General features: G+C 51.8%; 193 protein-coding genes and 7 tRNA genes (2 of these 200 running past the window's edge). 133 read left to right on the forward strand and 67 right to left on the reverse strand.

The features are described 5' to 3' along the window. The 4 genes from uxaC to BUB06_RS05870 all read left to right on the forward strand — a co-directional run. A protein-coding gene (uxaC, locus tag BUB06_RS05855) for a glucuronate isomerase (protein WP_039470630.1) crosses the window boundary here: on the forward strand, nt 1-736 show its 3' portion. It extends 674 nt beyond the left edge of the window; only the last 736 of its 1,410 coding nucleotides appear in the window; its start codon lies beyond the left edge, outside the window; it ends in the stop codon at nt 734-736. Between the two features lie 112 nt (nt 737-848). Beyond that, complete coding sequence (locus BUB06_RS05860; protein ID WP_039470632.1) at nt 849-2,315, forward strand: tagaturonate reductase; 1,467 nt, start codon at nt 849-851, stop codon at nt 2,313-2,315. 19 nt (nt 2,316-2,334) lie between these two features. Continuing rightward, nucleotides 2,335-3,825, forward strand: coding sequence for a UxaA family hydrolase (locus BUB06_RS05865; RefSeq protein ID WP_010298871.1), 1,491 nt, complete (start codon nt 2,335-2,337; stop codon nt 3,823-3,825). 89 nt (nt 3,826-3,914) lie between these two features. Beyond that, complete coding sequence (locus tag BUB06_RS05870; protein ID WP_014914081.1) at nt 3,915-4,445, forward strand: YgjV family protein; 531 nt, start codon at nt 3,915-3,917, stop codon at nt 4,443-4,445. Between the two features lie 90 nt (nt 4,446-4,535). On the opposite strand, the gene sstT is transcribed toward BUB06_RS05870, so the two are convergent. From sstT to BUB06_RS05885, 3 genes are all read right to left on the reverse strand, one after another. Beyond that, a complete protein-coding gene (gene sstT, locus BUB06_RS05875) occupies nt 4,536-5,783 on the reverse strand; it encodes a serine/threonine transporter SstT (RefSeq protein ID WP_039470633.1) in 1,248 nt (415 codons plus the stop codon). A gap of 352 nt (nt 5,784-6,135) precedes the next feature. Next, nucleotides 6,136-7,089: a TerC family protein gene (locus tag BUB06_RS05880; protein WP_010282967.1), complete on the reverse strand. Its 954-nt coding sequence runs from the start codon at nt 7,087-7,089 to the stop codon at nt 6,136-6,138. Between the two features lie 253 nt (nt 7,090-7,342). Continuing rightward, the gene (locus tag BUB06_RS05885; protein ID WP_039470634.1) at nt 7,343-8,341 is read right to left on the reverse strand and encodes a Gfo/Idh/MocA family protein; all 999 of its coding nucleotides are present in this window, start codon (nt 8,339-8,341) and stop codon (nt 7,343-7,345) included. A gap of 161 nt (nt 8,342-8,502) precedes the next feature. On the opposite strand from BUB06_RS05885, the gene rlmG reads away from it, so the two are divergent. Further along, complete coding sequence (rlmG, locus tag BUB06_RS05890; RefSeq protein WP_010298879.1) at nt 8,503-9,642, forward strand: 23S rRNA (guanine(1835)-N(2))-methyltransferase RlmG; 1,140 nt, start codon at nt 8,503-8,505, stop codon at nt 9,640-9,642. A gap of 282 nt (nt 9,643-9,924) precedes the next feature. On the opposite strand, the gene BUB06_RS05895 is transcribed toward rlmG, so the two are convergent. Further along, entirely contained in the window at nt 9,925-11,979 is a 2,055-nt protein-coding gene (locus BUB06_RS05895; RefSeq protein WP_039470641.1) for an NADPH-dependent 2,4-dienoyl-CoA reductase, read from the reverse strand. 215 nt (nt 11,980-12,194) lie between these two features. Here BUB06_RS05895 and BUB06_RS05900 point away from each other — a divergent pair, with 215 nt between their 5' ends. From BUB06_RS05900 to BUB06_RS05930, 7 genes are all read left to right on the forward strand, one after another. After that, nucleotides 12,195-12,491 (forward strand): hypothetical protein, encoded by a 297-nt coding sequence (locus BUB06_RS05900; protein ID WP_039470643.1) that lies wholly within the window; start codon nt 12,195-12,197, stop codon nt 12,489-12,491. A gap of 227 nt (nt 12,492-12,718) precedes the next feature. Continuing rightward, nucleotides 12,719-13,207, forward strand: a complete 489-nt coding sequence (gene spy, locus BUB06_RS05905) for an ATP-independent periplasmic protein-refolding chaperone Spy (RefSeq protein WP_010298884.1) — start codon at nt 12,719-12,721, stop codon at nt 13,205-13,207. Between the two features lie 209 nt (nt 13,208-13,416). Further along, entirely contained in the window at nt 13,417-14,886 is a 1,470-nt protein-coding gene (locus BUB06_RS05910) for a GGDEF domain-containing protein (protein ID WP_039471027.1), read from the forward strand. A 71-nt stretch (nt 14,887-14,957) separates the two neighbouring features. Further along, complete coding sequence (gene copM / locus BUB06_RS05915; protein WP_010298889.1) at nt 14,958-15,317, forward strand: CopM family metallochaperone; 360 nt, start codon at nt 14,958-14,960, stop codon at nt 15,315-15,317. Nucleotides 15,318-15,636: 319 nt separating this feature from the next. Further along, complete coding sequence (locus BUB06_RS05920; RefSeq protein ID WP_039470661.1) at nt 15,637-17,553, forward strand: beta-glucoside-specific PTS transporter subunit IIABC; 1,917 nt, start codon at nt 15,637-15,639, stop codon at nt 17,551-17,553. A 24-nt stretch (nt 17,554-17,577) separates the two neighbouring features. Then, a complete protein-coding gene (locus tag BUB06_RS05925) occupies nt 17,578-18,801 on the forward strand; it encodes an anaerobic sulfatase maturase (RefSeq protein WP_039470662.1) in 1,224 nt (407 codons plus the stop codon). Between the two features lie 56 nt (nt 18,802-18,857). Beyond that, entirely contained in the window at nt 18,858-20,537 is a 1,680-nt protein-coding gene (locus BUB06_RS05930; RefSeq protein WP_039470663.1) for a sulfatase family protein, read from the forward strand. A gap of 74 nt (nt 20,538-20,611) precedes the next feature. On the opposite strand, the gene BUB06_RS05935 is transcribed toward BUB06_RS05930, so the two are convergent. Next, nucleotides 20,612-22,000, reverse strand: coding sequence for a glycoside hydrolase family 1 protein (locus BUB06_RS05935; protein ID WP_039470664.1), 1,389 nt, complete (start codon nt 21,998-22,000; stop codon nt 20,612-20,614). Nucleotides 22,001-22,391: 391 nt separating this feature from the next. Between BUB06_RS05935 and BUB06_RS05945 the strand changes: the two genes are divergently transcribed. Both BUB06_RS05945 and BUB06_RS05950 read left to right on the forward strand, forming a co-directional pair. Next, the gene (locus BUB06_RS05945) at nt 22,392-22,895 is read left to right on the forward strand and encodes a DUF1543 domain-containing protein (protein ID WP_039470671.1); all 504 of its coding nucleotides are present in this window, start codon (nt 22,392-22,394) and stop codon (nt 22,893-22,895) included. 497 nt (nt 22,896-23,392) lie between these two features. Continuing rightward, complete coding sequence (locus BUB06_RS05950) at nt 23,393-27,619, forward strand: sulfite reductase subunit alpha (RefSeq protein WP_039470672.1); 4,227 nt, start codon at nt 23,393-23,395, stop codon at nt 27,617-27,619. 110 nt (nt 27,620-27,729) lie between these two features. Here BUB06_RS05950 and BUB06_RS05955 read toward each other — a convergent pair whose 3' ends face one another. Further along, nucleotides 27,730-28,494: a type 1 glutamine amidotransferase domain-containing protein gene (locus BUB06_RS05955; protein ID WP_039470674.1), complete on the reverse strand. Its 765-nt coding sequence runs from the start codon at nt 28,492-28,494 to the stop codon at nt 27,730-27,732. A gap of 179 nt (nt 28,495-28,673) precedes the next feature. On the opposite strand from BUB06_RS05955, the gene BUB06_RS05960 reads away from it, so the two are divergent. Both BUB06_RS05960 and BUB06_RS05965 read left to right on the forward strand, forming a co-directional pair. Continuing rightward, nucleotides 28,674-29,576 (forward strand): LysR family transcriptional regulator, encoded by a 903-nt coding sequence (locus tag BUB06_RS05960; RefSeq protein ID WP_039470676.1) that lies wholly within the window; start codon nt 28,674-28,676, stop codon nt 29,574-29,576. A gap of 406 nt (nt 29,577-29,982) precedes the next feature. Further along, nucleotides 29,983-31,974, forward strand: coding sequence for an acyltransferase family protein (locus BUB06_RS05965; protein WP_039470678.1), 1,992 nt, complete (start codon nt 29,983-29,985; stop codon nt 31,972-31,974). Nucleotides 31,975-32,338: 364 nt separating this feature from the next. On the opposite strand, the gene BUB06_RS05970 is transcribed toward BUB06_RS05965, so the two are convergent. Then, nucleotides 32,339-32,414 (reverse strand) — tRNA-Ile (locus BUB06_RS05970). 140 nt (nt 32,415-32,554) lie between these two features. Here BUB06_RS05970 and mug point away from each other — a divergent pair. Then, nucleotides 32,555-33,058: a G/U mismatch-specific DNA glycosylase gene (gene mug / locus BUB06_RS05975; RefSeq protein WP_039470681.1), complete on the forward strand. Its 504-nt coding sequence runs from the start codon at nt 32,555-32,557 to the stop codon at nt 33,056-33,058. A 97-nt stretch (nt 33,059-33,155) separates the two neighbouring features. On the opposite strand, the gene rpoD is transcribed toward mug, so the two are convergent. From rpoD to rpsU, 3 genes are all read right to left on the reverse strand, one after another. Further along, nucleotides 33,156-34,991, reverse strand: a complete 1,836-nt coding sequence (gene rpoD / locus BUB06_RS05980; RefSeq protein ID WP_010308321.1) for an RNA polymerase sigma factor RpoD — start codon at nt 34,989-34,991, stop codon at nt 33,156-33,158. A 154-nt stretch (nt 34,992-35,145) separates the two neighbouring features. Beyond that, nucleotides 35,146-36,900, reverse strand: a complete 1,755-nt coding sequence (dnaG, locus tag BUB06_RS05985; protein WP_039470682.1) for a DNA primase — start codon at nt 36,898-36,900, stop codon at nt 35,146-35,148. Between the two features lie 154 nt (nt 36,901-37,054). After that, nucleotides 37,055-37,270: a 30S ribosomal protein S21 gene (gene rpsU / locus BUB06_RS05990; protein WP_001144069.1), complete on the reverse strand. Its 216-nt coding sequence runs from the start codon at nt 37,268-37,270 to the stop codon at nt 37,055-37,057. A gap of 227 nt (nt 37,271-37,497) precedes the next feature. Between rpsU and tsaD the strand changes: the two genes are divergently transcribed. Further along, nucleotides 37,498-38,511, forward strand: coding sequence for a tRNA (adenosine(37)-N6)-threonylcarbamoyltransferase complex transferase subunit TsaD (gene tsaD, locus BUB06_RS05995; protein ID WP_010308328.1), 1,014 nt, complete (start codon nt 37,498-37,500; stop codon nt 38,509-38,511). Nucleotides 38,512-38,621: 110 nt separating this feature from the next. On the opposite strand, the gene argR is transcribed toward tsaD, so the two are convergent. Beyond that, on the reverse strand, nt 38,622-39,092 hold the full coding sequence (gene argR / locus BUB06_RS06000; protein WP_010283010.1) for a transcriptional regulator ArgR: 471 nt from the start codon (nt 39,090-39,092) through the stop codon (nt 38,622-38,624). 469 nt (nt 39,093-39,561) lie between these two features. On the opposite strand from argR, the gene mdh reads away from it, so the two are divergent. Next, nucleotides 39,562-40,500: a malate dehydrogenase gene (gene mdh, locus BUB06_RS06005; protein ID WP_010308332.1), complete on the forward strand. Its 939-nt coding sequence runs from the start codon at nt 39,562-39,564 to the stop codon at nt 40,498-40,500. 70 nt (nt 40,501-40,570) lie between these two features. Here mdh and BUB06_RS06010 read toward each other — a convergent pair whose 3' ends face one another. Next, complete coding sequence (locus tag BUB06_RS06010; RefSeq protein ID WP_039470687.1) at nt 40,571-40,834, reverse strand: helix-turn-helix domain-containing protein; 264 nt, start codon at nt 40,832-40,834, stop codon at nt 40,571-40,573. A gap of 187 nt (nt 40,835-41,021) precedes the next feature. On the opposite strand from BUB06_RS06010, the gene BUB06_RS06015 reads away from it, so the two are divergent. Both BUB06_RS06015 and BUB06_RS06020 read left to right on the forward strand, forming a co-directional pair. Continuing rightward, nucleotides 41,022-41,408 carry a DNA-binding protein gene (locus BUB06_RS06015; RefSeq protein WP_010302536.1) on the forward strand — a complete coding sequence of 129 codons (387 nt, stop codon included), beginning with the start codon at nt 41,022-41,024 and terminating at the stop codon, nt 41,406-41,408. Between the two features lie 249 nt (nt 41,409-41,657). Beyond that, complete coding sequence (locus BUB06_RS06020) at nt 41,658-42,032, forward strand: DNA-binding protein (RefSeq protein ID WP_010302539.1); 375 nt, start codon at nt 41,658-41,660, stop codon at nt 42,030-42,032. Nucleotides 42,033-42,109: 77 nt separating this feature from the next. On the opposite strand, the gene ispB is transcribed toward BUB06_RS06020, so the two are convergent. Continuing rightward, entirely contained in the window at nt 42,110-43,081 is a 972-nt protein-coding gene (gene ispB, locus BUB06_RS06025) for an octaprenyl diphosphate synthase (protein ID WP_039470689.1), read from the reverse strand. A 256-nt stretch (nt 43,082-43,337) separates the two neighbouring features. Here ispB and rplU point away from each other — a divergent pair, with 256 nt between their 5' ends. The 4 genes from rplU to cgtA all read left to right on the forward strand — a co-directional run bounded on the left by rplU (nt 43,338) and on the right by cgtA (nt 46,410). After that, on the forward strand, nt 43,338-43,649 hold the full coding sequence (rplU, locus tag BUB06_RS06030) for a 50S ribosomal protein L21 (protein WP_010283026.1): 312 nt from the start codon (nt 43,338-43,340) through the stop codon (nt 43,647-43,649). Between the two features lie 19 nt (nt 43,650-43,668). Continuing rightward, nucleotides 43,669-43,926 carry a 50S ribosomal protein L27 gene (rpmA, locus tag BUB06_RS06035; protein WP_005971498.1) on the forward strand — a complete coding sequence of 86 codons (258 nt, stop codon included), beginning with the start codon at nt 43,669-43,671 and terminating at the stop codon, nt 43,924-43,926. A gap of 89 nt (nt 43,927-44,015) precedes the next feature. Next, entirely contained in the window at nt 44,016-44,978 is a 963-nt protein-coding gene (locus tag BUB06_RS06040; protein WP_039470691.1) for a DMT family transporter, read from the forward strand. A gap of 259 nt (nt 44,979-45,237) precedes the next feature. Continuing rightward, on the forward strand, nt 45,238-46,410 hold the full coding sequence (gene cgtA / locus BUB06_RS06045) for an Obg family GTPase CgtA (RefSeq protein WP_039470693.1): 1,173 nt from the start codon (nt 45,238-45,240) through the stop codon (nt 46,408-46,410). Nucleotides 46,411-46,477: 67 nt separating this feature from the next. Here cgtA and dacB read toward each other — a convergent pair whose 3' ends face one another. Beyond that, a complete protein-coding gene (gene dacB / locus BUB06_RS06050; RefSeq protein ID WP_039470695.1) occupies nt 46,478-47,911 on the reverse strand; it encodes a serine-type D-Ala-D-Ala carboxypeptidase in 1,434 nt (477 codons plus the stop codon). A 268-nt stretch (nt 47,912-48,179) separates the two neighbouring features. On the opposite strand from dacB, the gene greA reads away from it, so the two are divergent. After that, complete coding sequence (gene greA / locus BUB06_RS06055) at nt 48,180-48,656, forward strand: transcription elongation factor GreA (RefSeq protein WP_039355275.1); 477 nt, start codon at nt 48,180-48,182, stop codon at nt 48,654-48,656. Between the two features lie 128 nt (nt 48,657-48,784). On the opposite strand, the gene yhbY is transcribed toward greA, so the two are convergent. Then, a complete protein-coding gene (gene yhbY, locus BUB06_RS06060; protein WP_010283039.1) occupies nt 48,785-49,078 on the reverse strand; it encodes a ribosome assembly RNA-binding protein YhbY in 294 nt (97 codons plus the stop codon). Between the two features lie 143 nt (nt 49,079-49,221). Between yhbY and rlmE the strand changes: the two genes are divergently transcribed. The 6 genes from rlmE to BUB06_RS06095 all read left to right on the forward strand — a co-directional run bounded on the left by rlmE (nt 49,222) and on the right by BUB06_RS06095 (nt 54,841). Further along, the gene (rlmE, locus tag BUB06_RS06065; RefSeq protein ID WP_005971510.1) at nt 49,222-49,851 is read left to right on the forward strand and encodes a 23S rRNA (uridine(2552)-2'-O)-methyltransferase RlmE; all 630 of its coding nucleotides are present in this window, start codon (nt 49,222-49,224) and stop codon (nt 49,849-49,851) included. 47 nt (nt 49,852-49,898) lie between these two features. Beyond that, nucleotides 49,899-51,848, forward strand: coding sequence for an ATP-dependent zinc metalloprotease FtsH (ftsH, locus tag BUB06_RS06070; protein WP_029368533.1), 1,950 nt, complete (start codon nt 49,899-49,901; stop codon nt 51,846-51,848). A gap of 121 nt (nt 51,849-51,969) precedes the next feature. Then, a complete protein-coding gene (gene folP / locus BUB06_RS06075) occupies nt 51,970-52,803 on the forward strand; it encodes a dihydropteroate synthase (protein ID WP_010302567.1) in 834 nt (277 codons plus the stop codon). Nucleotides 52,804-52,810: 7 nt separating this feature from the next. Next, nucleotides 52,811-54,148, forward strand: a complete 1,338-nt coding sequence (gene glmM, locus BUB06_RS06080; RefSeq protein WP_010302570.1) for a phosphoglucosamine mutase — start codon at nt 52,811-52,813, stop codon at nt 54,146-54,148. 249 nt (nt 54,149-54,397) lie between these two features. After that, nucleotides 54,398-54,730: a preprotein translocase subunit SecG gene (secG, locus tag BUB06_RS06090; protein WP_010302573.1), complete on the forward strand. Its 333-nt coding sequence runs from the start codon at nt 54,398-54,400 to the stop codon at nt 54,728-54,730. 24 nt (nt 54,731-54,754) lie between these two features. Then, a tRNA-Leu gene (locus tag BUB06_RS06095) sits at nt 54,755-54,841 on the forward strand. Between the two features lie 62 nt (nt 54,842-54,903). Here the strand turns inward: BUB06_RS06095 and BUB06_RS06100 are convergent. From BUB06_RS06100 to BUB06_RS06135, 8 genes are all read right to left on the reverse strand, one after another. After that, nucleotides 54,904-55,920 (reverse strand): NADP-dependent oxidoreductase, encoded by a 1,017-nt coding sequence (locus BUB06_RS06100; protein WP_039470699.1) that lies wholly within the window; start codon nt 55,918-55,920, stop codon nt 54,904-54,906. A gap of 52 nt (nt 55,921-55,972) precedes the next feature. Then, entirely contained in the window at nt 55,973-56,599 is a 627-nt protein-coding gene (locus BUB06_RS06105; protein WP_039470701.1) for a hypothetical protein, read from the reverse strand. Nucleotides 56,600-56,663: 64 nt separating this feature from the next. Further along, a complete protein-coding gene (locus tag BUB06_RS06110; RefSeq protein ID WP_039470703.1) occupies nt 56,664-60,737 on the reverse strand; it encodes a non-ribosomal peptide synthetase in 4,074 nt (1,357 codons plus the stop codon). Nucleotides 60,738-60,814: 77 nt separating this feature from the next. After that, nucleotides 60,815-66,316 (reverse strand): type I polyketide synthase, encoded by a 5,502-nt coding sequence (locus tag BUB06_RS06115; protein WP_039470705.1) that lies wholly within the window; start codon nt 66,314-66,316, stop codon nt 60,815-60,817. Between the two features lie 140 nt (nt 66,317-66,456). Further along, the gene (locus BUB06_RS06120; protein ID WP_236689849.1) at nt 66,457-66,729 is read right to left on the reverse strand and encodes a hypothetical protein; all 273 of its coding nucleotides are present in this window, start codon (nt 66,727-66,729) and stop codon (nt 66,457-66,459) included. Between the two features lie 99 nt (nt 66,730-66,828). Continuing rightward, the gene (locus BUB06_RS06125) at nt 66,829-67,101 is read right to left on the reverse strand and encodes a phosphopantetheine-binding protein (protein WP_039470710.1); all 273 of its coding nucleotides are present in this window, start codon (nt 67,099-67,101) and stop codon (nt 66,829-66,831) included. A gap of 10 nt (nt 67,102-67,111) precedes the next feature. Beyond that, a complete protein-coding gene (locus tag BUB06_RS06130; protein WP_039470712.1) occupies nt 67,112-68,623 on the reverse strand; it encodes an amino acid adenylation domain-containing protein in 1,512 nt (503 codons plus the stop codon). A 131-nt stretch (nt 68,624-68,754) separates the two neighbouring features. Then, nucleotides 68,755-69,384, reverse strand: a complete 630-nt coding sequence (locus BUB06_RS06135; protein ID WP_039470714.1) for a DUF2589 domain-containing protein — start codon at nt 69,382-69,384, stop codon at nt 68,755-68,757. Between the two features lie 325 nt (nt 69,385-69,709). On the opposite strand from BUB06_RS06135, the gene BUB06_RS06140 reads away from it, so the two are divergent. Next, nucleotides 69,710-72,808 carry an amino acid adenylation domain-containing protein gene (locus tag BUB06_RS06140; RefSeq protein WP_236689850.1) on the forward strand — a complete coding sequence of 1,033 codons (3,099 nt, stop codon included), beginning with the start codon at nt 69,710-69,712 and terminating at the stop codon, nt 72,806-72,808. A gap of 198 nt (nt 72,809-73,006) precedes the next feature. Here the strand turns inward: BUB06_RS06140 and BUB06_RS06145 are convergent, their stop codons facing one another. From BUB06_RS06145 to BUB06_RS06155, 3 genes are read right to left on the reverse strand one after another with little or no spacing between them, the layout of a single operon-like run. Then, nucleotides 73,007-73,438, reverse strand: a complete 432-nt coding sequence (locus BUB06_RS06145; protein WP_039470718.1) for a hypothetical protein — start codon at nt 73,436-73,438, stop codon at nt 73,007-73,009. A 56-nt stretch (nt 73,439-73,494) separates the two neighbouring features. Next, nucleotides 73,495-73,956, reverse strand: coding sequence for a lysozyme (locus BUB06_RS06150; RefSeq protein ID WP_039470720.1), 462 nt, complete (start codon nt 73,954-73,956; stop codon nt 73,495-73,497). Then, nucleotides 73,949-74,542 carry a DUF2589 domain-containing protein gene (locus tag BUB06_RS06155; RefSeq protein ID WP_039470722.1) on the reverse strand — a complete coding sequence of 198 codons (594 nt, stop codon included), beginning with the start codon at nt 74,540-74,542 and terminating at the stop codon, nt 73,949-73,951. The genes BUB06_RS06150 and BUB06_RS06155 overlap by 8 nt, the downstream gene beginning before the upstream one ends. Nucleotides 74,543-74,976: 434 nt before the next feature. Between BUB06_RS06155 and BUB06_RS06160 the strand changes: the two genes are divergently transcribed. The 12 genes from BUB06_RS06160 to BUB06_RS06210 all read left to right on the forward strand — a co-directional run bounded on the left by BUB06_RS06160 (nt 74,977) and on the right by BUB06_RS06210 (nt 88,202). Beyond that, complete coding sequence (locus BUB06_RS06160; RefSeq protein ID WP_039470724.1) at nt 74,977-75,591, forward strand: response regulator transcription factor; 615 nt, start codon at nt 74,977-74,979, stop codon at nt 75,589-75,591. 310 nt (nt 75,592-75,901) lie between these two features. Further along, nucleotides 75,902-75,978 (forward strand) — tRNA-Met (locus tag BUB06_RS06165). Between the two features lie 218 nt (nt 75,979-76,196). Beyond that, entirely contained in the window at nt 76,197-76,649 is a 453-nt protein-coding gene (rimP, locus tag BUB06_RS06170) for a ribosome maturation factor RimP (protein ID WP_010279686.1), read from the forward strand. A gap of 21 nt (nt 76,650-76,670) precedes the next feature. Beyond that, nucleotides 76,671-78,200: a transcription termination factor NusA gene (gene nusA, locus BUB06_RS06175; RefSeq protein WP_010300006.1), complete on the forward strand. Its 1,530-nt coding sequence runs from the start codon at nt 76,671-76,673 to the stop codon at nt 78,198-78,200. A 25-nt stretch (nt 78,201-78,225) separates the two neighbouring features. Further along, complete coding sequence (infB, locus tag BUB06_RS06180; RefSeq protein WP_010300008.1) at nt 78,226-80,925, forward strand: translation initiation factor IF-2; 2,700 nt, start codon at nt 78,226-78,228, stop codon at nt 80,923-80,925. A gap of 74 nt (nt 80,926-80,999) precedes the next feature. Beyond that, on the forward strand, nt 81,000-81,398 hold the full coding sequence (gene rbfA / locus BUB06_RS06185; RefSeq protein WP_010279693.1) for a 30S ribosome-binding factor RbfA: 399 nt from the start codon (nt 81,000-81,002) through the stop codon (nt 81,396-81,398). Beyond that, entirely contained in the window at nt 81,398-82,342 is a 945-nt protein-coding gene (gene truB, locus BUB06_RS06190; protein WP_039470726.1) for a tRNA pseudouridine(55) synthase TruB, read from the forward strand. The genes rbfA and truB overlap by 1 nt, the downstream gene beginning before the upstream one ends. 122 nt (nt 82,343-82,464) lie before the next feature. Then, nucleotides 82,465-82,734 carry a 30S ribosomal protein S15 gene (rpsO, locus tag BUB06_RS06195; RefSeq protein WP_010279698.1) on the forward strand — a complete coding sequence of 90 codons (270 nt, stop codon included), beginning with the start codon at nt 82,465-82,467 and terminating at the stop codon, nt 82,732-82,734. 249 nt (nt 82,735-82,983) lie between these two features. Next, the gene (gene pnp / locus BUB06_RS06200; protein WP_010300014.1) at nt 82,984-85,104 is read left to right on the forward strand and encodes a polyribonucleotide nucleotidyltransferase; all 2,121 of its coding nucleotides are present in this window, start codon (nt 82,984-82,986) and stop codon (nt 85,102-85,104) included. A 140-nt stretch (nt 85,105-85,244) separates the two neighbouring features. Beyond that, complete coding sequence (gene nlpI, locus BUB06_RS06205) at nt 85,245-86,129, forward strand: lipoprotein NlpI (RefSeq protein ID WP_010279700.1); 885 nt, start codon at nt 85,245-85,247, stop codon at nt 86,127-86,129. A gap of 110 nt (nt 86,130-86,239) precedes the next feature. Beyond that, entirely contained in the window at nt 86,240-86,311 is a 72-nt protein-coding gene (gene yrbN / locus BUB06_RS22440; RefSeq protein ID WP_223193433.1) for a protein YrbN, read from the forward strand. Next, a complete protein-coding gene (locus BUB06_RS06210; RefSeq protein WP_039470728.1) occupies nt 86,304-88,202 on the forward strand; it encodes a DEAD/DEAH family ATP-dependent RNA helicase in 1,899 nt (632 codons plus the stop codon). Before yrbN ends, BUB06_RS06210 begins: the two co-directional genes overlap by 8 nt. 87 nt (nt 88,203-88,289) lie before the next feature. On the opposite strand, the gene BUB06_RS06215 is transcribed toward BUB06_RS06210, so the two are convergent. The 3 genes from BUB06_RS06215 to ubiU form a co-directional block, all read right to left on the reverse strand. Next, entirely contained in the window at nt 88,290-89,297 is a 1,008-nt protein-coding gene (locus BUB06_RS06215) for a luciferase-like monooxygenase (RefSeq protein ID WP_039470730.1), read from the reverse strand. 164 nt (nt 89,298-89,461) lie between these two features. Beyond that, nucleotides 89,462-90,340: a U32 family peptidase gene (locus tag BUB06_RS06220; RefSeq protein ID WP_039470732.1), complete on the reverse strand. Its 879-nt coding sequence runs from the start codon at nt 90,338-90,340 to the stop codon at nt 89,462-89,464. An 11-nt stretch (nt 90,341-90,351) separates the two neighbouring features. Beyond that, complete coding sequence (ubiU, locus tag BUB06_RS06225) at nt 90,352-91,347, reverse strand: ubiquinone anaerobic biosynthesis protein UbiU (protein ID WP_039470733.1); 996 nt, start codon at nt 91,345-91,347, stop codon at nt 90,352-90,354. 356 nt (nt 91,348-91,703) lie between these two features. Here ubiU and ubiT point away from each other — a divergent pair, with 356 nt between their 5' ends. Next, nucleotides 91,704-92,228 carry a ubiquinone anaerobic biosynthesis accessory factor UbiT gene (ubiT, locus tag BUB06_RS06230; protein ID WP_039470736.1) on the forward strand — a complete coding sequence of 175 codons (525 nt, stop codon included), beginning with the start codon at nt 91,704-91,706 and terminating at the stop codon, nt 92,226-92,228. After that, nucleotides 92,222-92,764 (forward strand): GNAT family N-acetyltransferase, encoded by a 543-nt coding sequence (locus BUB06_RS06235; protein ID WP_039470738.1) that lies wholly within the window; start codon nt 92,222-92,224, stop codon nt 92,762-92,764. The genes ubiT and BUB06_RS06235 overlap by 7 nt, the downstream gene beginning before the upstream one ends. Nucleotides 92,765-92,788: 24 nt before the next feature. On the opposite strand, the gene BUB06_RS06240 is transcribed toward BUB06_RS06235, so the two are convergent. Further along, nucleotides 92,789-93,088 (reverse strand): GIY-YIG nuclease family protein, encoded by a 300-nt coding sequence (locus BUB06_RS06240; RefSeq protein WP_010300032.1) that lies wholly within the window; start codon nt 93,086-93,088, stop codon nt 92,789-92,791. A gap of 203 nt (nt 93,089-93,291) precedes the next feature. Here BUB06_RS06240 and BUB06_RS06245 point away from each other — a divergent pair, with 203 nt between their 5' ends. The 5 genes from BUB06_RS06245 to deoD all read left to right on the forward strand — a co-directional run bounded on the left by BUB06_RS06245 (nt 93,292) and on the right by deoD (nt 99,818). Continuing rightward, nucleotides 93,292-94,770 (forward strand): amidohydrolase, encoded by a 1,479-nt coding sequence (locus BUB06_RS06245; protein ID WP_039470743.1) that lies wholly within the window; start codon nt 93,292-93,294, stop codon nt 94,768-94,770. A 766-nt stretch (nt 94,771-95,536) separates the two neighbouring features. After that, the gene (deoC, locus tag BUB06_RS06250; RefSeq protein ID WP_039470745.1) at nt 95,537-96,316 is read left to right on the forward strand and encodes a deoxyribose-phosphate aldolase; all 780 of its coding nucleotides are present in this window, start codon (nt 95,537-95,539) and stop codon (nt 96,314-96,316) included. Nucleotides 96,317-96,409: 93 nt separating this feature from the next. Next, the gene (gene deoA / locus BUB06_RS06255; RefSeq protein ID WP_039470747.1) at nt 96,410-97,738 is read left to right on the forward strand and encodes a thymidine phosphorylase; all 1,329 of its coding nucleotides are present in this window, start codon (nt 96,410-96,412) and stop codon (nt 97,736-97,738) included. A gap of 89 nt (nt 97,739-97,827) precedes the next feature. After that, entirely contained in the window at nt 97,828-99,051 is a 1,224-nt protein-coding gene (gene deoB / locus BUB06_RS06260) for a phosphopentomutase (protein ID WP_039470749.1), read from the forward strand. Between the two features lie 47 nt (nt 99,052-99,098). Further along, nucleotides 99,099-99,818: a purine-nucleoside phosphorylase gene (deoD, locus tag BUB06_RS06265; protein WP_010300039.1), complete on the forward strand. Its 720-nt coding sequence runs from the start codon at nt 99,099-99,101 to the stop codon at nt 99,816-99,818. A 52-nt stretch (nt 99,819-99,870) separates the two neighbouring features. On the opposite strand, the gene BUB06_RS06270 is transcribed toward deoD, so the two are convergent. The 7 genes from BUB06_RS06270 to BUB06_RS06305 form a co-directional block, all read right to left on the reverse strand. Continuing rightward, nucleotides 99,871-101,619, reverse strand: coding sequence for an ABC transporter ATP-binding protein/permease (locus BUB06_RS06270; protein WP_039470751.1), 1,749 nt, complete (start codon nt 101,617-101,619; stop codon nt 99,871-99,873). A gap of 48 nt (nt 101,620-101,667) precedes the next feature. Then, the gene (locus tag BUB06_RS06275; RefSeq protein ID WP_039470753.1) at nt 101,668-104,163 is read right to left on the reverse strand and encodes a TonB-dependent siderophore receptor; all 2,496 of its coding nucleotides are present in this window, start codon (nt 104,161-104,163) and stop codon (nt 101,668-101,670) included. 120 nt (nt 104,164-104,283) lie between these two features. Continuing rightward, nucleotides 104,284-105,246, reverse strand: a complete 963-nt coding sequence (locus BUB06_RS06280) for a FecR domain-containing protein (RefSeq protein WP_039470754.1) — start codon at nt 105,244-105,246, stop codon at nt 104,284-104,286. Further along, entirely contained in the window at nt 105,243-105,785 is a 543-nt protein-coding gene (locus BUB06_RS06285; RefSeq protein ID WP_039470756.1) for a sigma-70 family RNA polymerase sigma factor, read from the reverse strand. Before BUB06_RS06285 ends, BUB06_RS06280 begins: the two co-directional genes overlap by 4 nt. 240 nt (nt 105,786-106,025) lie before the next feature. Then, the gene (locus tag BUB06_RS06290; protein ID WP_039470758.1) at nt 106,026-106,505 is read right to left on the reverse strand and encodes a discoidin domain-containing protein; all 480 of its coding nucleotides are present in this window, start codon (nt 106,503-106,505) and stop codon (nt 106,026-106,028) included. 211 nt (nt 106,506-106,716) lie between these two features. Continuing rightward, nucleotides 106,717-107,160 carry a ribosomal protein S18-alanine N-acetyltransferase gene (gene rimI, locus BUB06_RS06300; protein ID WP_039470760.1) on the reverse strand — a complete coding sequence of 148 codons (444 nt, stop codon included), beginning with the start codon at nt 107,158-107,160 and terminating at the stop codon, nt 106,717-106,719. Continuing rightward, nucleotides 107,111-107,542, reverse strand: a complete 432-nt coding sequence (locus BUB06_RS06305) for a DNA polymerase III subunit psi (protein WP_039470762.1) — start codon at nt 107,540-107,542, stop codon at nt 107,111-107,113. Before BUB06_RS06305 ends, rimI begins: the two co-directional genes overlap by 50 nt. A 159-nt stretch (nt 107,543-107,701) precedes the next feature. Between BUB06_RS06305 and rsmC the strand changes: the two genes are divergently transcribed. Then, nucleotides 107,702-108,751, forward strand: a complete 1,050-nt coding sequence (gene rsmC, locus BUB06_RS06310; RefSeq protein WP_039470764.1) for a 16S rRNA (guanine(1207)-N(2))-methyltransferase RsmC — start codon at nt 107,702-107,704, stop codon at nt 108,749-108,751. Between the two features lie 36 nt (nt 108,752-108,787). Here the strand turns inward: rsmC and BUB06_RS06315 are convergent, their stop codons facing one another. Continuing rightward, nucleotides 108,788-109,780, reverse strand: a complete 993-nt coding sequence (locus tag BUB06_RS06315) for an aldo/keto reductase (protein WP_039470766.1) — start codon at nt 109,778-109,780, stop codon at nt 108,788-108,790. 113 nt (nt 109,781-109,893) lie between these two features. On the opposite strand from BUB06_RS06315, the gene BUB06_RS06320 reads away from it, so the two are divergent. The 4 genes from BUB06_RS06320 to BUB06_RS06335 all read left to right on the forward strand — a co-directional run bounded on the left by BUB06_RS06320 (nt 109,894) and on the right by BUB06_RS06335 (nt 111,285). Beyond that, complete coding sequence (locus BUB06_RS06320) at nt 109,894-110,799, forward strand: LysR family transcriptional regulator (protein WP_039470768.1); 906 nt, start codon at nt 109,894-109,896, stop codon at nt 110,797-110,799. A gap of 103 nt (nt 110,800-110,902) precedes the next feature. Then, nucleotides 110,903-110,989: transfer RNA gene (locus BUB06_RS06325), tRNA-Leu, on the forward strand. Between the two features lie 79 nt (nt 110,990-111,068). Continuing rightward, nucleotides 111,069-111,155 (forward strand) — tRNA-Leu (locus BUB06_RS06330). A gap of 43 nt (nt 111,156-111,198) precedes the next feature. Next, a tRNA-Leu gene (locus BUB06_RS06335) sits at nt 111,199-111,285 on the forward strand. 140 nt (nt 111,286-111,425) lie between these two features. Here BUB06_RS06335 and BUB06_RS06340 read toward each other — a convergent pair. Then, nucleotides 111,426-111,716 carry a DUF1435 domain-containing protein gene (locus BUB06_RS06340; RefSeq protein ID WP_029369019.1) on the reverse strand — a complete coding sequence of 97 codons (291 nt, stop codon included), beginning with the start codon at nt 111,714-111,716 and terminating at the stop codon, nt 111,426-111,428. Nucleotides 111,717-111,821: 105 nt separating this feature from the next. Next, nucleotides 111,822-112,724, reverse strand: coding sequence for a LysR family transcriptional regulator (locus tag BUB06_RS06345; protein WP_039470769.1), 903 nt, complete (start codon nt 112,722-112,724; stop codon nt 111,822-111,824). A gap of 129 nt (nt 112,725-112,853) precedes the next feature. Here BUB06_RS06345 and budA point away from each other — a divergent pair, with 129 nt between their 5' ends. The 3 genes from budA (at nt 112,854) to BUB06_RS06360 (ending at nt 116,935) form a co-directional block, all read left to right on the forward strand. Beyond that, nucleotides 112,854-113,636, forward strand: coding sequence for an acetolactate decarboxylase (gene budA, locus BUB06_RS06350; RefSeq protein ID WP_039470770.1), 783 nt, complete (start codon nt 112,854-112,856; stop codon nt 113,634-113,636). Nucleotides 113,637-113,657: 21 nt separating this feature from the next. Further along, on the forward strand, nt 113,658-115,337 hold the full coding sequence (gene alsS / locus BUB06_RS06355) for an acetolactate synthase AlsS (RefSeq protein ID WP_039470771.1): 1,680 nt from the start codon (nt 113,658-113,660) through the stop codon (nt 115,335-115,337). A gap of 134 nt (nt 115,338-115,471) precedes the next feature. Continuing rightward, complete coding sequence (locus tag BUB06_RS06360) at nt 115,472-116,935, forward strand: alpha/beta hydrolase (protein WP_039470772.1); 1,464 nt, start codon at nt 115,472-115,474, stop codon at nt 116,933-116,935. 47 nt (nt 116,936-116,982) lie between these two features. Here BUB06_RS06360 and fucO read toward each other — a convergent pair whose 3' ends face one another. Further along, nucleotides 116,983-118,134, reverse strand: a complete 1,152-nt coding sequence (gene fucO, locus BUB06_RS06365; protein WP_039470773.1) for a lactaldehyde reductase — start codon at nt 118,132-118,134, stop codon at nt 116,983-116,985. Between the two features lie 562 nt (nt 118,135-118,696). On the opposite strand from fucO, the gene gcvT reads away from it, so the two are divergent. From gcvT to BUB06_RS06385, 4 genes are all read left to right on the forward strand, one after another. Then, nucleotides 118,697-119,812 (forward strand): glycine cleavage system aminomethyltransferase GcvT, encoded by a 1,116-nt coding sequence (gene gcvT / locus BUB06_RS06370; protein ID WP_039470774.1) that lies wholly within the window; start codon nt 118,697-118,699, stop codon nt 119,810-119,812. 59 nt (nt 119,813-119,871) lie between these two features. After that, nucleotides 119,872-120,264: a glycine cleavage system protein GcvH gene (gene gcvH / locus BUB06_RS06375; protein ID WP_039470775.1), complete on the forward strand. Its 393-nt coding sequence runs from the start codon at nt 119,872-119,874 to the stop codon at nt 120,262-120,264. Between the two features lie 118 nt (nt 120,265-120,382). Further along, complete coding sequence (gene gcvP, locus BUB06_RS06380) at nt 120,383-123,256, forward strand: aminomethyl-transferring glycine dehydrogenase (RefSeq protein WP_039470776.1); 2,874 nt, start codon at nt 120,383-120,385, stop codon at nt 123,254-123,256. Nucleotides 123,257-123,400: 144 nt separating this feature from the next. After that, nucleotides 123,401-123,871: a GNAT family N-acetyltransferase gene (locus BUB06_RS06385; protein WP_039470777.1), complete on the forward strand. Its 471-nt coding sequence runs from the start codon at nt 123,401-123,403 to the stop codon at nt 123,869-123,871. A gap of 134 nt (nt 123,872-124,005) precedes the next feature. On the opposite strand, the gene BUB06_RS06390 is transcribed toward BUB06_RS06385, so the two are convergent. Together BUB06_RS06390 and BUB06_RS06395 are read right to left on the reverse strand one after the other, a co-directional pair. Beyond that, the gene (locus BUB06_RS06390) at nt 124,006-124,635 is read right to left on the reverse strand and encodes a LysE family translocator (protein WP_051982080.1); all 630 of its coding nucleotides are present in this window, start codon (nt 124,633-124,635) and stop codon (nt 124,006-124,008) included. A 10-nt stretch (nt 124,636-124,645) separates the two neighbouring features. Continuing rightward, complete coding sequence (locus BUB06_RS06395; RefSeq protein WP_039470779.1) at nt 124,646-125,593, reverse strand: hypothetical protein; 948 nt, start codon at nt 125,591-125,593, stop codon at nt 124,646-124,648. Between the two features lie 460 nt (nt 125,594-126,053). Here BUB06_RS06395 and BUB06_RS06400 point away from each other — a divergent pair, with 460 nt between their 5' ends. Genes BUB06_RS06400 through BUB06_RS06420 form a run of 5 tightly spaced genes read left to right on the forward strand, consistent with a single transcriptional unit; the run spans nt 126,054 to nt 131,086 of the window. Next, nucleotides 126,054-126,926, forward strand: a complete 873-nt coding sequence (locus tag BUB06_RS06400; RefSeq protein ID WP_039470781.1) for a carbohydrate ABC transporter permease — start codon at nt 126,054-126,056, stop codon at nt 126,924-126,926. Further along, a complete protein-coding gene (locus BUB06_RS06405) occupies nt 126,916-127,836 on the forward strand; it encodes a carbohydrate ABC transporter permease (protein WP_039470783.1) in 921 nt (306 codons plus the stop codon). Before BUB06_RS06400 ends, BUB06_RS06405 begins: the two co-directional genes overlap by 11 nt. A gap of 37 nt (nt 127,837-127,873) precedes the next feature. Continuing rightward, the gene (locus tag BUB06_RS06410; protein WP_039470785.1) at nt 127,874-128,698 is read left to right on the forward strand and encodes a phosphodiesterase; all 825 of its coding nucleotides are present in this window, start codon (nt 127,874-127,876) and stop codon (nt 128,696-128,698) included. Beyond that, nucleotides 128,698-129,786: an ABC transporter ATP-binding protein gene (locus tag BUB06_RS06415; RefSeq protein ID WP_039470787.1), complete on the forward strand. Its 1,089-nt coding sequence runs from the start codon at nt 128,698-128,700 to the stop codon at nt 129,784-129,786. Before BUB06_RS06410 ends, BUB06_RS06415 begins: the two co-directional genes overlap by 1 nt. Then, the gene (locus tag BUB06_RS06420; RefSeq protein WP_039470789.1) at nt 129,779-131,086 is read left to right on the forward strand and encodes an ABC transporter substrate-binding protein; all 1,308 of its coding nucleotides are present in this window, start codon (nt 129,779-129,781) and stop codon (nt 131,084-131,086) included. The genes BUB06_RS06415 and BUB06_RS06420 overlap by 8 nt, the downstream gene beginning before the upstream one ends. Nucleotides 131,087-131,131: 45 nt before the next feature. On the opposite strand, the gene BUB06_RS06425 is transcribed toward BUB06_RS06420, so the two are convergent. From BUB06_RS06425 to BUB06_RS06440, 4 genes are all read right to left on the reverse strand, one after another. After that, nucleotides 131,132-132,394, reverse strand: a complete 1,263-nt coding sequence (locus BUB06_RS06425) for an MFS transporter (protein ID WP_010307714.1) — start codon at nt 132,392-132,394, stop codon at nt 131,132-131,134. A 271-nt stretch (nt 132,395-132,665) separates the two neighbouring features. Continuing rightward, the gene (locus tag BUB06_RS06430) at nt 132,666-134,810 is read right to left on the reverse strand and encodes an alpha-galactosidase (RefSeq protein ID WP_039470791.1); all 2,145 of its coding nucleotides are present in this window, start codon (nt 134,808-134,810) and stop codon (nt 132,666-132,668) included. Nucleotides 134,811-135,033: 223 nt separating this feature from the next. Then, complete coding sequence (locus BUB06_RS06435; RefSeq protein WP_039470792.1) at nt 135,034-136,038, reverse strand: LacI family DNA-binding transcriptional regulator; 1,005 nt, start codon at nt 136,036-136,038, stop codon at nt 135,034-135,036. Between the two features lie 54 nt (nt 136,039-136,092). Beyond that, nucleotides 136,093-136,701 carry an HD domain-containing protein gene (locus BUB06_RS06440; protein ID WP_014914174.1) on the reverse strand — a complete coding sequence of 203 codons (609 nt, stop codon included), beginning with the start codon at nt 136,699-136,701 and terminating at the stop codon, nt 136,093-136,095. Between the two features lie 278 nt (nt 136,702-136,979). On the opposite strand from BUB06_RS06440, the gene trhA reads away from it, so the two are divergent. After that, complete coding sequence (trhA, locus tag BUB06_RS06445) at nt 136,980-137,627, forward strand: PAQR family membrane homeostasis protein TrhA (RefSeq protein WP_039470794.1); 648 nt, start codon at nt 136,980-136,982, stop codon at nt 137,625-137,627. Nucleotides 137,628-137,681: 54 nt separating this feature from the next. Here trhA and ygfZ read toward each other — a convergent pair whose 3' ends face one another. Further along, the gene (gene ygfZ / locus BUB06_RS06450; RefSeq protein WP_039470796.1) at nt 137,682-138,683 is read right to left on the reverse strand and encodes a tRNA-modifying protein YgfZ; all 1,002 of its coding nucleotides are present in this window, start codon (nt 138,681-138,683) and stop codon (nt 137,682-137,684) included. 235 nt (nt 138,684-138,918) lie between these two features. On the opposite strand from ygfZ, the gene sdhE reads away from it, so the two are divergent. From sdhE to rlmF, 3 genes are all read left to right on the forward strand, one after another. Further along, entirely contained in the window at nt 138,919-139,185 is a 267-nt protein-coding gene (gene sdhE / locus BUB06_RS06455; RefSeq protein ID WP_039355397.1) for an FAD assembly factor SdhE, read from the forward strand. A gap of 19 nt (nt 139,186-139,204) precedes the next feature. Then, complete coding sequence (locus BUB06_RS06460; protein ID WP_048329139.1) at nt 139,205-139,579, forward strand: protein YgfX; 375 nt, start codon at nt 139,205-139,207, stop codon at nt 139,577-139,579. A gap of 68 nt (nt 139,580-139,647) precedes the next feature. Continuing rightward, a complete protein-coding gene (rlmF, locus tag BUB06_RS06465; RefSeq protein WP_039470800.1) occupies nt 139,648-140,583 on the forward strand; it encodes a 23S rRNA (adenine(1618)-N(6))-methyltransferase RlmF in 936 nt (311 codons plus the stop codon). 65 nt (nt 140,584-140,648) lie between these two features. On the opposite strand, the gene BUB06_RS06470 is transcribed toward rlmF, so the two are convergent. From BUB06_RS06470 to BUB06_RS06485, 4 genes are all read right to left on the reverse strand, one after another. Next, a complete protein-coding gene (locus tag BUB06_RS06470) occupies nt 140,649-140,972 on the reverse strand; it encodes a hypothetical protein (RefSeq protein ID WP_010301820.1) in 324 nt (107 codons plus the stop codon). A gap of 28 nt (nt 140,973-141,000) precedes the next feature. Then, nucleotides 141,001-141,519 (reverse strand): flavodoxin FldB, encoded by a 519-nt coding sequence (gene fldB / locus BUB06_RS06475; RefSeq protein ID WP_039470802.1) that lies wholly within the window; start codon nt 141,517-141,519, stop codon nt 141,001-141,003. A 339-nt stretch (nt 141,520-141,858) separates the two neighbouring features. Then, nucleotides 141,859-142,245, reverse strand: a complete 387-nt coding sequence (locus BUB06_RS06480) for an acyl-CoA thioesterase (RefSeq protein WP_010301824.1) — start codon at nt 142,243-142,245, stop codon at nt 141,859-141,861. Between the two features lie 207 nt (nt 142,246-142,452). Beyond that, a complete protein-coding gene (locus BUB06_RS06485; protein ID WP_010301826.1) occupies nt 142,453-143,781 on the reverse strand; it encodes an MFS transporter in 1,329 nt (442 codons plus the stop codon). A gap of 311 nt (nt 143,782-144,092) precedes the next feature. On the opposite strand from BUB06_RS06485, the gene xerD reads away from it, so the two are divergent. The 5 genes from xerD to lysS all read left to right on the forward strand — a co-directional run bounded on the left by xerD (nt 144,093) and on the right by lysS (nt 150,348). Beyond that, nucleotides 144,093-144,992 (forward strand): site-specific tyrosine recombinase XerD, encoded by a 900-nt coding sequence (gene xerD, locus BUB06_RS06490; RefSeq protein ID WP_039470808.1) that lies wholly within the window; start codon nt 144,093-144,095, stop codon nt 144,990-144,992. Between the two features lie 138 nt (nt 144,993-145,130). Next, a complete protein-coding gene (dsbC, locus tag BUB06_RS06495; RefSeq protein ID WP_039470810.1) occupies nt 145,131-145,847 on the forward strand; it encodes a bifunctional protein-disulfide isomerase/oxidoreductase DsbC in 717 nt (238 codons plus the stop codon). 6 nt (nt 145,848-145,853) lie between these two features. Next, nucleotides 145,854-147,617: a single-stranded-DNA-specific exonuclease RecJ gene (gene recJ, locus BUB06_RS06500; protein ID WP_175552153.1), complete on the forward strand. Its 1,764-nt coding sequence runs from the start codon at nt 145,854-145,856 to the stop codon at nt 147,615-147,617. Between the two features lie 106 nt (nt 147,618-147,723). Next, nucleotides 147,724-148,822 (forward strand): peptide chain release factor 2 gene (prfB, locus tag BUB06_RS06505; RefSeq protein ID WP_102118025.1). Its coding sequence is split into 2 segments (ribosomal slippage): nt 147,724-147,798 and nt 147,800-148,822, totalling 1,098 coding nucleotides; the frame shifts between segments, so codons are not numbered across the junction. 8 nt (nt 148,823-148,830) lie between these two features. Then, complete coding sequence (gene lysS, locus BUB06_RS06510) at nt 148,831-150,348, forward strand: lysine--tRNA ligase (RefSeq protein ID WP_010301844.1); 1,518 nt, start codon at nt 148,831-148,833, stop codon at nt 150,346-150,348. 162 nt (nt 150,349-150,510) lie between these two features. On the opposite strand, the gene BUB06_RS06515 is transcribed toward lysS, so the two are convergent. Then, nucleotides 150,511-150,720 carry a zinc-binding dehydrogenase gene (locus tag BUB06_RS06515; RefSeq protein WP_039470813.1) on the reverse strand — a complete coding sequence of 70 codons (210 nt, stop codon included), beginning with the start codon at nt 150,718-150,720 and terminating at the stop codon, nt 150,511-150,513. Further along, complete coding sequence (locus BUB06_RS22095) at nt 150,702-150,848, reverse strand: hypothetical protein (protein ID WP_153266388.1); 147 nt, start codon at nt 150,846-150,848, stop codon at nt 150,702-150,704. Before BUB06_RS22095 ends, BUB06_RS06515 begins: the two co-directional genes overlap by 19 nt. 124 nt (nt 150,849-150,972) lie before the next feature. Between BUB06_RS22095 and BUB06_RS06520 the strand changes: the two genes are divergently transcribed. The 7 genes from BUB06_RS06520 to BUB06_RS06550 all read left to right on the forward strand — a co-directional run bounded on the left by BUB06_RS06520 (nt 150,973) and on the right by BUB06_RS06550 (nt 155,815). Beyond that, on the forward strand, nt 150,973-151,368 hold the full coding sequence (locus BUB06_RS06520) for a winged helix-turn-helix transcriptional regulator (RefSeq protein WP_010301849.1): 396 nt from the start codon (nt 150,973-150,975) through the stop codon (nt 151,366-151,368). A gap of 166 nt (nt 151,369-151,534) precedes the next feature. After that, nucleotides 151,535-152,290 carry a helix-turn-helix transcriptional regulator gene (locus BUB06_RS06525; protein WP_039470814.1) on the forward strand — a complete coding sequence of 252 codons (756 nt, stop codon included), beginning with the start codon at nt 151,535-151,537 and terminating at the stop codon, nt 152,288-152,290. 62 nt (nt 152,291-152,352) lie between these two features. Further along, nucleotides 152,353-153,036: a LysE family translocator gene (locus BUB06_RS06530; RefSeq protein ID WP_039470816.1), complete on the forward strand. Its 684-nt coding sequence runs from the start codon at nt 152,353-152,355 to the stop codon at nt 153,034-153,036. An 82-nt stretch (nt 153,037-153,118) separates the two neighbouring features. Then, nucleotides 153,119-153,192 (forward strand) — tRNA-Gly (locus BUB06_RS06535). Between the two features lie 198 nt (nt 153,193-153,390). Further along, the gene (locus BUB06_RS06540; RefSeq protein WP_039470818.1) at nt 153,391-154,605 is read left to right on the forward strand and encodes a tyrosine-type recombinase/integrase; all 1,215 of its coding nucleotides are present in this window, start codon (nt 153,391-153,393) and stop codon (nt 154,603-154,605) included. A 17-nt stretch (nt 154,606-154,622) separates the two neighbouring features. Next, on the forward strand, nt 154,623-155,270 hold the full coding sequence (locus tag BUB06_RS06545; RefSeq protein WP_039470820.1) for a hypothetical protein: 648 nt from the start codon (nt 154,623-154,625) through the stop codon (nt 155,268-155,270). A 323-nt stretch (nt 155,271-155,593) separates the two neighbouring features. Continuing rightward, nucleotides 155,594-155,815 carry a helix-turn-helix transcriptional regulator gene (locus BUB06_RS06550; RefSeq protein WP_033070909.1) on the forward strand — a complete coding sequence of 74 codons (222 nt, stop codon included), beginning with the start codon at nt 155,594-155,596 and terminating at the stop codon, nt 155,813-155,815. A 79-nt stretch (nt 155,816-155,894) separates the two neighbouring features. Here the strand turns inward: BUB06_RS06550 and BUB06_RS22100 are convergent, their stop codons facing one another. Beyond that, nucleotides 155,895-156,080, reverse strand: a complete 186-nt coding sequence (locus BUB06_RS22100) for a YlcI/YnfO family protein (protein WP_039470832.1) — start codon at nt 156,078-156,080, stop codon at nt 155,895-155,897. Nucleotides 156,081-156,272: 192 nt separating this feature from the next. Between BUB06_RS22100 and BUB06_RS06560 the strand changes: the two genes are divergently transcribed. The 8 genes from BUB06_RS06560 to BUB06_RS06600 all read left to right on the forward strand — a co-directional run bounded on the left by BUB06_RS06560 (nt 156,273) and on the right by BUB06_RS06600 (nt 163,094). Then, complete coding sequence (locus tag BUB06_RS06560) at nt 156,273-156,473, forward strand: host cell division inhibitor Icd-like protein (protein WP_072012973.1); 201 nt, start codon at nt 156,273-156,275, stop codon at nt 156,471-156,473. Continuing rightward, entirely contained in the window at nt 156,466-156,654 is a 189-nt protein-coding gene (locus BUB06_RS06565) for a hypothetical protein (RefSeq protein WP_033070912.1), read from the forward strand. Before BUB06_RS06560 ends, BUB06_RS06565 begins: the two co-directional genes overlap by 8 nt. Continuing rightward, nucleotides 156,647-156,835, forward strand: a complete 189-nt coding sequence (locus tag BUB06_RS06570; protein WP_033070913.1) for a hypothetical protein — start codon at nt 156,647-156,649, stop codon at nt 156,833-156,835. Before BUB06_RS06565 ends, BUB06_RS06570 begins: the two co-directional genes overlap by 8 nt. Then, the gene (locus BUB06_RS06575; RefSeq protein WP_051982081.1) at nt 156,825-157,172 is read left to right on the forward strand and encodes a hypothetical protein; all 348 of its coding nucleotides are present in this window, start codon (nt 156,825-156,827) and stop codon (nt 157,170-157,172) included. Before BUB06_RS06570 ends, BUB06_RS06575 begins: the two co-directional genes overlap by 11 nt. Continuing rightward, nucleotides 157,165-157,458 (forward strand): hypothetical protein, encoded by a 294-nt coding sequence (locus BUB06_RS06580; RefSeq protein WP_039470834.1) that lies wholly within the window; start codon nt 157,165-157,167, stop codon nt 157,456-157,458. The genes BUB06_RS06575 and BUB06_RS06580 overlap by 8 nt, the downstream gene beginning before the upstream one ends. A 568-nt stretch (nt 157,459-158,026) precedes the next feature. Next, the gene (locus BUB06_RS06590; RefSeq protein WP_039471035.1) at nt 158,027-160,705 is read left to right on the forward strand and encodes a toprim domain-containing protein; all 2,679 of its coding nucleotides are present in this window, start codon (nt 158,027-158,029) and stop codon (nt 160,703-160,705) included. A 660-nt stretch (nt 160,706-161,365) separates the two neighbouring features. Further along, on the forward strand, nt 161,366-161,965 hold the full coding sequence (locus BUB06_RS06595) for a hypothetical protein (protein ID WP_039470837.1): 600 nt from the start codon (nt 161,366-161,368) through the stop codon (nt 161,963-161,965). A 13-nt stretch (nt 161,966-161,978) separates the two neighbouring features. Continuing rightward, the gene (locus BUB06_RS06600) at nt 161,979-163,094 is read left to right on the forward strand and encodes a helix-turn-helix domain-containing protein (protein WP_039470839.1); all 1,116 of its coding nucleotides are present in this window, start codon (nt 161,979-161,981) and stop codon (nt 163,092-163,094) included. A 535-nt stretch (nt 163,095-163,629) separates the two neighbouring features. Here BUB06_RS06600 and BUB06_RS06605 read toward each other — a convergent pair. Beyond that, on the reverse strand, nt 163,630-163,863 hold the full coding sequence (locus tag BUB06_RS06605) for a hypothetical protein (RefSeq protein WP_033070920.1): 234 nt from the start codon (nt 163,861-163,863) through the stop codon (nt 163,630-163,632). Between the two features lie 162 nt (nt 163,864-164,025). Here BUB06_RS06605 and BUB06_RS06610 point away from each other — a divergent pair, with 162 nt between their 5' ends. Then, nucleotides 164,026-164,838, forward strand: coding sequence for a hypothetical protein (locus BUB06_RS06610; RefSeq protein WP_039470841.1), 813 nt, complete (start codon nt 164,026-164,028; stop codon nt 164,836-164,838). A 7-nt stretch (nt 164,839-164,845) separates the two neighbouring features. After that, nucleotides 164,846-165,052: a hypothetical protein gene (locus BUB06_RS22105; RefSeq protein ID WP_033070922.1), complete on the forward strand. Its 207-nt coding sequence runs from the start codon at nt 164,846-164,848 to the stop codon at nt 165,050-165,052. Here the strand turns inward: BUB06_RS22105 and BUB06_RS22445 are convergent. Beyond that, on the reverse strand, nt 165,000-165,251 hold the full coding sequence (locus BUB06_RS22445; RefSeq protein ID WP_072012446.1) for an ogr/Delta-like zinc finger family protein: 252 nt from the start codon (nt 165,249-165,251) through the stop codon (nt 165,000-165,002). The two genes, BUB06_RS22105 and BUB06_RS22445, sit on opposite strands and share 53 nt — an antisense overlap. Further along, nucleotides 165,238-165,489 carry an Ogr/Delta-like zinc finger protein gene (locus tag BUB06_RS22450; protein WP_072012447.1) on the reverse strand — a complete coding sequence of 84 codons (252 nt, stop codon included), beginning with the start codon at nt 165,487-165,489 and terminating at the stop codon, nt 165,238-165,240. The genes BUB06_RS22445 and BUB06_RS22450 overlap by 14 nt, the downstream gene beginning before the upstream one ends. Before the next feature lie 260 nt (nt 165,490-165,749). On the opposite strand from BUB06_RS22450, the gene BUB06_RS06625 reads away from it, so the two are divergent. The 6 genes from BUB06_RS06625 to BUB06_RS06655 all read left to right on the forward strand — a co-directional run bounded on the left by BUB06_RS06625 (nt 165,750) and on the right by BUB06_RS06655 (nt 173,241). Further along, a complete protein-coding gene (locus BUB06_RS06625; protein ID WP_010301857.1) occupies nt 165,750-167,375 on the forward strand; it encodes a tyrosine-type recombinase/integrase in 1,626 nt (541 codons plus the stop codon). 1,051 nt (nt 167,376-168,426) lie between these two features. Next, nucleotides 168,427-168,984 carry a hypothetical protein gene (locus tag BUB06_RS06630; RefSeq protein WP_010301861.1) on the forward strand — a complete coding sequence of 186 codons (558 nt, stop codon included), beginning with the start codon at nt 168,427-168,429 and terminating at the stop codon, nt 168,982-168,984. A gap of 228 nt (nt 168,985-169,212) precedes the next feature. Further along, nucleotides 169,213-169,503: a hypothetical protein gene (locus BUB06_RS06635; RefSeq protein ID WP_010301865.1), complete on the forward strand. Its 291-nt coding sequence runs from the start codon at nt 169,213-169,215 to the stop codon at nt 169,501-169,503. A gap of 213 nt (nt 169,504-169,716) precedes the next feature. Beyond that, entirely contained in the window at nt 169,717-170,151 is a 435-nt protein-coding gene (locus tag BUB06_RS06645; RefSeq protein ID WP_010301871.1) for a DUF6971 family protein, read from the forward strand. Between the two features lie 105 nt (nt 170,152-170,256). After that, nucleotides 170,257-171,411 (forward strand): hypothetical protein, encoded by a 1,155-nt coding sequence (locus tag BUB06_RS06650; RefSeq protein WP_010301874.1) that lies wholly within the window; start codon nt 170,257-170,259, stop codon nt 171,409-171,411. 1,350 nt (nt 171,412-172,761) lie between these two features. Further along, on the forward strand, nt 172,762-173,241 hold the full coding sequence (locus BUB06_RS06655; RefSeq protein WP_039470845.1) for an Hcp family type VI secretion system effector: 480 nt from the start codon (nt 172,762-172,764) through the stop codon (nt 173,239-173,241). A 216-nt stretch (nt 173,242-173,457) separates the two neighbouring features. On the opposite strand, the gene BUB06_RS06665 is transcribed toward BUB06_RS06655, so the two are convergent. Both BUB06_RS06665 and BUB06_RS06670 read right to left on the reverse strand, forming a co-directional pair. Beyond that, the gene (locus BUB06_RS06665; protein WP_039470847.1) at nt 173,458-174,114 is read right to left on the reverse strand and encodes a hypothetical protein; all 657 of its coding nucleotides are present in this window, start codon (nt 174,112-174,114) and stop codon (nt 173,458-173,460) included. A gap of 316 nt (nt 174,115-174,430) precedes the next feature. Further along, nucleotides 174,431-175,066 carry a hypothetical protein gene (locus tag BUB06_RS06670; protein ID WP_039470850.1) on the reverse strand — a complete coding sequence of 212 codons (636 nt, stop codon included), beginning with the start codon at nt 175,064-175,066 and terminating at the stop codon, nt 174,431-174,433. Nucleotides 175,067-175,338: 272 nt separating this feature from the next. Here BUB06_RS06670 and BUB06_RS06675 point away from each other — a divergent pair, with 272 nt between their 5' ends. Beyond that, a complete protein-coding gene (locus BUB06_RS06675) occupies nt 175,339-175,731 on the forward strand; it encodes a YybH family protein (protein WP_010308528.1) in 393 nt (130 codons plus the stop codon). Between the two features lie 133 nt (nt 175,732-175,864). Here BUB06_RS06675 and BUB06_RS06680 read toward each other — a convergent pair whose 3' ends face one another. Then, complete coding sequence (locus BUB06_RS06680) at nt 175,865-176,932, reverse strand: DUF1176 domain-containing protein (protein WP_039470852.1); 1,068 nt, start codon at nt 176,930-176,932, stop codon at nt 175,865-175,867. Between the two features lie 376 nt (nt 176,933-177,308). On the opposite strand from BUB06_RS06680, the gene lpxP reads away from it, so the two are divergent. Beyond that, entirely contained in the window at nt 177,309-178,232 is a 924-nt protein-coding gene (gene lpxP, locus BUB06_RS06685; protein ID WP_039470854.1) for a kdo(2)-lipid IV(A) palmitoleoyltransferase, read from the forward strand. 62 nt (nt 178,233-178,294) lie between these two features. On the opposite strand, the gene BUB06_RS06690 is transcribed toward lpxP, so the two are convergent. After that, nucleotides 178,295-179,779, reverse strand: coding sequence for an NCS1 family nucleobase:cation symporter-1 (locus BUB06_RS06690; RefSeq protein ID WP_039470856.1), 1,485 nt, complete (start codon nt 179,777-179,779; stop codon nt 178,295-178,297). Nucleotides 179,780-179,930: 151 nt separating this feature from the next. On the opposite strand from BUB06_RS06690, the gene BUB06_RS06695 reads away from it, so the two are divergent. The 3 genes from BUB06_RS06695 to puuE are packed head-to-tail and all read left to right on the forward strand — an operon-like array spanning nt 179,931 to nt 182,361. Beyond that, on the forward strand, nt 179,931-180,653 hold the full coding sequence (locus BUB06_RS06695) for a GntR family transcriptional regulator (RefSeq protein ID WP_010308544.1): 723 nt from the start codon (nt 179,931-179,933) through the stop codon (nt 180,651-180,653). Beyond that, on the forward strand, nt 180,650-181,387 hold the full coding sequence (gene hpxA, locus BUB06_RS06700) for an allantoin racemase (protein WP_039470858.1): 738 nt from the start codon (nt 180,650-180,652) through the stop codon (nt 181,385-181,387). Before BUB06_RS06695 ends, hpxA begins: the two co-directional genes overlap by 4 nt. 14 nt (nt 181,388-181,401) lie before the next feature. Beyond that, nucleotides 181,402-182,361 (forward strand): allantoinase PuuE, encoded by a 960-nt coding sequence (puuE, locus tag BUB06_RS06705; RefSeq protein ID WP_048329144.1) that lies wholly within the window; start codon nt 181,402-181,404, stop codon nt 182,359-182,361. Nucleotides 182,362-182,551: 190 nt separating this feature from the next. On the opposite strand, the gene BUB06_RS06710 is transcribed toward puuE, so the two are convergent. Further along, entirely contained in the window at nt 182,552-182,947 is a 396-nt protein-coding gene (locus BUB06_RS06710; protein WP_039470860.1) for a hypothetical protein, read from the reverse strand. Nucleotides 182,948-183,195: 248 nt separating this feature from the next. On the opposite strand from BUB06_RS06710, the gene BUB06_RS06715 reads away from it, so the two are divergent. From BUB06_RS06715 to BUB06_RS06825, 23 genes are all read left to right on the forward strand, one after another. Beyond that, entirely contained in the window at nt 183,196-184,551 is a 1,356-nt protein-coding gene (locus tag BUB06_RS06715; protein ID WP_039470861.1) for an NCS2 family permease, read from the forward strand. Between the two features lie 282 nt (nt 184,552-184,833). Continuing rightward, nucleotides 184,834-186,480, forward strand: a complete 1,647-nt coding sequence (locus BUB06_RS06720) for a Na+/H+ antiporter (protein WP_039470863.1) — start codon at nt 184,834-184,836, stop codon at nt 186,478-186,480. A 358-nt stretch (nt 186,481-186,838) separates the two neighbouring features. Next, nucleotides 186,839-187,549 (forward strand): response regulator transcription factor, encoded by a 711-nt coding sequence (locus BUB06_RS06725; RefSeq protein ID WP_010295681.1) that lies wholly within the window; start codon nt 186,839-186,841, stop codon nt 187,547-187,549. Then, complete coding sequence (locus BUB06_RS06730; RefSeq protein WP_039470864.1) at nt 187,527-189,026, forward strand: sensor histidine kinase; 1,500 nt, start codon at nt 187,527-187,529, stop codon at nt 189,024-189,026. Before BUB06_RS06725 ends, BUB06_RS06730 begins: the two co-directional genes overlap by 23 nt. 313 nt (nt 189,027-189,339) lie before the next feature. Next, a complete protein-coding gene (locus BUB06_RS06735) occupies nt 189,340-189,561 on the forward strand; it encodes a Flp family type IVb pilin (RefSeq protein ID WP_010295686.1) in 222 nt (73 codons plus the stop codon). Between the two features lie 7 nt (nt 189,562-189,568). Then, the gene (locus BUB06_RS06740) at nt 189,569-190,120 is read left to right on the forward strand and encodes an A24 family peptidase (RefSeq protein WP_039470866.1); all 552 of its coding nucleotides are present in this window, start codon (nt 189,569-189,571) and stop codon (nt 190,118-190,120) included. A 46-nt stretch (nt 190,121-190,166) separates the two neighbouring features. Next, on the forward strand, nt 190,167-191,111 hold the full coding sequence (gene cpaB, locus BUB06_RS06745) for a Flp pilus assembly protein CpaB (protein WP_039470868.1): 945 nt from the start codon (nt 190,167-190,169) through the stop codon (nt 191,109-191,111). A 79-nt stretch (nt 191,112-191,190) separates the two neighbouring features. Further along, on the forward strand, nt 191,191-192,630 hold the full coding sequence (locus BUB06_RS06750; protein WP_039470870.1) for a type II and III secretion system protein family protein: 1,440 nt from the start codon (nt 191,191-191,193) through the stop codon (nt 192,628-192,630). A gap of 21 nt (nt 192,631-192,651) precedes the next feature. Next, nucleotides 192,652-193,338: a CpaD family pilus assembly protein gene (locus BUB06_RS06755; protein ID WP_039470871.1), complete on the forward strand. Its 687-nt coding sequence runs from the start codon at nt 192,652-192,654 to the stop codon at nt 193,336-193,338. A 14-nt stretch (nt 193,339-193,352) separates the two neighbouring features. Then, on the forward strand, nt 193,353-194,552 hold the full coding sequence (locus tag BUB06_RS06760; protein WP_039470873.1) for a CpaE/TadZ family protein: 1,200 nt from the start codon (nt 193,353-193,355) through the stop codon (nt 194,550-194,552). 60 nt (nt 194,553-194,612) lie between these two features. Then, nucleotides 194,613-196,016 (forward strand): TadA family conjugal transfer-associated ATPase, encoded by a 1,404-nt coding sequence (locus tag BUB06_RS06765; RefSeq protein WP_039470875.1) that lies wholly within the window; start codon nt 194,613-194,615, stop codon nt 196,014-196,016. A gap of 17 nt (nt 196,017-196,033) precedes the next feature. Further along, entirely contained in the window at nt 196,034-197,014 is a 981-nt protein-coding gene (locus BUB06_RS06770) for a type II secretion system F family protein (protein ID WP_039470877.1), read from the forward strand. A gap of 14 nt (nt 197,015-197,028) precedes the next feature. Then, entirely contained in the window at nt 197,029-197,988 is a 960-nt protein-coding gene (locus BUB06_RS06775; RefSeq protein WP_010295708.1) for a type II secretion system F family protein, read from the forward strand. Between the two features lie 103 nt (nt 197,989-198,091). Beyond that, complete coding sequence (locus tag BUB06_RS06780; RefSeq protein WP_039470879.1) at nt 198,092-198,943, forward strand: tetratricopeptide repeat protein; 852 nt, start codon at nt 198,092-198,094, stop codon at nt 198,941-198,943. Beyond that, complete coding sequence (locus BUB06_RS06785) at nt 198,943-199,515, forward strand: hypothetical protein (RefSeq protein WP_039470880.1); 573 nt, start codon at nt 198,943-198,945, stop codon at nt 199,513-199,515. Before BUB06_RS06780 ends, BUB06_RS06785 begins: the two co-directional genes overlap by 1 nt. After that, nucleotides 199,508-200,140 (forward strand): TadE/TadG family type IV pilus assembly protein, encoded by a 633-nt coding sequence (locus BUB06_RS06790; protein ID WP_039470882.1) that lies wholly within the window; start codon nt 199,508-199,510, stop codon nt 200,138-200,140. The genes BUB06_RS06785 and BUB06_RS06790 overlap by 8 nt, the downstream gene beginning before the upstream one ends. A gap of 180 nt (nt 200,141-200,320) precedes the next feature. Continuing rightward, a complete protein-coding gene (locus tag BUB06_RS06795) occupies nt 200,321-201,940 on the forward strand; it encodes a Tad domain-containing protein (protein ID WP_039470886.1) in 1,620 nt (539 codons plus the stop codon). A gap of 58 nt (nt 201,941-201,998) precedes the next feature. Next, on the forward strand, nt 201,999-211,736 hold the full coding sequence (locus tag BUB06_RS06800; protein ID WP_039470887.1) for a beta-propeller fold lactonase family protein: 9,738 nt from the start codon (nt 201,999-202,001) through the stop codon (nt 211,734-211,736). A 254-nt stretch (nt 211,737-211,990) separates the two neighbouring features. Continuing rightward, nucleotides 211,991-213,781 (forward strand): TolC family protein, encoded by a 1,791-nt coding sequence (locus BUB06_RS06805; protein ID WP_039470889.1) that lies wholly within the window; start codon nt 211,991-211,993, stop codon nt 213,779-213,781. Continuing rightward, nucleotides 213,781-214,536 (forward strand): efflux RND transporter periplasmic adaptor subunit, encoded by a 756-nt coding sequence (locus tag BUB06_RS06810; protein ID WP_039470890.1) that lies wholly within the window; start codon nt 213,781-213,783, stop codon nt 214,534-214,536. The genes BUB06_RS06805 and BUB06_RS06810 overlap by 1 nt, the downstream gene beginning before the upstream one ends. After that, a complete protein-coding gene (locus BUB06_RS06815) occupies nt 214,533-215,888 on the forward strand; it encodes an efflux RND transporter periplasmic adaptor subunit (protein WP_039470892.1) in 1,356 nt (451 codons plus the stop codon). The genes BUB06_RS06810 and BUB06_RS06815 overlap by 4 nt, the downstream gene beginning before the upstream one ends. 2 nt (nt 215,889-215,890) lie before the next feature. Continuing rightward, nucleotides 215,891-218,020: an HlyD family efflux transporter periplasmic adaptor subunit gene (locus BUB06_RS06820; protein ID WP_039470895.1), complete on the forward strand. Its 2,130-nt coding sequence runs from the start codon at nt 215,891-215,893 to the stop codon at nt 218,018-218,020. A 329-nt stretch (nt 218,021-218,349) separates the two neighbouring features. Next, nucleotides 218,350-220,080: a polysaccharide lyase family protein gene (locus BUB06_RS06825; protein ID WP_039470897.1), complete on the forward strand. Its 1,731-nt coding sequence runs from the start codon at nt 218,350-218,352 to the stop codon at nt 220,078-220,080. Nucleotides 220,081-220,223: 143 nt separating this feature from the next. Here the strand turns inward: BUB06_RS06825 and BUB06_RS06830 are convergent, their stop codons facing one another. From BUB06_RS06830 to acs, 4 genes are all read right to left on the reverse strand, one after another. Then, the gene (locus BUB06_RS06830) at nt 220,224-221,138 is read right to left on the reverse strand and encodes an Rpn family recombination-promoting nuclease/putative transposase (RefSeq protein WP_405079887.1); all 915 of its coding nucleotides are present in this window, start codon (nt 221,136-221,138) and stop codon (nt 220,224-220,226) included. A gap of 233 nt (nt 221,139-221,371) precedes the next feature. Beyond that, nucleotides 221,372-223,030, reverse strand: a complete 1,659-nt coding sequence (actP, locus tag BUB06_RS06835; protein ID WP_039470901.1) for a cation/acetate symporter ActP — start codon at nt 223,028-223,030, stop codon at nt 221,372-221,374. Then, nucleotides 223,027-223,338 (reverse strand): DUF485 domain-containing protein, encoded by a 312-nt coding sequence (locus tag BUB06_RS06840; protein WP_010295748.1) that lies wholly within the window; start codon nt 223,336-223,338, stop codon nt 223,027-223,029. The genes actP and BUB06_RS06840 overlap by 4 nt, the downstream gene beginning before the upstream one ends. A gap of 125 nt (nt 223,339-223,463) precedes the next feature. Further along, nucleotides 223,464-225,425, reverse strand: coding sequence for an acetate--CoA ligase (acs, locus tag BUB06_RS06845; RefSeq protein WP_039470903.1), 1,962 nt, complete (start codon nt 225,423-225,425; stop codon nt 223,464-223,466). A 902-nt stretch (nt 225,426-226,327) separates the two neighbouring features. On the opposite strand from acs, the gene BUB06_RS06850 reads away from it, so the two are divergent. The 4 genes from BUB06_RS06850 to BUB06_RS06865 all read left to right on the forward strand — a co-directional run. Beyond that, on the forward strand, nt 226,328-226,720 hold the full coding sequence (locus tag BUB06_RS06850; protein WP_039470905.1) for a hypothetical protein: 393 nt from the start codon (nt 226,328-226,330) through the stop codon (nt 226,718-226,720). Between the two features lie 737 nt (nt 226,721-227,457). Then, complete coding sequence (locus BUB06_RS06855) at nt 227,458-229,827, forward strand: TonB-dependent siderophore receptor (RefSeq protein ID WP_039470906.1); 2,370 nt, start codon at nt 227,458-227,460, stop codon at nt 229,825-229,827. Nucleotides 229,828-229,999: 172 nt separating this feature from the next. Further along, nucleotides 230,000-230,524, forward strand: coding sequence for a sigma-70 family RNA polymerase sigma factor (locus tag BUB06_RS06860; RefSeq protein ID WP_010295759.1), 525 nt, complete (start codon nt 230,000-230,002; stop codon nt 230,522-230,524). Continuing rightward, nucleotides 230,521-230,686 carry the 5' portion of a FecR domain-containing protein gene (locus BUB06_RS06865; protein ID WP_039470908.1) on the forward strand. It continues 782 nt past the right edge of the window, so 166 of the gene's 948 nt are visible here — the first part of the coding sequence; its start codon is at nt 230,521-230,523; its stop codon lies off the right edge, out of view. Before BUB06_RS06860 ends, BUB06_RS06865 begins: the two co-directional genes overlap by 4 nt.

Raw genomic sequence — 230,686 nt, forward strand, 5'->3', positions numbered from 1 at the left:
TCTGGATCACTTTGCCGCGCACGGCTGTAAAGTGTCTGACCACGCGCTGGATGTAGTGATGTTTGCCGAGGCGGATGAGGCAACGCTGGATAAAATTCTGGCTCGTCGTCTTGCGGGCGAAACGCTGAGTGAACATGAAGTGGCACAGTTCAAGACCGGCGTACTGGTCTGGCTGGGGGCGGAATATGCCCGTCGCGGCTGGGTTCAGCAGTACCACATTGGTGCACTGCGCAACAACAACCTGCGTCAGTTCAAGCTGCTGGGGCCGGATGTGGGCTTCGATTCCATCAACGACCGTCCGCTGGCTCAGGAACTGTCTCGTTTGCTCAGCAAGCAGAATGAAGAAAACCTGCTGCCGAAAACCATCCTTTACTGCCTGAACCCGCGCGATAACGAAGTGCTCGGCACTATGATCGGTAACTTCCAGGGCGAAGGGATGCCGGGCAAGATGCAGTTCGGTTCCGGCTGGTGGTTCAACGATCAGAAGGACGGCATGCAACGTCAGATGACCCAGTTAGCACAGCTTGGTCTGCTGAGCCGCTTCGTCGGCATGCTGACCGATAGCCGTAGCTTCCTGTCTTATACCCGCCATGAATATTTCCGCCGCATCCTGTGCCAGATGATTGGCCGCTGGGTGGAAGATGGCGAAGCGCCAGCCGACCTGCCGCTGCTGGGCGAAATGGTGAAAAACATCAGTTTCGATAACGCTAAAAACTATTTTGCCATCGAGCTGTAATTCCACGGCGTCGTAAGGTGTGAATTGCGCGAGGACGCGGCAGTAAGACTCCCAAAGGGGCTTACGCCGCGGCTCTCTATGTCTCGGTCTTTTGTCTTAAGGTAGCCTGTTAATGCAAACGTTAAATCGTCGTAACTTCCCCGGTCGTCAACACCCGGATCGTGTTATCCAGTTTGGTGAAGGTAACTTCCTGCGCGCCTTCGTCGACTGGCAGTTGGATTTGCTGAATGAGCACACCGATCTGGATGCGGGCATTGTCGTTGTTCGCCCGATCGATTCCGATTTCCCACCCGCGCTGGACACTCAGGATGGGCTGTACACCACCATTATCCGTGGTCTGAACGAGCAGGGTGAAGCGGTGCGTGAACCCCGCCTGATCCGTTCGGTAAACCGTGAAATTAACGTGTACCGTCAGTTCGATGAGTATCTGGCGCTGGCGCACGATCCGAATATCCGCTTTGTGTTCTCCAATACCACCGAAGCGGGTATCAGCTATCACGCCGATGACCGCCTGAACGACGCGCCGCCTGTCAGCTTCCCGGCGAAATTAACCCGTCTGCTGTATGAGCGCTTCTGTCATTTTGACGGCGCAGCAGATAAAGGCTGGGTGCTGCTGCCGTGCGAGCTGATTGATTACAACGGCGTGGCGCTGAAAGAGCTGGTGCTGCGCTATGCCGCACAGTGGAAACTGACGCCAACGTTTACCGCCTGGCTGAACGATCACAATACCTTCTGCTCAACGCTGGTGGACCGTATTGTCACGGGTTATCCGCGTGCCGAAGTGGAAGCGCTAGAGCAGGAGATGGGCTACAAGGATACCTTCTGGGATACGGCGGAACACTTCTACCTGTTCGTGATTCAGGGGCCACAGTGGCTGGCGGAAGAATTACGTCTGAACAAGCTGGATCTGAACGTTCGTATCGTTGATGACATCAAGCCGTACAAAGAACGTAAAGTGGCGATTCTCAACGGTGCTCATACTGCGCTGGTGCCGGTGGCATTCCTCGCAGGTCTGGATACCGTTGGCGAATCGATGAATGATGCCCTGATTGGCAAATTCGTGGAAAAGACCATTGCCGAAGAGATTGTGCCGGTATTGGATTTGCCGCATGACGAACTGACGTCGTTTGCTCAGGCTGTACTAAGCCGCTTCCGTAACCCGTTCATTCAGCATCAGCTGTTATCGATCTCGCTGAATGGCATGACCAAATTCCGCACCCGCATTCTGCCGCAACTGCTGACCTACCGTGAGCGTCACGGTGAGCTGCCTGCTCGCTTGACGTTTGCGCTGGCGGCCCTGATTGCATTCTATCGCGGCGAGCGCGGTGGTGAAGGCGATGCGTTACAAACCTATCCATTGCAGGACGATGCACACTGGCTGGAACGTTATTCCACGCTGTGGGCGGGCGTAAAAGAAAACACCGTCAGCTTGGCTGAGCTGGTGAATGTCGTACTGCGTGATGCCGATCACTGGGAACAGGATTTAACACAGGTTCCTGGCTTGGCTGCGCAGGTGACTGAACAGTTGCAAACCATCGTTGAGCGCGGCATGCGCGCAGCCGTGGAAGGTTATTGCTAATCAGTAAGAAGGGTTATCCATGCAAAGTATTATAAAAATTCATTCTCTGGACAATGTGGCTGTCGCCCTGCGTGATGTCGAGCAAGGCGAAACGGTGTCGGTGGATAGCCATACGGTGACACTTCAGCAACCTGTCGTGCGCGGACATAAGTTTGCGCTGGAAACCATCGCACCGGGAGAAATGATTACCAAGTATGGCCTGCCGATCGGCCATGCGTTGGTGTCTATTGCTCCTGGAGAACACATCCATTCCCAGAATGCGAAAACCAATCTGAGCGATTTGGATGAATATCAGTACCAGCCTGAGTTCCTCGAATTGCCGCCGCAGATGGGCGATCGGGATGTACAGCTCTATCGCCGCCAAAATGGCGATGTCGGTATCCGTAATGAGCTGTGGATCCTGCCAACTGTCGGCTGCGTGAACGGGATTGCCCGCCAGATTCAGCAGCGTTTCCTGAAAGAAACCAACGATGCGGAAGGGATCGACGGCGTTTACCTGTTCAGTCATACCTTTGGCTGCTCACAGCTTGGTCAGGATCACGAAAACACCCGTACGATGCTGCAAAACATGGTGCGTCACCCGAATGCGGGTGCGGTGCTGGTGATCGGTCTGGGCTGTGAGAACAATCAGGTTGACGCATTCCGCACGACGCTGGGCGATTTTGATTCCGATCGCGTGACGTTCATGGTGTGTCAGCAGCAGGACGATGAAGTCGAAGCCGGTCTGGAGCGGCTGCATACGCTGTATGAGGCGATGCGCCATGACAAACGCGAGCCGGGTAAGCTGAGCGAGCTGAAGTTTGGTCTGGAATGCGGTGGCTCCGATGGGCTGTCTGGTATTACTGCCAACCCGCTGTTAGGCCGCTTCTCTGACTATCTGATCGCCAACGGCGGCACCACCGTACTGACCGAAGTGCCGGAAATGTTCGGTGCGGAACGTATTCTGATGAGCCGCTGCCGTGATGAAGCCACGTTTGAGAAAACCGTGCACATGGTGAACGACTTCAAACAGTACTTCATTGCGCACAACCAGCCGATTTACGAGAACCCATCGCCGGGTAACAAAGCGGGCGGGATTACCACGCTGGAAGAGAAATCACTGGGCTGTACGCAAAAAGCCGGACAGAGCAAGGTAGTGGACGTACTGAAATATGGTGAGCGCTTACATACCCCAGGGCTCAACCTGCTCAGCGCACCGGGGAATGATGCCGTCGCAACCAGCGCGCTGGCGGGTGCCGGTTGCCATATGGTGCTGTTCAGTACCGGGCGCGGTACGCCTTACGGTGGATTCGTGCCTACCGTAAAACTGGCGACCAACAGCGAACTGGCGAAGAAGAAACCACATTGGATTGATTTTGATGCGGGACGTCTGATCCACGACATGCCGATGGATGAACTGTTGAGCCAGTTCGTGGAGTTGATTGTTGAGATTGCTGACGGCAAGCGTACGAAGAATGAGGTGAACGATTTCCGCGAATTAGCGATATTTAAGAGCGGCGTGACGTTGTAAATCACATTCATTCCAATTAAAATAAAACGGCGTTTCATTTTTATGATGGCGCCGTTTTTTTTCGCCACAACTTTTTAGAGGCAGGGATCATGACACATTATTGGATTGCCCAGTCTGTTGGTGTACTGGCATTTCTGGTCGGTATCACCATGTTTTTCAACCGTAACGATCAAAAATTCAAAATACAGCTCTCGGCATACAGCGCCGTCATTGGCCTGCATTTCTTCCTGATGGGGGCAAATGCGGCGGGTGCCAGTGCATTGTTGAACTCGGCACGTACGCTTATTTCACTGAAAACACACAACATCCTTGTGATGTTTGTCTTTATCTCACTGACGCTGCTCTTTGGTTTATCAGGCATGAACCATGCGATGGAACTGCTGCCGATCGCGGGCACCGTCGCCAGTACCTGGGCGCTGTTCCGTACTTCTGGGCTGACGACGCGCTGTGTGATGTGGTGCTCAACCGCCTGCTGGGTCGCGCATAATATCTGGCTGGGATCGATTGGCGGATCGCTAATAGAAGGCAGTTTCCTGCTGATGAACGGCTTTAATATCATCCGCTTCTGGCGCATGCAACAGCGCGGTATCGATCCATTTAGCGTAGAGAACAAAGCGTAATTTCAGGTGTTTCTCGTAATCTAACGCCGTTCGTTTTGAAGCCGATGCGAACGGCGTGAGAGGAAAGGGGGATAATTAATCCCTAATCAATTACAGCAAATTCAGACGCTCTTTTTCCGCCAGTTTGGCATCTTCTGCCTGACATACCGCAGCAGTAAAAATTACGTCAGTTGAAGAGTTGAGCGCCGTTTCGGCAGAATCCTGCAAGACGCCGATGATGAAACCAACCGCAACCACCTGCATGGCGATATCGTTAGAGATACCGAACATGCTGCACGCCAGTGGAATCAACAGCAGTGAACCACCCGCCACGCCCGATGCGCCACAGGCGCAGATAGAGGCCACCACGCTCAGTAACAGTGCTGTAGCCATATCAACTCCTATGCCAAGTGTATGAACTGCCGCGAGTGTCAGCACCGTGACGGTAATCGCTGCCCCCGCCATATTGATAGTGGCACCAAGTGGGATAGCCACTGAGTAACTATCTTCATCCAGGTTCAGTTTGCGGCACAATTCCATATTCACCGGAATATTAGCGGCAGAGCTGCGGGTAAAGAACGCCGTCACGCCGCTCTCGCGCAGGCAGCGAAATACCAGTGGATAAGGATTGCTACGGATCTTCCAATAAACGATTAGTGGATTGATCACCAATGCGACCAGCAGCATACCGCCAATTAGCACCATCAGCAGATGAGCATAGCCCCACAATGCGCTGAAGCCCGTTTCCGCCAGCGTTGACGCGACCAGTCCGAAAATTCCCAGAGGGGCGAAGCGAATCACGACACGTACAATCGCCGTGACAGCATGAGATACATCCGTGATCAGTGCTTTGGTTGATGCAGTGCCATGACGTAAAGCAAGGCCTAATCCGACAGCCCACACGAGAATCCCGATATAGTTGGCATTGAGAAGCGCATTGATAGGGTTAGAAACCACACTCATCAGCAAGCCTTTCAATACCTGAACAATACCTGAAGGGGGCGTGATGTCCGCCGCTTGTGCACTCAGTGCCAGCGTAGAGGGAAAGCTAATGCTTAATATCACGGCAACAAAAGCCGCAGAGAAGGTGCCAAGTAAGTAAAGAAACAGGACAGGGCGGATATTGGTTTTCTGCCCTTGTTGGTGGTTGGCGATAGACGCCATGACCAGCACTAATACCAGAATGGGGGCAACGGCTTTCAATGCGCCGACGAATAGCGTTCCCAATAAGCCAGCCGCCAGCGCAGCCTGCGTGGACAGTGAAGCCAGAATAATACCAGCGGCAAGCCCCAGAAGAATCTGTTTAACCAGGCTGCCGTGAGTAATGTACTGCAAAAAACGAGAGTGTTGAGTTTCCATAATTTTGATGGCGTAACCGTTCCGCTAAGTGGTTGTCTGTACGGAGCTGACACCTCTGGCCTGCGCCGGGTGACTTTGTTTTTCCGTAACGAAGTGTGTTTGCATGTATCAGTATATGAAAATTTGTTTTTGAGAAAAGCGATGATGTGGTTTTTTATGACGGACATCCTTGTCCGTCACCCTACGGGCCGTTGCTATGCAACGTTGAAAAACGCTCCCGACGTTTTTTATGACGGACATCCTTGTCCGTCACCCTGCGGGCCGTTGCGTCGCGCATGTATAGGAACGGAAACGATGGAATGAGGAAAGCGAACGCCGCACGGGAGAAACCGTGCGGCGAGAAGGGGAAGCGTTAACGCTCAGCGCGTTTGTTCACCCAGACGTTGATCAGCATGGTGATGACCAGAATGCTGGCAACGACGCCCAGAGAAATCGCCACCGGAATATGGAAAATGTCGATGAGCATCATCTTGGTACCAATGAAGATCAGGATGACGGCCAGGCCATATTTCAACAGCGAGAAGCGTTCAGCCACGCCAGCCAGCAGGAAGTACATCGCACGCAGGCCCAGAATAGCGAACAGGTTTGACGTCAGTACGATAAAGGGATCGGTCGTGACGGCGAAAATAGCCGGGATACTGTCTACGGCGAAAATCACGTCGCTGATTTCAACCATAATCAGCACCAGAAACAGCGGCGTGGCATACAGGATGCCGTTACGACGGACGAAGAATTTTTCATTCTCGATGCTATCCGTCATGCGCAGACGGCTACGCAGCCAGCGCACCAGCGGCTTGTCGCCTATCGCGCCGCCATCTTCTTTCGCCAGCGCCATTTTGAGGCCGGTGAACAGCAGGAACGCGCCGAACACGTAGAGCAGCCACTGGAACTGCGTGACGAGCCAACTGCCGCCAAACACCATCAGCGTTCTGAGAACGATGGCACCCAACACGCCGTAAATCAGCACGCGACGTTGGTATTGCGGGGGAACGGCGAAGTAGCCGAATAGCATCAGCCAGACGAAGACGTTATCGACGGCAAGCGCTTTCTCGATTAAATAGCCGGTCAGGAAGGCCAGCGACTGGGCGTTGGCAACCTCGCGACCCATCGTGCCATCCAGATACCACCAGAAACCGGCGTTGAACAGCAGAGAGAGCGTGACCCAGATGATAGACCAGACGGCAGCCTGTTTGAACGTCATTACCGTCGACCCTTTGCGCCCTTGATAGAGCAGGTCGATGGCCAGCATCACTATAACAATGGCAGCGAAGCTGCCCCATAACCATGGCGTGCCGATGGTGTGCATAGCAAGATCCTTAAATAGAAACAAAAACGGCCAACATCGGAAGGACGCTGGCCGCTTGTTATTAAAGCTGCAAATGCACCTCGCCTTCCGGCAAGGTCTCACTTACAACATTAATGAAGCTGTCTCATCAAGGTTGCCCGGTAACCGGATGCGTAAAGCATCGTAATGACGATTGACCGGCGGAAAAGTTACTCCCCTTTGCCTGACAGAAGATAGGTGAAAAGATGATCCTGGTCAAATAATTATCGCTGTCTTACTCCGTATTTCCTGGCGTTGCGGCATCGGCAGGAAACACGACCCCGGTTTGGCGGCGAATTTCCGTCAGCAGCCCCGCAACGGTACGCGATCGTGCCAGTTCCGCATGGTTAATGTCGTTATCGTTTACCAGCGTGGCAAAGACCTCGGCTTCGTACAGCATGCTGTTGATATGCTGCGGTTGGGTGAGGTCCACCTGCTTGCCTTCACGCGGGATGAATTTTACGTTATGGCATTCGGACACTTTCTCAATCACCAGCGAACCGTCTTCCCCTTGAATTTCGCTAGGGATAGCGGAGTGGCTGACTTTGGAGTGGACGATGGTCACGTCGAAATCGCCGTAATTCAGGATGATGCTGCCATGTGCATCGACGCCGCTTTCCAGCAGTGTCGCGCTGGCCTGCGTGGTGCACGGTTCGCCCCACAGCGCCACGGCGAAGGCCAGACAGTAGTAGCCGATATCCATGATGGAACCGTTGGAGAACGCCGGATTGAACGTGTTGGGGTTCTCACCTGCCAGATAGAGCGGGTAGCGTGAGGAATACTGGCAGTAACTCAGCACCACTTTACGCAACCTGCCGACTTTCGGCAGTGCCTGCTGCACCACGTTAAAGTTAGGCAGACTGGCGGTTTTGAATGCCTCAAACAGCACAACTTGATTTTCTCTGGCGCAGGCTATCATTTGTTCGACTTCATAGCGGTTGGAAGCCAGCGGTTTTTCACAGATGACGTGCTTGCCGTGGCTCAGGAAAAGCAGCGCCTGTTCGCAATGCAGGGAATTCGGGCTGGCCAGATACACCGCGTCGATAAGGTCGGATTTCGCCATGGTTTCCAGTGAATCAAACAGCGTATCCACCATGTAATCCGCTTGAAACGGCTGCGCTTTTTCTGCCGTTCGTGAATAGATGGCGGTGAGCTTCAGTTTGCCGGTTTCATGAGCGGCATCAACAAACTGACGGGTGATCCAACTAGTTCCTACAATGGCGAAGCGAATCATAAGCGTTTGGTATCCTGGAGGCATGGGTGATGACTATGCAGATTATCACGGTGAAATGACAAGGCAACGTCAATCATTTCCCGTTCTGGCAGAGAAAAGCATTTACTGATGGGCTAATTTAAGGGATAAACAGCGCAAATTTTATGATGCAGGAGAGGCTAATGAGCCAACTCGAATTGGAAACGTGCAACCTGACGTTGGTGCGTTACCCTCAGGTCGCTGAAAACTCGGCGCTACAGGCGTGGGATGCCGCAGATGAATATCTGCTGCGTGAACTGGCTAACATGGAAATCGCGCCGGGTCCGCGCCTGATTTTCAATGATACGTTTGGTGCGCTGGCCTGCGGTTTACAGGCGCAATCGCCCGTCAGCATCAGTGACTCTTATCTCAGCCAACTGGCGACGCGACATAATCTGGAACTGAATGGTTATGCTGTCGATGCGGTAACCCTGTTGGATAGCATGGCGGAACTACCCGCTGCGCCCGCGCTGGTGGTGATAAAAATCCCCAAAACGATCGCGCTACTGGAACACCAGTTGAGAATGTTGCGCAAGGTCGTTACGCCGCAAACGCGCATCATCGCCGGGGCGAAAGCACGGGATATTCATACTTCTACGCTGCAACTGTTTGAACGCGTGATGGGGCCGACGAAAACCTCGCTGGCCTGGAAAAAAGCGCGTCTGGTTCACTGTGAGTGGGCGGAACTCAAAGTCAGTGAGCAGTCACTCACTACTGAGTGGGAGCTGGATGGTTACGGCTATCGCATTCAAAACCATGCTAACGTGTATTCGCGTAATGGGTTGGATATCGGCGCCCGTTTCTTTATGCAGCATTTGCCGGAACAGATAGACGGTAAGATCATCGATCTCGGCTGCGGTAATGGCGTCATTGGGCTGGCGGCGCTTGAAGCCAACCCAGAGGCCACCGTCGGCTTCTTTGATGAATCCTATATGGCGGTGGCATCAAGCCAAATCAACGTTGAAGTCAACCGCCCGCAGGATATCGAGCGCTGTAGCTTTGTGGTGAACCACGGATTGGCTCGCGTGAAACGCGATACGTTGCAGGCGGTGCTGTGTAATCCGCCTTTCCATCAACAGCAGGCAGTGACCGATGAAATTGCCTGGCAGATGTTTATGGATGCCCGCCGCTGCCTTCAGGTTGGTGGAGAGCTACGCATCGTGGGAAATCGCCATCTGGATTATTTCCACAAGTTGAAGCGTCTATTCGGTAACTGTGAAACCCTCGCCAGCAACACGAAGTTCGCTGTACTGCGTGCGGTTAAAACGGGGTCGTCCCGCTAAGCTGAATTTGTCTATACCCTAAATAATTCGAGTTTCAGGACAAAAACGGCAAGGCGTTTTTGAACAGCGCTTGCGCTGACCCCAAAGGGGTGATGCCATAAGGCCGAATAACGCGGCAAGCGAAGGACAAATTCGTCGGGAACGAATTTGACCAGCCAACGGCTGGCCTCCGGTGAGAGACAGGATGTCTCTCATTTAATCCCGATGAGCTTACTCAGGTAAGTGATTCGGGTGAGTGAACGCAGCCAACGCACATGCAACTTGAAGTATGACGGGTATAAATTATAGCGTTAACGCCAGCCGGGTAGCCTGATCGATCGCCCGGCGAGCGTCCAGCTCCTGCGCCACATCGGCACCGCCAATCAGATGAACGTGACATCCAGCAGCCAGTAAAGGGTCATACAGCTTACGGTTGGGTTCCTGACCAGCACAGATAATGATGCTATCCACTGGCAAACAGCGTGGTTGCTGGTCGTGGATGATGTGCAGTCCCTCATCATCAATATGGCGATATTCCACGCCGCCCAGCAGCGTGACGCCGTGGCGCAGCAGCGTAGTGCGGTGTATCCAACCTGTCGTTTTCCCCAGATTTTCACCGGGTTTACCGGTTTTCCGCTGTAATAACGTAATGTCCCGCTGGTGGGGAACCTCGCTAGGTTGATGAGGCAGCAGGCCACCCCGATGCTGTAGTTGTTTATCGATTCCCCATTCCGTATAAAAATCGCCATGCCCAGCCTGAGAAGACTGGGGATTAAGGTGATTATTCTTGTTCAAAAGATCATTCTTGCTCAAAAGATAGTGCGCGGTATCAAAACCGATACCGCCTGCGCCGATAATGGCTACCCGCTTGCCGACAGGCTTTTTGTCGCGCAGCACGTCCAGATAACTCAGCACGCTAGGGTGATCGATGCCTGTAATCGCGGGAGTACGCGGCACGATGCCACAGGCCAGAATAACGTCATCAAAACCGAGTAAATCGGCGGCGGTTGCCTGCGTGCTCAGGCGAAGCGTGACGCCAAACAATTCTAGCTGCCGACGGTAGTAGCGCAGCGTTTCATAAAATTCCGTTTTACCGGGTATCTGTTTGGCAATATTGAACTGTCCGCCGATATAGGAAGACGATTCAAACAGCGTGACATGATGGCCGCGTGCGGCGGCGTTGACGGCAAAAGCCATGCCGGCAGGCCCCGCGCCGACTACCGCAAAGCGTTTACCGACTCTGGCGGGTTGGATAGGCAGTTCGGTTTCGTGGCAGGCGCGTGGGTTGACCAGACAGGACGTGATTTTGCCAGCGAAAATCTGATCGAGGCAGGCCTGATTGCAGCCGATGCAGGTATTGATTTCATCGGCACGTCCCGATTGCGCCTTTTCCACCAGTTCTGCATCGGCGAGAAAAGGGCGGGCCATCGACACCATGTCGGCACAGCCTTCAGCCAACAGTTGTTCGGCCACGCCGGGATCGTTGATACGGTTGGTGGTAATCAGCGGGATGCGGACTTTCCCCATCAGCTTCTTCGTCACCCAGCCGAAGGCACCGCGCGGCACCAGCGTGGCGATAGTCGGAATTCGCGCTTCATGCCAGCCGATACCCGTATTGATGAGCGTCGCACCTGCTTGTTCAATCGCCTGCGCCAGTTGCACAATTTCTTGCCAGCTTGAGCCTTCTTCTATCAGGTCGAGCATGGATAAACGATAAATCAGAATAAAGTTCGGCCCTGTTCGCTCCCGCACGGCGCGAACAATCTCAAGCGCGAAGCGGCTACGGCGCTGGAAATCGCCGCCCCATTCGTCATCGCGATGGTTGGTGTGCGTCACCAAAAACTGATTAATCAGGTAGCCTTCCGACCCCATGATTTCCACGCCATCGTAACCGGCCTGCTGCGCCAGCGCGGCGCAACGGGCAAAGTCGTTGATGGTTTGCACAATATCCTGCGTACTCATTTCTCGTGGCGCAAAGCGGTTAATCGGTGCCTGAATAGACGATGGCGCGACTGGATCGGGCTGATAGCTGTAGCGTCCGGCGTGGAGAATTTGCAGCGCGATTTTTCCGCCCGCGTCGTGTACCGCCTGTGTCAGTACCTGATGATGTGCCAGCTGCGCCTCATCATGCAGGGTTGCGCCGCCCTTTGCGACAGCCCCTTTGGCGTTTGGCGCAATGCCGCCAGTAACAATCAGGCCAACGCCGCCCTGCGCCCGTTCGCGGTAAAATGCCGCCAGCCTTTCGGTGCCGTCCGGGTGTTCTTCCAGACCGGTATGCATAGATCCCATCACCACGCGGTTCTTTAACGTCGTGAAACCAAGATCGAGTGGGGAAAGCAGCGTGGGGTAGGCAGTCATTGCACTCTCCGGTGAAGTCAACTGGTCTGATGAGTCGTGATGTTCAATCTAGCGGTAATTGAGGGAGTTGTGAAATTTATGTTTATTTATTGTGATTGATGTCATTGCTAATCGTAGGGGGAACCGCGCAGAGGCAAGGGATTGTGCGCTGGAGTGTTTGTTGTCGGGTGCGTGTGACATTATAATCCGCGAGTTTATTGGGCAAAGGTATCGTTATGCGGGTGGAAGAGTTGGAATATCGGCTGGATAGCGCACTTCGGGCGTTAGAGCAAAGCGTTCAGCGTCAGCAGCAGACGTGGCGGCAGGAACATCAATCCCTCCAGCAGCAGTTGCTTCAGGTGAAAGAGCGTGATGCTTACCTTTGTGCTCAGATTGAACGGCTCTCTGCGCAGTTGAGCGCGATGGATAGTTCGCCGGAGCGCAATCCGCTGATTCAGAAAATGAAGATCATTCATGCCCATCTTGATGGGTTAGCACAAGACGCTAGCGCCTTTAGACGTTCACTGCGGTAATCGCGCCGCAGTATTAATACGATGTGTCGTTAATACTCTATTTCGTTAACGTAATGCTTCCGCTTCCTTACACAATTCCTCCTCATTCTCCATAATTGCCGCAAATGTGGAGCCGACACTTGCAGAGATTTACCCTTGCTCTAATTAACTGAAGGTGTCGGGCCTATACTTTCTCTCGTAGCACGGCACTCGCCGTCGACAAGTCAATTCAGAGAGAGGAATAGAATATGCGTAAACTCACTGCAATGCTGGTTGCTTCTTCTTTGGCATTGGGCGCGGCAGGTATCGCGCATGCTAATGACGCACCGAAAGGTCCTGGCCCGGAACACAAGATGATGATGAAAGAGGGTCGGGAGCATCGTGGCATGATGGGGCCGGATGCGATGTTTAAGGAGCTGAATTTGACGGAAGCGCAGAAACAGCAAATTAAAGACATCATGAAAGATTCCCGCGAGAAAATGCACAAAGCGATGCAGGATGACCGCCGCGATATGCATAGCCTGGTCGCCTCCGATACGTTTGATGCCGCAAAAGCCCAGGCACAGTTGGATAAAGCCGACGCCGCGCACAAGGCCAGAATGCTTAACGGACTGGAAACCAAAAACAAAATTTACAACGTTCTGACGCCAGAACAGAAGAAGCAGTACAACGACAACTTTGAAAAGCGACTGACTCAACCGCAAAAACCTGACGGCAAGCCCGTTCCTGCGGAATAACACGTTATTTCATGAATCGGCGCGATAGCTAAAATACCCAAGTCAGTAGACCACCGGATTGACGTATTACCTCACGGGTAATGCTTCGGTCCGGTGGTTTTTTTATTTATTTTCCCTCTCCCATCACACTGTGAGTAGGGAAATGATTAATGCTATTCTCACGCGGAGAGAGCAGATGAAATGATTGGACAGTGGGCGGTAAAGGACAGATGAATCACGATTTGACGTTGAAAACTATAAAATTCATGCCGTTTCTGTTTCTGACCACCCTGATAGTGAGTTGTCTGGGATTTCGGTTTCGGGTGTTAGATGAGCTATCGCTGTTTTGGCCCGCCAACATTCTGGTTTTTTGCCTCATGATTAGTTTCAGAGCCAGAAAAGGGACGATAAAAGGTAAAACGCTCTCTATCTGTATCGGTTTTTTGGTGGGTTATGCCGCGATGCTGTCGGCTGCGTTACTGATGGACAATAACTCACCGTTAAAAACCAAAGTGCTGTTATGTTTGTGCAATATGGTCTTTGTGGTGACGGCCTGGTGCGCTTTTTGCCTGCTGTGTCGGTTTACCGGAAAGTGGTCGACCTTTGAGAAATTCAGCAAATATTACGTCTATATTATTTTCGCTTCGACGTTTGTCGGCGCGTTCTTATCCGGCGTGGCGTATGGGTTCTATGCGTATGTCTATGATACGGGGAACCGCTATGCCGAGTTTATGGACTGGTTCAGCGAGCAACTGGGAACCGGCATTATCCTCGCGTTCTTTTTCCTGCGCGGTAAAGACATCCTGCGCGCGCTACGGAATATTCCGCTGTGCCCTAAGAACATCAGAGAAAATATCTTTCCCTTTCTGGTCTTCATCATTTTCTTATTAGTGAGCCTGCTTTTTCTCGATGCCAGCCTGATTACGTTGTCCGTTATTCCGCTTACGCTGTGTGCGTTCAATTACTCTTTCCCGATCATGTCGTTGCTCTGTGCGATTACCGGCGTAATACTGAATTATCTCTATATTAATCAGGTCGGTATACTCATCGATTCGAACTCCGAAGCGTACATTAATTCGTTTCTGACCACGGCGCGGCTGAATATCGCGATGCTAATTATGGCGATGTTAAGCGTCTCTCATTTTGTCTCGATGAACCGGCGACTGATTAAGATCATTGAAAGCGGCAGCCGGAAGGATGCGCTTACCAATACTTTCAATCGTCGGGCGTTTCTCAGCATGTCGAATGGGAAGCAGAGTGCGCCGGGGTATAAGAAAAAGCGCCAATTAACGCTGCTCTTTCTGGATATTGATTATTTTAAGCAGGTCAACGATACCTACGGCCATGCCTGCGGTGATGAACTGATCGCCAGCTTTGCCCGTATGCTGAGCACCACTATTCGGCCGAGCGACATTCTTTGCCGCTGGGGGGGTGAAGAGTTTGTCATTGCGGCTTATGACCTGACGGCTGAGCAATCTGAGGCGATGGCCGAAGCGCTGCGGCATCTTACTGAATCCACGGCGCTTACGCTGTCCGATGGGCGGGAAATCCATTTTACGACCAGTATTGGTGTTGCCGTGTTTGCCCAGTATGAGGGCGGTAATATTTACGATCTGATCGGGCTGGCGGACGAGCAATTGTATAAAGCGAAGGCGCAGGGGCGTAATCGTGTCTGTCTGCGTCTGGTCGAGGAGGCTTGAATCTTCCCTTGACCTTCCCCTTACTGGAACGTCTACCCTCAAAACGTACTGTGACTGATTGAGGGGTTGTGATGAAGAAAGTCCATTTGTTATTAACGGCAGCGTTGCTGGTTCCGTTTCTCTCGTTTGCGGCCGACAGCGCGCATAGCGGCCATGGTTCTGCAAACGACGCGTCGTCCTCCCAGCAGGCGTATAAGAAAGGGATGGATGCGATGCATAGCGAGATGATGGAAGGGATGCAATCCAGCGACCCTGATATTGCTTTCGCCAAAGGGATGATTGCCCACCACCGTGGCGCGATTGATATGGCGAAGACGGAGTTGCAATACGGCAAAGATCCGGAATTGCGCAAGCTGGCGGAAGAGATTATTAAAGCGCAACAGCCAGAGATCGACCAAATGGAAGCCTGGCTGAAGAAGCAGGGCAAATAGTCCATTTTCCGATGGCGCTTCTTCTGAGAGGCGTCATTTTGCTTTTATAACGCCGTGAATTGGGCGGCTTTGCCTGATTGGTAAAAATTTAGTGACTGTTTTCACAGAATAAAACGTGGAGATAGCTTTCTCCGCGTTAACTTGTTAGAAAACAGGAAAGGACGTCACCAGAATCTTCTGGGCGAGACCTGGATAAAGCAGCGTATAGCACGCTGCTTTATCCAGGTTTTTTTTTGCTTATTTTCCAGCTGGCCAGCGGACAACAAGCGGGATGACGTGTATCAGGCAGTTGCAGCCATTGACGAAACGGGAAGTCATTATGAATAGCAAAGTGCTCGCTGAAAATATTCTGGAGTTAGTCGGAGGAGAAACCAACGTTTCTACTCTGGTGCATTGTGCAACACGCTTGCGCTTTAAGATTGTTGATCACGGTAAAGTGGATGTGGCTGCGCTTGAGGCGCTGGATGGCGTCATTACGGTCATCAATGCTTCAGGGCAATTGCAGGTGGTGATCGGGAATCGGGTGCCGGAGGTGTACCGCGCTTTTGGTTCGATCTCCAGGTTGCTGGAGGACGGCGACGGGAAACGCCAGACGGCGGAAAGTGAGGCATCAACGTCTGCGATGGGACGGCTGATTGATCTGGTTGCTGGGATCTTTACCCCATTGCTGGGGGCGATGGCGGCAGCGGGGGTGCTGAAAGGGGCGTTGTCTATTGTGATTGCGCTCGGGTGGCTGAATACCAAAGAAAGTACCTATGTCATCCTGCACGCGGCGTCTGACAGCCTGTTCTACTTCCTGCCGATGCTGTTGGCGATTACCGCCGCGCGTAAATTCGAAACCAACATTTTTGTGGCCGTGTCGGTTGCTGGCGCACTGGTTTACCCCACGATTCAGGGGTTGTTCGACGCCGGTCAGCCCGTGACGTTTTTCGGTCTGCCCGTTGTGATGATGAAGTACACCTCCTCGGTGATCCCGATTATCTTCAGCGTGTGGCTGATGTCATATATCGAGCGTTTCCTGAATCGCCATATTCACGAAAGCGTGCGCAATATCCTGACGCCGTTCTTCCTGCTGGTGCTGATGGTGCCCCTCACGCTGATGACCATCGGGCCGATTGGCATTTCAGCCAGTAAGCTCATTGCGTCGGTATTCGTCAGTATCTATGAATTCAATCCTATTCTTGCCGGGGCGTTGATGGCGGCGTCATGGCAAATCTTGGTGATTTTTGGCGTTCACTGGGGATTTGTGACCGTGTTCATCAACGATCTCTCTGTCATGGGGCACAGCTACCTTAAAGCAGCCTCCAGCCCGTCGGTCTTTGCCCAGTCTGGCGCACTGCTGGGCGTTATGGTGCGTACCAAAGATAAAAAGCTCAAAGCGCTGGCGGGTAGTACGTTTATCGCATCGCTGTTTGGCATCACGGAACCCGGTGTTTACGGCGTGACGCTGAAGCTGAAAAAACCGTTTATCTGCGCGGTGATCGCCGCTGCAATCGGGGGCGCTATCGTCGGTTATGCGAAAAGCTCTGCGGTTTCTATGGGGATGCCCGGCTTGCTGACGCTGCCGATTTTCTACGGCGAAGGTTTTGTTGGGTTCCTCATCGGTTGCGCTATCGCCTTCGCGGTGAGTTTTGTACTGACCATCATTGTTGGGTTTGACGATCCCGTAACGCCTGCTGAAAAAGCGCCAGTGCCAACGCACTCTCCAGCAGCGACACCTGCTGCGCCTGTATCACGTCAGAACGCGAATGCTGTGCCTCTGGCGCTGAAAGACGCACCTGAAACGGCTGAACAACTGGGGTCGCCAGCAAAAGGTGAACTGATCTCGCTGGAAGAGGTAAATGACAAGGTGTTCTCTTCCGGCGTCGTCGGGCAGGGTGTCGCCATTCTGCCGCAGGAAGGGCGCATCTATTCGCCGGTGGACGGCGTGATTGCCAGCACGTTCGCCAGCGGCCATGCCGTCGGTATTCTTTCGCAGGGCGGTGCGGAGATTCTGATCCATGTCGGCATCAACACGGTACAGCTGGAAGGCCAGCATTATCAGATGCACGTTACAGAAGGCGACAAGGTGCAAAAAGGCCAACTGCTGCTGGAGTTTGATTTGGAAGCAATCCAGAAGGCGGGCTACGATACCGTGACGCCAATGGTTATTACGAATGCGGAAGAATATCGCGTATTCAGCCTTGGCGCGGCACGTCAGCAGCAGGCCGGAGAGACGGTCATCGCGCTGGCGTAATCGGTAAGTTAAGTCGAGGTGCTAATGAGTCAGTCTATTGCCAATTTTCAGTTGATGGCCAAGCCTTCAGGGTCCGTGTGCAATATCGATTGCTCATACTGTTTTTATCTGGAAAAGGAACATCTGTATCCCGAGCGCAAAAGTCGCTGGAAGATGGATGGTGATACGCTGGAAAACTATGTGCGCAAGAATATCAGTAGCCAGCAGGCACCCGTCGTTGATTTCCCGTGGCAGGGGGGCGAACCGACGCTATTGGGCATCGATTTCTTCCGTGAAGCGGTACGGCTACAGAACCAATATCGTGGCACCAAGCAGATCAATAACTTCTTTCAGACCAATGGCACCAATATTGATGACGACTGGGCGCGTTTCCTGAAAGAGAACCAGTTTCTGGTGGGGTTGTCGATTGACGGTGACCGTATCAGCAATGATGCGCATCGCCTTACGCGAGCAGGGAAAAGTACCTTTGACGACGTAATGAAAGGGCTGGAGGCACTGAAGCGTCATCGGGTCGAGTTTAATACCCTGACGGTGGTGAATGCGGAAAACGTGAAACGCCCGCTGGATGTCTACCAGTTTCTTAAACGCATCGGCAGCCGCTACATGCAGTTCATTCCGCTGGTGGAGCGTCGCGCGGCTCAGCCGGATGACAACGGACTGGTGCTGATTCAACCGGACTTTTCGGGCCAGTGCAGCGTGACGGAGTGGTCAGTGCCCGCCAAAGCGTATGGCCGTTTCCTGAATACGATCTTTGACCATTGGGTTCAACACGATCTGGGCAATGTGTTTGTCATGAACTTCGAACAAACGCTGACCAAAATGACCGGGCAGCTTAGCGCCTGCATCATCAATGAAACCTGCGGCGGCAATCTGATTGTTGAAGCGAATGGCGACGTGTATTCCTGCGACCATTTTGTTTATCCCGAAAATAAGCTCGGCAATATTAATCAGGACGATCTGACGTCGCTGGTGAATTCGCCACAAAACCTCGCCTTTGGCGAAAATAAGCGAAAAAACATCAGCAAAGATTGCCTGAATTGCGAAGTGAAAGCGGTTTGTCATGGTGGCTGCCCGAAGCATCGGTTTGAAATTTCCAGCGATGGGCGACCGAATAAAAACTATTTCTGTGATGGTTTTAAAACGCACCTATTTCATGTTTTACCACGCATGAATGCCTTGCTCTCTCAATTGGGACGCCAGGAATCGATGAAGAAAATAAGAAGGAATATAAAAGCAGAGTTTTATTAACCGATGCCGAATACTCTTCGAGCGCTCTGGGAAGGGATGGCATAAAAGGAAGAACGATGAAAAAAAACAGACTTCTGGCCGCGATTACGCTGGCCTGTATGCAAGCAGCGGGTGTACAGGCCGCGGCGAGGGCTTCTCCTGCCACGGCTGCGCCGTCGGCGGGTGGAAAGCAGCCAAACGTGGTTTATATCATTCTTGACGATCAGCGTTACGACGCGTTCGGCTTCCTGAATTCAGCTATTCACACGCCGAATATGGATAGCATCGCCAGAGAAGGGACGTATTTTAAGAACGCGTTCGTGACGACTTCACTGTGCTCCCCTAGTCGTGCCAGCATCCTGACGGGGATGTACGTGCATAATCATGGGGTATCGGATAACAATCCGTCCGATCTCTCTCATCTGAATTACTTCCCGGAACTGCTGCGCGACAACGGCTATCAGACCGGTTTCTTTGGCAAATGGCATTTCGGCGGCGCGGATAAAACGGCCACGAAAGGTTTCGCTGGCTTCGATCGCTGGGTAGGGCTGCTGGGGCAAGGCAGCTATTATCCAATTGATAACTATGGTAAGCCGACCCTGCTCAATATTGATGGCAAGATGGTGCCGCAAAAAGGCTACATCACCGATGAGCTAACGGACTACGCCGTGGACTGGCTGAATACGCTCGATAAGAAAAAGCCGTTCATGATGTATCTGTCGCATAAAGGCGTGCACTCCGATTTCCTGCCTGCCAAGCGCCACCGTGGCAGCATGAAAGAGGTGACCTTCCCCGTGCCGGATACCTATGCCGATACGCCGGAAAACTATGCTGGCAAGCCGATGTGGGTGAAGAACCAGCGCAACAGCTGGCACGGCGTGGATTACCCCTACAACACGGATATGGATCTTCAGCAGTACCAGCGTGACTACTATGAAACGCTGCGCTCGGTGGATGACAGCGTAGGGCGCGTGCGTGACTGGCTGCAAAAACAGGGGCTGGATAAAAACACCATTATCATGGTGATGGGGGATAACGGCTTTATGTTCGGTGAACATGGGCTGATCGATAAGCGTAATGCCTATGAAGAGTCGATCCGCGTGCCGCTGATTGCCTCGGGGCCGGGTTTCGCCAAAGACAAAGTGGTAGAAGATATCGTCAGAAACATCGACGTGGCACCAACCATTCTGGAAGCCGCCGGTGTTGCCGCACCACAGCATTATGACGGGCAAAGCTTCTGGCGTCTGGGGTTGGATGGTTATACCGTGCCGAAGCGCAAAGATTACTTCGTCTATGAATACTTCTGGGAATACAGCTTCCCGCAGACGCCAACCACGTTTGCGATCCGGACGCCGGAATACAAATACATCCAATACTACGGCGTGTGGGATAAAGAAGAACTCTACGACATGCAGAACGATCGGGAAGAAAAACACAACCTGATCGACTCTACCGATGAGAAGATCGTGAATGTCAAAATCGCGCTGCGCAAAAAGCTGTATGAAGAGCTGAAGGATCGGCAGGGGAAAAACGTGATCCCGTATAACCAGCGTACAGGGCAAGGGCAGGTTTATCGTCATGAGGGGGGGGGCGAGCAGTTAGCGCCGTTCCCGCGCGAATGGCTGAAAGGGTACAACCACGAGGAGATTCTCGCTGGGTTTATCCCCGATCAGGTCGGCAAAGAAGCGAAGGTGAAAGCCTCGAACGACGCGGTGAAAAAGAGCGAACCGCTGCTGAAAGAATTAATGGATAAATAATCCAGTGCAATAAATCAGACGGCGATGTATGAACACGCCGTCTAATTTTTTCTATCGTTTGATTTTCTACCTGATTACAACGACTTCCCGTTGCTGTTAATCACATCCTGATACCAGTAGAAGCTGTCTTTTCGCCGACGTTCCAGCGTGCCTTTGCCTTCATCATCGCGATCGACATGAATAAAGCCGTAGCGTTTTGACATCTGTGCCGTACCCGCACTGACCAGATCGATCGGCCCCCAACTGGTGTAGCCCAGCAGCTCAACGCCATCGTCAATGGATTCACGTACCTGAATCAGATGGCGACGCAGGTAATCAATGCGGTAGCTGTCGTGAATGCTGCCGTCCTCTTCCACCACGTCGCGTGCACCCAGCCCGTTTTCCACGATGAACAGTGGCTTCTGATAGCGGTCATACAGCTCATTCAGCAGGAAGCGCAGGCCTTCGGGGTCGATCTGCCAGCCCCATTCGGACGCTTCAAGGTGCGGGTTAGGAATCAGACGGATGATATTGCCGCGTGAAGATTGATATTTTTCCGGTTCGAAGGTCGCACAGCCGCTCATGTAATAGCTGAACGAGACAAAGTCCACGGTGTGGCTCAGATCGTCTTTGTCTTGTGCGGTAATGGTGAGTTCGACGCCATTTTCCCGGAAATAGCGCTGAATCCAGGCCGGATAGGTGCCGCGCACCTGGACATCACCGAAGAACAACCATTCACGGTTCTTGCTCTGCGCTTCCAGCACATCTTTCGGGTGGCAGGTCATGGGATAGCGCACCGCGCCCAGCAGCATGTTGCCAATTTTGGCATCGGGGATGATCTCGTGGCAGGCTTTTACCGCGCGTGCGCTGGCAACCAACTGGTGGTGGATAGCCTGATAAATCTCTTGCTTCGTAGGCTCGCCGCTCAGCCCGATGCCCGTAAAAGGTGAGTGCAGCGCCATGTTGATTTCATTGAAGGTCAGCCAGTGCTTCACTTTGTCTTTGTAGCGGCTGAAAACGGTACGCGCATACTTCTCAAAATGGTCGATGACGGCACGGTTGCCCCAGCCTCCCAGCTTTTTCACCAGGCCGTACGGCATTTCATAGTGCGACAGCGTAATCAGCGGCTGAATCTGATGCTTTGCCATTTCATCGAACAGGCGATCGTAGAAGGCCAAACCGGCTTCGCAAGGCTCTGCTTCGTCGCCCTCGGGATAAATGCGCGTCCAGGCGATGGAGGTGCGCAACACCTTGAACCCCATTTCGGCGAACAGCTGAATATCCTGCGGGTATTGATGATAAAAATCGATGGCCCGATCTTTGATGCAGCTAATGTGCTCATCGCGCTCTGTCACCGGACCGTGCACGCCCTTTAGCTGAAGATCGGAGGTGGATACGCCTTTACCGTCTTCATTCCATGCGCCTTCGACCTGGTTTGCTGCGACTGAACCGCCCCATAAAAATCCGTCGGGGAATGCTTTCATGGTATTTCTCCTTATCGTTTTCTACATCATTACGCTGCGCCGGACGCTGGTTCCGCTCAGGGAACTACCGGATGACAGGCAAAAAAAAACTTGGGCAGAAGAGAGTAGTGCTACTCACCTCTGCCCAAGTCTCGCCCGCCATTGGCGGTAACGTCTTGTTAGTACACTATACAATCCTGAATCTCTGCGGCAATGCCCCCGTTTGGTTATGTGACTTCGGTCACGACATCTCTGCTGACGCCACATTGGCACAGGGCGGGATGCGATAGCGGAAAGGGTAGGGGCATTTGGGGTCTTATCCTTGCGTATAAAATCGCTGTATATAAAAAAACATAGCGATTGTGGGATAATGCCGTCCGGTGCCTGACGTCATATTAAGGAGAAAAATAGCGTGCATCTGTATATGTTTTATCTGGGAGGCAATGCTGGGAAGTCCAATATCGAAGTTCATGATATCCAGTTTGTCGCGGCTGAGAAGCCAGAGGAAGCCTGGCCTGCACTCCGGGAGGCGTGGTTTGGCGATCCTGATAAAGTGCATATTGATGGATATGCTCGGATCACATGGGCTGATGGTTACAGCGTGACCCTTTCTGAGACGCGACCAACGGACGGTAATCGGCTCTTTTTTGTCAACGCGGGGGCTTATCACCCGTCAACATTGTCAGAGCTGCACGCGTTCGATCTCTTTGTGGCGAAGACGGCGCAAGAAGCGAAATCGAAAGGATTGGCATCACTGCTAAATGGTGCGCTACACCAGCATAAAGACAACCTCAAGGACGTAGATGACTGCCTGCTGCTTGAGAAAATCGGCGGTCTGTATATCCATCTGACCCCTTGTGCAACGGGTGTGCCATTCACACCAGAATGGCAGGGCTATCAACCCATCGGTCTCTGATTACCGCATCTTGCCTGTCCTTTCATGAAGCCGGTAGAACGTGCTGTGATGGCATACCGGCTTTTCCTCATCGACGTGCATCGCTGAAGCAGCAGATGAACCAGAAGTGAACGGCTGCCCTCCGATTCTGCACCACCGTGATGCAGCTACGCGGTAAAAAATGCCTAGCTTCCCCTCTCCTACGTTATATCTGGCTGTGCATAACGCTGGCACGCAACTTGCTTCTCAACCTTATAGCGATTCCGTCGCTTTGCCTCAACGGTGAGCAAAGCCTCGGTCAGGACAATGGCGTCCACACAATCATGCTTTTCGCATCAAGGCGAGAGCAGGGTTCTGTGGACGTTTTTTTATGGCGTGCCATCCCTGGCCGCCACCCTTATGGGCCGTTGCTAACGCAACGTTAAAAATTTCTCCCAGAAATTTTTTATGCCTGAATTTGCCCGGTGCAGCCCTTATTTTGCTCGGCTGTTGCAACTCAGTCCTTACGGGAGTCAGTCATGGATGCCAAATCCTCAGCGTGTGTAAAGAGTGTTTGCCCTTACTGTGGGGTCGGTTGTGGTGTGGTGATGGAAGTAAAAGATAATCGTGTGATCAAGGTATCAGGTGACAAGATGCATCCCACCAACTTTGGTCGATTGTGTACCAAGGGCAACACCAGCGGTCAGGCTCTTGCTGAATCAGGACGGCTGGAGAATGCCTACCTGCGGGCAGATCGTCAGCACGAGTCGGTCAGGGTTGATATGGGGAAAGCCATCAAGGAAACCGCGCGACGGTTACGGGCTATTATTGATGCCTACGGCCCGGATGCGGTGTCGCTTTACGTCTCCGGTCAGATGTCGCTGGAATCTCAATATCTGGCGAATAAACTCGTTAAGGGGTTTATCGGTACGAATAACATAGAGTCAAACTCCCGTCTTTGTATGGCCAGTGCGGGTAGCGGTTACAAGCTCTCTTTGGGATCGGACGGGCCGCCGGGCTCCTATCAAGACTTTGACCACGCTGATGTCTTTTTCGTCATTGGCGCGAACATGGCCGACTGTCACCCGATCCTTTTCCTGCGCATGATGGACCGCGTTAAGGCAGGGGCTAAGCTCATCGTGGTTGACCCACGGCGTAATGCTACGGCGGACAAAGCGAACCTGTTCCTGCAAATCAAACCCGGTACGGATTTGGCTCTGCTCAACGGTCTGCTGTATCTGCTTGTCCAGAATGGACACACCGATCCCGCTTTTATCGCCGAGTTCACCGAAGGGTGGGAGGCGATGCCTGAATTCCTTGAAGACTATCCCCCAGAGAAAGTCGCGGAGATCACCGGGCTGCCAGAGGCGGACATCCGCAAGGCGGCGGAGTGGATTGGTACGGCGGCGGAGTGGATGAGTTGCTGGACGATGGGGCTTAACCAAAGCACGCATGGCACCTGGAATACTAATGCGATCTGCAACCTGCATTTAGCCACTGGCGCGATTTGCCGTACGGGAAGCGGCCCGTTTTCCCTGACGGGGCAGCCCAATGCGATGGGCGGGCGTGAGATAGGCTATATGGGGATGGGATTGCCGGGGCAACGTTCTGTGCTGGTGGAGAAAGATCGGGCGGCCATTGAGGCACTCTGGGGTGTTCCTGCTGGAACGCTGCGCACGGATCTCGGTGGCGGCACCGTCGCCATGTTTGAAGACATGATGGCGGGCAAGATCAAAGCGTGCTGGATCATTTGTACGAATCCGGTGGCTACGGTTCCCAACCGCAAGAATGTGATCGCGGGGCTGCAAGCCGCCGAACTGGTTATCACACAAGATGCGTTTCTCGATACCGAGACCAACCGCTACACCGATATCCTGCTGCCCGGCGCACTGTGGGCTGAGGCTGAAGGCGTGATGATTAACTCCGAGCGAAATTTGACGCTGATGCAAAAGGCCGTTGAACCGCCCGGTGAAGCGATGGCCGATTGGCAAATCATCGCCAAAGTGGCTTGCGAGATGGGCTATGAGCAAGGGTTTAGCTACGGTTCGGCATCCGAGGTGTTTGAAGAAATCAAACAGTTCTGGAACCCGAAGACGGGATACGACATTCGTGGCGCCAGCTATGAACGCTTACGGCAGGCTCCCTTACAGTGGCCCTGTCCTCCTGAGGATAACCAAGATCGTCACCCCATTCGCTACCTCAATGACGGCGTGAGCCAGACGCGTAAAGACCTGCCGAACGGCACCCAGCCACGCCTCGTTTTTGCGACTGAAAGCGGTAAAGGAATATTCCTCCCCCGACCGCATATGTCGCCCGCCGAAATGCCGGATGGCGATTTTCAGTTTGTGCTGAATACCGGTCGCTTGCAGCACCAGTGGCACACGATGACGAAAACCGGAAAGATTCCAACGCTCAACAAGCTCAATCCAGGGCCTTTTATCGAAGTGCATCCCGAAGATGCCATTGCGCTCGGTATTCAGGATAAGGATCGTGTGGAAGTCCGGTCGCGTCGTGGGCGTGCGGTACTCCCCGCCGTGGTGAACAATCGGGTTCGTCCCGGTAACTGCTTTGCTCCCTTTCACTGGAATGACGTTTTTGGTGACGATCTGGCGATTAACGCCGTCACCAGCGATGCCATTGATCCGATTTCCCAGCAGCCTGAATTCAAGATTTCTGCGGTGGCGCTGACGCGGATCGCTGAACCCTCAGCGCTTATTTCTCTTGAGCGGGAGAGCCGCCCAACAGCTGTTCCTGTATCGGAACTGGCCGAGGCGAGTACGCCGAAAAACGACATCAAGGAACTCGACATGAAACACATTGATGCGCTGGCCACGCTACTTGGTCTTGATGCCGCGCCGGCGATGACACTCAGCGCGCCCGAACAACACTATCTGCAAGGTTATATTGCGGCTTTGCGTACTGATGCATCAAGACTGACTGGTGGCGTGCCTGTCCTGCCCGCCACGGCACCACTGGAACCCTCCAGACGCCTGATGCTCGACGGCATGCTGGCGGGGCTTTTTGCCCGCACCTGGCTACCCAGTGACGGTATAACGTTACTACCCGCTTCTTCTCCCAATGTGGTGGCTGCAACCGTGCCATCACAACCCCCTATTTTGATTTTATGGGCGTCGTCGACCGGCAATGCGGAAAGTTTCGCGGCACAGTGCGCCGAACGTCTGAAGATTGAAGGGCATACCGTCACCCTGTCCGATATGGACAGCTTCAACAGTACCAATCTGCCTGCAATGCCGCGTGTGCTCTTCATCGCCAGCACGTTTGGCGACGGCGACCCTCCCGACAATGGCACCAATTTCTGGATGGCATTAGAGGCGGAGACTGCACCCAGACTGGCGGACGTGTCGTTCTCCGTGCTGGCATTCGGTGATTCAAACTACGATCAATTTTGCGGTTTTGGCCGCCGGCTCGATGCACGGCTGGAGGCGCTGGGCGCGCAGCGTCTGTCAGCACGAATCGACTGTGAGCCTGACTATCAGGATGCGGCGAAAGCCTGGTTAGACAGCATGGTCAACGCTCTCGCGGGAGCGCATACGCCAATGGCAAGCAAGGTTGCTACGCCCGCGACGGCGGTGCTGGCTGACGGAAATGAAGCATGCACGACGGCACCTGCGGCTTCGCTGCCTACCTTTAGTCGAAATGCGCCTCTGCCTGCATGCCTTGTCATCAATCAGTTGCTTAATGCGCCGGGAGCGGAAAAAGAGACCCGGCAATTCGCCTTTGATATTTCAGACAGCAATGTGAGCTACGAAGCAGGGGATGCGCTTGGTATCTGGCCGATTAACAGCCCTGAACTGGTGAGCGATATGCTTTCTGCCCTCAAACTCTCGCCTTCTACCGTCGTGGCCGTCAAAGATAAGGGCGACATGGCGCTTGCTGAGGCGTTATCCCAGCATTTCGAGATTGCCCGTATCACGCCGGAGATCTTGCAGTTTGTCAGCGCACGCTCGGGCGCCCCTGCGCTGGCCGACCTGCTGAAAGAGGAACGTAAAGAAGAACTCAAACAGTGGCTGTGGGGACGGCAGATTGTCGATTTGCTACAGGATTTTCCGATACAGGTTCAGGCTGACGAATGGTTGTGCGTGCTTAAACGTATGCAGCCGCGTTTGTACTCGATTTCGTCCAGCCCGAAAGTCACGCCGCACCAGATCCATCTGACCGTGTCGACGGTGCGCTATGGTGCTGAGGGCAAACCGCGCGGCGGCGTGTGTTCAACGTTTCTGGCTGACCGCGCAGCAGGGTCGGTTGCCGTGCCTATCTTCATCCAAAAAACAGCTCATTTTCGTATGCCGAAAAACCCAGAGATGCCAATCATCATGGTTGGGGCAGGCACGGGTATCGCACCTTTCCGGGCTTTTTTGCAAGAGCGTCGGGCGACAGGAGCACAAGGTAAAAACTGGCTATTCTTTGGCGAGCAGCGTGCCGCGACCGACTTTTACTATCGTGAGGAGTTGGAGAAACTACAACGCGAGGGTTACCTGCATCGGTTTGATACGGCTTTTTCGCGTGACCAACGTGAGAAAATTTATGTTCAGCACCGTATGTGTGAGCAGGGGGCTGAGCTATGGCGCTGGTTAGAGAAGGGCGCGCATTTCTACGTGTGTGGTGATGCCAGCCGCATGGCGAAAGACGTTGATTCGGCGCTTCGGCAGGTTGTGCAGGTTCACGGGAACATGAGCCGTGAAGATGCGGCGGCCTATATTGCCAAAATGGCACAGGACAAACGCTATGTCCGCGATGTGTACTGAGTTTGCCAGTGGCTTTTGCTGGTATCAGGCGCACCGCCTGATGTGTGACGTCCTTTCTAAGGTTGATGCGTTAGGTGTTTTACCACCTAACGCAACTGATGATGCGGTGATTACGCTTTCGTTTTCAGCGCCTTGATTACGGCTTCGCCAAGCGCTTGAGCGGATGCTGGGTTCTGGCCGGTGATCAACCGCCCGTCAACGACGACTTTATTTTCGAAGATTGGGGCTTCTTCGAATGTTGCACCATCTTTTTTCAGCGCCGCTTCAAGTTCAAACGGCACAATCTTGTCGTAATTACGGGATGCTTCTTCTTCCGCAGTAAAGCCGGTAAGGTGACGGCCTTTAATCAACAGTTCGCCATTGCTGAGCTTCACATTCAGCAAGCCAGCTGGGCCGTGGCAAACGGCACTGATGATGTCATTTTTCTCGTACATCGTACGCACGATGTTGATCAACTCAGGATTGTTGACGAAATCCCACATCGGCCCGTGTCCACCAACGAGCAGGATCGCGGTGTATTTAGCAGGATCAACTTTTGCCAGCGGGATGGAATTGGCCAATTTGTTGCGGTGCTCTGGGTTAGTCCAAAAATCCAGACTCGCGCGATCTTTGAGATCGAACCCGTCAAACGGAGGCAACCCTCCTTTCGGGCTGGCGATATCATAATCCAGTCCGGCTTTATCGAAGACTTCAACCGGGTGGGTCAGTTCTGGAAACCAGAACCCGCCAACCAGCTCCGGCGTCTTTTTATCCAGACTGGAGACGACGATTAATACTTTCTCTTCTTTCAGATTGGTCTGAGCAAAAACAGGGGAGGCTGCGGCAAACACAGCCATCGCGGCGATAAGACCAGCACAGCGCTTTATTATTGACATAAAAAACTCCTTTTAGCAGGTGGGGTCTGCCGACTATATCTGTGATAACTGGTTGAAAATAGGGGGTAATAACGGGATGTATTGTTTAATAAATCGATGTAATAACTTTTTATTGGCGTGAGAAAATGTCGTAAAGTGCGTTTAATGATCCTGGTATCGCATGACGATGAGGAACCCTGATGGGGCAATCTGATAGCTTTGATGGACTGGCAGAATTTCTGGCGATAGCGAAACGATTGAGCATTCGCAAAGCCGCGCTCGATCTGGGCAAGACGCCGGGTTCGGTGAGTCTGTCGCTCCAGAAACTGGAGCATCGCCTCGGCGTGCTACTTTTCCATCGCACGACACGCAAAATGGCATTGACGGAAGCAGGAGAAGACCTGCTGCTGAGAATTGGGCCCGCGGCACACGTTATCGCAACGGGTTTTGAAGATGTGGCTCAATCGGCAAAAAAGCCCTCGGGGACGTTGAAGCTGATCGTAGAACGTTTGGCATTGCCTCATGTTATCGAGCCCCTCATACCTGCATTTCGTCAGGCGTGGCCGAATTTGAATATCGATATCACGGTGAGTAATCGTCACGATAATTTCGTCTCTGAAGGCTACGATGCTGGCATCATGATCGGTTCATACATCGAACAGGATATGATTGCAGTACGGCTCTCCCCGCCATTTAAGTGGGCGATATTTGGTTCGCCAGACTATTTCAAAGCGAACGGTAAGCCTAAAGCGACGTGCGATCTGGTGCATCACGAATGTATTCGCTTTCGTCGCCCAGAAAAGGGAGATATTTATCGGTGGGAGTTTGTCGAAAATAAAGAAAGTGTAAGAGTTGAGCCGACCGGTACAATTACCGTGAACGATGGTGAGCTCATGCGTAGCCTCGCGGTCAGGGGCGTTGGGCTTATTTACTCATCCACCTTCCATACCTCACGCGAACTGGCAAATGGCACGCTGGAAGCGGCGTTACTCGACCTCTCGCCGGGCAACGACGGCCTCTTTCTTTATTTCTCCAGAGCTGCGAGGAATCAACCCAAATTGCGTGCGTTTATCGACGTGTGTTCGCAGATAATTAAGACGTGAATGCGTCTACCCTAATAGTTTCGCTGTGAAAATAACTCTGCAAAGCTCCTCCCTTTTCAGTGGTATGTACTTCAATAGCGGTAAATATCACAATACCGCTCAGTAAGTAGGTTAAAATTTTGCTAATTAATCTATTTCTGGTCTTTATGGTAAATAATTCTGTTTTTTATAGTGTATTTTCCTGAAAAGTGGAAATTGATAACAGCACATCAGAAAAACAACAGGTATGATGAGCATGGCGCTTGGCGGGGGATGTTTGGAGGCAGATAAAATATATGAATCATTGATTACCGTAATGGTTAGATAGAGTAAAAGTTGTTGCTGATGGTTATCTGGAGGTATAATTTTTTACACTCTATCCTGCTAAAATACTTTGATAATTTTTGCAAAACGTGAATTCACTCTAATGACAACATCGAATCCTCATCTTTCACACCCAAAATATCGCCCTGACATTGACGGATTAAGAGCTGTTGCTGTTCTTTCTGTTGTGGCTTTCCACGCCTTTCCTGCCTGGATGAAAGGCGGTTTTATTGGTGTCGATATCTTTTTTGTAATTTCTGGTTTTTTGATTTCCACCATTATTTTCGAGAATTTAGATAAGGGAACCTTCAGTTTTTCAGAGTTCTATGCACGTCGTATCAAGCGGATATTTCCTGCCTTGTTACTCGTGTTATCGGTTTCTCTTGTCTTTGGCTGGTTTGCTTTACTTGCTGATGAGTATAAGCAATTAGGCAAGCATACTATGGCGGGGGTTGGCTTTGTTTCCAACCTCGTGCTCTGGGGCGAATCTGGCTATTTTGATAATGCTGCAGAAACTAAGCCACTTTTGCATTTGTGGAGCTTAGGTATAGAGGAACAATTCTATTTTCTCTGGCCTTTGCTGTGTTGGTTTTTTTGGAGAATTAATTTTCGCCGAATTGCGTTACTACTTAGTTTTATTTTGGCTTCTTTTTTTCTGAATATTTATATGATAAGGAGCGATGGAATCGCAACGTTTTACTCTCCATTGACCCGATTCTGGGAACTGTTGTTCGGTAGTTTATTGGCGTTTATCGTTCTTTATCACAAGAGTTTTGTCGATAGGTTTCAAAAAAATCAGTTTGTGATAAATGGCTTTTCGTTATTTGGTTTTTTGGTCTTGGGTTTTGGTTTTTTATCCATCAATAAAGATGCATACTTTCCTGGCTTTTGGGCTCTAATTCCCGTTATTGGTGCTGTTTTAATCATTTTTTCCGGCCCTAATGCGATGCTCAATCGTTTGTTTTTGAGCAATAAGATAATAGTTTGGTTTGGTTTAATCAGTTTCCCTTTGTATCTATGGCACTGGCCGTTATTGACCTTTTTGAGAATTGTAGAGAGGGGCTCGCCAGATCGTTTGTTGCGATTAGCGGCTATTTTTTTATCGATCTTGTTAGCCTGGCTTACGTATAAATTTATTGAAGGAAAAATAAGAAAATCAAAGGGATATAAATTTGTTAGTACGTTGGTTCTTTTAAGTTTTGTACTATTTTTATCCGGTTCTGCTGTTTTTTATAAAGATGGATTTGCAGAACGCAAGGCTGTGACAACGAGTGATTTTACCAAAGAGGTTCAGTATCAGTTTATGGGACCAATATGGGCCTATACAAAGAATGATATTTGCCTGTCTGAATACCCTTATAAAGATCAGGAGAAGATTGCTTGGTGGTTCTGCATGAAGAGTGGGACTAAGCCTCCAACTATTCTTCTTTTGGGTAATAGCTATGCAAACCAGCTTTATCCTGGGTTCGCTAAAAATGAAAAACTGAAACACCATACCATCCTTTCTATAGGAACGTGTGGGGTTGGTTTTGACAGTTCTGGGGACGATCCGAGACATCCTTGCTATGGCTCCAGGGTAACAGAGCAGGAAAATTTTATTGATGACATTATCAAGAGAGTAGCCTCCATAAAATTTGTTATCTTGGATGGTTTGTCACTAGAACCATCGAGTGACTATATTGCCAAAGTGATTCAGCGTATCGACTTTCTTGAAAGTCAGGGTGTGAAGGTCATTATTTTTACGCCACATATAAGACCGGGTTTTCATCCAAAGGCCTGCTTTAAGTCGCCCCTTAAACAGCATCCAAAGGATTGCTTGGTTTCCTCTGATGTTCGGAGTTCCATTCTGAAAGATTTCAACCCGCTGCTCGTGGCGGTTAATAAAACCCACCCCGGTGTGCTTGTTTTTGAACAAAATGACGTATCCTGTGATCGAAAGGACGGTAAATGTTCTTATGTTAGAAACGGCCTTCCATTATATCGTGACGAAGGCCATACCTCAGAATATGCTTCGCTGCTGCTTCAGGAATACTTTATTAAATGGGCATCGAGCCATGTTCCAGCGATTCTCGACTCAGCGCCCGCTGACAATTAAGAGTGTGAGTACATCTATTTTAGTTTCACGCTTGTCTTGAGGTAGTCAGCTTTTCGGCTGGTATTTTCCAGTACTAGCCTATTCAGATATTCACGGAGCGCTTGCTGTTATAGTCATACAGCGAGCGCCCGTGGTTCATGTGATTTTATTCTCCGTGCCGAACAGGTAAAAAGCCCGTCTTTCTGTCTGATATTTCCGGTAACCCCTTCGATAAAAACACTCTGGTTTACGAGAGGCAGGTTGTTGATGCTGGTGAATAGTGGGTGAGGTGAGGAGCTGTGATGGTGTTTGCTAACCACTTGTCCTGTTTGAAAATATCTCTAAAAAATAAAGGAGCTGCGCTATTAACGCAACTCCTCGAATTTGGTGGCCCCTGCTGGACTTGAACCAGCGACCAAGCGATTATGAGTCGCCTGCTCTAACCACTGAGCTAAGGGGCCGAATGGGCGATGATTATACGGTAATGTGCGGGGGGAGGTCTATAGCCTATCTGCCGGGTGGTGGTTTTATACTCAAGATAGCTTGTTGTTATTCTTATCAGAATTTACGATAGCTGTAGTCAACGGAAGTAGGGAAAGACATGATTACCGATATTCTGGCTATGAATCTTCAGGTTGTTTTCTGCGGCATCAACCCTGGGCTGTCGACGGCCCATCACGGTTACCACTTCGCGAATCCCAGTAATCGCTTCTGGAAAGTGATTTATCAGGCAGGCTTTACCGAGCGTTTGCTGACACCCGCGGAAGAACAGCATCTGCTGGATACCGGATGTGGCATCACCATGCTGGTGGAGCGCCCAACGGTTGAAGCCACCGAACTGGGGCGAGATGAGCTGCTGCAAGGCGGCAATGCGATTGTTGAGAAGATGACGCGCTATCAGCCGCGTGCGCTGGCGGTATTAGGGAAGCAGGCGTTCAGTCAGGCGTTTGGTATCAAGAAGGTTTCGTGGGGGCGTCAGGAGCTGCGTATTGGCGAGACGCAGGTTTGGGTACTGCCGAACCCTAGCGGGCTGAATCGTGCGACGCTGGAGTCACTGGTGGCGTCGTATCAGGAACTGTATCAGGTATTGCAGGATGGCGCATAAATCAGGGCTGGACGTTCTGACAGGCAAAAAATAACCCCGGCGGACCGGGGTTATTTTTCATGTAGTTATCTGAAGTGTGGATTAGCTGAGGAGTGAATTAATCATCCAGGAAGCTACGCAGCACTTCGGAACGGCTTGGGTGGCGCAGTTTACGCAGCGCTTTCGCTTCGATCTGACGAATACGTTCACGTGTAACGTCAAACTGTTTGCCCACTTCTTCCAGCGTATGGTCGGTGTTCATATCGATACCGAAACGCATGCGCAGGACTTTCGCTTCACGTGCGGTCAGGCCAGCCAGTACGTCGTGTGTCGCAGAACGCAGGCTTTCCGACGTGGCGGAATCCAGCGGCAGCTCCAGCGTCGTATCTTCGATGAAATCGCCCAAATGTGAATCTTCATCATCACCAATCGGGGTTTCCATTGAAATCGGCTCTTTCGCGATTTTCAGCACTTTACGGATTTTGTCTTCCGGCATCAGCATACGCTCAGCCAGCTCTTCCGGCGTCGGTTCGCGACCCATTTCCTGCAACATCTGACGAGAGATACGGTTCAGTTTGTTGATCGTCTCAATCATGTGTACCGGAATACGGATGGTACGCGCCTGATCGGCGATAGAACGGGTGATCGCCTGACGGATCCACCAGGTGGCATAGGTCGAGAATTTGTAACCACGGCGATATTCAAACTTATCTACCGCTTTCATCAGACCGATGTTGCCTTCCTGAATCAGGTCGAGGAACTGCAAACCACGGTTGGTGTATTTCTTCGCGATAGAAATAACCAGACGCAGGTTCGCTTCCACCATTTCTTTCTTAGCACGGCGAGCTTTCGCTTCACCAATCGACATACGGCGGTTGATGTCTTTAACTTGCTCGATCGTCAGACCGGTTTCTTCTTCGATCTGCTGCAGTTTTTGCAGGCTGCGGGTGACGTCTTCTTCAACATCATTCAGCTTTTCAGACCATGGCTTGCCCATTGCGACGGCTGCGGCAAACCAGGTGTTGTTGGTTTCATTGCCAGTGAACATCGTGACGAAGTTTTTCTTCGGCATTTTGCACTGTTCAACGCACAACTTAATGATCAAACGTTCCTGAGTACGTACGCGATCCATCATGGAACGCATGCTGTTAACCAGGAAATCAAACTGTTTCGGCACCAGACGGAACTGTTTGAAGACTTCAGACAGATTCAGGATTTCCTGTGCTGCCAGCGCATGGCTACGACCGTGGGCTTTGATAACCTGACGGGTCGTTTCATATTGCTCACGCAGCTCGGTGAATTTCTCACGCGCCAGCTCAGGATCGATGCTGTTATCGTCTTCTTCTTCCTCGTCGTCTTCTTCCTCGTCGTCATCGTCCATTTCTTCGGTCGAAAGCTCGGAGCCAACGTGAGTCGCGGTAGGGGCAATATCCTCTTCCGCATTAGGATCGACGAAACCAGTGATCAGATCGGACAGGCGGCTTTCGCCCGCTTCGACGCGGTCATACTGTTCCAGCAGGTAAGTAATGGCTTCAGGATACTCTGCAACAGAGCACTGAACCTGGTTGATACCGTCTTCAATACGCTTGGCGATATCGATCTCGCCCTCACGCGTCAACAGCTCAACGGTACCCATTTCACGCATGTACATGCGAACCGGATCGGTGGTGCGACCAATTTCCGATTCAACACTGGATAGAACCTGCGCAGCAGCCTCTGCCGCATCTTCATCGGCATCATTGGTGTTTTCGGCCAGCAACAGATCGTCTGCATCCGGTGCTTCTTCCATCACCTGGATGCCCATGTCGTTAATCATCTGGATGATATCTTCGATCTGATCCGAGTCGATGATATCTTCCGGCAGATGGTCATTGACCTCAGCATAGGTCAGGTAGCCTTGCTCCTTACCACGGGTGACAAGCAGCTTCAGCTGTGACTGCGGGTTTTGCTCCATAAGACGGTATCCACACTTCAGAGTATTTGGGTTGGTGTCGGTCAGCGTAGTTCGCTAACAATAGCATTAGGGGTATTTTTCTTATCGCCGCGGCCCCTGTAGCGGCTCTTTGCAGGGCTCAACCCTGCTATTTATCGGCAATTAAGCCTCTGTATCAGTGTTTTCTGGTCAACGCCAGTTGCAACGACCAAAGCTCTTTTTTTTCTTTGGCGTTGAGCCCATGCGTTCTGTCACGGGCAATCAATGTTTCTTGTCGCTGTTTCAGCAGCTGATCGTAGAGCTCTGCCAGACTGATTCTGAACTTCTCGTCGAGCTCTTCCTCTACGATCATATGGTTCCATGAAGCCATGGTTTCAAGCTGTTTGCGGTACTTGCTGTCGCGATATTTTTCCAACAGCAGACCCATGTTCATCCCAGGGCTGACATTGCAGGTTTTCACCAAGTCCTGAAACAGCGATAAACCAGCCACTTTGTCTTCTTCAATGCCTTCCAGCGCGAGGTCAGGCACCTCGGCCGCCAGTCTTGGGTTTTGTACTAAAAGTCCTATAAGTATACGCATAGTTGTGACTTTTAGTTGCGGCGGCTGGTAGGACTGAGCCTGCTCTGCCACTTTCGGGAGCAGTCTGTCCAACTGGCTGTCGTCCAAAATGCCTAGCTTGTTGCCGAGCTGCTGGCGCAAATACAGCCGCAGCGTTTCTCCCGGTACCTGGCCTATCAGCGGCAGTGCCAGCGTGCTGAGCTTGGTACGGCCATCGGGTGAACTCATGTCCACCTGCTGTTGCAGCGTTTCAAATAGAAACTGCGACAGCGGCAGGGCCTGTTCCATGCGCTGTTCAAAGGCGACTTTGCCTTCTTTACGCACCAGCGTGTCGGGATCTTCACCGTCCGGCAGGAACATAAAGCGTAGCTGACGACCATCGTTCAAATAGGGTAGCGCAGTTTCCAGCGCGCGCCATGCCGCTTCGCGTCCGGCACGGTCACCGTCGTAACAACACACCACCAGATCGGTGGCGCGAAATAGTAACTGAATGTGATCGGCGGTCGTGGACGTACCCAGCGATGCCACTGCATAGTCAATCCCAAACTGTGCCAGCGCCACCACATCCATATAGCCTTCAACAACCAAGAGTCGCTTGAGCTCAGCGTGGTTTTGCTGCGCTTCATACAGGCCGTACAACTGGCGACCTTTATGAAAAATTTCTGTTTCCGGCGAGTTAAGGTACTTTGGGGTACCGTCGCCTAATACGCGTCCGCCGAAGGCAATCACTCGCCCCCGTTTGTCGCGGATGGGGAACATTACACGCTCGCGGAAGCGGTCATACGTTCGGCCCTGATCGTTAGTCACCAGCATGCCAGCATCGTTCAATGTGCTGCGGTCATCATTATTGCGGCCAAAGCGCTTTAAAACGTTATCCCAGCCGGGCGGGGCGAAGCCAATTGCAAAATGACTGATCACTTCTGCGCTTAAACCGCGCTGTTGCAGGTACTGCAACGCTGGCGAACCGACTGATTGGCTTAGTGCTTGTTGATAGAACCCGCTGAGCTGTCCCATCAATTCGTACAGACTTTGCCGTTGGTGACGCTCTAACTGGGTTGGGCCTGTGCCGGTTTCATAAGGCACTTCGAGGCCGTATTGGGTGGCCAGTTCTTCAATGGTTTCAACGAATTCGAGACGATCGTAATTCATCAAAAAGTCTATGGCGTTGCCGTGTGCGCCACAGCCAAAACAGTGATAGAACTGTTTGTCACCGTTTACGGTGAATGAGGGGGTTTTTTCGTGATGGAACGGACAGCACGCATGGTAGTTTTTGCCCTGCTTTTTCAGTTTGACGCGCGCGTCAATGAGATCGACGATGTCGGTGCGAGCCAGCAGGTCATTAATAAATACGCGTGGGATTCGTCCAGCCATAAGCCCCTAGTGTATACCCTTCTGTAAGGTGGTTACATTGGATATAGCTTATAAACGACAACAAGCCGCGCTTCCTTTCGGAAAGCACGGCCTTACGTATGCAACTGCTAAGTCTGCGGATTAATCACGCGTTGGAGGGAAACCCTCCTGAAAATTAATACAGACGAGTGCGGCGTGCGTTTTCTCGAGCCAATTTCTTCGCGTGACGTTTCACTGCAGAAGCTTTAGCGCGCTTGCGTTCAGTCGTTGGTTTTTCATAAAACTCACGACGACGAACTTCAGCCAGAACGCCTGCTTTTTCACAGGAACGTTTGAAGCGACGTAGAGCTACGTCGAACGGCTCGTTTTCACGTACTTTAATTACCGGCATGTGCCTCTCACCTCAATAAATTCGGTTTGCCGCTGGCCTTGTGCCAGCCTTTTCAAAATGGTGCGGAATTCTACTGCAAACGTGACGCCTTTGTAAAGCATTGCGGTGATCATAAAACACCCAACCGCGGCCAGCGCAGAAATCAGGCCGCTTATGGTAGACTATCCGCAGTTTGAAGCAAGCGGCATTTAACGAATGCTTGTATCGTCATCAAAGTAGGAACAGCAATGCGCGTATTGGGTATCGAAACATCCTGTGATGAAACCGGAGTAGCTATTTATGACACGGAAGCTGGTTTGCTCGCCAATCAGCTATACAGTCAGGTCAAATTACATGCTGATTATGGCGGTGTTGTGCCTGAGCTCGCCTCACGCGATCACGTGCGTAAAACAGTTCCGTTGATTCAGGCGGCGCTGCGCGAAGCTGGGCTACAGGCTGACGATATCGATGGTGTGGCTTACACCGCTGGCCCAGGCTTGGTCGGCGCGCTATTGGTGGGTGCGACTGTCGGCAGGTCGTTGGCATTCGCATGGGGGGTACCGGCGATTCCTGTGCATCATATGGAAGGGCATTTGCTGGCGCCGATGCTGGAAGATAATCCACCTGCGTTTCCTTTCGTGGCGCTGCTGGTTTCTGGTGGTCATACGCAGCTCATCAGCGTGACGGGCATTGGTGAATATCGCCTGCTGGGCGAGTCGATTGATGATGCGGCGGGTGAAGCATTTGATAAAACGGCGAAATTACTGGGATTAGATTATCCCGGTGGCCCAATGCTGTCGAAAATGGCGCAGGCGGGGGATTCCCAGCGCTTTACGTTTCCACGCCCGATGACCGACCGGCCGGGGCTGGATTTCAGCTTTTCCGGGCTAAAAACGTTTGCTGCTAATACGATTCGTAGTAACGGTGATGACGACCAGACACGTGCCGACATCGCACGTGCGTTTGAAGATGCCGTTGTAGATACGCTGGCGATAAAATGTCGTCGTGCGCTGGATGAGACGGGTTTTAAACGACTGGTCATGGCGGGGGGAGTGAGTGCAAACCGGACGCTGCGCCAGCGCTTAGGTGAAGTGATGGCGAAACGCGGTGGTGAAGTGTTTTATGCACGCCCTGAATTCTGCACGGATAATGGTGCGATGATTGCCTACGCGGGCAGCGTACGTTTGGTTCATGGTGCAAGCCAGACGCTGGGCGTATCCGTTCGGCCACGTTGGCCGTTGGCTGAATTGCCTGCGGTGTGAGACTTCAAACTCAATAGTCGCTACGTGTAGCGGATCTACACGTAGCGGAAAACGTAGTAAAAAAACACGTAGCAAAGAACGAATTACAAAAACGGCAGCGGACGAGCGAATTACAGTTCTTGTTCGAATAGCACCAGAATAGCTTCGTAAAGCTGTTTGACGCTGAAGCCTCGTGCCGGGGTGGTAAAGATGGTGTCATCACCCGCGATGGTGCCGAGAATACCTTCTGACTTCCCAAGTGAGTCCAGCAGGCGAGCAATGAGCTGTGCAGCGCCAGGGCTGGTATGGATCACGACAACCGCGTCGTTGTAGTCCACGTCCAGCACAAGGTTCTTCAGCGGGCTGGACGTCGTTGGGACGCCAAGCTCGGCAGGGAGACAATACACCATCTCCATTTTGGCATTGCGTGTGCGCACGGCACCAAATTTCGTTAGCATGCGTGACACCTTGGATTGGTTGATGTTTTCAAATCCTTCGTCTTGCAATGCCTGAACAATTTCACTTTGAGAACTGAACTTCTCTTCCTTTAACAGCGCTTTGAACGCTTTAACGAGGTCTTCTTGTTTTGTCGAATTTCGCATTCTGCACCGGATTAATTGTTATGGTTAATCTTCCTATTATGCAGTTGTGTGAATTTTTATGCAATTAAATCGCGTATAATTCCAGTCCCTTTCACCAGATATGCGTTAGTCGCTGTTTTCAAAAAAAATCGACTCTCGGGTAGTCCGAAAAATGCGTCATGCGTCACATAAAAGTAAATCAAATGTTATCAGAATGATGTTGTTTGGACGCCATCGATCGGTGTAATGTAGCGCACAGGTTAATCGCACGTGAATGAACACTGCGTTATAGCTCAATAGCTTATTAACTTTACTTACCTTTCAAACGAATGGTTGTTTTTGATTTATTATTAGAGACATAGCGTATTTTTTGTCTCTCATGTCATTTGTAGAAAGATAAGTAGGTTGCTCGTATCCCCATTTTTATATTCTGTTTATAACCAAATGAATTCACGGCACTTTTTTATTTTATGATAATAAGGAGTTTAGGATGAAAGTTGCAGTTCTCGGAGCAGCAGGTGGTATCGGTCAGGCACTCGCACTCCTCCTCAAAACCCAGCTTCCTTCAGGTTCAGAACTATCCCTTTACGATATCGCCCCAGTAACCCCGGGTGTTGCCGTCGATCTGAGCCATATTCCTACAGCAGTGAAGATCAAAGGCTATAGCGGTGAAGATGCTAAACCGGCGCTTGCTGGTGCAGATATCGTGCTGATCTCCGCGGGTGTGGCACGTAAACCTGGTATGGATCGTTCCGATCTGTTCAACGTCAATGCTGGCATTGTGCGTAATCTGGTTGAGCAAATTGCGGTTACTTGCCCGAAAGCCTGTATCGGTATCATCACTAACCCAGTGAACACGACTGTTGCGATTGCGGCAGAAGTGCTGAAAAAAGCTGGCGTATATGACAAAAACAAACTGTTCGGCGTCACCACGCTGGATATCATCCGTTCCAACACGTTCGTTGCTGAGCTGAAAGGCAAACAACCGCAAGATATTAATGTGCCTGTTATCGGCGGACACTCTGGTGTGACGATTCTGCCTCTGCTGTCTCAGGTTCCTGGTATCAGCTTCAGCGAGCAGGAAGTGGCCGATCTGACCAAGCGTATCCAGAATGCGGGTACCGAGGTTGTTGAAGCCAAAGCCGGTGGCGGATCGGCAACGCTGTCTATGGGTCAGGCAGCTGCGCGTTTTGGCCTGTCTCTGGTTCGTGCGCTGCAAGGCGAAAGCGGTGTGGTGGAATGTGCATACGTTGAAAGTGATGGCAAACATGCTCGCTTCTTCGCTCAACCGATTCTGTTAGGCAAAGATGGCGTCGCCGAGCGTAAAGACATCGGCACATTAAGCGCTTTTGAGCAAAACGCGCTTAACAGCATGCTGGATACGCTGAAGCAGGATATTGAGCTGGGCGAGACGTTCATCAAGAATTAATCATTGAGATTCTTGTAATACGTGGCGTTGAATAAAAAGCCGGAGATTGATATCTCCGGCTTTTCTTTTTTTAATCGGGACGGATGAGTTTTTTTCTGTCGATAAGCTCATTGGTTTCCGGATTGTAGTACCGGCTGGGCCAAATCTCTGAAGGGTGAATACCCAGCGCATCGGCAATAAGCCATTCCCCCTTGGGCCAAGGGCGTGAGAGCGCATTAGCTAACGTCGATGAGCTTAATCCGGCCGCTCGCGATACCGCCGCCAGCGTTGTGTTTTTCTTGCGCAGTGCAGCAATGATATCAGCGGGATGCCAGTCTTGTTTCCTTAAAATCATAATCCTTCCCTTATTTGCTATAAGACGACTGTCGATTAGTGGTATAAATAACGGATGTTAGTTATATGCCGAACTAACATGACATTATTATTTGGAAATAATATAGCATTAATTTTCCTTAAAATTCTCAATTAATTTCCAAATGAGCGCGTTTTTGTTAGGGATGGCACTATCAGGATGAAAGGCAATGAAAAAAGAGTGGTTTGCTACCAGCGATTTGGTTGGAGTCGGCGGCCTTCCGAAATCAAGACAAGGATTAAATAAGCGCGCCCGCGAGGATGGATGGGAGAAGCGTCGCCGTAAAGGCGTCCAGGGAAGAGGAGTGGAGTACTCAATTCACAGCTTGCCGGATACGGTAAAGAAATCCCTATTACTCGAAATCGAGCCTTCCGCCTACTCGGCGAAACAGCCTGCGGCACTGGCCGTATGGATGCAGATTTACCAGCAACTATCTGAAAAAGAAAGAGATGAACTAATCGCTTATATTCTGCGAGTCGGGGTATCCTCCACGCTGAGCCAGTTGGGGATTACGCCGTCGGATGAGGAGCCTGTCTCATCAATGGAAATTGACTGATTCGCTACTGGCGATCTTTTCGAACGTTAATCTCAGTGACGAAAAGGAACCTTTATTTTCTGTCGCTTTGTAGCACTTTTTCTGGCCGCGGTGCCTGGTCATCGCGCTAGATTTCATCATTTCTTCTATTACTTAGGTGTGTCGGTAACGCGTAAAAGTTAGCGGTTTAGGTAATTATAGTCTATTATATGGAAACTTTTGGGCGAGTTGACGTAATGCCTGTTCAAAACAAACAAGGGAGTGACGAGTATGGACAAAGAATGGTTTGCAACAAGTGAGCTGGTTGGCGTGGGTGGATTGCCTAAGTCGCCGCAGGGGTTGAACAAGCGGGCGCGAGACGATGGTTGGGAAAAGCGCAGGCGGAAAGGGGTTCAAGGGCGAGGCGTCGAATACTCTATTCGCAGTTTGCCGAATGAGGTCAGGAATTCTCTGTTAGTGAAAGAGAATCCGCCAACCGAATATTATCGTATCGATAATGAGCCGACCCTGCTGTCATCGTGGGTGCACATTTTCCATCAACTTTCCGTTGATGAACGAACCCGGCTGATTAATTTCATCTTGCGTGAAGGGACAATAGCGATGCTGTCTCGGCTGGATGATGTCGCCATCGACCAGACTGCCTAGTCTGGCGAACGAGTAGCGCTGCAAGGCAGCGCTACTTATGAATCAACGATCTTATCTGATAAGAACCTTACACTACGTTAGAAATCACGCTGTACGGCTAAGTGGGCGAGGCCTTCGAGCGCCATACGGTGCGGCGTTTCCGGCAGCAACTGTAGTGCGCTAATTGCCTTATCTGCCTCTTCTTCGGCACGCTGACGCGTATAATCAAGCGAACCACATTGCTGCATAGCGGCAAGAACCGGTTCCAGCAGATGACGCCCGTTTCCTTCTTCAATCGCCTTGCGAATCAGCGAACTCTGTTCTGCATTTCCATTACGCATCGCGTGCAGTAACGGCAGCGTTGGCTTGCCTTCATTGAGGTCATCGCCCGTATTTTTACCCAGCGTTTTGCCGTCTGCGCTGTAGTCGAGCAGGTCATCAATTAATTGGAAGGCAGTGCCCAGGTAGCGGCCATAGTCCTGAAGCGCCTTTTCTTGCTCTGGCGTCGCGCCGGCAAGTATGGATGAAGATTGCGCTGCGGCTTCAAATAAACGCGCCGTTTTGCTGTAAATGACGCGCATATAGCTTTCTTCAGTGATATCCGGGTCGTTGCAGTTCATTAGCTGCAAGACTTCACCTTCAGCAATTACGTTTACTGCTTCTGACATCAGCGCCAGCACGCGTAACGATTCGAGGCTGGTCATCATCTGGAAGGCGCGGGTATAGATGAAATCCCCAACCAACACGCTCGCTGCGTTGCCAAAGGCGGCATTTGCTGTCGCTTTACCCCGGCGCATGTCGGACTCGTCTACCACATCATCATGCAGCAGCGTTGCGGTATGGATAAATTCGATCAGTGCTGCGACAGTGACATGCTTATCACCGTTATAGTCGAGGGCTCTGGCGGCAAGTACAGCAATCATCGGGCGTATACGTTTTCCACCACCGCTGATGATGTAATGTCCAAGCTGGTTTATCAAAACGACGTCGGAATTCAGCTGTTCAAGAATGACGTTATTAACAGCCGCCATATCCTGCGCAGTTAATGTTGTAATTTGTTCTAGATTCATGGTTTGTGCCAACGTATGTCTTCAACACTGCCGTAAGATTGCTGCTGCATATCGGCAAGACGGAACTTATTGCGCCGATTGTACTTGAAAAATGAGAGAGATAAACGGCAGTTGATACGTTGTATTCTTTTTCTTCACATCCGTTGATTATGCACTTGTCATCCTCAGTATTTTTGCGTAGAATTCGCGCCCTATTATGAATATTTATAGCGCGCTCTGAAACCTATTAACGGGTGCGCGGAAAGCGGAGTTTTATATGTACGCAGTTTTCCAAAGTGGTGGTAAACAACACCGAGTAAGCGAAGGTCAAACCGTTCGCTTGGAAAAGCTGGACATCGCAACTGGTGAAGCCGTTGAGTTTGACCAAGTTCTGATGGTTGCCAATGGTGAAGAAATCAAAATCGGCGTTCCTTTTGTCGATGGCGGTAAAATCAAAGCTGAAGTTGTTGCTCATGGTCGTGGCGAAAAGGTGAAGATCGTTAAGTTCCGTCGCCGTAAACACTACCGTAAGCAAGCAGGCCATCGTCAGTGGTTCACTGACGTGAAAATTACCGGCATCAGCGCTTAAGATTAGGAGAGCGGATTAAATGGCACACAAGAAAGCTGGCGGTTCAACCCGTAACGGTCGTGACTCTAACGCACAACGTCTGGGCGTAAAACGTTTTGGCGGCGAAAGTGTACTGGCTGGTAACATCATCGTTCGTCAACGTGGTACTAAATTCCACGCAGGAACTAACGTTGGCTGCGGGAAAGACCATACTCTGTTTGCTTTGACTGATGGTAAAGTTCAGTTTGAAGTTAAAGGCCCGAAAAACCGTAAATTTATCAGCATCGTTGCTGAATAATTTTTCGCGTTAGGTCTTACGGATTTAAGCCCCGCAATTCTTTGCGGGGCTTTTTACATTCTGATTCTGAGTAAACCATCTGGATAAGTATGAATACTAAACAACAGACGGGCATCGGTCTTTGTCTGGCGCTGACTACGGCTGTTTGCTGGGGGGCGTTACCGATAGCCATGAAACAGGTTCTGGTGGTGATGGAACCTTATACGATTGTTTGGTATCGCTTTTTTATCGCTTCGATTGGACTCGGCATTATTCTGTCATCCCGTAAGATGTTGCCGCCAATGCGGGTTTTCCGGCATCGGCGTTGGTGGGTTCTGCTACTGATTGCAACGGCTGGACTACTGGGTAACTTTGTTTTCTTTAGCTCATCTCTGCAATATCTGAGCCCGACGGCGTCTCAGGTTATCGGGCAGCTTTCCCCCGTAGGCATGATGTTCGCCAGCGTACTTATCCTAAAGGAAAAGATGCGCGGTACGCAGGTTATCGGCGCGATCATGCTGATCTGTGGTCTGATCCTGTTCTTTAATACCAGCCTGATTGAGATTTTTACCCGACTGACGGACTACACGTTGGGCGTATTGCTGGGTGTTTGCGCCTCGGCGGTATGGGTATCCTATGGTGTAGCGCAGAAAGTTCTATTGCGACGTCTGACATCACAGCAGATTCTGTTTTTGTTATATGTGCTGTGCGTCGTCTTTATCACGCCTTTTGCCAAGCTTGAGGTTATTTTCCAACTGAGCAACTGGCAGCTTATTTGCCTGCTATTCTGCGGTGCGAATACGTTGATTGGCTATGGTGCGCTGGCTGAGGCAATGGCTCGCTGGCAGGCGTCGCAGGTTAGTGCGGTCATTACGCTGACGCCGTTGTTTACGCTGCTGTTTTCCGATCTGCTGGCGTTAGGGTGGCCGACTTTCTTTGCTGCGCCCGTACTGAATTGGGTTGGCTATGTCGGTGCGTTTGTGGTTGTTGCTGGCGCCATGTTTTCCGCTATTGGACATCGTTTCCTTCCTGGAAAGAAAGAGCCTGTGCTGCCATTGGTAGCGAAAAAGTAGCTTAAGAGAACGCGTATTGCAGCGGTCACTGCCATTTTTTGACAGCCAGCATGTGTTGTTTATTTTTAATACAGATGAAATTATTGGAGCAGGCAGGTACAATCCGCTCCTTTGCTGGAATGCGTTCTGGTGCGTCGGTTTTTTAATGGTGAGTAGACACACGCTACATGCCATAAAATCAAAAAGTTACGCCAAGAAGAACCAATAACAAGCCTAAAACACGTAGATATTCTCTATTGGTTTTTTGCGGAGAGAATCAATGAAGTTTGTAGATGAAGCCACAATTCTCGTTGTGGCAGGCGATGGCGGTAACGGTTGTGTCAGCTTTCGCCGTGAAAAATATATTCCCAACGGTGGTCCGGACGGTGGTGACGGCGGCGATGGCGGTGACGTTTATCTGCTGGCAGACGAAAACCTGAACACGCTGATTGACTACCGTTTTGAGAAATCCTTCCGCGCTGAGCGTGGACAAAACGGGCAAAGTCGTGACTGTACGGGTAAACGCGGCAAAGACATTACGATTAAAGTTCCTGTTGGTACCCGTGTTCTGGATCAGGGAACTGGCGAAGTGCTAGGTGATATGACGCGTCATCAGCAGAGTCTGATGGTGGCGAAAGGCGGCTGGCATGGTTTAGGTAACACGCGTTTTAAATCGTCTGTCAACCGTGCCCCTCGTCAGAAGACCAGCGGTACGAAAGGCGAAGAACGTGAATTGACGCTGGAACTGCTGTTGCTGGCTGACGTGGGCATGCTTGGCCTGCCTAACGCAGGTAAATCGACCTTTATCCGCGCGGTATCTGCAGCGAAGCCGAAAGTGGCTGATTATCCGTTTACTACGCTGGTGCCGAGCCTTGGTGTTGTCCGTATGGATAGCGAACAGAGCTTTGTTGTGGCGGATATCCCAGGTTTGATTGAAGGTGCATCCGAAGGCGCTGGGTTAGGGATTCGCTTCCTGAAACACCTTGAACGCTGCCGTGTACTGTTGCATCTGGTTGATTTAGCACCGATTGATGAGTCAGAACCGATTGAAAATGCCAAAATCATTATCAATGAGCTAGAGCAGTATGGCGCAGGTTTGGCAGAAAAACCGCGTTGGTTGGTTTTCAACAAGGTTGATTTGATCGATAAGGCTGAAGCGGAAAAACGTGCCAAAGAGATTGCGGCTGCGCTTGGCTGGGATGATAAGTATTATCTGATTTCTGCAGCGAACCGTGAAGGCGTCAACCCACTTTGCTGGGACGTGATGAACTTCCTGAAAGCCAATCCGAAAGTGACGGCGATTGCCGAAAGCGCACCGGAAAAAGTGGAGTTCATGTGGGATGATTATCACCGCGAACAGCTGGCTGAAATAGAAAAAGAAGCTGAAGAAGAGTGGGATGATGACTGGGACGATGAAGATGATGAAGGTGTTGAAATCATCTATCAAAAATAATTCGTTCTTCTGCTAGTCAGCTCTCGCCAACGCGGCCTTACCTTCAAAGTAAGGCCGCGTTGTTGTTTTAATTGCTCTGATAAATATCTTTGTAGAGACGGCTTTCAAATCTCACCAGAGGGACGCGACGGGCGCGCTGGTCTTCTGGCGGCACGGCATAGCCGGATAGGAACTGGACGAATGCCATACGCTGGCCGCTTGCGGTAGTAATGAAGCCTGCCAGATTGTATACGCCCTGCAGTGCCCCGGTTTTAGCCGAAACCTTGCCATCAACGCCAGCTTCATGCAGGCCGCCACGATAACGCAGCGTGCCGTCATAGCCGGAAAGCGGAAGCATCGTGATGTAATTCAGTTCATTATCGTGCTGTGCGATGTACTGCAAGACCTGCATCATCGTTTCTGGTGAAATCAGGTTGTGTCGTGACAGGCCTGAACCATCGACAACAATGCTGTTTCCTAAATCTACACCCGCTTTCTGACGCAGGATTTGTCGCACGGCATCAGCGCCAGCGCGCCACGTTCCCGGCACGCTAAAACGCTCATGTCCAATGGTACGAAAAACCGTATCGGCTATCATATTGTCTGATTTTTTCAGCATGATAGTGAGCAGGTCGTGCATCGGAGGCGATTGTGTTTGAGCCAGTACGCTTCCTGCCGGACCTGGCTGTGTCTGGCGACGAAGGCTGCCTTTAATACGGATATCTGCCTGCTGTAGCTCATCTTTAACGATAGCGCCGGCATAGCTGGCTCCATCCTGAATCGCGAACGCCAGCGGAAGCGGTTCTGTGCGCTGGGTTAGACAGCCCGTAAGCGTAAAGCGATTCAATTCCCCAGGAACCACATCCAGCTCGCAGTATTGGGCATCGGCGGAGCCTTTAGCCAGCGTGCGTACCTCGCTGAACATTTGCACCGGATAATAGGATGCAACGCGGATAAACGCATTATCACCCGCCTTAGGCGCACTGTAGAGTGAGACGGAGAAGCAGTTGCGATCGACAATTGCGGCACCCGGCGGGGCGCTGAAGCATTGTGTCATGTCGTTCCAGGGCCAGCCCGGCGCTTTATCGTGGCTGGCGAACACTGAGGTGTCGATCAGTACATCCCCCGCGATTTCCTGTATCCCGCGCTTTCTTAATTCCTGCACCATATTCCGTATTTGCTGGCGCTTAAGCGTAGGATCGCCGCTAAACCGTACGATGAGGTTACCGTTCAGAATACCGCTGGTGACAGGCCCGTGGCTTTCCATCGTGGTGATGAATCGATAATCTGGACCTAATTGCAGTAATGCTGCTAATGCGGTTATCACCTTTTGCGTACTGGCCGGAAGCGCCATTTGCTGGCTATTGAAGGCCATACTGGGTGTTGTTGCGCCAACTTTTTGTACCAATAGCGCCAAATTGGCACCATCTGGTAAATATTGGCGATGATCCTCAACAGAAGCTGCATTGGCATGCAGAACAAAAGCGCAGGCAAGTCCGGTAACAATCGATGAAAAACGCATAATCTCAGCTAATAACGGGGTAACGTGTGGTCATACTACGGCGCAACAAGGGCTAAAGTAAACGATGACCCTCATTGAACTCTGGGGTAAAATACGTATCAAAATGCAAAACCGCTGCTAGCCTGGAAATTTTGTTCCGGGGCTGGTTGCTTTTGTTTTATGTCCAGTGAGGACTTGCACGTTGCAGAGACTCCGTCGCCTTTGATTTTTAGCGCGTCAGGATGACGATTATTTGAGTCTTACGGACTTTTTTAGAGGTATAGACAATATGAAACAATTTCCGATGACATTGCGTGGCGCTGAAAAATTGCGCGAAGAGCTTGACCACCTGAAATCTGTGCGTCGACCTGAAATTATTGCGGCGATTGCCGAAGCGCGTGAGCACGGCGATCTGAAAGAGAATGCAGAATATCATGCCGCACGCGAGCAGCAGGGCTTCTGTGAAGGGCGTATTCAAGACATTGAAGCTAAATTATCTAACGCACAGGTTATCGATGTTACGAAGATGACTGCGAACGGGCGTGTTATTTTTGGTTCGACCGTGACGGTGATGAATCTGGATAACGAGGAAGAGCAAACTTATCGGATTGTTGGCGATGACGAAGCGGATTTTAAACAGAATCTGATCTCTGTAAATTCCCCCATCGCGCGTGGTCTGATCGGCAAAGAGCAAGATGACGTCGTGGTTATCCGTACGCCAGGCGGCGACGTGGAATATGAGATCCTGAAGGTCGAATATCTGTAAACTTTGCCGTATTGTTGATTAAAACAGCAAAAATTGTAAAGAAAAGAAAAAGGCCGCTTGCGGCCTTTTCTCTAACCGAGAGGCATGGCACCTTTCCGTTAAAACCGAGTATCCTGAAATAAAAAGTGTTATCGTGGTAACACAATTTTACGTTCTTTCGCAGGACGGTAGAGCACCAGCGTATGGCCGATGACCTGGACGTTAGCGGCACCCGTTTCACGAACAATCGCTTCAACAATCAAGGCTTTGGTTTCGCGGTCTTCTGTCGCTACTTTTATCTTGATCAGTTCGTGATGCGCTAATGCTTGTTCGATCTCAGCCAGAACACCTTCGGTGAGACCGTTATTGCCCAGCATGACAACCGGTTTTAGCGGATGTGCCAAGCCTTTCAGGTGTTGTTTTTGTTTATTACTTAGGTTCATTGTCTTTTTTACTTAGGTTGGGATTGAAAACGGTTCATTCTACCGCCATCTCATGATTATAACCAATTTGACTGTTCTGATTGGTAATATGTGAGAAGTTTCTCCCCACCACGAGCGTGTTACTGAGAATAGTTGGAAAATCGATGGCGAATAAAAAGCGTTCTGCAAGCTCCAGTCGCTGGTTGCAGGAACACTTTAGCGATAAATATGTGCAGCAAGCCCAGAAAAAAGGGCTGCGCTCACGTGCTTGGTTTAAACTTGACGAAATACAGCAAGGCGACAAACTGTTTAAACCCGGTATGACAGTTGTGGATTTAGGCGCAGCGCCGGGCGGCTGGTCACAATATGTGGTCACGCAAATTGGTGGAAATGGTCGAATTATCGCGTGTGATATTTTACCGATGGATCCGATTGTCGGCGTCGATTTCCTGCAAGGGGACTTTCGTGATGAACTGGTCCTCAAAGCCTTGCTCGAAAGGGTTGGCGATAGCAAAGTTCAGGTGGTGATGTCTGACATGGCCCCTAACATGAGTGGTACACCAGCCGTTGATATTCCGAAGTCGATGTATCTGGTTGAATTAGCACTTGGTATGTGTCGGGATGTATTAGCACCAGGCGGAAGTTTCCTGGTGAAAGTGTTTCAGGGAGAAGGTTTTGATGAATACCTGCGGGAAATTCGCTCCCTGTTTACGAAGGTGAAAATTCGTAAACCAGACGCCTCACGTGCCCGGTCTCGTGAAGTGTATATTGTAGCGACAGGGCGCAAACTGTAGTACCCTAACGCTGTTTTTTAACACAGTTGTAATATGAGGTTAATCCCTTGAGTGACATGGCGAAAAACCTAATTCTCTGGTTAGTCATCGCAGTTGTGCTGATGTCTGTTTTCCAGAGCTTTGGGCCCAGCGAGTCGAATGGCCGTAGGGTGGATTATTCAACCTTCTTGACTGAAGTGAATCAGGATCAGGTCCGTGAAGCACGTATTAACGGGCGTGAGATCAGTGTTATCAAAAAAGACAGCAACAGATACACGACTTACATTCCTGTCAATGACCCCAAGCTACTGGATAACCTGCTAACGAAGAACGTGAAAGTCGTTGGTGAGCCACCGGAAGAGCCGAGCCTGCTGGCTTCTATCTTTATTTCCTGGTTCCCGATGCTGTTACTGATTGGCGTCTGGATCTTCTTCATGCGTCAAATGCAAGGCGGCGGCGGTAAAGGTGCCATGTCCTTCGGCAAGAGCAAAGCGCGTATGCTGACTGAAGATCAGATCAAGACGACGTTTGCTGATGTAGCCGGTTGTGACGAAGCGAAGGAAGAGGTTAGCGAGCTGGTCGAGTACCTGCGCGAGCCTAGCCGTTTCCAGAAACTGGGCGGTAAAATTCCGAAAGGCATTCTGATGGTCGGCCCGCCGGGAACAGGTAAAACGCTGTTGGCAAAAGCGATTGCTGGTGAAGCGAAAGTGCCTTTCTTTACGATTTCCGGTTCTGACTTCGTTGAAATGTTTGTGGGTGTTGGTGCTTCCCGTGTTCGTGACATGTTCGAACAAGCGAAGAAAGCCGCGCCTTGTATCATCTTTATCGATGAAATCGACGCCGTTGGCCGTCAGCGTGGCGCAGGTTTGGGCGGTGGTCACGATGAACGTGAACAAACGCTGAACCAAATGCTGGTTGAGATGGACGGCTTCGAAGGTAACGAGGGCATTATTGTCATCGCGGCAACTAACCGCCCCGATGTGCTTGACCCCGCGTTACTGCGTCCAGGCCGTTTTGACCGTCAGGTTGTGGTTGGCCTGCCGGATGTTCGCGGTCGTGAACAGATTCTGAAAGTTCACATGCGTCGCGTACCGCTGTCTCCAGATATCGATGCGTCAGTGATTGCTCGTGGTACTCCAGGCTTCTCTGGTGCGGATTTGGCTAACCTGGTTAACGAAGCCGCATTGTTCTCCGCGCGTGGCAACAAACGCGTTGTGTCGATGGTCGAGTTCGAGAAAGCGAAAGACAAAATCATGATGGGTGCAGAGCGCCGTTCCATGGTAATGACGGAAAAGCAGAAAGAATCGACGGCGTATCATGAAGCAGGACACGCCATCATCGGTCGTCTGGTGCCAGAGCACGATCCAGTCCATAAAGTGACGATCATTCCGCGTGGCCGTGCACTTGGCGTGACGTTCTTCCTGCCTGAAGGTGATGCGATCAGCGCCAGCCGTCAGAAGCTGGAAAGCCAGATCTCTACGCTGTACGGTGGTCGACTGGCCGAAGAAATCATTTACGGCGTGGAACATGTTTCAACAGGCGCGTCCAATGACATCAAAGTGGCAACGTCGATTGCTCGTAACATGGTAACGCAGTGGGGCTTTTCTGAAAAACTGGGTCCTTTGCTTTATGCGGAAGAAGAAGGCGAGGTATTCCTCGGTCGCTCCGTGGCAAAAGCCAAGCACATGTCAGATGAAACCGCGCGTATTATCGATCAGGAAGTAAAATCTCTGGTTGAACGTAACTACGTGCGTGCTCGCGAACTGTTGATGGCAAACATGGACATTCTTCACTCAATGAAAGATGCGTTGATGAAGTATGAAACCATTGATGCGCCGCAGATCGACGATCTGATGGGACGTAAGAAAGACGTTCGCCCGCCTGCGGGTTGGGAAGAGTCCCGCTCTGACAACGATTCTGGTAACGGTGGCGGTACACCTAAAGCCCCTACGCCAGTAGATGAGCCACAGACGCCTAATCCTGGTAATACAATGTCTGAGCAAGTGGACGACAAGTAATTCGCCTGCGATTGACATCTGTAACTTACGAAACCCCAGCTCAGGCTGGGGTTTTTTACTGGGAATGTTCTTTGAATCACATTTCACGCTAACTATGTACACCAGAATGCGGAGGTAAATCATGCAACTGGTTGCCAGAGACTCAACGCTGGATCTTTCCTGCCCACACATCATGGGCATTCTTAACGTCACGCCGGACTCTTTTTCCGATGGCGGCAAACACAACAAACTCGATGCGGCATTACTGCACGTTCAGGAGATGATTACCGCTGGTGCGACCCTGATCGATATTGGTGGCGAATCAACGCGCCCCGGAGCCGCTGACGTGAGCACGGAAGAAGAGCTGAACCGTGTGGTGCCTGTGGTGGAAGCCATTGCTAAACGCTTTGACGTATGGATCTCGGTCGATACCTCAAAGCCGGAAGTGATGACGGCGTCGGCGCAGGCGGGTGCGCACCTGATTAATGATATTCGCGCTTTGCAAGAGCCGGGAGCTCTAGAGGCGGCGGCGGCAACAGGCTTGCCAGTGTGTCTAATGCACATGCAGGGTATGCCGAGAACCATGCAGCACAAGCCCCATTATGATGACCTGATGCAGGATATCGGCGATTTCTTGCAACAGCAGATTGATCGCTGTGTGAGCGCCAATATTCCGAAAAGTAAGCTATTGCTGGATCCTGGGTTCGGATTCGGTAAGAATCTTGCCCATAATTATGCGCTTCTGGCTCGCCTGAGCGAGTTACATCGTTTTGAACTGCCTCTTCTGGTTGGCATGTCGAGGAAATCCATGATTGGACAGATCCTCAATGTACCTCCTGCACAGCGTGTTCATGGTAGCGTCGCTTGCGCAGTGATCGCAGCGATGCAGGGAGCACAGATTATTCGCGTGCACGATGTTAAAGAAACGGCTGATGCCATGCGTATTGTTGAAGCTACCCTTTCTGCGAAGGAATAAAAACGAAATGAGTAACCGCAAATATTTTGGTACCGATGGCGTACGCGGCAAGGTTGGCGATACGCCGATTACCCCTGATTTTGTGCTTAAACTGGGCTGGGCTGCCGGGAAAGTTCTCGCGCGACATGGCTCTCGTAAGATTATTATCGGCAAAGATACTCGTATTTCTGGCTATATGCTGGAGTCTGCGCTGGAAGCCGGGCTGGCTGCTGCGGGGTTATCCGCTTCTTTTACCGGCCCGATGCCTACGCCTGCGGTTGCTTATCTTACCCGTACGTTCCGTGCTGAAGCGGGTATCGTTATTTCTGCTTCTCACAACCCGTATTACGACAACGGTATTAAATTCTTCTCAATTGACGGGACCAAGCTGCCGGATGACGTAGAAGAAGCGATCGAAGCTGAACTAGAAAAACCGCTGACGTGTGTTGAATCGGCTGAATTAGGTAAAGCCAGTCGTATTGTTGATGCTGCCGGACGCTACATCGAATTTTGTAAGGGGACATTCCCGAGCGAGCTGAGCCTTAATGGCTTAAAGATTGTCGTCGATTGCGCCAATGGCGCTACCTATCATATCGCTCCCAGCGTATTGCGCGAGCTTGGCGCTAAAGTCATCGCGATTGGCTGTGAGCCGGATGGGATGAACATCAATGAAGAGTGCGGGGCCACGGACGTCAGACAGCTACAGGCGCGTGTACTGGCTGAAAAAGCGGACGTTGGGCTGGCGTTTGATGGCGATGGCGATCGGCTCATCATGGTCGACCATTTAGGCAATAAGGTCGATGGCGATCAGATTCTGTATATCATCGCCCGTGAAGGTTTACGTCAAGGGCAACTGCGCGGTGGCGCGGTGGGCACGCTGATGAGTAACATGGGGCTTGAGGTTGCGTTAAAGCAGCTCGGTATCCCGTTTGCTCGTGCCAAAGTGGGTGACCGCTATGTATTAGAAATGATGCAGGCAAAAGGGTGGCGCATCGGGGCCGAAAACTCCGGTCATGTGATCCTGCTGGATAAAACCACGACGGGCGACGGTGTGATTGCCGGTTTACAAGTCCTTACCGCGATAGTGAAAAACCATATGAGCCTGCATGATTTATGCAGCGGTATGAAGCTGTTTCCACAGATTCTGGTTAACGTGCGGTTTACGGGTGAACACGATCCGCTGGAAGACAAAAACGTGCAGCAGATTACGCAGGATGTGGAAAAAGAATTGGCCGGACGTGGGCGGGTATTGCTGCGTAAATCCGGTACTGAGCCACTCATCCGTGTCATGGTTGAGGGTGAACACGAAGAGACGGTCATCGCGTTGGCGAATCGTATTGCCGATGCGGTAAAAGCTGCCGGTTGAGGGCGTTTTTGATTCGCCAATCAGGTAGATAAGGCTTTCGATAGGTATCTTGTGTCGAAAGCCGCTGTTTTTTTCTGCAATCAACCTGTGGTGACCAAATTACCCTTGCGTACGCTACATCCTTTGGTTAGTATTCAGACCCGCTTGATAAGGGATGTTCTACATCCTGCTTAGCGGAATGACACGCGGTTTACCGCCAGAATATAGCATCTCCATAAATCATGGGGAAAACGGTTAACGGGTACGACTATGTACGAAGCTCTATTAGTGATTTTCCTGTTAGTATCGATCGGGCTTGTTGCCTTGATCATGCTTCAGCAGGGTAAAGGTGCTGATATGGGAGCGTCGTTCGGAGCAGGTGCTTCTGCCACTTTGTTCGGTTCGAGCGGCTCTGGTAATTTCATGACCCGCATGACGGCGATACTGGCGACCCTGTTCTTCATCATCAGTCTCATTCTGGGCAACTTAAGTTCGCTGCAGAAAAAAGGCGGTGCATGGGATAACCTGAGCCAGCCAGAAAAAGCCGAGCAGACGACAACGCCTGCTGCACCTTCAACGCCGGCGAGTGACATTCCGAAGTAAGCGTTTTAAAGCAGTAATTGTGATGCCGTGGTGGTGGAATTGGTAGACACGCTACCTTGAGGTGGTAGTGCCCGATTGGGCTTACGGGTTCAAGTCCCGTCCTCGGTACCAACATAAAAAATAGACGTCGATTGACGTCTATTTTTTTGTCTTTAATTTACTGTCTCAGCGCCTTACAGGCGTACCAACTGCTTGCCAAAGTGTTTGCTGTCTAATAAGTCGATAAAGGCTTGAGGCGCATTCTCTATTCCCTCAATAATATTTTCCCGATATTTTAATCGCCCTTTCTCCACGGCATCCAATAGCCAGATGTTTGCTTCGGCATAGTCTTTGAACCATTCTGTCACAAGAAAAAAACGGCTTAGCGGGGCATCGGGCAGCGAAGAGAAAAATGCTACCGTGCTGGAAGCGTCAACGTCAGGATCCTGATTGTATTGTGCCGCACTGCCACAGACGGGGACTCTTGCACCTTCGTTAAGCAGTTTGGCAACAAAAAGCGAAACCCTGCCGCCAACGTTTTCAAAATAGATATCAATTCCGTTAGGGCAGGCAGCTCGCAAGGCGTGATTTAAGTCATCTTCTTTATAATTAATGCAGGCGTCAAAGCCTAATGTCTTAACGACATAGCGACATTTCTCTTCGCTTCCAGCCAAACCGACAACCCGGCATCCAGCCTGTTTACCTAATTGACCGACGACGGAACCTACGCCCCCTGACGCGGCGGAGACCACCAGCGTTTCTCCCGCTTTGGGTTTGGCAATTTTGTTCATGCCAAAATAAGCGGAACGTCCCGGTGTACCCACCACGCCGAGAAAAATAGAGGGTGACAGAGCCGTTGGCGGCAGGCGGTGCGTAATAAAATCCTGAGGCGTGCCGACATAGTATTTCTGCCAGCCTGAAAAGGTGAACACACAATCTCCAACCTTAAAGTGTGGGTTCTTCGTTGCCACGACGTAGCCTACCGTTTCGCCTTGAATCACTTCTCCCTGTTTGATTGGGCTCACATAGGCTGTGTTCTTGTTAAGCCGTGGGCGTGTATAAAGATCAATGGATAGCCATTTGTTTTCAACCAGATATTCGCCGGGCTGTAGTGCATTGATATGGCGTTCTTCGAGCCGGAAATCCTCTAACTGTGCGGGGCCATCAGGATGACGATTCAATACAATCAGCTTGTTTTCTAACGAGTTCATAATATTCCCTATATTTAGCATTCATTATGTTATGCACTACCTGCGGCGCTGATCAGGCAGCGTTATCGTGTGCGAGTGAGGACCAGCGATGCTTTGGCCATCGGAAACTGAAGATCACCAGCAGTAGCGTAAGAGGCCATCCGCTGATGAGGACAATCGTATCCATCGGCAGCCCAGGCTGGCGGGAAAGGAGGTAGATAATGATGGCTTTCACCAGATAAACCAGAATCCAGACCAGTGATACCTCGTTCCAGACTCGGACGTACTGCGGTGTGCCATAAACGGGGAGCGTCTTAAGCGCTGGCGTAGCTTGTTCCGCCAATGTTTGTATGACTGGACGCCCCTTGATGCTGTAAAGGGTAAAAATAATCACGGTTGATATTGCGCCGCTGACCGACAAAAAAACGCTCTCCTGATGGATATCAAACAGGATGACGCCTTCCAGATAAAGGTAGTGGCTAAGCCCCGACACAAGGATGAGAGCAATGATTGGCAGATAGCCTTGCCAACGGCTGATGAGTTGCAGTACACCGGAATAGATCGCGGTTATTAACAGCGCGACGCCAGCCCCCCATTGTAAAAATGCGATGTTGTAAATAACGACCGGTATGATGATGGTCAGAAGCGCATCGCGCGATACCAGATATCGCCAAACGGTTAACGACGGGGGATGGCCCATGTTTTCTCCTTACTTACGTCATAAAATCGCCGTTCTGCGTTGGAAACCGCAGACGGCGAATGTGTTATTGCCATACTTTTTTGAGCTGTTCGGCTATACGGGAAATGTGCGGTGCGTTCATCATTGAGATATGATCGCCGGACGTCGGCAGTACCGTCAGGCAACCTGAAGTGAGGCGACGCCACCCCAGTCCAGACTCTGGCAGACGGATACGACCGGGTAAGATATCTTCCGCTTCGACGACCAGCACATCACCTGAGTAAAGCTCGCCACGGTAAGCGTCCGTCGCATAGATATGGGTTTGCAGGATATTGATAAAGTCCTGAAATGCTCCAGGCCCAATCGACTGAGGAACCAGCCCCACACGTTTAAATTCAGCCAGAAAGCGCGACGTTCGTTGCGCATTGCTCATGTCTGCAAGCGACTGCTCCGACAGATCGAAAGACGCTCCGGTAAACAAAGCCACTTTATGCGCAAAATACGCCAGACGTTCAGCCTCGTTCATGTCTGCTGAGCCGTCGATGTTGATCTCTGGTGCCGGTTGATCCAACACTAACACCGTCGGTGTTATGCCTTTTTTCGCGAGCTGCTGCGCCATTTCAAAAGCAATAGTTGCACCCAGAGACCATCCTCCTAATACCAGACGAGAGTGATGAACGATGTCGCTAGCTTCTGAGAGATAAAAAGCGGCAAGCGCTTTGATATCGGCGTTATAAGGCTGGTTAACGCTGAAATCGGGCACCTGAATACCATAGATCGGATAGCGCTCGCCCAATTCTCGCGCCAGCCCGGAATAGCACAGCACGTTACCGCCTGCTGGATGGATCAGAAGCAACGTGGGGTTATCTTCAGGCTGCCCACGATTGATCGTCACCCTTGCGGCTTGAGTCTGCGATCCCTTTTCTTCAATCACGTGGGCCAACTGGGCAATGCTGCTGTTTTCGAACAGTTGCCCCAGAGACAGGGATGTCCCAAAGTGCTGATTAACGCTCAGGATGAGCTTTAATGCGCTGAGAGAATTCCCGCCAAGGGTAAAAAAGCTCTCCTGCGTATCAATCGTCTCGCTTTGTAAAATATCGCGATAAATTTCATGCAGATCGTGTTCGCGCTGATTTTCCGGGGTATGGAATGCTACGCGCTTTTCTGCTGAGGGCAGGGGTAACGCGGCATAATTTATCTTACCGCTAGCAGTTAATGGCATTGCCTCTAGCCATACCCAGCGTTCGGGATGCATATAATCTGGCAGCTTTTTTTGCAGCGCCGTTTTTACTGTGGCCTGACTGGGTTCATCAATGCCGCACAGGTACGCGGTTAAGACGGTTTCCCCGTGGGGCAGCGTGTTTTGTTTAATGGCAACGTGGGTTGCATTAGCAACCTGTTGTAATGCCTGTTCGATCTCCGTCAGTTCAACACGGTAGCCGCGCACTTTAACCTGACGATCCAAGCGCCCCATAAATTCAAGATTGCCATCAGGCAGGAAGCGACCTTTGTCACCGCTGCGATAAAGCCGCTCGCCCTCAAGATAAGGGTGGGGAATAAAGCGTGCGTGATTTTGATCTGGCAGGCCGATGTACCCTTCTGCGACATGCGAACCGCCCAGATAAATTTCGCCCGGTAAGCCGGCTGGAACGAGCTGGTGATAAGCATCAAGCAGCAGGACATGACTATCGGACAGAGGCTTACCGATGGGTAAATAGTCGCCTGAAAGGGAGCTGAGATCGTCCGGCACCGGATAGGTGGTGATGCCGACGGTGCATTCGGTTGGGCCATAATGATTGAGGATGCGGCAAGACGTTCGGAACTCGCGTACGCGCTTGATGAGAGACAGAGGAACGCGTTCTCCGCCGATAACCAATAACTGACGAGGCAACAACGCTTCAGCCTGCGGTGAAGTCAATAACGTCGCTAAATGCGACGGCGTAATCTTTATGCAATCGACCGGATAGTGCGCCAGATAAGCGAATAGCTCCTGTGGGGAGCGGAGTAATTCCGTGCTGATCACGTCTAACTGACCCTGGTGAATCAGGGCAGGGAACAGCACCGTGTGTGCCAAATCGGTTGTGAAGGATGAAAACATGCCGTAGCGAGCATCGGGCGGCAGGTTGAGCACGGGCCGAATGGCCTGACAGTAGTGGCTAAGCTGTGAGTGTTTGACACGAACGCCTTTCGGTTTGCCGGTACTGCCCGAGGTATAAATGATGTGAGCCGGGCCATCCGTAACCTGTGGCGGAGATGGATTGCTGACCGGCATTCTACTGCGATTTTGTCTTACGTAGAGGCAAGGGAGCCTGTCACCGGGTGCCTGTTCGTCGATGATGACACAGCGGGCGGCGGAGTTTTGCAAGATGAACTCAACCTGCTGAGCAGGGAGATCGATATCGATTGGAACATAGCATCCGCCTGCTTTTAACACGGCCAGAATCGCGACGACGTAATACTCGCTTTTCGGCATGAACAGCGCGACGCACTCGCCATGAGCCATGCCGTCTTTCTGGAGCTGATGAGCCAGCTGGTTTGCCCGTTCATTGAGCTGAGCATAGCTGAACGTCCGGCCTTCACAACGAACCGCGATGGCATCGGGATGTTGCTGTGCCTGTTGTTCAAACTGCCGATGAACTGCAGGCGGGAACGCGTTAGGGGTCGGGCGGCACTGTGCGATTGTCGCGCGACGTTCTTCGTCGCTTAACAGTGAGATATCCCGAACGGTTAACTGCGGCTGGGTGATTAAGGTTTCAAGAACCGTCCGCAGATCGTTCAACATACGCTGGATGGTGCTGCTGGAAAATAATGCGCTGCTGTAGTTCATGGTGAACAGCAGGCCGTCGCTATCCTTGTCTTCTTCTACCCATAAGTTCAGATCCAGTTTTGCGGTGCCGTAATCCACTTTTAACGGCTTATATTTGAACCCGCCATGGCTGCTGTGAAAATGGGGGAAGACCTGATACGTCAAGATTGCCTGGAAGATTGGATTGATCTGGGGATTACGCACATAGGTAATCTCGTCCAGAATATAATTGAACGGCACGTCCTGGTATCTCAAGGTTTCTTCACACTCGGCGCGCGCGCCCTCAATCAGGGAGGCGACACTGGCATTAGGATCGATATCAAAACGTAATGGCAGGGTATTCATGAATAGCCCCATCATGTTTTGCGTGGCAGGTAAATTTCGGTTGGCAAACGGTGCGCCGATGATGATTTCCTGCTGCCCGCTGTATTTATGCAGCAGGAGTTGGTATGCCGTGAGGATAACGTGGAATTGTGTCGCCTGATGCTGTGTCGCACAGGTTTGTAAGCGCTGGCAGAAAGACGCATCAAAGAACTGGCTGGCGATTCCCCCGGTGGTGCTCATTTTGGCCGGACGCGGGTAATCCGTTGCCAGATCTAACTGCCCTGTGATGCCATCCAGCTTCTTCGCCCAGTAGGCCAGCCCGGTCTGGTATTCGCCCTCGGTATACCACCGATCTTCCGCCAGTGCATAATCGGTGAACTGGAGCGTTTTTTCGATGGGTAATGTCCCGCCCTGCAGCAGACGAAAGTAGTTTTCCATGAGCATCTTGAAGAACACATTGACCGTCCACCCGTCGGAAATAATGTGATGAAATGTCAGGAACAGGACATAGTCGTACTGATGGGTTTTGACCATATGGAGATAAACCAAGGGGCCATTCTCCAGATCAAAAATAATATTCCCTTTCGCCTTGGCTGTCTCCGAGACATATTTTTCAATGTCTTCTTCGCTGAATGCGGAGATATCTTCAAAGCTGAACGTGAAAGACATGTCGTCAGCAACGCACTGGCATACGTCGTTATCGACCAGCCGGAATGTCGTACGCAGAATGTCATGTTGTTGCATCAGATAGTCGAGCGTTTGCTGTACTCGCTGCGGCTCCATGTCGTGCTCGATCCTGCAGGCAAGCACATAGGGATTGTTATAGACCTGGCTATCGTCAAGGTATTGGGAGAGCATCCAGATACGCTTCTGCGCGCTGGTCATGGGGAAATGTACTCTGCCGGGTGTCGCGTGCGGAACAATGGCCTTGCCTGAGGCTGTGTTGCCCGTTTTCTTCTTTTCTCTTGCCAGCTTTTTGAGTTCATCCAGGCTAAGCGAGGTCAGTTTTGCGGTGGGAAGCTGCGTCATTATCGAGTCTCATTTTGTGACATTCGGTTTTACATTAGCGGCCGCCTTCGAGATGCATACTGAAGGCGGCCGTTCCCTTATTCCTGCAATAAGGCTTCCAGCTCGGTAAGGATCAGCGTTGCTAACCCTTTCACGGTCTGGTTCTGGTAAAACAGATCAACGCGAATATCGATTTCAAATATGCCGGAAACGGTAGACACGACCTGTACTGCCAGCAGCGAGTTACCGCCCAGTTCAGTAAAGCTGTCGTTAACGCCGATCCCCGAGATCCCCAGAATCGACTGCCAGACTTTGACGATCTCCTTCTCGATGTCATTTTCTGGCGCGACATAATCCACAGAGAGGGCCGGTCGGGCATATCCTTCCGTTGCTTCGCTATTCTGCAAAATGAATTCAGGCGTTTCCTGTTCAGGAATCGACTCATAAATGAGCTGATCCAGATCGCTGGTGACGACGACTAACTGTTCAAATTCCAGATGCGCAAGCTGGCGTTTTATCGCGTCCAGCCCTTCTGGCAACAGAATGTCTTTATCTGCCAGATTCACTTTTACTGCTGCTGTGGCTGCCGTTGAGGCGTTTTCTGACGTCGCGAGCTGATTGCCCATCGTCATCTTCATCAGCGTGTAGTTTTCCAGGACCAGCAGCGGAACGCCCTCTGGTGACAGGAACGTGATATCCATGACGATGGCGTTATCCTGCGGCTGATAGGCCTGCTTGAGCCTGGCGTGGGCGTAGCACTCTTTCCCCAGTGGCGATAAGAAGGTCATCTTGCCATAGCTGATAGGCAGGAAATTCTCCTGTGTAATCAATGACAGGCAGGAGATGGCCGTGGCATCAATCACTGCGGGGTGGTACGGGTAGCGGGTAAGATCGTGCGTATAGTCGCTCCCCAGCACTTTGTGGATCAGCCATTCGTTATGGCCCTGAGCAATCTCGCGATGGTTGTTCCAACGCTGGCTAAATGACAGGAAATTCTCGCCCGTGTTGGCATTTCCCAGCTCGGTGATAAATGGCGCGTAGGGAACCTGCGTGGTGCAGCGCTGTTTGATGGCGTCAATCGATTGTGGCGCGAGGTCAGCCGTTGGAGCGCCGTGGCCGATGCTTCCGAACGCGTGTTCTTGCCATGCCAGCTCAAGCACGCCCTGAGTCTTGAGGCTGAATTTATAGCCTTTCCCCTCTGGCGTGATGAATAGCCTCATCTGACGCGGCCAGGCATCGGTATAGATCACCGGCTTGGTCAACATCAGGTTCTTGACCTGAAGGCTTTCCTGAGATTTAAAGCCTGTCATGAATTCATGCAGCAGCGATAAGATTGTCGCTCCCACCAGTGAAGGTTGTTTCGCAAGGCGGTGCTCATCGATAACCCAGTCCTGCGTGGTGAGATTGACCTGATAGCTTTCCTGCATGCCTTCACGCTCAAGGAGCGTCAGCAGGTCGCCTTTGGCTTCTTCAACGGCAGCCAGCTTGCTGTTTTTCTTCTCCTGCAGCTGTTTTCCCCAACGGACGGCCATTCCCACATCGCCCCATTTTCCCCAGTTCAGCGAGACGGTGCGCCCACGGCGATGCTGGTTGCGATAATGCGCAAAGGCATCCATAAACGCGTTACCCGAGCAGTAATCAATGCGGGCTTCGTCACCGACGATGGAGGTAATAGAAGAGAATAAAATAAAGAAGTCAGGCTGTTTGTCCTGCAGCAGCTCATCCAGAATGAGCGATCCTGCCACTTTGGGATCGAGCACGTTGGCGCAATCGGCGTCATTCTTCAGAGCAATGATACCGCCGCCAGCCACGCCTGCCGTATGGAACACGCCATCGACCTGCGGGAACGCGGATAACATCTCGCGCATACCGTGATAGTCATTCACGTCGACCTGCGCCAGATGTATCGTGTTGCCACGGGCTTCCAGACGTAAAACGCTCGCCAGTTTTTCACTGATAGGATCGTCAACCGGATGCTGTTGGATCCAGGCTTGCCACTCTTCACGCGGTGGTAACGCCGCACGGTAAGTCAGGATGATCGTCGCATTACTGTTTTCAGACAGGTGGTTGGCAAGTAAGATTCCCAACCCACCGAGGCCACCAGTGATGAGGTAGACGCCGTCGTCTTTCAATTCCGCAGGTAAACCGATATCGTCCTGTTTCAGATGCACGGCCTGGTAACTTTCTTCCCAGCGCTGGTTTCCGCGGTAAGCCACCAGATTGCCGTGTGTTGCGATATGGCTTTCTGCAATCAGGCTGTGGGCAAACTCATCAAGCTGTTCGGCGTTTTGTTTAAGATCGATATCCACCAGGTGGCACTGCACTTCAGGATACTCGTGATAGAACACGCGCGACGGCCCGACCAGTAGCGCATTCTCTGGTGAAGCGATGCGCTCACCCATCACGCTGAACGTGTTGCTGGTGGCGAAGGTCACATGCAGATCGTCCAGCAAATTCTCGTTCACCAGCGCCTGCTGGAGATAGAGAGCAGGGTAGAACGTGTTCAGCGGTGAAGAGAGATAGGTATGCTCAAGCGGCTGGACCTGTTCCGCCGCCGTCAGGTTCCATAAATACAGGATGCGTGATGGACGTAACCCTTGTCCTGTCAGGCTTTTCAGCAGCCGGACATAGTCGGCGCGTGAGGATACATTGAGGGTGTATTGGCTTTCGGAAAGCGTTTCCTGATACTGCATTCCCGGGCTGACGAAAAAGACCTTATGCCCGTCCTTTTCCAGTAGTTGCTTCGCACGTTCGGCGATACCCAGCGTATCCGTCAGCAGCAGCCAGCAGGTGTTCTCAGCTTCAACGCGTTTGCCCGCCATGTATTTCGCCGGAATGGTTTTCTTCCAGGTCGGCATATAGAACCAATCGCCGATATCCGCCTGTTTCCGCTTTTTAGCTTTAACGGATTGCTCACTCTGCATGTCATTACTGGCTGACGACAGGGCTGGCAGGGCGAAGCGTTTCCGCTCAAAAGGGTAGCCCGGCAGCGGGATACGACGACGGTGCTGTTCTGGATGATGCTGATGCCAGGGAACGTTTACGCCGCTTGCCCAAAGCGCGCCTAGCGTCGACAGGAGATGCTCGCCGGATAAGGCCACGTCTTTCGCCGTTGGCAGGGAGGCATAAATCAATGCGCCGTCTTCTGCGCTGAAATGCTGCTTGGCAGACGATTCCAGCGAGCGTCCCGGCCCGACTTCAAGGAACACGAAATCGTGATGCTCATCAGCCATCAGCGTTTTGAAGGCGTGAGAGAACAGCACCGGATTTCGTACGTGGCGCACCCAGTAGTCGCTGTTTTTCGCCAGTTCTTCAGTCACCCATTCGCCGTTAACGGTAGACACAAATGGGATCTGTGGCGCGTGCAGCGTGATGCTATCAATGACCTTTTTGAAAGCGGGCAGCATGGGTTCCATCATGTGTGAGTGGAAAGCATGCGAGGTATCCAGATGTTTGCAGAAGATATTGCTGTCTTCCAACTGCTGTTGGAAACGTGCGACATCGTTTGAAGCACCGGCGATGACGCATAATCCAGGGTAGTTAACCGCCGCAATTTCCAGCTTGCTGCCGTGAAGTTTGGCCTTCAGGCTTTCTTCATCGAGCAGGACGGCCAGCATATCTCCCGCGGGTAATGCCTGTACCATCTTGCCCCGCATCGCAACGGCTTTCAGCGCATCTTCCAGTGAGAACACGCCGGACAGGCAGGCTGCTACGTATTCCCCCACGCTGTGACCGATCATGACATCTGGCTGAATACCCCACGACATCCACAGTTTTGCCAGACTGTACTCCACCACGAACAGGGATGGCTGGGTAAACTGGGTTTCATTGATGCGAGACTCGGCGATATCGTCGCTGTCCTGAAAGATAATCGACGTCAGATTGACGTCCAGAATCGGCTCCAGATAGTTACAGCATTGATCCATGCTCGCGCGGAAAACATCGTAGGTGTCGTACAGCTCACGCGCCATATTGACGTACTGGTTGCCCTGTCCCGGGAACATAAATACGACGGATTTTTGGTTTTTTCCCTGCTGCGTCACCACCAGTGAAGGCTGATCCAGCTTGGCCAGCAGTGAATCGCGATCCTTCCCGATAATAGCCGTGCTGTGAGAGAATTTTTGTCTCCCAACCTGCAAGGTGTAGGCGATATCTGCCAGATTGGCATCGTCATGCGCACTGAGGTAATCGCGCAGACGGTGTTTCATGTCTTCCAGCGCCGTGCGGCTTTTCGCGGAGAAAGGTAAAATCAGCAGGCTGTTGTCATGGGTATCGCCCGCTTTTAGCGACGGTGCGGCTTCCAGAATGACGCAGGCATTGGTGCCGCCGACGCCAAAAGAGTTCACCAGCGCGCGATGCGGTGTTTCTGACGGTTCCAGTTCACTGAGTTCGGTGTTCATGATGAACGGACTGGTTTCAAACTCAATGTTAGGGTTTGGCGATTCGAAATGGAGCGAAGCTGGCAGTTTGCCGGTTTCCAGCGCCAGTGAGGCTTTGATGAGGCTGGCCATGCCTGACGCTGCGTCCGTATGGCCAATGTTGGTTTTCACCGATCCCAGACGGCAATATTGAGTTTTATCCGTGTATTCCTGAAACGTCTGAGTGAGCGAGGTGAACTCGATGGGATCGCCCAGCGCCGTGGCGGTGCCGTGAGCTTCAACAAAGTTGATCGTGGCGGGATCGAGCTGTGCATTAGCTATCGCCTGTTTGGCAACGGCGATCTGCCCGTGGATGCTCGGCGCGGTAAAGCCGGCTTTCAGGTTACCGTCGTTATTCACTGCGCCGCCTTTCAGCACGGCGTAAATATGGTCGCCGTCGCGTACGGCGTCATTCAGACGTTTCAGTAACACGACGCCAGCACCGCGGCTGAACACCGTGCCGTTGGCTCGGGAGTCAAAGGCATAGCAGCGGCCATCTGCGGATTCCATGCCGCCTTGCATATAAGGATAGCCCCGGCGTTCTGGCGTATCCACGGAAACACCGCCCGCGACGATCAGGTCACTTTCCCCGTTCAGCAGGCTATTCATGCCCATCACGACGGCGACCATCGCGGTTGAACAGGCGGTCTGTACGTTAACGCTCGGCCCTTTGAGGTTGAGCTTGTAAGATACTCGGGTCGTTACGTAGTCTTTATCATTGTTGGTGACGACCGATGCACCGCTGGCGTACTTCTGCACTTCAGGATGGGCATTTACTTTACTCAAATGCCAGGCGGTTCCTGTTCCGCCGAATATGCCGACTTTTCCAGGATAGGTGGCAGGGACGTAGCCGGCATCTTCAAACGCGTGCCAGCAGCATTCCAAAAAGACGCGATGCTGTGGATCCATAATTTCGGCATCGCGTGGCGTAATATCAAAAAAGTTAGCGTCAAAGTGCTGTGCGTTACCCAGAATGCCCCGGCGGCGAATATAGTTGGGCGAGGCGATCATTTCTTCTTCAATGCCTGACTCCCTCAGTTCTTCTTCACTGAATGTGCTGATCGTCTCCACGCCGTCCAACAGGTTTTGCCAAAATATTGCGGTATCTTCTGCACCGGGAAAGCGAGCCGACATTCCTACAATGGCAATATCCTTATCGCGGAACTGTTCTTGCTGTTTCATTTCATTACCTCACCGTGAATATATTCGCCTCCTTTTCACGGCGCAGGCCGCTAACCTTCTTTCTCCGAATACTATCCAGAGGAAGAAAGGTCGACGTCCTACGCCGTGAATATAGAAGGGACAGCTACATTAAAAGTTAATTACTTTTTGCTACCTGCGACGCCAGCAGTAACCCGGCTGATAAGGCTTTGCAGGTTAGATGCCGACGGGTGTTGCAATGCTGCTTTGATTGAAACAGGAATGGCTGGAATAGACTTCGCATGCCAGTACTTCTTGGTGTTAGGAAGGATTTTCTGGCCAATCGCATAGTAGCTAGCGGGCTTGGATGAATTTTGGTGACTCAGAACAAATTTAATTGCCGAAGCCACTTTCGCTTTGACTGCCGAGGCAGCGTTCAATTGATTTGCAGACATGGTATTACCACCTATTATCAGTGAAATAAGGATGATGAAACACATTGCCCATTGTTGGGCGGTTATTCCCCTGGAGTATAAATACGCTTTTTGGCGTAATTACTTCTTGCTGCTTGATTTCCCAGCGTGTATTTCGCTAATACGCTTGCTTAGCATCTGTACCGTTGGGTATTGGAATAAATCAACAATAGAGATAGGTGACTCCATTTTGTTTTTTATTTCGCGATAAACCTTGGACATCAGCAGGGAATTTCCGCCTGCATCGAAAAAGTTCTCTTGGATAGAGACTTTCGGATTGTTGAGTACGGTCCGCCAGATAGAAATAATATTTTTCTCTATCTCGGAAGGTAATATTGCTTTGTCATTTGACATTTTTTCACCATTAGTTATTTACGCAGGAACACAGCTTGGATTTATCAATTTTTCCATTGGGGTGCGTTGGCATTTTTTCCAACGCAACGAAATGAGAGGGCACCATGAAAAAAGGCAGCGTCTTGGCAAGGTGCGCTTTTATCTCTTGAATATCGATGTGCTTCTGATGCCGTAATACATAAAAGGCTGAGAGTGATGGCGCCGCGTTTTCTGAGCGCTTTTCGAGAATCACGGCAGCATGGTTAATTTGCGGTAGCGCCTGTATGTGCGTTTCTATTTCCGCCAGCTCAATACGGTGTCCACGCAATTTAACCTGGCTGTCTATTCGGCCAATGAACTCCAGAACGCCATCGACGCGCTGCTTAACCCAGTCGCCGGTTTTATACATTTTCTGCCCAGTCTGATGGTTAAACGGGTCATCAACAAATCGCTCCTGCGTCAGCTTTTCCGCATGCAGATAGCCTTTTGCCAGAATATCCCCTGCCAGATAAAGCTCACCGCTTTCCCCCACATCGACAGGCTGTTGCGCCTCATCTAATACATAAGCGGCGGCATGAGGGATAGGCTTGCCAATCGGGGCAATTTTTTCTTCTGCTCCCGGCTGGCAGAGCCAATGACAGGCAAAGATTGTTGCCTCGGTCGGGCCGTAGAGATTGTGGATCTTTCCCGGATATTGCAGGGAGAGATCGTTGACCAGCGTTTGATCGAGCGCCTCGCCGCCAGAAAAGATATGGCATAGAGAGGTGCAGCGGGATAGCACCTCCGTATCCACAATGACGCGCAGTGCTGTCGGCACGAACTGTGCGACCGTGACCTGATGACGATGCATAAATTCAGCCAGCAGCTGCGGATCGTACTTGGCATCCTCGGTAATGACCGCACAGCTTGCGCCAGCGATCAGCGGCCAGAAAATTTCCCACACTGAGACGTCAAAGCTGAACGTGGACTGGTTAAGGACAACATCGTCGTGCTGTAGCACGAAGGCGCTTTGCATCCATGCCAGATAATTGACCACCGTTCTGTGGCTGACCATGACGCCCTTTGGCGTTCCGGTGGAGCCGGAGGTGTACATCACATAACAAAGCTGTTCTTCACTAACTGAAGGAAGCGTGGGGGTAGCCTGAACGCTCAGATCGATCTGATTGATGTCAACGATCTCACGATGGCTCGGTGCCAGCGTAAGCGCGTGTGCATTGTCGGTAATAACCAGACGCGCATCGGCATGATTGACCATGTAATCCAGACGCTCGTGCGGATAGTAAGGATCAAGCGGTAAATAGCACGCACCGGTTTTCAATACGCCGAGCAGGCTGACGATCAGATTCGGGCTTTTATTCAAATAAATACCGACAACATCCTTCGGCTTTACGCCCCGCTGCAATAGATCGCTCGCCATGGCGTTTGCCCGCTGATCCAATTGTCGGTAGGTCAACGTTTCTGTATCGCTTCTCAGGGCGATAGCGTCCGGCGTCTGATGCCGCTGCTGTTCAAATAAGGTGTGGAGCACTCTTGCCGATGCCATGGTCTGATCCTCTGGTGATGCCAGGGGTCACGCCGGGCATCCTTTTACGCGTTATGCAGGTACGGCACACATGCACTATGCCGATGAGTAATTGCCGCTGAGTAATATTGCTGCTGAACAATGTGCTTTGATTATGATGACGCTTCTTGTTGCTCCGCAGGTGCTGGTGACGTGGCGTTTTCCGCTGTCTGTGGCACGCTTTCCCCTGCGGGAATACTGGGTCTGATCGCAGCATCGGTCAGAAAATCGATGACGCGCATGAGCGCTTCAGGCGCGGGTTGACGTTTTACCTGCGTGTGAATGCTGTATTTAGCGCGTGTGTCTGTAGCTCGGGTCTGCGCTGACTTGTGTGATACCCGACCAGCCATTTTGACTTTGAACGGCCCCCATCCCAGTGACGCCGCCAGATTGCCGTCTTCTCCGGTATCATCGGATGAAGATTCACTCTGTGTGACTTCAAGTTCGAAATCGATCGTCCCTTCTTCAATAGAAATAATCGGATGGGTAATCGCGGCAATGAGCGGTATGCGCATCGTTTTTGTCACTGCACCTTTTGCGACTCCGCTTTCGTCAATAAGCGTTTCGTCGTAGTCGAATTGGATGGCGACAGCTTTATTATTTTGAATGCAGACGGATAATAGAAAATCCGTATAGGCTTTGCTGGCTTGAACCTGTGCGTTAATCATTGCCTGTAATGGCCCGCTAATCATATTTTCCAGCGGTAGCGCATTAATAACAGAACCGATAAATTGTGAATCCATCGGAGCCTCCAATTATCTACGAATAGGGTGTGATGCACTGTCAATAAAAAATAGCAAAGGGAAGGAAAAATAATACCCGCCAGGGTACGGGGAGACTTTCGCATTCTGGCATAGTCCTTTTGGTATATAGGCAATAATGTCTTTTATTTGTTAAACCCATACTCAGGCATGCGCGTTATTTCATGTGTCTTTCCTGGTATTAGCATGACGAACCCATCATTACGTGTTTTCATTTTTATAGCATTAATTTTTCATCGCGTGAGATACCGGAAGTCGCGTTAGAACCATTCCCGAAAAAAGCATCCTTTTACAATATGGAAGGAAAATGATGAAGAATAGAAAAACGGTCTTTGAAATTATCTCTGAATGGTCACTGAAAAGTCCCGAGAAGACGGCGGTGGAATTTAATGGCGACAGGCTGAATTATCAACAACTAGAGTCTCAGTCGCGCCGTTTGGCCGATTATTTGTTATCACATTATCCAGATAATAAACGGGGAAGAATTGCCGTTTATCTGGAACCTGGTGTGATGATGCCCGTGGTCTTGCTAGCTATTTTAAAAGCAGGGCATACCTATGTTCCGCTCTCGCATTTTCATCCGTCAGAAAGAATTACGCAGATCCTTGATGATTCTTCGACATTTTTACTTATTTCCACGCGAGCGATGTTAAATAAAACGGCCATCGATAAGGTTTTTCCCTCCACGATGGTATTAGAGGATATCCATTATTCTGCTGAGCCTGTGGCGACGCTGCCACCCGTTTGCGAAAACGATCTGGCTTATATTCTCTATACCTCTGGTTCTACAGGGAAACCAAAAGGGGTGGCCATTGAACACCGAAACCTGAGTTATTATCTGAACTGGTTTAATGAGGATGTGTGGCCAGAGACCCGTGCGACGCTTCCTCTGACATCGACACTCAGCTTTGCCGCTGCCGTGACACAGCTTTATGCGCCTTTATTGCGCGGCGACACTCTATTTATTTTGCCTGCCGGCAGCTTGAATGAGCCGGAGGTGTTATTACGCTGGCATCAACAGCATCCCGACGGTGCCATTTATTGCGTGCCGACCGTTTGGGATGAGCTGCTGCGCTATCAGGCATCTTCTTCTCATGCGTGGGCATTACCTAAAACGGTCTTTCTTTCCGGCGAGCCCGTCTCTTTTGATTTAAAAGAGCGTACGTTCCAGCAGATTCCTGATGTCAGGCTCTTTAATCTGTATGGCCCGACGGAAACGACGGCCAACTGCTCATTTGCTGAATTAAAGCCGGGAAAAAGTGTGACGCTTGGTAAGGCACTGCGTGGCAGCGAAATTATGATCGTGGATGAGAACCTGCGTCCCGTGGCTGAAGGGCAAGAAGGGGAAATTTGCGCGTTCGGTGAAGGCGTCGCCCGTGGCTATATTAACCGCGACGAATTAACACAGCAGCGTTTCTTCACCCATGTTCGAGCCGATAAACGCTCTTGGGGGCACCGCACTGGCGATCTAGGGAAAATGACGCCAGAAGGGGAGATCCTGTATCTGGGACGTATCGATCGCCAGATTAAGATTAATGGCATTCGTATCGAGCCTGAAGAAGTCGAAATTGTGTTACGTCAGCATGGCGATATCGACAAGGCGCTGGTGCGGCCGATTCAGGAAAACGGGCGTCAGCGTCTGGTGGCCTATCTGGTGAGCCGTAACCCGTCGCTTGCCACGAACGATCTGCGCCGCTTCTTGCAGGATAAACTGCCGCGAGCGATGCATCCGTCTCACTTTATTATGCTGGAAACCCTGCCCAAATTGCCTAACGGGAAATTGGATGTGAGCCGGCTTCCAGAGCCTTGTCCGCAGCGCCCTGAGTTGGGATATCCTGTTAAAGCCGCAGGTAACGAGCTGGAACAGGAACTGATCGATATCTGGCAAGAGGTGCTTGGCTTTCGTGAACTCGGCGCCAACGATAACTTTTTCGATTTAGGGGGCGATTCGCTTCAGGCGATGAAAGCCCGGCTACTGATTAGAAAACGGCTGTTTAGTGAAATCGACTACCCGTTATTTTTCAACAATGCGACGCCCCATCTGCTGGCTTTCATCGTCCCTTACTATGTGAACGATGACGAGCCTACGTCTGACGAGAACAACGCGGATATCGAGGCACTCGCACCCTCATCGCAGCAGCGTTATTTTCTGACGCTGGACCAGCTCAGCTCGGAGCCGTCGGCCTATCAATTGGCTTTTCGTCTGACGATAAAGGGCCCACTGGATGAGTCTGCTGTGGAGTGGAGTATCCGGCGTATTCTGGAAGGTAATCCGGTGTTACGAACCCGCTTCGATCTGGATCGGCTACAGTGCTTTGAGGGGGATTATCCGATCGAGGCGATCCCGATTGAACGCCTGACGGCGTTCTCTCCTGATGGGGGAAAGAATACACTGAGCGACCGACGGCTGCTGGAGCTGATCAGCACACCTGAAATGGATGTAGAACACTCGCCGCTCATCTGTTTTCATCTGATTTCGCTGACAACACAACGACATATTCTGCTGGGGCGTGTACACCATACGGTATTCGATCATGACGCCATTGGCTTGTTCTTCCATCAGTTTGTTGATTACGTCCGTGCTTATAGCGCTGGCGATCGCAGCTATCGAATAGGCAGTGAAGAGCGCTATCTGCGCTATCGGCAGCAGCAACGTCGCACCAAAGATCAATGCCATCCGAGAGAGCGTCAGTTCTGGCTGGATAAGATGGAGGATTACCTGGCTGCAGGAGCTGATGCGACGGCATTCCCGCTCAGTGACTGCCAGGACGGAGAAAATTATTGGTGCATTTTGTCAGATACGCTGACGCAGGCGATAAAGCACTATGCCCAACAGCATCGCACGACGCCGTTTGTCTGCATGCTGACCGCTTTTACCCAACTGCTCAAAACGACAAACTATCGTCATGTTCCCATCGGTATTCCGGTGTCGAACCGTATGTTGACTGAAAACGCCACCACAATAGGCTGTTTCGTTAACATGGTGGCTTACTACGATGATTCGCCGGCTCAGGAATCTTTCAGCACGCTTTTGGCCCGCAGCCAGAATAAGATCCATGCTATTTTGGACCATCAGACATTGCCCTATGATGTGTTAATGGCCGATGTCCGGGCTAAAGGATGGTCTGATAAGCTGCGTTTTCCGGTCAGTTTTAACTATCTGACGGCCATGCCGCCAGCCGTACAGATCAATGAAACTGCCTATCAGATTACGGATATTGCTAATCATCAGGCTCGACTGGATTTAACGCTCTCTGTTTATGACGATGAGGCTCTGGCGCTGTGTTTTAATTATCAGCAGGCGGCTTTTAACGCGGAAGAGATTGCTGCACTGTCCCATCAGTACCATCAAATTCTGATGGATGTCGTACAGCCAAATACGGCTCTCTTGTGCAGTAATCTGTAGAGAACGCTAACGAAGGTGTCCCGAATTGAGACACCTTCGTTGAGGAACCCGCATATAGGCATTGGCTTTATTGGCAAGGCATTGACTGCGTGGTTGAATATGTCAGAAAAGGGAAAGCAGTAGCAGGAAGGCAACGGGGTGCCTTCCTGCCATATGGGCGATTTACGGCTGAGAGCGATGACTGTTGAGAATCGCGCATTAATGGCCTGACGAGTTTTTATCATCGGGCGTTTTTCCCCGAGCCTCGTCGATTGAATGAACGCCTTTCGTCGCCTGCTTTATTTCTGATGCGACATCCAGAATATCGTTATTCTCTCGATAGCTGAAGAAATTTGCCAGCAGCGTAACCAGGCCTACGCTAATAGCACCAACCAGATAACCTAATCCTATTGCGTTCTCCACTTTACTGATATTAACGTGCAGCAATTCGGCGATAATGCCTACCAGTGAGAAGGCTGCTGAAATGCTGATGATGATAATGATTAATGCGGCAATGAGCTTGTCGTAATTATTCAGTTTCTGCGGTCGCCAAAAAAAGGAAATACTGAGGCCGCCGAATAATCCTGCAACTGATGCAATAATATCACTGATCAGAATGTCATAAATGATAGGGAGTTGTGAAGTATCCATAATATATCCACGATGGTTTTTTCTATGAAATAGCGTTTTTTAACTTTTTTTGAATATTAATTTGGTGTGATGGCCTGTAGGAAAAGTGCTTTCTCTGCTTCTCTACGGCGCAGGAGCCCTTCCACGACTTGTTGACCATCTTTGTCCCAGCGTGGGAATTGATCGGCTGCGGCAGCATAGCCACCTTGGTTAAGCAGGCGTAATAATGTCGACGTCTTCAGGCTATTGACGCCCAGGTTGTAGGTAAATGACGTTAATGCACCAAATTGATTTCCGTTGAGATCAACGGTCACATAATGCTGAACACCGGCCTCCGCCGTTTTTAAGTCCTGCCGTAACAATGAATCCGCTTCCTGAAGGGTAATTCCATTATCAAAGTTTTCATTCGGCAGTATTAAATGTCCATATCCAATCGTCCATTTACCTGCTGTGTCACGATACTTTGTTAATTTCAGACCTTCAAAACTCTTAATCAGCGAGAGACCTGCTTCATTGATCGTATCTGGAATATTAGCCATTGCTTTTTTCCTCTTGCGTTATTCGGGGGAGAACGAGATTGGTGTATTCATCAATTAACCGCATGATGCTTTCTGGAGGATCCAGCGCAGTGAATTGCATTTCTATATCGACGTGCTGACTATTTCTTCCTTTTTTGTTTTTGCCTGAAGGCGACATGCTGACGTGAAAATTAGTGATGTTATGAGCGTCTAAAGATGAGGTGATTTCGTCCTGGCTGACCGAATCGGTTCTCACTGTCATTTGCACTTTCATTTTTTCCAGCATCAACCCCCTTGGAGTAGAAAGGGCAACCAGTGGCAGTTCGACGTGGTGTCGGGGATCGAGTTGAATCGCAACGGTCTTCGGGGTTAACACGCCATCAGCGTCACGTTCAAAAAAAGGCTCGAGAGTCTGTTGATATTGATGAGCGATAAATTGATTGGCGGCGGTGGCAGCATGCTGCATACCGCGAGCAATATCTGCTAGCGTCATTGCCTTTGATGACTCCGTGAGATGGTTCTGTGGGGAATGGATATTTTCCCCTTGGGTATTATCACCATTTTTTGTTTTTTTATTTTCCCCCGTGATCCAACTCTTGAATGACATACTCTCTCCTTATCTTAATTTCCAGTTGCTAAACATAAACAATCTGGAGGGGAATGCATGATAATTTGAGAAGACGTTAACAGTTAATGAAAAAATAACGTATCAGTCATTGTGTTGGAGGCGTCATGTAATATGACATAGGCCGTTTTTTCACTATTTTAAAATTGATTGCGTTAGGTGTTTTTGTATGTTTGTGGAATTATTACACTATGGTGGTTTATTCTGAGATAATGTTTCATTGCTAGTGGTATTCCTTTTCAGTTTTTCATCTGAAATTATCATGTCAGTATGCGCGAATAAATATGGCTAAGTCTATAAGGTAAACGGCATATGCCAAATGGCGCAACATCATATCTTTCAAGATAGGCTAAAACTTATTAGAGAGTACTTTTAAATATGGCATTTTTAAAATAAAGGTAAATGGAGATTGCACAGTGAATGTTGTTATTATTGACAAATCCCCTGTTTTCATTCAGGGCTTATCTGTTGGACTGAATGATTTTATGCACGATGTCAATATTGTTGGCGTAAATGAAATTGATGATGTATGGCCTTGTCTTGAGGAGATGAACAACGCTTTTATTTTACTAAATTGTAATAAAGAAAATGGAGAGTGCAGTTTATTCCTTGAGGAACTGCATGAGAAATATATTGGTGTTAGTGTAATTATTATGGTTGATGCGATTGAAAGACATATTTTGAATAACTATCTTAAACACCATGTTATGGGCGTCATTCTTAAAACATCGCCGGTTGATTCTATTGCTCAGGCATTAAAAACGGTGTCGATGGGTATGGTCTGTTTACCGGATGATGGGGTGATCTATGAGGGGTGGAGTGTCGATAACAGTGTAAAAGGCAAACTCAGTGAAAGGCAGCATGAGGTTCTACAGCTGATTGCGTCAGGGGCTTCTAATAAACAAATCAGTCGAACATTAAACATCAGTGCAGGAACCGTGAAGTCACACCTGGAGTCGATTTTCAGGCGGCTTAATGTGCGTAACAGAACACAGGCTGCGATCGTACTATTAGAAGAAGAACGAAGATAAGTTCTATCCTATTATATTATTCAGTTATTGTTTGATTTTTAAGCATCAGGGAATCCCCCACAGCGTCACCTCTTTCAGCTATTTCTGGCGTCCGTGCCTTTTTGCAACGGTTTGCCCGCTTTGTAGCTCGCGTGACGACACAAGATCTGCTTCCTACAGTGGAATACCATCATCGCGATGGCCGCTTCTACGCCCTTTAATGATTCTTGACAAAAGAACGAATTACACGTATAAGAATCGCCTTCGAACCAATCCTATGGATGACTTGCATTTATGCAGTTGTCAGCGTAGTATTTGCCACGATTTCGGACGCGGGGTGGAGCAGCTTGGTAGCTCGTCGGGCTCATAACCCGAAGGTCGTCGGTTCAAATCCGGCCCCCGCAACCACTTAACTTCCAGTAAAGTGTTTTTTCAAATACGTTCTTCACTCAATTTCTATCTCTTTTTGCAGTGATTTTTGAAAAAATCCTTCACCGAAAGTTATGCCGCATCGGTAAGCGGTATTAGGGTCCAGTTGCATAAAGCCCCGATTTATCGGGGTTTTTTGTTATTTGGCAACAAACAACTGGGCTATTAGGCCCTTTTTTTATGTCTTGGGGGTGGACTTGTCCACATTAGAGCAAAAATTAACAGAGATGATTTCAGCACCCGTTGCCGCATTAGGCTACGAATTGGTTGGGATTGAATTCATCCGTAGTCGCCAATCGACGCTGCGTATCTATATTGATAGTGAAGATGGAATCACTGTTGATGATTGTGCTGATGTCAGCCACCAGGTCAGTGCGGTATTGGACGTAGAAGATCCAATCACTGTCGCCTATAACCTGGAGGTTTCGTCTCCAGGGCTTGAGCGTCCCTTATTCACGGCAGCACATTATCTGCATTTCGTTGGTGAAGAAGTCACCGTGGTGCTGCGTATGGCAGTCCAGAATCGCCGTAAATGGTTGGGTGTGATCAAAGCTGTTGACGGCGAAATGATCACCATAACAGTGGAAGGCAAAGATGAAGTATTCGCACTGAGCAACATTCAGAAAGCGAATCTTGTACCCCACTTTTAAAGTTTGGATGAGGCAACTAGGATGAACAAAGAGATTCTGGCTGTTGTTGAAGCAGTTTCCAATGAGAAAGCCCTTCCGCGCGAGAAGATTTTTGAAGCGCTGGAAACCGCACTGGCGACAGCGACCAAGAAAAAATATGAGCAGGAAATTGATGTCCGCGTCAGTATCGATCGCAAAACGGGCGATTTTGATACCTTCCGCCGTTGGTTAGTGGTGAATGAAGTCACTCAGCCAACCCGCGAAATTACGCTTGAAGCGGCGCAGTTTGAAGATCCTGCTCTTGATGTTGGCGGTTACGTTGAAGATCAAATCGAATCCGTAACTTTTGACCGCATTACGACGCAAACGGCAAAACAGGTTATCGTACAGAAAGTTCGTGAAGCAGAACGTGCGATGGTTGTTGATCAGTTCCGTGAGCAAGAAGGCGAGATTATCACCGGTGTCGTGAAGAAGGTGAACCGTGATAATATTTCGCTTGAAGTCAGACCAATCGATGGCTCTAACACCAGTGCAGAAGCGGTAATTGGCCGTGAAGACATGCTGCCTCGTGAAAATTTCCGCCCTGGCGACCGTATTCGTGGCGTGCTGTACTCTGTTCGTCCTGAAGCTCGCGGTGCTCAACTGTTTGTCAGCCGTTCCCGCCCGGAAATGCTGGTTGAACTCTTCCGCATTGAAGTGCCAGAAATCGGTGAAGAAGTTATCGAGATTAAGGCAGCGGCCCGCGATCCGGGTTCACGTGCAAAAATTGCAGTGAAGACGAACGACAAACGTATCGATCCTGTCGGTGCTTGTGTCGGTATGCGCGGTGCGCGTGTGCAGGCTGTTTCCAGCGAGCTGGGCGGCGAGCGTATTGATATCATTCTGTGGGATGATAATCCTGCACAGTTTGTCATCAATGCCATGGCACCTGCCGATGTGGTATCGATCGTGGTTGATGAAGATACCTGCACGATGGATATCGCTGTTGAGTCGAGCAATCTGGCTCAGGCGATTGGTCGAAACGGGCAGAACGTACGTTTGGCCTCCCAACTGTTGAAACAGCATCGTTCAGACGATCGTTGGGAACTGAACGTGATGACAGTGGAAGATCTTCAAGCCAAGCATCAGGCTGAAGCACATGCTGCAATCGACGTCTTTACCAAGCACCTTGATATTGATGAAGAGTTTGCCACCGTGCTGGTTGAAGAAGGTTTCTCCTCACTTGAAGAACTGGCTTACGTGCCAATCAAGGAACTGTTGGCCATCGAAGGCCTTGATGAAGAAACCGTTGAAGCATTGCGTGAGCGTGCGAAAGCCGCATTAACAACGTTGGCACTGGCGCATGAAGAAAGCCTGGGTGACGGTCAACCTGCTGAAGACTTGCTTGGCTTGCCTGGGCTGTCGCGTGAGTTGGCATTCAAGCTTGCTGCGATCGGTGTTTGTACGCTGGAAGATCTTGCTGAACAGGGTGTTGACGACCTGACAGATATTGAAGAGCTCAATGATGAGCAAGCGGGCGAATTGATTATGGCCGCACGTAATATCTGTTGGTTTGGCGACGACAACGAATAACGAACTGTAGCAGGAAAGGAACAGCATGACAGATGTAACCGTAAAATCGCTGGCAGCAGAGATTCAGACGCCGGTTGACCGCCTGATACAGCAGTTTGCTGATGCGGGAATGACCAAGTCTGCATCAGACTCTGTGACCCAGCATGAAAAAGAAACGTTATTGGCGCATTTGAACCGCGATCGCGGTAATGCACCGAGTAAATTGACGCTGCAACGCAAAACGCGCAGCACGTTAAATGTCCCTAGCACCGGCGGAAAAAGTAAGTCGGTGCAGATCGAAGTCCGCAAGACACGCACTTATGTAAAACGCGATCCGATTGATGCCCAACAGGCTGAAGAGGAAGAGCAGGCACGGCGTGAAGCGGAAGAACAGGCACAACGTGCCGCTGAAGAGCAGGCTAAACGCGAGGCCGATCTGCGCGAAGCTGCTGAGAAAGCGAAGCGTGCTGCCGACGAGCAAGCCAAACGTGAGGCCGCTGAAAAAGCTAAGCGTGATGTAGCGGAAAAAGAAAAAGTGACGAACCAACAAAACGAAAATATGACCAAGCCGGCTCAGTCTGAGAAAGCGAAACGTGAAGCGGAAGCTGCCGAACTTAAGCGTAAAGCAGAAGAAACTGCACGCCTTAAGGTTGAAGAAGAAGCTCGTCGTATTGCTGAAGAAGCTCGCCGTATGGCTGAAGAAAATGCCGGGCGTTGGGAAGCGGAAAGCGCTAAACCTGAAGAATCTGCCGATTATCATGTGACGACTTCTCATCATGCCCGCGAAGCGGAAGATGAAAACGACCGTCAGGTTGAAGGTGAGCGCCGTACCCGTACTCGCGCAGCCAAAGTCACCAAGCAGAAGAAAGGTAATCGCCAGTCTGAGTCCAAGGCTGACCGTGAAGAAGCGCGTGCTGTTACCCGTGGTGGCAAAGGTAAACGTAAGCCAAGTACACTGCAGCAGAGCTTCAATAAGCCCGCTCAGGCAGTGAACCGCGATGTGATCATCGGCGAAACGGTTACCGTTGCTGAACTGGCTAACAAAATGGCTGTTAAAGGCTCTCAGGTCATCAAAACGATGATGAAACTGGGTGCAATGGCAACCATCAACCAGGTCATCGACCAGGAAACCGCACAGCTCGTAGCGGAAGAGATGGGCCATAAAGTCATCCTGCGTCGTGAGAACGAGCTGGAAGAAGCGGTAATGAGCGACCGTGATACGGGTGTTGCGGCGGAATCCCGCGCGCCAGTCGTGACCATCATGGGTCACGTTGACCACGGTAAAACCTCGCTGCTTGACTATATTCGTTCAACCAAGGTAGCAGCAGGTGAAGCGGGTGGTATTACCCAGCACATCGGTGCTTACCACGTTGAAACTGACAACGGTATGATCACGTTCCTGGATACACCGGGACACGCCGCGTTTACCGCAATGCGTGCTCGTGGTGCTCAGGCAACGGATATCGTGGTACTGGTTGTCGCAGCGGATGATGGCGTGATGCCTCAGACCATCGAAGCGATCCAGCACGCGAAAGCGGCTCAGGTTCCGGTTGTTGTTGCAGTAAACAAAATCGATAAGCCTGACTCTGATCCAGACCGTGTGAAAACTGAACTGTCTCAGTACGGCATTATGCCGGAAGAGTGGGGCGGCGAATCTCAGTTTGTCCACGTATCTGCTAAAGCGGGTACCGGTATCGACGAACTGCTGGATGCGATTCTGTTGCAGGCCGAAGTTCTGGAACTGAAAGCGGTCCGTAGCGGCATGGCGAACGGTGTCGTGATCGAATCCTTCCTGGATAAAGGTCGTGGCCCAGTTGCAACCGTACTGGTTCGTGAAGGTACGCTGAATAAAGGCGATATCGTTCTGTGCGGCTTCGAATATGGCCGTGTTCGTGCGATGCGTGATGAATTAGGTCGTGAAATTACGTCTGCGGGTCCTTCTATTCCTGTAGAAATTCTCGGTATGTCCGGTGTGCCTGCTGCAGGTGACGAAGCGACGGTTGTTCGTGACGAGAAGAAAGCACGTGAAGTAGCCTTGTATCGTCAGGGTAAATTCCGTGAAGTTAAGCTGGCTCGTCAGCAGAAATCTAAACTGGAAAACATGTTTGCCAACATGACAGAAGGTGAAGTTTCTGAGCTGAACATCGTTCTGAAATCTGACGTTCAGGGTTCTTGTGAAGCGATTTCCGATTCACTGCAGAAACTGTCTACTGACGAAGTGAAAGTGAAGATCGTCGGTTCCGGTGTGGGCGGTATCACAGAAACGGATGCTACGCTGGCAGCGGCATCGAATGCGATTATCCTTGGCTTTAACGTTCGTGCAGATGCATCAGCTCGCCGCGTAGTTGAAGCGGAAAGTCTGGATCTGCGTTATTACTCCGTCATCTATGATTTGATCGACGAAGTGAAACAGGCGATGAGCGGTATGCTGGCGCCGGAATATAAGCAAGAGATCATCGGTCTGGCCGAAGTGCGTGATGTCTTTAAATCACCGAAATTTGGCGCTATCGCCGGTTGTATGGTGACGGAAGGTATCGTTAAGCGTCACAACAAGATCCGTGTACTGCGTGACAACGTGGTGATCTATGAAGGCGAGCTGGAATCTCTGCGCCGCTTCAAAGATGACGTTAACGAAGTCCGTAACGGCATGGAATGTGGTATCGGCGTGAAGAACTACAACGACGTTCGCCCTGGCGATATGATCGAAGTCTTTGAAACGATTGAGATCAAACGTACGATCGCGTAATCCGTTTTCGGCGACGACGTAAGTGATTCGTAAGGGGGGCCTAGTGCCCCCCGATTTTTACTGGAGAATTTATCATGGCAAAAGAATTCAGCCGCACCCAGCGCGTTGCGCAGGAAATGCAAAAAGAAATCGCCATTATCATTCAGCGTGAAGTGAAAGATCCGCGTATCGGCATGGCGACCGTATCCGGTGTGGAAGTGTCTCGCGATCTGGCGTATGCCAAGGTTTTTGTGACCTTCCTGAATGATAACGAACCAGAGCAAGTTCAGACGGCAATCAAAGCACTGCAGGATGCGTCTGGTTTTATCCGTACCCTGGTTGGCAAAGCAATGCGCCTGCGTGTTGTCCCGGCACTGACATTCTCCTACGACAACTCATTGGTTGAAGGGATGAGAATGTCCAATCTGGTGACCAATGTGATCAAAAACGATACGGAACGTCGTTCTGTTACGGGCGAAGATCAGGAGGATTAATGAGTCGTCCTCGTCGCCGTGGCCGTGATATACACGGCGTATTGCTATTAGATAAGCCGCAGGGCGTGTCGTCTAATGATGTTTTGCAGAAGGTAAAACGGATTTTTAACGCCAACAGAGCGGGCCATACAGGGGCGTTGGATCCATTAGCCACCGGCATGTTGCCGATTTGCCTTGGGGAAGCGACGAAATTTTCCCAGTATTTGCTCGATTCTGATAAACGCTACCGTGTTATTGCTCGCCTTGGGCAACGGACTGACACCTCTGATGCCGATGGCAACGTGATTGAAGAGCGTGCGATTGGTTTTTCTGCTGCCGATCTGGAACAGGCGCTGGAAGGTTTTCGTGGTACCACGCAGCAAGTGCCATCCATGTACTCGGCGCTGAAGTATCAGGGGCGTAAGCTGTATGAGTATGCGCGTCAGGGGCTGACGGTTCCACGTGAAGCGCGTGAAATCACCGTGTACGAACTGCAGTTTATTCGCTGGGAAGGGGATGAGCTGGAGCTGGAGATTCACTGTTCGAAAGGCACGTACATCCGAACCATTATTGACGATCTGGGTGAAAAGCTGGGCTGTGGCGCGCATGTGATTTACCTGCGTCGTTTACAGGTGGCCACCTATCCTACAGAAAGAATGGTGACGCTGGAGCAGCTAGCGGCTTTGGCCGAGCAGGCTCAAACACAAGAGCTCCCACTTTCGCAGAGCCTCGATCCGCTGCTCATGCCGATGGAAAGCCCAGTTATTGATTTTCCTGAGGTGAATTTGACGCCGGTTGTCGCGGGTTATTTGAAGCTGGGGCAAGCGGTTCAGGCAGCGAATGCGCCCTCGAACGGCATGGTGAGAATCACCGAAGGTGACGAACACAAATTTATCGGAATGGGCGAAATCGACAGCGATGGCCGCGTTGCGCCACGTCGTCTGGTTGTTGAGTTTCCGGTGTAAACCCGCCTGTTGCTGCCTTGCTATCGCAGAACGCTGAGGGTAGAATAGCGCGGCTTGACTATTGGGTGGCTGAATTAGAGATCGGCGCCTGTTTTTTTATCTATAATGTTTGGAGTATTACAATGTCTCTAAGTGTTGAAGCTAAAGCTAAAATCGTAGCAGACTTCGGTCGTGGCACTAACGATAGTGGTTCTACTGAAGTTCAGGTTGCTTTGCTGACTGCGCAGATCAACCATCTGCAAGGCCACTTTTCTGAGCACAAAAAAGATCACCACAGCCGTCGTGGTCTGCTGCGTATGGTTTCTCAGCGTCGTAAGCTGCTGGACTACCTGAAGCGTAAAGATGTAGCACGTTACACCAGTCTGATCGAGCGTCTGGGTCTGCGTCGCTAAGTCTTCTGAGTTTCAGTGGGAAGGGGCCTCTTTTGGCCCCTTTCTTCTAGGAAGCGTTAGCAAAACAGAGTAGTGTATTGTTGTTAATATGATCTTTCATTACAGAGGTTCGCGCGGCTAATGAGAGGCTTTATCTGCATAAGCAAGATAAGGGTTGTCATTAGTCGTGAGGATGTAGTGTAAAGGTCGGGAGTTCACTGGCGCGTTTATCTTGAATACGTGTAGCGCGCCCCAGCTAAGGATATTATTTTGCTGAATCCGATCGTCCGTAAGTTCCAATATGGTCAGCATACCGTCACGTTAGAGACCGGTATGATGGCACGCCAGGCTACCGCCGCTGTGATGGTAAGCATGGATGACACCGCGGTATTCGTTACCGTTGTAGGCGCTAAAAGTGCTAAACCTGGTCAAAGTTTCTTCCCATTAACGGTTAACTATCAGGAGCGTACTTACGCTGCTGGACGTTTCCCTGGTGGTTTCTTCCGCCGTGAAGGCCGTCCAAGCGAAGGTGAAACGCTGACCTCTCGTCTGATTGACCGCCCGATCCGCCCTCTGTTCCCAGAAGGTTTCCTGAATGAAGTTCAGGTGATTGCGACCGTCGTTTCTGTTAACCCACAGGTTAGCCCTGACATCGTTGCCATGATCGGTGCCTCTGCGGCGCTGAGCCTGTCTGGTATTCCGTTCAACGGTCCTATCGGTGTTGCACGCGTCGGTTACCTGAACGATCAGTATGTCCTGAACCCAACGATGGATGAGCTGAAAGAAAGCCGTCTGGATCTGGTGGTTGCAGGTACAGAAGGCGCGGTTCTGATGGTGGAATCCGAAGCTGAGCTGCTGAGCGAAGATCAGATGCTGGGTGCTGTGGTGTTTGGTCACGAGCAACAGCAGATCGTTATCCAGAACATCAACGCTCTGGTTGCTGAAGCTGGCAAACCGAAGTGGGACTGGCATGCGCCAGAAGTTAACGTTTCTTTAGAGCAGCGTGTACAGGCTTTGTCTGAAGCACGTCTGGGTGACGCTTACCGCATCACTGAAAAACAAGAGCGTTATGCACAAGTTGACGTCATCAAAGCTGATGTTGTTGCCGCTCTGCAAGCTGAAGACGAAACGCTGAATGCGGGCGATATCCAGGAAATTCTGGGTAACGTTGAGAAAAATGTCGTACGTAGCCGCGTGCTGGCTGGCGAACCGCGTATCGATGGCCGTGAAAAAGACATGATTCGTGGTTTGGATGTGCGTACTGGCGTACTGCCGCGTACCCACGGTTCTGCGCTGTTCACCCGTGGTGAAACGCAGGCGTTGGTAACGGCAACGTTGGGGACTGAGCGTGATGCGCAGAATATCGACGAACTGACCGGTGAACGTACCGATCGCTTCCTGCTGCACTACAACTTCCCTCCGTACTCTGTTGGTGAAACCGGTATGGTCGGTTCACCTAAGCGTCGTGAAATCGGTCACGGTCGTCTGGCTAAGCGTGGCGTGTTGGCCGTTATGCCGAAGGCGAACGAATTCCCGTACACCGTGCGTGTGGTGTCTGAAATCACTGAATCCAACGGTTCTTCTTCCATGGCGTCTGTCTGCGGTGCTTCTCTGGCACTGATGGATGCAGGCGTGCCAATCAAATCAGCCGTTGCGGGTATCGCGATGGGTCTGGTGAAAGAAGGCGACAACTTTGTTGTTCTGTCCGACATTCTGGGTGACGAAGACCACCTGGGCGATATGGACTTTAAAGTTGCCGGTAGCCGTGAAGGTATCACCGCGCTGCAGATGGATATCAAGATCGAAGGGATTACCCGTGAGATCATGCAGGTTGCTTTGAATCAGGCCAAAGGTGCACGTTTGCACATTCTGGGCGTGATGGAGCAGGCGATCAGCACGCCACGTGGCGATATCTCTGAATTCGCACCACGTATTCACACCATCAAAATCAGTACCGATAAGATCAAAGATGTCATCGGTAAAGGTGGTTCTGTGATTCGTGCGCTGACGGAAGAAACAGGCACGACGATTGAAATCGAAGACGATGGTACTGTGAAGATCGCTTCAACCGACGGCGAAAAAGCGAAACACGCGATTCGTCGTATTGAAGAGATCACTGCCGAAATCGAAGTCGGCCGCGTGTATCAGGGTAAAGTTACCCGCATCGTTGATTTTGGTGCTTTCGTCGCTATCGGCGGCGGCAAAGAAGGCCTGGTGCATATTTCTCAGATCGCCGACAAGCGCGTAGAGAAAGTGACTGACTACCTGCAAATGGGTCAGGAAGTGCCGGTCAAGGTTCTGGAAGTTGATCGTCAGGGCCGCGTGCGCTTAAGCATCAAAGAAGCAACTGCGCAAACTCAGGAAGCGGCAGCCCCGTCTTCTGAGGAATAACGACTGTTAGATAACGGTCTTATGGCACCTTGCCTGATTATCATGGCAAGGTGCTGCGTGTATCGTAAGGGAATGGATGTCCTTGCGTTGAGCGGTCCGGGACAGGATGTTCATCCAATGTTTGTCTTCGGGAGTGGGAAATGAAGCCTTTCTTGCGCTGGTGTTATGTTGCAACAGCACTCATGCTGGCAGGATGCAGCAACACGGATTGGCGTAAAGACGCAGTATTGGCGATTCCGTTACAGCCTACTTTACAGCAGGAAGTGATTCTGGCACGCATGGAACAAATCCTTGCAAGCCGGGCATTAACCGATGATGAGCGAGCACAGCTATTATATGAGCGCGGAGTGCTGTATGATAGTCTCGGGTTACGGGCATTGGCGCGGAATGATTTTTCACAAGCGCTGACTATCCGCCCTGATATTCCAGAAGTTTTTAACTATTTGGGTATCTATTTAACGCAGGCAGGCAATTTTGATGCTGCCTATGAAGCGTTTGATTCTGTACTAGAGCTTGATCCAACTTACAATTATGCGCGTTTAAACCGGGGCATCGCTTTGTATTATGGCGGTCGCTATCTGTTAGCGCAGGATGATCTGCTGGCGTTTTATCGAGACGATCCGAATGATCCTTTCCGTTCGTTGTGGCTGTATCTTGTGGAGCGAGAAATCAATCCAGAGACGGCCAAAATTGCGTTGAAGAAACGCTATGACGACGCCAAGAAAGGGCCTTGGGGATGGAATATTGTCGAATTCTATCTGGGCAGTATCAGTGAAAAAACACTGATGCAGCGTTTACAGGTAGAAGCTACGGATAACACTTCGCTCGCTGAGCATCTCAGTGAAACTGACTTCTATTTAGGTAAGCACTACCTAAGTCTGGGGGACAAGAACACCGCTTTGGCGCTGTTCAAGCTGACGGTTGCCAACAACGTTCATAACTTTGTTGAGCACCGCTATGCATTGTTGGAATTGGCGCTATTAGGCCAAGAGCAAGACGACCTATCAGGATCGGACCAGCAATAGCTGACGAACACTTAATCAGCCTGAAAAACTTCGGTTATCACCTTCACGGGTGAGGGCTTTTTTGTTCGCTTTTTAATCCAATTTGAGCCGGTTCACACTTTTCAATGAAAATGACTGAAAATTTTCACGACGAGTTATGTAGACTGGCCGCCATGTTTAATGAGGCACGTGTACATGACTGATTTAGTAACTTCTTTTGCCGATTTGGGGCTGAACACCTCTATCCTTAATGCCCTGACTGATTTGGGCTATGAAAAACCGTCTCCGATTCAGGCGGAATGTATTCCCCACCTGCTGAACGGTCGCGATGTGCTGGGTATGGCACAGACCGGTAGCGGTAAAACAGCAGCGTTCTCTCTGCCATTACTGAACAATCTGAAACCTGAACTTAAAGCACCACAGATTCTGGTGCTGGCACCGACCCGCGAACTGGCGGTGCAGGTAGCAGAGGCCTGCAATGATTTCTCCAAACATATGCACGGCGTGAATGTCGTTGCACTGTACGGCGGCCAGCGTTATGACGTGCAACTGCGCGCTTTGCGTGGCGGAGCACAGATCGTTGTGGGTACGCCGGGCCGTCTGCTGGATCACCTGAAACGCGGTACGTTGGATCTGTCCAACCTGAGTGGTCTGGTGCTGGACGAAGCTGATGAAATGCTGCGTATGGGCTTCATTGAAGATGTTGAAAACATCATGGCTCAGATCCCTGCTCAACATCAGACTGCGCTGTTCTCTGCGACCATGCCGGAAGCGATTCGCCGCATTACGCGCCGTTTCATGAAAGATCCGCAAGAAGTTCGCATTCAATCAAGCATTACTACGCGTCCAGACATCAGCCAGAGCTACTGGACGGTGCAGGGCATGCGTAAAAATGAAGCGCTGGTACGTTTCCTGGAAGCGGAAGATTTTGATGCGGCGATTATTTTCGTTCGTACCAAGAATGCGACGCTGGAAGTGGCCGAAGCTCTGGAGCGTAGCGGTTACAACAGCGCCGCGCTGAACGGTGATATGAATCAGGCGCTGCGTGAGCAAACGCTGGAGCGTCTGAAAGATGGCCGTCTTGATATCCTGATCGCAACCGACGTTGCGGCGCGTGGTCTGGACGTTGAGCGTATCAGCCTGGTAGTGAACTACGATATCCCGATGGATTCCGAGTCTTACGTTCACCGTATTGGCCGTACTGGCCGTGCAGGTCGTGCGGGCCGTGCTCTGCTGTTCGTCGAAAACCGTGAACGTCGCCTGCTGCGCAACGTTGAGCGCACAATGAAGCTGACAATTCCAGAAGTGGAATTGCCAAATGCAGAATTGCTGGGTCAACGTCGTCTGGCTAAGTTTGCCGCTAAAGTACAGCAACAGCTGGAAAGCAGCGATCTGGATATGTACCGTGCGCTGCTGACAAAACTGCAGCCGCAGGAAGAGCTGGATGTTGAAACGCTGGCTGCTGCGCTGCTGAAAATGGCGCAGGGCGAACGTCCTCTGATTCTGCCACCCGATCCGGTATTCCGTCCTCGTCGTGAATTCCGCGATCGTGATGAGTCTCGCAGTGATTCACGTGGCGATCGTCGTCGTGAGCCTCGCGATTCCCGTGAACCTCGTGATGGCGATCGTCCGCAGCGTCGCGAACGTCGTGATGCTGGTGAGATGGAACTGTATCGTATTGAAGTGGGTCGTGATGACGGCGTTGAAGTGCGTCACATTGTTGGCGCCATCGCCAACGAAGGTGATATCAGCAGCCGTTATATCGGTAACATCAAGCTGTTCGCGTCTCACTCGACGATTGAATTGCCGAAAGGTATGCCGGGCGACCTGTTATCACATTTCACTCGTACGCGTATTCTGAACAAACCAATGAATATGCAGTTGATGGGTGATGCAGTTGCACAGCCAGAACGTCGTGGCGGTGGTCGTCCTGGTGGCGAACGTCGTGATGGCGCTGCGCCACGTCGCTCTTTCGGCGGTGGTGAACGCCGTGAAGGTAACGGTAACGGCGGTGAGCGTCGCGAACGTTCTTTCAACCGTGATAACCGTGACGGTGCTTCACGTGCTCCACGTCGTCGTCCTGCTGACGCGTAAGCTACGATTTTTTTAAAATCTACTGCAATACAAAACGACCCTGAACGGGTCGTTTTTTTTGGTCAGAACAAACTCACTCGTTCGATATTACAGCGTCTGCCGTACATCCATCGCGATTTCAAACGAGCGCAGTCGCGCCTGATGGTCAAAAATTTGACCATTGATCATCACTTCATCCGCCTGCGTTTCACGCAAAAGGCTCTGCAATCCATGACGGACTTTCACGCTATCGCCAACAATCGACAGCCGTAATGCTTGATCTGTACCGAACTGCTCGGCAGGCGATCCGACCGTGTCGATGTTTTCTACCGGCGCGGGCAGCGGGCCCGGTGTGCCACGGCGCAGGTTGATGAACTGTTGCTGCATCGAGGTGAAGAGGAAGCGCGCATCTCGATCGCTATCGGCTGCCACCACATTGACGCAAACCATCGCGTAGGGCTTGGCGTGGGTGGCTGAAGGGACAAAGTTCTCACGGTAGAGGCGGAATGCCTCCAGCAACATATCGGGTGCGAAATGGGCGGCAAAAGCGAAAGGTAAACCCAGTCTCGCTGCCAGCTGTGCGCTGTACAGGCTCGAGCCCAATAGCCAAATTGGAACGTGCAGACCTTGCCCAGGGACGGCTTGCACCGGTTGACCCGGCTGTGCGTCGGCAAAATAGCGCTGCAATTCCTGCACATCGCGTGGGAAATCTTCGATATCGGCATTGAGGTGACGGCGCAGTGCCATCATGGTGCGCTGGTCGGTGCCGGGTGCACGGCCTAATCCTAAATCGATACGGCCGGGGTACAGCGATTCCAGCGTACCGAACTGCTCGGCGATGACGAGCGGTGAGTGGTTTGGTAGCATCACGCCGCCGGAGCCGAGACGGATGCGTTGTGTACCCGAGGCAAGATAGCCGAGCAGCACCGACGTCGCCGCGCTGGCGATACCCGTCATGCTGTGATGTTCCGCCAGCCAATAGCGGTGATAGCCCCATTTTTCTGTCTGTTGCGCCAGATCCAGCGAGCGATGAAAGGCGTCACGCGCTGTTGCACCCTGCGGAATAGGCGCAAGATCGAGGACGGAAAACACGGTGGATTGAGAAGGTGTGGACATAATATGGCTCACTTTGTTGTTCACTGACTCCACCCATCACGGTGGATGCTAACGCCGTCAGTCAATGATGAAAGTCAGAGCAGTATGAGGGAATGTGTCTGTTATGCGTAATTCAAAAGGTGCGTTTGAGAAAAGGGCGGCTGACCGCCCTGATAGGAAATGAGTTATTGAACGAGTTCAAGGCCGGCGACGCGGCGCCAGTAGCCGTTGCAATCTGCCTGATTTTCCAGCGTTAATGGTGCATTGCCTTGTTCGTTAGCGCGGAATTTATCCAGCATCGCCGGGGTGCTGATATCGTTCGGGGACAGCCTGACGATATCGACCAGATCCTGCATTGATGCCAGTTCGTTGCCGAGGTTGTAGCAATAGCCGCTTTGCGTCTGGATGCCGTTGAGGACAAACACCTGCTGGTTCTCCTGCGACAGCATTTTTCTGCCTTGCGGATAGCTGAGGCAGCAGGTTTCGCATTCATCCTTCGGCCGATCTTCTGAGCGGGCGGTAAAGCAGCGGGCGGAATAGGCTAACGGTAAATGGCCGTAGCTGAGCACTTCCACTTCAAACTGATGGCGAAAGCCAAGCTCGTCACACTGATTCAGCAAGTTTTGCAGCCAGTCTCGGGATAGCTCAACTGGCATGCACCAGCGCACCATGCCTTGTTTATGCAGGACTCGCAGAGTGTAAGCGTTGTAGCAGTTGAGCGCGTGCCCGGCGACAAACGGCAGATTGCGTTCGGCGGCGATGTTAACTGCGCCCAGATCGTTCGCTTCCAGCAAAAACTCGCCGTTCTCCACATAGCGTTTTAGCTCGGTAAGTTCAGACGGCGCTTGTAAGAGCGCGAGCGTAGAAATCACCACCTGCTTACCGCTGTTGGCGACCTCGCGGGCAACGTTGAACCAGTCCGCCACCTTCATCAAGCGGCGTTTGCTGCACACCGTTTCGCCGAGATAAATGATATCAGCGCTGCTGTTCACCGCGGCCCGATAAAACGCCTCAACATCCTCTTTCGGCCAATAGTAGAGGATATTCCCTAATGCGTATTTCATGTGTTCTCCTGCTACTGCCATTTACGGTGATAAGCGCCGAGCGTGGTCTGCGTGCCTTCTGCCACTGCGCCTAACGCATCCATCCAGGCCTGAGTGGGAACGAATGTGTCAGGATTGGCACGGCAGCGATCGATAGCCTGTCGCCACACCTGCGTAATCTGGCTGACGTAGGCCGGGCTACGCTGGCGGCCTTCTATCTTCACAGAGGCAATATTGGCAGCCATCAATTCAGGCAGAAGCTCCAGTGTGTTCAGGCTGGTTGGTTCTTCCAGCGCATGGTAGCGCTGCCCATCGACTACATAACGGCCTTTGCACAATGTGGGGTAACCGGCGTTTTCATCGTCCTGATAGCGATCGATCAGGATATTGTTCAGGCGAGATTCCATACCGTTTTCGGTCTGCTGCCAGCGTACAAATCGCGCTGGTGAGCAGGCACCCACGGTATTCGGTGATTCACCGGTCAGATAAGAAGAGAGATAACAGCGGCCTTCCGCCATGATGCACAGGCTGCCGAAAGCGAACACTTCGAGCGGCACCGGGCTGGTGCGGGCAATTTGCTTCACTTGATGAATGGACAGCACGCGCGGCAGTACGATGCGTGAGACATCGAAATGGCGATGATAGAAACGGATCGCTTCGGTGTTTGTCGCGGAAGCCTGCACCGACACGTGACGTTCGATGTGGGGATAGCGCTCGGCGGCATATTCCAGCATGGCGAGATCGGCGAGGATCAGCACGTCGGCCCCGATCTGTGCGGCCATGTCCACGGCGCGCTGCCAGCGCTGATAGCCGTCTGGGTGAGCAAACGTATTGATGGCGATGTGCAGCTTACGCCGGTGGCGGTGCACGTACTCGCGCGCTTCCTGTAGCTTCTTATCGGTAAAATTCAGCCCGGCAAAATGACGTGCGTTGGTGTCATCTTTTAGGCCGATATAGACCGCATCTGCGCCATTATCGATGGCAGCTTTCAGTGCCGGCAGGTTGCCAGCGGGGCAAAGCAGTTCCATACACAATCCTTCATTAATCCCTTCGGGGCCGTAGCTGCTCGGTACGATCAATGATGTTCAGACTGACGATCGCGTTTATGACGGGCATTCAGCTTCTCGCCCTTGCGGGTTGCCGTAAGCGATTTTTTATCAGTCGATGAATGTTGTTAACGATTGGGAATCTTAATTAACCAAATCGGTAAGGACTTTGATTTAAGGCAGTTTATGGTGCTAATCGTCGCGCAAGGACAAAATCTGTTGGGCATAATCGGATAACCGACTAAATTATTGACATAGACCTCTGCCGCGTGCGGTGGATGTGGCAAAATGTTTGCAGATTATCTGAACAGTCAGATTGCTTTAAGAGGAGTACGCCAGTGTTGGAAAAACTACGAGCGCAGATTGTGCGTCAGGGGCCGAGCTTATTAGGTAAGCCACTCAAGTTCACTCCCTTTGCGCTACAGCGTCAGGTTTTGGAACAGATGTTGGGCTGGCAGTTCCGTCAGGCGCTGGAAGAGGGCGATCTGGCATTTCTCGAAAGCCGCTGGCTGAAAATTGAGGTGCGTGACGTTGGTTTGCAGTGGTTTATGACGCTGCGCGACGGGCGTCTGGTCGTGAGCCACGCTGAGACGCCGGATGTCAGCTTCAGTGCAGACGCGAACGATCTGATTTTGATCGCCGCGCGTAAAGAAGATCCCGATACGCTCTTTTTCCAGCGTCGTCTGCGCATTGAGGGCGATACCGAGTTAGGGTTGTATGTGAAGAACCTGATGGACGCCATTGAGCTGGAAGCCATGCCTGCGCCGCTGCGCATTGGCCTGCTGCAACTGGCGAACTTTGTTGAAGCCGGCTTACAGGAGGGCGTAGTGCAATCAACGAATCACGCGCCAGCATCATGCTAGTTCGGGTGGAAATTCCCGTTGATGCCGCAGGGATCGACAACTTATTGCGCCGTGCTTTTCCAACGGGCGCGGAAGCGGATCTGGTTCATCAACTGCGTGAAGATGGCTTATTGACGCTCGGCGTTGTGGCGACTGACGATGAAGGCGGCGTGGTGGGCTACGCGGCATTCAGCCCGGTGCTGATCGACGGTGAGGATCGCCAGTGGGTGGCGCTTGCGCCGTTGGCGGTAGACGAAAGCCTGCGTCGGCAGGGCGTGGGGGAGAAGCTGGTCTACGAAGGGCTGGATGCGCTGAATGAATTTAGCTATACCGCCGTCGTCGTGCTGGGTGAGCCAACGTACTATTCTCGTTTTGGCTTCGTTCCGGCTACAGAGCATCAGTTGCACTGCCGCTGGCCGGACAGTGCATCGGCTTTTCAGGTCTATCCGCTGGCGGATAACCATGTCGTCGGTGAGGGTCGTCCTGAGGGTGAAAGCGGGTTTGAAAGCGCGAGCGGGCTGGTGGAATACGCCGAGCCGTTTAACCGTTTTCTCTAACGTGATTCGTTAGCCGATAGCGTATCAATACAACGTGTTTGAAATACAAAGCGTCTTGGGCTGGTCTTGTACCAGCCTTTCTTTTTGGTTTTTGCTCAACTGCTTAATGCGATATTCCAGTTTGAGCGCGTCTGAGCGATCGCCCACCAGACAGTGAAACACCAGCGTTAATTCTCCCTTTCCCCGCAGCGCTTTTGCCCCTTTTCCCGTTTGATGCTGATTCAGGCGGCGACTGACGTCCGTTGTGATACCCGTGTACAACGCCCCTGCGACTGTGCGCAGTATGTACAGATACCAGTGCGAATCTTCGGCGTGTTCAGTCATAGCGTTGTCTGTAGATTATTGTTTGAAAAAGCTGCTCGGCACAGCTAAACATAAATAGCACTTCACACCAATCGTATTTCAAACAATTAGCATTTCAAAGCACTAGCATTTCAACGCGCTTGCCTTTCAAAGAACGGGCACTGCATCACACCAATAGCCGTTATTCATCGGCGTGTATTTCTTTTACGGATAGGGAAAAACGTATGACACTGAAACGATATATACCGCCCGCGCTGGCCGTGGCGTTCTCTTCTTGCTTCCTCTCACTGGGCTATGCCGCTGAACTGGCTGAGAAAGATCGGGAAACGATCGTGAACGCCGTCGCGAACTACTCGGGCCAGATGACGACCGTTGCTCAGCAGATATGGTCAAAGCCAGAGCTGGGCTATCTGGAAACCAACACGTCCCAACTTTTACAGAATGAGCTGAAAGCCGCAGGGTTCAGCATTGAAGCGGGCGTTGCGGGGATTCCAACCGCGTTTGTGGCGACGGCAGGGAAATCCGGTGGGCCGGTTATTGGTATTCTGGCCGAGATGGACGCGCTGCCGGGTTTCTCTCAGGCCGCGACGCCGGAGCGTTCGCCCGTTGCGGGTATTGAGGCCGGGCATGCCTGTGGACATCACCTGTTTGGTGCGGGGTCGGTGGGGGCGGCGATTGCGCTGAAACAGTGGCTAGAAGCGACGGGTAAACCGGGACAAATCCGGGTTTACGGCACGCCAGCGGAGGAAGGCGGTTCCGGTAAAGTCTATATGACGCGGGAGGGGCTGTTTAAGGATGTGGATGTAATGCTGCACTGGCATCCCGGTGATGAGAATTCTGCCTCGCAAGATTATTCACTGGCGAACGTGAACGGGAAGTTTCGTTTCTATGGTCGCTCCGCGCATGCTGCGATGGCACCAGAGAAAGGGCGTTCGGCGCTGGACGGCGTAGAGGCGTTGAATTTTATGGTGAACGCGATGCGAGAGCATGTGCCGCAGGAAACGCGCATCCACTATGTGATTACCGATGGGGGTAAAGCGCCGAACGTGGTGCCGGACTTCGCCGAAGTGTATTACTACGTGCGTCACCCCGATCCGGCCGTAGTCGCCAGCGTGACCGATCGTATCCGTAAAGCGGCGGAAGGCGCGGCGTTGGGAACCGAAACGCGTTATGAATTTGAAATACTCGGCGGTGTGTACAGCCTGTTGCCAAACGACGTGTTGGGAAAAGTGATGGATGACAGCCTCAGAAGCGTTGGGGCGCCGCAGTGGGATAAGGCGGATACGGATTTTGCCACTGCGTTGCAGAAAACGTTGGATCAATCCAAACTGCCGCCGCTTTCCAGTGCCGGTCAGATCGCGCCGTACCATTTTGGTGAAACGGGCTATGCGTCGACCGATGTAGGCGATGTCAGTTGGGTCGTGCCGACGGTTGGGCTGGGAACGGCGACCTGGGTACCGGGCGTACCCGCGCACAGCTGGCAGGCGGTGGCGTCCGGCGGCATGGCGATTGGCTATAAAGGCATGGACGTTGCAGCCAAAACGCTGGCCGTCACAGGGGCGAAGCTACTGAGCGATCCTGCATTAATTCAACAGGCGAAAGCGGAGTTCGACAAGAGCCGTGGCGAGAATTTCCACTACAAGCCGCTGCTGGGCGATCGAAACCCCGCGCTGGATTACCGTAAACCTTCCGCAGGGAAATAATTTCCTGCTCTGCCAGCGGTTTCTCTCTGTACCTGGAGAGAAGCCGCTATGCTTACTCTATACCCGTCATACTTCAAGTTGCATGTGCGTTGGCTGCGTTCAGTCACCCGAATCACTTACTCAAGTAAGCTCATCGGGACTCCTTCGCTTGCCGCGTTACAAGGCCCATAAATGAGCCTCGCCCTAAAGGGCCAACGCTTTGCGTTGTTCAAAACGTTAACGTTTTGTCCTGAAACTTGAATTATTTAGGGTATATATATGACTTCAACCAGAAGCGTCTGGCGATCTTCGACCGTGTGCTGCCGCCTCTTTTTCCTGATATAGAGGGATCATCTGGCCGACAAGGTTGTCACTGTTAATTCATCGAACGCACCTTATCTGGAGAAGTATGTGTGATAAAAATCACATATAATCACTATCTATTGCATTTCTCTTACATCAAGTGTGAGTGGATGCACAAAATAGTCCGGCATGGCGTGTTCAAATATTCGATGAATCGTTTGTTGTCTGATGAATAATTTTTTGTTTGATGAATAATTGTTTGATGAATAAATAGTTTCTTTCGATGTCGTTCTTTCGGTGTTGAAATAATCACAGAATGAAGGGTAGAGGAAGGCTGACTGCGGTGAGAAGGATCTCGGTGCCGCTACAGGTTGTTTCGCCTGGGCGCTATCTTCAAGGAACCAAGTCCGCTCGCCAAACGTGCTGGTTTTGCACCAGTTAATGTTCAGGGCCGGTTAGACCGGCTGACGAGTTGGAGTGTTGTATGACCAAGCTGACCACGGCCGCGCAACGCGCGCTGGCGCTGATGGATTTAACCACGCTGAATGAGGATGATACGGATGAAAAAGTGACGGCACTCTGCCGTCAGGCAAACAGCCCGGCAGGAAAAACTGCTGCTATCTGTATCTATCCACGTTTTATCCCTCTGGCGAAAAAGATCCTGCGTGAGCAGGGTACGCCGGATATCCGCATCGCGACGGTGACCAACTTCCCGCACGGCAATGATGATGTGGCAATTGCTGTTGCAGAAACCAAGGCAGCGATAGCCTACGGCGCTGATGAAGTTGATGTCGTATTCCCTTACCGCGCACTGATAGCAGGCAACGCTCAAATCGGTTTTGAGCTGGTGCAGGCATGTAAAGCCGTGTGTCAGGATGCCCATGTGCTGCTGAAAGTGATCATCGAAACGGGTGAGCTAAAGCAAGAAGCGCTGATCCGTCAGGCGAGCGAGATTGCCATTGATGCAGGGGCCGATTTCATTAAAACCTCAACCGGTAAAGTGCCGGTGAACGCGACGCCAGAAAGCGCGGCGATCATGCTGAAGGCGATACGCGATAAAGGCGTGGGCGAGCGCGTTGGCTTTAAAGCGGCTGGCGGCGTGCGTAACGCGGAAGATGCCGCCATCTACCTGCAACTGGCGGACGATATCATGGGCGCGGAATGGGCGACTGCACAGCATTTTCGCTTTGGCGCATCCAGTCTGCTGGCGAGTCTGCTGACCACGCTTGGCCACGGAACCGCGGCTCCGCAGGGCGGCTACTAATTACGTGCATACAGCGTACGATTTTGTTCACAGCAAATGTGCTCGCAGCGACAGGCTGCTGAGCCATATCAGAATTCATCAGGAGTACAAACCTTGTTTCTGATTCAAGAAATTATTCGTAAGAAGCGTGATGGAAAAGCTCTGAGCGAAGAAGAAATCCGCTTCTTTATCAATGGTATTCGTGACAATACCGTCTCTGAAGGCCAGATTGCGGCGCTGGCAATGACCATTTATTTTCACGATATGTCGATGGATGAGCGTGTGGCGCTGACGCTGGCGATGCGTGACTCCGGCACGGTACTGGACTGGAAGAGTCTGAACCTGAACGGCCCGCTGGTGGACAAACACTCTACTGGTGGCGTCGGGGATGTCACCTCGCTGATGCTGGGGCCGATGGTTGCCGCCTGTGGGGGTTACGTCCCAATGATCTCTGGGCGCGGCTTAGGGCATACCGGCGGCACGTTAGATAAACTTGAAGCGATTCCGGGACTGGATATTTTCCCGAACGATGAAGATTTTCGTCGCATCATCCAGCAGGTTGGTGTCGCGATCATTGGGCAGACCTCATCGCTGGCTCCGGCGGATAAACGCTTTTACGCCACGCGTGACATTACCGCCACGGTCGATTCAATCCCGCTGATCACCGCGTCGATTCTGGCGAAGAAACTGGCGGAAGGGCTGGATGCGCTGGTGATGGACGTCAAAGTGGGTTCCGGGGCGTTTATGCCGACCTATGAACTGTCCGAACAGCTAGCACAGGCGATTGTCGGCGTAGCAAATAACGCGGGATGTCGCACCAGCGCATTGCTGACTGATATGAATCAGGTGCTGGCCTCGAGTGCGGGTAACGCGCTGGAAGTGCGGGAAGCCGTGCGTTTCCTGACGGGAGAGAGCCGCAATCCACGCCTGTATGATGTTACTATGGCGCTATGTGGCGAGATGCTGCTGGCGGGCGGACTGGCAAGCTCGGCGGACGACGCGCATTCACGTCTGCAAGCCGTGTTGGATAACGGTAAAGCTGCCGAAGTCTTTGGTCGCATGGTCGCCGCACAGCGTGGCCCGGGCGATTTTGTCGAACACTACGATCGTTACCTGCCGGTGGCGACATTAAGCAAGCCGGTTTTTGCGACGCGTGAAGGCATCGTAACTGGGATGGATACCCGCGCGCTGGGCATGGCAGTCGTCTCGCTGGGCGGCGGACGCCGTCAGGCCACGGATACGATCGATTACAGCGTCGGTCTGGATAGCATGATCAGTCTGGGCGAGCGCGTTGACGCGCAGCGTCCGCTGGCGGTGATCCACGCCAATACGGAAGCGCAGTGGCAGCAGGCGGCGAATGAAGTCCGTGCCGCGATCCAACTGGGCGACACGGCACCAGAAAAGACCCCGATGGTCTATCGCCGGGTGAGCGCAGAAGCGTGATCGCATTAGGCTGGTTAGTGGTCGTCTTGAATTGATTTTCCCCTGCCTCTCGGCAGGGCGTTAGCGCATAGCTGCGCAGGAGAAAAAGAATGAAACGTGCATATATTATGGTTCTCGACTCGTTTGGGATCGGCAGTAGTGCTGATGCAGAACGTTTTGGCGATGTCGGTTCAGATACGCTGGGTCATATCGCTCAGGCGTGTGCAGCAGGGACGGCGGATAAAGGGCGCAGCGGTAAGCTGCATTTGCCGAACCTGAGCCGTCTGGGGCTGGGTAAAGCCGCTGAGTCCTCAACGGGGACGTTCCCGGCAGGGCTGGATGAAAACGCAGACATCATCGGTGCTTACGCGCACGCCAGCGAAATCTCCTCGGGTAAAGATACGCCGTCTGGTCACTGGGAAATTGCCGGTGTGCCTGTCCTGTTCGACTGGGGCTATTTTAAAGATGAAGAAAACAGTTTTCCGCAGGAACTGCTGGATAAACTGGTAAAACGCGCCAATCTGCCGGGCTATCTGGGCAACTGCCACTCTTCCGGTACGGTGATTCTGGATCAGTTGGCTGAAGAACACATGAAAACCGGCAAGCCGATTTTCTACACCTCTGCGGATTCGGTGTTCCAGATTGCTTGCCATGAAGAAACGTTCGGTCTGGATAAGCTGTACGAGCTGTGTGAAATCGCCCGTGAAGAGCTGACCGAAGGGAATTACAACATCGGGCGCGTAATCGCACGTCCGTTTATCGGCGACAAACCCGGCAACTTCGAGCGTACCGGCAACCGTCACGATCTGGCTGTTGAACCGCCTGCGCCGACCATCCTGAAAAAAATGGTGGATGAAAAAGGCGGCGAAGTGGTTTCCGTTGGTAAAATTGCGGATATCTACGCGCAGGTCGGCATTACCAAGAAAGTAAAGGCCACCGGCATCGATGCGCTGTTTGACGCCACGCTGAAAGAAATGGATAGCGCAGGTGACAACACCATCGTGTTTACCAACTTTGTTGATTTCGATTCTGCCTACGGCCACCGCCGGGATATTCCGGGCTACGCTGCCGCGCTGGAGCTGTTCGACCGTCGCCTGCCAGAAATGCTGTCCCGCGTGAAGGGTGACGACATCCTGATTCTGACGGCTGACCACGGCTGTGACCCGAGCTGGCACGGCACCGATCACACTCGTGAGAACGTACCGGTGCTGATCTATGGGCCGAACGTGAAGCCGGGGTCATACGGCCACCGTGAAACCTTCGCCGATATCGGGCAGACGGTCGCGACCTACTTTGGCCTGTCGCCTATGGACTACGGCAAATCGATACTGTAAAACACACCGTTTTTTACGTGAAACTTGATTAATTAAGGAATAAACGCATGGCTACGCCACATATTAATGCAGAAATGGGTGATTTCGCGGACGTTGTACTGATGCCGGGCGACCCGCTGCGCGCTAAGTACATTGCAGAAACCTTTCTGGATGATGCCCGCGAAGTGAACAACGTGCGTGGCATGTTAGGGTTCACGGGGACTTACAAAGGCCGTAAAATTTCGGTAATGGGTCACGGTATGGGTATCCCATCCTGCTCAATTTATGCGAAAGAACTGATCACCGAATTCGGCGTGAAGAAGATCATTCGTGTGGGTTCCTGCGGTGCGGTACGTGAAGATGTTAAGCTGCGCGACGTGGTAATCGGCATGGGTGCCTGTACGGATTCCAAAGTGAACCGTATGCGTTTCAAAGATCACGATTACGCGGCGATTGCCGATTTCGATATGGTGCGTAATGCCGTTGATGCTGCCAAAGCACGCGATGTTTCTGTCCGCGTCGGTAACATCTTCTCTGCCGATCTGTTCTACACGCCAGATCCGCAGATGTTCGACGTGATGGAAAAATACGGCATTCTGGGTGTGGAAATGGAAGCGGCCGGTATCTATGGCGTCGCGGCAGAGTTCGGTGCGAAAGCGCTGGCAATCTGTACCGTTTCTGACCACATTCGTACCGGTGCACAAACCACGTCAGAAGAGCGTCAAAACACGTTCAACGAGATGATCGAAATCGCGCTGGAATCCGTTCTGCTGGGCGATAACGAGTAATATCACATCAGCCCGGACATCCGCTCCGGGCTGTATTTTTCTGTTTTTCCCTTCAAATCCTTCCATAAGCAACCTGCTGACTGTCCGCCGTTAGCGGCGCAACAGAAAGATCGACAATACGGTTCTCTGTGTGCGCTTTCTTCTCTGGTTCGAGTGGCGTTAACTGTATCTGATGTTTGAAGCATGCTAGCACCGCAGGCTGATGGCTGACGGCCAAAACAATGGTTTGTGGCAGTGTTAATCTGATTTGCTCTAGCAGTTGAAGCGCCGCCGCGTCGTCGAGCTGGCTGGTAGCTTCATCCAGACAAAGTAGCGTCGGTCGCAGCAACAGCGCACGCGCGAGCGACAGACGCTGTTGTTCACCGCCTGATAGTTCCCGGCTCCAGTTCGCCTTGTCGTCCAGGCGGGGAATCAGCGCGGCCAACCCGGTTTGTTCTAGTACCGCGATCAACCGTGCGGTATCCGCTAACTGCGCCTGCGGATAACACAGAACCTGACGCAGTGTGTCCTGCGGTAAATAGGCCTTTTGCGGTAAAAACAGCACGCGGCCCGCAGGGAAATGCCTTTCACCTTGTGAGGTTGGCCACAGCCCCGCCAGCGCCCGCAGCAGCGTGGTTTTTCCACTGCCGCTGACTGCGCTGAGTACCGCCCATTCGCCAGCCTGAAGCGTGAGCGTCAGCGGGGAGAAGTACGGTGACCCTTCGGGGCGCGAGACTGACAGCGCGTTGATGTGCAGATCATGGCCTTCATGGAGCGGTTCCTCTGGCGTCGGTAATTGCTGTAAGCGGTGCTGGAATTCCCACAGCCGTTCAATCGTAGAAGACCACTGAATCAACTGGCGATAGGCATCGATAAACCAGCCAAAGGCATCCAGCACATAACCGAAGGCGGATCGCGCCTGCATAATCGCCCCGAGGCTAACCTGACGGGCGAGAAACAGTGGCAGGGTAGCGAAAACCGGAATAATCAGGCTGAAACGGAAATAGCTGGTCGTAAAGCTTTCCAGCCGGAATTCTCGCGTCATTAAACGCTGCCAATTTTGCACGATGGGCAGGAAGTGTTGCCGCATCCGCTGCTGCTCGGCGTCGCTCCCTTGGTAAAACGCGATTTGCTCGCTGTTGTCTCGCACCCGCAGCAGCGTGGCGCGGTAGTCGGCTTCTGCCCGCTGACGTTCAATATTCAGCTTGTGCAGGCGATGCCCTAGCAGGTGCGTCACCACGCTGGCTACTGCGGCGTAAACCAGCGCGATCCACACCAGATAGCCGTGTACCGTGATGGTATAGCCGACTAGCGTGAAGGTATGGACGCCGGAAAGCTGCCAGAGAATGGCGATGAAAGAGAAAAAACGGGCGGTATTTTTCAGCAGCGAAAGCAGGAGTTCGAGACTCTGTTCGATCAGCAGACGGATATCTTCCGCGATGCGCTGATCGGGGTTATCCAGCCCGGCGCTGAGTTGGTAGTGGGCGTTATTACGCAGCCAATCCTGTTCATACTGGTGCGTCATGGTATCGCGCCAGCGGATAATCAGCTGTTTCTTGAGCCAGTTGCCGCAGATGATGACCAGCACAAACAGCAGCGTGTAGGCCAGATAGCGCACGGCCATATCGTAGATTGACGCGTGCTGAAAGTAGTCGGCCAGCGCGTCGTAAAAATCCCGGCTCCAGTTGTTGTACTGCACGCTGATCCACACGACAGAGAGCGTCAGACTCATAATCAGCAGCAGTAGCAACCAGAGCAGCGTGGCTCGCGTGGTCAGCCAGAAAGGCGCGACCAGTGCATAAAAGCGTTTAAGCGTTTGCATAATGGGTTAGGCGATGGCCTGCCAGCCTCGGCTGGCAGGCGTGTTCGCTTAGAAATTCCACTTCGCGGTCAGCATGAAATTACGCGGGTCGCCGTAATAGTTGTTGCCGCTAAGATGGCGGTTGTTCAGGTTTAAGTAGTAGGTTTTATCCGTCAGATTATTGCCAACCAGATTGAAGCTCAGGTTTTTGCTGTACTGATAGCGGACATTGGCGTTAAACAGGGTGTAACCGCCCTGATGCAGACCATAAACCCGATTAGGGTAGGTTTGTGTCTCGGTCTGTGCCGTCATACCTGCGCCAATCGTCCATTGATTCAACTCACCCGGCAGATTGTATGAGGTGTAGAGTTTGAACATATGTTTCGGCGTACGCGGGCTGAACTGCGCCGCTCTTTCGCTCGCGCTACCTTCAAGATATTTACTGTTGGTCAGGGTATAACCCGCCTGAATCTGCCAGCCTTCGGCCAGTTTGCCCGTGACATCCAACTCCACACCCTGGCTGCGTACTTCGCCTTGAGCTTGCGAGCAGCTTGTCCCGATCAGGCAAACAGAGCTATCCGCCACGGCCATCGCGCGGTTCGCCTGAATGATGCGGAACAGCGCCAGCGAGGTATTCAGATCGCCATCAAAGAACTCGCCCTTCACGCCGGTTTCATAGTTGGTGCCAGTAATGGCGGGCAGCAGCTTACCGTTGCGATCTTTTTCGCTCTGCGGCTTGTAGATCTCGGCGTAGCTCAGGTACCAGGTGTAGTTGTCGGCAAAGTCCCACAGCAGGCCGCCGTAAGGCACAAATTCATTGCTGGCATGCAGGCTGCTGAGTGAGGACGTATTGCGGAGATGGTTAGTGAAATATTCGTCATAGCTGTAGGCGCTGTAGCGGCCACCCAGAATCAGCTTCCAGTCATCCGCCAGTTCGAATCTGGCCGTGGCGAACGCACCGCGCTGATACAGGTTAAAGCGGTCGTTATAGTGGTTGTTGTAGAGACTCGTATTTGACCAGTCTGGTTCTGCCAACGAATTCGGCTGCCAGTTGAAAATATTCACGCTGCTGGTGTTGTTGATGCGGATGTGGTTGTTGTCGAAATTCTCTTTCTGATAATCACCACCCACCACCAGTTCATGATTACGTCCCAACAGCTCGAACGGACCGTTCAGGCTCAGGTTGTAACCCCACTGTTCGGCTTTGTTGTCGTAGCGCAGATTATTGTTTAGCGATGACGTCCCCGTTGCTGGATTGACGCCGCTGGTGCCGTTCATGATACCGATATAGCTGCTTGCTGCGCGGGAGTGGATATAGTTCAGCGCGGTTTTCAGCGTCCAGTCGTTGTCGAAGTGGTGTTCCAGTTCGACAAACGGGTTAATTTTTTCAAACTCAATGCGGTTCCAACTGGCGCCCAGATAGGTGGATCGCGGCAGGTTCAGGCTGCTTTTATTGGTGGCGAACGGGATGCCATACACATCAGGCACGCCCCGGGTCTTTTGCCAGTTGATGCCGCCAGTGACCGTGGTGGACGGCGTCAGATCGTAGGCCAGCGTACCGAACAGCACTTTTCTTTCACTGTGCTCGTAATCTTTAAAGCTTTGCTTATCCTGATAAACGCCAACGAGACGGCCGCGCAGGCTGGCATCGTCGTTTAGCGGCCCGGAAACATCGAGTTCGCTGCGGTAGTTATCCCAACTGCCCGCACCAACGCTGCCGGATGCCTGAAAATTGTGAGTAGGCTGCTTGCGCACCAGATTAACGGTGCCGCCGGGTTCGCCATTGCCTTGTGACAGGCCGGACGCGCCGCGCAGGATTTCGACGCGATCATAAATCGCCAGGTCGGGTGATTCGCTGGAGGACTGAACCGCACCCATGTTGGATACGCTGTTCTGGCTGGAAAAGTTCACGCCGTCTTCCTTGATATTATCCATCACGAAAGCACGCGATTCGTATTTCACCTGATAGCTGTTCTGGTTGACCACGTTGATGCCAGTGGTTTGCTTCATGGCCTCATCCAGCGAGGTCATGTTCTGATCGTCCATGCGCTGGCGCGTGACGACGCTCACCGACTGCGGCGTTTCTCGCGGTGACAGATTCAGCTGTGTTGCGGTATTCATGCTGCGCGTGGTGTAGGACTGAGTGCCTTCGGTCACGCCATTGCGGTTGATGCCCGCCACGACCAGCATTTCATCCCCCTGCGGTATCCTCTGCAAGCGCCAGACGCTATTAGGTTGCGGAATCACCTGAAGCCCGCTTCCTGCCAGCAGCGCCGCAAATCCGCCCTCCACGCTGTAGTTCCCTTGCAGGGATTTCCCTGCTTTGCCTGTCGTCAGCTGCGCATCGCCGACCAGATAAACGCCTGATTGGGCGGCAAATTGGTTCAACTGCTGGTTAAGTGGCCCGGCAGAAATCGCGTAGGTTTTGGTGGCCGCTGTGGCTGTCGTTTCTGCTGCGATTGCAGTGGAATGTGCGAGCAGCGGTGCGCCGCACAGCAGCAGGTGAACGGCAATTGCCAGTTTGGAAGGAGTGCGCTGTGTAGAGAAAAATGGAATCAATGCCATGAAAATTCGCCTTCTGACCCAGAGTAAAAATTGGTGGTTTTACTGTGAATCGAACGACAGCGGAGAAAAGGGAACTCAAAAGAGAAAATTTTTTGTCTGCATCTAAAAAAGAAGGTGATATCAGCGTGGCTCGACGGTCACCCACCACGGAAAACGCCGTTGGATGCGGACCGGGAAGGCCTGCGCCAGCATGTTCAGTGCCATGTCGGTATCGGTTAAGGGGAAGGTGCCCATCACGCGTAAATCGGCAATGGCAGGCTGGCACGCCAGATAGCCGTGGCGATAGCGTGATAGTTTCTCCACGACTTCACCCAGCGGCATGTTGTCCGCTTGTAGCACGCCGTGTGACCAGTCGGCATCGTTCTGCTGATTGGGCAACATGTCCCCCTGGCCATCAGCGTTAAAGCGCAGATGATAGCCCGCGTTGACCCGACGCGCGGCGGAGGCGTATTTGGCGCTGACCTCAACCGCGTGTTGGTAAACGGTCAGCGTGGTAGCGTCCGGTTCCTGCGCGACGCTGAAGCGCGTGCCCAGCGCCTGCAAGTGCCCCTGCGCGGTGGTGACAAAGAAAGGGCGGGCATCGGCAGCGGTCTCAATCAGAATATCCCCCGCCAGCAGGGCAATTTCCCGACGCTGGTCGCTGTAGCGGATATCAATCGCGCTGGCGGTGTTCAGCCACAGTCGGGTGTTGTCCGGTAAGGTGAGCGGTTTGATTTCTCCAACCGCGCTGTGATGATCGGCCGTCATCGCCAGCAGCGAGTCTTTTAGCGGCGTATGGCGGTAAGTCAGCCAGGAAAGCAGTGAACCGGTGCTGAGTAGCGCGGCGAGCTTGAGCGCCCGGCGGCGTGTCATCGGTGCAGGTTGGTGCAGTAGCGTATTCAGCGCGGGTTGCTGACCGTCACCACGCAGCGGTTGGAAGCGTTGGCTGACCGTTTGCACGTATTCCCAGGCCTGACGGTGTTCCTCGCTTTCGTCCATCCAGCGCTGCCAGTGGTGGTAGTGCTCATCGTCAGGTTCCCGATCGCACAGTTGGGCGTACCATTGCGATGCCTGCTGCAAGGCGATAAAGCTGGGCTTATTCATGAATCAACGGCCTGACCGTCCGCGTCTATCTCCGCTTCTAACAGCACACAATGCAGCATGGCCTGTGCCATGTATTTTTTCACCATGCGTTCGGAAACGCCCAGCGTCTCGGCAATGTCCCGATAGGGTAATCCCTGTACCTGCGCCATGATAAAGGCCGCACGCACCTTCTCTGGCAGCGCTCGCAGCATGGCATCGACCTGATACAGGGTTTCGAGAATGATGTTGCTGTCTTCCGCCGACAGCGCAACCGGCTCTGGCTGTTCGGCGAGCGAGGTGAGCCAGACGCGCTCAATTTCCCGTTTGCGCCACAGATCGACGCACATACCTTGCGCCATTACGCTCAGGTAAGCCCGCGCGCCCGCGTGGCTGTCGAATTGACGCGGTTTCAATAAGAGCCGTAAAAATACATCCTGCGCCAGATCGGCTGCATCACACAGATTCCCCAGCCGTTTGCGCAATAGCCCCTGTAACCAGCCATGATGCTGACAATAGAGCTGATGCAGATCTGCTGAGGTATCAATATTGGCTGATGACATGTCTGGTGCCTGAAACGGAGCGATAGGAGGTCAAATTTCAGGCGCATATTAGTTGAGAATGATTTTTATTTCAACGCTAAGGAAAATGTGGGTAACGGTGTCGGAGGGGAAGGTGAGGGAAGCGGTGAGCATGCAAGGGGGCGCAAGGTTGGAATGCACCACACTCGATAGCCGTATCGGGCGTGGTGCGTTCAACGACAGCGGAATCGACTGACCTAAGCGCCAGACGATTCCAACACGTTACTTAATCGCCTGAGCCGGAACCTGTGCGGCACTGTTAAAGCTGATCTCGTTGATGGCACTCCATTTGTTCACATCGGTGCCGAACGTATCCAGCTTGAAGAATTTCGCTTTCACGGCAGGGAAGGTGAATTTTTCACCGTCTTTGGCATTGTTGGAGGTGACCAGATTGTCAGCCAGTTTTTGCCAGGTTTTCCCGTCGGTGGAGTAGGAAACGGAGAATTTCAGTTTGCGCTCGTCCGCTTTGAAAGGAACCAGAACAAAATTTTCAACCGACTGTTCTTTATCCAGTTCTACCTGAACCCAGCTCTCACCATTTGCCGCCCAGCGCGTTTTTACGTCGCCATCGGCAATGTTGGCAGGTTTGTGGCCCTTGTCTGAATCATAAGCGGAAGCTGTCACCGCCGTTACTTGTACCGCGTAAGCGGAAAGAGAGAATAAACCGCACAGGAGCGTCGTAGCCAGAGTGTATTTTTTCATATTATTCCTCGTAGATAACGGATAAACCATACATGCCTGCAAACCAGAAACATGAAATGGAATTTCATTGTGATAAAAAAGAAACGAGGTTTTATTTATAGCGATCACGTTGCGGGGATTTTTCTATCAGGAAAAAAGGCAGAGCGGGATGGGGCGCACATTATGGCACCCAATGGCACCCGCCGAGTCGCGAGTGCCGTAGGTAAAGAGGTTAGCCGAGCGGCAGCGCCATGAGAATAGCGTCTTCCCGGCCTTGTGCCGTAGGGTAATAATCGCGGCGCACGGAGACTTCGTTAAATCCCAGGCTTTCATAAAGCGCGATGGCTCGCGCGTTTGACTCGCGTACTTCCAGCCACAGCGTCAGAATTCCGCGTCGCTCCATTTCGTCGATCAGATGTTCCAATAGCTGGCGACCCAGCCCCTGACGCTGGTGGTCGGGGTGTACCGCGATATTGAACAATGTCGCTTCATCCAGCACGACCTGTGTGATGGCGTAAGCGGCAAGCTGCCCGTCATGCTCCAGTTTGATGTTGAAATAACGCTCACCTTGATTGCTGACAAACGTCTTTTCCGACCAGGGAAAGGCGTGGCTGACTTGTTCAATTTTAAAGGCTTGTGCCAGATCGGCTGGCGTCAGAGAAGATATCGTGTTCATGTTCACAGATCTGTTGCCACAGCGCCCGTTTGGCGTCGGCATTTTGATAAAGTTCGGAAAGCAGAGGGCTGGAAAGCTGAACACCCTGTAGCGCAATGGGTTCCGCGATGCCTAACCGCCAGCTATGGCAGTGCGCGTTGGCGGGCAACATCTCGATCTGCTGCGGCGTCAGGCGATAGGCTTGCGCGGGAGTGAGCGCCAGACTGTGCAGAACGTCGGTCAGCAGCGGTTCATCATCGGCCAGCGGCTCGGCGGAGACAATCACCAGACGCACCTGTTCGGGCAGACTGACGGCGATTTCGCCTTGCAGCACCGTCGGGCGACGCAGCGTCCACTGCGTAATCCCCAGTTGCTGTAGCAGCCTGTCACGTCTTGATTCCATGCGTTATCCTGTCTGGCGTGCGAGAAAATGATTCGTGCCTATGCTAACAAACCCCGTCAGACTGCGCCAACGTCGGTGCGGTTATTTCCTCTCCGCTCTGCAACTTCGGGGACGAAGCGTATATAATCCCCCGCTCAATGATTAAGGAGCCGTAGCCTGATGTCCGCATTAACCCCCGCCAGTGAAGTCATACTGCGCCATAGTGACGAATTTCTTTCACGCCGAGTTCTGTTTGCCGGTGATTTGCAGGATACCCTGCCCGCGCAATTTGAGGCGGCGTCAGTGCGTGTCCATTGCAACCAATATCACCACTGGCAACAGATGGCAAAGCCACTTGGGGATAACGCTCAATATGGTCTGGTCGCGGATGCGGCGCTGGTGGCGGATAGCGACACGCTGATTTATTACTGGCCGAAGAGCAAACAGGAAGCGGAATTCCAACTGCGTAACCTGCTGTCTCTGATGCCGGTCGGTACGGAAATCTTCGTTGTTGGGGAAAACCGCAGCGGCGTGCGTAGTGCTGAAATTGTGCTGTCTGACTTCGTTGAGTTGGTAAAAATCGACAGCGCACGTCGCTGCGGGCTTTACCACGGTCGGATTGACAAGCAGGCCAGCTTCACGCTGGATGAGTGGTGGGACGAGTATGTGACGGACGGCGTGATCGTCAAAACGCTTCCGGGTGTCTTTAGTCGTGATGACTTGGATCCGGGTAGCCGATTGCTGCTGTCTACGTTTGAGCCACACATGAAAGGCAAAGTGCTGGATATCGCCTGCGGTGCGGGCGTATTGGCATCGGTACTGGCGAAACAGTCGCCGAAAATTCGCCTGACGCTGAGTGATGTCAGTGCAGCCGCTGTCGAATCCAGCAAGGCAACGCTGGCGGCGAATGCGTTAGAAGGCAGCGTGATTGCGAGTAATGTTTACTCAGACATCGACGGCCGCTTCGATATGATCGTGTCTAATCCGCCGTTCCATGACGGCTTACAGACTAGCCTGCAAGCCGCGGAAATGCTGATTCGTGGTGCGGTGACCCATCTACCGATTGGCGGACAGTTACGCATCGTCGCTAACGCCTTCCTGCCTTATCCGGCGCTGTTAGATGCCGCCTTTGGTAGCCATGAAGTGCTGGCGCAGACTGGACGCTTCAAGGTGTATCAGGCCACCGTCGGTCGTCCGCCGCGCACAGGAAGCAAAGGTCGTCGTCGGTAATCCTTATTACTGATATTGCCTTTACTGATACTTCTTCTATTGATTCAGTGCCGCCATACTCTCCTTGCCGTAGCGTTCACCTGCTGCGGCATCGGGTGGGAAAATAGCATCAATGGCGGCCAGTTCCTCTTTCGTCAGCGTGACATCCAGCGCCGCGACGTTCTCTTCCAGATAACGACGGCGTTTGGTGCCCGGAATCGGCACAATATGTTCACCCTGCGCCAGTACCCATGCCAGCGCCAGCTGTGATGGCGTCACCTGTTTTTCCTGCGCCAGTTGGTTAATTTTCTCTACCAGTTGCAGGTTTTTGCCGAAATTTTCCCCCGAGAAGCGTGGATTGGTACGACGGAAATCGTCGGCAGCCAGATCGTCCGGGCTGCGAATCGCACCGGTCAGGAAACCGCGCCCCAGCGGGCTGTAAGGCACAAAGCCGATACCCAGACGCTCACAGGTGGGCAGAATCTCTGCTTCCATATCGCGCGTCCACAGTGAGTATTCGCTCTGTAACGCCGTAATGGGGTGCACGCGGTGCGCACGTTCCAGCGTGGCGGCGGAGGCTTCGCTCAGGCCGATGTAACGAATCTTGCCTTCCTGAACCAGCTCTGCCAACGTGCCGACTGTCTCTTCAATGGGAACTGTCGGGTCGATGCGGTGCTGATAGTAAAGATCGATAACGTCCGTACCGAGGCGCGTCAGGCTGCCTTCCACCGCGCGGCGGATGTAGTCCGGTTTACCGCAGACGCCGCGTGCGTTGGGGTTTGCCGGGTCGCGTACAATGCCGAATTTGGTTGCCAGAAAGATCTGTTCGCGTTTGCCTTTTATGGCTTTGCCGAGCAGCAGCTCATTGGTGTGAGGGCCATACATATCGGCGGTATCCAGCAGCGTAACGCCCAGCTCCAGTGCGCGATGCAACGTGGCAATGGATTCTTTTTCATCCTGCGCGGTGGAGTAGAAATCACTCATTCCCATGCAGCCTAGCCCAATAGCCGAAACCTGCGGGCCGTTCGCACCTAATTTGCGCTGTTGCATTGTCATCTTCCTCATGTCGTTGGCAGTGAAAGCAGTCTGGTTGTTTATCCAACAAAGATAAATACCGCTTTTTATGCAACACTATTCAAAAATAACCAACAATGGTGGCGGCGATGGATCACATTCAGGCGATGCGGGTTTTTGTACGTATTGTCGAGCTGGGCAGCTTTAGCCGTGCGGCGGAGCGACTGACGCTGCCACGCGCGACGGTGAGTAACACCATCAAACAGCTTGAAGCACGGCTGGGAGTTCGTTTGCTGCAACGTACGACTCGTCAGGTGCAGATCACCGACGAAGGGCGCGTTTACTATGAACGCTGTCTGCAATTGCTCGCGGAAATAGAAGAGATCGACACGCTGTTCACGCAGCAAAAGCAGCAACCCGTTGGTAAAGTGCGGGTGGATATGCCGCACTCGCTGGCGAGGGAAATCGTCGTTCCGGCGCTGGGCGAGTTCTACGCGCGCTATCCGCAGGTGACGCTGATGCTGAGCGCCAACGATGCGGCGATTAATGTGCTGCGTGAAGGCGTCGACTGTGTGCTGCGCGCCTGGCAGACCGACGATGAAACGCTGGCGACCCGCCATTTGCCGTCAATGCCGCAGGTAACCTGTGCGTCGGCCGACTATTTGGCGCGCTACGGCGTGCCGCGTTCGCTTGATGAGCTGTCGGGGCATCAGATGGTCGGCTATTTCTCTCTGCGTACCGAATACCGTTATCCGCTGGAATTTATGTCGGGCGATGAGTGTATTACGCGTATGCTGCCCGGTGTGTTGCAGGTTAACGGCACCGATGCCTACATCGCCAGCGCGCGTGCCGGATTGGGGATTATTCAGGCCCCGCGTCGCGGCCTGCGCCCGTTTCTGGAAAGTGGGGAACTGGTTGAGATCCTGCCAGAAATGCCGCCGCCCGCGATGCCGCTTTATGTGATGTATGCGCCCGGTCGTTTTCTCGCGCCACGGATTCGTGTGTTCATTGAATGGCTCGATGAGCTCTTTACGCGCCACGCCGCAGCGAGATGATGATTTTTGCAGCAAACCCCGCATTCCAGAGGAAATAATCATTGACGTGAACGTGAAAACCTCTAGAATTCGCCCCCGTAGTGATATTGCGTAAAGCAGTGTTGCGAAGGTGGCGGAATTGGTAGACGCGCTAGCTTCAGGTGTTAGTGTTCTTACGGACGTGAGGGTTCAAGTCCCTCTCTTCGCACCAACATCACTACACGGTTCTGGTTTGTCGAACCGAAGCAGTAAATCAGTGTCGCATGACATAGTTATTACATGACAGAGTTGCGAAGGTGGCGGAATTGGTAGACGCGCTAGCTTCAGGTGTTAGTGTTCTTACGGACGTGAGGGTTCAAGTCCCTCTCTTCGCACCATGTCGTGATAGATTTACTGTATAAGACAAACAACGTTCTCAGTGCGAAGGTGGCGGAATTGGTAGACGCGCTAGCTTCAGGTGTTAGTGTCCTTACGGACGTGAGGGTTCAAGTCCCTCTCTTCGCACCACAGATTCCCTCTGTATCTTCCTGATTTTCTTCCCTGTTTATTCTCTTTTATCCCGTTTCTGGCTATGCCGCTTTTTCGCGATTATTTACCATTCTGGGTTGTGTACTCTTTCTCGTTTACTGATCTACATCCACGTATATTTACAGCGTCGTGAGATTAAACGTGACGGACAGTGCCGCCAAACCGCCAGCCAGCGCAATGCAGGACGGCAGCAGTAAATAGTGGCGCAAACGTTGATGAAACAGCATAACAAGCGTCGCCAGCAGGGCGATGGCGATAATCACTTTCAGGTGCGTCAGGTTCAGGTTGAGTAGCGCCAGTAGCGGCATGATGGCACAAGGCAGCAACACGCCCCAGGCGCTGGACAGATGCTTCCCCATACACCAGCTCACACCCCATAGCCCGCAGGCTGTGATCATTGCTGTCAGCATTTTTCCACCCGTCAAAAATGATAATGATAACTAATATCATATAAGAATTTATATCAATTACTAGTTTTTGACGAGCAGATTGTTAGAATTTTCTGCCTAATTTTGTTAATCGGGATGCTGACTGCTCAAATGCTGGCGTATCAGGTGAATCATATTCACGATAACAGGCGATCGTTCATGTTTGCGCCAGATAGCCGCAATTTGTGTATGGATTTCGGGCATGCCGATATCATGATAGGTCACATTATCCGCCTTAATACAGGCGAGAGATTCCGGCACAAGCGTGATGCCGAAGCCTGCGGCGACCATCCCGATGGTGGCCGTTAACTGCGGAGCAAATGGGCTAGGTCTGGGGCCATAGCCTGACAGATAGCAAGTGCGGATTATCATGTCGTGCAGCCCTGGACACACCTCGCGCGGGAAAATAATTAGTGGTTCCTGACGCAGCTCGCTAAGTGAGATCTGCGCTTTATGGCTCAGCGCATGCCCTGCGGGTAACACCAATTTCATCGGCTCTTCAGCCAAAATCTCCCCGTTAACCTCATCGCTGAGATCGCAAGGTAAGCGCAGAAAGGCGATGTCGATATTGCGTTCTCGCAGTGCAGTAATGAGCGCTGCCGGATTTTCCTCCTTTGGCAGCGGCTGAACGTGTGGATGCTGCTGACAATAACGATGCAGTAGCGCAAGCACGGTCGGGTGGAACATGGCCGACGGCGAAAACCCTACGTTCAAGCTACCTTTCTCACCTCGCGCAATGCTTCTTGTCCGCGCGATGGCCGAATCGGTAAGCTGCAAAATCTGACGTGCATCTTCATACAGCGCTTGTCCCGCCTCCGTCATTTCTACACCGCGCGTCAGTCGCTTGAACAGCGGCGTACCGATCTCCTGCTCGAATTTCTTGATCTGCTGGCTGAGAGGCGGCTGTGACATCCCCAGATTTTCCGCCGCACGCGTGAAATGCTTAGCTTGTGCAACGGCGACAAAATAGCGCAGATAACGTAGCTCCATTTACGTGACTCCATATCTTTCCGATCTTGAAATGACCTTAATTGCATATTGGAATTTTGTTCTCTCACGCGTCAATCTTTATCTAAATATTAGCGTTATTTAAGTAATTGGTGCGGTGATAAGGACAGTATGAAAACGAATGTCAGTGAACAATCCTGTGAAGAATCCTTTGCTAGCTACGCCTATGATTTTCGGCGACAGCATGCAGACAGCGTTATTTATCAAACCTCATTAATGAGTGGGCTAATAAATGGCGTATATGAAGGCAGCCGAACGATGGCTGAATTACTGGAGCATGGTGACTTTGGATTAGGAACATTTAATAGTTTGGACGGGGAACTGGTTGCCTTGAATAGCCAGATTTTCCAGCTGTTATCCGACGGTAGCGCACGGGCGGCGAAGCCGGAGCAGAAAACGCCGTTTGCGGTCATGACGTTCTTTCGCCCGACGGAAACGATCCGTTTTGATCGCTGGACTTCGCGTGAAGACGTACATCGCCAGATCGATGAGATCGTGGGAACGGACAATCTGTTCTGTGCTTTGCGGATTGATGGGCGTTTTCGCTGCATTGAAACACGTACCGTTCCCCGACAGTGCCGGCCTTATAAACCGATGCAGGAAGCGGTTGAGGGACAACCAACATTTCATTTTGAACACCGTAGCGGCAGCGTTATTGGTTTTCGTAGTCCAGCTTACACTCAGGGAATTAATGTCGCGGGTTACCACGAACATTTCATTACTGACGATCGCCAGGGCGGCGGTCATATTCTGAATTACGACGTCGAGCAGGGCACGCTGACGTTTGGTGTGATTGCCAAACTGATCATCGATCTGCCTCAGGATCGGGAGTTTCTCAATGCCGACCTGTCCTCAGAAAACCTCAACAGCGTAATCCAGTCAGTAGAGAGCTAGTCATTTCATCGGAGTCATGTCATGGAAAAGTCCACCGAACAGCAAAGCTGGAGCAGCGGGGCCGAGCTGATTGTAAAACACCTGGAAGCGCAGGGCGTGAAGCATATTTTTGGGATTCCCGGCGCAAAAATTGATCGTGTGTTTGATGAGCTGGAAGACTCGACGATCCAAACGATCCCAGTACGGCATGAGGCGAACGGCGCGTTTATGGCGGCGGCGATAGGGCGTCTCACGGGGAAAGCAGGAGTGACGCTGGTGACATCCGGCCCCGGCTGTTCCAACCTTGTTACCGGATTGGCAACGGCAACCGCAGAGGGAGATGCGGTCGTTGCGCTAGGAGGGGCGGTTAAGCGGGCAGATAAGCTTAAGCTGACGCACCAGAGTTTGGACACCGTCAGCCTGTTTCAGCCAGTCAGTAAATTCAGTGCGGAAATCACGGCTTCTTCTGCTATATCGGAAGTGTTGGCGAATGCTTTCCGGGCGGCAGAGAGTGGGCGTCCGGGGGCGGCGTTTGTCAGCCTACCGCAGGATATCGTCAATGAGCCGGTGATTAGTCCGGTGCTGGCTTGTCCGCATTTACCGTTGCTAAACGGCGCGCCGCATAGCGACATTGCCGAAGCGGCCAAACGGCTGCGGCAGGCTAAAAATCCGGTGCTGCTGCTCGGGTTAATGGCCAGCCAGCAGGAGAATGCGCAGGCACTGCGTCGTTTCCTTCACCATAGCAAACTGCCCGTGACCAGCACATATCAGGCTGCTGGCGTGATCGATCAGCAGCAGTTCGATCACTTTGCCGGACGTGTCGGATTATTCAACAATCAGGCTGGCGATAAGCTGCTGCAACAGGCGGATGTGATCGTTACCGTGGGCTACAGCCCGATTGAGTACGATCCGGTGTTATGGAACAGCGGCAAGGCGACGCTGATCCACATTGATGTGCTGAGAGCGGAAATCGACAGCGCTTATCGTCCTGATATCGAGCTGCTTGGGAATATCGCAATGACGGTGGACACGCTGAATGCGTGCATCAGCGAACCGTTTATCTTGTCTACTGATACACAGTCTGTGTTGCGGGATCGTCAGCGCCAGCGCCACGATCTCAGTACGCGCGCTATCAACATGGCAGGATTTGCGATCCACCCTTTGCGTCTGGTGCGGGCGATGCAGGATATCGTGAATGAGGATGTCACGCTGTGTGTGGATATGGGGAGTTTCCATATCTGGCTGGCGCGTTACCTGTATAGCTTCCGGGCGAGACAGATTCTAATGACCAATGGCCAGCAGACGATGGGCGTGGCGCTACCGTGGGCAATCGCCGCATCGCTGGTGCAGCCCGGCAAAAAAGTGGTGTCTGTTTCCGGCGACGGTGGGTTTATGCAGTCCAGTATGGAGCTGGAAACGGCGGTGCGCCTGAAAAGCAATCTTCTGCATATCATCTGGGTGGATAACGGCTACAACATGGTGGAAATCCAGCAGCGGCACAAATACCATCGTCCGGCGGGCGTGTCTTTTGGGCCGATTGACTTCAAAGCGTATGCGGAAGCATTTGGTGCGAAAGGGTTTGCCGTTGAATCTGCGGATGAGCTGGTCAGCAAACTCCGTCAGGCGATGGACGTCGACGGTCCCGCGGTGATTGCCATCCCCGTTGATTATTCCGATAACCATTGGTTGATGGAGAATCTGAATATTAGCGTGCTGATCTGATATATCAGGTGCTTACCCGCCGTACGGTATCGGGCGGGAGTGTGTCGCGTTTCCCTGAATAATACGGTGTGTGTCTGCATGATTTTCTTTAGAATCATCTGCGTCGCTACACGGTAATGGGAAGGGAAACGAGCATGCTAATGAAATCTGCCCGGCGCATTGTCAGACGTGGGCTCATTGTGATTGGGGTGATCGCGATGACGCTGCTGGCTATTCGTGTTTATGATACGCAAAGCGGGCCGCCGCTTGCACCCTGGCATACCTATGTGCCGGATGAACTGTCGGCAGCGGAGCTCGATAAAAGCGACTGGACTGCGTATGTAAAGCAGGAAGCACTCATCTTTCAGCAGGTTAATCAGCACGTCACGCAGGAACTGGATGAGGATGAACAGCGCCCGGTTAACCGCTATTTTTCGGGTAGCCCGGTTTATCCTGGGAAATTTCAGCATGACTGGAATCGTTCCTATGAACTGTCGCCGGAAGGAGAACTGAAAGGCGCAGTCGTGATGTTGCACGGCCTGACCGACTCACCCTACAGCTTGCGACATGTTGCGGAGCGTTATCGCCAGCGTGGTTTTTTCGTGGTCGGAATTCGTTTACCTGCACACGGGACGGTGCCGGGGGCGCTCACCGATGTCGAATGGGAAGATTGGCTAGCGGCGACGAGGCTTGCTGTTCGTGAGGCGACGTCACACCTGACGGTGCAACAGGGCCAAAGGCTGCCGCTGCATATCGTCGGATTTTCCAACGGTGGTGCGCTAGCGCTCAAGTACGCACTGGATTCCTTAGATAATCCCGCGCTGGTGCGTCCTGACCAGCTCATCCTTATTTCCCCAATGATCGGTATTACCAGCTATGCGCGCTTTGCGGGGCTCGCTGGGTTACCCGCTATCTTCCCAGCCTTTGCCAAATCTGCCTGGCTGGGCATTTTGCCGGAATTTAATCCCTTCAAATACAATTCATTTCCGGTAAATGGTGCGCGTCAATCCTGGCTGTTGACGCATGAACTTCAGAGTCAGCTAAGCCGTAAAGCGCAGGCGAACACGTTGGTCAATCTGCCGCCGGTGCTGACGTTCCAGTCGGTGATGGATTTCACCGTCAGTACGCGTGCCGTTATTACGGCGTTCTATAATTTGTTGCCTGCTAACGGCAGCCAGCTGGTGCTCTTTGATGTAAATCGTACCGTTAATTTCGGCCCGCTTCTGCGTGAATCGACGAATGGTGCCGTCAGTCAACTGCTACCTGCCGCCCCACGCCATTACGATACAACGGTGATATCCAATGCCGCGCCGAACAGTTCGCGTGCCGTGGCGTTTGACGTCGCAGCGGGGACGATGCAAGAACAGACGCGTGAGCTGGGAATGGATTATCCATCGGACGTGTATTCACTATCGCATGTCGCGCTGCCGTTTCCAGATTCAGATTCACTGTATGGTCGTTTCTCACAGAATCCTACCGAGTTTGGCTTGCCGCTGGGGAAAATTACCCCAAGAGGAGAACGTGCCGCGCTGGTGGTCGATCTGGATACGCTGCTGCGACTGTCGTCGAATCCGTTTTATCCCTACTTGATCCAACGTATTGAAGAGAAGATCCCGTGATAGCGAATGGCCACCCGCAGAGAATTGCGGGTGGCGTTGAGATATTCTCAATAAATAGATCGATACAGCGCTTTGATCTCATTGATGTTCGTATCGCGCGGGTTACCGCTGGTGCAGACATCGTCAAAGGCGGCCTGTGCTAGCGCGGGAATGTCCTCTTCTCTCACGCCGACATCGCGCAGTCTTGGTGGAATATCCACATCGTGAGAAAGCTGCTGCACGGCGTTAATCGCCGCTTCCCGCGCCTGAGCAATCGGCATTTCTGCCGCGCCTTTTACCCCCATTGCCACGGCGATATCCCGGAATTTTTCACCCGTGTAATCGGCGTTGTAGGCCATGATATGCGGCAGCAGGATCGCGTTAGCGATGCCGTGCGGCGTGTTGTAGAACGCGCCGAGCGGGTGCGCCATGCCGTGCACCAGACCAAGCCCAACGTTCGAAAATCCCATGCCGGCGATGTATTGCCCCAGCGCCATCTCTTCCACGCCTTTTGGCTTCCCGGCGACGGAATCGCGCAGTGAGCGGCTGATTATTTCAATGGCCTTCAGGTGCAGCGTATCGGTCAGTTCCCAAGCGGCCTTGGTGGTGAAGCCTTCAATGGCGTGCGTCAGGGCGTCAATCCCCGTGGCGGCTTTCAGTGCAGCAGGCATGCTCATCATCATATCGGGATCGACGATGGCGACAATCGGGATGTCATGCGGATCGACGCACACAAATTTGCGGCGTTTTTCTTCATCAGTGATGACGTAGTTGATGGTGACTTCTGCGGCCGTGCCGGAGGTGGTTGGGATCGCGATAATCGGGACAGCAGGGCGTCGGGTGGCCGCAACGCCTTCCAAGCTACGGACATCGGCGAATTCGGGGTTATTGATAATAATTCCGATAGCCTTACAGGTATCCTGCGGTGAGCCGCCGCCAATCGCGATCAGGTAATCGGCCTGTGATGCCTTGAAGCGCTCGACGCCCCTTTCCACCACGGCGATGGTGGGGTTGGGAATTACCTCATCGTAGATATCGTAGGGTAACCCTGCCGCGTCCAGCTTCGCTGTGATTTTGGTCGCGACGCCAAATTTAACCAAATCCTTGTCCGTCACCAGCAGCGCTTTCCTGAACCCTCGCCGCCTTACCTCATCGGCAATGTGTGCAATCGCGCCCGTGCCAAAGTAGGACGTTTCGTTAAGAATCATTCTGTTAGCCATCATCTATCTCCTAATCACGTTTGATTTTGATAAAGCGAAAAATACATGCTGCGCAATTCCTTGCGAGTAGTGTGGGAAAAATGGGCTATCAGCGCCTTCCGTCAGGTGCCATGTCATCTTGTTTGCTGGCACTGAAGTAAAGACGCCTGAGAAACGGTTCACAGAATCGTGATGGCGGCAGCATAAGAGAGGGAGCGAAGCTGGAAGTCGTTGTTGGTTTTTGATTGAAAAAATCTAATTTAAGCTTGTTTTTATCATTATATTATCTAATCCGAATGGCGTTTTCAGTTGGGTGTCATTGCCTATGTTATCCAGTTTTAATGTCATTAATTTGTGGTTTACGCTGATTTAAATAATTTACGTGCTTAATTTCGTCAATTAATAAGCATATTACGCTGCTTTGTTTTTTGTGGGCGGCTCGACTTTCTTTGTCTTCTATATAATTTATCTTATGTCTGAGAGAGTGGTTTAACCTGCGCGTCGGTGGTAAGTTCAGTCATAAGATATCGTTTGCGTAGTGTGTTTTATCGCCTGAACGCCATGCGCTGAAGAGGGATGAAGAATGGCAAAGCAGACCCCGTTGTATCAACAACATCTGGCCGATGGCGCCAAAATGGTGGATTTTCATGGTTGGATGATGCCACTGCACTACGGCTCCCAACTGGACGAACACCATATTGTGCGTCGGGAAGCCGGCATTTTTGATGTCTCCCACATGACCATCGTCGATTTACACGGCGTGAGAACGCGTGAATTCCTGCGTTATCTGTTGGCGAATGATGTCGCCAAACTCACACAGCCGGGCAAAGCCCTGTATACCGGCATGCTGAATGCCTCCGGCGGCGTCATTGACGATCTGATCGTTTATTTTCTCACGGAAGACAATTTCCGACTGGTTGTGAACTCCGCGACCCGTGAAAAAGATCTCGCCTGGATCGGGCAGCACGCTGCGCCGTTCGGGGTTGAAATCCGCGAGCGCGACGATCTGGCGCTGGTTGCGGTGCAAGGTCCGCAGGCGCAGGAAAAAGTTCAAGAAATCCTGAAGGCAAAAGGCCTGAGTGATACCGACGTGGCAGCGGTTGCCAGCATGAAGCCGTTTTTTGGCAAGCAGGCGGGCGACTTCTTCGTTGCCACGACGGGTTATACGGGTGAAGCGGGTTATGAAATCGCGCTGCCGAATGAGCAGGTGGTCGATTTCTGGCAACAACTGCTGGCGGTTGGTGTGAAGCCATGTGGGCTGGGTGCACGCGATACGCTGCGGCTGGAAGCGGGGATGAACCTGTACGGTCAGGATATGGATGAGGGCATTTCGCCACTGGCGGCCAATATGGGCTGGACAATCGCCTGGCAGCCGGAGGATCGCGAGTTTATCGGGCGTGAGGCATTAACGCATCAGCGTGAAAAAGGGACCGATCAACTGGTTGGTTTAGTGCTGACGGAAAAAGGCGTATTGCGCAATGATTTACCTGTGCGCTTTACTGATAGTGATGGCGTGGTGCGCGAAGGGGTGATCACTAGTGGATCGTTCTCGCCGACGCTTGGTGTGAGCATCGCGCTGGCGCGTGTTCCGGTGGGGATTGGTGAACAAGCGATAGTGCAGATTCGTAACCGCGAACTGCCTGTCCACGTGACCAAACCCGGTTTTGTCCGTGCTGGAAAAACCATCGTTCAGTATTAATAGCCGCTTGCTTATAAAGATAAGCGCGCAGGATTAACGACTTTAGGAAAGGGGATGCAATGAGCAACGTACCAACAGAATTAAAATACACCACGTCGCACGAATGGGTGCTGCATGAGGGCGACGGTATCTACAGCGTGGGCATTACCGAACACGCGCAGGAACTTCTGGGTGACATGGTCTTTATCGATTTGCCGGAAGTGGGCACGGTTGTCGCCGCAGGTGATGACTGCGCGGTGGCGGAGTCGGTAAAAGCGGCGTCGGATATTTATGCGCCCATCAGCGGTGAGATCGTGGAAGTTAATGACGATCTGGAAGGTTCCCCTGAGCTGGTCAACAGCGCGCCTTATGCTGATGGTTGGCTGTTCCGTATCAGAATTTCTGATGAGTCTGATTTGGACGAACTGCTTGATGCCGAAGGCTATCAGGCGTTGATAGAAGACGACGAATAGTTATCGCGCCCCTGATTTTGTCAAATCTGGGGCGTTTTATTTTGTTCGCCCGCGTCGTATTTCAGCGCGGCAGCCAGCACGATTAATGCAGGCACGATTGATCAAGGAAAGTACTGTAATGACCCAGACACTCAGTCAACTCGAACATGACGGCGCATTTATCGAGCGCCATATCGGTCCTTCCGTTAGCCAACAGCAGCACATGTTGTCGGTGGTGGGCGCGACGTCGCTGGATGCGCTGATCCGCCAGATTGTCCCGGTGGACATTCAATTGCCCAGCCCGCCAGCGGTAGGAGAGGCGGTGACGGAACATGAAGCGTTAGCTGAGCTGAAGGCCATTGCAGGACGCAATCAACGTTATAAAAGCTACATCGGTATGGGCTATAGCGCGGTGCTGATGCCGCCAGTGATTTTACGCAACCTGCTGGAAAACCCAGGCTGGTACACCGCCTATACGCCGTATCAGCCGGAAGTCTCTCAGGGGCGTCTTGAGGCGCTGCTGAATTTCCAGCAGGTCACACAGGATTTAACCGGTTTGGATTTGGCCTCCGCATCGCTGCTGGATGAAGCAACCGCTGCGGCGGAAGCAATGGCGATGGCGAAGCGCATTAGCAAACTCAAACAGGCCGAACGTTTCTTTGTCGCTGACGACGTGCACCCGCAAACGCTGGACGTGGTGCGTACTCGTGCGGAAACTTTCGGTTTTGACATTGTTGTCGGTAAGGCGGAAGAAGCGCTGAAAGACGATGCTGTGTTTGGCGTGTTGCTGCAACAGGCGGGGACGACGGGTGAACTGCACGATTACAGCAACCTGATGGCGGCACTGAAAGCACGTAAGGTCGTCACCTGCGTGGCATCGGACATCATGACGCTGGTACTGCTGACCGCGCCGGGCAAGCAGGGCGCGGATATCGTCTTCGGCTCTGCACAGCGCTTTGGCGTGCCGATGGGCTACGGCGGGCCACACGCGGCGTTCTTCGCCTGTCGTGATGAACATAAACGTGCCATGCCGGGTCGTATTATCGGCGTGTCGCGCGATGCGGCGGGCAACACTGCGCTGCGCATGGCGATGCAGACGCGCGAGCAGCACATTCGCCGTGAGAAGGCGAACTCTAATATTTGTACCTCGCAGGTGTTGCTGGCCAACATTGCGGGGATGTATGCGGTATTCCACGGGCCGGAAGGACTGAAGCGTATCGCAGGGCGCATCCATCGTCTGACCGATATTCTGGCGGCAGGATTAACGCAGGGCGGTCTGCTGCTGCGTCATCGCAGCTGGTTCGATACGTTGACCATTGAAGTCGCGGACAAAGATGCGGTACTGAGCCGGGCATTAAGTTTTGGCATCAACCTGCGCAGTGATTTGGCGAGTGCGGTAGGCATTACGCTGGATGAAGCAACCACGCGTGAAGACGTGCTGGCGCTGTTTGCCGTGCTGTTAGGCGACGAGCACGGGTTGGATATCGACGCGCTTGATGAGAGCATTGGCCAGAAAGCGGCAACGATCCCGGCTGGACTGGCACGCCACGACGCGATCCTGTCGCATCCGGTGTTCAACCGCTATCACAGCGAAACCGAGATGATGCGCTACCTGCACCGTCTGGCACGTAAAGATCTGGCACTGAATCAGGCGATGATCCCACTCGGTTCCTGCACCATGAAGCTCAACGCGGCGGCGGAAATGCTGCCGATTACCTGGCCGGAATTTGCCGAGCTGCATCCATTCTGCCCGCCGGAACAGGCGCTGGGCTATCGCCAGATGATCGAACAGCTCTCAGGCTGGCTGGTGCAACTGACTGGCTATGATGCGATTTGCATGCAGCCCAATTCGGGCGCGCAGGGTGAATACGCGGGGCTGCTGGCGATACGTCGCTATCATGAAAGCCGCAATGAAGCTGGCCGTAATCTCTGCCTGATTCCTAGCTCCGCCCACGGTACTAACCCAGCATCAGCGCAGATGGCGGGGATGGACGTGGTGGTGGTCGCCTGTGACAAGCAGGGCAATATCGATCTGCACGATCTGCGTGAGAAAGCGCAAGCGGCGGGCGAACAGCTTTCCTGCATCATGGTGACCTATCCATCCACTCACGGCGTCTATGAAGAGACGATCCGCGAAGTGTGCCAGATCGTGCATCAATACGGCGGTCAGGTGTATCTGGACGGTGCGAACATGAATGCGCAGGTTGGTATCACGACGCCGGGCTATATCGGCGCAGACGTCTCGCACCTGAACCTGCATAAAACTTTCTGTATTCCGCATGGCGGTGGCGGACCGGGCATGGGGCCGATTGGCGTGAAAGCGCATCTGGCACCGTTTGTACCGGGTCATCAGGTGGTAAAAATCGAGGGTGTGCTGACGGAGCAAGGCGCGGTCTCTGCGGCACCGTTCGGCAGCGCGTCTATTCTGCCGATTAGCTGGATGTACATCCGCATGATGGGCGCGGAAGGGCTAAAACAGGCTAGCCAGATGGCGATCCTGAACGCCAACTACATCGCGACGCGCTTGCAGCAGGCGTATCCGGTGCTCTACACCGGCCGTGACGGTCGTGTGGCGCACGAGTGCATTCTGGATATTCGTCCGCTCAAAGAGAGTACGGGCATCAGCGAGATGGATATCGCCAAGCGTCTGATCGACTACGGTTTCCATGCGCCGACCATGTCATTCCCGGTAGCGGGCACGCTGATGGTGGAGCCAACGGAATCGGAAAGTCAGGTAGAGATCGATCGCTTTGTTGACGCGATGCTGGCGATCCGTGCTGAAATCAACCGCGTTGCGCAGGGCGAATGGCCGCTGGATGACAACCCGTTGGTGAACGCACCGCACACGCAGGCGGAGTTGGTAGCCGACTGGGCGCATCCATACAGCCGCGAGCTGGCGGTATTCCCGGCAGGCAGCGAACATAAATACTGGCCGAGCGTGAAGCGTCTGGACGACGTTTACGGCGACCGTAACCTGTTCTGCTCATGTGTGCCGATGAGCGACTATGCGTAATTAATCGCGATCGTTTAGATTGTTACTGCCAGTGATAGGCGGACACTGAGTCATCGAATTAACGATAGTTTTCAGATACCGCCTTGTATCACCTAATCAGTTAGGCATAAGGAATGGGTAGGGATAGCCCAAAATGGAGAAAAAATGAAAGTCAGACTTGCAGAGCCTGATGAAGCAGAAGAGTGTTGGGAGATCAGGAATCAGGCTATCCGCCATGGATGCAAGAGCAGCTATGAAGCGACAATTATTGCAGCCTGGACACCAGAATCCATGCCGGAGGGATACAGGCGAGCTATTGCTACTAACCCTTTCTTTGTTGTTGTGGGTTTAGATAACAGACCGGTTGCTACAGGCTTTCTCGATATTTCTTGCCGCAGTGTTGAGGCTATTTTTACCTTGCCTGAGTATGTTGGGAGAGGGCTGGCAGGAATGATTCTTGACGCTATAAAGAATGAAGCACGCGAACGTGGTTATGAGCAATTAACATTATCCTCAACCCCTAATGCTCACTCTTTCTATCAAAAGCATGGTTTCCTGTTTCAGCAGGAAAGTTTATATCAATCCACTCTTACTGGGAGTGGGATGCGCTGTATAGATATGGTGTTCAAATTATAGCATTGGTTGCTTTGTGGCTCGTAGGGTACTGGCTCGCGAATTCAGATAATATGTGTGATATCAGGAGCTATTCTTCGATAATGTGTCGATATATTCCATGAGATTGTGAGTCCTTCTCTATAATTATTTTTTACTTAAATTGATATGGTATCTAAAACAAAAAATAAACCTGTCCCCACAAGAAAAATAGAGCTAATTAAATTGATGATGTAAGGGAGTTTGCTTCCAGATATTTTTTTAGCGATTGAAGCGATTGATAAAAACATTATGTCAGAGATAAAAGAGAGAAAGACAAAGATAGTGCTGAGAATGAAAAACTGGCTGCCATAGCTAAATTCAGCGTTTATAGAAATGAAAGAGGGAATGAAACTTGTGAAAAACACTAATGCCTTTGGGTTTATTAGTGGAACTAGAAATGCTGATAAGAATCCAATTTTAGTGTCTGTGATGTGGGTTTCTTTGGTATTATTACTTTTTCTTATCAGTTTTATTAGTCCTTTGATGCCAAGAAATATAAGGTATGCTCCCCCGGCTAATTTCATAAAATTAAACAAAATCACAGATGAGTGAATTAATGATGTAATTAAAAATGCGGTAAGTAATGTGACGACTTCTCCACACCTAAATGCAATGCTTAGTGATAAAGATGACTTAAGACCATTGTTAAAGTAATTAGTGAGTAAAAGTGCTACAGCAGGGCCAATCGAAAAAGTTTGAGTTAATGTAATAATGCAAAAAATGAATAAAGTATGGTGATTCATCATCTATATACCATCAAAGATACTTTGGTAAATCACAATATACATATTCTGATGGTATGCATGGTTTAGAAAATAAGGATAGGAACTGTTTTATTTTACTTTCTGATGAAGATGCTACAATAGAATAGAAATTACCAGAGTTCCAGTATATGGCCTTATATTTAAAATATTTATCTAGTGTTTCCTTCATCTCTTCAATAGTCACTTCATTAGTCGACATAACACGAAGAACATCATTACGTTTACTGTCGAGTTGCTCTTCTGTAAAAAATCTTCGTTTAAATGACATATCTTTCTGTATTTCCCTCGCAAGATATTCATCCTTATCACACTTAAATTTTTCCGTAAAAATAAAAAGACCATCTTTCTTTAATAATTTGATAGTGAATTTTATCTGAGCATCTCTATCTGGGGAATACATCTGGAAAGTAGTGTCTTCTATGATAATATCAAATCCGTCATTGAATACTTTATATTTTTTATCTTCGGTTAATTTTTTATCTACCATAAAAAAGGGGGTGCAAATAAAATATGCATTTTTAGGTGTGTGGTTTTTATAGAAAGATGATTCATTGGCGGCTGTGGGGCTGGTTGTTAATGTGGTTATCATTTCGCCAGATTCCTGGCTGATCGTTCTCGCCATTGCACCTTCAGCCATTCCAAGACAGTAAACATTAATTTTTTCTGAATTCTCTCTAGAGAAATTAATAATTGCGTTTCCCAGTCGGCACTCTTCTTCCAGACTATAGGGAATGCTTGCGAAGTAATGTTTTACGAATGAGCCACTATTATTAATAAGTTGCTGGCTAAAGTGTTCGATTTCTTTACTACAAAATAGCCTGGTATCTGGCTTTACATCCTTGTATGGTTTGTTACCTTCACCTGAAGCCGTGTTGGAAAAGAAGTTAGCCATTGTATTAATACGAGGGGCTTTTTCGCAGGATTTAATAAAATTATCCATATATAACTGTCCATGTAATTGATATGAATAGATATACTAATACATTATTGTGATTTGCATGGCAAATGAAAAAAATTCATTCTTACGTTTTAAAGGTTATCCCCACTCTATTAAATCTGCCATCTAAAATTAATCGGACTCTGATAGTTTACTATTAAATATTTGCGAATGGTGACTGTGGATGTATTGATGTAATTAAGGACTATATTTATTAGCTATTTCGTTTGATATCAATTATCTGGGGGTACACCAAACGGGTTTTCAGCTTTCGTTCATTGATTGATTTGAAAAATGATATAGAGAATCAAGGGTAATTCAATTTTCCTAACTGGCCGTTTCTCCAGCTTAGCCCGCGAATTATTTACTTCCGAAAACAAACTGTCATTAAACTGACGCCCCACTGACACGCTAGCGTTCTAGGGTAAGGCCTCTGTGTTTCACACTGAGCGGCCTTTGAGTTATGCGTGCAAAATGCTTTCCCTATCTTGTGCTGTTGCCAACGCTGGTTTTTTTGCTTGCCTTCACTTATTTCCCCCTGTTGCGTTCGGTCATCGATAGCCTGTATGACACTCGGTTGAATGCTGATACGCCGCTGTTCGTCGGGATGGATAATTTTGTGCGTCTGGTGCAGGACGCGGTGTTCTGGCAGGCGTTGCTGAACAACGTGCTGTATATCCTGATGACGGTGGTGCCCGGCGTCCTGTTGGCGCTGCTGCTGGCGGTGCTGCTGTGGGAAAACACGCGCGTTAACCGCTGGCTGCGTACTGCTTTCTTCTTTCCGATGATTATTCCGCTGGTGAGCGCCGCGACGCTGTGGTTGTTCATCTTTATGCCGGGGCTGGGGCTGCTGGATTACTATCTGGCGAAAGTGTTTGGCCCGATGAACAACAACTATCTCGGTATGAGTGACAGCGCGCTGGTGGCGGTGAGCGTCATTGGTATCTGGAAATTTGCTGGCTACTACATGCTGTTTTTTCTCGCCGGTCTGCAAGCCGTTTCTGCCTCCGCACGCGAGGCGGCGCTGATGGAAGGGGCTTCACGGCGTCAGGTGTTTTTCTACGTCACGTTGCCGCTGCTGCGGCCAACCATCGCCTTTGTGGTCACCATCGCTTTTATCTACGCCATTACCCAGATCGACCACGTTGCCGTGATGACGCGCGGCGGGCCGAATAACGCGACAACCGTGCTGCTCTATTACATCCAGGATCTGGCGAATGACACGCACGATCTGGGTAAAGCCTCTGCGGCGACCTTCCTGACGCTGGCGATGCTGTTCGCCTTTTCCATTATGAATCTGAAAGTGCTGGAGAAAGGGGCGCACTATGAACGTTGAAAATCCGAGCGTTGATCACCCGAATGTTGAGAACTTAAACGTTAACGTTCGGCATGTTGCAAACCGCCGCGTTGCCAATCGCCATCCGCTGCGCGTCACGACGCGGTTCACACTGCCGCTGCTGCTGATTTGCGCCGCGCTACTGTGGGTCAGCCCGTTTATCTGGATGCTGTCTGCTTCCGTCAGCACCAGCAGCTTTGGCGTAGACATGGCCTCGTTGTTGCCGCGTCTCCCGCTGACATTCGATAACTTCCGCGATGCGTGGGACAGCGCCGACTGGTTACGGCTTTACACCAATACGCTGATCTTTGCGGTCGGCACGTTTCTGGTTCAACTGGTGACGATCACCACGGCGGGCTACATCTTTGCCTATCACGAATTTCGCGGCAAAACGCTGCTGTTCTACCTGCTGCTGATTCAGATGATGATCATGCCCGTCGTCATGATGGTGCCGAACATGATGACGCTCAAACAGCTTGGCCTGCTCAATACGCTGACCGGCGTGATGATGCCGTATTTCGCCTCGGCGTTTGGCGTGTTTTTGATGCGTCAGGCGTTTCTCAATATCGCCAAAGAGATTGAAGAAGCCGCGTTGATGGAAGGCTGTCGCTGGTGGCAAGTGGTGTTTCACGTCCTGATTCCGATGACCTGGCCGTCGATTCTGGCCTTCGCCACGGTCAGCATTACCTACCACTGGAACGAATATCTTTGGCCGCTGATGGTGCTCAACGACCCGGACAAACAGGTGCTGACCATCGGGCTGGTGTCGTTTGCTATGGGCGCAGAGTCCGGCGGGCAGTGGGGATTAATCTGCGCAGGCACGTTGCTGGTGTGCCTGCCGCTGATGGTGGCCTTTGTGGTGTTCCAGAAGCAGTTCCTGAGCAGCTTCGGTTTCTCGGGCATTAAGTGAATCGCCAACGGGCGAAATAACGATAGAGGTGGTTATTATGTTGCTGGCACAGATTTCCGATCTGCATTTTCGCAGTGAGGGTCGCAAGCTCTATGAATTTATTGATATTAACGGAGAAAACGCCAAGGTCATTAACCAGCTAAACGCGCTGAGCGAACGGCCGGACGCGGTGGTGATTAGTGGCGACATCGTCAACTGCGGAAGCCCGCAGGAGTATCAGGTGGCACAGCGCGTGTTGCAGATGCTGGATTACCCGATGTACGTGATTCCGGGCAATCATGATGACAAGCAGCATTTCCTCAACGCGATGCGCCCGCTTTGCCCGCAATTGGGCGATGATCCAGAAAACATCCGCTATGCGGTGGATGACTTCCCGATGCGTCTGCTGTTTATCGACACCAGTCTGGCTGGACAGGCGAAAGGTTGGCTGACGCCGTCCACGCTGGGTTGGCTGGAACAGCAATTGCAGGATCACTCAACGCGCGAAACGGCGGTCTTCATGCACCATCCACCGCTCCCGCTGGGATCGGCGCACATGGATCGGATCGCCTGTGAAAACGGACACGAACTGCTGACGCTGATCGAACGTTTCCCGCAGCTTACGCGGATCTTCTGCGGCCATACGCACCGCCTGATTATGACGCAACATCGGCAGGCGATTATTGCCACGGTGCCGGGTACCGTCCATCAGGTGCCGTATTTCTACTATGACGACACCTCGTACTACAACCTGGAACCCGCCAGCGTAGTCATGCACCGCTATGTGCCAGTCACCGGGCTGGTGAGCTACAGCCAGTCGATTGCGTCGTATCCTGGGCCTTACCTTTACGATCCGCGTATCAGCTGTCCGGTGGATGCGTAATGGCCGTGATTCAGTTACGCAATATCAGTAAACGCTTCGAGCACATGCAGGCGCTGGCATCGCTGTCGCTGGATATCGCTGACGGTGAGTTTCTGGTGCTGGTTGGGCCGTCTGGCTGCGGCAAAAGTACGCTGCTGCGTATGCTGGCCGGTCTGGAAGACGTGAGCGATGGGCAGATCCTGCTGGGCGACGATGACATTACGACGTGGAGCCCGAAGCAGCGCAATTTCTCGATGATCTTCCAGAACTACGCACTGTTTCCGCACCTGACGGTCGAGCAGAACATCACTTTCGGGATGCGGATGCGCGGCGAGCCGAAGGCGGACTATCCACAGCGCGTGCAGCGCGTTGCCAGCCTGCTCCAGCTTGAGCCATTACTCAAACGTAAACCGGGAAAACTGTCCGGTGGTCAGCGTCAACGCGTGGCGATGGCGCGGGCGATCGTGCGCGATCCACGCTTGTTTTTGATGGATGAACCGCTGTCGAATCTGGATGCACGCCTGCGTAGCGATGTGCGGGACGGCATTATGGATCTGCATCGGCAGTTGAAAACCACCACCGTTTACGTCACGCACGATCAGATTGAGGCGATGACGATGGCGGACAGAATCGCTGTGCTGGATCGCGGCGTACTGCAACAGGTCGGCACGCCGGAGCAGTTGTATTCGCACCCAGCTAACGTCTTTGTCGCCGGATTTATCGGCACGCCCGCGATGAATCTCGTGACGTTGTCCTGCACCGATGGTCACGCGTTGTTACAGGCATTGCCTGTGGCGCTGCCCGTCAGTGAAGAAACGCGTTCATTAACGAGTGTGCTGCTCGGGATCCGCCCTGAGCACATTACCGAACACGCCGCGTCAGACGGCGAGTTGTCATTGTCGGGAATAGTGAAACAACGGGAGCTGTTTGGCGCGGAGTATCTGATTCATGTGGATACGCCGTTGGGAAATATTCGCTACCGTCGGCCAAATCGCGATGGCGTGCCGGATGTCGGCGCATCCATTGTGCTTCATTTTTCACCGCTGGATTGTCATTGGTTTTCCGGGCAAACCGCCCGTAATTTATCCCAGGAGAAAAGAAATGCGTAAGCCCCGTATGATGGCGTTGGCGATAGCCTTGCTGATGTCCGGCCCCGCGTTGGCGAAAGAGAGTATCGATTTCATGTTTCCCGCGCCAGTTGATGGCAAGCTGACGATGGAAATGACACGCATCATCAAAGAGTACAACCAATCGCAGGATCAGGTTGAAGTGCGTGGGATCTTCACCGGCAATTACGATACGACCAAAGTAAAAGCAGAAGCGGCAGCCAAAGCGGGCGATCCTCCGGCGCTGGTAATTATGTCGGCAAACTTCACCGCCGATCTGGTCATCAAAGATGAAATTCTGCCGATGGGCGAGCTGTTCAAATACGGTAATGAAAAAGCCACGCCTTTCCTGACTAAAAACTTCTGGCCTGCGCTGCATCAGAACGCGCAGGTGATGGGCGTGACTTACGCGATCCCGTTCCACAACTCGACGCCGATCCTCTATTACAACGAAGACATGCTGAAGAAGGCGGGCTTTAACGAACCGCCGAAAAACTGGGATGAAGTGATTGCGGTCGCGAAGAAACTGACTGACCCGGCGAAAGGACAGTGGGGCATCATGATTCCGTCCACGAATGACGACTACGGCGGCTGGATGCTGTCTGCGCTGACGCGGGCCAACGGTGGGGCGTATTACAATGCCGACTATCCGGGCGAAGTGTATTACAACACCGCATCGACCAAAGGCGCGCTCCAGTTCTGGCGCGATTTAGTGTACCGCGACAAAGTGATGCCCGCTGGCGTGCTGAATTCTAAGCAGATCAGCGCCGCGTTTTTCTCCGGCAAGCTGGGCATGACGATGCTGAGCACCGGCGCGCTGGGCTTTATGCGTGAAAACACCAAAGATTTCCAGCTTGGCGTGGCGATGATGCCGGAAAAAGAGCGCCGTGGCGTGACCATCGGCGGGGCGAGTCTGGTGAGCTTCAAAGGGATTTCTGAAGATCAGAAGAAAGCAGCTTGGCAGTTTATGAACTATCTGGTTAGCCCGGAAGTCAGCGGCAACTGGAGCCGTTTTACCGGCTATTTCGCACCGCGCATGGCGGCCTACGACCTGCCGGAAATGAAGGACTATCTGGCGAAAGATCCGCGTGCGGCCATCGCGCTTTCACAGCTGCAATATGCCCATCCGTGGTACGCCACCTATGAAACGGTTGCGGTACGCAAAGCGATGGAAAATCAGCTGGCGGCGCTGCTAAACGATCCGGCGAAAAAGGTTGATGATGCTGCCGCTGCCGCACAAAAAGAAGCAGATGGCATCATGAAGCCTTACGTGGATAAAACGGCATTGCGAGACGTGAAATAAGGAAGTCCCGCCCCGTTGATATTGACTCAGCGGGGCGGGATCACGTTAATGCGCAGCCTGGGAACGCATCCCCGCCGAGCTACGTGATGATGACAGCGTAAAGGCAGAAATCGCAGTGAAGGTAAGCGCGATGCCGCCCAGAATAAGGTAAGTCTGGTTGAAGCCGATACGGTCATACAGATTGCCCGCAGCGGAGGAGAGGAATATCGCCATAAACTGCTTGGCGAACTGGAAGCCCACCAGATAAATCGTGGCCGACAGGCGCGAATCAAACGTATTGGCGATGTATTTGAAAATCCCAATAAGCAGCAGCGGTACTTCGAAGGCGTGCAGCATTTTCAGTATGATCACCTCCGTGACGGACGTGGCACAGGCCGATCCCAAGATCCGGATCGACATAATCGTGCCTGCTACTAAAAGCGCATTTTTAGCGCCGATCCGGTTAATGATCCACGGCGTGCAGAACATCACCAGCGCATTCGCCGCTTCCCCGGCGGTGGTGACAAAGCCAAAGATCTGGTTGCCTTGTTCCTGCGAGCTAAAGAACGATTTAAAGAAATTAGCGAATTGCTGATCGTAGACGTCATAAATGCAGGCGACGCCGACCACGTACAGCACCAGCAGCCAGAACTGACGGTTGGCCAGCAGGCCTAATGCCAGCTTCACACTAAAAGGTGAGGCGTTAGCCCCGAGCGAGTCCATGACAGCGGCGGTCGGGTTGCTTTCCGTCTTCGCCAGACACAGCAACACGATCAAGATAATCGCCGAACCGGATCCCATCCAGAACACGATATCGGGGTTGATGTTAAACAGCATGCCCGCCGTTGAGGCGCAGATTCCCCAGCCAAAACAGCCAAACATACGCGCCTTGCCGTACTCAAAATGGTGCTGTCGGCTGATGCGTTCGATGTAGGCTTCAATGGCTCCGGCTCCCGCGCTGAAAGAGAATCCGATATACAGGCCACCGACTAAAGCCCCCAGTATCACGTTGATTTTTAATAGCGGAGCGAAGACATACAGAAAGAAAGGGGCAAAAAAGAGCAAGAGAATCGAGATCACCCATAGCAGGTGCTTCTTCATGCCCAGCTTATCGGACAGGATGCCGAGGAAAGGCTGAAACAGGATCGCGAACAACGACAGGAAGGAAAAGACGATGCCGGTATCGGTCTTGTTGAGCCCGATAACGTCCGCTAGCCAAATCGGCAAAAACGGGAAGCACGTTGCCATGATAAAGAAATAAAGAAAGAAGAACGCGCCGAAAATCCAGAAGTTACGGTTATTTTTGTAGTAGCACGAGGTTGTAGGCATCTTACTTTCCCTCTAGAGGGTATACCCGTCATACTTCAAGTTGCAGGTGTGTTGGCTGCGCTCGTTACTCGGCTCATCCATGAGCCTCGCCCCGTCGGGGCCGCTGCGAGCAGCGTTCAAATCTGCTCCCGGCAGATTTGTCACCCGAATCACTTACTTGAGTAAGCTCATCGGGATGCCTTCTCTTGCCGCCTGCCTGCAACTCGAATTATTTAGGGTATAGGTGTGTGGTTATGTGTTGGTGTTCCATGATTGCTATACAGCAAAAAAGCTAGCTGCTGGCGGTATCCGGTACCGCGGAAAGTGCGACCAGAATGGCGGTTTCCGGCGTCAGGACGGGCAGGGCAAGGCCGGCCTGCATCAGCCAATCACCGGAAACCACGATCGGCTGACGTAACCAAGGCGGGAGCTCACGCATGGTGCCGCCGCCTTCTCGCACCGTTTTGATTTCTGGGCCGTCTAGCAGTGTGACTTCGTAGCGTGCGTCGGGCTGAAGGCCAGGAATGCGGAGCGTCCCCGCCAGCGAATAATCTGGCATACGTAGCTGAGCTACCTGGAAAACGGCGTGTTGCTGATTGTGGCTCACTACGCCGGTGACTTGAACCGTATCGTCCGGCATCTCGACCCGCCAGGTGGTGCCGCTGTGCAGCAGCGGGCGCAGCGTTTTGTGCAGTTGGATGTAATGGCGATAGCCTTCCAGCTCGTCGTCGTCAGCCTTCACGGGATCCAGCTCGATGCCCATGTGGCCGAACAGGGCGGTCAGCCCGCGAAAGGCGATGGTGTGACGCCGATAGGTGGCGTGGCAGCGAGCGTGCCCGATGTGTTGCCCCATTACCTCCGGCGGGAAGAAGTAGCTCATGCCGCGCTGGATAGTCTGGCGTTCCAATGCGTCGTTGTTATCCGACACCCAGAAACGCTGGGTACGCTCCAGCACGCCGTAGTCGATGCGGCCGCCGCCGGAGGCACAGGATTCAAATTCAACATGGGGAAAACGCTGGCGCAGGGTATCGAGCAGACGATAGAACTGTCGGGTTTGCGCATCGGCGGCCAGACGCCCCTCATGGCCGGGCTGCACTAGCTCGCGGTTCATATCCCACTTCACATAATCGATAGGGTGCTCACCCAACAGCCAGCTCAGCCGCTCCAGCAGATAAGCGAAGGCCTCGGGCTGGTTTAAATTCAGTACGTACTGGTAGCGGCCCGTTGGCTGCGCGTAGCCGGTTAATTGCAGCACCCAGTCTGGATGGGCGCGGAACAGGTCGGAATCGGGATTGATCATCTCTGGTTCGACCCAAATGCCGAACTCCATCCCCAAGGCTTTGACATGCTCAATCACGGGCATCAGCCCGTTAGGGTACTTTTCCTCGTCCAGATACCAGTCGCCGAGCGCGGCTTGGTCGTGGTGACGCCCACGGAACCAGCCGTCGTCGATAATAAAGCGTTCTACGCCGACGTCGGCGGCTTTGCTCGCCATCTGCATGATGTACTCGGGGTCATGATCGAAATAGATCCCTTCCCACGTATTGAGGTGTACCGGGCGCGGCTTATCGCCGCTGAATTGGATCAGGGACTGGCGCAAGAAGGTGTGATAGCGCTGGCTCATGCCGTTTAAACCGGCATCGGAGAAGGCGGCGTAGACCCACGGCGTGGTGAGGGATTCCGACTGTGCCAGCGTGATTTCACCTGGCAGGTACAGGGCTTCCGCCTGTACGACGCGACGGCCATCCGTTTTGATATCGGCACGTAGGCGGTGGTTGCCGCTCCAGCCTAAATGCACGCCCCAGACAGCGCCACGCTGTTCGCTGAATGCGGACTCGCCGAGGATAAAGGCGGGGAAATACTCGTGGGAACTTCTTCCCCGACGGCTTTCCTGAATAAAACCGCCGTGCTGCAACGTGAGGCGGTGAGTCTGAAACTCACGCAGCCAGCGGCCGTGAAACGCCATGACGTCGCTCGTCCGTTCTGGGACGGGCAGCGTGACGGCGAGGCGCTGCACTTGCCAGGCATCCGCACGCAGATTCTCTAGCGTGTGGCGCAGTTGCAGGACGTCGGTCTGCGGATCCAGATGCAGTTCGCTGATCAGTCGCAGTCCTGCCTGTGCATCTTCCGCCGTGATGGTGAGCATATTGTCCTGAACGTCAGTCTGCGTCGTCGTGAAGATCGGCGCGGCGTCATAGCCTGAACGGTGCCCCTCAATACCCGGAGAACCGAACTGACCACGCCCGTATTCCATCGCCAGCGTCAGAGGAAGATCCATATCCAGACGACCATTAGCGACGGGGCGTTGCAGAGAAACGATATCTTCTGGCGAAAAACCGCGCAGCCGTGGCCCCCAGTAGAGAATTTCTGCTGCCGGGGCGCAGCGTACGATGACATCGCACTGCGCGCTGGTTAATTGAACAATATCACGCTTCATGAGGAAGGCTCCAAATTACGACGACCAAATGATGAATAGTGGATATCAGTAAGAGCTTAAACGTTTAAGTTATCAACTTAAACGTTTAAGAATTGTGATATTGTTAAAATAATCGTTAGAAAATGGAAAAAGGTTGCGATGAGGATGTGAAGGGCATCTCGCTGACGACTGGCGTAACAAACCAACCGGTGGCTTTATAAAATGTGGCAGGGAGCGGAATAGATTAGGCGGGAAAGCTCGTGTTGCCGAGGCGTAATGTTGGTTGCCACAACACCTGCAAGTTTTCTACGGCTTCGCCCGCGATCAGCGCCTGCATCATGCTGGCAATCTGTTCGCCAACCTGCTCGCGAGTTGCTTGCTCGATGGCGGTCACGGTGATATCGGTCAGACTATCCTGCGGCAGGCCGTCATACATCACTAGAGCGATAGGGTGTGAACCTGAAAGCCGACCCGCCTGCTGCAATGCGGCAACGGCACCGTCGCCGTGGACATTGCCGTCCATCACCATCGCGGTGGGTGGTTCAGGCAGCGCCAGAAGGTCGAGCATGGCCTGATAGCCCGCGCGGCGCGTGGGGTTAACACAGCGCAGATAGGCGTCGTGAAACGGCAGGCCGTGGCGTTGCAGGGCATCGCGATAGCCCTGACGACGCTGCATAATAAACGCCTGCGGGTGGTCTTCACTTAAGATAGCGATACGGCGATGGCCGAGCGCGATCAGGTGTTCGGTTGCCAGCATCATGCCAGCGCGGTTGTCAAAATCGAACCAGGCGTAAGGGTGAGGGAGTTGGCTGCGGCCCAGCGCCAGAAAAGGCACATTGTGGCGTTGCAGTAACGTCAGCCGTGCATCCTGTTCACACGTATGCGCGACGATCAGCGCGTCGATACGGCGGCTGGCGATCAACCGGGCGGCACCCTGACAGGCGTCTTGCTCGTCTGCCAGCAGGAGAAAATCGACCTCATGCTGCGCCAGTTTGCGGCTGATCGCGCCAATCATCTCGAAAAAAATATCGTTACTCAGTGAAGAGGCGTAGGGATAGACCAGTCCGACGGCGTTGCTTTTGCCCGTTTTCAGGCGGCGTGCGTGCGTATTGGGACGATAGCCAATACGTTCCGCTTCTTCCTGAATACGCTGGCGCGTGGCGTCGGAGATATCCCGATGGCCGTTCAGCGCACGACTCACTGCCGCCACGGACAAACCCAGGTTATTCGCGATTGTTTTTAAAGACATCACCCTCTCCTGACGTGAATGCCCGGCGACGGGGCGTCTAGCGGGAAAACCGAATTATAGCAACCAGCCCTTGGCTTTGGCGTCTTCCAGATGTTGCTGGAGGTATTGCCACAGTTCCGGGTTGATCGTGGCGATGAACTCGGCGCGGTCAAGAACCTGTTCCAGACGGATGCCGTTTTCTACCCAGCTTTGGCCACCGTTAGACAAATTCATCAGCATTGGCATGACGCGGTCAAGCACCAGAGCGAACTGGGCGCTGGGGGTTTCATTCGCTTCGTATTCTTCCCACAGATCGTGGAATTGCTGGCGCTGTGGCTCGGGCAGCAGGCCGAAAATACGGGCGGCGGCAGCGACTTCCTGATCGTGAATCGCCAGACGAGCGGAAAGATCGTAAACGAGCACATCGCCCGCATCGATTTCAACGATGTCGTGAATCAGCGCCATTTGGATCACGCGCTGGATATCGACGCCTTCACCGGCATAAGGCGCCAGCGCCATCGCCGCGACGGCAAAATGCCAGCTGTGTTCGGCAGAATCTTCGTGACGTTCGCTGCCGATAATTTTGTTACGGCGCTGCACGCTTTTTAGTTTATCGATTTCTATCAGAAAGCCGAAGACATCGGTCATGGAACCGAAATTCAGAGTTGATGGGGCAGATGACATGAAAAACTTACCTCTAAACAGGGAGATATCGACGTCGATCATTGTAGGGGATGTCGCCCGAGATTGACATGCATGATTACAGGCTAAGCGAGAGAGCAAGCCGGAAGCAAGGCAAGAGTAAATATTTTAGCTTACACGTGTACACTGAAACTATTCTCAGTTAATCTGCTCAAAGGTTAAACACCTACGCCTGTTTCATCCTGTACTAAAGCAGGAAAGGCGGGCGAATAACGTCAGCACACGACGTGTTCTGTTGCCGAATACTGTGGAATCGATTGATGTCAAAAAATGAACAAATGTCGGATTACTCTCTGGCAGAGGAAATTGCGAACAGCATAAGCCACGGAATCGGTGTGATTTTAGGAATTGTAGGTCTGATTTTATTGCTGGTGCAGGCAGTCAACAATGACGCCGGCAGCGTGGCGATTACCAGCTACAGCCTCTATGGCGGCAGCATTATCCTGTTGTTTCTGGCGTCGACGTTGTATCACGCGATTCCGTCTCAGCGTATTAAGCCGTGGCTGAAGAAATTCGATCACTGCGCCATCTATCTATTGATTGCCGGAACCTATACGCCATTTTTGCTGGTGGGGCTGGATTCGCCGCTGGCGCATGGCCTGATGGTCGTGATCTGGGGCATGGCGCTGCTGGGCGTGATTTTCAAACTGGCGTTTGCTCACCGTTTTGAAGTGCTGTCGTTGATTACCTATTTGGTGATGGGCTGGCTGTCGCTGGTGGTGATTTATCAGATGGTGATGAAGCTGGCGGCGGGAAGTGTAACGCTGCTGGCGGTGGGCGGCGTGGTGTACACGCTAGGGGTGATTTTCTACGCCTGCAAGCGGATTCCCTATAATCACGCGATTTGGCACGGCTTTGTGTTGGGCGGCAGCGTCTGCCACTTTCTGGCGATTTATCTTTATATCTAATCCTGCATAAAACGCATGAGCCAAGGTGGCTCATGCGCGGTATCACTCGTCGAATTAATCCGTGATTTCATATGGCAGAGGCTGAACCGTGAGATGGCTTTCTGCATCTTCACGTACACGCAAAACGTTCTCTGCGGTAAGATCGTTATTCAGCACTGCCTGTACCCATACGTCACCGTTCTGCAATTGGCTGGCGGCCAACACGGTACCGGTACGACGCCAGTTCTCACCGAGCTGTAATTCGAGATCGTCCCCCGCCTGCGGTACCTTATTTGCCTTACCCGCCAGCCAGTAAAGCGCGCGCTTGTTCGCACCGCGATATTTTGCCCGAGCGACCATTTCCTGACCGGTATAGCACCCTTTGCTGAAGCTAATCCCATTTAATGCCTGTAAATTAGTCGCTTGCGGGATGAACTGCGCACTGTTTGCGCTGTCAATGATGGGCTGACCTGCTTCAATATCCAGCGTCAGCCATTGACGGCTGTCATTCAGGCTGACTTTATCGCCGAGCTGTTCAAGCAGCGACGCACTGTGCTCAGGAGACAGTACCAGCAAGAAACGTTCTGCAGGATGGGCGAAATGCAGTAAGGTAGCCCCTTCGTGCTGCACAACAGGGTGTTCAGCTTCAGGAAGCTGGCTAAATACAGAGGCCAGCAGCTCGCGGATGCCCGCACCCGCCGCGCCCAGCAGGATGGCGTTGTCGTCTGGTGCGATGGTCGTTTTCGAGAAAACGGCGTATTTTTTCAGTTCGTTAAGCTGGGCGTCGCGTAGATTACGACGCTCAATAAAAGCAAAGCCTTCGCCGTGATGGAACAGACGCAGGTTGCTCCACATTTTTCCTTTCGCGTCGCAGTGGGCGCAAAGGGTGTGCCCATCGTCAGGCAGCGCTCCGACATCCGCGGTGACCTGCCCCTGAAGATATTTGACGGTATCCGGCCCGACCATCGTGACCAGCGCCCAGTCATCCAGAGAGATGAGCGTAGCGGCCAGTTGAGCGGAAGCAAATGGGGGTTGTGATGCAAAAGGGCGTTGATGAGCCGTATGTTGATTAACCATATAGTACAATCCTGCGCTAAGGGCGATACCCGAATGACCTAATGGTAAAAGAGCGCTCAGGGTTTGCAAGTGGTTATTCACGCTGCGTTATTGCAGAGCACATCCTGATGCTGATGAGCGCACTCGGCGCGGCGCACGTCGGTAAACTATGTCAAAATGTTACTATTAGTTGATACCCGCTACCGGAATCGGAGTACACTAGCGGCAAGCAGCGATAACAAGGTGGACATGAAATATGGAAATCGATAATAAATCACGCATTCATTGGGCATGCCGCCGTGGTATGCGCGAATTGGATATCGCGATCATGCCGTTTTTTGAGCATGACTATGACACACTTAATGACACTGATAAGCGCACGTTTGTACGCTTGTTACAAAGCGACGATCCCGATTTATTCAACTGGCTGATGAACCACGGTGAACCGAAGGACGGAGAGCTGAAACGCATGATTTCCCTTATTCAGACGCGAAATAAAGACCGTGGCCCAGTGGCGATGTGACCTTCGTGTTTCCTGGCGCATGCAACTGCTGTCATTGGTTGTGCATGGCCTATTAGTATTGCTCATTCTGCTGGCACCGTGGCCGGACGGCTACGCGTGGCTATGGCTATGCCTGGTCACGATGGTGATGTTCGGTTTTATCCGTAGCCAACGGAATATTAAATCCCGACAGGGGGAAATCGTTCTGCTCAGCGAAACGACCCTGAACTGGCGGCAGCAGGAATGGCAGATCGTTAAACGACCGTGGCTGCTGAAGAATGGCGTATTACTGTCATTACAATCGGTTAACGGTAAAGACAAGCAACAGCTGTGGCTGGCATCGGACAGCATGGGCGATGATGAATGGCGTCACTTGCGTCAAATTCTTTTGCAGCAGAAACACTGGGCAAGATAGCAGCGCGTTGGACATGTTTTTATTCGGTCATCGTTTGGCCGTGCTTTGAAATTGATTGGATATAACTGATGACTAAGCCCGCAGTGCAAAAAAATGGTCTGCACCCTCGTAATCGCCATCGCGACCGTTATGATTTTCCCGCGCTCAAACAGAGCTATCCTGCGCTTATCCCGTTTGTAAAGGTGAATGCCTACGGTGATGAGTCCGTGGACTTTGCCAATCCCGAGGCGGTGAAAACGCTGAATCAGGCGCTGTTGCAGCATTTTTATCAGATTGAGCACTGGACGATTCCTGAGGGCTTTCTGTGCCCGCCGATTCCTGGTCGCGCCGACTATATCCACCATCTGGCTGACTTGCTGGCGGAAGATAACCGTTCGGTGGTACCGCGCGATGCATCCGTGCTGGATGTCGGCTGCGGTGCCAACTGCATTTACCCGCTGATTGGGCATCGCGAGTACGGCTGGCGTTTTACCGGCAGCGAGATCAATCCGCAAGCGATGAAAGCGGCCAATGAGACCATTGAAGCCAATCCCGGTTTGAATCGGTCGATTCGCCTGCGACGTCAGAAGAACAGTAAAGCAATACTGGCGGGCATCATTCACAAGAACGACACGTTTGATGCCGTCATGTGCAATCCTCCGTTCCATGCTTCCGCTGAGGATGCTCGTCAGGGATCGCAGCGCAAACTGCATAATCTGGGGCTGGATAAGCGCTCACCGCTGAATTTTGGCGGCCAGCAGGATGAGCTGTGGTGTGAAGGTGGCGAGTCCGCTTTTATTGGTCAGATGATCAAAGAGAGCGCCGGTTTTGCCCGTCAGTGCCTGTGGTTTACGTCGCTGGTGTCACGTAAAGAGAACCTGCCGGAGATTTATCGCGCGCTGGAAGCGGTTGACGTGGAGAAGGTCAGAACGATAGATATGGCGCAAGGCCAGAAGCAAAGCCGCTTTGTGGCGTGGAGCTTCCTTGATACCGCTGCGCGTACCCGCTGGTTACAAAAGCGCTAAGCGACTTCAACCTCTGCGGATATCAATATTCGCGGATGCCGGTCACAACGGTATCCGCGAACGTTTTACTCAACGGTAACCGTATCCGGTTCCTGTTTGACCACCTTCAACGACGTACCCTGAATCGCCATAAACACCGCTTCCCGTCTGGTTAAATAACCTTTAACGGGATGCGGTTTAATCGCGCCCGTCAGCGTGGTATCGGTGATGATACCGCAACCCGTCGCGTGCGCGATTTGCTGCGCGGTCTCATCAAACCTTGAGAAATCGATAGCGTAATATTGCGGTACATCGCATTTCCCGCCCAGATTTCTGGCGTATTCCTGCGTGCCTGTTTGAGCGCACCCGGCAAGCAACAATCCTGTGACTGCTATGAGTAACATTTTCATCGTGCTTACTCCTGTCGGTTCATACTATTTACAGTAGTGATGACATCTCTTGCAGGATTTGTTCGCACCACTGTTCCAGCCGTTCATCGCTGAGATCGTATTGATTCACTTCGTCCAGCGCCAGCCCGACAAAGTGTTTGCCGTCGGCGGTCAGCGGTTTCGGACTGGTGAAGTCGTAGCCCTCTATTGACCAATATCCAATAAATGTGACACCCAGTGGCAGCAGTTGGTCATGCAGCATGCCCAGCGCATCAAGGAACCATTCGCTATAGCCAAGCTGGTCGCCCATACCGTAGAGCGCGACGACTTTACCTTTGAGGTTTAGCGTCGCTAATTGACCCCAGATGTTCTCCCAGTCTTCCTGAATCTCACCGAAATCCCAGGTGGGGATGCCGAGAATCAGCGTACTGTAATCTTCCATACGTTGAGGGTCGACATCCTTAACGTTGTGCAGATCTACCAGTTCTTCGCCCAGAATGTCGCGAATTTTTTCCGCCGCCATTTCGGTGTAGCAGGTGCTTGAGCCGTAAAACAGACCGATTTTCATACTGTCTATAAGTCCATGATTTAATTATTTTTTACAATCAATGCGTTGATTCAGTCTCTGCGCAGCGATGTCACTGCCTAAAGGCGACAAGTCCATCGTTCATTTGCAGCAGAAAACAGGCAATGGGTGCCATATTCGATGATATTGAGGTCTTTTACAATCGCTGGTGAAACACGCGGTGCGGAACTATTGGCTTAAATGGAGGGGGAAATAATCGTATTGGGGGGATGATTTCAGAGGGAAGAACATCTCTCATTACAAGATTCAGGATCTCTGCATTAGCACACCCGCGTAGATGTCGAGTGTGCTAACGAGGAGAACTCATGGCAACACGAACGCTTAAAGTGCTAACGCATTCGTTACCGCTTCCGGCATTGATGGTCGACCATTGGTCAGGCACGTGGCGACAAACGTGGCTTCTGCGTAAGTGACGCCGCCAACCTTGATGTGCTGAACGAAATTGACACGGTTACGTTTTTCGTTCTTTTCCAACTGGCAGGTCACTTCTAATCGATCGCCTTTTTGCAGGCTTTTACGGAAGCGCAGCGTGTACTCCAGTACCATGTAAATCTTTCCCTGCTTGAACTCTTCTTCAATATCAATGCCCAGCGCCTCTTTCATAAAGGCATGGCGCGTCCACTCCATGTAAAACGGGTAGTAGAGGCCGTCGACGACGCCCTGAAAGTCGATATGACTGTCCTCAACGTCATAATGTTTTGAAAACATTTTTGCATCCTAATTTGATTGTTGTACCGAACGGATTTGTTACACCGATAGGCCTGTTGGTATACCTCACTTAATTGGCCTGGTAAATGCGAAAATGTATCAAAGTGATAATAACTAGAGGTTATTATCTGAGTGGGGATGAACGGTTTGGTGATATCGTGAAAAAGGGAAGGAGTAGTGAGGGCCGTAGCCCACACTGAAGGGACATTATCCCAGGGACTGGTGACGCGTTTCCTTGGTTGCCAGCAGCGCGATCAGCGTCAGCGATGCCATAGCAGCCAGATAAACGCCGACATAGAACAGGCCGTAATTGGCCGTCAGCCACGCGGCGATATACGGTGCGACTGATGCGCCCAGAATCGACGAGACGTTATAGGAGAATGATGCGCCTGTGTAGCGCACTTCCGTCGGGAACAGTTCCGGCAGCAGAGCGCCCATCGGGCCGAACGTTAGCCCCATGATGCTCAGACCCAGCACCAGGAAGCCCATCACCAGCGCCTGATTACCTGAACCGAGCATATAAGGGAACAGCATAGCGAAGACGATCATGAGGCAGGTGATGGTAATCATGGTCTTACGGCGGCCAAAAGCATCCGCCAGATAGCCCGCTACCGGCACCATCAGACCAAAGCCGATCACCGCAATCATCAGCATCAACAGGAAACTGTTACGCGAGAAGCCAAGCCCCTTAGGTTCTGGCGTCGTACCGTACGTCATGGAGTAAACGGTCATGATGTAGAACAGCGTGTAGGTCGCCAGCATGATGAAGGTGCCGAGGATCGTGACTTTCATATGCTTGCTGAGCAGCGTGCCCAGCGGCATACGCACCTGCTTACCGGCTTTGACTGCTTTGGTAAAGACCGGGGCTTCATGCAGAGAGATACGGACATACAGGCCAACCAGCACCAGTGCGGCGGACGCGACGAACGGCACACGCCAGCCCCAGGTCATGAACTGCTCTTCCGTCAGCAGCCAGGACAACAGCAGGAAGGTGCCGTTAGCGAAGAAGAAGCCAATCGGTGCGCCAAGCTGGGGGAACGACCCATACAGCGCACGTTTATGGGACGGGGCATTTTCGGTCGCCAGCAGCGCCGCGCCGCCCCATTCACCGCCCAGACCCAGACCCTGGCCGAAGCGCGCCAGTGCCAGCAGAATCGGTGCAAAAATACCAATGGTTTCGTAGGTCGGTAACAGCCCAATCAGAACGGTTGAAATCCCCATGGTCAGCAGAGAAGCGACCAGCGTGACTTTACGTCCGACGCGGTCACCAAAGTGACCGAAGACTGCCGAGCCAATAGGGCGAGCCACAAAGGCAATCGCAAAGGTGGCGAGCGACTGTAGCGTCGCAGCAGTCGGATCGCCTTGTGGGAAGAAAATGTGCGGGAAAATCAGCACCGCAGCGGTAGCATAGATATAAAAATCGAAAAATTCGATAGCGGTGCCAATTAATGACGCAACAATCACTTTGTTGCGTGAGTTTACGGGTGGCGCTTCCGCTTCGGCATCGAGAGTGGGAGTGATGGTGGTGGCTTGCATAATGTTTCTTTATTTTAACAACACGAACAGCCATTCTACGCACAGAAAAATCGGCTTTTCAACGTTGATTCAGTAAGGTCAATGCCAGTAGACACGCGGCTTCAAGGAGCCTGTTCCAATATATTGTCGATACATAAAATATAATGTGCCGTAGCCTTATTTTTGCCGGAGAATGTTATGGTGATGTTGATGTTCGCGGAATATGTGAGATTACGCACAATTCTGTTTACGAGAGAAGGCGGACCTGATGAAGGTGTAAAGTCGCCGCTTCATCGGCATAATATTGCCAATCAGTGAAGAAGGACACGGCGATGCAAGAACACGATCAGGCGCTTATTGAACAGTTTCTCGATGCGCTGTGGCTGGAAAGAAATCTGGCAGAGAATACGCTGGCCTCTTATCGGCTGGATCTGCGAACGCTCGCGGAGTGGCTTGCACATCATGAGAACGGTTTGCTACAGGTGCAGTCGCTCGATCTTCAGGCGTTTCTCGCTGACAGAGTCGAGGGGGGCTACAAGGCGACCAGCTCGGCTCGCTTGCTGAGCGCGATGCGCCGCTTCTTTCAGTACCTTTATCGGGAAAAGCTTCGTAGCGACGATCCGAGTGCTGTGCTGTCATCGCCAAAACTGCCACAGCGTCTACCCAAAGATTTGAGCGAGGCGCAGGTTGATGCGTTGCTAAACGCCCCAAGCATTGAACAACCGTTGGAATTACGCGATAAGGCCATGCTTGAGGTATTGTATGCGACGGGGCTGCGTGTTTCCGAGCTGGTCAGTTTGACGATGAGTGATGTCAGCCTGCGGCAGGGCGTGGTGCGCGTGCTGGGGAAAGGCAATAAAGAACGGCTGGTGCCGCTCGGTGAAGAAGCGGTGTACTGGATCGAGTATTATCTGGAACATGGTCGCCCGTGGTTGCTAAATGGGCAGACGCTGGATGTGCTGTTTCCCAGCAGTCGCGCACGGCAAATGACGCGCCAGACGTTCTGGCATCGCATCAAGCATTATGCGGTGCTGGCGTCCATCGACAGCGAAAAGCTCTCGCCGCACGTCTTGCGCCACGCGTTTGCGACCCATTTATTGAACCACGGCGCGGATTTACGGGTCGTACAGATGCTCTTGGGGCACAGCGATCTTTCCACGACGCAGATTTACACCCATGTCGCGACGGAGCGGCTGAAGCAGCTGCATCAGCAGCACCATCCGCGCGCATAGGGATAACGTAACCACCAAGTCATTATACAGAGTAACAGGATGTTATCTGGCTGGCGGGATTTCCCGCTTACTATCACAGCGCATTGGTACAATGCTATTTTGCTACGAACCATGTTGCGAAAACACAGGATTGATGAAATGAAAAAAGGGTTATTACTGCTTTCTTTGCTGGTGGCCACGGCGACCAATTTTGCACACGCCGATGATGCTGCGATCAAGCAGACGTTGACGCGTCTGGATATGCAAGGGGCGGAAATCCTGCCTTCGCCGATGGTGGGTATGAAAACCGTCATTACCGATAGCGGTGTGCTGTACATCAGCGAAGACGGCAAGCATTTGCTGCAAGGCCCGCTTTACGACGTGAGCGGCACCATGCCGGTTAACACCACTAATAAAATCCTGATCGGCAAGCTGGATGCGCTACAGGAACAGATGATTGTTTATAAAGCCGCGCAGGAAAAACACGTTATCACCGTGTTCACCGACATCACCTGCGGCTATTGCCACAAACTGCATGAACAGATGAAAGACTACAACGCGCTAGGCATTACCGTGCGCTATCTGGCCTTCCCGCGTCAGGGCATGAAATCGCCAGCAGCGAAAGATATGCAGTCCATCTGGTGCGTGGCCGATCGCAATAAAGCGTTTGATAGCGCGATGAAGGGCGACGCGATCTCGGCAGCAACGTGCAAAACCGATATCGCCGCGCATTACCAACTGGGCATCCAGTTTGGCGTGCAGGGCACCCCTGCCATCGTGCTGCAAGACGGTATGGTCGTACCGGGATATCAAGGGCCGAAAGAGATGCTGGCGATGCTGGAAGCACACAAAGCCTCGAAAAAAACCGGCGGTTAATGCTACGTGGATATGATTACCCAACTCCGTCGGCGTCCGCTGGCGGAGGACATTGATTTACCTGACACCGTTCCGCCCTTGCTGCGTCGCCTTTATGCGCAGCGCGGCGTGAAAGGTGCGCAGGAGCTGGAACGTAGTCTGAGTGGTTTACTCGATTACCGTTTGCTCAGCGGCATTGATAAAGCGATTGATCTGCTGCAACACACGCTGGCCGAGAAGCGCCGCATCGTCATCGTTGGCGACTTTGATGCCGATGGTGCCACCAGCACCGCGCTCACCGTATTAGCGCTGCGCAGTATGGGTGGCGTGAACGTGAAATATCTGGTGCCGAACCGTTTTGAAAACGGCTACGGACTAAGCCCTGAAGTGGTGGCACAGGCTGCCGCGCTGGGTGCGGAAGTGATTGTGACCGTGGATAACGGAATCTCTTCTCACGCGGGGGTCGAAGATGCGCATCGGCGCGGTATCGCGGTGCTGGTGACCGATCACCATCTGCCGGGCGAAATTTTGCCTGCTGCCGACGCCATGATTAACCCCAATCTGCCTGACTGTCAGTTTCCTTCCAAGGCACTGGCGGGCGTGGGCGTCGCGTTTTACCTGATGATGGCGCTGTTCGTGCGCCTGCGCGATAGCGACTGGTTTACGCAGCCCTTTTTTACGCAACAGGGGCTGGCGAAGCCGAATCTCACCGAATTACTGGATCTGGTTGCGCTGGGTACGGTCGCTGACGTCGTGCCGCTGGATGCCAATAACCGAATTCTGGTTGCACAGGGGCTGAACCGCATTCGTGCGGGTGAGTGTCGTCCGGGCATTCGGGCGCTGCTGGAAGTGGCGAACCGCGATGCCAGCCAGCTGGTCTCCAGCGATTTAGGCTTTGCCATCGGGCCACGTCTCAATGCAGCTGGTCGGTTGGATGATATGACGGTCGGCGTTGAGCTGTTATTGAGTAACGATATTACTCAGGCGCGCATGCTGGCTAATGATTTAGATGCGTTGAATCAGGACAGGCGGGAGATCGAACAGGGAATGCAGGTCGAAGCGCTGCGCCTGTGTGAATCGCTGGAACGCACTCGTACTGAATTGCCTTACGGGCTGGCGATGTATCACCCAGAGTGGCATCAGGGCGTCGTTGGCATTCTGGCTTCGCGCATTAAAGAACGCTTTCATCGTCCGGTAATTGCCTTTGCGCCCGCGGGCGACGGCATGTTGAAAGGGTCGGGGCGTTCTATTTCTGGTCTGCATCTGCGTGATGCGCTGGAGCGGCTGGATACGCTGTACCCCGGTATGATGGATAAATTCGGCGGACACGCGATGGCGGCTGGGCTATCGCTGCATGAAGATCGGTTTGAGGATTTCCGCCAGCGCTTCGGCGAATTGGTTGGCGAATGGCTGGACCCATCTCAGCTTGAAGGCGTTGTCTGGTCTGATGGTGAACTGGCTCTGCCGGAGCTGGATTTGTTATCGACGGCAGAAATGCTGCGCTACGCCGGGCCGTGGGGGCAGGCATTCCCTGAACCGACGTTCGATGGTTGCTTCCGTATTCTGCAACCCCGTTTACTCAAAGAACGCCATTTGAAAGCGATGTTTGAACCGATAGGCGCAACTGGCGCTGTGCCGCTGTTAGATGGTATCGCTTTCAATGTCGATACCACCATCTGGCCGGATCCGAGCATTAAAGAAGTGGAAATGGTGTATCGGCTGGATATTAATGAGTTTCGTGGTAAACGCTCGGTGCAATTGATGATCCAACATCTGTGGCCGCGCGCGTGAACCACATACGGTGGGCAGAAAGTCTATAAAACGCGCCTTTTATCCGCTAGAATGGCGGGTTACACCATTCCGTTGTCAACGACTTAACGTAAGAATATAAAAAATCATGTTTGAAATTAATCCGGTAAAAAACCGCATTCAGGATCTGTCTGAACGTAGTGCCGTTCTTAGGGGGTATCTTTGACTATGATGCCAAGAAAGAACGCCTCGAAGAAGTAAACGCAGAACTGGAACAGCCTGATGTCTGGAATGAGCCTGAACGCGCTCAGGCATTGGGGAAAGAACGCTCCTCGCTGGAAGCCATCGTAGACACCATCGATCAACTGACTCAGGGTCTGGAAGATGTGAATGGTCTGCTTGAGCTCGCGGTGGAAGAAGACGACGAAGACACCTTTAATGAGACGTCGGTAGAACTGGATGCGCTGGAAAATAAATTAGGCCAGCTCGAATTCCGTCGCATGTTCTCCGGCCAGTACGACAGTGCGGATTGCTACCTGGATATTCAGGCGGGTTCTGGCGGTACGGAAGCGCAGGACTGGGCCAGCATGCTGGTGCGTATGTACCTGCGTTGGGCGGAAGCCAAAGGATTTAAAACCGAAATTATTGAAGAGTCAGACGGTGACGTGGCCGGTACGAAATCTGCCACCATCAAGATCATCGGTGACTATGCGTTTGGCTGGCTGCGTACCGAAACTGGCGTACACCGTTTGGTGCGTAAGAGCCCGTTCGATTCCGGCGGCCGCCGTCACACCTCATTCAGCTCCGCGTTTGTCTACCCGGAAGTGGATGACGATATTGATATCGAAATCAATCCAGCCGACCTACGTATTGACGTGTACCGCGCATCTGGTGCGGGTGGTCAGCACGTTAACCGGACAGAGTCCGCCGTGCGTATTACCCACATTCCGACCAACATTGTCACGCAGTGTCAGAATGACCGTTCCCAGCATAAAAACAAAGATCAGGCGATGAAACAGCTGAAAGCGAAGCTGTACGAGTTTGAGATGCAAAAGAAAAATGCTGAGAAACAGGCGATGGAAGACAACAAATCTGATATCGGCTGGGGCAGCCAGATTCGTTCCTATGTTCTGGATGATTCGCGCATCAAAGATTTACGTACCGGAGTGGAAACACGTAACACTCAGGCGGTACTGGATGGCGATCTGGACAAATTTATTGAAGCAAGTTTAAAAGCGGGGTTATAAGAATTCACATGGCTGAATCACAATCACAGGGTGCCGATCAGGCGCAAGATCTGAATAACGAATTAAAAACGCGTCGTGAAAAGCTGGTGGCGCTGCGTGAAACCGGGATTGCTTTCCCGAATGATTTCCGCCGTGACAGCACGTCCGATCGTCTGCACGCTGAGTTCGATGCCAAAGAGAACGAAGAGCTGGAAGAACTGGGCATCGAAGTGACCGTTGCGGGCCGTATGATGACCCGTCGCATCATGGGTAAAGCCTCTTTCGTGACCTTGCAGGACGTCGGTGGCCGTATTCAGCTGTATGTTTCCCGTGACGATCTGGCGGAAGGCATCTATAACGAGCAGTTCAAGAAGTGGGATCTGGGCGATATTCTGGGCGCGCGCGGTAAGCTGTTCAAAACCAAAACTGGCGAGCTGTCTATCCACTGTACCGAACTGCGTCTGCTGACCAAAGCGCTGCGTCCGCTGCCGGATAAGTTCCACGGTCTGGCCGATCAGGAAACCCGCTATCGTCAACGCTATCTGGATCTGATTGCCAACGACGAGTCACGCAATACCTTCCGCATCCGTTCTAACGTGATGGCTGCCATCCGCCGCTTCATGGTGGATAACGGCTTTATGGAAGTCGAAACGCCAATGATGCAGGTGATCCCCGGCGGCGCGTCTGCCCGTCCGTTCATCACGCACCATAACGCGCTGGATATCGACATGTATCTGCGCATCGCACCGGAACTGTACCTGAAGCGTCTGGTTGTGGGTGGTTTTGAGCGTGTGTTCGAGATCAACCGTAACTTCCGTAACGAAGGCGTTTCCCCGCGCCACAACCCTGAATTCACCATGATGGAACTTTATATGGCGTATGCCGATTATAAAGACCTGATTGTGTTGACGGAGAACCTGTTCCGTACGCTGACGCAGGACGTGCTGGGCTCGACGACGGTGGAATACGGCGACCAGACATTCGACTTCGGTAAGCCGTTCGAGAAGCTGACGATGCGCGAAGCGATCTGCAAATACCGTCCTGAAACCAACGTTGCCGATCTGGACGATCTGGAGAAAGCGACCGCGATCGCACAGTCTCTGGGCATCAAGATCGAGAAAAGCTGGGGCCTGGGTCGTATCGTTACCGAGATCTTCGAAGAAACAGCAGAAAGCAGCCTGATTCAACCGACCTTCATCACCGAATATCCGGCTGAAGTGTCACCGCTGGCGCGCCGTAACGATCAAAACCCAGAAATCACCGATCGCTTTGAGTTCTTCATCGGCGGCCGTGAAATCGGTAACGGCTTCTCCGAGCTGAATGATGCCGAAGATCAGGCAGAGCGTTTTGCTCAGCAGGTGAATGCTAAAGATGCAGGCGATGACGAAGCGATGTTCTACGACGAAGACTATGTGACCGCACTGGAACACGGCCTGCCGCCAACCGCGGGTCTGGGTATTGGTATCGACCGCATGGTGATGTTGTTCACGAACAGCCACACCATCCGCGACGTTATCCTGTTCCCAGCGATGCGTCCGCAGAAGTAAGTCTGCTGTAGCTGAACCTGAACCTTTTAAACCGGTGCCATCGCACCGGTTTTTTTATGTTTACCGCGTCTCAAGCCTCTCATTGAGCAGCCAGAACTCTCCGACACCCGACTCAACCTTCCTGTGTAAGGAATTCATCGCTTTTCGTATTCAGGATTTGCTTCAGAATTCGAGACAAATCTTGCCAAAATGCCTGCCAGCTTGCTGTAAACGGAAGGCCTCGGCGAGATCGACAAGCGGGAAGCGTTTGTCGATGACGGGCCGGATGGGCAGAACGTTGAGCGCCCGAATAAGATCCTGCTGATGTTGACGGCTGCCGACGATCAGCCCCTGCAAGCGCTGCTGTCGCACCGTCAAACCTGCGGTAGGCACAGTCCCTGCCGGGCCAGTAAGGACACCGATGAGCGCAATGTGGCCAGCCCCGGTGCGCCGGGATCCGGTAAATCGACAATCTCAAGCCGCTCAAGCCCACCGGGTGCTCGTAGTTGAATTGCTTTCATAGAATGACCTCCAATCAACCTTGTTTAACTTCAAAAATTGAATGGTAGCGGCTACACTTTATTTTTGATAGTACGCACTAAAAGGTTAGTGATGTGCTGATTAAATGGATATCGGGAGTAATAAATGCCGCCAGAAGCGCGCAGTAAAGCGCTGACCGAGAAGGTCAGAATGGGCGAATTGTTCACGGTGGATTGTCCGTCGAGGGGCGTGCTCAAGCATGTCAGCAGCCTCTGGGGAGTGTTGTGCTTAATCAGCCTGCGCGAGGGAACATTGCGCTTCGGAGAACTGCGCCGCAAGGCATCTGGCGTGAGTGAGAAGATGCTGGCCCAAACGTTGAAGCGGCTGGAGGAAGACGGATTTGTCCTGCGTTTTTCCCATCCGGTAGTGCCGCCTTATGTGGAATACAGCCTGACTCCGCTGGGGCGCGAGGTTTCCGAGCAGGTTGCGACACTCGCCGACTGGATCGAACTCAATATTTCGAGAGTCATGGATTCCAGACGAGAGAAGGGCATCGCCTAGATGCCCCTAAACCGAGTGATTTGGTGCGCTTGAACGTTGGCCTAGCCTGGATCTTCGGTTATACGCCCTGCATTTTTATCGCGATTTATCTCTCGCATTCTGTGATTGTCGCCTGATGACGGAAGATGCTATTTTCAGGCATTCATTCACTGTCGGAACACCCATCATGATGACGTACCGCGATGCCTGGTTCGAACTGGCGTTGTTGACCAACGGCCGCAGTTTTCCACGGCATACGCATGACGAGTTTGTCATCAGCGCCAATCTCAGCGGATTGGAAACGGTCTGGCTGGATGGAGAGACCTTCGTTGTCACCAACGATATGGTGACGACCTACAATCCCGATCAGCTACAGGGCAGTGACAATGCGTTTGACCGCTGGCAGTGTGCATCCTTGTACGTTCACCCACGGGCATTCGAGCATTATTTCCACCAAACCTTTCGGTTCTCACGAGGCTGGAATCCGTCGGCGCAGTTGGCGTCCGAGTTAAAACAGCTGGTCACCTCTGATTTGGACGACAGCACGCGTCAGGAGCGTATTATCCTGCTGCTCGCGGGGTTGATGGAAAATCAGCATCATGTGCCGTCTCAAGGCCATGTCAAAGAGGCTGAGCGGATCACGCGGATCAAAGATGGGTTGCTAAACGATCTCAGCGATGTCCCCACGCTCGACCAGCTCGCGCAGCAGGAAAATCTGTCGGTCGCACATCTGGTGCGCTCGTTTAATCAGGCGGTCGGGCTGCCGCCGCTGGCATGGCTGATGCAGCGACGCATGTGTAAAGCGCGGGAACTGCTGCGGCAGGGTACTGCGATTAGTCAGGTTGCGGGCGATGTCGGGTTTGCCGATCAGGCGCATTTCACTAAAGCCTTCAACCGCTATAACGCGATGACACCGGGGCAGTTCCGCCGTATCAATTTTTGACAATACAGTATTTCCCTTGGGCTCTACACTCGCCTTATTGCTTAACGCTTGAAGGGAATACCATGCTGTTAGTTGTCTTCACGGGGATGCTGCTGTCCCTGTCACTCTGTCTCGATCTGGGAATGGTCAATACTGCGATTATTAACCGTGGGCTGCGGCATGGGGCGCGTTCGGCGTTTTATATCGGGCTGGGCTCCTGCTTCGGCGATCTGTTTTATGCCACGCTGTCAGTTCTGGGTCTGGCGGTGGTCTTTAACCTGACGCCCGTCCGCTGGGTGCTATGGATTGGTGGGGGGCTTATTCTGATCTGGATGACGTTTAGCATGGCGCGTGCAGCATGGCGTGACTATCAGGTTAAACGCTTCGCTGACCTGTCTGTGACAGCGAATGCGGCGGATGTCACTGCGCCACCAGCGCGATATACCGAGTTTTTCAGCGGCGTCGGCATGGCGCTGGCGTCACCGACGGCGCTGCTATGGTTTGCGGCGATCGGCGGCACGATTATTGCGCAGTCTACCGATGGCTCTGCTTTCATGATTACGCTGTTTCTGCTGGGTTTTTTCGTCGGCGGCGTACTGTGGACGTTCTTCCTTGCCGCGCTGGTGAAGTACGGTCAACGTCTGCTGAAAGAACGGATCTCATTCTATTGCAGCCTGATCTCTGCGCTGCTATTTGCCTACTTTGCCTGGCACGTCATTTCCAATGGCTATGAAACGTTGTTCCTGCCGCTCTCTACAACTGCATAGCCGGCTAGAATATCAGTGCTTTGCCGGTTTTTTTTACTTGCTCGGCAACGGCATAGCGCTATAATGCCACGCGCCTCTCCGTGCGAGTGTAGTTCAATGGTAGAACGGCAGCTTCCCAAGCTGCATACGAGGGTTCGATTCCCTTCACTCGCTCCAAAAATACCTCCTCTGAAATTCCCCAAAGTCCACAAAACCCAGTAAATACGCCGTATTAAGCCATTTCTATGGTGTTTTATGGTCTACTCAAGTACCCTGAAATCCATCTATCTTTGGGGGTATATCTGGGGGTATTGATACTTGCACCCCTGAAAAATACCCCCAAGTGCATCAATACAGGATGGAGAAATACCCCCAATGAAGCTGAATGCCAAGCAGGTAGAGGCCTGCAAGCCAAAGGAAAAAGCGTATAAGTTAGCTGATGGCGGCGGATTGTACTTGTTGATCAATCCGAACGGCTCGAAGTATTGGCGCCTCAAATACCGTGTTGCCGGCAAAGAAAAATTACTGGCTATCGGCGTATATCCTGATGTCTCGTTAGCAAAAGCCAGGGAAAAACGAAATGCTGCACGGCAGGTCGTTATCGAAGGCGGTGATCCCAGCCAGAACAAACAGCAAGAAAAGTTAGCCCGACAAGGTGAAAGTGAAGGGACATTCGAGAAGATTGCGCGTGAGTGGTATCAACGGCGTTATGACCGATGGTCAGAATCTTATCGCAAGGAGATGATGGCAACCTTTGAGGTTGATGTTTTTCCCTTTATTGGACACCGGCCAATTGCGGAAATTAAGCCGCTGGAATTAATGGCTGTGTTATCTAAGCTGGAACAGCGCGGTGCCACCGAGAAAATGCGCAAGGTGCGCCAGCGCTGTGGTGAAGTGTGGAAATATGCGATTGTAACGGGTAGGGCTGAGTATAACCCTGCACCAGATCTCGCCAGCGCGATGACGCCGCATAAACGAGAGCATTATCCACATCTTAACGTTATTGAGTTGCCTGAGTTTTTGCAGACTCTGACCAGTTATAGCGGCAGTATGCAAGTGAAATTGGCTATGAAGCTGTTAATTCTTACAGGAACGCGGCCAGGTGAATTACGTCAGGCTGAATGGGCAGAAATTGATTTAGATAAGGCACTATGGGAAATACCGGCTTCAAAAATGAAGATGCGGCGTTCTCACATGGTTCCTCTATCTTCTCAGGCCGTAGATATTTTAAAGCAGATGCAGCCAATTAGTGGCCGTTACCAGCATGTTTTCCCTGGGCGTATCCAGTCTACAAAACCGATCAGTGAGATGACGCTTAATGTGTTGATCCGGCGTATTGGCTATGGAGGTAGGGCTACAGGCCACGGTTTCCGGCACACAATGAGCACAATTCTTCATGAGCAGGGTTTTAATACCGCTTGGATTGAGATTCAACTTGCTCATGTTGATAAGAATAGCGTTCGTGGTACATATAATCATGCGCAATATCTGGATGGTCGCCGGGACATGTTGCAGTGGTATTCGGATTACATGGAAAATTTAGAATATAGCAAAAATGTTGTTATTGGCGGATTCCGTAAACCAGCATAGCGTGGAAGGATATTTAAATGTCTAATTTTAAGGAAATGGACGCTTTTGAGCGGTTCACTAAACTTAAGGATGTTACCGCTCAAGAAATGGCTTTGGCGATTTTAGGTATAAATCCATTTGCTGATCCAAAAGATATACCTAAAGATATAGAAAAAGATGTTTTTCAACTGCGAACGATATTGAGACAAAATGCAGGGAGTAATATAAATAGAAACTTACAACATAATGAAAGGATAGACGCAAAAATATACTTTGCCGAGTCTTATAAATTCATTAGCACTGATGATATGCCAAAACCTATTTTTGATAAATGTCATGAAGTGATTAATAACATAGCGCGAGAGGTTGGTTGGAAAGAAAAATTATTACAATATGGTGACGATGAACTCATTGAATATGGTCGCTCTATTAGAAAAAGTGGGCGTGGGATTTATCGACAAGAACATGAAAAAGAAAATACAGATAAGTTATTAGCTTTGTTGATTATGTTATTGGCTGATAAGCTAGGAAATAAATATGGAACAGCGAAAGAACCATCAAAGCGTGAAATTTATAGGGATTTGGTTAGTCTTGCTGAGAAAGAGAGCGTTTCCTTAAAGGGAATAAAAGAATCATCTTTTTATAATAAAGTTAAAAAATCGTTTAATTCCCTCTTCTCTGAATAACCCTGATCTGGCCTTATGCTTAGGCCAGATATGAATCATAAATACTAGCCAATAGCCATGTGCTTGTAGTCGCTTGTAGCGGCTTATTTTATGTAGCTCCGTATTGCGCAGCATTCCGCACTATTCCTCAGCCCGTTCATTTAAATTGTTCTTAACTGTTTGATTTATTGGTGGTTTGTTTTTTATTTCCTTTGTTAACTTAACGGAAACAAGAATGTTTCAATGGAATTCATTTTATTTTAATGGATTTTATTCTTACTAGAACCCCGATTTGTACACTTCTAAACTCCGCCATATACCAGCAAGCACGATGAGGTAACGATATGGCAGGCAGAAATATTCAGGACAACCAAGCATCCTTGATCTCTTCAAAAGAGGTGCTGCGTCGCGTCCAGCGTAGTAAATCATGGCTCTATAAACAGTTGGCACAAAAGGCATTCCCCCAACCTATTAAGATTGGGGAGCGTGCAATTTCTTTTGTTGAAAGTGAGATCGACGAATGGATCAGTCAGAGGATCGCTGAGCGTGGGGAATGGAAATCATGAGAAGCGCCACCTACCGTGATACCGCCTTATCATTTATCGGTGCTAGCAAGGTTCCTACACTGGATCTTTGGGCAAATGATCAGTCTTTAGACTCTTCTTTGGCTTGTTTACGCTGGCGGCGTTTGATCTCACCTTGCAATGCTGTGACGATAAACTGCCCTGCGGTCTCTCCATCAAGTATTGTTTCTTCAATACCCTTAACTACTTCATGTGGTACGCGAGCTTGCATCTTTTTTGATTTCGCATTGACGTTAGCCGTTGCCATTACTGAACCTCATTTGATTAGGTGGATGACAGTATACGGAATAAAAAAGCACAATCAATCGTTGACGTGGAGCACACCATTAAAATATAGTGGAGCACACCTTGATTGTGTCAAGGTGCAAAAATCGCGAAGCTCGGCGGTGTTACCAGCACCAACCGAGCTTCTAACCACAATGTTACTGGAGGTAACACGATGGCTGATTCACAGTCTAACCAAACACGCCCTAAATATCAGTATCGTTTTCTTGCTCTTTACCGTGCGGATAGTTCTGCTTCACCTTGCCGCCTGTCTGTTGAAGCCTATACAGAGCAGGAAGCCCGTCAGATCCTTGTTCCTCACTTCATCCTCTCTTTTGCTGGCCGCTTGCCAGTCGAGGCGGTGCGCCATGTTTGATAACACGCCGTTGGAACTGGATGAAATCATCGATCAGTGCCGCGCACTGGCCTATGCCGCTTTAAACATTACTGACTGGGAAGTGCGTGAAATCCTGCTGTTCGTTCTGCAAGAACGCATCGATCACCTGTACCGCACCAGACAGGCAGAACCAGAGGAAGCGGAGGCGCACCATGTTTAAGATCCGATATGTTCGTATGAAACCCGACCACACTTGGGAGTCATGGGATTCAGAACAGGTTTATGAAGATAGTGAGCGTGCAAGAGATATTGCCAATGAGGTTTCGGCAGTGATGAATCGTGATCATCCTGATACAGATCACGGCTTCAAGATAATGGAGGTGCCGCACAATGAATCATGATATGAAGCCGCTGTTATCAGGCTCACAGGGGGCGTCTGTTAACGTGCTGTATTTCGATGCACAAGTGGGTGAGGATGACTTGTACGAGTGCGCCACGTCCCGCCTGAATGCCCTGTTAAACCTGAATAGTGAATTGGCTCGCCTGAATACTGACACTAGCGCAGGCATGGATCAATCTGCTCTTTCTGAGGTGAATAGTATCCTGCTATCAGATGCGATCACGATGCTGAATCACCTTCATAACATTGTGATTAAAGGTAAGCGTCGTGGACGTTCCATAAGCCCACAACTTAACGATGAGGCTATCTCAGGAAGTCAGGAGGTGCGCCATGCGTAACCTGTTTCTGGGGCGTCCGCTACGGGGTGAGCGCTATCAAAGCGTCAGCGAAACCGGATGGACGATTGAGGTGATTAGCGTCAGGTCAATCAACGATGAATCCGGCCAGGTAATGCCAGAGCCGGAAGTGTTCTTCCTGTATGAGTCCAGCCAGCAGCGTGGAGAAATGCCGCTCAGTGAGTTTCGCCGTTCTTATCAGTTATTACCGGAATACCAACTCAGGCGTAAGGCATCAATACAGGCGAAACATCCTGATGATGAAAACCATTACTCTCATTATCTATAAATTAAGGAAAAGCGTAATGGATATAAAAATGGGAGTATTTGCCGTTGTTCGCAACTGGAAATCGAAGGGAAAACAAAACTCGATGAAGAGAATGGTTTTCTTTTTGTTATTCCTATTTCGACTTTTTACAAGAAAGACGTATATGAAACTCTGTGTTCCAGACGGAGTTAATATCATTATTGTCGATGATAAATCATCACTTAGCGATGTCATCTGTAGATGTGAACTATGGGGTGTATCGGGTGACTTTTATATATATTTAAGGAATGAGTATCACTCTGATGTGATTAAAGGTGATGTAAGGCGTATTTTTTCTAAATATGGATGAAGAGTATTAGAGTTTAGCGGGTTGATAATCTTCATTACTCCTTTTCGGTCATGATGGTATTAGGCATTTCTTTATGCGCTATTTGCGTTGGTGTCTTTGTATCTGATAGCTGAGAAGGAGTTCATTCATAATGCAACGCATGGTTAATGTGATGAGGGAAATAGCAGTCAGACAATGCTTTATCACCCTGTTAACCACAATAAAAAAGCGCCGTTCAGCGCGGCGCTTTTGGAGCTATTCATGAATAACGAATTACACAAAGAAATTATAAAGCGATTGATAGCAGAATTCCAGTTTAAAGAGCAGGAAGGGTATTTACGCTATGGTATTTGCCCCCACTGCCATAAGAAAGAACTGTTTACCAGTATCGAAAAACCTTATGTGCTGAAATGCGGACGGGAAAATAAGTGCGGGGCTGAAATTATCGTCAATGCCCATTACGCTGATTTATTTAATCACTGGTCTGAGCGCTACCCACGCACGGAAGCGTCGCCCTGTGCGGCCGCAGATGCCTACTTACGTGAATCGCGTAATCTGGATATTACCCGTCTTGCAGGATGTTACACACAGGAAAGTTTTCATCAGAAGGGGATGGGGACAGCCACGGTGCGTTTTTCACTCCCCAGCGGGGGATATTGGGAGCGCCTTATCGATCAGCCGGAACGATTCGAGCGCAAAGCCAATTTTCATGGCGGTTATGCCGGCCAATGGTGGAGTCATTTGGCTCAGGACTTGAGTAAGCAGAAAGCGATCTGGTTGGTTGAGGGGATTTTTGATGCATTAAGCCTGATGCAAAACGGGATCGCGGCGGTGTCTATCATGTCGTGCAACAACTACCCAGAACAGGCGTTGGTGCAACTGGCACAAAGTCTGGGTGAACGCCCCAGGCCGGTGCTGGTGTGGGCGCTGGACAACGATCCGGCAGGGAAAAAATACACCATCCGTCACGCCCGCCGGAGTCAGGAGGCTGGCTGGATGGTCAATGCAGCCTGTGTGCCTGTGGGCAGACAAAAACGCGACTGGAACGATCTGCACATTCAGGGAAAGTTGACTCCACGCGATCTAAAGGAATATCGCTATCAGGGGGATTTGCTGCTGGCCGACAACGCCGCAGATAAAGCGCTACGGATTGCTGAGCATACCGAACGGCGGGAGTTTCATTTTGAATTTGATTCGCGTCTGTATTGGTTCAAGCTCGATCTGGACAGACAAATGAAAGCGGTTGAACGTATTCAGGATGGTGATATCCGGTTTAGTGAGCAGGAAGTAAAAGTGAAAGCGCTGAAAGAAGCCGGTGCCGTGGTAGAAATTGCCAACTGTTATCCCGTTCCTCTCTATTTCCAGCGCAGTGAGCCAACGGATGAAGCCTGGTATTACTTCCAAATCAATTTCCCTGGCTCTACGCCGCCGGTGAAAGATATGTTTAAAGCAAACGATATTGCCACCGCGTCAGAGTTTAAAAAGCGTTTATTGCATGTGGGGAAAGGTGCCTTTTATACCGGCAATACGGATCAGCTTAATCGCTTTCTCCGTCAGGATTTGCCGGTGATTAAAGAGGTGCAGACACAGAATTTTATCGGCTACAACAAGGTCTGGCAGGGCTGGATATTTAATGCTCTGGCGGTTTCTGGCGGTAAGGTTTACCACCTCAACAGTGAGGATTATTTCGAGATCGGCACACTGAGTGCCAAAAGCCTCAGCCATAGCCCTGTTCTGGAAATTAACGCAGACCTCAGCCAATTTAAAACGGACTGGGTACAGGATATCTGGACGGCATTTGGCGCTAAGGGTTACATCGCGCTGGCGTTCTGGCTGGGTTCATTGTTTGCGGAACAAATCCGGCAACAGTGCCGCAGCTTTCCGTTTCTGGAAATTGTCGGGGAGCCAGGAACAGGGAAAAGTACCTTGATCGATTTTCTCTGGAAGCTGTGTGGCCGAGATGATTACGAGGGATTTGACCCGACCAAATCCACGGCCGCAGCCAGAGCACGAAACTTTGCACAGGTTGGCAATCTGCCCGTGGTACTGATTGAGGGCGATAGAACGCAGGACACCTTACGTCAGCGGGCGTTTGATTTTGATGACCTGAAACCGCTGTATAACGGTAAAGGTATGCGGGCGACGGGGGTTAAATCCAACAATAATGAAACCTATGAGCCGCCGTTTCGGGGAAGCATTGTGATCGCGCAGAATGCGGACGTGGGCGGTTCACCGGCATTGCTCGAACGTATCGTGCATATCCACACCGATAAGAGCGCCCAGACGCCACAAACGCGCCAGGCGGCGGAGCGGCTTGAGCGTGCAACGACAGAGCAGGTATCTGGGTTTATCCTCCATGTGACACAGTCAGAAACGGCTGTACTCGATACGTTCAATCGCATCTATGAGCAGGCTAAAACCGAGCTGGAGAACCATCCGGAGATAAACCATAACCGTATTGCCAAAAACCATGCGCAGCTGATCGCTATGGTTGAAACTTTACCGCTGGTCTTGCCTGTTCAGGCCGATGCCGTTTTTCAAACACGTCAGGCTTTGGTTGCGCTGGCCGCAGAGCGTCGTCAGGCATTGCGTACCGATCCGCCACAGGTGCAGGAGTTCTGGGAGACGTTCGAGTATCTGGATTCGCTCGATCGCTACGGACTGAACCACGCCGGAAAAGATAACAGGGAAGGGATGGTGGCGGTGAATTTCCAGCACTTTATCCAGATGGCATCTGAATATCGGGTTAACCAGTCATTTGTGATTAGCGACCTGAAAAAACAGCTTAAAGGCGGCACCAGCTTCCAGTTTACGGGCAACAAACCCGTGCGTAGTCTCCCCAATGAGTTATACAACAAGGGCAAAGGTCAGCATGATGTGATGCGCCCTGAAGTTGTTCGCTGCTGGGTATTCAAACGTAACGAGCTGCAGCACAGTTAAATCCAGCGATGCTGGCCAACGGATGGCCGGTATCACTGATAGCTTTACCGTCCTTCACACTCTCCCCCTAACTCACCCATGCACACCCTCATAATTGGTTGAAAAGTAGCCTTTGTGCGCCATTTTCAAAATTTTAGGGGGTACACCGGAAAAGCGTTACAAGTGTTACAAGGTTAAAAAATACCATTTAATATATTGAATAATATGACTATTTAAGAATTTTAAAACCGTTACAAAAGCGTTACGGAAGCGTCACGATGTAACGGTTATGAAGTGTTACAGAATGGGTTTTTAACTCATTGATTTTATTAGGTGTAACACTTTGCGTAACTGCTTGTAACGCCCAAAGTGTTACATGATTTTCTGTTATTTATCAGTGCATTGGGTAGGGTTTTTATGGGGTGTAACGGTTGTAACAGTTTTCCGATGGCTGACTGAAAATAGAAAGTGACAGTGAAAAAAGAAAAGGTGAAGAGAATAGAAAATTTTCTCTGAATCATCTTTTCACTGTACTAGATTGATATATATTTTTAATAAAAACAAATGGTTAAATTCTATTTCTGATCTTTTGTATTCTAGGTTGACAAAATAAGGAATATGCACCAACATTCAAGTTGACAAAACTTACTATTTGCACCAATTCCTACAGAGAGAATTTTAATGTCAGAACATACTTTACCTGTGCCTAGTCAGTTTCACCCTCAATTGACGGTTGAGCGTTTATCTATCGTCGCTGAAGGTATTCTAAAAGTTTTAGATGATACATACAGGCAGTTATCAAGCTCACTTGATGATAATTACACGAGAGGAACATGTACTTTCGGACGCCAGCGACAATATCTAATCCAGTTATGTACAAGTAAGACCCACGATTGGTTAGCGTTAACTCACGCCGGTATGGATGTTACATTTGAGATCGAGAGTATTCCTGTTCGTTTTTTTGCTGACGATCCTGAAAATCCCAAAAAACCGGGTTTTTTCCGCCGTAATTCCGTCGATCAACTATGGGCACCAGAAGCAACAATACCTACAATGTGGCGTTTTGTGGTTGAGAAGCCGGAGTTTGAGGGGGAAGGTGCTCGGGTGCATTTTGTTGGCTACAGCCCCCTGGGGGAAGTCCTGAGTCTTTGGACATATGGCGAAGAACGGGTTGCAATGTTGCACTCAACCGACGACACCCCGCCTGCACCGGTTGAAATTGTGTTGGATGATATCAGCGCTTCTGTTACTGAAAAAGACAAGAAGAGCGATGCAGAATAATAGTAGGTGAAAAGTGTTTAACGGTTCTAATTTGCGGTTAGCTCGTCTGTATCACGAGTTATCATTGGAGCAAGTGGCTGAGCGGGTCGATAAGACCCGCCAGTATATACAGCGGCTGGAATCTGGCTCTGCTGTGCCCACTCCTGAGCTTGCGAATAAATTAGCTGCCGTCTTACAGGTCATGCCTGAATTTTTCGAAGCGCAAGAGCAGTCTCCCGTGAATGAGGAAATTGTTCATTTCCGTAAACGCAGTACTACTCGTATGGCGACTAAATTAGCAACGCTTGCTAAAGCTGAGTTATATCGTCGCCTGATTGAAGTTTTTGAAGAATATCTTAATTTACCGGCTGTTAAGTTTCCGGAAATGAAGGTACATACTCAGGAAGACATTGAAAAGGCAGCGGAGAAATGTCGAACTGATTGGGGATTAGGCTTTGGGCCGATTGATAACATGACTCGATTGGCTGAAAAGCTAGGGGCATTTGTTACCTCTTTCGACTCTGTATCTGATGATGTGGATGCGCTTTCTGTTCCGTTAAGCCGTCCTTTCATTGTCAGAAATACTGCCAAGAAGTCGCCTTGTCGTCAGCGTTTTGATATTGCTCATGAGGTTGCGCATTTGATTTTGCACGAAGGCATCTCTACAGGTGACAGAGTGACAGAATCACAAGCGAATCGTTTTGCGTCGGCATTACTTTTACCGCGCTCGGCTATGGCGAAGTATTTTCCTCGGCCAATTGGTGGACGTATCGACTGGCAAGGGCTTAGTCAGTTCAAACTGACGTGGAAAGTAAGTAAAGCAGCTATCATCTATCGAGCACATCAGCTTTCACTTTTGACGGATGCCCAGTACAAAACGGCATTTTTCGGCCTAAAACGTAAAGGGGAAGCAATTGATGAGAAAGAAGATTGTCTGATACCAAATGAAAGGCCTGAGCTTTTTCATCGAGCTATGAAGTTTCTTTTAACGGATTTGATGGTTGATGCTGATGCGTTAGCACATCGTTTGAAGATCACGCCAGCTATGTTGGCAGAACTGGCGAACGATAACTTACTAACAGACACTTCTATTGGAAAAGTATCAGGAAATGTAGTTTCTATGTCTTCTTACCGAATGAAGATAGTTTGATATTGTTCTACCTGAATCCCGTGTCCACGGGATTCATTTTTTCTCGTCAAAATCACCGCATAAAGTTGCACAAAAATGCATAATTTTTTTGATGCTATCTACCCCTTTTCGCACCAGTTCTGGCGCGGGTTTGCCCTTGCTGCACAACTGCACAAAAACGCGCTATTTTAATGCGCGGGCGTGGAGGGGGGACAATTGCGCGCTGAGGGATCTGGGTGATACCGATGTTTATTTGCTGTAAGAAAGACCATGCTTATCTAACGCAGTATGAGACATGCCCTGTGATATCCATCAAAATGGAACGCTTAAAATCGTTTCTAGGGGCTTACATGAAAGCGGTAGCCAATCGCTAATCCTTGTTATATAGGCATGATATTTATTTTTTATTTGTGAATTATTTTGATTGAAAACCACGGTGAGACTGATCAGTGCTCACTTAATGATAAGCGCAGCATAGAAAATGTTTGGCAGAGTCAGGTGCGGTGTAAGCGGTCTTTTGCCTGGAAAAAATCGTATTACACCGGATGGGAAAAGATTACTTCAGGAACGGGAAGCGCTCATCAAAATTCATGTGGTAAACGGACTCAGCCGTAGCTGTGCCGGTGTTATCAGACTCTGGCGTTTGAGCCAGATAGGTTGTTACTGCATCCAGTATCAGCGCAGTGTAGCCACGCTTTGACCGTTTACACTGTCGCTCAATTTCTGCGTCGATCTGGTGAGGTACACGCAATGTCCTTATCCGTGTTTTACCGTTACTGCTGCCTTTCATGTCTTGATCCCCAGCGTTGTGTAATACACCCAATTCTTCATCTGGTTGCAGGCCAGCAAAAGTATACTTCGGTGTAATACGCCGGCGACAAACATAATCGCGGGATTTCCCAAGCTCAGATGGTGAATATAGGTGTATTACACTACTGAGAAGGACGTAAAAATGACTACCCCTATTCATGACGCTGTTTCAGATAAAAGCCCTGCACGGCAACGGCTGGATGAGATTGCTAATATGTTTTCTGCACTGGAGGCCGATATTGAGCAGGAACGGCGAACCCTGGCCAATCTTGTGGAAAGTCATCGTCAGGCAGAAGCAGAGCTAAAAGAGAATGATGGAAAATGGGAAAGTATTCTCATGGAAAATAACGGCGTAGAGAATACTGAGTCAGAGCGGGCTTTGTTTCTTACTACTACCGCTAAGGCTAAAATAGCCCGTTTATCTGTCTTGATGAAAGATCAAAAACGAAAGGTAACCGAAATGAATATTCGGCTGGGCGGCATGACCGTTGAATATAACAATGCATTTTCCAATGTCACTGCCCCCATCGTTAAGCGTGAGGTTGAACAACTTATCACCGAGCTGCATGATTTAATGGCACCGCGGATTAGCCGAGTCGTTGGACTGTGTAGAATGTATGGTGTCAGTGTTCGTGAAACACTGGCAGCGGTTTATTTCACTACTACATACAGAAACGAAAAGGGGGAACTAATTGATGTGGGGCGTTTTGAAAAAATTATGTCAACGGATGATGTCGAGTCATCAATAATCAATTCTGTTAAAACTATCATTCGCAGTGACAGTATTAAGCTAACCGATAGTGAGTTACCGGATGATCATCCCGGCGCGTATCCACGAAATGTTTTCAGAGCGATGAAAAATACCCCTTCTCCGGCACAATTATCGCGTGCCAAGTCTGATGCGGAATACAAAGAAAAACTGTTCACTGGGGAAATCCCATTTAGTAATTTGTGAGGCCAGCATGAAAAAGATGAAATTAACATTCAAAGGCAAGGATATGTACGCCTCTCAGGAAGAGATTATCTCCTTGATGTCAGCCTGCGAAAAAGCACTGTCTGGAAATCATGAGGGGAGACGTGAGCAGTATCTGAACCAACAAGATACTACTCAACATTTTAATCGCCATTTACCCGATGAGGGACGTCAGAGTTATTTGGCTGACTGTTAGGAAAGATACTGTCACAGGTAGCGCTACGGTGTGCTACCTGTTCGTTGTCTGATGTGCTTACTCTCAGTTCTTCAATTGTGGTGAAGCAATGGCCGCATAGCAAGTTTTTGCACTGATGGTAGCGGCGATAACTGTTTTCTCCAATTTTTTCCACCCCTCTGTCTCCTGCGACTTTACCGCAGTATTTACAAGTGATCATAGCGACCTTGCCTCATCTCTATACAGCGCGTTTTTATTGTTGCGGGGATGCTGGCGTTTTCTTCAGCCTGGTTAAGGGCAACCTCATACCATTGTAATGATGTGCATTTAAATCCGCATTCTTGACCGGTACAAACGCGGTAGATGCTGCGCACATTGGCATCTAAAGCAAGGCTTGTACGTGCCCGCATCCATGCCCCACATTTAGGGCATTCTGGGAGTTTTTTACGTGGTTCCATAGTGTGTCCCACTAAAAATATTGCTTATGCGTACATTATAACGGGAATACGATTGGGGGTACATCTGGGGGTATGAAAAACTTAGAATAAAATATTATCTATATAAATCATATCTTATTTTAATGAGTTATATTCCCTTCACGCTCATGACCTTCTTAAAAACCTCTAACTTACTGAATCCTAAGGGACACGGCTTAACGCCTCCTTACAGAGTTACTTACTGTAACCTACTGTGTAACCCTGCTCAGGGCATACAGACCATGATTCAGCTATCAAATTCAGCCAATGTTCTCTCTATTACCACTTATCTATACCAGCGCGGTGGCGTTTACTATTTCCGTATGAAAACAAAAAGAAGTAAAGATGTCTGGACGTCTAAAATAGATGGGAATAAGATAACTTCAGTTTCATTACGAACCAAGGACAGGCGTACCGCTATGGCTCACTCTCGACACATTAGGGCAGCACTTAAAGCAATCCATGCGGATAAGCCTAACGCTTCCTATGAGGAGATGAGGGAGCATCTAAGGGATATTGCTGAGTGGGAATTGTCGTTGGGGCGTTCAGATCTCTTTGAGCCAGACATGAGGGATATCTATCGTGACCAGTACGGGGAAGTAGGCGAGGGCCTTATTGATGCTTTAGCAAGTGAACCGTTGAGTATTAACCAACACCGATACATCAATGAAGCGCTGAAGGTACTAAAGGCTTGCATGAAACGTATAGAAGTAGGAGACAGCCAACCTCTCATAGATTATATCGATGAATTTGATGTTATTGATCGGTCAAATAATCAGGCGTCTGTATCCCTACCTGTTAATGTGCCAGAAGTGACTACCGTCAGTCTTGCTGCTCTCTTTGGGCAATACGAAGAGGAGAATGCTCAGAATTGGAAGCCAGCAACCTTAAGAGAAAACACATCGGCCCACGCTACGTTAATCGAAATCTTCAACTATATGGGCCTGAACGAGGACGCTAACGCGATAACTCGCGCTGATATGCTAAAGGTTCGTGATGTCCTCCAGCGATTACCAAAGCACCGTAAGCAGCGTTACAAGAATACACCATTGGCAGACCTATTGAATCGTGAGGATAAGGCTGATTGTCTGGGTGTGGTAACAATTAACAATAGATACCTGATTAAGCTGTCAGCCGTCTTTAAATGGGCTGTAAGAAATGACTTATTAGTCAAGAATCTAGCTGAAGGGTTGGAACTCAAAGTGCCCCAGCGTAGAGCCTCTGAGGCGCGTAATGCCTTTAGTCCTGAGCAAGTGAGGCAAATATTGGTCGCCGCTAAAGCGTATTCACAGAAGAACTCAGGTAAGCCATATCATTATTATGTCACCGCTTTGGCTGCAATCACTGGAGCAAGGCTGAATGAGGTGGCGCAACTACAGGTTAAAGACGTTAAGACCACGGGAACGGAAACTGTTTATATCCATATCAATGAAGATGATAGCAGCTTATCCGGTAAGAGCATTAAGAATACCCATAGTGAACGCTACGTGCCGCTTGTTGATGGTGCGTATGGTTTTGTATTGGCTGACTTCATGACACTTGTAGAGGCCCGTAGAAGCGCTGGCGGCGATGATGCGCTGGTGTTTGATGGCCTACACCTTATGAAGAACGGTTACGGCGAACAAGTTAGCAAGTGGTTTAATCGGACGTTGTTGCCTAAGGTTCTGACTGACCGTGATGGATTGGCATTCCACTCGTTTAGGCACACAGTAGCCACGCAGCTGAAACAGCATGGTGTGGAATTGGCTTACGCTCAGGCGATTATGGGGCACAGCTCGGGGTCGATTACCTATGACCGTTATGCTAAAGAAGTTGAAGTGGATAAACTGTTTGGTGTTCTGTCTGGTGTCTACTTACCTCAGCAATGAAAATATCTAGCCAATACAGGATGATGACCTCTTCTCTGATCGATTCATATGGTGGTTATTTATGCATTAATAGTGAATGGATAAGCGGTTTGCTCAAGGGTGGAAGCTGCTAAAAACTCTATATATATCAAAGGTTTTATTAACGACTCACTATAAGAAGAAGACCCCTTAAGACTTACCTTAAGTTATCATTCAGTATTCATATGCAGTGTTTATGCATGGTTACTGACTGTGTACTTAAGGAATATTTCTTAAGAGCTCATTCAGCTCTAACCATAATTGTTATGGTGATATCACTCCATCAATACTTATTAGCATTCTGTCTCTGACAGGTCAGACTGATAGCCCTTGATAGCACCTAATAATTCCCTCCCAGCATTAACGACTCACCACAGAGAGAGATACCTACAGACGACCAATGGGGGAAAGGGGGGGAATCTTAAAGATAAACCTAGAGTCTAAATAAAAGATAGTAATAAGACAAATAATAAGATAATAGCTCAAGGTCCAAAGGGATAACTTAAAGAGGTTATAAAATTAAATCATAATTATCGAAAATCAACCTAGAGGGAAATAACCTATAGCTGAACTTTAATTAATCAGGGTCATCTGCCTGCACCGTCACAAATATACCTCATCGCTTTTCCTCAATTACCATCTCCGTATCGACCTCAGGCTATCATCCGGTCTTACGGAAGGTTGCCTCGCTGGCTTCAGTATTAACGACTCACTACTAGAAGAGACCAATGTTCCGATCACACCGAGCGTATCCCGTTTGGAAGCTCTGCAAGAAACGCATAGGTCAAGGCGTTAAGTCCTCGCTGATGAATCACCACCGATATTATATTCAATCGTCGAGTTAAAATTTCAACATCGTGAACGGTACGTCATCAAGAAATACAAGGCTCTCCCTGCCTTCCTTCTTTATTTAAAATCACAAAGTCATTCTGTCTGCATCCTGTCGCCTGCTGGTCTCCCTTTTATGTGGGGACTTTGTGTAGGCCAGCGGGATGGGACTTCAGGATGCATACAAAATGGAGAACATATAAGCATGAATAAATTAAACAAACACGCAAGCCATATCATTATTATTGAAGATCACAGTTTTAAAGCTAATGACTCCGGTATGTGGAATCTGACGGAAATATGGAAAGTTCTCGAATTAACCCGTGCTAAGGCTCCCTCCCAGTGGCGAACTAAAAGCGCTGTGCGTCTGGAGGCTCTGCAAAAAATGCATAGGTACAACGGTGAATATATCTACGCAGATAAACAAGCAACCTTAAAGTACGCCGGATGGGTCTCAGCAGATTTTGAAGATATGGTCTATGCAGCCTTTGAAGCCATCTTGGAGATGCCAGAGATTGCCGAAGTGGTAGCCAATAAAATGATTGAATTGGGCTATCAGAAAGAGGCCGAGCTATTGGAACGCCATAAGGACGACTACAGAGAAGCCATGCGGAATTTGAATAAGATTGGTAAACGTGTTGATGGCAGGAAGCCTGAGCGTATCTACAAAGCTGTTCTTAATGGCAATATGACGAAATCCCAAGGTCTCTCCCTGATCCCTCGTACCAGTGTCTGGTACACCAGAATAATGGTGAATATATAATTCCTATGCAAATTGACACCCTAATACCTAAGGGAAGAGAACTATATGCCGCCGGATAGCTCCCCTAATTGACGTTTTTGTCTGCCAACAAAGCAGAAACACAAGGCATCAATATAGGTATTGGCGATCAATTCCAATTTAACGATCGAGACAAACGATCAATAAGGGAGCCAGAATCAGATATCCTTTGCCTCTTTCTCTTTAGTTATTTTTACAGGATATAAAAAGATGTTGAAAGGCATGGGGTCATTCATTGGGATGGCAGTGCTGCTTTTAGGTGTGGGCGTTATGGCAGGTTATATCTACGGTTGGACAACGTGGGAAACGTATCGTGCAGTAGCTAGAGGTATGCGCGCTTTCTGGTGGGCTTCGGGAAGTCTATTCGTCGCAGGGATAATCTACCGTATTACATTCAACAGATTGTCAGGTGTATGCGGAATCCTTTTTAGCTTAGCAATAGCCGTCGCCTTAATACTTACTGGTTTTCATTATGCTATTGGTGGTGGTTGGTGGCGGTAATCCACTTCTATATACCTTTAAATTTACTCACAAAAATCTCAATATCGATCCAGCAGTAACCACTATGCTGCATCCCCTTGGCCTCCTCAGGAGGCTTACTCTTTGTAAATAATAACCCTTTCTTGAACTGACCGATGCGGGGAGACCGTAGGCGTAAATGCGTCTGCGTGACCGATAAGTTCATCATCCAATTTCAAGAAGGAGAATCAAATCATGTCATCAATCAATGAAAACCTGCCAGTACTCAACATCACCAAACAGAAGCTGACTCTCAGTAAAGATGAGGCGACCGTGCTGTGGTGTGGCGTCGAGTACCCTGTAGTCAATTTCGTGAACGTCGTAGTCCCTAACCTGCTGGCATATTTCCAGCCAAACAGCCATGGGTCACATCATCTGCTGTCGGAGATGTCGGTTAACGGCTTCAGCATTCGAGGCTATGGCAAGCACGCTACCGCTTGGGCTGAGACCATCCGAAACAACCGAGAGGCACACGAACAGCGCCTTAAGGAAGTCCGCGAGCACCAAGAACGTATGGCAGCCATGAACGCCACTCCTGCTGAGATTGCAGCGGAGAGAGCTGAGAAAGCACGCATTCAAGATGAATACGCTCGCCGCTATGGTCGCAAAGGCGCTGACTTCGGACTGTAAGTCCCTACCTTTAGACGCCAACACGATGGCCTGTAAGCCCCCGAAAAGGAAACAGCAGGTCAATTCACCAGATTTACTCGTACACACATAAAGGAGAACCATATTATGCAGAACACTAAGAAAACTAACGCTACCACCGAGATTAAACGTACCGACACTACTCAATCAAAAATCAAAACGCTCGATGATCTGAAGACACACCTCAAAGATGCCAACGGGGAAAAGATTCCGAATTCTGTCTGGGGAACTGATATCAGCCGCACCGAGCTTGTAAACCAGCAAGACGGCACAGGTCAGATTCTGAACGTTGGTTATACTGACCGCTCCGGCAATCCTCAACCTTTCGGTAATGATGTCCACGACTACATTCAGGCACTGGAAGACTCGCTCAATGCGACCTTTAACGATGGCGAGTTTGCTGATGTTATGCAGACCCACATCTTCCCGTCTGAGTTCCGACCATTCGCCAGCCAGCCGACCCCACTTAATGTTCAACTGCTGGAAGATCGCACAGTGACCTTCAACCCGAACGGTAAACGTGACCGCTCTAACCTGCCTACAGCGAAAGCTATTGCTGGGTCTGCGGTAATGGTCGCACCTGTACTGAATGGTGATGACAACACGCAAACAGGCATTCTGTGCTCGACTGCTACCACCGTGTCTGATTTCAATATGATGGGTGGCTGGACGGCTGGGTCTTTACGTCAAACTGTAGAGAACATGCAGATTCAACTCTGCCGTGTCATGGCGGGTAATGTCGCCAAGGTACTAGCAAAGACGCCTGACCTTGTGACGTTCGAGTGTGATGCTTTGAGCACCAAACCAAAAGATGCCGCTGAAGAGCTGCTTGATTATCTGGCTATTCATCTTCCGGTTCACTTAGGGGCAACACTCGACGCTTACGCCTTGATGGTGCCTGAGAAGCTGGAAGCCGTACTAGAGCGTGCAGCCCAACGAGCAGGACATGAAGATGCAAGCGAGTTATTCGGGTGTACCATTATGGGCTACCTTGGTGAAGACACTGGCGTTTACTTGTTGCCGAAAGGGTTTGCGATGCTGTCATTTCGCTCTACCAAGCAAGGCGATACCGTCAAGATTATGGTCACACGCCAACCTAGCCGCGCTGGTTACGCTGTAGAGTTGATTGCTGTCATTGATGTGATGGCGACTGGCACCGTTAAAGTGAAGCAAGGCGAGTTCAACGTAGAGGCGACCGCTGAGTTTCCTGTAGTACACCGTCTGACATTCCAAAAAGCATAACATCCACAAGAACCCTTGGGTCAATACCCTTGGGTTTATTTAAAGTTATGTTATAACATTGTAATAATAAGGAGGCCATTATGCCAACTCTCCTACGAGACCTAGCGCCTCTGATGGTCAAACTAATAGTTACCTGCCTGCTGGCCTATCTGACGCTATCAGGGCACCTTAACGGCGGCCTGCTGGCACCAATCATAGAGGCTGTGGGTCGGGCTTACTGAATGCCATAAACGGCTACGCTCCGGCTGACCTGATGAGTGGCCTTTGAGAAAAATATCACAAAAATCTGAGAGGGTATGTAATAGCTCTTTGTCGGACAATTACCCCCGTGGGTCGTCAAGAAGTTGCCCAAGACGGAGGTGGTTTGTCCCTGTAATCGAAACATTGGCTTGCCTTTGGTTCTATTCCTGAATCGGAATCTAACAATGATATTGACTAGAGATCACTCAATGTGTAACCATAACTGTAACCTTCGGTTTCATCGTTTCTTTAAGAAACAAATGGTTAGATGTTGATTGTCTTCGGTGCTTCGATTCCCTTCACTCGCTCCAATCATACTTCTCTCAACGTCTATCCAAGTCCAATAAATCCAGTCACCACAAGGCTTAGCGCTAGTTTTCAGTCGTTTAGGGAAAACCCGCGTCTATCTAAATCTACAGCCTAGTGCGTATAGTTATGTGTATAGGGCATCATGACATTCGAAATCCCATACACATTCGCTCTCAACACAGCTAGGAAACTATACACATGCCTCTTTCATCAACCATAGTGAAGTGTGTAAATATCATGATTTAGTTAATTTTTATTAATTTAATAATGATTTATATATGTTTCCATGAAACAATATAAATTGCTTAAATACAAGGCTTTCATAGATGTGAAGATTATATATTTAATAAAAAGGCATTCACCATCACTGGATGGTTTTTATTATCTTACCTTATTGTTATATAGAATAAATTACTAATAACTTTATTGGTAATAACCGTCTGAGTAAAATATTTCTCTCCATTATCAGGTTCATTATCAATAATAACGATAGAGAATAACGAATTTGTTTTAATGAAAAATTAAGCATGGCGTAAGCAGGCTGATAAAAAATTCAACGAGGGTTAGGAAGAATAGGCGTCTGTTGTAATATATTAATGTAAAGGTTATCCTTTAGATGATGCATTTTATTATATGTTATTATGGCCATGAAAGTGCTCAGGCTATCTCATGGAAATAAAACGTTTATACATAAATAATGGTTTTGTGTGTTTTAAAATTTCATCTGAGAGAGTATTATATCCATGCAACAGAGACTACGGCTTCGAACCGTAGAATGGAGTTTTTTTGTATGGAGGCATAATGTCCAATCTTATTTATCTTAGCGTTACCGGGGAAAAGCAGGGGCTGATATCAGCAGGATGTTCATCTCTAGACTCTATTGGCAATAAGTATCAATCGGCACATGAGAATGAAATTTTTGTTTATGAGTTGGTGAACAACATTAGTCGGGAAGAGAATATTTCAATGCTTCCTGTCGAGATCAGAAAGCCAATTGATAAAGCCACGCCATTGTTCGCTCAGGCAATCAATGATAAGGAAAAGCTGGAATGCACTCTTTCTTTCTACCGAACGGCGCAGTCTGGTGGAAATGAACTTTACTTTAAGATGAAGCTTCGGGATGCACTTATCAGCAATATACGCTTTTTCTATCCTAATTCACTGACACATAATGACGTTCAGCCACAGGAAAGCGTATCATTCAAGTTTGCGTCTATTGAATGGGAGCATGTTATTGCAAGAACAAGTGCTTACATGCTTTGGCAGAATGTAGCCTACTAAGATTATATTAAAGGCCGAATTATTTTCGGCCTGATTTTTTTGAGCCATATTTGATATTTATGAATATGATGATTGCAATTGAAAATAGCATCAATTTCATCCAATGTTCTGGGATGAATGAAACGTATAAGAACCATAAGGCAACTATCAAAATTACTGAGACTTCGGTTACTATAAAGTTCTTTATGAAATATTTAATTATTTTCTTCATACTCATCATTCTATCATCCCATTAATCATTCTTGTTATGTCTTCTTCACTTATTGAGTCCATAGGTAAATAAGCTGGCAGAACTGGTTCGATTAAAAAATATAGCATTTCTAAATTTTGTGAATAAAATAAACCATAAAGTGCGGGGTTAATATCCCGTAAGTGGCGGGCTGACATTGCCGCTTTCTGAACCTTGCCATAAAATGCTGTTATTGTTATAGCAACATAAGTTGTTTGATTTATTGTTTTACGTAAAGATGCTTTAAAATTGAGAGATGTGCTGATGAATTTAGCTAACACATACGATATTGACTCTCTTATTGCCCTGTTTGTTGCGAATTCTGATGTTACACCTAAAATTGCTTTCGCTATAGTTCTTTGCTTATTTTCATCAAAATCTCTCATTAAAAAATCAATGTAAATTTTTACCATGTCAAGAATAACATCATCTCTTTTAAAAACTTCTTTTATTGCATCAACCATTCTGGAATCTTCATATTGTAATTCCTGACAGACGTCGTTATAACTTTCAATAAGGCAGGATGTATACCAACTGGCTCTCTCCATGCCATTAGATAAATCAGTTGTCAGACTTATTGTATTACTTTTTACTTTTTTTGTTATTTTATCTAAATGGGCGGCGAGAAATTTGTCAGACTCCATTTTGTATTTTAAATATTCTGATGCTTGTATTCTATATATTCCTTTTACTAAATCTCTCTCCTTTTATGCAGGTAGTTTACCCGAGTAACTGGCAACATTTCAATGTTTTTGCTGTCCTGCTAATTTGCATCCTACTAATTATAGAGTGAAAGTGTTGTTTTTTTAGAAAAGACGATAATATATCCTTATATAAATGAAACTTCGTGGTCGCCCCCTCTGTTAAGATAGTTGGCAGTGTCTCCTGAAGGTAGAAATTCTGGATGAAGTTTTACCACGCTGTATTTGTGATAAGGATAAGAGCAGTTGTATCGAAAATTTACTTAATGCTCTTATTAAGAGCATTAAGCAAATCGAATGGATCTGGTGGATTTGTCTTAGCAAAAAACTCAGAACCTAAAACCAAAGGTTGATGTCTTATTTTATAAATCGACGATAACGTAGAAGCGCGACTAATGAATATCATGTTTGCTAATTCATTTGGTGCATTGTAATTTTTTACCAGTCTAGGTGGCAACGCCGCATCAATTATAGTGTCATCTCCCAATGTTACCCATGCATGAAGTGATTGTGGTGTTTCTAATTTATCAGATTCATACCATTCTTTTCTCAGGTATTCTGAAGTTGTTTCAAATTCATCGGTTCCGTTGATAATGACATTGCCGATGACAATTTCAGCAGCAATCCCCTTGTGATTTAAATATGCAAATATATGAGATGATAATAACTGACATGAATTCCCCCAGTAACCCGGATGAATACTATCAAGTATTGCTGATAATTCATTACATATGAGATCATTAACAAGATGTAATGTCCTATCTTGTATGGTTTTTTTTTCAGATGTAAATGGCTTTCTTTTAAAATTTAATACTGAAGCTTCGTTTGCTGCATTTACTAGTTGTTCTCGATAGGATAGTGAATAGCTATCATTATAATTAATTATTCCATGCATTCGTTTTACTCCTTCAGACTGCGTACTAAATTTTTGGAGATGGTGGCATTAATATCGCTCTGTTTCAAGTTCTGGGAAGAAAGACATTGATTAGTAACATGAAATTTAGACGACGGTTTCGGTGGATAATCACCCAAAAAATCGCTGTTTCCATAAGCAGAATTTTCTCGCAATCTGAATACAAGAGATTATTATGAATAACATCTCTATTATCATAGGGTTGTGCGTTATTTCTATTGGATTTTCACGCCACTTTACTGAGGTCAATGCTTATGAAACCACATCCGATACGCGAAATTATTGAAGCCTGTGATAAAGCAATCTCTGAGCGCAATTTTGATGCTCTGATGAGTTATTACGCTGAGGATGCGGCACTGGTCATCAAGCCAGGCATGGTTGCGAGAGGCAAAGATGATATAAGAAAAGCATTTGTCGCTATTGCCGATTATTTTAAAAACCAACTCATTGTTGAACAAGGAAATATGCAGGTCATTGAGGGCGGTGGAGACGCTTTAGTGATCATGGAAACCGTTCTTCATTACCCAGATGAGCAGGGGAATGTTGTCACCACCACGCGACGAGCGACCTACGTGTTCAGGAAAGACGCTGATGGGAACTGGCGTTGCACGATAGATAACTCCTATGGAACGACACTTCTTGACTGATTCTGTTGAGCTAATGCAGGCGCGTTCAGAGCGGTTATTCTGACGCGCTTTACTCTGATTGTATTAACGTGGCGGCTCTAACACGTCCGCTACTATGATTGAATTTGAGGCCAGCGAGTAACCTCAATTCCTTTCATTTACCCGGTTTCACCACCGTCGTCGTCCAGTAGGGTAAATCCCAGGTGCCGCCGAGTTGGATCATGCGGCATGAGCCTGTGAGCGATGCACTGCTCCGCTGGAATGTTTTACCATCCCATGTCCAGGCGTCATAGCTCATGCAGTCCGCGAGCCCGCGTCCTTTCTGCACTGAGGTAATTTCACCGTTTTCGTAATCTGTGCCATCTGTCGTCACGAGCTGCGGCTGAGTCTGCATGGCGTTATCGATAACCCAGTAGGCGTAGCCTTCGTTATAAGCCGCGCGCCAGCAAAGGGTGCTGAGCAGGGACATGCTGTCATTAAGTGGTGTGAGCTCAATGGGGTCAGCCTTTTGGTCATCTTGCGGTTGCAAGCTATCGCAGTCGGTATTGAGCGTTTTAAGCAGTTTTTTCTGGATAGCCGACTGTTCTGCATCCGTCAGAGTCCGCGATGCCTCCTGCTTAGTGACTGCTGCGTAGATAACGGGGGCGGCTACAGCAGATAACACACTGCTTTTATTTCCTTTTTTGGTGATAGCGTCCGTTGTACCGATGCGACCTTGTTTCTCATCCATCTTTAGCAGTACCGCGTAGGCACCCGCGCCAGACAGTTCGGAAACGACACCATTGTGATGAAACGCCACTTTCCCGCTTCCTTTTAGGGCCTGTAATACGACAGGAATTTGCTTCTCATTTAGCTGCCAGAGGTTGTCTCCGGTTGAGGTGAGCTGTCCTTTATCTACGCCGTCAATGGTTAGCGTGAGTGTGGTGCTTTTAGGAATTGCCTGGTATACCTCTGCGAGTATGACGTCGGCCGTTATTGGCGTATTTTGTCCGGCATGACGCGTGAGAAGCAGTGAGACACCGGGAATCTTCTCCTCTTCTCCCGTGTACTTCTCTTCTGGCGAGTAGCCGGCAGCCCGACACGTTAGCGTATTATCGCAGACCACTTCCCAGTCTTTATGAAAGAAAGTGCTATCGGCGAAGGTTGTGGCAAACGCCAAAACAGGAATCCCCGTGATAAGTGCGGTTAGCATAGAGAGACGGGAAGGGAGAGAAAAAGTCATTTTCCATCAAGTCCTTGATTATGTTGTGGCGTGCCGCCGGCCTATTTTGGCTGCAACAAAGCCAGTCGCTTTTTTGACGTATTCCAGGATGTTAGCGTTAGACGGCGTGATATTGCGAATATTTCTTGTCCGACCACTCCTTTATTAAGCGTGAATCGGGTATGATGCCGCTGCCGTTAGCCGTTCATCGGCTGCTCAAAATCCCCTCAGTGTTATCAGCATGTTTATCCTGCTTTTTAACCTCACGCGTGATAACGGTCAGAAACAGTTTTCCACACAGTTGAAACGATCCCTATAAATAAGTGTCATGATAGATGTAGCGCGATGAGAACGACTCTTTATGCGGTACGCTGTTAATCACTTAAAGATGAGTATCATGAAAATTAAGCAAACATTTACCAGGGCATTACTCCACCCGCGCTATTGGACGACTTGGTTCGGCCTTGGCGTGTTGTTTTTATTAGTTCAACTCCCTTATCCGCTGCTGATGAAAATCGGGAGCAGCGCCGGCCGTCTATCCCGCGTCTTTCTGAAACGCCGGGTGTCGATCGCCAGACGTAATCTTGAGCTGTGTTTCCCTGCCATCTCCGACGACGAAAAAGAAGCGATGATCGACAATAACTTTGCTTCGCTCGGAATGGCCTTGGTTGAAACCGGTATGGCCTGGTTCTGGTCCGATCGCCGCGTGCGCCAGTGGTTTGATGTTTCAGGATTGGAACATCTACAGCACGCTACCGCAAAAGGTCGGGGCGTAATGGTGATTGGTATTCACTTTATGTCGCTGGAGCTGGGTGGCAGGGCGATGGGGCTGTGTCAACCGATGATGGCGATGTACCGTCCGCACAATAATAAAGCGATGGAATGGGTACAAACCTGGGGACGTTCTCGTTCCAACAAAGCGATGATCGACCGTAAAGATCTGCGTGGGATGGTGCAAGCGCTAAAACGGGGCGAAGCGGTATGGTTCGCACCCGATCAGGATTATGGCCCTAAAGGCAGCGTTTTTGCCCCGTTCTTTGCGGTGAAAAATGCGGCAACCACTAACGGCACGTACACCATCAGCCGTCTCGCAAAACCGGCGATGATGACGACAGTCCTGATTCGCAAGCCCAATGCTTTGGGCTATCAACTGGTGATTCAGCCTGAACTACAGGATTACCCTTATCACGATGAACAGGCTGCGGCGTGTTACATGAATAAGGTGATTGAGAAAGAAATCATGCGGGCACCTGAGCAGTACCTCTGGCTGCACCGTCGCTTTAAAACCCGCCCGGCAGGGGAAGTGTCTCTCTATGCCTGATACAAACTACGCCTGACACGAGTGCCGCACCGGTTTTCATGCGGTGCGGCGCTGATAGTTCTTTAGTCTTTTTCTAACAGTAGTCCGCGTGGAGTGAAGGGTTTTTTCATTGCGCCAACGCATTCGTGGCGAGCCAGATAGCGGTAGCAGCCAGCGGCAAGGAATGCGCCGATAAACCAACTGAAGTTGGCCGCATCGCGCCACTGTGGCGTGAAGGTGATAATGAGCCCAATGGTCACCGCGGGAATTAACGCCATTATCGCATTCGGATTGAAGCCGTTGCGATACCAGTACTTCCCTTTTGGCGTCGCGTCGAACAGATCGTCCACATAGACTTTCCCTCCTTTGATGACATAGAAATCCATCAGCAGAATGCCGAACAGCGGGCCGATAAAGGCACCGAGTACGTCTAGCGTGTAGTGAATCAGCTCTGGCGAGTTGAAGAGGTTCCACGGCGTGAGCAGTACGGAGCCGACAGCTGCGATCATTCCGCCCGTGCGGAAGCTGATACGCTGCGGTGAACAGTTGGAAAAATCAAACGCTGATGAAACGAAGTTAGCAACAATATTGATCCCGATGGTCGCGATAATCATGGTCAGCACGCCAAGCGCGACGGCAAAACCGCTGTCAATATGCGAGACGGTTTCAATCGGGTCGGTAATCATGCGGCCGAATAATGATTGTGTTCCTGAAACGATCACCACGGTGATAATAGAGAACAGCAGAAAATTGAACGGCAGACCCCAGCGGTTGCCTCGACGGATTTCCTGCATGCTTTTACCGTAGCGAGAAAAGTCACCGAAATTCAGCAGCGGGCCGGAAAAGTAGGAAACCACCAGCGCCGTGGCGGTGAGCATTTGCCAAAGTTGCTCGCTGGTCGTGAGTGTTTTGCTGGTCAGCGTAAAAGAAATATTCTCCCATCCGGTCTGGTAAACAATCCAGATCGCGAGCGCCGTCATCACGACATAAACCGCTGGGCCTGCAAAATCGATAAAGCGTTTAATCGCGTTCATGCCATGCCAGAACACGAGGGCCTGCAGGAACCACATGATGCCAAAGCAGATCCATCCCAGTGCAGACAGGCCGAGCCAGTGACTCTGTGTCAGTGGGGCGAGTGAAGGATAAAACTTCAACAGAACCAGCATAAGCGCATGTGCCGCCAGGTATGTCTGAATCCCGTACCAGGCAAAAGCGATGAGGCCACGAATGACAGCGGGAATATTCGCGCCAAAGACACCGAATGCCTGACGGCAAATCACCGCATAAGGAACGCCGCTCATCTGGCTGGGCTTAGCGACCAAATTTGCGCAGACCTGCACAATACAGATGCCCACAAGCAAACACAGCAACACCTGCCAGCTTGCCAACCCCAGTGCAAAAAAGCTGGCTGCAACCACGTATCCACCCATGCTGTGCACGTCTGACATCCAGAATGAAAAGATGTTGTACCAAGACCAGGTTTGAGTGCGTGTCGGTGCCAGATCCTCATTGCAGAGTTTTGGACTGTACGCGTTGCTACCATTACCTGTAATCATTTTTTCTGGCATGGAATCTGCTCCTTTTACCCTAGTCGTGAAATGAATGACGTTATGTATGTAAAAAAGGAGTTGCATTAATCAGGCCAAAATTAATTTCTTGTATACATATTTTATGTTTTCTGTGTACGATCTGATGAGAATGTGACAACGAGAAGAGCGAATGAACTACACTTACGGACTGGGAAATGAGCAGTTTTTGCAGCAAAAAGACGATGTTATCTATCAGGCTCTGCTTAACGCTATCGTCGAACACCAATTACTGCCGGGCACCAAATTGCCGGAGGAAGCGCTGGCAGATGTGTTTGATGTGAGCCGAACGGGAATTAGAAAAGTCTTACAACGTCTTGCGATGGTGCAGATGGTGACGTTAACGCCCAAACGTGGTGCGCAGGTGTCGACCCCCTCCGTTGAAGAAGCACAGGAAATTTTCCAGACTCGCCGCTTTATTGAGTGTGCCAATCTGTCTGAAGTGGTGCTGCACTGCCAGTCTCCTCACTTGACGGCGTTGGAGAGGCTGATCGTGGCAGAGCAGCAGGCACATGCAGATCAAAACGGTGCAGAAGCGATCCGCCTGTCTGCCGCATTCCATATTCAACTCCAGGCGATCTCTGGCAATACCGTGCTAACGGGGATCGTGTCGCAGCTGACGCTGCGCTCATCACTGGTTATCGCCGCCTATGGCACGCCGTGGCAGCAGGGGTGCCGATGCCACGATCATCACGATCTGCTGGCGTTACTTCGGGATAAAAATGTCTCAGGGTTAGCGGAAGCGATGACTCAGCATTTTGATGACATTGTTGCCAGCCTGCGTTTTGACAGAGATGAAGACGTGGATCCGGATTTCCACCGACTGTTCGGCCATATTAAGGAGAAGCTCGCGTGAAACCTTGCGTAATTCAGGTGATTAACCCCAATACCAGCCTCGCCATGACCGAAACGATCGGTGCCGCGGCTCGCGCTGTGGCATCGCCGGGAACGGAGATTGTCGCGGTGTGTCCTTCTCAGGGCGCACCCTCTATTGAGGGGCATTTTGACGAGGCAATAGCCGCGATTGGCGTGTTGGAACAGGTGAAGCAGGGGAAGGCACAGGGCGTAGATGGGCACATTATTGCCTGCTTTGGCGACCCAGGGTTACTTGCTGCCCGTGAGGTCGCTAGTAAGCCAGTCATCGGTATTGCCGAAGCCGCTATGCATATGGCGACACTGGTGGCAACGCGCTTCTCGATTGTTACCACACTACCGCGCACCGTCATTATCGCCCGCCATTTATTACAGCGTTATGGTTTTGAACATCACTGTGCTGCACTGCACGCGATCGATTTGCCGGTGCTTGCGCTGGAGCAGGATAGCGGGATCGCACAGAACAAGGTGCGTGAATATTGTATACAATCTCTGCGTCAAGATGGCGTGGGAGCGATTGTACTTGGGTGCGGTGGAATGGCCGATCTGGCGCAGGAACTGACGCAAGAACTGTCGATTCCTGTGATCGACGGCGTCAGCGCTGCCGTCAAGCTGATTGAGTCATTGTCGGCACTGGGGTTGACGACCAGTAAACAGGGCGATCTGGATTACCCGATTGCCAAGCCGCTGAGCGGCATGTTTAGTTCGCTGCGTTAAAAAAGGGAAAGGACATGATCACTGCACCTGCTGCAACGATGTACGGCATTGAGAGCGATTACCCCCGTGACCTGATCGGATATGCGGGACAGCCCCCGCATGCTAACTGGCCTGAAAATGCACGCATTGCCGTGCAGTTTGTATTGAACTACGAGGAAGGTGCGGAAAATAACGTCTTACATGGTGACGCAGGATCCGAGCAGTTTCTGTCCGATATTATTGGTGCTGCGAGTTATGCTGATCGTCATATGTCGATGGATTCGCTGTATGAATATGGTTCGCGCGCCGGTTTTTGGCGTATCCATAATGAGTTTCAGCGTCGTGGGTTGCCGTTGACGGTATTCGGTGTGGCAATGGCATTAGCGCGCAATCCCGACGTGGTGGAGGCGATAAAATCGGCTCATTATGATGTGGTCAGCCACGGCTGGCGCTGGATTCATTACCAACACATGGATATCGACACCGAACGCGAGCACATGCATAAAGCCATTGAGGTGCTGACGACGTTATTTGGTCAGGCTCCGCTTGGCTGGTATACCGGCCGCGACAGCCCCAATACCCGCCAGTTGGTTGTCGAACAGGGCAACTTTTGGTACGACAGTGACTACTACGGTGACGATCTACCGTTTTGGATGCCAGTCAAAAAAAGCAATGGTGACGTGCAGCCGCATCTGATCGTGCCGTATACATTGGATGCCAATGATATGCGTTTTGCCTCACCGCAGGGTTTTAACAGCGGAGATCAGTTCTTCACCTATCTGAAAGACAGTTTTGATGTGCTCTACGAGGAAGGGGAGACCGCACCTAAAATGCTATCTATTGGGATGCACTGTCGTTTGCTAGGGCGGCCAGGCCGTTTTCGGGCGTTGCAGCGTTTTCTGGATTATATTCAACAGCATGAGCGCGTGTGGGTTTGCCGTCGTCAGGATATTGCCGAGCATTGGCGTCAGCACCATCCGTATGTCGCACGGTGAAGTTGCAGAATACCGAAAACAAAAATGGCCGCCGGATGGCAGCCATTTTATGGTGGTTAACGTACTTAAGTACGATTAACGGAAGATAGCGTGGGGGTTAACACCGCGATAGGTTTTGCCCAACGCTTTTAATATTTGATTGATTTTGCGGACAACGCGCATCTTTTTTATCCCCACGATTCTTAAATAATTATTGGTTGAAAGTACCAAAGTTGATGTTGATGTTTTCAAACATAGCGATGATTTTGTTCAGCAGTTTCATGGTCATTTCCTCGTTGTTAGTTGATTTGTTTTCTGTGATGCTGTTCACGTTTTTAAGAATACTCGCACTGATACGGGTGGTCAACTTTTTTGTGATGCGAATCACAAAAAAATGAACGATCAGTTTGTGAGGAGTAAACCGCTGTTTTGATTTCCGTCTAAGAACCCTTTCTGCTTTTTCTTCATACTGACCCACTTTCAGCGAGTTGCCTGATTGAGCATTACCTGTACGGGCTGGGTGCTTCCTTATCGAACAGATGAAGTGAGATAGGTAAATTGTCTCGATTAGCAGTTGAAATAAGCGCGGGTGAAGCGGGATAATCACGCGCTTCTATTGTCTGGCGCCGTTTTGTCCAGCTTGTTTTAGTGCCGCCTGTTTAATACAGCAGTGTTTTATACGTCAATATCTTGATACGACAACGTTTTCCAGCTTTGCATCCAGCGAGTTAATCGTTTGCGTGCGGGGCTATACGGTTCATGATGCGCCAGCAATGTTGGTGCATTCGCGGAGCAAGGCCGCGGGAATCGTCAGAATCGATCTTAAATAATAATGGCATTTCAGGGGATACCACCATGTCAAACACCACCCGTCAGGCAGGCTCGCAAGGCTCGCTTGATGCTTTTTTCAAAATCACACAGCGCGGCAGTAACGTGCGTCAGGAAGTGTTAGCTGGCCTGACGACGTTTCTGGCGATGGTTTACTCCGTCATTGTGGTTCCAAGTATGCTGGGCAAGGCCGGCTTCCCGCCTACCGCCGTGTTCGTTGCAACCTGTCTGGTTGCCGGGCTGGGGTCGCTGCTGATGGGATTGTGGGCCAATCTGCCAATGGCGATTGGTTGCGCGATTTCGCTGACGGCGTTCACCGCGTTCAGCCTGGTGCTGGGGCAACAAATCAGTATTCCTGTAGCGCTAGGAGCGATCTTCCTGATGGGTGTGCTGTTCACCATCATTTCCGTCACGGGCATCCGCTCTTGGATCTTGCGTAATTTGCCGATGGGCGTAGCGCATGGTACGGGGATTGGTATCGGTCTGTTCCTGCTGATTATTGCCGCCAACGGTGTAGGTCTGGTGGTAAAAAACCCGATTGACGGCCTGCCGGTTGCGCTGGGTAATTTCACTTCTTTCCCTGTCATTATGTCCCTGCTGGGGCTGGCGGCGACTATCGGTTTAGAGAAGCGTCGCGTGCCGGGCGGTATTCTGCTGGTTATCATTGCGATCTCTATTCTGGGACTGATTTTTGACCCGAATGTAAAATACGCTGGCTTCTTTGCGTTGCCGAGCCTGACAGCGGCTGACGGTTCGTCGCTGATCTTCAGTCTGGATATCATGGGCGCATTGCAGCCGATGGTTCTGCCGAGCGTACTGGCGTTGGTGATGACCGCTGTGTTTGATGCCACCGGTACGATCCGTGCTGTAGCCGGACAGGCGAACCTGCTGGATAAAGACGGGCAAATCATCAACGGTGGTAAAGCCCTGACCGCAGACTCCGTGAGCAGCATTTTCTCCAGTCTGGTCGGGACGTCTCCGGCAGCGGTTTACATCGAATCCGCAGCGGGTACGGCAGCCGGTGGTAAAACGGGCTTAACGGCAACTGTAGTCGGTGTGCTGTTCCTGCTGCTGCTGTTTGTGTCTCCGTTAGCGTATCTGGTGCCTGGCTATGCCACTGCACCTGCGCTGATGTACGTCGGCCTGCTGATGCTGGGCAACGTCTCCAAACTGAACTTTGATGATTTCGTCGATGCCATGTCCGGTTTGGTATGTGCCGTATTCATCGTACTGACCTGTAACATCGTGACCGGTATCATGCTGGGCTTTGGCGCGCTGGTATTAGGCCGCATCTTCTCCGGCGAATGGCGTAAACTGAACATCGGCACAGTGGTGATTGCTGTCGCGCTGGTGGTGTTCTACGCTGGCGGCTGGGCGCTGTAATCCTTTCCAACAGACCTTCTGGCATCGTCCAGAAGGTCTGTCATTCTTCGAGCTTTCCTTTCTCTTTCCCTTCCTCATCATTTCCCACGCCAAACGCGATTTTATGTGCCCTTTTATTGGCTTTGGGTTGATGTTACTTGTGTGATAATCAGAGAAGTAATTACTTTTCTTCTCCACCCAGAAATCCATTTTCATACCGAGCTAAATGCGTTAAATATGGAAGAGCCGTTTGCTCGCTAACAGGTAGAGTTTTTTTGATTTAGGAGTACGTCTAAGGAAAGCATGGAAATATTTTTTACGATTCTTATTTTGACCCTGGTTGTATCCCTGTCTGGGGTAGTTACCCGCATTTTACCTTTTCAAATCCCTCTGCCTTTAATGCAAATCGCGCTGGGTGCCATCCTTGCCTGGCCCCAGTTCGGTTTGCACGTTGATTTCAATCCCGAGCTGTTTATGGTGCTCTTCATTCCGCCGCTGCTGTTTGCCGACGGCTGGAAAACGCCGACGCGTGAGTTCCTGAAACACGGTCGGGAAATTATTGGTCTGGCGCTGGTTCTGGTCCTGATTACCGTGGTTGGCATCGGCTATTTCATCTACTGGATGGTGCCGGGTATGCCGCTGATTGCGGCCTTCGCGCTGGCCGCCGTGCTGTCGCCGACGGATGCCGTCGCGCTGTCTGGCATCGTCGGTGAAGATCGTATTCCGAAAAAGTTGATGGGCATTTTGCAGGGCGAAGCGTTGATGAACGATGCGTCCGGTCTGGTGTCGCTGAAGTTTGCGGTCGCGATTGCGATGGGCACGATGGTGTTTACGGTTTCCGGTGCGACGCTGGAATTCATGCAGGTGGCGCTGGGCGGGCTGCTGGCGGGCGTCGGTGTGACCTGGGTATTCGGTAAATCGCTGCGTGCTATCAGTCGTTGGAGCGGTGATGATGCCGCTACGCAAATTGTACTGCTGTTGCTGTTGCCCTTTGCATCGTACCTGATTGCAGAACACATTGGTGTGTCGGGCATTCTGGCTGCGGTAGCGGCGGGGATGACTATCGGCCAGTCGGGCGTGATTCGTAGCGCACCGCTTGCGATGCGGTTGCGTGCAAACGGCGTGTGGTCGATGCTGGAATTTGTGTTTAACGGCATGGTGTTCATCATGCTGGGTCTGCAATTGCCGGATATTCTGGAAACCTCGGTGACGCAGGCAGAGCTGGATCCAACGGTTGAAACCTGGATGCTGTTTACCGATATCGTGATCATCTATGGTGCTCTGCTGCTGCTGCGTTTCTGCTGGCTGTGGGTGATGAAAAGATACAGCATGCACATCCAGAAAAAGCGCCCGATGATCTTTGCCGAATTTTCCACGCGCGAGCTGTGGATCGCGTCCTTTGCTGGCGTGCGAGGGGCGATTACGCTGGCGGGCGTGCTATCCATTCCGCTATTGCTGACGGACGGCACCGCGTTCCCATCACGCTATCAGCTGGTGTTTATCGCCACGGGCGTTATTTTGTTTTCTCTGCTGTGTGGCGTGCTGGCGTTGCCGTTTCTGCTGCGTGGTGTGGTGGTCGCAGACAAGGCCGCGCATGCCAAAGAAATTCGCATGGCGCGTATGGCGGTGGCAGAGGTGGCGATCAAAAGTATGCACAAAATGGAGGAGCGTCTGGCCGCCGATCGGGAGGAAAACATTGATGAGCAGGTGCTGAAAGAAGTCAGCGCACGCGTCATCGGTAATCTGCGCCGACGGCTCATTGATAAAGACGATCCTGAAAATGGCCTGTTGATTGAGAATCTGGAGCGGCGTTTTCGTCTGACCGCGCTAAATTCCGAACGTGCGGAGCTGTATCACCTGCGTGCCACGCAGCAAATCAGCAATGAGACGTTGCAAAAAATGCTGCGCGACCTCGATCTGATGGAAGCGCTTCTGATCGAAAATGAGTAAGACGCGGTGAGACGATCCCCGTTACCGCGTTGATTTCTTTCTCTTCTCTTTTCTTCCTCTGCATCCCCATGGCGTAAGCGATGGGGATGTTTTTTATGCGTCCAGCCTAAGAACGACGTCAGGCGATTGTAAACTGCTTGTCACTAAATGATAATGATTGTTATTATCCGTAGGACTTTTCTCATAAGTGAAAAGTAGAGCAGTAAAAAAACAGAAAACTAAAAAACCAGAAGCAAAAAACGGCCTGCACGGTATCAACATCGTGTGGGGTGAATGGCTGTTTGAAGGACCAGATAAAAATAAACGGACATTAACCCTGAATTAATTAGGTAATAAGCCACGTTTATAGGGGAAAATTATGCGTGTATTAGTGGTTGATGATGATTCTGTGCTGTGCCATTGGCTGGGGTCTAAATTACATTCCCACGGCCATTCTTGCCGAATGGTGCACGATGGCGCACACGCATTAAAAGCAATCAAGGATGAAGTTTATGATGTCGTTCTGCTGGACAGAATGTTACCCATCATGGATGGATTTACGGTATTACGTGAATTACAAGGCTCACGTCATCCGCCTATTATGCTGCTCTCTGCCCTGGATCGTGATGTCGATCGGGTAATGGGATTGGAGCTTGGTGCGGAAGATTATCTCGGCAAGCCTTTTAATTTTAATGAGCTTAGATTACGTCTGGATATTATGGCGCGGCGCGGTAAACGCCATGTTGATAATCCTTCCATGCTGAGCTTTGAAGATCTGCAGCTTGACCGTATGCAGCGCGTTGCATGGCGCGGCGGCAAGCGTATCGATTTGACCGATAAAGAAATCAAGTTACTGATTATATTAATGGAAAATCCGGGTCAGGCGATTACGCGTACGATGCTGTTAGAGCGCGTTTGGGGCTACAATTTTGATCCGCAGACCAATCTGATCGACGTTCATATGTCAAAACTGCGGGCAAAAATTGATAAAGGATTCCCGCGTCCATTAATTAAAACGCTGAGAGCGATGGGCTACGCATTAGGCGCGGTAGATAAGGACAAAACCGATGTTGGCAGCCACGCTGAATAAAATAAAAATAAAGAAGCTCGGGCAGCGCTGGCAGGTAAAAATAAAACACTGGCAATTACTGGGGGCAAGCCAATACCCTGGCTTTTTATGCACCTCTAATTTTCGCCAGGCAATAACCATTGTTTTTCTGTTCTTATTGATGATGCTGATGTGTATTGTCGGCTTCAGTTCATTAAGTGAAACGCTGATTAGAACGCATGTCCGCGAAGTTATTCTGGGTAATATTTACGATTACTCGATGCAGTCGCGTTTAACGAATGCCGATAGCCTGATTACGCAATTACGGCAGGATAATCGAGCGAAAGGGGATGAATTACCGCTGTTTTTGGTGATGGATAAACACGGTGATATTTTGTATCACAATCATCCTTTAAGAACGCATCTTTTAACCCCCCATACTGCAAACTCACACCCTCTGGAAATGCGACAGCATACCGATTGCCAGATGGATGTCAGCTGTCTTAAAGCCGAAATTTCCAGCCCTGACGACCCCAATCTGATCGGTTTGTCCGTGATGTTGGATGACGGGGGCGTGCTGTTTACCGCTTACAACATTCGGCCCATGTTAGAACGGGTGAGGACAATCCCGCTCGTGGCGGGGGCGGGACTGTTTGTCGTGCTGCTTTTCTGCCTGTTTGTCAGCCGTCATTTCAGCTTACGCAGCTTGCGCAGCGTGGAGAAAATCCGTGCGGCGCTGCATCGCTACAGCAGCGGTGAGCAACAGGTGCGTATGCCGCTGTCGCCTTACGACGATGATTTTGACAGCCTGAGTGCCGATATTAACCAGAATCTGGAACGCATTGAGCGTCTGATGGAACAGGTGCGCAGCACCTCCAGCCATGTCGCGCATGAACTGCGTACGCCGCTGACGCATCTGCAAAATCGCCTGTTCAACCTGACGGAGCGCGCGGGGCTGGATAACGACATTCGTGATGAGTTGAATCTGGCAGTGGACGAGGTGCATAAAATCCTCGGGCTATTCCGTACCGTGATGCGTATCGGTGAAATCGAAAGCGGGCGCTGTGTGCACCAGTTTGAGAACATTGAAGCGCGCCAGCTGCTGGAAGAAATTGCCGAATATTATCAGCCGCTGGCGGAAGAGCGCGGCTGTCGTCTGAAAATTGAAATTAAAGCCGGCATTCAGCTCTTTGGCGACCGGGCGTTGCTGTTTCAGGCGCTGGCCAATCTGGTGGAGAACGCGCTGAAATACGCGGCGCAGGGAAAATACATCACGTTGAGCGTGACGCTGTATCGTGGCTGGATCGCCCTGAGTGTTGCTGACCGTGGTCCGGGCATTCCGCCTGCGCTGCATGCCAAAGCGCTACAACGCTTTCAGCGGCTGGATACCTGGTTTCAGTCCGGCTATGGGCTGGGATTATCTCTGGTGCAGGCGATCACCGATCTGCACGGTGGCAAGCTCTATCTGGACTCCTCAGAGCCGGGTCTGAACGTTTACCTGTGCCTTAATCGCTGCTAATCCTCTTTTTTCGCTATGAATACGACGCGCGGTAAGTGGGTTTTCCCTGCTTACCACGATCATTTTCTCTTGAGCGTTTATGAATATCCCTGCAAAAAACATGAATATTTATTAATTTTTCCTGCAATGTAAAGTGTGTTAATTATTGATTTATATTGATAATTTTTTGTATGGAAGGATTAACGAATATTAATGTTCTACTGCTTGCGGCTCTTGATAATAAGTCTCATTATTAATCTTATTATCATCATGGCAACCCCCGAATTTCCGAGTAGGCCATGATTTCTTTGCCTGCGGATTAGAGAGTCTTCCCATGAAAAATATGAAAGCAAAACTGCGTTCTTTCCTGCGTGACGAGAGCGGTGTAACGGCTATCGAATACGGCATTCTTGCAGCGGCAATGGCAGCAGCCATCGGCGCTATTTTCGGCGGCGACGGTATCTTCGTGAAAGCGCTGAATGAGAAATTCACCCAAATCGCCGATCAAATTACCGGTACGGGCACCAGCGGCGGTACATCCGGCGCCGCGAAATAAGCGCGAGATGGCGGATTACGCACACTGGCCGCAGACGGCACTGCTGATGGGGTGCCTGCTGTGGTGTATCAGTACCGACCTGTTAGTGCGCAAAATTACGAATCAGGCGGTACTGATTTTATTGCTGGGCTGGCTGTTTTTCAGCGCTTCACATGTCCTGCAATCCGGTGCGTTGGATATGTTGGCACTACGGAAAACGCTCTGGGCGCTGCCTGGCGCGGCGGCAGTACTGGTTGTGGGATTTGTGCTTTTCCTCACCGGCAGATTAGGCGCTGGGGATGTCAAGCTGATGAGTGTGCTGTGCCTGTGGGTTGGGCAAGGACACCAGATCGTTTTCGTCATGGTGACGGCGCTGGCGGGCGGTGTTCTGGCGCTCAGTCTGCCGCTGCTGAATACCGTACCCACAGCGGTTGCGATGGGCATTCAAACCACCAACCGGATATTCAAGAGTCGGTTGCCTATGCCACCCGCGTTGCCCGCCGATCTTTCTCAAGGCATACCTTACGGCGTCGCCATTGCGTTCGGCGCGATGTATGTCCTGATTTTTCCCTTGTTTTAATTCTGTCGCAGCTTTAAGACACACACGCTAGGGTAGGCAAGTTGAAATGAAAGTGAACTCTACATACGTACTGTCAGGCGCGCTCGTGCTGGCAGGCATTGTTGCGCTGATGGTGCGTAGCCATCTCTCTTCTGAACCCCCTGCGCCGCCTCCGGTCGTGGTCAAAGCGCCGGAAAAAACTGCTGTTTTGGTGGCCGCGAAAGATCTGCATCCCGGTGATTTCATTGATTCTAGCTCGCTGCGCTGGCAGACCACGGATGAATCGGTTTCCCGTGCGTTTAACTTCGTTCGCGGTCAGGACAAGCAGTCCCTGCTATTGGGCGCGACCCTGCGTGAACCGGTGAAGGAAGGCTCGTGGCTCAGCAGTAATGTTGTTGTGAATCCCAATGAGCCGGGCTTTGTTGCTGCGGTGCTGCGTAAAGGGATGCGTGCTATCTCCGTTCCTACAAGCGCTATTGCGAGCAATGCCGGGTTAGTGTCCGCTGGCGATCGTGTTGATGTGATCCTCAGTATGAAACGAGACGATCAGTCAGAGCTACCTGCAAGCCGTAATCAGCCTGTTGTGATGCCGCTGCTGGCATCACAAACGATCGTGCGCGATTTACGCGTATTGGCGCTGAACGATAAAACCGGTACGCCGGTATACCCACGCTTTGATACTGCGGAAGACGGTACGGTGCTTGATGCCACAGCCAAAAGCCGTGAGTCTGCCGTGCGTTCTCGTCCTGCGACCTATCAAACCGTGACGCTGGAAGTGACGCCTCAGCAGGCTGAAGCGCTGGCGGTTGCCAAAGAACTGGGCATTCTGCATTTGGCACTGCGCAGTGCCGATCTGGATGACGTGGTCGATCCGGCTACAGGGCGACCACATGTGACCACGGTTCCGCTGGCGACCGATATCTACGGAGCGCTATCTGCCGGATCCGGCGGACACAAAGTGAAAATCTATCGCGCTGAGCAAAAAGACGTGGTGACGTTCCCCTCCCGATAGGAAGAACACGCAATCTGACAGCCTGCGGGGTGCCGCAAGTTGCTCATGGAAAAATGAAGCCCATTACGGAATTAAGTAAATGACGATGTTTTCGCTGTTTTTGAAATCGGACTTTCGGGGTACGTGCAAACGATTGCTGGCCGTTGGCCTGTTTAATGCAGTATTGCCTGTCACGCTGACGACGATGATGTTGCCTGCGACCACGCTGGCTGCCGGTGTATCGGTAGCGCCAGTCACCGATGAGGTGCGACTGACCGTGAATCAGGGACGGTTACTGCACCTTGATGCGCTGCCGGACAGCGTGCTGGTGGCCGATCCGAATATTGCCAGTTTTGAACTGCCTTCACCGGGTAATCTGTTTGTCTACGCCAAAAGTGTCGGCACCACCACGCTCTACGCGATGGATGAAAATGGCAATGTGATCAACGCCATTCGTCTGGTGTCTGAGCATGATTTGAAAGCGCTGGGTGAACGCATGAAGCGTGAATTCCCCGGTGCGGATATCCAACTGGAAGCCTCAATTCCCAGCGGTGTGATTGTGCGCGGCAGCGTCGATACCCCGCAGGATGCCAAGCGCGTGATCGACAGCATACAGGCTTATATCAGCGCGTCCTCCGGCGGCGGCGGGCAGGGTGGTGGAGGCGGTGGCGAAAGACTGCCAGGCTCCAGCGAATCCTCCGGCAAAGTGATCAACCAGCTCAAAATCAAAACTCCTTCGCAAATCAATATTCAGGTGCGCGTGGTGGAAGTGTCCCGCAAGTTAACCAGCGAACTGGGCTTTAACTGGGCGGCATCGCTGAGCACCGGTAGCGGCAACATGACCGCAGGCAGCGGATCGCGTCTTAATCTGTTCAACGCCACGACCGGGAGATTTGCTAACCCAACGGATGCGGGCTTCCTGAACTTTGGTCGCTCCAGACTGAGCGGATTGTTAACCGCCATGAACCAACAGGGCATGGCAACCGTGTTGGCTGAACCTAACCTGACGGCGATGTCAGGGGAAACCGCTGCGTTTGCCGCAGGTGGTGAAGTACCAATCGTCCTGATCACCAATAACAGCGTCAGCATCGATTACAAATCCTACGGTGTGATTCTGCGCATGACGCCAACGCTGCTTTCTGCCAATCGCATCAGCCTGCACATTGCGCCGGAAGTCAGTGAGCTGACCGACGTCGGTTCCGTACAGTTGGAAGGCGGATCGCGTATCCCGGCATTAACGGTACGTCGTGCGGATACCACGGTAGAACTGGCCAGCGGGCAGAGCTTTGCACTGGCGGGCATGTTGCGTAGTGCCGGTAGCCAGACGATAAACGGCGTGCCGGGATTAAGTAGTGTCCCGATGTTTGGCCGCCTGTTTGAAAGCGAATCCACCAGTCAGGAAGAAACGGAATTGGTGATTATCGCGACCGCCTATGTCGTTGAGCCCGTTAACGCGGGCGATCTCCAGACGCCGGGACAAGGCGTAAAAATGCTGGATTCGTCTATGCCGCGTTCTGCATCTATCGGCTATCTCTACTGAGTCCGCGAGGGGCAATAAAACATGAAAACGATCAACAACAGTTACCCTCAGCTCCGCCCACTGCACATGCGTGTGGCAGTGCTTACCGCCGTTGTTCTGCTGGCAGGATGCGGATGGAATAAGCCGATTAACGACGTACGTATGCAGCGCTTTGATCAGCCAGGGCTTCAACCCATTGCTGTCCAGCCTTCATCGGTGTCAGTGCCGTTACTGGTTGCACCGAACGGGCGGGGTTTCCTTCCTGAATCCCTGAGACAACTTAATATCATGTTGAAGGATCAGGGACGGCTCTCCGCACAGACGCTGACGCTTATCCCACACAGCGCGAGCGGCGAGCAGATGGCAGGGCGACTGGTTACCGTGCTGAAAAACGCCGGTGCTAATCCACAGAATGTGAAGCAGATGCGCCGTTCTACGGCGAGTGGACAGAATGGCGATTTGGAAGTGATCTCCGAAGCGCTGGTGGTCAAAACCACCCGCTGCACGATCAATGACCCCAATCAGCTGATGGTGAAGCCCTATGAGGCGATTGGTTCTCTCGGCTGCGCTACGCAAAACAATCTGGCGATGATGGTCGCCGAACCACGCGATCTGATTCAGGCGAAAGCGCTGGACAGTGCGGATGGCGTGGCGGCGGTCAATAGCATCGAACGCTATCACAAAGATGAAGTGAAAGAGCTCATCGACATTAACTTTGAAGAAGATTAAGGGCGTGACATTCCATGAGTGAAATTACCCCTAACGATGGTGAAGAACTGGCGCTACCGCTGGTGGCATTCGCCAATGACGTACGCGATGTGGCTGACCTCAGCGATCTTTTCACCCGTCTGAAACAGCCGGATGTTCCGGTGATGTCTGGCGGTATCGCTGCGGCTCGCCAATGGTGCGAGCTGAATGTACCGCCGCGTATTTTACTGGTGGATCTGGAAGGGGCGCACTGGCCACTTCCGGCACTGGAAGAACTGCTGAGCGTTTGCGGCCCCACCAGTCAGGTGATTGCGATAGGCAAAGAGCAGGATGTCGGTTTGTATCGCGCACTGCTTCAGGCGGGCGTGGTGGACTATCTGGTGAAGCCGCTCACGCTGGATCTGCTGGCGGCAACGCTGGCGAAGTGTGAAGGCCAACAGGCTGGGCCAGAATATGCCCGCATGGGCAGAACGATTGCTATCGTCGGTGCCAGCGGCGGAAGCGGCGCAAGTACCGTGGCGATGGGGCTGAGCCGCCTGCTGTCCGGCGAGCGTCACTTACCTGTGGCACTGGTGGATTTTGACCGTCGTAACGGCGACCAACTGCTGTTGCAGGGGCAAACCGATGACGCGGGTCTGGCGGCGGTGTTGGGGACGCAGGAACTGGATACCCGACTATTACAGCGTGCCATGCTGCGCGTGGATACCCGTCTGCACCTGCTGGCACAGAAGCCGGAACTGGGGGAATTGGCTCCGGTTGACGTGGATAACGTGCTGAATCTCGGCGGTGCGCTGTGCCGCATGTTCAATCAGGTGATTTGGGATCTGCCTAGTAGCTACCCAACCGGTGCGCTGGACGTGCTGACTTACGCGGATCTGCGCATCATCGTGACGGAATTGACGCTTCAGGATGCGCGTAATGTACGGCGCGTGCTGAATGAGATCGGCGACGAAAGCGAAGGACAACGCCTGTTGCTGGTGCATAACCAGAGCCGTTTTGCTACGACCGCGCCGTTAAGTCGCGATCAGTTCGAGCAATTTACCGGCCGGAAGATTGATGTCGTGCTGCCGAATGCGGGCCACGCGCTGTCGCAGAGCCTGACGCTCGGCGCATTGAATCTGGCTGCGGCACCGGCTTTCCAGCAGGGATTACGCCAATTGGTCGATCTGGCCTGCGGTGTACGCGCCAGACCGGCGGAAAAACGCTGGTTCTCGCGTTGGTTAAAACGCGCGTGATGATGTTCAGCGTGCACCGTTTTTCAAAGGGTTACGGACTGGTTTTTGGGGTTAAGGATTATGTTGATTCGCAAGAATAACCTGCAAAAAAGTGAAGCAGGAAAAAGTACGCCTCAGCCTGCGCCTGCTGCCAACGTGGCAGAAATGAAAACGCGTCCGGCTGCGGAGAACCGCACACAGCCTGCAGCGAACACGTCTTCTGGATCTGCACCAACTGCCCGCCAGACGGACAATCGGACCAGCCAGCGTCGGATTATCCGCGCACAGCTCTACGATCAGATCGACGCAGGTAAAGCGGCGATGATGGGGCGCGACAAGCTGTTGGTGCAGATCGAAACGGTGATCCGCCGCATCTGTGATGAGCAGCGCTTGCAGCTTTCCCGGCAGGAAGAAGAAGCTATCGCCGCCGAAATGCTGGATGAGATGACCGGGATCGGGCCGATCCAGCCGCTGCTTTCGGATGACACGGTCAACGATATTTTGGTCAACGGTGCTGGTCAGGTGTTTGTCGAGCGCTTTGGCAAGCTGGAACTGTCGCCGATTACCTTCATTGATGAAGAGCATGTGTTTAACACCGCGCAGCGTATTGCCGCCGCGGTGGGCCGTCGTATCGACGAAGCCAGCCCGATGGTGGATGCGCGTCTGCCGGACGGTAGCCGCGTCAACGTCATCACCTATCCGCTGGCGATCGACGGCACCACGATCTCTATTCGTAAGTTTATGCGCCGCAACCTGTCGTTGGAAATGCTGGCAGAGCGCCGCTGCATGTCCTACGCGATGGCGGATGTCCTGAACAAAGCGATGCAGGCGCGCGTTAACGTGATCGTCTCCGGCGGAACGGGGGCGGGTAAAACCACCTTACTGAATGCGCTGTCGCAGAAAATCGGCATCACCGATCGCATCATCACCATTGAAGATGCCGCTGAACTGCAATTGCAGCAAGAACACGTGGTGAGGCTGGAAACCCGTCCTGTCAGCGCCGAAGGCACTGGCCGCGTCGACCAGCGCGATCTGATGCGTAACGCCCTGCGTATGCGCCCCGATCGCATCATTCTGGGTGAGGTGCGCGGCGGTGAGAGCTTCGACATGTTGCAGGCAATGAACACGGGTCATGACGGTTCGCTGTGTACGGTGCACGCCAATACCTCGCGGGACGCGATACAGCGTCTGGAAAACATGGTGATGATGGCCAACATGCAGCTGCCGCTGATGGCGATCCGCCGTCAGATCGCCAGCGCGGTGCACCTGATCGTGCAGATCGAACGTATGCGTGACGGCATGCGCCGCGTGGTGTCCATTACCGAAGTGTGTGGCATGGAGAACGAAGTGATCCAGCTTCAGGATCTGTTCAGCTTCAACATTCAGGGGATGGATGGACAAGGTCTGCTGACGGGGGAATATGTTCAGCACATTCAGCGCCCGCAGTTCTACAGCGATAAAGCGCACCTGTTCGATGCGCAGTGACGGGCTGAGGAGACGCGATGAGTGATTTGCGCCTGAATCTGATCACGCTGCTGGTGTTTGGCAGCGTGCTGATGCTGCTGTTGGCGGTCAACGCCTGGAGAAAATCACGGCAGCAGCGTATGCAGCGTGAACAACGCTGGCAGCAGATTTTGAACGAGGTCAGCCCATCGGCTGCCGCCGTGGCGTCTGATTCCATTCTGCGTGACGAGATCGCCACGCCGCTGATGGGTGTCCCGGTGATTGGGCGCTGGTTGGCGATCCTCTGGGCGCAGATGACGTTCATCGGCTGGAAAAAGAACCTGCTTCAACGTTCCCTTTCGCTGGCGGCGGTGAGCCTGATTCTCGGTATGATTCTGGGGCAACGTACCCTGCTGCCGCTCACGATGGGGCTGATATTTACGCTGGTGTTGTTTATCAGTATCGGCATGTTGTTATTCCGTTCGACGCTGCAAAAACACCTGAAAGCGCTGCGTGAGAGCCTGCCGGAAGCCATTGATGCCATTACCCGCAGCTGTCGTGCTGGTGTGCCCGTGGCGAATACCTTCTCGATAGTCGCTGAGCACCTGACCGGGCCGCTGGCGAATGAATTCAAGACGATCGATCACTGGCTGCGGTTGGGGATTCCGCTGCGTCAGGTGATCCAGGCCTCGGCTACGCGGGTGCCGATGTCCGAATACCGCTTTTTCGTGGTGATTCTGATCATCAATCAGGAAGCGGGTGGGCGACTGGGGGAAACGCTGGAACGTCTGTCCGCTACGCTGCGTGAACGGCGGGAGCTGCAACTGAAAGTGCAATCCAAAACGTCGGAAGCGCGCGCGTCCGCCAAGATTGTCGCCGCGCTGTTCCCCGGCTGTCTGGCTTATCTGTACATGAAATCGCCGGAGGATTTCAGTTTCTTGTTCTCCGATCCGGTGGGAACGACGGTACTGATTTACGCCTTGTGCAGTGTCTCGGTCGGCATGTTGATCACGCACGTTATGGTTAAACGGATAGGGTAGAGGGAGAGCCATTCATGACTGTTTTTGACGATCCCTTACTGCTGCTGGCGCTCGTGCTGATGGTGGCGGGGATTTACCTTGCACGTACACAGCATAAAGCGCAGCAATACAAGCAGTTGGAAATTCGCATGCGTGGGCATCTGCCCGTCGCCTCTATAGAGGCGGCCTCTCAGGAAAATATCCTGAGAGGCCAGGGAGCAACACTCTCTCCCCTGCTGGAAAAGCTGTTGCAGCCGATTGCCACCCAGGGCGAGCGTTTGTCGGGATCGGATCGCGATCGCCGTAATCTGCGCCGCCTGCTGGATCTGGCCGGGATCCGCCGCAGCGAAGCGGTAGGCTGGCTGGTTATGGGAAAATTTGCCGCTGGTGCGCTGTTCGCTATCGCGCTGGTGTGGGGATGGTTGCCACCTGCTGACCGTGCGGGCCTGACGGGCGTAGCCGCGGGGCTGATTGGCTTCTTTGTCGGTTCGATGGTGCCAGAGTGGTGGCTGAAATGGCGCGCGGCAAGCCGGGGCGAAAAGCTGGCGCGTGCAGTGCCGGATGCGCTGGATCTGATGGTGGTCTGCGCCGAAGCCGGTTTGCCTATCGGACGCGTATTGCAGGTGGTATCGAAAGAGCTGGGGCTGTCTTCACCGGAAATGGCGGATGAACTGCATTACACCGCCGCCGAATTGCAGATCCTGTCGGATCGTACGCTGGCGATGAAGCATCTGGCAGAGCGTACCCGTGTCAGCGAGATCGAAAGTATGGTGGCGACGCTGATTCAGGCGGAGCGCTACGGCACGCCGCTGTCTCAGGCGCTGCGTACGATTGCGGATGAAAGCCGCAAGACGCTGATTCTGGGGCTGGAAGAGAAGGCGGGTAAATTGCCTGCGCAGCTGAGCGTGCCATTGATGGCGCTGATCCTGCCACCGATTATCGCCATTATGGCATCGCCTGCACTGGTGCGAGTGATCCGCCTGCTGGCGCAGTAGCGTTTTATTTTTAACGTATTGATTTTAATGTATTCATTTTAAAGCATCGATTCCCGGTATGCGCCGGAAATCACAACGGTTACAACCGATGGAGTTATCGAAGATGGTCGATCTGGTAGCAAAACTTAAGCGCGGCGCGCCCATGCTGGCACTGCTGATTGTCAGTACCGTGCTGGCGGGATGCAGCAGCTCGATGGCGATTAAAGGCAGTAAAGATGAAGGCCTGCGTTTAGCACGCTTGCTGCGCGATCAAGGGCGTGTTGAAGCCGCGACGGAAGTGTACGCGCGCCTCGACAGCCGCGATGCGCTGAAAGGCGCAGAGATGCTGGAGTATGCCAGCGTTGCGGCTCTGGCGCGTTCACCGCAGCAAACGCTGGAACTGTACGGACGAGCACGTCAGGCGCTGGGCGGCGATACCAATAAAATGACGCCGGAAGAAGCGCTGGCGGTGTGTTTGGGAATGGGCCGCTCGCAGCTGGCATTGGGACGTAATGCCATGGCGCAAACCGACTTTGCCTGTGCACTGAAAGCACAGCCGAACGATGCGGGCGCACTCAATGGCATGGGCGTGGTGATGGATGCCTCAGGCAAACACGCCGAAGCGCGTCAACTGTTTGAAAAAGCGTTGCAGATAAACCCGGCAGATGTCGCGGCACTCAACAATCTGGCGCTCTCATGGCTGGCAAGTGGCAACGTAGACAAGGCGATTTCTCTGCTGCGTTCGGTGGATGAGAGTAACGCAACCGGCAGACTGAATCTGGCGCTGGCCTACCTCTCTGGCGGCAGAGACGACGACGCGCGTGCAGCGCTGGCAACCATTGCCCAACCGCAGCGTATTGATGGCCTGATCGACGAGCTGAATCAGCGTTTACAGCAGATGCAGCAGGATAAATCCCGCGGTGAAGCGCTGTTGTTATCCAGCCGTCAACGCCTGCAATTGAGTATGCCTGAGTAATGGCATGGCTTCGTAATCTCTGCCCGTGGCGTGATAAGGGGATAGTGCAAGGCAGAGTACAAAGTATCGTGCCGCGCCATGAACGCCACTGGCGCAGCACGCGCGGCGTGATTGCGACGGAAGTGGCGTTTCTGGTGCCTGTGGTGCTGGTCGGGGTGATGATGCTGTTTGAACTGGCGCGTATCGGGCTGGTGATCGCTGCCGGCAGCGCCGCGCTGGATAAAGCCGTGCAGGCTTTCCGCCTCGATAACCTCGCATCGGACAGCGCGGAGCAGATGGGAGCCCGTCTAAAGGCGCGCATGGTTGAAGCGGGATACGGCTACCTCAAAGAAGACGATTTAACCGTCAGCGTGTTGCACTTCGACAATCTGAGCCAGCTTGGCGGGCTGACGAACGGAAATGGCAGTCAGGACAACCCCAATGGCGAGGAAACGACGACGCTGCCGGTGTGGTCCGTGACGGTGCAGATTAAAAAGGCGTTTATTACGCCGCTGCCGGAAGTGTTAACGCTGGGGGACACCTTCCGCTATCAGTACAAACATGTGTTTGGGACGGAACTGCGCAATGACTGATCGGTTACTGAAAACCAGTCGTGTATCAAAAACCAGCCGTTTCCTGAGCGTGATACGCCGCTTCTGGTTTTCTCACCGTGCCTCCACGGCGGTAGAAACGGCGTTAGCGTTCCCGATTGTGTTGGCGATTGGGTCGCTGTGCGCGGATATCTACACCGTCGGGCTTGAACGTACGCGCATGGAACAGCGTGCGGGCGCTATTTCATCAATATTAGCGATGCAGCAGAAGCTGGATGAAAAGGGGCTACAAGGGCTACTCGATACGATGTTGCCAACGGAAGGTGCAGGAAATTACCAACTGTTAATCAGCAACGTGCGTCAGACCGGTGAGCTGCACTGGCAGTTGAGCAGAGGCACGGCAGAGGCGCTGTGTACGGAAAGTGAAACGCTGCCGGGTGAAGAATATCTTCCTGAACTACCGGAAAGAGACCGCGAAGAGGGCAGCAAGAATATCTCCATGATCGTGGTTGAGATCTGCCGTCAGGGAAAGGATGTGGGTTTGCTGGGCGGCCTGTCGCTGGGTGGCCTGCTGCATGCATCGTCAGTCAACCGGGTCGCTATCGACGTGGTTGAGCTGGATGAGGTACTCAGAAAAGAGGCCGGTCTGGAAGAAGAAGAGCAATAACGACGGGCTTTATATAAGACACAGAAGCGGCAAATAGACCGCAAACGGCAGCGAGCTTCTCGTTACCGGAATAACGAAACGATTAAAAACCTATAGGCATATGAGCAATGTCGTTTTTATTTTCCCGCTTTATGGGCGGGTTGAGTACGCGCTGAATCCAGGAATACAGGATAGGAAGGAATGAAAAAAACCTTACAGAACAGAAGAGTAAAAAAAGACGCTACCGGAATCACTCTGTTCTGGCGTGAACGCCTGTCTGCCTTTATTCAGGAGGAAAAGGGCGCGGGCACGGCATTCTACACGCTGGGTGCAATGGCGTTATTGGTGACGGCGGCTTTTATTGTCGATACCTCCACGGCAACCGGTGATGCAACGCAAATCAAACGCGCGACGGATGCCGCTGCGTTGGCCGTTGGGCATCAGGCGACCATTAATGGCGAAGAATACAGTCAGGAAGAGACCAATAAGCTGGCGTATGACTACGTCAAAAACAATCTGGGGATGAATAGCGCTCTGAGTGAAAAACTGGCAGCAGGTGACGTGGCCGTCACGGAAGGGCGCAACAGCGAGACGCGTAAAACGTATACCGTCACCGTCGCCTTCGAAACCAAGCCCAGTTTGCTGAGCCTCGGGGCGAGGAAACAAGAAGTGTACTCGACCTCCGAAGTCATCAACCGCCCGACCGAAATTGCCTTTGTCATGCCGGTGACGGGGGATATGAGTGAGGGGGATATCCGTTCGCTGAAAAGCGTTAGCCGCAGTTTCGTTGAGCGCATGCTGAGCAGCGCAGACGGCAAACGTGACAACCTGTGGCTATCGCTGGTGCCGTACAGCCAGTCGGTTAGCGTATACGATGCGGAAGACGCCAACCGCATTCGGCGCTGGGCTGCACCGGGTGCGTTGAACCCGCCAGAACTGCGCTCGCTGTTTGCCAGTGGTGTGGTGAGTAGCATGGCCGACCGCCGTTTCCCTGATCGTCGCGCTAACCTGCTGTGCATGTATCGTGGGCTGGGTCGGGAAGAAAACTTCTTCTGGGATGAACCGCCCGTCGGCCAATTCAAGGTCTATTACCGTCACGATTTGCCGCAAAACGGCAGTCCCGGCGCACCACCCATCTCCTGGCGCGGCCCTAACCCTGACTTTGACGATAACAATGCGGTAGATACCCGCTGGATCGTGGCAGACAAAGGGTGCCCGAACGCTGCGCTGATGCCGCTGACCAATGAAGAAAGCAGGCTGAATCAGCGTATCGAACAGTTTTCTGCCCGTTTCAACACGAATTACGCCATCGCGATGTCATGGGCGGGCGCGGCGCTGTCACCCAACATGCGCGGTTCCGAAGGCTGGGGCGATGCAAAGCTGCCGCTGGATTTCAATCTGGACGGAAACGGTGACGGGCAAAAGGTGATCGTGATGATGGCGAACACGATTGGTAACTGGTTCGACACCGACAGCTACAACTTCAACCGCAATGCATTTAGTGGTCAAACCGGCACGGATCCCGCCCGTACCTTTGCTGCGCAGCGCTTCCGCGATCTGTGTTCCAGCTTCCGCGCGCGCAACATCAAATTCTATTTTGTCGGCATTCGCCCCGGCGACCCAGAGGATTTTGGCCGCAACCTGTTCGACGCCGAAGCGACGCCGGGCCTGCTGGTTTGCACCGAGGGTGAGAAACGTATGAGTTTTATCGACGGTGCAGGCTTTGGTGCTGAGGGCGTTGAGGATCAATTGATTCAACGGTTGAATCGTATTGCCGGCCAGATCGAAACCGAGGGCGGCTATGTTCGGTTGGTTGAATGACCGCTGAATATAGCCAGGAATGACGCGATTTGCCCCTTTCATTACAGGACATGACACGATGACTTTTTCCCGCTCAAAATCTGGTTCAGGCTTAACGCGCGCACCGCGTCAGGCGTGGGTATTGGAACCGCGCATGATGTTTGACGCCGCTGCCGTGGTGACTGCGGCGGATGTGGCTGCGGCGACCGTCGCGGCAACGGACACCGCGCCCGGCGTTGATGCCACTCCGGTTAAGGCGACGGTCACCATCACCGACAGCAGCGACAGCTTCGAACCGGTTGATCTGTTCAGCAACGTTAGCGTGTCGGCGGATAACGGCGGACAAGAGCTGAAAGATCTGGTGATTACCGTTAACCGCACGGGCGCGAATCAGGCATTAATCATCGACGGTAAAAGTATTACGCTGGAATCAGGGAGTGGGACGACACGCGCGGAAGGGGATGGCTTTTCATACCGCGTGGCAGTGAGCGGAGAAACCACGACGGTGACCGTTAATATCGACGGTTTCACCAATAATCTCGCGGATACAAGGGCGATGATTGACAGTATCGCCTACCAGCCGCTGGATAAAACCGTGGCCGGCGGTGACGTCGTGGTGACGCTGAAAAGCCTGAACGATGAGGGTGGTGGTGATACCGATACTGCCGATCTGAATATTCACGCTACCGTCACTATCGACAGCAAGATCAATGTGGCTCCGGTGGTATCCGCATCGGATGCGCCGGAACTGACTGAATTAATCATCGTGCCTGGTATGGAATCCCCGCAGGATGTGCGCTATTCCAGTAATGGTAATTATGCCTATGCCATAGGAAGCGATGGCACGCTGGGGGTCTTTACCGTCGGCGACCATGGCAAGCTGACGTCGAGCCAGACGCTGAGCGGCATAAGTGCACTCAAGGATGTGAAAGAAGTCGCACTGAGTGCTGACAACCGTTCTCTGTACGCTATCACTGGTAATAGCAATATTGTTGCTCTGAGCCTCGATGACAACGGGCAGGTGGTTCGACTCAGCGGCAGCGATGAGCAGCCGGTATATACCCAGACGATTGCTTCGCAAAGCGGCAATATTACCGGGCTGGCTGTCTCCAGTGACGGTACCCAGGTTTACATCGCTACGCAGTGGAACGGCATGGTCATCTTTACTCGCGATACGACGACAGGGGGGCTGACGCTCCTTCAGCGCGTGAGTGACAGCGGGATTGAGCGTAGCGGTATTGTGGCAAGTAGCGGTGACTATGTTGTCACTGTTGGGATGGGGGCGAAGCATACGCTATCGGTTTTCCAGCGGAGTGAGAGTGGGACATTAACGTCTGTCGCCACGCTGGAAACGTCTGGGGAAGGTTATGGCGCGGTAGACTACCAATTAGCGATCTCGAAGGATCAGCAGTTCATCTATGTTGCCGATCCTGACAGCGGTGAAATCAGCGTCTATCAACTGCGTGACGGTACTGAAGGAAAAACGCTGGTCCACACGGACACGAAAACGCTGGAAGGCGTTAACGCGCTCTATCTTAACACCGACGGTAGCCAGCTTTATGCGCTGAGCAGCGAAGGCGAGTTGCAGATTTATAGTGTAAGCACGTCGACAGGGGCGCTGAAGGAAAGCGGCCAGATTCAGAATATTGGCGATACGCGTGGCATGGTGTTGTCACCCGATGGACAATCACTCTTGATCGCCGGTGAGGCCATTCAGCGCTTTAGCGCATTACGCACTTATCTCTATGGCAGCGAATTACCCTTTGCCGATCATATCGCGCTTTCCGATAGCAATCTGGATGTGCTAAACGGTGGCGCAGGCAACTATAACGGCGCCACGCTGACCATTGGGCGTGAAACGCCTTCCGTAGACGATAGATTTGGCCTAAGTGCAGGCAACAATCTGACGCTGCAGGATGGAAAAGTTCTGCAATTAGGCACGGAGATTGGGACATTCACGCAGAATCAGGGCGTACTCAGCGTGACGTTTACCGCCGAGGTGACGAAAGAAACTGCCAATGCCGTCCTGAAACAAATTACCTACCGCAACGTCAGCAACCAGAGCGCCACCGAAACCGTCGCGCTGACGGTGACCGCGAACGATGGCGAGCTGAACAGTACGGTAACCACGGTCGCGCTGCTGCTGACCGCCAACAGTGCGCCAACGCTGGTCAGTCAGGGTGGAAGCAATCTGACGCTGGATACGCGCGGCTCCTCCGTCACGCTGTTCAAAGACACCGCGATTAACACTGGGGAAGCTGGACAGGCGCTGACAAAATTGTCGATCGGTATTGATGGCCTAAACAACCCGAATCAGGAATACCTGACGGTGGATGGCACGGTCATCGATCTGAGTAAGGACAGCGCGGGCACCACAGCTAGCGGTTACCAGTATACCTACACCTATAACGCCCTGAGCGGTGAGTCTTCACTGGTGCTGAGCAGCGTTCAGGGCATCAGCAGCATGGCGATGATGACGCTGGTCGACGGTCTGAGCTATTCGGCTGGCAAAGAGAGTACCAGCGCCAGCGGCTTGCGTACCATTACGCTAACCGAGTTGCAGGATAACGGCGGCACTGCCAATGGCGGGAGCGACACCGCGACGCTGACGGTGTCTGGCAGCATCAATCTGGCCTTAAACGACGTGCCGACGATCGAGGCGACCTATTCCCCTGACGCCACGCTGTTTTACAACGCGGGTACGCTAAGCGGCTACAACGAGCGCGTCTCGGCGATCAGTGTCTCTCAGGATGGTAAAACCCTGCTGGTCACCGGTAGCGAAGGGAACAATAACAGCGGTAAGACCTATCTGCGCGTTTACGCCCGTGATGCAGAAACCGGCGAATTGACGTTGCTACAAAGCTTCACGCAGGGCGAACAGGACGATCCGTCCACCCCTGCGATTGAGGTTAACGGCCTGAACACCATCACCACGCTGGCGCAGTCGAAAGATGGCTCCAGCGTGTATGTCGCGGGAGGAAGCGGAAGCGCCTACTCGCTGGTGCAGTTTAGCCGCGATACCACGACAGGCCAGCTGAGCTATGTCGGGATTGTCGCTACGCAGGGCGTGGATGGCGTAAGTGGTCTGGATGCGGCGGTTTCCGAGATTGTGCTGTCCGATGATGGCACGTCGCTGTATGCCATTAACGGTGTGACGCCGACGGATGGCTTGACCAATAAAAACGCCGTTGTTTTCTTCTCGCGCGATACCACCTCCGGTGCGCTGACGTTTGTTGGTTCACTGGTTGGCAGCGATACCATTCCGCTGAAAAGCCCAAGCGGCATTGTGCTGTCCAGCGATGGCACATCGGCCTATATCTCTAACCTAGGGAATCACAGTATTACCGTGCTGTCGCGCGATGCGGGGTCGGGTACTCTGGATTACGTCACCACGATCAATAAAAGCACCATAGCGGCTGATGTGAACAGCGCGGAGATTCCGCAAGACGATCGCTACCTCAATGCGTTGCAGGATATTGTTATTTCACCTGATAACCGTTTTGTGTATGTGTCATCAAACTCGCAGGGCACCGTGTCCATTTTCAGCCGTGATGCGGATACAGGGGCGTTGACCTACGCCGGGACGTTGAATCTGTATAGTGAAGGGCATATTGCCGCGAACGCGCTGGCGTTACGTGAACTGGTGATTTCCGAAGACGGTTCGGCGCTGTATGTTGCGGCGTTCGGCAGTAAGTCACTGCTGGTGCTTAGTCGTGATAGCGATTCCGGTGCGTTAACCTACCGCAATAGCGTTGAGCTCTCCGTTAACACCGTCAACCATCTCGCTGTCAGTGCGGATGGTAAGAATATCTATGCTGGGGTGAGCACTTTCTTTGCCGGGCTGAATGTGCTCACTGCGGCAGCAAATGCACCTTATAGTCACACGGCGGACATGCCGTTTACCACGAGTGTCACGCTGTCAGACCGAGAACTGGATGCTGCCGATGACTACAATGGTGCGACGATCGCGATTAGTCGTAATGGCGACGCATCGGAAAATGACCATTTTGCTTTCCAGAGCGGAGACGGCCTGACGCTGTCTGGTAGCGACATTCAGTATCAGGGCGCGACAATCGCCACTTTTAGCGTGAGCGAAGGCACGGCGAAGATTGTCTTTACCGACAGCGTCACTAAAACGGTCGCCAATCAGGTGCTGCATCAGGTGACTTATCGTCATGATGGCGATGCAACGGGGGCATCGATCCCGTTGAATATCACCTTTAGCGACGGCGGTAAGGAAACCAGCCTGCTATTGACGCTGGTGCCGAATAAGCCGCCCGTGGTGGATAATAACGAGTACGTCCCGCCGTCTGCTACTGCCGGGCAATCGTATACCGCAGCGCTGCCAGACGATCTGTTCCGCGATCCTGAAAATAGCGCATTGACGCTACAGGTCAATGGCCTTCCGGCGGGGTTAACCTTCGATGCCGATACACGCACGATTTCCGGCACGCCGGCGCTCAATGGTGCGGGAAGCTTCTCTATTACCGTCGTCGCGACGGATGCGTCGGGCGAACAGGCGGAGCAGACGCTTACCCTAAAGATTGACTCCGATCCTGCACAAATGCCGGCGCTCGGCGGTGAATCCTCGGCGCTGGATAACGATAGCTCTCTGTCAGAGTTTTATAATGAAACGATCCAGAGGGATGTCATGATGGGGGTGAAAGACACGGCGTTGTCTGCTGACGGAAAAACCCTCTACGTCGTTAGTGCGCCGGATAGCGGTTCAGCTGTATTGAGTGTTTTTACCCGTGATACAGAAGGGAAATTCACCCTGTCAAAAGTCCTCCCTCATTACCGAGAAGTATTTAATGAAGAGACGCTACAGAACGACAGATTTATCGACAATCCCTCATTGGCCGGCGCATCAGAGGTTATTCTGTCTGCCGATGGGGCGTTCCTGTATGTCGTGGGCAGTGAAGGCAATGCCGTTACGATCTTCAGCGTGGGCAGCGACGGTGGACTGACGCAAGCTGGTGTTCTCGATCAGGCTGATCTGGGAGGGCGTTCGCTGGACGTACGTTCCCATCTTGTTTCGCAGGGCGATTATCTTTACGTGACTGCGGCTCAAGCCGACAGTGACAACGATAGCCGAAGCGTGTTGGTGTTTAAACGCGAGGCGGATGGCAACCTGACGTCGGTTTCTCAGACCGATAATTTGATCGGGGCGAGCCGCCTTGTGCTTGACCCGACTGGGCGTTACCTGTTCGTATCGGGTTCCGGTGGTAGTGCCGGCGTCACCGCGTTCAGTATTGATACTGAGGGCAAGCTCACCCAAGTTTCCCAGATTCTAGCAACTGGTGAGGACCCGTATTACATCAATTCACTTGCCTTGTCCCCTGATGGCAAAACCCTGTATGCGATTAATGCTGATGGCATTCAGTCCTCGCTTAATACGATAACGGTAGGTGCCGATGGTGCACTTACGCTGGTATCTACGGTGCAGTTTTCCGATGATGGGAGCGATTCCGGCGAGGCGTTAGCGACCGACCTGGTCGTTTCTGCCGATGGCACGGCCCTGTTCGTGATCGGTAAGAACATTTCTGTCTTCTCCCGCGCGGAAGATGGCAGCCTGACGTTGAAAGACACCCTTAGCGGTGGCTGGGATAGCCCGATTGGCATTTCTTTCTCCGATCTGCAAAAGGTGGAACTGAGTGCCGATGGCAAGCAGCTCTATCTGATTGGTGGTGATAAGGTCCATGTGCTGAATGTCGGCATCGCCGGTGCAAGCTATACCGAAGGTCATGACGCCACGGTGCTGTTGCCGTCGGGTCGTCTGTCCGATCCGCAGCTTGATGCGTTAAATAACGGCGCAGGCGACTATAACGGTGCCAGCATCACCGTTGGTCGACAAGACGGTGGGCTATTGGAAGACACCTTTGGCTTTAAGGCCGACAACGGCTTAACGCTTGATGGTAACACCATCGTTAAAGACGGCATTGCGATCGCTACCTTTACGCAGGTGGAGGGCGTGCTGACGGTGACGTTTACGGCGGCGGTGACCAAAGCGGATGCGCAGAATGTGCTGCGTCAGATTACCTACCACAACACCAGTCCGGATCCTGAACAAGCCGGATCGTCGCCAACCTTCACCGTCAGTATTAATGACGGCGAGAATAACATCGCCAACACGGATATCACCGTTACTCTCATTGGTGTGAACGATCCGGCAGAATTGACGACGACGGTGCTTAACCCACAGATTCCGGGCAACGGCGAGTTTGTTAAGCTGTTTAAAGATACTCATGTCGATACCATCGAAAGTGGACAAACCCTCTGGCAGGTCGTGTTAACGTTTGATGTCTCAGGGCCTAACGAAACGATTAGCGTGGATGGCAGCACGATTGTGCTCGAAAAATCCAACGGTGTTCCACGCACCGCCAGCGGCTTGCAATATTCTGTTGATGTGAAGGACGGTAAAGCGACGGTCCTCCTGTATGTCGGGAGAGACGCGAGTGGAACCGCCGAGATTATTGACAGCATCGGCTACAACTATCTGGGCAACGCTCCCAGCGGTGAACGCCATGTCACCTTGATGATCAAGGAAAATAGTTATAACGGCACCGCACCGGAAACCACGCTGGAACAGGCGATTACGCTGACGCTGGTGCCTGCGGCAGAAACCAATACCGCGCCGATTATCACGGTTCCAGGGACGACGCCGACGTATACCGAACGCGCTGACCCTATCGTGCTGGCACCGGACGCGACGGTGTCTGATGCGCAGATGGACAAACTCAATGGTGGCAAGGGTAACTACGACGGCGCGACGCTGAAGATTACGCTGGGCGACGGTAAAACGGCGCTGGATAAGCTGGGCTTTAGTGCTGAAAAAAGTGCTGAAAACGGTCTGACGTTATCCGGCAATACGCTTCAGAAAGACGGCGTCACCATTGCTCAGGTCAGTAATCAGGATGGCGTACTGACGATTCGCTTCAACGCGAATGCAGGCACAATCCCGACCACGGAAGACGTGCAGAATACGCTGCGCCAGATTACCTACGCCAGCGACAGCCGTACGCCAGCCGCGCAGGTTGCAGTGACGGTGACGCTGTCCGACCGCTATCTGGAGTCTCAGGTGACGGCCTTGTCGGTAGCGATTACCGCGATCAACGACACGCCTGTTGTGGCGAACGATCCGGTGCTCTCTGCCGATGAACTGCGTCTGGTGAATACCTATACCGCAATTAGCGGTCTGGGTACGGTAACGGCAGCCGCTCGCACAGCGGATGGGTTGGCGCTGTATGTCAGCGATGATAAAGGGGCGATTGCGTTATTCCAGCGCGATGCGAACAGTGGCGAATTGACCTATGTGCGCACCTTCGCGGCGACAGAGGGCGTTGACGGGATAAGCCAGCTACAGGTTTCTGCCGAGGGCAACAGCGTGTATGCGTTGGGTAACGGTAACAACGCCATCATTTGGTTTAGCCGTGATACTGAGGGTAACCTCACTCATAAAGAAACCCTCAGTGAGGGAGAGACAAACCGTTTTGAAGGTAGTCTCTGGAATTCGGTAGATATCACACTGTCGGAAGATGGAAAGACGCTCTATCTCATCAATGGGTACAACATCGTCTGGTTTAGCCGTGACGTCGCGACTGGCCAACTCAGCTATGTGGGTAACGTACCGGGAGATATGTGGAGCGAACCTTACCTGTGGCAACCCAGTGAAATAGTCAGTCGTGGCAACCTGATATTTGTTACGACTAATGCCAGCGATGGTTCATCGTTGATCGTCTACTCGCGCGATGATAGTGGTAAGCCTGCGCTATTGGGATATGTGCGCCAGTTTACCGATGCACAAGGCAATACGCTGGCGTTATCCGGCCTGGAGCACGTTACCGTCAGCGCCGATGGTCGCAGCGTCTTTGTTGCCAGTGCAGGGCAGATCGATGCCTTCTCGCTGGATACCGCTACAGGAACCTTTACGCATCTTGCCCGCGTCGCGGCAGAAGGCACGGTCAGCGATCTCGCCCTCTCTGCGGATGCGCGGGTGCTGTATGCCACGAAAGGGGATGGGTCGCTTACTCGCTATGTTCTGAACGATAAGACGCTGATCCCACTCGATACGCTAACCAGTAACGGTTCAAGCTTCGCTCATCTTCTGCCAGTTGACGGTGGGCTGATTACGCTCGGCAACGGCGTGTCGGTGCTGGATGAAACTTCTCGCCTGCCTGTTTATCGCGTTGATGGCCCAGCGGTGATTGTCGCGCCTTCTATCGTTCTCAGTGATGCAGAACTGGATGCACTGAACGGCGGAGCGGGAAATTATCAGGGTACCTCCATCACGCTACAGCGCGGTGAAACGGCCTCAACAAGCGATCGTTTCGATTTTACTGCGGGTAACGGTTTCACCTTAGCGAATGGCGTCATCAGCAAAGACGGGCAAGCGGTAGCCACCTTCGCGCAGGCGGACGGCAAGCTCACCGTGACCTTCACGGCTGCTATTTCCCGTGCAGATGCGACAGTGCTGGCACGCCAGATTAGCTGGGCGACGAGCGCACCGCTGACGGGGAATGCGACATCGCTGACGCTGGTGCTTAATGACGGCGCAGCCGATTCTGCGGCACAGGCACTCGGCGTTACGCTGTCGAGAGAGGTGAACCTGCCGCCAGTGGGTCATGCCGAGCAGTTCACTCCGCCAACAGCACAGGCTGGCACCAACTGGTCTTATACCCTGCCGAGTACGCTATTTACCGACCCTGAAAATAATGCGCTGACGTTTACCGTTGATGATGCGCAACTGCCAGAAGGCGTGCGTTTTGATAGTGCAACACGGACGCTCAGCGGCACGCCGTCAGCGGCTGGTGTGTTCAACCTGACGATTACCGCCAGAGACAGCGCGGGTAACGCGACGGCACTCAATGTGGCACTGACGGTCAATGCTGCCTCAACGCCGATCGATCCTGGCACACCAGTCGATCCCGGTACACCAACAGAGCCAGTGAACCCCGATAATAGCGTGATAGCGGCACCGGTGATTCTGGTGCAGCAGGGCGCAAGCCTTCCCGTTGATTCGGGTGACAGAGAACGCGAACAGCCGCTGGGGACGATTGTCGCCGATCTGTCTCGCCCAGAAGCACAACCGCTACCAACCAACATCGTCACCGAACCTGTACGCCAGCGTGATGCCGATATGGCACGCCAGTCGGATGCCCCTTGGGTGCTCGATCCGGTGATGTCATCGCTGATGCCGACGCTGGAGCAGGTCAACTTCTCTTCGCGCGCTGAGGCATCCATTCGCGATAACGCCGTGCTGCGTCCGACGGATTCAAACCTGTTCCTGAGCGTGCGCGGTCAGACAACGTCGCTGGAATCGGCTTTCAGCAGCGTGCAGGGCGCGTTACAGCCGGATGCCTCCGGCGCACTCGCCTTTAGCCTGCCGCAGCGCATGTTCAGCGTGCGTGAAGGCAATGCCACGCTGACGCTGCAACTGGCGAACGGGCGTCCGCTGCCTGCGTGGGTGCAGTTCGATGCCCGCAACGGCGTGGTGCGCATTACCGATGCCAGCGCGGTGCAGGTCAATCAGATCCAACTGGCGCTGAAAGCGCAGGCCGCAGACGGCACCAGCCGAATCGTACCGATTACGCTGCAAACCGGGCAGGGCGATGGCGCAGAGATGACAACTGACCGTGGCGCGATGCAATTACCTGCACACTCTGTTGTTCCCACTGCCGCAGACCCGGCTGAAAACCGGGATGCAGAGCGGTTAGCGCCAGCGGGGAAAACCGCCTTTACCGAACAGCTGCGCCAGCATCAGCCTGAACAGGATGCCCTGCTGGCGGCGCTCAGTGAACTGAGCAGCCTGCGTACATAGCACACGTAGACTGAATATTAAGACGAGATTTTATTTACTTATACCCTAAATAATTCGAGTTGCGTGAAGGCGGCAACTGCACGAATCCCCAGGAGCTTACACAGGTAAGTGACTGGGGTGAGTAAGGGCAGCCAACGCACAAGCAGCTTGAAGTATGACGGGGATAACCACTAACCCGGGCGCTTGCAGGCGGTCACCAACCCACCGCCTGCAAGATGAAGGGAACAGACAAATAGAAGATGGGGAGAACCCGGGTGAATCAGCACATAGCGCATTTCTGGGATAGCCAGCAACACGACAGTCAGCAGCAGAACGTTCAACACGAGGCTACACCACGCACCGCGGGTTCCCGGGCGTTACGGATCGCGGTGGCTCTTGCCTGTCTGGGGCTGGCTGGCTGTGCCGTCAAACCTGAGCCGGTTACGATTGAGCAGCAGGTCGCACAGGCGCTGAGCGACAGAACGCAGATGTTCGCCAATCAGGAACCGGTGCGCGGCACGATCACGCTGGATGAGGCGATTGCCCGTGCGCTGAAATATAACCTGCAACAGCGGGTCGCGCTGATGGAACAGGCGATGGAAGATGACCTGTTGGGCGTACAGAATCTGGATATGCTGTTACCGAAACTGACTGCACGCGCTGGGCTACAAACCCGTGATAACGTGGCCGGTTCCAGCAGCCAGTCGGTGACCACCGGTCGGCAGTCGCTGGAAGCGTCCACCAGTCAGGATCAGACCATGCGTACCGCCGATCTGACAATGAGCTGGAACGTGCTGGATTTCGGTATCAGCTACTTCAACGCCAAAGTACAGGCGAACAAATCGCTGGCGGCGGAAGAGCGTCGTCGTCGCGTGGTGGCCGATATTACCCGTCAGGTGCGTACCGCTTATTGGGAAGCGGCCACGGCACAGCGTTTGCAGCCGGAAGTGACGACCGCGCTGACGCAGGCACGTCAGGCGCTGGAATATGCGCGTCAGACGGAACAGCAACGCCTGTTAGCACCGGTTGAAGCGCTGCGTTTCCAGAAGAACATGCTGGAGATGGTGCGCCAATTGGAGATTGTCGACAGCGATCTGGTGGTGGCGAAATCCCGTCTGGCGGCGCTGATGAACCTGCCACCGTCGAGCAAATATGACGTCGTCGTGCCGAGCGAAAGCAGCCTGGTCGCGCCGAAGATGGCCTACTCGCTCGACGATCTGGAAAACTTCTCGATGGTTAAGCGCCCGGAAGTGCGTGAAGAGAGCTATCTGGCACGCAATAGCGTACTGGAAACCCGTAAATCGCTGCTGCGTCTGCTACCGGGCGTGTCGCTGTTTGCCGGTATCAACGGTGACAGCAACAGCTATCTGGTTAATCACCAGTGGGCGAACGCGGGCGTTCAGGTCAGCGGCAACCTGCTGAACGTGCTGTCGTGGTCATCGGTGAAACGTGCCGGACAAGCGAATGAAGATCTGGCGGAAGTTCGTCGTCAGGCGCTGCGCATGGCGGTATTGACGCAGGTGAATGTCGCTTGGCAGGAATATCAGCAGAGCACGCGGATGTTCGGTCGCTATCAGGAACTGGCACGAATTCAGCGTGGCATCCTTAATCAAACCACGCTCAGCGTACAGCATCGTGCCGAAACGCAGATGGAGCAGGTGCGCGTCAGCACGGAAACCATTCTGACCACCCGCGCGCGTGACCGCAGCTTTGCCGATGTGCAGAACGCGTTGGGCGCGGTGTATCAGGCTGCCGGATTGGATGTGCTGCCGGATAACGTGAACGATGTCAGTCTGGCGGCGCTGAGCAGCTCAATTGCCCGCACCACAGGTAACCTTGAGAAAGGCGGCGTTGCGGTGCCACGCCTGTCTCTGTCAACACCGGCTACGCCAGCCACCACGACGGCTTCGGCTAAAACAGCATCTACTCCATCCGCAGCACCTGTAGTGAAGCCGATTGCCTCGTCGACGACGGCATCGTCTGCTGGTGCTGGCAAACCTTACCGCGTGGTGAATACCGATATGTGGGATAACCTGCAATCCCTACAGGCGGGAGGTTCGCGTTAATGGCTTTCGGCATAATGCGTCCGCTATTGCTGGTCAGTGTGTTAGGTCTGCCCCTGTGGGGGCAGGCTGCGACAGCGGGAGACATTCGCGTACAGCTTAGCGCACAGCGCTATACCGTGTTATCCAGCGAAATTGCGGGGAAAGTGACGGATATTGCGGTGAAAGAGGGTGAACACTTCAAGCAGGGCGATACGCTGGTGACGTTTGACTGCACCGTGCTGCGCGAAAAGCTGAACTACTCAAACGCCGCAGAGAATGCCGCGCGTAAGAAGCTGGCGATTGCCGATCGACTGGATAAGCTCAATTCGATCAGTCTGTCGGATGTCGATCAGGCGCGATCGTCGGTGTCGATGGCGCAGGCCGAAAGCGGCGTCAATCGCGCCATGCTGCAACGCTGTGCCATTAAAGCCCCATTCTCTGGTCGCGTAACGGAAACCAAGGTGAAGCGTTGGGAATCCGTGCCGGAAGGCAAGGAGCTGCTAGCGATTTATGACGACAGCGCGTTTGAGCTGGAAATGATCGTGCCATCGCGCTGGCTGGTGTGGTTAAAGCAGGGCAGCGCCTTTCAGGTCACGCTGGATGAAACCGGCCTGAGCTATCCGGCGGAAATCAGCCGCCTTTCTTCGGCGATCGATCCGGTCAGTCAGTCAGTAAAAGTATTTGGTCGGATTACCCAATCCACCGCCGGATTGTTGCCGGGCATGAGCGGTGTGGCGCAAATTGTACCGCCTGATGCCGGTAGCGTATCGCCATGACCGAACGGAACACGACAGCAGCACAAACTGAACAGGATACCCGGCTGGCACTGCTGGCCGAGCTGTTGCAGCTGCAAAGCCGTGCCAGAGCGCGTGAAACGCTGGATGAGCTGGCGTTTTTCATCGTCAACGAGACGCATAATTTAGTGAAGTATCGGCAGGCGCTGCTGTGGGACTGCGATAAACGGCGCTTGCAGGCGGCTTCCGGGCTTACCTCGCTCGATCACAACGCGCCGTTTTGTACCGAATTTAGCCGCCTGTGCCGCCAGTGGCAGGAAGAGGGGCGTCAAACGCAGGCGCTGCAATGCCGCGAGCTGCCTGCCGATGACCAGATTTTGTGGCAGGAACATCTGCCGGAATTTTTACTCTGGCTACCACTGCGTTTAGCGCAGGGCGATACGCCGCTGGTGCTGGTGTTAGCACGGGACAGCGCGTGGCTGCCAGCCGAGATCGTGCTGCTTGAAAAGCTGGCGGACGCGTATGCTCACGCGTGGGCGAGTTTGCAGAAACAACGTCGGCGGCAGACGAATACCAGCCCGAAGAAGCGTCGTTTGATTCTGGCCGGGATCGTGGCGTTGGCGCTGATCTTATTGATCCCCGTTCGCCAGTCGGTGCTGGCTCCGGCTGAGATCGTCGCGTATCGTCCGGTGATGGTGCGCGCGCCCGTGGCGGGCGTGGTGGATGACATTCTGGTTCGGCCTAATCAGGCCGTTAGTGCCAATCAGCCGCTGGTGCGACTGGACGTGCGCGAACTGGAAAACCGGCTGGAATCGGCCCGACAGGCTTTTGCTACCGCTGATGCTCAGTATCGTCAGGCACAGCAGCAGGCGCTGTTCGATGCCAATAGCAAGGCCAGTCTGGCCGTACTGCAAAGCCGCCGCGAACAGGCGCAGAGCGAAATGGATTTTCTGCAACGTCAGCAGGAACGCATGCAGCTTGTTTCTCCGCGCGACGGCGTGGCGATTTTTGACGATAGCAGCGACTGGATTGGGCGCTCGGTGGCGGTGGGGGAACGTATCATGATGATCGCCGATCCGCACGATGTTGAGCTGGAGATCCAGTTGCCGGCGGCGGATGCGATTGCGCTGGAAAACGGCGCGGACGTGCGCCTGTTCCTCAATGTGGCGCCGAATTCGGCACAGGACGCGCGGTTGGAGCAGATTGGCTATCGCGCCGCACCAACGCCGGACAATGTGATGGCCTATCGGTTGCGGGCACGCTTTACACAGGATGATCCGCAACTGCGCGTGGGCCTGAAAGGGACCGCTAAGCTGTACGGGAAACGCACGGTGCTGTTCGTTTACCTGCTGCGCAAACCGCTGGCGTCACTGCGCGTCTGGTTGGGTGTCTAACGATGGCCGGAGGTGCGACGTCGGCTGCTGGGCTCAGCCCGCTGCGCGATGAACTGATCCTGCATGCTGGGCCCGCTAACCGTGACGGATCGCCTAGCTGGACGCTGGAAGATCCGCTACGTGGCCTCTATTTTCGTATCGGCTGGGCGGAAATGGCGATGCTATCGCGCTGGTCGATGGGGAACGCGGCGCAGATCGTGGCCGAGGTTAACCAGACTTCTGCACTGACGCTCGATGACAGCGATGTGCAGTATTTCAACCGTTTCTTGCAGGCCAACAGCCTGACGCGGGTTTCTGGCGATGAGGCAATGGCGCAGTTTTCCCGTCAGGTGGAACAGTCGCGCGTTTCGATCTGGCGCAAGCTGTTGAAGAACTATCTATTTTTTCGCATTCCCTTGTGGCACCCCGATCGCTTTCTGGGCGCGACCTTACCGTGGATCGAGCCGTTTTTCAGCCGGACTTTTCTCAAGCTGACGCTGCTGGTGGCCGTGCTGGGGCTATTCCTCGCCGGACGCCAGTGGGAAACGTTCAAGCATACGTTTCTGCATTTCTTCACGCTGGAAGGCGCAGTGCTGGCAGGGCTGACGCTGTGTTTTACCAAGATTCTGCATGAGTTCGGCCACGCCTACACCTGCAAACGCTTTGGTGCGCGGGTTGCCACCATGGGCGTCGCCTTTCTGGTGATGATGCCGGTGTTGTACACCGATACCTCTGGTTCGTGGAAACTCACCCGCCGTCGGGAGCGGATGGCGATTGGCGCAGCGGGCATGATGACCGAGCTGGTGCTGGCGGCGTGGGCGACGCTGGCATGGAGCTTCTTGCCAGACGGCATGCTGCGCAGCGCCGCGTTTATGCTGGCGACGACAACCTGGATTATGACGCTGGCGATTAACCTCAGCCCGCTGATGCGCTTCGACGGCTATTTCCTGCTTTCCGATGGATTACAGATGCCGAACCTGCAAAACCGAGGCTTTGCTATCGGCCGCTGGCAGATGCGGGAATGGCTGTTCGGCTTAGGAGATGCGCCGCCGGAGCACTTTCCGCGCTGGCTGCAACGTACGCTGGTGGGCTATGCCTTTGCGGTGTGGATATACCGTTTCTTCCTGTTTACCGGTATCGCGATTCTGGTTTACCACATGACGTTCAAACTGCTGGGGATGCTGCTTTTCGCGATTGAAATCGGCTACTTCGTGGTGATGCCGGTGGTGAATGAAGTACGTGAGTGGAGTAAACGCCGTAAGGATTATCGTATGAACCGTAATATGACGACAACGCTGACCGTGAGCGTTGTGGTTCTGCTCTTGCTGATGATTCCCTGGCAACGCGGCGTGTATGCACCGGCGCTGCTGCGGGCGGAACAGCAAAGCAGCCTGTATATGCCTGTACCTGCGATGATTCAGCGCATTGACGTACAGGTTGGTCAGGCCGTGAACGCCGGGCAGACGCTGTTTACGCTGTCGTCTGACGCGCTGGCGCATGAACGGCAACAGCTAGAGCGACAAATCGCTACGCTGAACTGGCAAAGCACCTTTCAGGTATTCAACAAGGAAGCGGCTGGCGATCACCAACGGGTGAAGCAGGAGCACGAAGCGGCGCTGCAAAAATTACAGGTATTGCAGCGTCAGTCGGAACAACTGACGGTGCGTGCGCCGATAGACGGCGTGGTGGCAGACATGGCGACGCCGCTGGAAACCGGTGAGTGGCTGGGGCAAGGCGAATGGCTAGCGGTCGTCACCAAGCCAACCGGCGGGCTGGTGGAAGCGTTCGTGTCGGAAAAAGACTGGCAGCGGCTCCGCACGGGCGCAAAGGGGACGTTTTATTTACAGGACGTGAGCCGCTCGTCGCTGCCGCTCACTATTGTGGAGATTGCCAGCACGGCAACCCGCGATCTGAACGCCGCGCCGGAGTTGGCATCGATTTATGGCGGCGATATTGCCACGTTGAGCGACGCACAGCGCAAGCTGCATCCTGAACAGGCCGTTTATCGCGTGTTGCTCAGTCTGCCTGACGATTATCGTGCTCAGCCGCAGGTGCTGCGCGGCACGGTGGTGATGGACGGTGAGGCGCAAAGCCTGTTGATTCGCGGCTGGAAAGTGGTGTCCGCCGTACTGATTCGCGAGCTGTCATTCTGAGCAGTTTTAATTTCTGCGATGTCGATCCTGACTTTCTTCCCGCTATTGCCAGATTCTTGTTGTTGCTGGCAGTGGCGTGAAGGAGGGCGATTACCCCCCTCGATTATGTTGTTCCTGTTATCTCCATTCTATCTGTTTAAAATAGCTGATTTTTTTACATTAGTGGCAAGGCTGCGACGTGACATCTAGATACACGGGGCTACCACGGTGCGAGGTGTCCCTGCGGGAACCTCATCACCGTGTTTCCCCTAATATCTGGCATTGACCGTTACCTTGAACCGCCGCGATGAAAATTATGATTTAACTGACTGAATACAAGAGGGCTGACTGTGAAGCGATCTGTCTTGTTGTTGGTGGGGGCCATGCTGGCACCCTATGGCTATAGCGCGCAGGATAATGCGGTGTCGTTATCCGTTTCTGGTTTGAATACCGTTCTGGATAACGGCTTGCTGAAAGTCGCGTTTGGGGAGGATGGCAGCGCGGTGAGCATGGTGACGGGAGGCAAAAATATCGTCACTAACCTGTCCGGCGCGGTGCGCGACCCGAGTAAAACGCGTAGCGCTTACCTCGATTACTATATTAACGATGCTCATGCTAAAGGCGTCAAAGATTTTGTCCCCGAGCGGGTAGAGGTGCTGCGCAACGATCGAGATATAGCGCATGTGGCCTATATCGACGACCGGGACGGGCTGTTACGGCTTGAATATCACCTGATTATGCGTCGCGGCGTTAGCGGGCTTTATAGCTATGTGGTGGCTGAGAATAGCGGAAGTCAGGACGTTAAAGTCAGTGAATTGCGTAACGTCTATCGCTTCGATCCCGCCCGGTTAGATCATCTCTACAACGGCGATCGTCAAGGAAAACCGCTACTCTACAGCCAGCTTGAAGCGTCGCCGAAGGTGCAGGATGAAACCTGGCGATTGCCGGATGGCAGCATTTATTCCAAATATGATTTTGCCGGCTATATGCGTACCGCGCCTTTCTGGGGCGTTTTCGGCAATGGCGTGGGCGCGTGGCTGATTCATGGCAATCGGGAGTATTTCTCCGGCGATGCGCTCAAGCAGGATCTGCTGGTGCATCAGGATGCGATCATCCTGAACTACATGACGGGTTCGCACTTTGGCACGCCGGATATGGTAGCCCCGCCGGGCTGGAAAAAATTCTACGGTCCGTGGCTGCTGTATATCAATCAGGGCGATACCGAACAAATGCTGGCGGATGCTCAGCGTCAGGCGCTGACGGAAACCGTCAACTGGCCGTACAACTGGGTCAACGATTCCCGCTATGCGCGCGATCGCACGCAGGTGAGTGGACGCGTTGCCAGCCAGCAGTCTGTGACCGTCGTGCTTTCGTCATCGCTGGATGAACCGTTCGATGTGCAAACCCGTGGCTATTCGTATCAGGCAACGACAGACACGCAGGGGAATTTTGCGATTTCCCATGTTCGCCCAGGCAATTATCATCTGGCAGTATACGCCAACAGCGGTACGCAGCCGGGAATATTGGCAGAACAAACGCTGTCTGTTTCCGGTGATAAGCAAGCGCTGCCTGTGATAACCCTACCGAAAGCCGAACCGGTTGTTTGGGCTATTGGGCAGGCCAATCGGCAGGCGAGTGAATTCCGCTTTGGCAATGAGGCCCGCAACACCCGCTGGCAGCATGAGGTTCCTGCAAACCTGACGTTCGATATTGGCCGCAGCGACTATCAGCACGACTGGTATTACGCGCAGACCAAACCGGGAAAATGGGATATTCGTTTTGCCCTGCAACCTGAGAAAAAAACCTATTTCCTGAATATCGCACTGGCGGCCGCGAGCAACAGCGGCATGAGTGAGCCGACCATGCCACAGCTGGCGATAGCAGTGAACGGCAGCACGTTGGAAACGCTGACTTACGAAAACGACAAAACCATTTATCGCGGCGCGCTACAGAGTGGTCGTTATCACATCGCCCGTATCCCAGTGTCATCCCGCTTTCTGAAAAACGGCAACAATACGATCACGCTGCAATTAAAAGGCGGCAGCGTGATGTATGACGTGGTGACATTAAGCGAGGAGTAAATCTATTTTTAACAAGGTGAAGCGCTGGGTTTCGCAGAACCGTGGGCAGGGATAGCCCACGATAAAAAAGCGCAGGAGCGATTTTCAACAACGCGAAGCGTTGGCCCGGAGGGGCGTGGGCAGGGATAGCCCACGATAAAAAATTATTTCTGTTCGCTGTGGAGCAGTTGCGCCATTTCTTCATCGGATAGCTGGGTAACGCGCTGAACTAATTCCTGCTCCATCTCACTTTGCAGCAACTGGCGGGCGATATTTAGTGCGCTGGCCTTCATCCCTTCTTGTTTTCCCTGCTCAAATCCCCTTTGGTGTAACTGTTGTGCAATGGTCATTGTGTCCTCCTTATGCGTTGACAGGGGCTCAGCCACTGAATCAATGAACCTGTCTATGTCAGACGTATTGCCCACTTTCGCAACGTACAGTAATAACGCGTGCCGCAGTGGCAAAGGCAGGTTCCAGTGTTCAAATAATAGCCCGATGTCGTGTGCCAATTCCAGCATATCCCGTGTTCGAATATGTTTTTGCACAAGTTCCAGCAGTGCGGCACGGCGGTGCGTTTTGATCTCTTCATCTGGAATGACGGTCAGGTCTATCAGCGGAAAGGCATGGTGGTAAACCTGTGCTGCCAGCGGTGGATCGGTGAAATGATCCAGCCACTGCATACTATACGGATAAGGACTACGTTTGCCGTGATAGAACAGGAGTGGAATAACCACGGGTAACGACTGATGACCCTGGGATAAATGCTGCTGCATCGCATCAAGGCAATAGCGTAATAACCGGAAAGCCATGAGCTTGTCGGGGCGGCTTTGATGCTCTATGACGCAATAGATATATCCAGAACCAGAACGAGTTTGCAGTGAGTACAGCATGTCTGACAGACGAGAACGTAATGTGTTTTCGATAAATGATGCAGACTCCAACTGCAATGTACTGAAATCGCACTGGTGCTGAATCGCGAGTGGCAAATGGGCGGCAAGAAAATCTCTGGCGATATCAATATCGCTTAAGAACTGTTTGAAGATGGCATCGTGAGGCTGCATCGCATCCTTCCCTGTGATGTGTATGCCGACACCATAGCGAATCGCGCAGCGCTGGAAAGCGTTCTGGTTACTATTGTGAATCCGTCCCGCAAAAAATCGCAGGAGCGATTTTCAACAACGCAAAGCGTTGGCCCGGAGGGCGTGGGCAGGGATAGCCCACGATAAAAAATCGCAGGAGCGATTTTCAACAACGCGAAGCATTGGGTTTCAAAGAAGAGCTGGCCCGCGAATGCGGGCCAGAGAGAGGAAGATTAGTGGGAACTGCCTTTTGATGCGCCGACGCCGGTTTGTGAGCGGACAAACTGTGCATGGAAGCGTGCGCGTTCCTGCTGTCCGGCTTCGGAACGATCGGTGATGGAGAAGAACCAGATACCGATAAACGCGACCAGCATGGAGAACAGTGCCGGATAGTCATAGGGGTAAATAGGCGCGGCATGACCGAGGATTTTCACCCAGATCGTCGGCCCCAATATCATCAAAATGACAGCGGTCAACAGACCCGCCCAACCGCCAATCATCGCGCCGCGCGTGGTTAGCTTCGACCAGTACATGGAGATGATAATAATTGGGAAGTTACAGCTCGCAGCGATGGAGAACGCTAACCCGACCATGAAGGCGATGTTCTGGTTCTCAAACAGGATACCGAGCGAAATAGCCACCACGCCCAGCACCAGCACGGTGATTTTCGAGACTTTCAGCTCATCACGCTCCGTCGCTTTCCCTTTCTTGATCACGTTAGAGTAGAGATCGTGGGATACAGCAGAAGCGCCCGCCAGCGTTAGACCGGCGACGACGGCCAAAATGGTGGCAAAGGCCACGGCGGAGATAAAGCCGAGGAAGAAGTCACCGCCGACCGCATCGGCCAGATGTACTGCTGCCATGTTATTCCCACCGATTAGCGCGCCCGTTGCGTCCTTAAACGCAGGATTGGCGCTGACTAGCAGGATGGCACCAAAACCGATGATGAAGGTCAGGAAGTAGAAATAGCCCATGAACCCGGTGGCATAGAACACGCTTTTTCGTGCTTCTTTCGCATCGCTGACGGTGAAGAAACGCATCAGGATGTGAGGAAGACCGGCTGTACCGAACATCAGACCTAACCCAAGGGACAACGCGGATATCGGGTCGGAAACCAGCCCGCCGGGGCTCATGATCGACGCGCCTTTTGGGTGAACCGCCATCGCCTGTTTGAACAGCGTATCAAAACTGAACCCTACGGATTTCATGACCATCACAGCCATGAAGGTGGCACCGAATAGCAGCAGGACGGCTTTGATAATTTGCACCCATGTGGTGGCGAGCATGCCGCCAAACATCACGTACATCACCATCAGAATACCGACCAGCACCACGGCAATGTGGTAATTGAGGCCGAACAGCAGTTCGATGAGTTTCCCCGCACCCACCATCTGTGCGATGAGGTACAAGGCCACAACCACCAGCGAGCCACAGGCGGAGAGGCTACGGATCGGGCGCTGTTGCAAACGGTAAGATGCGACGTCAGCAAAGGTATAACGACCGAGGTTACGTAGCCGCTCTGCGATCAGAAACAGAATAATCGGCCAACCAACTAAAAAGCCGAGTGAGTAAATCAAGCCGTCGTAGCCGGAGGTATAGACCAGCGCAGAAATACCGAGGAAGGACGCCGCTGACATGTAGTCGCCCGCAATCGCCAGTCCGTTCTGGAAACCGGTGATGTTGCCGCCAGCCGTGTAGTAATCACTACGTGAACGCGTTTTCTTCGACGCCCAGTAGGTGATGTACAGCGTGCCGCCGACGAACAGCAGAAACATCACGATGGCCTGAATATTCAACGGCTGGCGCTGGACATCCCCCGTGAGTGCATCTGCTGCCCATGCAAGCATTGGCAGCGTCAAAAGCCCGAACAGCATCATAAAGCGTATTTTCATTGCTTTACCTCATCCAGTAACTGCTTGGTCAGACGATCAAATTCACCGTTAGCGCGATACACATAGACGCCGGTCAGAATGAAGGAAATCGCAATCAATCCCACACCAATCGGAATGCCGCGGGTAATGCTGGAGCCTGGAGCAATCGGCGTTCCCAGCCAGCCAGGCGCAAAGGCGATCAGCAAAATAAAGCCGACGTAAAGCACCAGCATGATGAGTGAAAGAAAAGCGGCAAAACGCTGTCGCTTGTTGACCAGTTCTCTGAATAAGGGGTTACTTTCAATCCGTTGATAAATGGCATCATTCATCGTAAGTCTCCAGTAATCTGTAGGGTTGAGTGCTACCGCGACGTCACCCTCTGATTTACCGCCACCCACATTCCCGCAAGCCACGTCATGGCTTACGGGAATGAAGAGAGTGGAGAGTCAGAAGGTTATTGAGAGGCGGTACTCATGGCCTGCTTTTCTTCGAGCAGTTTTTCGACGACGCCAGGATCGGCCAGCGTTGAGGTATCCCCCAGATTGCTGGTGTCACCGGCGGCGATCTTACGCAAAATACGACGCATGATTTTGCCGGACCGTGTTTTTGGTAAAGAGTCCGTCCAGTGTAGGATGTCCGGTGTAGCAATCGGACCGATTTCCTTACGCACCCAATTGCGGACTTCTGTATACAGCTCACTGGACGGCTCTTCGCCGTGATTCAGTGTGATGTAGGCGTAGATGGCCTGCCCTTTCATATGGTGCGGAATACCGACCACGGCTGCTTCGGCAATCTTGGGGTGTGCCACGAGCGCTGATTCGATTTCCGCCGTCCCCAGACGGTGCCCGGAAACGTTCAGCACGTCGTCAACGCGACCCGTGATCCAGTAATAGCCATCTTCGTCACGGCGCGCGCCATCGCCGCTGAAGTACATGCCTTTAAAGGTAGAAAAGTAGGTTTGCTCAAAGCGGTCGTGATCGCCAAACAGGGTTCGTGCCTGACCCGGCCAGGAATCCACGATGACCAGATTGCCTTCCGCAGTGCCTTCCTGCGGGTTGCCGAGGTTATCGACGAGCGCAGGCTGTACACCGAAGAACGGGCGTGTCGCGGAACCAGCTTTCGGCTCAATCGCGCCTGGCAGCGGGGTGATCATGAAGCCGCCCGTCTCTGTCTGCCACCAGGTATCGACGATAGGGCATTTGCCATTGCCGATTTTGTTGAAATACCATTCCCAGGCTTCTGGGTTGATCGGCTCACCGACGGAACCCATGATCCGAAGGGATTCACGTGATGTGCCCTCAATCGCTTTATCACCTTCAGCCATCAGCGCGCGGATCGCGGTGGGAGCGGTATAGAGGATGTTGACCTGATGCTTATCGACCACTTGCGCCATGCGGCTGGCGTCCGGCCACGTTGGTACACCTTCGAACATCAGCGTAATCGCACCGCATGCCAGTGGGCCATAAAGCAGGTAGCTATGCCCCGTGACCCAGCCAACGTCCGCCGTACACCAGTAAATGTCGCCGGGATGATAGTCAAAGACATACTTGAAGGTCAGTGCAGCATAGACCAGATAGCCGCCAGTGGTGTGCAACACGCCTTTGGGTTTACCGGTTGAACCCGACGTATAAAGGATAAAGAGCGGATCTTCCGCGTTCATCTCTTCTGGCGGGCAATGGTCGTCTGCTTTTTCAACCAGTTCGTGCCACCACAGATCGCGTCCGTCCTGCCATTCACCGGTTTTACCCGTACGACGGAAAACGATAACGCTGGTAATAGTGGTGACGTTCGGGTTCTTTAACGCCTCATCAATATTCTTCTTCAGCGGAACCACACGCCCGGCGCGCACGCCTTCATCGGCGGTAATCACTAGCTTGGCGCTGGAATCGATGATACGCCCAGAAATCGCTTCGGGAGAGAAGCCCCCGAAGATAACCGAGTGGATCGCTCCGATTCTGGCACAGGCCAGCATTGCCACGGCCGCTTCCGGCACCATTGGCATATAAATAGCAACAACATCGCCTTTTTTGACGCCCTGTGACTTCAGCACATTGGCGAAGCGGCACACGGACTGATGCAGTTCACGGTAGGTGACTTTTTTACTTTGTGTCGCGTCATCACCTTCCCAGATGATGGCGGTTTGATCGCCACGCTCGGCCAGATGGCGATCCAGGCAGTTTGCTGCCACATTGAGTGTACCGTCTTCAAACCAGCGGATACTGATGTGGCCGGGGTCGAATGAGGTGTTCTTGATCGTTTTATAGGGTTTGATCCAATCGACGATCTTTCCCTGCTCGGCCCAAAAGGCGGCGGGATCGTCAACGGATAGCTGATACATATTTTTGTATTGCTGGGCATTTATCAGTGCATTTTCCGCAATTGAAGCGGGAATAGCGTGTTTATTATGTTGTGTCATAGCGCTTCTCCTTAAACATGTTAATGCTATGTCAAATAATGGTTAATTCTAGTTAACCAGTTATCTTTGTTTCTTTTTTGCGCGATTGATCACGCAATGCAGGAAAAGCAGTGGGGCATTACTTAAAAGATAGTCTTTTGGTTCAGAAAACAGGCAACTTTTTCGTGGTAGTCAAAATGCAGTAAGTGATGTATGTCACAATATGGCTGCCAGCAGAATTATCAGTGCTGTTATAATGTCATAAACGATCAATTCATTGTTTTCAATAGATTATATCTATTGTTATCAAGTTTTTGATCGCCCTTTACGATCAAAAGGCATAAAGATCCCGCTTATTCAGCCGATAGTAAAAATCCTGTTCAGAGTATATTCCTACGTAGGCCAGCTATTTAGCGCGTCCAACTATGGTTGATGTGTTGAAATTTTGTTCCATTTGTTAATTATATGTTGGCTATTAATGAAATAGATTTATCTGATTATCACCGGGCAGATAAGTGTGAATAATCTACACTTTAAGTGGGTTCCACAGCACAGATGTGGACGCTCCTTAAAAAGCGTAAAGATGCCGTGTGCTAGCCGCTAAAAAAAGAAAAATGAAGTGTTATTTTTTGTGTCTGATTCAGAAATATCCGGTTTCCAAAAATAAATAACATAGATATACCCAACATCACTGACGCTGAGTAAGGCGGCAGATGTTTGAGCCCCGGTAGCCTGAGAACGTGTAAACGGTTCCGGTTAGCGAAATTCACTATTTTCATTAGGTGATTTTCTGGGGTGGGGAAGAACACTATTAGTCCGGAAACCTTTTAAATTCCGGTAGGTTGATTGCTTATCAATGGTGTGCCGTGGCGTCATGGTGCGCTGTGAGATATCTTTTTACATAGCATGATGCAGAGGAAACAATGAGTCTGATATTTGGCCGGAATGAGATTTTAGGCATGCTTTCTCAACCAGTTCAGAATGATAGACGTGCTGTGGCGGTGATTGACGAGAAGTGTAAGGTCGTCTGTGCGAATTCTGCCTTCAACGCCCATTTTGGATTGCGTGCTGAAATGAATACGCCCGTCTCAATTGATGATGTACTACCTATCAGCGTGAAGTTTGCCTATCACGATTTTATGACGAATTCCAACATGTTGAGTACGCGTGTGGTTTCGGATTTGTTGTCTGATGGCTTTACCAAAAAGCAGTTAAGTACGCTGTCTTTTTCGAAGCTGAACGTTGAAAATCGAGTGCTTTCTCTGCTGATCCTGAACCAGGATGCGGTTGAGCCTTCGACAAATCTGGCATCGTAAGCTTGAATGATCGGAGATTATCTGGCCGTAAGAATAAAAATGTGGTTTTTCCAGTGAAAAATAACGACAAAAGAAAAATTGTTGTTATTAATAACATTGCTATGGCTGATTTAGCCTCGTTTTACCAACAGCAATCGATTGCGTGGATTATTCTCTGATATCTGCTGACGGCCAGTAGAACGATAAAGCAGCACTGATTTTTCATAAATGAAGAATTAAAGACGTTCTTTATTAATCACGATGCTGTGAAAAGTTAAGAAAAAATAGAGAGTTAACTATTTTATTGCATATAATATGCTTGTTTGAAATAAACAGCGAAACGTTTCGATTCCTTCTGCCTTTCTTCTTGCCTATTCACTCTCCCTTCTGATTACGCGTGAATTATTCCCGTAGACATCATGGTTTATTAAACGCTGGCAATAAGCTCTGTAAATTTTCTTTATTTTTAGCGTGTTGAATCCGAAAGGATGACGAATAAATAAGTAGACTATCGTCTAATTATGGATGTAGTTGAGCCTATATAGCGCTTATCGCCATATAGCACGTTTTGATAAAATCGACGTCAGTTTTTTATTAGTCACCGTATCGGTTTACCAATAGCGACAACGTATTTTCCCTAATATTTCTGATTGATAACGATTACTTTAATTATTTTTCGATTTCTGGTTCCCCTTTTTACTCTCTCAATTGGCATAGCTTCTGAAAACAAGCGTTTCTTATGCGATAGGGGATAAATAATGGTTAAATTCCGTACCCACCTATTGGCGCGTATTTTACGTGCCGGGGTACTTGGGGCATCGCTTGCCTCAGTGCTGCCAATGGCGGCGGCCTATGCTGCGTCTGCGGCACCTGTCCAGCAATATGCGGTGTCATCGGGCCCGCTCAATCAGGTGCTCAATCAATTTGCCCAGCAGGCTGGCGTATTATTGTCTTACGATCCGGCTGTCGTGGCGGGTAAGCGCGGTGCGGGGTTGCAGGGGAACTACAGCGTTGAGCAGGGTTTCCAGCAGATCCTCAGCAACAGCGGCCTAAGCGCACAGTACAGTGCCGATGGCAGCGTGACGCTGGTGCAGCGTACGGCGAGTGAGCCCGTTCCCGTTTCTGCGCCTGTTGTCGCTAAAAACGATCGGATCGTCGTCACCGCTCCACCGAATACCGCGATGAAGCTGGATGTGCCGATTTCAGAGACGCCACGTGCGGTTTCGGTTGTGACAGAGAAACAGATCGAAGAGCGCGGTGCGCAAAAGATCGATCAGGCGCTGCGCTATAGCAGCGGTATTCTGGCGACGCCATACGGGCCGGACAATAAAGCCGAATGGGTAACTATTCGTGGATTTAGCGATCAGTCCCGATTCCAGAATGGTCTGGCTACGCTGAACGAAGATGGATTCTACGGCCAGCAGATTGAGCCGTTCGGCGTCGAGCGTATCGAAGTCCTGAAAGGCCCAGCCTCCGTTCTGTATGGGCAAAACCCGCCGGGCGGTCTGGTTAACGTCATCACCAAACGACCAACGCGTTTGCCGCAGGGGAAAGTCGAGCTGGAATATGGCTCTAACGATTATCGCCATCTGGCTGTCGATAGCGCAGGTCCGTTAAATGATGACGGCTCGGTGCTGTATCGGGTTGTTGCGCTAGCGCGTGATACCTCGGGCGAGATGGACTTCTCGAAGAGCAAGCGCCTTTATTTGGCACCGAGCGTCACGTTCCTCGGAGAAGACACGGAACTGACCGTGTTAGCCAGCTACATGGAGACGAAATCCGACACGACCAACGGCTTTAAGCTGCCGTACGGTACATTACATGGCACGCCGTTTGGCAAAGTCGGCTATAAAACGTCGCTGGGCGAACCGGGAATGAACCGCCACGATACCCGGCAGTTCAGTCTGGGCTATGAGTTCACGCATCATCTGAACGACACCTGGACGTTCCACCAGAATGTGAATTACACCTATCTGAATTTGGATCTGCGCAATGCTTATGCGCTGAGTATGGCTAATGACCGTCAGGCTAATCGTGGGCTGACCTACCGTGACGGTTTTGCGCAAAACTGGGCTACGGACAATCGGTTAGTGGGTGAATGGCAGTGGGAAGATATTGAAAACACGCTATTGCTCGGGTTCGATTACCGCCGTGCCAATACACAAAGCCGCGATGGAAATCTGTACTCCTTTGGCAGTCCTATCGACATCTTTAATCCGGTTTATGGTAATTACACATTATCAGATAGCGACTTGTTCGCTCACCGCTCTGGCCGCCATCAGACTGGCTACTATGTTCAGAACCAGATTAAGTATGACGAGCGTCTGATCTTCTTGCTGGGTGGGCGTTACGACGTGGCGAAGTCTCGCGACCGTAATTTCTCATCAGGCGCGGATACTCGCACCGACGATACCAAATTTACCAAGACTGCTGGGGTAATGTACCTGTTTGATAACGGTATTTCCCCTTACGTCAGCTATTCGGAATCGTTCCTGCCTGTGTCGGGTCGCGATGGTTATGAACGTCCTTATGTGCCAGAAGAAGGCCAGCAGACGGAAGTTGGCGTGAAGTATACGCCGGAAGGTTTTAACGGTTATGCCTCTGCTGCCCTGTTTAATCTGGAACAGAAAAACGTCAAAACGACGGATCCTAAAAACCCGAGTCTAACTATTCAAGCGGGTGAAGCGCGTTCACGCGGCCTTGAATTGGAATTGAGCGGTGAGGTTTATACTGGTCTGACGCTGACGGCAAACTACACATACAATGAAGTGGAAACGACCAAATCAGGTACCGTCGGTGAGGTGGGTAAACGCCTACCGGGACTGCCTGAACAGATCGTGTCTGGCTGGGCGACTTATGCCTTTAACGGCAAGCTGGAAGGATTAAGTATCGGCAGCGGTGTGCGTTATGTGGGCAGCTCTTACGGTGACATTGCCAATTCAGCGGACATGAAGGTTCCAGCTTATACGCTGTGGGATGCGATGATCGCCTATGATTTCAGCAAAGACTGGCGGTTGCAGGTTAATGCCACCAACCTGACAAACCGTAAGTATGTTAGCGCCTGTAACTATTGGTGCTACTACGGTGAAGGCCGTAACGTTAGCGCGAATGTTAGCTATCGCTGGTAATCTTCCTTCTCGACTCTCACTGAAAGAAGCCCTCGGGCTTCTTTCTTTTTGCATGTACGCCATGCAGTACCCTTCTTTTTCGCGCAATCGGCATGATAAACGTGAATAGTCGTTGACTTTGCTTTTAATGATAATGAAAATCATTTCATTGCTGTCACATTGAGCGAATACCGTGAAGAGTCCCACCGCTGTCTGCCTCCATCAGCCTGAAACCTTAAACGTTCAGCAGATTTATCATGACCATCATGCCTGGTTACAGGCGTGGCTGCGTCGACGTTTGGGGTGTTCTCAGCAGGCTGCGGATCTGGCTCAGGATACGTTTCTACGTTTGATCTGCCTGCATCAGGCCGATCGCATCCGTGAGCCGCGTGCCTGGCTGACGACGGTTGCCCACGGGCTGGTGGTCAATCACTGGCGACGTAAAGACATCGAGAATGCCTATCTTCAGGTACTGGCAGAGCAGGAGTTTACTTTTTCACCCTCGCTGGAACAGCAGGCTATGGTGATTGATGCGCTGATGGCCATCGACCAGATGCTGGCGACGCTGCCGGGCAAAGTGCGTCAGGCATTCTTGCTCGTGCATCTTGATGGCCTGACCTATCGGCAGGTTGCTGAACAATTGGCCGTTTCCGAGCGGATGGTGAAAAAATATATGGCACAGGCAATGCTGAATTGTCTATTGTGTCAGGACTTATGATTTCCTCTATTACTTCTTCTATTCCGAAAGATGTTCTTTATGCCGCCTCTGAGTGGTATGCCACGCTGTATGACGAAGACTGCTCCGAACACGAGCGTCAGGCATGGCAGCGATGGTTACATCAGGATGACACCCACCGGCTTGCCTGGCAGCAGGTTGAAC

Origin of the sequence: Pectobacterium carotovorum (genome assembly GCF_900129615.1) — a bacterium.
Taxonomy (GTDB): domain Bacteria; phylum Pseudomonadota; class Gammaproteobacteria; order Enterobacterales; family Enterobacteriaceae; genus Pectobacterium; species Pectobacterium carotovorum.

Coding starts and splice junctions, on each gene's coding strand:
- cpaB (WP_039470868.1), top strand. CDS start 190,167: ATGAAAGTGAACTCTACATACGTACTGTCAGGCGCGCTCGTGCTGGCA.
- BUB06_RS06720 (WP_039470863.1), top strand. CDS start 184,834: ATGGAAATATTTTTTACGATTCTTATTTTGACCCTGGTTGTATCCCTG.
- rpsU (WP_001144069.1), bottom strand. CDS start 37,270: ATGCCGGTAATTAAAGTACGTGAAAACGAGCCGTTCGACGTAGCTCTA.
- BUB06_RS22450 (WP_072012447.1), bottom strand. CDS start 165,489: ATGGAACCACGTAAAAAACTCCCAGAATGCCCTAAATGTGGGGCATGG.
- gcvH (WP_039470775.1), top strand. CDS start 119,872: ATGAGCAACGTACCAACAGAATTAAAATACACCACGTCGCACGAATGG.
- BUB06_RS06420 (WP_039470789.1), top strand. CDS start 129,779: ATGCGTAAGCCCCGTATGATGGCGTTGGCGATAGCCTTGCTGATGTCC.
- BUB06_RS06135 (WP_039470714.1), bottom strand. CDS start 69,384: ATGGATTCACAATTTATCGGTTCTGTTATTAATGCGCTACCGCTGGAA.
- BUB06_RS06690 (WP_039470856.1), bottom strand. CDS start 179,779: ATGCCAGAAAAAATGATTACAGGTAATGGTAGCAACGCGTACAGTCCA.
- secG (WP_010302573.1), top strand. CDS start 54,398: ATGTACGAAGCTCTATTAGTGATTTTCCTGTTAGTATCGATCGGGCTT.
- BUB06_RS06770 (WP_039470877.1), top strand. CDS start 196,034: ATGAGTGATTTGCGCCTGAATCTGATCACGCTGCTGGTGTTTGGCAGC.
- BUB06_RS06340 (WP_029369019.1), bottom strand. CDS start 111,716: ATGCTGACAGCAATGATCACAGCCTGCGGGCTATGGGGTGTGAGCTGG.
- BUB06_RS06110 (WP_039470703.1), bottom strand. CDS start 60,737: ATGACGCAGCTTCCCACCGCAAAACTGACCTCGCTTAGCCTGGATGAA.
- BUB06_RS06115 (WP_039470705.1), bottom strand. CDS start 66,316: ATGAAACAGCAAGAACAGTTCCGCGATAAGGATATTGCCATTGTAGGA.
- ubiU (WP_039470733.1), bottom strand. CDS start 91,347: ATGGAACTGCTTTGCCCCGCTGGCAACCTGCCGGCACTGAAAGCTGCC.
- BUB06_RS06320 (WP_039470768.1), top strand. CDS start 109,894: ATGGATCACATTCAGGCGATGCGGGTTTTTGTACGTATTGTCGAGCTG.
- actP (WP_039470901.1), bottom strand. CDS start 223,030: ATGAAAATACGCTTTATGATGCTGTTCGGGCTTTTGACGCTGCCAATG.
- BUB06_RS06040 (WP_039470691.1), top strand. CDS start 44,016: ATGAATACTAAACAACAGACGGGCATCGGTCTTTGTCTGGCGCTGACT.
- BUB06_RS06800 (WP_039470887.1), top strand. CDS start 201,999: ATGACTTTTTCCCGCTCAAAATCTGGTTCAGGCTTAACGCGCGCACCG.
- nlpI (WP_010279700.1), top strand. CDS start 85,245: ATGAAGCCTTTCTTGCGCTGGTGTTATGTTGCAACAGCACTCATGCTG.
- BUB06_RS06470 (WP_010301820.1), bottom strand. CDS start 140,972: ATGAAAATGTTACTCATAGCAGTCACAGGATTGTTGCTTGCCGGGTGC.
- gcvP (WP_039470776.1), top strand. CDS start 120,383: ATGACCCAGACACTCAGTCAACTCGAACATGACGGCGCATTTATCGAG.
- budA (WP_039470770.1), top strand. CDS start 112,854: ATGAAAACGAATGTCAGTGAACAATCCTGTGAAGAATCCTTTGCTAGC.
- deoB (WP_039470749.1), top strand. CDS start 97,828: ATGAAACGTGCATATATTATGGTTCTCGACTCGTTTGGGATCGGCAGT.
- ygfZ (WP_039470796.1), bottom strand. CDS start 138,683: ATGGTTAATCAACATACGGCTCATCAACGCCCTTTTGCATCACAACCC.
- BUB06_RS06480 (WP_010301824.1), bottom strand. CDS start 142,245: ATGTTTTCAAAACATTATGACGTTGAGGACAGTCATATCGACTTTCAG.
- BUB06_RS06020 (WP_010302539.1), top strand. CDS start 41,658: ATGGACAAAGAATGGTTTGCAACAAGTGAGCTGGTTGGCGTGGGTGGA.
- BUB06_RS06520 (WP_010301849.1), top strand. CDS start 150,973: ATGCCGCCAGAAGCGCGCAGTAAAGCGCTGACCGAGAAGGTCAGAATG.
- BUB06_RS06390 (WP_051982080.1), bottom strand. CDS start 124,635: ATGATGAATCACCATACTTTATTCATTTTTTGCATTATTACATTAACT.
- BUB06_RS06360 (WP_039470772.1), top strand. CDS start 115,472: ATGCTAATGAAATCTGCCCGGCGCATTGTCAGACGTGGGCTCATTGTG.
- BUB06_RS06840 (WP_010295748.1), bottom strand. CDS start 223,338: ATGAATGATGCCATTTATCAACGGATTGAAAGTAACCCCTTATTCAGA.
- BUB06_RS06695 (WP_010308544.1), top strand. CDS start 179,931: ATGAACTACACTTACGGACTGGGAAATGAGCAGTTTTTGCAGCAAAAA.
- BUB06_RS05930 (WP_039470663.1), top strand. CDS start 18,858: ATGAAAAAAAACAGACTTCTGGCCGCGATTACGCTGGCCTGTATGCAA.
- dnaG (WP_039470682.1), bottom strand. CDS start 36,900: ATGGCTGGACGAATCCCACGCGTATTTATTAATGACCTGCTGGCTCGC.
- mdh (WP_010308332.1), top strand. CDS start 39,562: ATGAAAGTTGCAGTTCTCGGAGCAGCAGGTGGTATCGGTCAGGCACTC.
- dacB (WP_039470695.1), bottom strand. CDS start 47,911: ATGCGTTTTTCATCGATTGTTACCGGACTTGCCTGCGCTTTTGTTCTG.
- rsmC (WP_039470764.1), top strand. CDS start 107,702: ATGTCCGCATTAACCCCCGCCAGTGAAGTCATACTGCGCCATAGTGAC.
- folP (WP_010302567.1), top strand. CDS start 51,970: ATGCAACTGGTTGCCAGAGACTCAACGCTGGATCTTTCCTGCCCACAC.
- BUB06_RS05955 (WP_039470674.1), bottom strand. CDS start 28,494: ATGTCAATAATAAAGCGCTGTGCTGGTCTTATCGCCGCGATGGCTGTG.
- BUB06_RS06125 (WP_039470710.1), bottom strand. CDS start 67,101: ATGTCAAATGACAAAGCAATATTACCTTCCGAGATAGAGAAAAATATT.
- BUB06_RS06440 (WP_014914174.1), bottom strand. CDS start 136,701: ATGTCATCTGCCCCATCAACTCTGAATTTCGGTTCCATGACCGATGTC.
- BUB06_RS05910 (WP_039471027.1), top strand. CDS start 13,417: ATGAATCACGATTTGACGTTGAAAACTATAAAATTCATGCCGTTTCTG.
- BUB06_RS06405 (WP_039470783.1), top strand. CDS start 126,916: ATGAACGTTGAAAATCCGAGCGTTGATCACCCGAATGTTGAGAACTTA.
- BUB06_RS05935 (WP_039470664.1), bottom strand. CDS start 22,000: ATGAAAGCATTCCCCGACGGATTTTTATGGGGCGGTTCAGTCGCAGCA.
- ispB (WP_039470689.1), bottom strand. CDS start 43,081: ATGAATCTAGAACAAATTACAACATTAACTGCGCAGGATATGGCGGCT.
- lysS (WP_010301844.1), top strand. CDS start 148,831: ATGGCTGAATCACAATCACAGGGTGCCGATCAGGCGCAAGATCTGAAT.
- BUB06_RS06235 (WP_039470738.1), top strand. CDS start 92,222: ATGCTAGTTCGGGTGGAAATTCCCGTTGATGCCGCAGGGATCGACAAC.
- BUB06_RS06240 (WP_010300032.1), bottom strand. CDS start 93,088: ATGACTGAACACGCCGAAGATTCGCACTGGTATCTGTACATACTGCGC.
- rpoD (WP_010308321.1), bottom strand. CDS start 34,991: ATGGAGCAAAACCCGCAGTCACAGCTGAAGCTGCTTGTCACCCGTGGT.
- BUB06_RS06530 (WP_039470816.1), top strand. CDS start 152,353: ATGCTGTTAGTTGTCTTCACGGGGATGCTGCTGTCCCTGTCACTCTGT.
- xerD (WP_039470808.1), top strand. CDS start 144,093: ATGCAAGAACACGATCAGGCGCTTATTGAACAGTTTCTCGATGCGCTG.
- deoD (WP_010300039.1), top strand. CDS start 99,099: ATGGCTACGCCACATATTAATGCAGAAATGGGTGATTTCGCGGACGTT.
- BUB06_RS06665 (WP_039470847.1), bottom strand. CDS start 174,114: ATGGAGTCTGACAAATTTCTCGCCGCCCATTTAGATAAAATAACAAAA.
- BUB06_RS06400 (WP_039470781.1), top strand. CDS start 126,054: ATGCGTGCAAAATGCTTTCCCTATCTTGTGCTGTTGCCAACGCTGGTT.
- BUB06_RS06625 (WP_010301857.1), top strand. CDS start 165,750: ATGATTCAGCTATCAAATTCAGCCAATGTTCTCTCTATTACCACTTAT.
- BUB06_RS06120 (WP_236689849.1), bottom strand. CDS start 66,729: ATGTCTGCAAATCAATTGAACGCTGCCTCGGCAGTCAAAGCGAAAGTG.
- spy (WP_010298884.1), top strand. CDS start 12,719: ATGCGTAAACTCACTGCAATGCTGGTTGCTTCTTCTTTGGCATTGGGC.
- BUB06_RS06215 (WP_039470730.1), bottom strand. CDS start 89,297: ATGTCCACACCTTCTCAATCCACCGTGTTTTCCGTCCTCGATCTTGCG.
- BUB06_RS22100 (WP_039470832.1), bottom strand. CDS start 156,080: ATGGCAACGGCTAACGTCAATGCGAAATCAAAAAAGATGCAAGCTCGC.
- BUB06_RS06415 (WP_039470787.1), top strand. CDS start 128,698: ATGGCCGTGATTCAGTTACGCAATATCAGTAAACGCTTCGAGCACATG.
- mug (WP_039470681.1), top strand. CDS start 32,555: ATGATTACCGATATTCTGGCTATGAATCTTCAGGTTGTTTTCTGCGGC.
- BUB06_RS06730 (WP_039470864.1), top strand. CDS start 187,527: ATGTTGGCAGCCACGCTGAATAAAATAAAAATAAAGAAGCTCGGGCAG.
- fldB (WP_039470802.1), bottom strand. CDS start 141,519: ATGAAAATCGGTCTGTTTTACGGCTCAAGCACCTGCTACACCGAAATG.
- BUB06_RS06345 (WP_039470769.1), bottom strand. CDS start 112,724: ATGGAGCTACGTTATCTGCGCTATTTTGTCGCCGTTGCACAAGCTAAG.
- BUB06_RS06810 (WP_039470890.1), top strand. CDS start 213,781: ATGGCTTTCGGCATAATGCGTCCGCTATTGCTGGTCAGTGTGTTAGGT.
- tsaD (WP_010308328.1), top strand. CDS start 37,498: ATGCGCGTATTGGGTATCGAAACATCCTGTGATGAAACCGGAGTAGCT.
- puuE (WP_048329144.1), top strand. CDS start 181,402: ATGATCACTGCACCTGCTGCAACGATGTACGGCATTGAGAGCGATTAC.
- BUB06_RS06210 (WP_039470728.1), top strand. CDS start 86,304: ATGACTGATTTAGTAACTTCTTTTGCCGATTTGGGGCTGAACACCTCT.
- BUB06_RS06790 (WP_039470882.1), top strand. CDS start 199,508: ATGACTGATCGGTTACTGAAAACCAGTCGTGTATCAAAAACCAGCCGT.
- sstT (WP_039470633.1), bottom strand. CDS start 5,783: ATGGAAACTCAACACTCTCGTTTTTTGCAGTACATTACTCACGGCAGC.
- rbfA (WP_010279693.1), top strand. CDS start 81,000: ATGGCAAAAGAATTCAGCCGCACCCAGCGCGTTGCGCAGGAAATGCAA.
- BUB06_RS06285 (WP_039470756.1), bottom strand. CDS start 105,785: ATGTCATCAGCCAATATTGATACCTCAGCAGATCTGCATCAGCTCTAT.
- BUB06_RS06560 (WP_072012973.1), top strand. CDS start 156,273: ATGGCTGATTCACAGTCTAACCAAACACGCCCTAAATATCAGTATCGT.
- rpmA (WP_005971498.1), top strand. CDS start 43,669: ATGGCACACAAGAAAGCTGGCGGTTCAACCCGTAACGGTCGTGACTCT.
- BUB06_RS06750 (WP_039470870.1), top strand. CDS start 191,191: ATGACGATGTTTTCGCTGTTTTTGAAATCGGACTTTCGGGGTACGTGC.
- BUB06_RS06140 (WP_236689850.1), top strand. CDS start 69,710: ATGATGAAGAATAGAAAAACGGTCTTTGAAATTATCTCTGAATGGTCA.
- BUB06_RS06270 (WP_039470751.1), bottom strand. CDS start 101,619: ATGCAAACGCTTAAACGCTTTTATGCACTGGTCGCGCCTTTCTGGCTG.
- BUB06_RS06130 (WP_039470712.1), bottom strand. CDS start 68,623: ATGGCATCGGCAAGAGTGCTCCACACCTTATTTGAACAGCAGCGGCAT.
- rplU (WP_010283026.1), top strand. CDS start 43,338: ATGTACGCAGTTTTCCAAAGTGGTGGTAAACAACACCGAGTAAGCGAA.
- BUB06_RS06590 (WP_039471035.1), top strand. CDS start 158,027: ATGAATAACGAATTACACAAAGAAATTATAAAGCGATTGATAGCAGAA.
- cgtA (WP_039470693.1), top strand. CDS start 45,238: ATGAAGTTTGTAGATGAAGCCACAATTCTCGTTGTGGCAGGCGATGGC.
- BUB06_RS06735 (WP_010295686.1), top strand. CDS start 189,340: ATGAAAAATATGAAAGCAAAACTGCGTTCTTTCCTGCGTGACGAGAGC.
- BUB06_RS06795 (WP_039470886.1), top strand. CDS start 200,321: ATGAAAAAAACCTTACAGAACAGAAGAGTAAAAAAAGACGCTACCGGA.
- BUB06_RS06525 (WP_039470814.1), top strand. CDS start 151,535: ATGATGACGTACCGCGATGCCTGGTTCGAACTGGCGTTGTTGACCAAC.
- fucO (WP_039470773.1), bottom strand. CDS start 118,134: ATGGCTAACAGAATGATTCTTAACGAAACGTCCTACTTTGGCACGGGC.
- sdhE (WP_039355397.1), top strand. CDS start 138,919: ATGGAAATCGATAATAAATCACGCATTCATTGGGCATGCCGCCGTGGT.
- BUB06_RS06715 (WP_039470861.1), top strand. CDS start 183,196: ATGTCAAACACCACCCGTCAGGCAGGCTCGCAAGGCTCGCTTGATGCT.
- BUB06_RS06105 (WP_039470701.1), bottom strand. CDS start 56,599: ATGGGCCATCCCCCGTCGTTAACCGTTTGGCGATATCTGGTATCGCGC.
- BUB06_RS06145 (WP_039470718.1), bottom strand. CDS start 73,438: ATGGATACTTCACAACTCCCTATCATTTATGACATTCTGATCAGTGAT.
- BUB06_RS06275 (WP_039470753.1), bottom strand. CDS start 104,163: ATGGCATTGATTCCATTTTTCTCTACACAGCGCACTCCTTCCAAACTG.
- BUB06_RS06570 (WP_033070913.1), top strand. CDS start 156,647: ATGTTTAAGATCCGATATGTTCGTATGAAACCCGACCACACTTGGGAG.
- BUB06_RS06635 (WP_010301865.1), top strand. CDS start 169,213: ATGTTGAAAGGCATGGGGTCATTCATTGGGATGGCAGTGCTGCTTTTA.
- BUB06_RS06820 (WP_039470895.1), top strand. CDS start 215,891: ATGGCCGGAGGTGCGACGTCGGCTGCTGGGCTCAGCCCGCTGCGCGAT.
- rlmF (WP_039470800.1), top strand. CDS start 139,648: ATGACTAAGCCCGCAGTGCAAAAAAATGGTCTGCACCCTCGTAATCGC.
- BUB06_RS06410 (WP_039470785.1), top strand. CDS start 127,874: ATGTTGCTGGCACAGATTTCCGATCTGCATTTTCGCAGTGAGGGTCGC.
- yhbY (WP_010283039.1), bottom strand. CDS start 49,078: ATGAACCTAAGTAATAAACAAAAACAACACCTGAAAGGCTTGGCACAT.
- acs (WP_039470903.1), bottom strand. CDS start 225,425: ATGACACAACATAATAAACACGCTATTCCCGCTTCAATTGCGGAAAAT.
- BUB06_RS05950 (WP_039470672.1), top strand. CDS start 23,393: ATGGATGCCAAATCCTCAGCGTGTGTAAAGAGTGTTTGCCCTTACTGT.
- BUB06_RS05895 (WP_039470641.1), bottom strand. CDS start 11,979: ATGACTGCCTACCCCACGCTGCTTTCCCCACTCGATCTTGGTTTCACG.
- nusA (WP_010300006.1), top strand. CDS start 76,671: ATGAACAAAGAGATTCTGGCTGTTGTTGAAGCAGTTTCCAATGAGAAA.
- BUB06_RS05880 (WP_010282967.1), bottom strand. CDS start 7,089: ATGCACACCATCGGCACGCCATGGTTATGGGGCAGCTTCGCTGCCATT.
- BUB06_RS05900 (WP_039470643.1), top strand. CDS start 12,195: ATGCGGGTGGAAGAGTTGGAATATCGGCTGGATAGCGCACTTCGGGCG.
- greA (WP_039355275.1), top strand. CDS start 48,180: ATGAAACAATTTCCGATGACATTGCGTGGCGCTGAAAAATTGCGCGAA.
- BUB06_RS06010 (WP_039470687.1), bottom strand. CDS start 40,834: ATGATTTTAAGGAAACAAGACTGGCATCCCGCTGATATCATTGCTGCA.
- BUB06_RS06155 (WP_039470722.1), bottom strand. CDS start 74,542: ATGTCATTCAAGAGTTGGATCACGGGGGAAAATAAAAAAACAAAAAAT.
- BUB06_RS06595 (WP_039470837.1), top strand. CDS start 161,366: ATGTCAGAACATACTTTACCTGTGCCTAGTCAGTTTCACCCTCAATTG.
- lpxP (WP_039470854.1), top strand. CDS start 177,309: ATGAAAATTAAGCAAACATTTACCAGGGCATTACTCCACCCGCGCTAT.
- BUB06_RS06780 (WP_039470879.1), top strand. CDS start 198,092: ATGGTCGATCTGGTAGCAAAACTTAAGCGCGGCGCGCCCATGCTGGCA.
- deoC (WP_039470745.1), top strand. CDS start 95,537: ATGACCAAGCTGACCACGGCCGCGCAACGCGCGCTGGCGCTGATGGAT.
- BUB06_RS05865 (WP_010298871.1), top strand. CDS start 2,335: ATGCAAAGTATTATAAAAATTCATTCTCTGGACAATGTGGCTGTCGCC.
- infB (WP_010300008.1), top strand. CDS start 78,226: ATGACAGATGTAACCGTAAAATCGCTGGCAGCAGAGATTCAGACGCCG.
- BUB06_RS06425 (WP_010307714.1), bottom strand. CDS start 132,394: ATGCCTACAACCTCGTGCTACTACAAAAATAACCGTAACTTCTGGATT.
- BUB06_RS06610 (WP_039470841.1), top strand. CDS start 164,026: ATGACTACCCCTATTCATGACGCTGTTTCAGATAAAAGCCCTGCACGG.
- BUB06_RS06430 (WP_039470791.1), bottom strand. CDS start 134,810: ATGAAGCGTGATATTGTTCAATTAACCAGCGCGCAGTGCGATGTCATC.
- BUB06_RS06670 (WP_039470850.1), bottom strand. CDS start 175,066: ATGCATGGAATAATTAATTATAATGATAGCTATTCACTATCCTATCGA.
- trhA (WP_039470794.1), top strand. CDS start 136,980: ATGTCAAAAAATGAACAAATGTCGGATTACTCTCTGGCAGAGGAAATT.
- BUB06_RS06385 (WP_039470777.1), top strand. CDS start 123,401: ATGAAAGTCAGACTTGCAGAGCCTGATGAAGCAGAAGAGTGTTGGGAG.
- dsbC (WP_039470810.1), top strand. CDS start 145,131: ATGAAAAAAGGGTTATTACTGCTTTCTTTGCTGGTGGCCACGGCGACC.
- gcvT (WP_039470774.1), top strand. CDS start 118,697: ATGGCAAAGCAGACCCCGTTGTATCAACAACATCTGGCCGATGGCGCC.
- BUB06_RS06655 (WP_039470845.1), top strand. CDS start 172,762: ATGTCCAATCTTATTTATCTTAGCGTTACCGGGGAAAAGCAGGGGCTG.
- BUB06_RS06815 (WP_039470892.1), top strand. CDS start 214,533: ATGACCGAACGGAACACGACAGCAGCACAAACTGAACAGGATACCCGG.
- BUB06_RS22095 (WP_153266388.1), bottom strand. CDS start 150,848: ATGAAAGCAATTCAACTACGAGCACCCGGTGGGCTTGAGCGGCTTGAG.
- BUB06_RS06575 (WP_051982081.1), top strand. CDS start 156,825: ATGAATCATGATATGAAGCCGCTGTTATCAGGCTCACAGGGGGCGTCT.
- alsS (WP_039470771.1), top strand. CDS start 113,658: ATGGAAAAGTCCACCGAACAGCAAAGCTGGAGCAGCGGGGCCGAGCTG.
- BUB06_RS06100 (WP_039470699.1), bottom strand. CDS start 55,920: ATGAACTCGTTAGAAAACAAGCTGATTGTATTGAATCGTCATCCTGAT.
- BUB06_RS06540 (WP_039470818.1), top strand. CDS start 153,391: ATGAAGCTGAATGCCAAGCAGGTAGAGGCCTGCAAGCCAAAGGAAAAA.
- BUB06_RS22105 (WP_033070922.1), top strand. CDS start 164,846: ATGAAAAAGATGAAATTAACATTCAAAGGCAAGGATATGTACGCCTCT.
- BUB06_RS22445 (WP_072012446.1), bottom strand. CDS start 165,251: ATGATCACTTGTAAATACTGCGGTAAAGTCGCAGGAGACAGAGGGGTG.
- BUB06_RS06485 (WP_010301826.1), bottom strand. CDS start 143,781: ATGCAAGCCACCACCATCACTCCCACTCTCGATGCCGAAGCGGAAGCG.
- BUB06_RS06545 (WP_039470820.1), top strand. CDS start 154,623: ATGTCTAATTTTAAGGAAATGGACGCTTTTGAGCGGTTCACTAAACTT.
- BUB06_RS06855 (WP_039470906.1), top strand. CDS start 227,458: ATGGTTAAATTCCGTACCCACCTATTGGCGCGTATTTTACGTGCCGGG.
- BUB06_RS05860 (WP_039470632.1), top strand. CDS start 849: ATGCAAACGTTAAATCGTCGTAACTTCCCCGGTCGTCAACACCCGGAT.
- BUB06_RS06015 (WP_010302536.1), top strand. CDS start 41,022: ATGAAAAAAGAGTGGTTTGCTACCAGCGATTTGGTTGGAGTCGGCGGC.
- BUB06_RS05885 (WP_039470634.1), bottom strand. CDS start 8,341: ATGATTCGCTTCGCCATTGTAGGAACTAGTTGGATCACCCGTCAGTTT.
- copM (WP_010298889.1), top strand. CDS start 14,958: ATGAAGAAAGTCCATTTGTTATTAACGGCAGCGTTGCTGGTTCCGTTT.
- rlmG (WP_010298879.1), top strand. CDS start 8,503: ATGAGCCAACTCGAATTGGAAACGTGCAACCTGACGTTGGTGCGTTAC.
- BUB06_RS06565 (WP_033070912.1), top strand. CDS start 156,466: ATGTTTGATAACACGCCGTTGGAACTGGATGAAATCATCGATCAGTGC.
- BUB06_RS06725 (WP_010295681.1), top strand. CDS start 186,839: ATGCGTGTATTAGTGGTTGATGATGATTCTGTGCTGTGCCATTGGCTG.
- BUB06_RS06760 (WP_039470873.1), top strand. CDS start 193,353: ATGAGTGAAATTACCCCTAACGATGGTGAAGAACTGGCGCTACCGCTG.
- BUB06_RS05965 (WP_039470678.1), top strand. CDS start 29,983: ATGACAACATCGAATCCTCATCTTTCACACCCAAAATATCGCCCTGAC.
- BUB06_RS05960 (WP_039470676.1), top strand. CDS start 28,674: ATGGGGCAATCTGATAGCTTTGATGGACTGGCAGAATTTCTGGCGATA.
- rlmE (WP_005971510.1), top strand. CDS start 49,222: ATGGCGAATAAAAAGCGTTCTGCAAGCTCCAGTCGCTGGTTGCAGGAA.
- BUB06_RS05920 (WP_039470661.1), top strand. CDS start 15,637: ATGAATAGCAAAGTGCTCGCTGAAAATATTCTGGAGTTAGTCGGAGGA.
- BUB06_RS06680 (WP_039470852.1), bottom strand. CDS start 176,932: ATGACTTTTTCTCTCCCTTCCCGTCTCTCTATGCTAACCGCACTTATC.
- BUB06_RS06150 (WP_039470720.1), bottom strand. CDS start 73,956: ATGGCTAATATTCCAGATACGATCAATGAAGCAGGTCTCTCGCTGATT.
- argR (WP_010283010.1), bottom strand. CDS start 39,092: ATGCGAAATTCGACAAAACAAGAAGACCTCGTTAAAGCGTTCAAAGCG.
- BUB06_RS06605 (WP_033070920.1), bottom strand. CDS start 163,863: ATGAAAGGCAGCAGTAACGGTAAAACACGGATAAGGACATTGCGTGTA.
- BUB06_RS06315 (WP_039470766.1), bottom strand. CDS start 109,780: ATGCAACAGCGCAAATTAGGTGCGAACGGCCCGCAGGTTTCGGCTATT.
- BUB06_RS06220 (WP_039470732.1), bottom strand. CDS start 90,340: ATGAAATACGCATTAGGGAATATCCTCTACTATTGGCCGAAAGAGGAT.
- BUB06_RS06550 (WP_033070909.1), top strand. CDS start 155,594: ATGGCAGGCAGAAATATTCAGGACAACCAAGCATCCTTGATCTCTTCA.
- BUB06_RS06785 (WP_039470880.1), top strand. CDS start 198,943: ATGGCATGGCTTCGTAATCTCTGCCCGTGGCGTGATAAGGGGATAGTG.
- BUB06_RS06645 (WP_010301871.1), top strand. CDS start 169,717: ATGTCATCAATCAATGAAAACCTGCCAGTACTCAACATCACCAAACAG.
- BUB06_RS06765 (WP_039470875.1), top strand. CDS start 194,613: ATGTTGATTCGCAAGAATAACCTGCAAAAAAGTGAAGCAGGAAAAAGT.
- BUB06_RS06740 (WP_039470866.1), top strand. CDS start 189,569: ATGGCGGATTACGCACACTGGCCGCAGACGGCACTGCTGATGGGGTGC.
- BUB06_RS06395 (WP_039470779.1), bottom strand. CDS start 125,593: ATGGATAATTTTATTAAATCCTGCGAAAAAGCCCCTCGTATTAATACA.
- BUB06_RS06460 (WP_048329139.1), top strand. CDS start 139,205: ATGCAACTGCTGTCATTGGTTGTGCATGGCCTATTAGTATTGCTCATT.
- rpsO (WP_010279698.1), top strand. CDS start 82,465: ATGTCTCTAAGTGTTGAAGCTAAAGCTAAAATCGTAGCAGACTTCGGT.
- BUB06_RS06850 (WP_039470905.1), top strand. CDS start 226,328: ATGAGTCTGATATTTGGCCGGAATGAGATTTTAGGCATGCTTTCTCAA.
- BUB06_RS06755 (WP_039470871.1), top strand. CDS start 192,652: ATGAAAACGATCAACAACAGTTACCCTCAGCTCCGCCCACTGCACATG.
- truB (WP_039470726.1), top strand. CDS start 81,398: ATGAGTCGTCCTCGTCGCCGTGGCCGTGATATACACGGCGTATTGCTA.
- BUB06_RS06775 (WP_010295708.1), top strand. CDS start 197,029: ATGACTGTTTTTGACGATCCCTTACTGCTGCTGGCGCTCGTGCTGATG.
- BUB06_RS06630 (WP_010301861.1), top strand. CDS start 168,427: ATGAATAAATTAAACAAACACGCAAGCCATATCATTATTATTGAAGAT.
- BUB06_RS06245 (WP_039470743.1), top strand. CDS start 93,292: ATGACACTGAAACGATATATACCGCCCGCGCTGGCCGTGGCGTTCTCT.
- BUB06_RS06435 (WP_039470792.1), bottom strand. CDS start 136,038: ATGTCTTTAAAAACAATCGCGAATAACCTGGGTTTGTCCGTGGCGGCA.
- BUB06_RS06650 (WP_010301874.1), top strand. CDS start 170,257: ATGCAGAACACTAAGAAAACTAACGCTACCACCGAGATTAAACGTACC.
- BUB06_RS06675 (WP_010308528.1), top strand. CDS start 175,339: ATGAAACCACATCCGATACGCGAAATTATTGAAGCCTGTGATAAAGCA.
- rimI (WP_039470760.1), bottom strand. CDS start 107,160: ATGAACACGATATCTTCTCTGACGCCAGCCGATCTGGCACAAGCCTTT.
- BUB06_RS06290 (WP_039470758.1), bottom strand. CDS start 106,505: ATGAAAAAATACACTCTGGCTACGACGCTCCTGTGCGGTTTATTCTCT.
- BUB06_RS05925 (WP_039470662.1), top strand. CDS start 17,578: ATGAGTCAGTCTATTGCCAATTTTCAGTTGATGGCCAAGCCTTCAGGG.
- BUB06_RS06305 (WP_039470762.1), bottom strand. CDS start 107,542: ATGGAATCAAGACGTGACAGGCTGCTACAGCAACTGGGGATTACGCAG.
- BUB06_RS05870 (WP_014914081.1), top strand. CDS start 3,915: ATGACACATTATTGGATTGCCCAGTCTGTTGGTGTACTGGCATTTCTG.
- BUB06_RS06280 (WP_039470754.1), bottom strand. CDS start 105,246: ATGAATAAGCCCAGCTTTATCGCCTTGCAGCAGGCATCGCAATGGTAC.
- glmM (WP_010302570.1), top strand. CDS start 52,811: ATGAGTAACCGCAAATATTTTGGTACCGATGGCGTACGCGGCAAGGTT.
- BUB06_RS06580 (WP_039470834.1), top strand. CDS start 157,165: ATGCGTAACCTGTTTCTGGGGCGTCCGCTACGGGGTGAGCGCTATCAA.